This is a genomic window from Wolbachia endosymbiont of Dactylopius coccus, assembly GCF_977011065.1.
The window spans coordinates 1,211,100-1,401,827 of record NZ_OZ347065.1; the positions used below are offsets into that span (position 1 = coordinate 1,211,100).

General features: G+C 35.2%; 186 protein-coding genes, 7 tRNA genes, 3 other RNA genes and 24 pseudogenes. 102 read left to right on the top strand and 118 right to left on the bottom strand.

The annotated features are described in order from the left end of the window. The first annotated feature begins 81 nt into the window (after positions 1-81). Positions 82-1,524, top strand: coding sequence for a hypothetical protein (locus ACWHVF_RS06500; RefSeq protein WP_064125342.1), 1,443 nt, complete (start codon positions 82-84; stop codon positions 1,522-1,524). A 124-nt stretch (positions 1,525-1,648) separates the two neighbouring features. Here the strand turns inward: ACWHVF_RS06500 and ACWHVF_RS06505 are convergent, their stop codons facing one another. From ACWHVF_RS06505 to ACWHVF_RS06545, 9 genes and pseudogenes are all read right to left on the bottom strand, one after another. Next, positions 1,649-1,786, bottom strand: a complete 138-nt coding sequence (locus tag ACWHVF_RS06505; protein ID WP_179945590.1) for a hypothetical protein — start codon at positions 1,784-1,786, stop codon at positions 1,649-1,651. 194 nt (positions 1,787-1,980) lie between these two features. Then, positions 1,981-2,787: an SDR family oxidoreductase gene (locus ACWHVF_RS06510; RefSeq protein WP_064125343.1), complete on the bottom strand. Its 807-nt coding sequence runs from the start codon at positions 2,785-2,787 to the stop codon at positions 1,981-1,983. 5 nt (positions 2,788-2,792) lie between these two features. Then, positions 2,793-3,437: an alpha/beta hydrolase gene (locus ACWHVF_RS06515; protein ID WP_064125349.1), complete on the bottom strand. Its 645-nt coding sequence runs from the start codon at positions 3,435-3,437 to the stop codon at positions 2,793-2,795. Between the two features lie 298 nt (positions 3,438-3,735). Beyond that, the gene (gene folD / locus ACWHVF_RS06520) at positions 3,736-4,614 is read right to left on the bottom strand and encodes a bifunctional methylenetetrahydrofolate dehydrogenase/methenyltetrahydrofolate cyclohydrolase FolD (protein ID WP_064125344.1); all 879 of its coding nucleotides are present in this window, start codon (positions 4,612-4,614) and stop codon (positions 3,736-3,738) included. Then, positions 4,598-5,254 carry a UbiX family flavin prenyltransferase gene (locus ACWHVF_RS06525; RefSeq protein ID WP_064125345.1) on the bottom strand — a complete coding sequence of 219 codons (657 nt, stop codon included), beginning with the start codon at positions 5,252-5,254 and terminating at the stop codon, positions 4,598-4,600. The genes folD and ACWHVF_RS06525 overlap by 17 nt, the downstream gene beginning before the upstream one ends. Then, on the bottom strand, positions 5,247-5,513 hold the full coding sequence (locus ACWHVF_RS06530) for a DUF2312 domain-containing protein (protein WP_064125346.1): 267 nt from the start codon (positions 5,511-5,513) through the stop codon (positions 5,247-5,249). Before ACWHVF_RS06530 ends, ACWHVF_RS06525 begins: the two co-directional genes overlap by 8 nt. 13 nt (positions 5,514-5,526) lie before the next feature. Next, a pseudogene (locus ACWHVF_RS06535) lies at positions 5,527-6,809 on the bottom strand (HlyC/CorC family transporter). 88 nt (positions 6,810-6,897) lie between these two features. Then, positions 6,898-8,076, bottom strand: coding sequence for an aspartate aminotransferase family protein (locus ACWHVF_RS06540; protein ID WP_064125348.1), 1,179 nt, complete (start codon positions 8,074-8,076; stop codon positions 6,898-6,900). A gap of 181 nt (positions 8,077-8,257) precedes the next feature. Further along, a complete protein-coding gene (locus ACWHVF_RS06545; RefSeq protein ID WP_447933266.1) occupies positions 8,258-8,437 on the bottom strand; it encodes a hypothetical protein in 180 nt (59 codons plus the stop codon). Between the two features lie 645 nt (positions 8,438-9,082). Here ACWHVF_RS06545 and ACWHVF_RS06550 point away from each other — a divergent pair. After that, positions 9,083-10,255, top strand: coding sequence for an NADH-quinone oxidoreductase subunit D (locus ACWHVF_RS06550; protein ID WP_064125465.1), 1,173 nt, complete (start codon positions 9,083-9,085; stop codon positions 10,253-10,255). An 18-nt stretch (positions 10,256-10,273) separates the two neighbouring features. Here ACWHVF_RS06550 and recJ read toward each other — a convergent pair whose 3' ends face one another. Then, positions 10,274-12,013 carry a single-stranded-DNA-specific exonuclease RecJ gene (gene recJ, locus ACWHVF_RS06555; protein ID WP_064125464.1) on the bottom strand — a complete coding sequence of 580 codons (1,740 nt, stop codon included), beginning with the start codon at positions 12,011-12,013 and terminating at the stop codon, positions 10,274-10,276. Between the two features lie 134 nt (positions 12,014-12,147). Here recJ and ACWHVF_RS06560 point away from each other — a divergent pair. Together ACWHVF_RS06560 and ACWHVF_RS06565 are read left to right on the top strand one after the other, a co-directional pair. Further along, a pseudogene (locus tag ACWHVF_RS06560) lies at positions 12,148-12,566 on the top strand (IS481 family transposase); the annotation flags it as partial. 6 nt (positions 12,567-12,572) lie between these two features. Next, positions 12,573-13,739, top strand: coding sequence for an aspartate kinase (locus tag ACWHVF_RS06565; protein ID WP_064125463.1), 1,167 nt, complete (start codon positions 12,573-12,575; stop codon positions 13,737-13,739). Positions 13,740-13,888: 149 nt separating this feature from the next. Here the strand turns inward: ACWHVF_RS06565 and ACWHVF_RS06570 are convergent. Continuing rightward, positions 13,889-14,649: pseudogene (locus tag ACWHVF_RS06570) on the bottom strand (IS5 family transposase). Positions 14,650-14,775: 126 nt separating this feature from the next. Here ACWHVF_RS06570 and ACWHVF_RS06575 point away from each other — a divergent pair. From ACWHVF_RS06575 to ACWHVF_RS06595, 5 genes and pseudogenes are all read left to right on the top strand, one after another. Continuing rightward, complete coding sequence (locus tag ACWHVF_RS06575; protein WP_447933267.1) at positions 14,776-14,955, top strand: hypothetical protein; 180 nt, start codon at positions 14,776-14,778, stop codon at positions 14,953-14,955. A 744-nt stretch (positions 14,956-15,699) separates the two neighbouring features. Beyond that, entirely contained in the window at positions 15,700-16,389 is a 690-nt protein-coding gene (locus tag ACWHVF_RS06580) for a P44/Msp2 family outer membrane protein (protein ID WP_064124786.1), read from the top strand. Positions 16,390-16,529: 140 nt separating this feature from the next. Next, positions 16,530-16,753 (top strand): annotated as a pseudogene (locus tag ACWHVF_RS06585) (IS5 family transposase); the annotation flags it as partial. A gap of 206 nt (positions 16,754-16,959) precedes the next feature. Then, entirely contained in the window at positions 16,960-18,186 is a 1,227-nt protein-coding gene (gene mtaB, locus ACWHVF_RS06590) for a tRNA (N(6)-L-threonylcarbamoyladenosine(37)-C(2))-methylthiotransferase MtaB (protein ID WP_064124785.1), read from the top strand. Positions 18,187-18,253: 67 nt separating this feature from the next. Further along, positions 18,254-19,174, top strand: a complete 921-nt coding sequence (locus tag ACWHVF_RS06595; RefSeq protein ID WP_064124787.1) for an outer membrane protein — start codon at positions 18,254-18,256, stop codon at positions 19,172-19,174. A gap of 7 nt (positions 19,175-19,181) precedes the next feature. Here ACWHVF_RS06595 and ACWHVF_RS06600 read toward each other — a convergent pair whose 3' ends face one another. Both ACWHVF_RS06600 and ACWHVF_RS06605 read right to left on the bottom strand, forming a co-directional pair. Then, positions 19,182-20,678, bottom strand: a complete 1,497-nt coding sequence (locus ACWHVF_RS06600; RefSeq protein WP_064124784.1) for a type II secretion system protein GspD — start codon at positions 20,676-20,678, stop codon at positions 19,182-19,184. A 143-nt stretch (positions 20,679-20,821) separates the two neighbouring features. Further along, positions 20,822-22,195, bottom strand: a complete 1,374-nt coding sequence (locus ACWHVF_RS06605) for an ankyrin repeat domain-containing protein (protein ID WP_064124783.1) — start codon at positions 22,193-22,195, stop codon at positions 20,822-20,824. Between the two features lie 602 nt (positions 22,196-22,797). Between ACWHVF_RS06605 and ACWHVF_RS06610 the strand changes: the two genes are divergently transcribed. Continuing rightward, on the top strand, positions 22,798-23,031 hold the full coding sequence (locus ACWHVF_RS06610; RefSeq protein WP_156488172.1) for a hypothetical protein: 234 nt from the start codon (positions 22,798-22,800) through the stop codon (positions 23,029-23,031). Positions 23,032-23,650: 619 nt separating this feature from the next. Here ACWHVF_RS06610 and ACWHVF_RS06615 read toward each other — a convergent pair. Together ACWHVF_RS06615 and ACWHVF_RS06620 are read right to left on the bottom strand one after the other, a co-directional pair. Next, on the bottom strand, positions 23,651-25,225 hold the full coding sequence (locus ACWHVF_RS06615; protein WP_064124887.1) for a penicillin-binding transpeptidase domain-containing protein: 1,575 nt from the start codon (positions 25,223-25,225) through the stop codon (positions 23,651-23,653). Next, positions 25,209-26,018, bottom strand: coding sequence for a polysaccharide deacetylase family protein (locus tag ACWHVF_RS06620; protein WP_064124886.1), 810 nt, complete (start codon positions 26,016-26,018; stop codon positions 25,209-25,211). Before ACWHVF_RS06620 ends, ACWHVF_RS06615 begins: the two co-directional genes overlap by 17 nt. 125 nt (positions 26,019-26,143) lie before the next feature. Here ACWHVF_RS06620 and ACWHVF_RS06625 point away from each other — a divergent pair, with 125 nt between their 5' ends. The 4 genes from ACWHVF_RS06625 to ACWHVF_RS06640 all read left to right on the top strand — a co-directional run bounded on the left by ACWHVF_RS06625 (position 26,144) and on the right by ACWHVF_RS06640 (position 30,140). After that, entirely contained in the window at positions 26,144-27,652 is a 1,509-nt protein-coding gene (locus ACWHVF_RS06625; protein ID WP_064124885.1) for a YifB family Mg chelatase-like AAA ATPase, read from the top strand. Positions 27,653-27,736: 84 nt separating this feature from the next. After that, on the top strand, positions 27,737-28,300 hold the full coding sequence (locus tag ACWHVF_RS06630; protein ID WP_179945558.1) for a hypothetical protein: 564 nt from the start codon (positions 27,737-27,739) through the stop codon (positions 28,298-28,300). A gap of 245 nt (positions 28,301-28,545) precedes the next feature. After that, a complete protein-coding gene (gene ftsZ, locus ACWHVF_RS06635; protein WP_064124884.1) occupies positions 28,546-29,742 on the top strand; it encodes a cell division protein FtsZ in 1,197 nt (398 codons plus the stop codon). Beyond that, entirely contained in the window at positions 29,742-30,140 is a 399-nt protein-coding gene (locus ACWHVF_RS06640) for an EVE domain-containing protein (RefSeq protein ID WP_064124883.1), read from the top strand. The genes ftsZ and ACWHVF_RS06640 overlap by 1 nt, the downstream gene beginning before the upstream one ends. Positions 30,141-30,173: 33 nt before the next feature. Here ACWHVF_RS06640 and ACWHVF_RS06645 read toward each other — a convergent pair whose 3' ends face one another. Continuing rightward, a complete protein-coding gene (locus ACWHVF_RS06645; protein ID WP_259348784.1) occupies positions 30,174-30,353 on the bottom strand; it encodes a hypothetical protein in 180 nt (59 codons plus the stop codon). A 15-nt stretch (positions 30,354-30,368) separates the two neighbouring features. After that, on the bottom strand, positions 30,369-30,500 hold the full coding sequence (locus ACWHVF_RS06650; RefSeq protein ID WP_447933268.1) for a hypothetical protein: 132 nt from the start codon (positions 30,498-30,500) through the stop codon (positions 30,369-30,371). Between the two features lie 24 nt (positions 30,501-30,524). Here ACWHVF_RS06650 and ybeY point away from each other — a divergent pair, with 24 nt between their 5' ends. Both ybeY and ACWHVF_RS06660 read left to right on the top strand, forming a co-directional pair. Continuing rightward, on the top strand, positions 30,525-30,977 hold the full coding sequence (ybeY, locus tag ACWHVF_RS06655) for an rRNA maturation RNase YbeY (protein WP_064124882.1): 453 nt from the start codon (positions 30,525-30,527) through the stop codon (positions 30,975-30,977). Positions 30,978-31,063: 86 nt separating this feature from the next. After that, positions 31,064-31,852: a succinate dehydrogenase iron-sulfur subunit gene (locus ACWHVF_RS06660; RefSeq protein WP_064124881.1), complete on the top strand. Its 789-nt coding sequence runs from the start codon at positions 31,064-31,066 to the stop codon at positions 31,850-31,852. A 3-nt stretch (positions 31,853-31,855) separates the two neighbouring features. Here the strand turns inward: ACWHVF_RS06660 and ACWHVF_RS06665 are convergent, their stop codons facing one another. The 4 genes from ACWHVF_RS06665 to ACWHVF_RS06680 are packed head-to-tail and all read right to left on the bottom strand — an operon-like array spanning position 31,856 to position 35,289. Beyond that, positions 31,856-32,992: a hypothetical protein gene (locus ACWHVF_RS06665; protein WP_447933269.1), complete on the bottom strand. Its 1,137-nt coding sequence runs from the start codon at positions 32,990-32,992 to the stop codon at positions 31,856-31,858. 42 nt (positions 32,993-33,034) lie between these two features. Then, a complete protein-coding gene (locus ACWHVF_RS06670) occupies positions 33,035-33,814 on the bottom strand; it encodes a GNAT family N-acetyltransferase (RefSeq protein ID WP_064124879.1) in 780 nt (259 codons plus the stop codon). Further along, positions 33,804-34,286 carry a phosphatidylglycerophosphatase A family protein gene (locus ACWHVF_RS06675; RefSeq protein WP_064124878.1) on the bottom strand — a complete coding sequence of 161 codons (483 nt, stop codon included), beginning with the start codon at positions 34,284-34,286 and terminating at the stop codon, positions 33,804-33,806. Before ACWHVF_RS06675 ends, ACWHVF_RS06670 begins: the two co-directional genes overlap by 11 nt. Before the next feature lie 19 nt (positions 34,287-34,305). After that, complete coding sequence (locus tag ACWHVF_RS06680) at positions 34,306-35,289, bottom strand: NAD(P)H-dependent glycerol-3-phosphate dehydrogenase (protein WP_064124877.1); 984 nt, start codon at positions 35,287-35,289, stop codon at positions 34,306-34,308. Between the two features lie 325 nt (positions 35,290-35,614). Between ACWHVF_RS06680 and ACWHVF_RS06685 the strand changes: the two genes are divergently transcribed. Next, complete coding sequence (locus ACWHVF_RS06685; protein WP_064124876.1) at positions 35,615-36,385, top strand: response regulator transcription factor; 771 nt, start codon at positions 35,615-35,617, stop codon at positions 36,383-36,385. 48 nt (positions 36,386-36,433) lie between these two features. Here ACWHVF_RS06685 and rnpB read toward each other — a convergent pair. Both rnpB and ACWHVF_RS06695 read right to left on the bottom strand, forming a co-directional pair. Next, positions 36,434-36,782: RNase P RNA component class A (gene rnpB, locus ACWHVF_RS06690), an RNA gene on the bottom strand. Between the two features lie 157 nt (positions 36,783-36,939). Next, positions 36,940-37,395, bottom strand: coding sequence for a hypothetical protein (locus tag ACWHVF_RS06695; protein ID WP_064124875.1), 456 nt, complete (start codon positions 37,393-37,395; stop codon positions 36,940-36,942). A gap of 20 nt (positions 37,396-37,415) precedes the next feature. Between ACWHVF_RS06695 and ACWHVF_RS06700 the strand changes: the two genes are divergently transcribed. Continuing rightward, on the top strand, positions 37,416-38,168 hold the full coding sequence (locus tag ACWHVF_RS06700; RefSeq protein ID WP_064124816.1) for an IS5 family transposase: 753 nt from the start codon (positions 37,416-37,418) through the stop codon (positions 38,166-38,168). Here ACWHVF_RS06700 and ACWHVF_RS06705 read toward each other — a convergent pair. After that, positions 38,152-39,432 (bottom strand): hypothetical protein, encoded by a 1,281-nt coding sequence (locus ACWHVF_RS06705; protein WP_447933270.1) that lies wholly within the window; start codon positions 39,430-39,432, stop codon positions 38,152-38,154. The two genes, ACWHVF_RS06700 and ACWHVF_RS06705, sit on opposite strands and share 17 nt — an antisense overlap. A gap of 223 nt (positions 39,433-39,655) precedes the next feature. Between ACWHVF_RS06705 and nuoE the strand changes: the two genes are divergently transcribed. The 3 genes and pseudogenes from nuoE (at position 39,656) to ACWHVF_RS06720 (ending at position 41,418) form a co-directional block, all read left to right on the top strand. Further along, a complete protein-coding gene (nuoE, locus tag ACWHVF_RS06710) occupies positions 39,656-40,156 on the top strand; it encodes an NADH-quinone oxidoreductase subunit NuoE (protein ID WP_447933271.1) in 501 nt (166 codons plus the stop codon). Continuing rightward, positions 40,157-40,321, top strand: a pseudogene (locus ACWHVF_RS06715) (tRNA guanosine(34) transglycosylase Tgt); the annotation flags it as partial. It abuts the gene before it with no gap. Positions 40,322-40,406: 85 nt separating this feature from the next. Next, a protein-coding gene (locus tag ACWHVF_RS06720) for an IS630 family transposase (protein WP_447933057.1) occupies positions 40,407-41,418 on the top strand; the annotation gives its coding sequence in 2 pieces (ribosomal slippage) (positions 40,407-40,868 and positions 40,870-41,418; 1,011 coding nt in all). A 517-nt stretch (positions 41,419-41,935) separates the two neighbouring features. On the opposite strand, the gene ACWHVF_RS06725 is transcribed toward ACWHVF_RS06720, so the two are convergent. Continuing rightward, entirely contained in the window at positions 41,936-42,268 is a 333-nt protein-coding gene (locus tag ACWHVF_RS06725) for a TrbC/VirB2 family protein (protein WP_064124754.1), read from the bottom strand. A 263-nt stretch (positions 42,269-42,531) separates the two neighbouring features. Here ACWHVF_RS06725 and ACWHVF_RS06730 point away from each other — a divergent pair, with 263 nt between their 5' ends. Then, entirely contained in the window at positions 42,532-42,654 is a 123-nt protein-coding gene (locus ACWHVF_RS06730) for a hypothetical protein (protein ID WP_447933308.1), read from the top strand. Here the strand turns inward: ACWHVF_RS06730 and ACWHVF_RS06735 are convergent. Both ACWHVF_RS06735 and ACWHVF_RS06740 read right to left on the bottom strand, forming a co-directional pair. Beyond that, positions 42,611-42,991, bottom strand: a pseudogene (locus ACWHVF_RS06735) (IS630 family transposase); the annotation flags it as partial. The gene ACWHVF_RS06730 and the pseudogene ACWHVF_RS06735 overlap by 44 nt on opposite strands. A gap of 7 nt (positions 42,992-42,998) precedes the next feature. Next, a pseudogene (locus ACWHVF_RS06740) lies at positions 42,999-43,751 on the bottom strand (IS5 family transposase). 80 nt (positions 43,752-43,831) lie between these two features. On the opposite strand from ACWHVF_RS06740, the pseudogene ACWHVF_RS06745 reads away from it, so the two are divergent. From ACWHVF_RS06745 to ACWHVF_RS06765, 5 genes and pseudogenes are all read left to right on the top strand, one after another. Further along, positions 43,832-44,041, top strand: a pseudogene (locus tag ACWHVF_RS06745) (transposase); the annotation flags it as partial. Positions 44,042-44,101: 60 nt separating this feature from the next. After that, entirely contained in the window at positions 44,102-45,559 is a 1,458-nt protein-coding gene (locus ACWHVF_RS06750) for an IS4 family transposase (protein ID WP_064125417.1), read from the top strand. Between the two features lie 33 nt (positions 45,560-45,592). Further along, a complete protein-coding gene (locus ACWHVF_RS06755) occupies positions 45,593-45,739 on the top strand; it encodes a hypothetical protein (RefSeq protein ID WP_447933272.1) in 147 nt (48 codons plus the stop codon). A gap of 8 nt (positions 45,740-45,747) precedes the next feature. After that, positions 45,748-46,343, top strand: a pseudogene (locus ACWHVF_RS06760) (IS630 family transposase); the annotation flags it as partial. Continuing rightward, the gene (locus tag ACWHVF_RS06765; RefSeq protein WP_156488210.1) at positions 46,340-46,516 is read left to right on the top strand and encodes a hypothetical protein; all 177 of its coding nucleotides are present in this window, start codon (positions 46,340-46,342) and stop codon (positions 46,514-46,516) included. The pseudogene ACWHVF_RS06760 and the gene ACWHVF_RS06765, both read left to right, overlap by 4 nt. Positions 46,517-46,521: 5 nt before the next feature. On the opposite strand, the gene ACWHVF_RS06770 is transcribed toward ACWHVF_RS06765, so the two are convergent. Both ACWHVF_RS06770 and ACWHVF_RS06775 read right to left on the bottom strand, forming a co-directional pair. Further along, positions 46,522-47,832: a bifunctional folylpolyglutamate synthase/dihydrofolate synthase gene (locus ACWHVF_RS06770; RefSeq protein WP_064125271.1), complete on the bottom strand. Its 1,311-nt coding sequence runs from the start codon at positions 47,830-47,832 to the stop codon at positions 46,522-46,524. Next, positions 47,829-48,419 (bottom strand): Tgt2/MlaC family protein, encoded by a 591-nt coding sequence (locus ACWHVF_RS06775; RefSeq protein WP_082860927.1) that lies wholly within the window; start codon positions 48,417-48,419, stop codon positions 47,829-47,831. Before ACWHVF_RS06775 ends, ACWHVF_RS06770 begins: the two co-directional genes overlap by 4 nt. A 116-nt stretch (positions 48,420-48,535) precedes the next feature. On the opposite strand from ACWHVF_RS06775, the gene ssrS reads away from it, so the two are divergent. The 3 genes from ssrS (at position 48,536) to ACWHVF_RS06790 (ending at position 49,935) form a co-directional block, all read left to right on the top strand. Beyond that, positions 48,536-48,696, top strand: a non-coding RNA gene (ssrS, locus tag ACWHVF_RS06780) — 6S RNA. 19 nt (positions 48,697-48,715) lie between these two features. Then, positions 48,716-49,177 carry a type II toxin-antitoxin system RatA family toxin gene (locus tag ACWHVF_RS06785; RefSeq protein ID WP_064125272.1) on the top strand — a complete coding sequence of 154 codons (462 nt, stop codon included), beginning with the start codon at positions 48,716-48,718 and terminating at the stop codon, positions 49,175-49,177. Positions 49,178-49,230: 53 nt separating this feature from the next. Continuing rightward, positions 49,231-49,935, top strand: a complete 705-nt coding sequence (locus tag ACWHVF_RS06790) for a DsbA family protein (RefSeq protein WP_064125273.1) — start codon at positions 49,231-49,233, stop codon at positions 49,933-49,935. Between the two features lie 28 nt (positions 49,936-49,963). On the opposite strand, the gene ACWHVF_RS06795 is transcribed toward ACWHVF_RS06790, so the two are convergent. After that, positions 49,964-50,242 (bottom strand): DUF2671 domain-containing protein, encoded by a 279-nt coding sequence (locus ACWHVF_RS06795; protein WP_064125274.1) that lies wholly within the window; start codon positions 50,240-50,242, stop codon positions 49,964-49,966. A 258-nt stretch (positions 50,243-50,500) separates the two neighbouring features. Between ACWHVF_RS06795 and ACWHVF_RS06800 the strand changes: the two genes are divergently transcribed. After that, positions 50,501-51,148 carry an O-methyltransferase gene (locus tag ACWHVF_RS06800; protein ID WP_064125275.1) on the top strand — a complete coding sequence of 216 codons (648 nt, stop codon included), beginning with the start codon at positions 50,501-50,503 and terminating at the stop codon, positions 51,146-51,148. A 1-nt stretch (position 51,149) separates the two neighbouring features. On the opposite strand, the gene ACWHVF_RS06805 is transcribed toward ACWHVF_RS06800, so the two are convergent. Together ACWHVF_RS06805 and ACWHVF_RS06810 are read right to left on the bottom strand one after the other, a co-directional pair. Beyond that, positions 51,150-51,803: a glutathione S-transferase family protein gene (locus ACWHVF_RS06805; protein ID WP_064125276.1), complete on the bottom strand. Its 654-nt coding sequence runs from the start codon at positions 51,801-51,803 to the stop codon at positions 51,150-51,152. Further along, positions 51,800-52,198, bottom strand: coding sequence for a hypothetical protein (locus ACWHVF_RS06810; protein WP_447933273.1), 399 nt, complete (start codon positions 52,196-52,198; stop codon positions 51,800-51,802). Before ACWHVF_RS06810 ends, ACWHVF_RS06805 begins: the two co-directional genes overlap by 4 nt. Positions 52,199-52,256: 58 nt before the next feature. Between ACWHVF_RS06810 and ffs the strand changes: the two genes are divergently transcribed. The 3 genes from ffs (at position 52,257) to ACWHVF_RS06825 (ending at position 54,243) form a co-directional block, all read left to right on the top strand. Continuing rightward, an RNA gene (ffs, locus tag ACWHVF_RS06815) (signal recognition particle sRNA small type) lies at positions 52,257-52,356 on the top strand. A gap of 15 nt (positions 52,357-52,371) precedes the next feature. Continuing rightward, positions 52,372-53,907 carry a DNA polymerase III subunit gamma/tau gene (gene dnaX / locus ACWHVF_RS06820; RefSeq protein ID WP_447933274.1) on the top strand — a complete coding sequence of 512 codons (1,536 nt, stop codon included), beginning with the start codon at positions 52,372-52,374 and terminating at the stop codon, positions 53,905-53,907. Positions 53,908-53,928: 21 nt separating this feature from the next. Then, positions 53,929-54,243 (top strand): YbaB/EbfC family nucleoid-associated protein, encoded by a 315-nt coding sequence (locus ACWHVF_RS06825; protein ID WP_064125278.1) that lies wholly within the window; start codon positions 53,929-53,931, stop codon positions 54,241-54,243. A 239-nt stretch (positions 54,244-54,482) separates the two neighbouring features. On the opposite strand, the gene ACWHVF_RS06830 is transcribed toward ACWHVF_RS06825, so the two are convergent. The 4 genes from ACWHVF_RS06830 to hemF form a co-directional block, all read right to left on the bottom strand. Continuing rightward, complete coding sequence (locus ACWHVF_RS06830; RefSeq protein WP_064125279.1) at positions 54,483-55,169, bottom strand: 16S rRNA (uracil(1498)-N(3))-methyltransferase; 687 nt, start codon at positions 55,167-55,169, stop codon at positions 54,483-54,485. A 28-nt stretch (positions 55,170-55,197) separates the two neighbouring features. Then, a tRNA-Glu gene (locus ACWHVF_RS06835) sits at positions 55,198-55,269 on the bottom strand. Between the two features lie 44 nt (positions 55,270-55,313). Next, positions 55,314-56,624, bottom strand: a complete 1,311-nt coding sequence (locus ACWHVF_RS06840) for a hypothetical protein (protein WP_447933275.1) — start codon at positions 56,622-56,624, stop codon at positions 55,314-55,316. Between the two features lie 82 nt (positions 56,625-56,706). Further along, the gene (gene hemF, locus ACWHVF_RS06845) at positions 56,707-57,531 is read right to left on the bottom strand and encodes an oxygen-dependent coproporphyrinogen oxidase (protein WP_064124995.1); all 825 of its coding nucleotides are present in this window, start codon (positions 57,529-57,531) and stop codon (positions 56,707-56,709) included. Positions 57,532-57,691: 160 nt separating this feature from the next. Between hemF and ACWHVF_RS06850 the strand changes: the two genes are divergently transcribed. From ACWHVF_RS06850 to ACWHVF_RS06860, 3 genes are all read left to right on the top strand, one after another. Further along, entirely contained in the window at positions 57,692-60,172 is a 2,481-nt protein-coding gene (locus ACWHVF_RS06850; protein WP_064124994.1) for a response regulator, read from the top strand. A 90-nt stretch (positions 60,173-60,262) separates the two neighbouring features. Beyond that, positions 60,263-61,105 (top strand): ParA family protein, encoded by an 843-nt coding sequence (locus ACWHVF_RS06855; protein ID WP_064124993.1) that lies wholly within the window; start codon positions 60,263-60,265, stop codon positions 61,103-61,105. Continuing rightward, entirely contained in the window at positions 61,102-61,953 is an 852-nt protein-coding gene (locus ACWHVF_RS06860; RefSeq protein ID WP_064124992.1) for a ParB/RepB/Spo0J family partition protein, read from the top strand. Before ACWHVF_RS06855 ends, ACWHVF_RS06860 begins: the two co-directional genes overlap by 4 nt. A gap of 505 nt (positions 61,954-62,458) precedes the next feature. On the opposite strand, the gene ACWHVF_RS06865 is transcribed toward ACWHVF_RS06860, so the two are convergent. The 4 genes and pseudogenes from ACWHVF_RS06865 to ACWHVF_RS06880 form a co-directional block, all read right to left on the bottom strand. Further along, a complete protein-coding gene (locus ACWHVF_RS06865) occupies positions 62,459-62,743 on the bottom strand; it encodes a hypothetical protein (protein WP_447933276.1) in 285 nt (94 codons plus the stop codon). Positions 62,744-62,810: 67 nt separating this feature from the next. Continuing rightward, positions 62,811-63,191: pseudogene (locus tag ACWHVF_RS06870) on the bottom strand (IS630 family transposase); the annotation flags it as partial. Positions 63,192-63,198: 7 nt separating this feature from the next. Further along, positions 63,199-63,951: pseudogene (locus ACWHVF_RS06875) on the bottom strand (IS5 family transposase). Positions 63,952-64,013: 62 nt separating this feature from the next. After that, a pseudogene (locus ACWHVF_RS06880) lies at positions 64,014-64,184 on the bottom strand (IS630-like element ISWpi10 family transposase); the annotation flags it as partial. 87 nt (positions 64,185-64,271) lie between these two features. Between ACWHVF_RS06880 and ACWHVF_RS06885 the strand changes: the two are divergent. Beyond that, positions 64,272-65,283, top strand: a protein-coding gene (locus ACWHVF_RS06885; RefSeq protein ID WP_447933057.1) for an IS630 family transposase whose coding sequence is annotated in 2 segments (ribosomal slippage) — positions 64,272-64,733 and positions 64,735-65,283 — 1,011 coding nt in all. Because the reading frame shifts where the segments join, the coding sequence is not laid out codon by codon here. Positions 65,284-65,316: 33 nt separating this feature from the next. Here ACWHVF_RS06885 and ACWHVF_RS06890 read toward each other — a convergent pair. The 3 genes and pseudogenes from ACWHVF_RS06890 to icd form a co-directional block, all read right to left on the bottom strand. After that, positions 65,317-65,784, bottom strand: a pseudogene (locus ACWHVF_RS06890) (winged helix-turn-helix domain-containing protein); the annotation flags it as partial. Positions 65,785-66,072: 288 nt separating this feature from the next. Next, positions 66,073-66,720: an endonuclease III gene (gene nth / locus ACWHVF_RS06895; RefSeq protein ID WP_064125055.1), complete on the bottom strand. Its 648-nt coding sequence runs from the start codon at positions 66,718-66,720 to the stop codon at positions 66,073-66,075. A gap of 27 nt (positions 66,721-66,747) precedes the next feature. Next, positions 66,748-68,175, bottom strand: a complete 1,428-nt coding sequence (gene icd, locus ACWHVF_RS06900; protein WP_064125054.1) for an isocitrate dehydrogenase — start codon at positions 68,173-68,175, stop codon at positions 66,748-66,750. A gap of 130 nt (positions 68,176-68,305) precedes the next feature. Between icd and ACWHVF_RS06905 the strand changes: the two genes are divergently transcribed. Further along, entirely contained in the window at positions 68,306-68,836 is a 531-nt protein-coding gene (locus ACWHVF_RS06905; protein ID WP_064125053.1) for an RDD family protein, read from the top strand. 22 nt (positions 68,837-68,858) lie between these two features. Continuing rightward, complete coding sequence (locus ACWHVF_RS06910) at positions 68,859-69,335, top strand: RDD family protein (protein WP_064125052.1); 477 nt, start codon at positions 68,859-68,861, stop codon at positions 69,333-69,335. 270 nt (positions 69,336-69,605) lie between these two features. Here ACWHVF_RS06910 and sucD read toward each other — a convergent pair whose 3' ends face one another. The 5 genes and pseudogenes from sucD to ACWHVF_RS06935 form a co-directional block, all read right to left on the bottom strand. After that, a complete protein-coding gene (sucD, locus tag ACWHVF_RS06915; protein ID WP_064125051.1) occupies positions 69,606-70,478 on the bottom strand; it encodes a succinate--CoA ligase subunit alpha in 873 nt (290 codons plus the stop codon). 3 nt (positions 70,479-70,481) lie between these two features. After that, positions 70,482-71,633 carry an ADP-forming succinate--CoA ligase subunit beta gene (gene sucC, locus ACWHVF_RS06920; protein WP_064125050.1) on the bottom strand — a complete coding sequence of 384 codons (1,152 nt, stop codon included), beginning with the start codon at positions 71,631-71,633 and terminating at the stop codon, positions 70,482-70,484. A gap of 29 nt (positions 71,634-71,662) precedes the next feature. Beyond that, entirely contained in the window at positions 71,663-71,863 is a 201-nt protein-coding gene (rpsU, locus tag ACWHVF_RS06925; protein WP_064125049.1) for a 30S ribosomal protein S21, read from the bottom strand. A 190-nt stretch (positions 71,864-72,053) separates the two neighbouring features. Beyond that, positions 72,054-72,127: transfer RNA gene (locus tag ACWHVF_RS06930), tRNA-Pro, on the bottom strand. 306 nt (positions 72,128-72,433) lie between these two features. Further along, positions 72,434-72,698 (bottom strand): annotated as a pseudogene (locus tag ACWHVF_RS06935) (IS66 family transposase); the annotation flags it as partial. Between the two features lie 83 nt (positions 72,699-72,781). Between ACWHVF_RS06935 and ACWHVF_RS06940 the strand changes: the two are divergent. The 4 genes from ACWHVF_RS06940 to ACWHVF_RS06955 all read left to right on the top strand — a co-directional run bounded on the left by ACWHVF_RS06940 (position 72,782) and on the right by ACWHVF_RS06955 (position 76,431). Beyond that, positions 72,782-73,793 (top strand): IS630 family transposase gene (locus ACWHVF_RS06940; RefSeq protein ID WP_447933277.1). Its coding sequence is split into 2 segments (ribosomal slippage): positions 72,782-73,243 and positions 73,245-73,793, totalling 1,011 coding nucleotides; the frame shifts between segments, so codons are not numbered across the junction. 189 nt (positions 73,794-73,982) lie between these two features. After that, positions 73,983-74,555, top strand: a complete 573-nt coding sequence (gene ruvA, locus ACWHVF_RS06945; protein WP_064125563.1) for a Holliday junction branch migration protein RuvA — start codon at positions 73,983-73,985, stop codon at positions 74,553-74,555. Next, a complete protein-coding gene (gene ruvB / locus ACWHVF_RS06950; RefSeq protein WP_064125564.1) occupies positions 74,552-75,532 on the top strand; it encodes a Holliday junction branch migration DNA helicase RuvB in 981 nt (326 codons plus the stop codon). The genes ruvA and ruvB overlap by 4 nt, the downstream gene beginning before the upstream one ends. A 392-nt stretch (positions 75,533-75,924) precedes the next feature. After that, the gene (locus tag ACWHVF_RS06955) at positions 75,925-76,431 is read left to right on the top strand and encodes a DNA-3-methyladenine glycosylase (protein WP_064125565.1); all 507 of its coding nucleotides are present in this window, start codon (positions 75,925-75,927) and stop codon (positions 76,429-76,431) included. Positions 76,432-76,452: 21 nt separating this feature from the next. On the opposite strand, the gene purF is transcribed toward ACWHVF_RS06955, so the two are convergent. The 3 genes from purF to ACWHVF_RS06970 are packed head-to-tail and all read right to left on the bottom strand — an operon-like array spanning position 76,453 to position 80,479. Next, positions 76,453-77,838, bottom strand: coding sequence for an amidophosphoribosyltransferase (gene purF / locus ACWHVF_RS06960; protein ID WP_065094852.1), 1,386 nt, complete (start codon positions 77,836-77,838; stop codon positions 76,453-76,455). Positions 77,839-77,863: 25 nt separating this feature from the next. After that, positions 77,864-78,967 (bottom strand): rod shape-determining protein RodA, encoded by a 1,104-nt coding sequence (gene rodA / locus ACWHVF_RS06965; RefSeq protein WP_064125425.1) that lies wholly within the window; start codon positions 78,965-78,967, stop codon positions 77,864-77,866. A gap of 45 nt (positions 78,968-79,012) precedes the next feature. Then, positions 79,013-80,479 (bottom strand): proton-conducting transporter transmembrane domain-containing protein, encoded by a 1,467-nt coding sequence (locus tag ACWHVF_RS06970; RefSeq protein ID WP_064125426.1) that lies wholly within the window; start codon positions 80,477-80,479, stop codon positions 79,013-79,015. A gap of 64 nt (positions 80,480-80,543) precedes the next feature. Between ACWHVF_RS06970 and ACWHVF_RS06975 the strand changes: the two genes are divergently transcribed. The 3 genes from ACWHVF_RS06975 to virB9 all read left to right on the top strand — a co-directional run bounded on the left by ACWHVF_RS06975 (position 80,544) and on the right by virB9 (position 82,287). Continuing rightward, positions 80,544-80,858 (top strand): NADH-ubiquinone oxidoreductase subunit NDUFA12 family protein, encoded by a 315-nt coding sequence (locus ACWHVF_RS06975; RefSeq protein ID WP_064125427.1) that lies wholly within the window; start codon positions 80,544-80,546, stop codon positions 80,856-80,858. 2 nt (positions 80,859-80,860) lie between these two features. Further along, a complete protein-coding gene (gene mlaD, locus ACWHVF_RS06980; protein WP_007548591.1) occupies positions 80,861-81,316 on the top strand; it encodes an outer membrane lipid asymmetry maintenance protein MlaD in 456 nt (151 codons plus the stop codon). 185 nt (positions 81,317-81,501) lie between these two features. Continuing rightward, entirely contained in the window at positions 81,502-82,287 is a 786-nt protein-coding gene (virB9, locus tag ACWHVF_RS06985; RefSeq protein ID WP_064125428.1) for a P-type conjugative transfer protein VirB9, read from the top strand. Between the two features lie 14 nt (positions 82,288-82,301). Here virB9 and ACWHVF_RS06990 read toward each other — a convergent pair whose 3' ends face one another. From ACWHVF_RS06990 to ACWHVF_RS07010, 5 genes are all read right to left on the bottom strand, one after another. Then, positions 82,302-82,898 (bottom strand): ribonuclease HII, encoded by a 597-nt coding sequence (locus ACWHVF_RS06990; protein ID WP_064125429.1) that lies wholly within the window; start codon positions 82,896-82,898, stop codon positions 82,302-82,304. Between the two features lie 6 nt (positions 82,899-82,904). Next, positions 82,905-83,885: a phospho-N-acetylmuramoyl-pentapeptide-transferase gene (mraY, locus tag ACWHVF_RS06995; protein ID WP_447933278.1), complete on the bottom strand. Its 981-nt coding sequence runs from the start codon at positions 83,883-83,885 to the stop codon at positions 82,905-82,907. A 123-nt stretch (positions 83,886-84,008) separates the two neighbouring features. Continuing rightward, a complete protein-coding gene (locus ACWHVF_RS07000; protein ID WP_156488223.1) occupies positions 84,009-84,251 on the bottom strand; it encodes a hypothetical protein in 243 nt (80 codons plus the stop codon). 409 nt (positions 84,252-84,660) lie between these two features. Further along, complete coding sequence (locus ACWHVF_RS07005; protein WP_447933279.1) at positions 84,661-84,945, bottom strand: transposase; 285 nt, start codon at positions 84,943-84,945, stop codon at positions 84,661-84,663. A gap of 294 nt (positions 84,946-85,239) precedes the next feature. Then, positions 85,240-85,315: transfer RNA gene (locus ACWHVF_RS07010), tRNA-Lys, on the bottom strand. A gap of 336 nt (positions 85,316-85,651) precedes the next feature. Between ACWHVF_RS07010 and ACWHVF_RS07015 the strand changes: the two genes are divergently transcribed. The 5 genes from ACWHVF_RS07015 to ubiH all read left to right on the top strand — a co-directional run bounded on the left by ACWHVF_RS07015 (position 85,652) and on the right by ubiH (position 90,016). Then, positions 85,652-85,727: transfer RNA gene (locus tag ACWHVF_RS07015), tRNA-Ala, on the top strand. A gap of 257 nt (positions 85,728-85,984) precedes the next feature. Further along, a protein-coding gene (locus tag ACWHVF_RS07020; RefSeq protein ID WP_447933057.1) for an IS630 family transposase occupies positions 85,985-86,996 on the top strand; the annotation gives its coding sequence in 2 pieces (ribosomal slippage) (positions 85,985-86,446 and positions 86,448-86,996; 1,011 coding nt in all). Positions 86,997-87,051: 55 nt separating this feature from the next. Beyond that, positions 87,052-87,210 carry a hypothetical protein gene (locus ACWHVF_RS07025; RefSeq protein WP_156488205.1) on the top strand — a complete coding sequence of 53 codons (159 nt, stop codon included), beginning with the start codon at positions 87,052-87,054 and terminating at the stop codon, positions 87,208-87,210. Positions 87,211-87,414: 204 nt separating this feature from the next. Next, on the top strand, positions 87,415-88,425 hold the full coding sequence (locus ACWHVF_RS07030) for an Mrp/NBP35 family ATP-binding protein (protein WP_064125224.1): 1,011 nt from the start codon (positions 87,415-87,417) through the stop codon (positions 88,423-88,425). 457 nt (positions 88,426-88,882) lie between these two features. Next, positions 88,883-90,016 (top strand): 2-octaprenyl-6-methoxyphenyl hydroxylase, encoded by a 1,134-nt coding sequence (gene ubiH / locus ACWHVF_RS07035; RefSeq protein ID WP_064125225.1) that lies wholly within the window; start codon positions 88,883-88,885, stop codon positions 90,014-90,016. Between the two features lie 15 nt (positions 90,017-90,031). Here the strand turns inward: ubiH and ACWHVF_RS07040 are convergent, their stop codons facing one another. Together ACWHVF_RS07040 and ACWHVF_RS07045 are read right to left on the bottom strand one after the other, a co-directional pair. Continuing rightward, the gene (locus ACWHVF_RS07040; protein ID WP_082860924.1) at positions 90,032-90,895 is read right to left on the bottom strand and encodes a glutamine amidotransferase; all 864 of its coding nucleotides are present in this window, start codon (positions 90,893-90,895) and stop codon (positions 90,032-90,034) included. Between the two features lie 211 nt (positions 90,896-91,106). Beyond that, positions 91,107-91,179, bottom strand: a tRNA-Phe gene (locus ACWHVF_RS07045). Between the two features lie 81 nt (positions 91,180-91,260). Here ACWHVF_RS07045 and coaD point away from each other — a divergent pair. Together coaD and ACWHVF_RS07055 are read left to right on the top strand one after the other, a co-directional pair. Then, positions 91,261-91,767 (top strand): pantetheine-phosphate adenylyltransferase, encoded by a 507-nt coding sequence (gene coaD, locus ACWHVF_RS07050; RefSeq protein WP_064125227.1) that lies wholly within the window; start codon positions 91,261-91,263, stop codon positions 91,765-91,767. A 68-nt stretch (positions 91,768-91,835) separates the two neighbouring features. Beyond that, complete coding sequence (locus ACWHVF_RS07055) at positions 91,836-92,027, top strand: zinc-finger domain-containing protein (RefSeq protein ID WP_006279326.1); 192 nt, start codon at positions 91,836-91,838, stop codon at positions 92,025-92,027. Between the two features lie 16 nt (positions 92,028-92,043). On the opposite strand, the gene ACWHVF_RS07060 is transcribed toward ACWHVF_RS07055, so the two are convergent. From ACWHVF_RS07060 to rpsB, 7 genes are read right to left on the bottom strand one after another with little or no spacing between them, the layout of a single operon-like run. Beyond that, on the bottom strand, positions 92,044-92,670 hold the full coding sequence (locus tag ACWHVF_RS07060; protein ID WP_064125228.1) for a phosphatidate cytidylyltransferase: 627 nt from the start codon (positions 92,668-92,670) through the stop codon (positions 92,044-92,046). Then, positions 92,660-93,355, bottom strand: coding sequence for a polyprenyl diphosphate synthase (uppS, locus tag ACWHVF_RS07065; RefSeq protein ID WP_015589050.1), 696 nt, complete (start codon positions 93,353-93,355; stop codon positions 92,660-92,662). The genes ACWHVF_RS07060 and uppS overlap by 11 nt, the downstream gene beginning before the upstream one ends. Then, positions 93,356-93,763, bottom strand: coding sequence for a hypothetical protein (locus tag ACWHVF_RS07070; RefSeq protein ID WP_179945580.1), 408 nt, complete (start codon positions 93,761-93,763; stop codon positions 93,356-93,358). Between the two features lie 6 nt (positions 93,764-93,769). Beyond that, positions 93,770-94,327, bottom strand: a complete 558-nt coding sequence (gene frr, locus ACWHVF_RS07075; protein WP_064125230.1) for a ribosome recycling factor — start codon at positions 94,325-94,327, stop codon at positions 93,770-93,772. A 7-nt stretch (positions 94,328-94,334) separates the two neighbouring features. Next, positions 94,335-95,069 (bottom strand): UMP kinase, encoded by a 735-nt coding sequence (pyrH, locus tag ACWHVF_RS07080; protein ID WP_064125231.1) that lies wholly within the window; start codon positions 95,067-95,069, stop codon positions 94,335-94,337. A 10-nt stretch (positions 95,070-95,079) separates the two neighbouring features. Further along, complete coding sequence (tsf, locus tag ACWHVF_RS07085; RefSeq protein WP_064125232.1) at positions 95,080-95,940, bottom strand: translation elongation factor Ts; 861 nt, start codon at positions 95,938-95,940, stop codon at positions 95,080-95,082. Then, complete coding sequence (rpsB, locus tag ACWHVF_RS07090) at positions 95,921-96,769, bottom strand: 30S ribosomal protein S2 (RefSeq protein ID WP_447933306.1); 849 nt, start codon at positions 96,767-96,769, stop codon at positions 95,921-95,923. Before rpsB ends, tsf begins: the two co-directional genes overlap by 20 nt. 191 nt (positions 96,770-96,960) lie before the next feature. Between rpsB and ACWHVF_RS07095 the strand changes: the two genes are divergently transcribed. The 5 genes from ACWHVF_RS07095 (at position 96,961) to ACWHVF_RS07115 (ending at position 101,715) form a co-directional block, all read left to right on the top strand. Further along, positions 96,961-97,037 (top strand) — tRNA-Asp (locus tag ACWHVF_RS07095). Between the two features lie 129 nt (positions 97,038-97,166). Continuing rightward, the gene (yajC, locus tag ACWHVF_RS07100) at positions 97,167-97,613 is read left to right on the top strand and encodes a preprotein translocase subunit YajC (RefSeq protein WP_064125233.1); all 447 of its coding nucleotides are present in this window, start codon (positions 97,167-97,169) and stop codon (positions 97,611-97,613) included. Positions 97,614-97,645: 32 nt separating this feature from the next. After that, on the top strand, positions 97,646-99,457 hold the full coding sequence (gene glmS / locus ACWHVF_RS07105) for a glutamine--fructose-6-phosphate transaminase (isomerizing) (protein ID WP_447933280.1): 1,812 nt from the start codon (positions 97,646-97,648) through the stop codon (positions 99,455-99,457). Between the two features lie 1,049 nt (positions 99,458-100,506). Beyond that, positions 100,507-101,518, top strand: a protein-coding gene (locus ACWHVF_RS07110) for an IS630 family transposase (protein ID WP_447933057.1) whose coding sequence is annotated in 2 segments (ribosomal slippage) — positions 100,507-100,968 and positions 100,970-101,518 — 1,011 coding nt in all. Because the reading frame shifts where the segments join, the coding sequence is not laid out codon by codon here. Then, positions 101,515-101,715: a hypothetical protein gene (locus tag ACWHVF_RS07115; protein ID WP_064124780.1), complete on the top strand. Its 201-nt coding sequence runs from the start codon at positions 101,515-101,517 to the stop codon at positions 101,713-101,715. Before ACWHVF_RS07110 ends, ACWHVF_RS07115 begins: the two co-directional genes overlap by 4 nt. Positions 101,716-101,820: 105 nt before the next feature. On the opposite strand, the gene ACWHVF_RS07120 is transcribed toward ACWHVF_RS07115, so the two are convergent. The 9 genes from ACWHVF_RS07120 to ACWHVF_RS07160 all read right to left on the bottom strand — a co-directional run bounded on the left by ACWHVF_RS07120 (position 101,821) and on the right by ACWHVF_RS07160 (position 110,137). Beyond that, positions 101,821-102,832 (bottom strand): IS630 family transposase gene (locus ACWHVF_RS07120; protein ID WP_447933057.1). Its coding sequence is split into 2 segments (ribosomal slippage): positions 101,821-102,369 and positions 102,371-102,832, totalling 1,011 coding nucleotides; the frame shifts between segments, so codons are not numbered across the junction. 170 nt (positions 102,833-103,002) lie between these two features. Beyond that, positions 103,003-103,404 carry a cytochrome c maturation protein CcmE gene (gene ccmE, locus ACWHVF_RS07125; RefSeq protein ID WP_064124714.1) on the bottom strand — a complete coding sequence of 134 codons (402 nt, stop codon included), beginning with the start codon at positions 103,402-103,404 and terminating at the stop codon, positions 103,003-103,005. Further along, complete coding sequence (locus ACWHVF_RS07130) at positions 103,388-103,525, bottom strand: CcmD-like small membrane protein (protein WP_179945544.1); 138 nt, start codon at positions 103,523-103,525, stop codon at positions 103,388-103,390. The genes ccmE and ACWHVF_RS07130 overlap by 17 nt, the downstream gene beginning before the upstream one ends. Further along, positions 103,522-104,565 carry a biotin--[acetyl-CoA-carboxylase] ligase gene (locus ACWHVF_RS07135; protein ID WP_064124713.1) on the bottom strand — a complete coding sequence of 348 codons (1,044 nt, stop codon included), beginning with the start codon at positions 104,563-104,565 and terminating at the stop codon, positions 103,522-103,524. The genes ACWHVF_RS07130 and ACWHVF_RS07135 overlap by 4 nt, the downstream gene beginning before the upstream one ends. 4 nt (positions 104,566-104,569) lie before the next feature. Continuing rightward, a complete protein-coding gene (locus ACWHVF_RS07140; RefSeq protein WP_447933281.1) occupies positions 104,570-105,955 on the bottom strand; it encodes an NADH-quinone oxidoreductase subunit N in 1,386 nt (461 codons plus the stop codon). Next, the gene (locus tag ACWHVF_RS07145; protein ID WP_447933282.1) at positions 105,952-107,394 is read right to left on the bottom strand and encodes a complex I subunit 4 family protein; all 1,443 of its coding nucleotides are present in this window, start codon (positions 107,392-107,394) and stop codon (positions 105,952-105,954) included. Before ACWHVF_RS07145 ends, ACWHVF_RS07140 begins: the two co-directional genes overlap by 4 nt. A 7-nt stretch (positions 107,395-107,401) precedes the next feature. Next, positions 107,402-109,246, bottom strand: coding sequence for an NADH-quinone oxidoreductase subunit L (gene nuoL / locus ACWHVF_RS07150; protein WP_447933283.1), 1,845 nt, complete (start codon positions 109,244-109,246; stop codon positions 107,402-107,404). Between the two features lie 4 nt (positions 109,247-109,250). After that, positions 109,251-109,559 carry an NADH-quinone oxidoreductase subunit NuoK gene (gene nuoK, locus ACWHVF_RS07155; RefSeq protein ID WP_447933284.1) on the bottom strand — a complete coding sequence of 103 codons (309 nt, stop codon included), beginning with the start codon at positions 109,557-109,559 and terminating at the stop codon, positions 109,251-109,253. Beyond that, positions 109,550-110,137, bottom strand: a complete 588-nt coding sequence (locus ACWHVF_RS07160; RefSeq protein ID WP_447933285.1) for an NADH-quinone oxidoreductase subunit J — start codon at positions 110,135-110,137, stop codon at positions 109,550-109,552. The genes nuoK and ACWHVF_RS07160 overlap by 10 nt, the downstream gene beginning before the upstream one ends. Before the next feature lie 232 nt (positions 110,138-110,369). Between ACWHVF_RS07160 and ACWHVF_RS07165 the strand changes: the two genes are divergently transcribed. The 4 genes and pseudogenes from ACWHVF_RS07165 (at position 110,370) to ACWHVF_RS07180 (ending at position 114,233) form a co-directional block, all read left to right on the top strand. Continuing rightward, positions 110,370-110,783, top strand: coding sequence for a WD_0964 family protein (locus ACWHVF_RS07165; RefSeq protein ID WP_064125545.1), 414 nt, complete (start codon positions 110,370-110,372; stop codon positions 110,781-110,783). A 100-nt stretch (positions 110,784-110,883) separates the two neighbouring features. Then, positions 110,884-112,797, top strand: coding sequence for an ATP-dependent helicase (locus ACWHVF_RS07170; RefSeq protein WP_064125546.1), 1,914 nt, complete (start codon positions 110,884-110,886; stop codon positions 112,795-112,797). A 196-nt stretch (positions 112,798-112,993) separates the two neighbouring features. Continuing rightward, positions 112,994-113,146 (top strand): annotated as a pseudogene (locus ACWHVF_RS07175) (PD-(D/E)XK nuclease family transposase); the annotation flags it as partial. Between the two features lie 75 nt (positions 113,147-113,221). Next, positions 113,222-114,233, top strand: a protein-coding gene (locus tag ACWHVF_RS07180) for an IS630 family transposase (protein ID WP_447933057.1) whose coding sequence is annotated in 2 segments (ribosomal slippage) — positions 113,222-113,683 and positions 113,685-114,233 — 1,011 coding nt in all. Because the reading frame shifts where the segments join, the coding sequence is not laid out codon by codon here. A 105-nt stretch (positions 114,234-114,338) separates the two neighbouring features. Here ACWHVF_RS07180 and ACWHVF_RS07185 read toward each other — a convergent pair. The 5 genes from ACWHVF_RS07185 to ACWHVF_RS07205 form a co-directional block, all read right to left on the bottom strand. Beyond that, positions 114,339-114,539, bottom strand: coding sequence for a hypothetical protein (locus ACWHVF_RS07185; RefSeq protein ID WP_064124780.1), 201 nt, complete (start codon positions 114,537-114,539; stop codon positions 114,339-114,341). Beyond that, positions 114,536-115,547 (bottom strand): IS630 family transposase gene (locus tag ACWHVF_RS07190; protein ID WP_447933057.1). Its coding sequence is split into 2 segments (ribosomal slippage): positions 114,536-115,084 and positions 115,086-115,547, totalling 1,011 coding nucleotides; the frame shifts between segments, so codons are not numbered across the junction. The genes ACWHVF_RS07185 and ACWHVF_RS07190 overlap by 4 nt, the downstream gene beginning before the upstream one ends. Before the next feature lie 248 nt (positions 115,548-115,795). Continuing rightward, positions 115,796-117,625 carry a translational GTPase TypA gene (typA, locus tag ACWHVF_RS07195; protein ID WP_064124683.1) on the bottom strand — a complete coding sequence of 610 codons (1,830 nt, stop codon included), beginning with the start codon at positions 117,623-117,625 and terminating at the stop codon, positions 115,796-115,798. A 97-nt stretch (positions 117,626-117,722) separates the two neighbouring features. Continuing rightward, positions 117,723-118,319 carry an orotate phosphoribosyltransferase gene (pyrE, locus tag ACWHVF_RS07200; RefSeq protein ID WP_064124682.1) on the bottom strand — a complete coding sequence of 199 codons (597 nt, stop codon included), beginning with the start codon at positions 118,317-118,319 and terminating at the stop codon, positions 117,723-117,725. Between the two features lie 3 nt (positions 118,320-118,322). Then, positions 118,323-119,507, bottom strand: a complete 1,185-nt coding sequence (locus ACWHVF_RS07205) for a dicarboxylate/amino acid:cation symporter (RefSeq protein WP_064124681.1) — start codon at positions 119,505-119,507, stop codon at positions 118,323-118,325. Positions 119,508-119,635: 128 nt separating this feature from the next. On the opposite strand from ACWHVF_RS07205, the gene ACWHVF_RS07210 reads away from it, so the two are divergent. Next, the gene (locus ACWHVF_RS07210) at positions 119,636-120,112 is read left to right on the top strand and encodes a hypothetical protein (RefSeq protein WP_064124680.1); all 477 of its coding nucleotides are present in this window, start codon (positions 119,636-119,638) and stop codon (positions 120,110-120,112) included. Between the two features lie 104 nt (positions 120,113-120,216). Here the strand turns inward: ACWHVF_RS07210 and ACWHVF_RS07215 are convergent, their stop codons facing one another. Continuing rightward, positions 120,217-121,542, bottom strand: a complete 1,326-nt coding sequence (locus ACWHVF_RS07215; protein WP_064124679.1) for a dihydroorotase — start codon at positions 121,540-121,542, stop codon at positions 120,217-120,219. Positions 121,543-121,664: 122 nt separating this feature from the next. Beyond that, the gene (locus ACWHVF_RS07220; RefSeq protein WP_064124678.1) at positions 121,665-122,897 is read right to left on the bottom strand and encodes a hypothetical protein; all 1,233 of its coding nucleotides are present in this window, start codon (positions 122,895-122,897) and stop codon (positions 121,665-121,667) included. A gap of 181 nt (positions 122,898-123,078) precedes the next feature. Here ACWHVF_RS07220 and ACWHVF_RS07225 point away from each other — a divergent pair, with 181 nt between their 5' ends. Further along, positions 123,079-123,831 carry an IS5 family transposase gene (locus ACWHVF_RS07225; protein WP_064124816.1) on the top strand — a complete coding sequence of 251 codons (753 nt, stop codon included), beginning with the start codon at positions 123,079-123,081 and terminating at the stop codon, positions 123,829-123,831. On the opposite strand, the gene ACWHVF_RS07230 is transcribed toward ACWHVF_RS07225, so the two are convergent. After that, positions 123,815-124,021 carry a hypothetical protein gene (locus tag ACWHVF_RS07230; RefSeq protein ID WP_064125004.1) on the bottom strand — a complete coding sequence of 69 codons (207 nt, stop codon included), beginning with the start codon at positions 124,019-124,021 and terminating at the stop codon, positions 123,815-123,817. The two genes, ACWHVF_RS07225 and ACWHVF_RS07230, sit on opposite strands and share 17 nt — an antisense overlap. On the opposite strand from ACWHVF_RS07230, the gene ACWHVF_RS07235 reads away from it, so the two are divergent. The 3 genes from ACWHVF_RS07235 to secF all read left to right on the top strand — a co-directional run bounded on the left by ACWHVF_RS07235 (position 123,921) and on the right by secF (position 128,558). Beyond that, positions 123,921-126,038: a heme lyase CcmF/NrfE family subunit gene (locus tag ACWHVF_RS07235; RefSeq protein WP_447933286.1), complete on the top strand. Its 2,118-nt coding sequence runs from the start codon at positions 123,921-123,923 to the stop codon at positions 126,036-126,038. The genes ACWHVF_RS07230 and ACWHVF_RS07235 overlap by 101 nt on opposite strands. Before the next feature lie 192 nt (positions 126,039-126,230). Further along, positions 126,231-127,535, top strand: a complete 1,305-nt coding sequence (locus tag ACWHVF_RS07240) for an ankyrin repeat domain-containing protein (protein ID WP_447933287.1) — start codon at positions 126,231-126,233, stop codon at positions 127,533-127,535. Positions 127,536-127,682: 147 nt separating this feature from the next. Next, on the top strand, positions 127,683-128,558 hold the full coding sequence (gene secF, locus ACWHVF_RS07245; protein WP_447933288.1) for a protein translocase subunit SecF: 876 nt from the start codon (positions 127,683-127,685) through the stop codon (positions 128,556-128,558). 6 nt (positions 128,559-128,564) lie between these two features. Here secF and ACWHVF_RS07250 read toward each other — a convergent pair whose 3' ends face one another. Both ACWHVF_RS07250 and ACWHVF_RS07255 read right to left on the bottom strand, forming a co-directional pair. Next, positions 128,565-129,131 carry a TIGR02281 family clan AA aspartic protease gene (locus ACWHVF_RS07250; RefSeq protein WP_064125048.1) on the bottom strand — a complete coding sequence of 189 codons (567 nt, stop codon included), beginning with the start codon at positions 129,129-129,131 and terminating at the stop codon, positions 128,565-128,567. Next, complete coding sequence (locus ACWHVF_RS07255; RefSeq protein WP_447933289.1) at positions 129,091-129,456, bottom strand: hypothetical protein; 366 nt, start codon at positions 129,454-129,456, stop codon at positions 129,091-129,093. The genes ACWHVF_RS07250 and ACWHVF_RS07255 overlap by 41 nt, the downstream gene beginning before the upstream one ends. A 113-nt stretch (positions 129,457-129,569) precedes the next feature. Between ACWHVF_RS07255 and yidC the strand changes: the two genes are divergently transcribed. Genes yidC through nusB form a run of 3 tightly spaced genes read left to right on the top strand, consistent with a single transcriptional unit; the run spans position 129,570 to position 132,158 of the window. Next, positions 129,570-131,270, top strand: coding sequence for a membrane protein insertase YidC (gene yidC / locus ACWHVF_RS07260; RefSeq protein WP_064125039.1), 1,701 nt, complete (start codon positions 129,570-129,572; stop codon positions 131,268-131,270). Next, complete coding sequence (locus tag ACWHVF_RS07265; protein WP_064125038.1) at positions 131,248-131,676, top strand: 6,7-dimethyl-8-ribityllumazine synthase; 429 nt, start codon at positions 131,248-131,250, stop codon at positions 131,674-131,676. Before yidC ends, ACWHVF_RS07265 begins: the two co-directional genes overlap by 23 nt. Beyond that, positions 131,676-132,158, top strand: a complete 483-nt coding sequence (gene nusB / locus ACWHVF_RS07270; RefSeq protein WP_064125037.1) for a transcription antitermination factor NusB — start codon at positions 131,676-131,678, stop codon at positions 132,156-132,158. The genes ACWHVF_RS07265 and nusB overlap by 1 nt, the downstream gene beginning before the upstream one ends. A gap of 94 nt (positions 132,159-132,252) precedes the next feature. Here the strand turns inward: nusB and ACWHVF_RS07275 are convergent, their stop codons facing one another. The 3 genes from ACWHVF_RS07275 to ygfZ all read right to left on the bottom strand — a co-directional run bounded on the left by ACWHVF_RS07275 (position 132,253) and on the right by ygfZ (position 134,392). Then, positions 132,253-132,903 (bottom strand): hypothetical protein, encoded by a 651-nt coding sequence (locus ACWHVF_RS07275; protein ID WP_064125036.1) that lies wholly within the window; start codon positions 132,901-132,903, stop codon positions 132,253-132,255. Positions 132,904-132,981: 78 nt separating this feature from the next. Beyond that, entirely contained in the window at positions 132,982-133,443 is a 462-nt protein-coding gene (dut, locus tag ACWHVF_RS07280) for a dUTP diphosphatase (RefSeq protein WP_064125035.1), read from the bottom strand. 142 nt (positions 133,444-133,585) lie between these two features. Then, on the bottom strand, positions 133,586-134,392 hold the full coding sequence (gene ygfZ, locus ACWHVF_RS07285; protein ID WP_064125034.1) for a CAF17-like 4Fe-4S cluster assembly/insertion protein YgfZ: 807 nt from the start codon (positions 134,390-134,392) through the stop codon (positions 133,586-133,588). Positions 134,393-134,547: 155 nt separating this feature from the next. On the opposite strand from ygfZ, the gene ACWHVF_RS07290 reads away from it, so the two are divergent. From ACWHVF_RS07290 to ACWHVF_RS07300, 3 genes are all read left to right on the top strand, one after another. After that, positions 134,548-134,838: a co-chaperone GroES gene (locus ACWHVF_RS07290; RefSeq protein ID WP_064125033.1), complete on the top strand. Its 291-nt coding sequence runs from the start codon at positions 134,548-134,550 to the stop codon at positions 134,836-134,838. 100 nt (positions 134,839-134,938) lie between these two features. Continuing rightward, complete coding sequence (groL, locus tag ACWHVF_RS07295; protein WP_064125032.1) at positions 134,939-136,588, top strand: chaperonin GroEL; 1,650 nt, start codon at positions 134,939-134,941, stop codon at positions 136,586-136,588. Positions 136,589-136,884: 296 nt separating this feature from the next. Further along, the gene (locus tag ACWHVF_RS07300) at positions 136,885-137,388 is read left to right on the top strand and encodes a protein-disulfide reductase DsbD domain-containing protein (protein WP_064125031.1); all 504 of its coding nucleotides are present in this window, start codon (positions 136,885-136,887) and stop codon (positions 137,386-137,388) included. A gap of 134 nt (positions 137,389-137,522) precedes the next feature. On the opposite strand, the gene ACWHVF_RS07305 is transcribed toward ACWHVF_RS07300, so the two are convergent. Next, the gene (locus ACWHVF_RS07305; RefSeq protein ID WP_179945569.1) at positions 137,523-137,696 is read right to left on the bottom strand and encodes a hypothetical protein; all 174 of its coding nucleotides are present in this window, start codon (positions 137,694-137,696) and stop codon (positions 137,523-137,525) included. On the opposite strand from ACWHVF_RS07305, the gene ACWHVF_RS07310 reads away from it, so the two are divergent. The 3 genes from ACWHVF_RS07310 (at position 137,663) to ACWHVF_RS07320 (ending at position 141,942) form a co-directional block, all read left to right on the top strand. After that, the gene (locus tag ACWHVF_RS07310) at positions 137,663-139,006 is read left to right on the top strand and encodes an alanine/glycine:cation symporter family protein (protein ID WP_064125047.1); all 1,344 of its coding nucleotides are present in this window, start codon (positions 137,663-137,665) and stop codon (positions 139,004-139,006) included. The two genes, ACWHVF_RS07305 and ACWHVF_RS07310, sit on opposite strands and share 34 nt — an antisense overlap. Positions 139,007-139,041: 35 nt before the next feature. Continuing rightward, positions 139,042-139,200, top strand: coding sequence for a hypothetical protein (locus tag ACWHVF_RS07315; protein WP_156488190.1), 159 nt, complete (start codon positions 139,042-139,044; stop codon positions 139,198-139,200). A 144-nt stretch (positions 139,201-139,344) separates the two neighbouring features. Continuing rightward, positions 139,345-141,942, top strand: a complete 2,598-nt coding sequence (locus ACWHVF_RS07320) for a hypothetical protein (protein WP_447933290.1) — start codon at positions 139,345-139,347, stop codon at positions 141,940-141,942. Positions 141,943-142,206: 264 nt separating this feature from the next. Here ACWHVF_RS07320 and ACWHVF_RS07325 read toward each other — a convergent pair whose 3' ends face one another. Beyond that, positions 142,207-142,614 (bottom strand): hypothetical protein, encoded by a 408-nt coding sequence (locus tag ACWHVF_RS07325; protein WP_064125029.1) that lies wholly within the window; start codon positions 142,612-142,614, stop codon positions 142,207-142,209. A gap of 65 nt (positions 142,615-142,679) precedes the next feature. Further along, a tRNA-His gene (locus tag ACWHVF_RS07330) sits at positions 142,680-142,755 on the bottom strand. 150 nt (positions 142,756-142,905) lie between these two features. Between ACWHVF_RS07330 and murJ the strand changes: the two genes are divergently transcribed. The 4 genes from murJ (at position 142,906) to ACWHVF_RS07350 (ending at position 147,436) form a co-directional block, all read left to right on the top strand. Continuing rightward, positions 142,906-144,402: a murein biosynthesis integral membrane protein MurJ gene (gene murJ, locus ACWHVF_RS07335; protein WP_064125028.1), complete on the top strand. Its 1,497-nt coding sequence runs from the start codon at positions 142,906-142,908 to the stop codon at positions 144,400-144,402. Continuing rightward, positions 144,395-144,679: a hypothetical protein gene (locus ACWHVF_RS07340; RefSeq protein WP_064125027.1), complete on the top strand. Its 285-nt coding sequence runs from the start codon at positions 144,395-144,397 to the stop codon at positions 144,677-144,679. Before murJ ends, ACWHVF_RS07340 begins: the two co-directional genes overlap by 8 nt. Next, positions 144,676-147,219: an AsmA-like C-terminal region-containing protein gene (locus ACWHVF_RS07345; protein WP_064125026.1), complete on the top strand. Its 2,544-nt coding sequence runs from the start codon at positions 144,676-144,678 to the stop codon at positions 147,217-147,219. Before ACWHVF_RS07340 ends, ACWHVF_RS07345 begins: the two co-directional genes overlap by 4 nt. A 94-nt stretch (positions 147,220-147,313) precedes the next feature. Then, entirely contained in the window at positions 147,314-147,436 is a 123-nt protein-coding gene (locus tag ACWHVF_RS07350; RefSeq protein ID WP_259348718.1) for a hypothetical protein, read from the top strand. On the opposite strand, the gene ACWHVF_RS07355 is transcribed toward ACWHVF_RS07350, so the two are convergent. Together ACWHVF_RS07355 and ACWHVF_RS07360 are read right to left on the bottom strand one after the other, a co-directional pair. After that, positions 147,433-147,558, bottom strand: a complete 126-nt coding sequence (locus ACWHVF_RS07355) for a hypothetical protein (protein ID WP_447933291.1) — start codon at positions 147,556-147,558, stop codon at positions 147,433-147,435. The two genes, ACWHVF_RS07350 and ACWHVF_RS07355, sit on opposite strands and share 4 nt — an antisense overlap. Before the next feature lie 194 nt (positions 147,559-147,752). Continuing rightward, on the bottom strand, positions 147,753-148,946 hold the full coding sequence (locus ACWHVF_RS07360) for a phage portal protein (RefSeq protein WP_064125025.1): 1,194 nt from the start codon (positions 148,944-148,946) through the stop codon (positions 147,753-147,755). Positions 148,947-149,105: 159 nt separating this feature from the next. Between ACWHVF_RS07360 and lipB the strand changes: the two genes are divergently transcribed. The 3 genes from lipB (at position 149,106) to ACWHVF_RS07375 (ending at position 151,321) form a co-directional block, all read left to right on the top strand. Further along, a complete protein-coding gene (gene lipB / locus ACWHVF_RS07365; protein ID WP_064125024.1) occupies positions 149,106-149,723 on the top strand; it encodes a lipoyl(octanoyl) transferase LipB in 618 nt (205 codons plus the stop codon). A 233-nt stretch (positions 149,724-149,956) separates the two neighbouring features. After that, entirely contained in the window at positions 149,957-150,943 is a 987-nt protein-coding gene (locus ACWHVF_RS07370) for an LD-carboxypeptidase (RefSeq protein ID WP_447933307.1), read from the top strand. 186 nt (positions 150,944-151,129) lie between these two features. Then, positions 151,130-151,321: a hypothetical protein gene (locus tag ACWHVF_RS07375; protein ID WP_082860916.1), complete on the top strand. Its 192-nt coding sequence runs from the start codon at positions 151,130-151,132 to the stop codon at positions 151,319-151,321. 85 nt (positions 151,322-151,406) lie between these two features. On the opposite strand, the gene ACWHVF_RS07380 is transcribed toward ACWHVF_RS07375, so the two are convergent. After that, entirely contained in the window at positions 151,407-152,654 is a 1,248-nt protein-coding gene (locus ACWHVF_RS07380) for an IscS subfamily cysteine desulfurase (protein ID WP_064125023.1), read from the bottom strand. Positions 152,655-152,761: 107 nt separating this feature from the next. Between ACWHVF_RS07380 and ACWHVF_RS07385 the strand changes: the two genes are divergently transcribed. Next, entirely contained in the window at positions 152,762-152,905 is a 144-nt protein-coding gene (locus ACWHVF_RS07385) for a hypothetical protein (RefSeq protein ID WP_156488188.1), read from the top strand. Further along, positions 152,902-153,042 (top strand): hypothetical protein, encoded by a 141-nt coding sequence (locus tag ACWHVF_RS07390; RefSeq protein ID WP_156488187.1) that lies wholly within the window; start codon positions 152,902-152,904, stop codon positions 153,040-153,042. Before ACWHVF_RS07385 ends, ACWHVF_RS07390 begins: the two co-directional genes overlap by 4 nt. A 108-nt stretch (positions 153,043-153,150) precedes the next feature. On the opposite strand, the pseudogene ACWHVF_RS07395 reads toward ACWHVF_RS07390, so the two are convergent. Beyond that, positions 153,151-153,905: pseudogene (locus tag ACWHVF_RS07395) on the bottom strand (IS5 family transposase). A 20-nt stretch (positions 153,906-153,925) separates the two neighbouring features. Between ACWHVF_RS07395 and ACWHVF_RS07400 the strand changes: the two are divergent. Next, positions 153,926-154,135 carry a hypothetical protein gene (locus ACWHVF_RS07400; protein WP_447933292.1) on the top strand — a complete coding sequence of 70 codons (210 nt, stop codon included), beginning with the start codon at positions 153,926-153,928 and terminating at the stop codon, positions 154,133-154,135. Between the two features lie 473 nt (positions 154,136-154,608). Here the strand turns inward: ACWHVF_RS07400 and ACWHVF_RS07405 are convergent, their stop codons facing one another. From ACWHVF_RS07405 to rpmF, 3 genes are read right to left on the bottom strand one after another with little or no spacing between them, the layout of a single operon-like run. Next, the gene (locus tag ACWHVF_RS07405) at positions 154,609-155,619 is read right to left on the bottom strand and encodes a beta-ketoacyl-ACP synthase III (RefSeq protein ID WP_064125022.1); all 1,011 of its coding nucleotides are present in this window, start codon (positions 155,617-155,619) and stop codon (positions 154,609-154,611) included. Beyond that, positions 155,612-156,649, bottom strand: coding sequence for a phosphate acyltransferase PlsX (gene plsX, locus ACWHVF_RS07410; RefSeq protein WP_064125045.1), 1,038 nt, complete (start codon positions 156,647-156,649; stop codon positions 155,612-155,614). Before plsX ends, ACWHVF_RS07405 begins: the two co-directional genes overlap by 8 nt. A 10-nt stretch (positions 156,650-156,659) precedes the next feature. Further along, complete coding sequence (gene rpmF / locus ACWHVF_RS07415; RefSeq protein WP_082860917.1) at positions 156,660-156,842, bottom strand: 50S ribosomal protein L32; 183 nt, start codon at positions 156,840-156,842, stop codon at positions 156,660-156,662. 490 nt (positions 156,843-157,332) lie between these two features. On the opposite strand from rpmF, the gene ACWHVF_RS07420 reads away from it, so the two are divergent. The 4 genes from ACWHVF_RS07420 to dxr all read left to right on the top strand — a co-directional run bounded on the left by ACWHVF_RS07420 (position 157,333) and on the right by dxr (position 160,708). Next, a complete protein-coding gene (locus ACWHVF_RS07420) occupies positions 157,333-158,115 on the top strand; it encodes an MlaE family ABC transporter permease (RefSeq protein ID WP_064125021.1) in 783 nt (260 codons plus the stop codon). Next, positions 158,108-158,812, top strand: coding sequence for an ABC transporter ATP-binding protein (locus ACWHVF_RS07425; RefSeq protein WP_064125020.1), 705 nt, complete (start codon positions 158,108-158,110; stop codon positions 158,810-158,812). Before ACWHVF_RS07420 ends, ACWHVF_RS07425 begins: the two co-directional genes overlap by 8 nt. A gap of 143 nt (positions 158,813-158,955) precedes the next feature. Continuing rightward, on the top strand, positions 158,956-159,453 hold the full coding sequence (locus ACWHVF_RS07430) for a hypothetical protein (RefSeq protein WP_064125019.1): 498 nt from the start codon (positions 158,956-158,958) through the stop codon (positions 159,451-159,453). A gap of 82 nt (positions 159,454-159,535) precedes the next feature. Next, a complete protein-coding gene (gene dxr / locus ACWHVF_RS07435; protein ID WP_064125018.1) occupies positions 159,536-160,708 on the top strand; it encodes a 1-deoxy-D-xylulose-5-phosphate reductoisomerase in 1,173 nt (390 codons plus the stop codon). Here dxr and ACWHVF_RS07440 read toward each other — a convergent pair. Continuing rightward, positions 160,668-160,859: a hypothetical protein gene (locus ACWHVF_RS07440; RefSeq protein WP_447933293.1), complete on the bottom strand. Its 192-nt coding sequence runs from the start codon at positions 160,857-160,859 to the stop codon at positions 160,668-160,670. The two genes, dxr and ACWHVF_RS07440, sit on opposite strands and share 41 nt — an antisense overlap. Positions 160,860-160,879: 20 nt before the next feature. On the opposite strand from ACWHVF_RS07440, the pseudogene ACWHVF_RS07445 reads away from it, so the two are divergent. The 4 pseudogenes from ACWHVF_RS07445 to ACWHVF_RS07460 form a co-directional block, all read left to right on the top strand. Continuing rightward, positions 160,880-161,631 (top strand): annotated as a pseudogene (locus ACWHVF_RS07445) (IS5 family transposase). A 32-nt stretch (positions 161,632-161,663) separates the two neighbouring features. Further along, positions 161,664-161,895 (top strand): annotated as a pseudogene (locus ACWHVF_RS07450) (IS4-like element ISWosp8 family transposase); the annotation flags it as partial. An 84-nt stretch (positions 161,896-161,979) separates the two neighbouring features. Next, positions 161,980-162,983: pseudogene (locus ACWHVF_RS07455) on the top strand (IS630 family transposase). A 27-nt stretch (positions 162,984-163,010) separates the two neighbouring features. Further along, positions 163,011-163,327: pseudogene (locus ACWHVF_RS07460) on the top strand (IS4-like element ISWosp8 family transposase); the annotation flags it as partial. Positions 163,328-163,473: 146 nt separating this feature from the next. On the opposite strand, the gene ACWHVF_RS07465 reads toward ACWHVF_RS07460, so the two are convergent. From ACWHVF_RS07465 to ACWHVF_RS07475, 3 genes are all read right to left on the bottom strand, one after another. Beyond that, positions 163,474-163,617, bottom strand: coding sequence for a hypothetical protein (locus tag ACWHVF_RS07465; RefSeq protein ID WP_156488241.1), 144 nt, complete (start codon positions 163,615-163,617; stop codon positions 163,474-163,476). A gap of 6 nt (positions 163,618-163,623) precedes the next feature. Beyond that, positions 163,624-164,526 carry a hypothetical protein gene (locus ACWHVF_RS07470; RefSeq protein ID WP_064125530.1) on the bottom strand — a complete coding sequence of 301 codons (903 nt, stop codon included), beginning with the start codon at positions 164,524-164,526 and terminating at the stop codon, positions 163,624-163,626. An 80-nt stretch (positions 164,527-164,606) separates the two neighbouring features. Then, positions 164,607-166,010: an NAD(P)H-dependent flavin oxidoreductase gene (locus ACWHVF_RS07475; RefSeq protein WP_064125529.1), complete on the bottom strand. Its 1,404-nt coding sequence runs from the start codon at positions 166,008-166,010 to the stop codon at positions 164,607-164,609. 96 nt (positions 166,011-166,106) lie between these two features. On the opposite strand from ACWHVF_RS07475, the pseudogene ACWHVF_RS07480 reads away from it, so the two are divergent. Both ACWHVF_RS07480 and ACWHVF_RS07485 read left to right on the top strand, forming a co-directional pair. Beyond that, a pseudogene (locus ACWHVF_RS07480) lies at positions 166,107-166,965 on the top strand (IS481 family transposase). A gap of 229 nt (positions 166,966-167,194) precedes the next feature. Continuing rightward, positions 167,195-167,818 (top strand): AAA family ATPase, encoded by a 624-nt coding sequence (locus ACWHVF_RS07485; protein ID WP_064124835.1) that lies wholly within the window; start codon positions 167,195-167,197, stop codon positions 167,816-167,818. On the opposite strand, the gene tsaB is transcribed toward ACWHVF_RS07485, so the two are convergent. From tsaB to ACWHVF_RS07500, 3 genes are all read right to left on the bottom strand, one after another. Continuing rightward, the gene (tsaB, locus tag ACWHVF_RS07490; protein WP_064124836.1) at positions 167,813-168,397 is read right to left on the bottom strand and encodes a tRNA (adenosine(37)-N6)-threonylcarbamoyltransferase complex dimerization subunit type 1 TsaB; all 585 of its coding nucleotides are present in this window, start codon (positions 168,395-168,397) and stop codon (positions 167,813-167,815) included. The genes ACWHVF_RS07485 and tsaB overlap by 6 nt on opposite strands. Next, the gene (locus tag ACWHVF_RS07495; protein WP_064124837.1) at positions 168,397-169,527 is read right to left on the bottom strand and encodes a cation:dicarboxylate symporter family transporter; all 1,131 of its coding nucleotides are present in this window, start codon (positions 169,525-169,527) and stop codon (positions 168,397-168,399) included. Before ACWHVF_RS07495 ends, tsaB begins: the two co-directional genes overlap by 1 nt. 138 nt (positions 169,528-169,665) lie before the next feature. Beyond that, positions 169,666-170,655 carry a ribonucleotide-diphosphate reductase subunit beta gene (locus ACWHVF_RS07500; RefSeq protein ID WP_064124838.1) on the bottom strand — a complete coding sequence of 330 codons (990 nt, stop codon included), beginning with the start codon at positions 170,653-170,655 and terminating at the stop codon, positions 169,666-169,668. A gap of 131 nt (positions 170,656-170,786) precedes the next feature. Here ACWHVF_RS07500 and ACWHVF_RS07505 point away from each other — a divergent pair, with 131 nt between their 5' ends. Next, on the top strand, positions 170,787-171,125 hold the full coding sequence (locus ACWHVF_RS07505) for an outer membrane protein assembly factor BamE (protein WP_006279908.1): 339 nt from the start codon (positions 170,787-170,789) through the stop codon (positions 171,123-171,125). A gap of 131 nt (positions 171,126-171,256) precedes the next feature. Here the strand turns inward: ACWHVF_RS07505 and ACWHVF_RS07510 are convergent, their stop codons facing one another. Both ACWHVF_RS07510 and ACWHVF_RS07515 read right to left on the bottom strand, forming a co-directional pair. Next, positions 171,257-171,409, bottom strand: coding sequence for a hypothetical protein (locus ACWHVF_RS07510; protein WP_237357331.1), 153 nt, complete (start codon positions 171,407-171,409; stop codon positions 171,257-171,259). Between the two features lie 70 nt (positions 171,410-171,479). Continuing rightward, complete coding sequence (locus ACWHVF_RS07515; RefSeq protein WP_064124839.1) at positions 171,480-172,100, bottom strand: hypothetical protein; 621 nt, start codon at positions 172,098-172,100, stop codon at positions 171,480-171,482. 172 nt (positions 172,101-172,272) lie between these two features. Between ACWHVF_RS07515 and ACWHVF_RS07520 the strand changes: the two are divergent. Together ACWHVF_RS07520 and recO are read left to right on the top strand one after the other, a co-directional pair. After that, positions 172,273-173,297 (top strand): annotated as a pseudogene (locus ACWHVF_RS07520) (PDDEXK nuclease domain-containing protein). A gap of 194 nt (positions 173,298-173,491) precedes the next feature. Next, positions 173,492-174,214 (top strand): DNA repair protein RecO, encoded by a 723-nt coding sequence (gene recO / locus ACWHVF_RS07525; RefSeq protein ID WP_064124840.1) that lies wholly within the window; start codon positions 173,492-173,494, stop codon positions 174,212-174,214. A gap of 144 nt (positions 174,215-174,358) precedes the next feature. On the opposite strand, the gene ACWHVF_RS07530 is transcribed toward recO, so the two are convergent. From ACWHVF_RS07530 to ACWHVF_RS07555, 6 genes and pseudogenes are all read right to left on the bottom strand, one after another. Continuing rightward, on the bottom strand, positions 174,359-175,741 hold the full coding sequence (locus ACWHVF_RS07530; RefSeq protein WP_064124841.1) for a PleD family two-component system response regulator: 1,383 nt from the start codon (positions 175,739-175,741) through the stop codon (positions 174,359-174,361). Continuing rightward, entirely contained in the window at positions 175,713-176,009 is a 297-nt protein-coding gene (gene tatB / locus ACWHVF_RS07535) for a Sec-independent protein translocase subunit TatB (RefSeq protein WP_064124842.1), read from the bottom strand. Before tatB ends, ACWHVF_RS07530 begins: the two co-directional genes overlap by 29 nt. Positions 176,010-176,013: 4 nt before the next feature. Beyond that, positions 176,014-180,774, bottom strand: coding sequence for an NAD-glutamate dehydrogenase (locus ACWHVF_RS07540; RefSeq protein WP_064124843.1), 4,761 nt, complete (start codon positions 180,772-180,774; stop codon positions 176,014-176,016). A gap of 26 nt (positions 180,775-180,800) precedes the next feature. Beyond that, positions 180,801-183,458 carry an ATP-dependent Clp protease ATP-binding subunit gene (locus ACWHVF_RS07545; protein ID WP_064124844.1) on the bottom strand — a complete coding sequence of 886 codons (2,658 nt, stop codon included), beginning with the start codon at positions 183,456-183,458 and terminating at the stop codon, positions 180,801-180,803. 119 nt (positions 183,459-183,577) lie between these two features. Next, positions 183,578-183,733, bottom strand: a pseudogene (locus ACWHVF_RS07550) (transposase); the annotation flags it as partial. A 65-nt stretch (positions 183,734-183,798) separates the two neighbouring features. After that, positions 183,799-183,930 (bottom strand): hypothetical protein, encoded by a 132-nt coding sequence (locus ACWHVF_RS07555; protein WP_447933019.1) that lies wholly within the window; start codon positions 183,928-183,930, stop codon positions 183,799-183,801. A gap of 265 nt (positions 183,931-184,195) precedes the next feature. Between ACWHVF_RS07555 and ACWHVF_RS07560 the strand changes: the two genes are divergently transcribed. Next, positions 184,196-184,759, top strand: a complete 564-nt coding sequence (locus ACWHVF_RS07560; RefSeq protein ID WP_447933020.1) for a WD_0033/WD_0034 family tandem repeat-containing protein — start codon at positions 184,196-184,198, stop codon at positions 184,757-184,759. Here the strand turns inward: ACWHVF_RS07560 and ACWHVF_RS07565 are convergent. After that, on the bottom strand, positions 184,743-185,084 hold the full coding sequence (locus ACWHVF_RS07565) for a transposase (RefSeq protein ID WP_447933021.1): 342 nt from the start codon (positions 185,082-185,084) through the stop codon (positions 184,743-184,745). The genes ACWHVF_RS07560 and ACWHVF_RS07565 overlap by 17 nt on opposite strands. Before the next feature lie 70 nt (positions 185,085-185,154). Here ACWHVF_RS07565 and ACWHVF_RS07570 point away from each other — a divergent pair. Beyond that, positions 185,155-186,166 (top strand): IS630 family transposase gene (locus tag ACWHVF_RS07570; protein ID WP_447933022.1). Its coding sequence is split into 2 segments (ribosomal slippage): positions 185,155-185,604 and positions 185,606-186,166, totalling 1,011 coding nucleotides; the frame shifts between segments, so codons are not numbered across the junction. Here the strand turns inward: ACWHVF_RS07570 and ACWHVF_RS07575 are convergent. The 5 genes and pseudogenes from ACWHVF_RS07575 to ACWHVF_RS07595 form a co-directional block, all read right to left on the bottom strand. Then, positions 186,144-188,177, bottom strand: a pseudogene (locus tag ACWHVF_RS07575) (phage tail tape measure protein); the annotation flags it as partial. The gene ACWHVF_RS07570 and the pseudogene ACWHVF_RS07575 sit on opposite strands and share 23 nt — an antisense overlap. A 109-nt stretch (positions 188,178-188,286) precedes the next feature. Next, a complete protein-coding gene (locus tag ACWHVF_RS07580) occupies positions 188,287-188,544 on the bottom strand; it encodes a phage tail assembly protein (RefSeq protein WP_064124952.1) in 258 nt (85 codons plus the stop codon). A gap of 34 nt (positions 188,545-188,578) precedes the next feature. After that, positions 188,579-189,091 (bottom strand): phage major tail tube protein, encoded by a 513-nt coding sequence (locus ACWHVF_RS07585; protein WP_064124953.1) that lies wholly within the window; start codon positions 189,089-189,091, stop codon positions 188,579-188,581. A gap of 15 nt (positions 189,092-189,106) precedes the next feature. Next, a complete protein-coding gene (locus ACWHVF_RS07590) occupies positions 189,107-190,288 on the bottom strand; it encodes a phage tail sheath subtilisin-like domain-containing protein (protein ID WP_064124954.1) in 1,182 nt (393 codons plus the stop codon). Positions 190,289-190,297: 9 nt separating this feature from the next. Next, positions 190,298-190,728 (bottom strand): hypothetical protein (locus tag ACWHVF_RS07595; protein ID WP_447933294.1); only part of this gene is annotated, 431 nt, incomplete at its 5' end.

The following is a 190,728-nucleotide window of genomic DNA, read 5'->3' on the forward strand; positions in this document are numbered from 1 at the left end:
TAATGTAAGTCAAATTTCTTTACTGACTTGCCTATGTATTATAGTATTTATTAAAGAATTAATGGGTAATGGTTATATAACATGACTTATGAGATAAAAAAGCAACAAACAATAGACCAACAAATTCTTGAAAGTGATATAGAAGATCTGACGAAGTTCTCTCTTAATCAAGAGTATAACTTTGCCAAAAATGATTTGTCAAACAAAACAGATGAACACGAAAGTGATAATCGACTACAGAACTCTAGTGATCATGATTCAGATGATAGTTCCGCTGATGGTAATCAGACGCCTTATACTGAATCAAGTGATTGGGACTCAAATTCGAGCTGTAGTTCAGATTATTCTTGTTTTTTGGAAGAAAGCTCATTCTCAATGTTGCAAGAAATACCATTAACTGAAAATGAAGAGTGTCTGATTGGTAAATTTTGTAAGGAAATAAAAGGCAAAATAGAAGAAAATGAACGAGAGTATAAAACAAAGATATCTAAGCAGGAAAGTATAGAAAATTGGACAGAGGGTGCTTTAGAACGTATTAAAAGCGTAGTAGATAAATACTTAAAGAAAGGGATAAAGTTAAATTCACGTTGTAATAGCAGTGAAGAAACTGTAGTAAACTTAATATTTAATGAAATAGTAGGTGTTCTTGAAAGTACCACAAATACAACCTCTGGTGGTAGATCATCTAGGTTTGACCCTATAGACCTTCTAGATTATAGTAAGGATGAAGATGAAGCAACAAAAGATGAAAATATAAGCATTATACAAAGCATTGTTCGTGATTTATTGTTAAAGGGCGGGAAGGTAAAACGACATCTCTTCCATCATGATAGGATAGGACATGCAACTACTGCATTTGTAGATAATTCTTCTCTTCAGTTTGACGGGCATCTCTTTGCGGAATGTAAGGAAATTGAAAACGATTTAAAAAATGCAGCATATGAAAGTATTATAAACAAAAATAAGCAAACCCAAAAGGATGAATTAAAAGTAGAGATAGATAATGGATGTTTTTATATAAAATATCCACAAGATAGTACTGTTGAAGTTGCAAAAATCCTAAGCAATGAAAAGAATGAAGGTTTAAACTTAAGAGTTGGTATACTGCAAATTGGGAAAAGTATAGTAAGAGTTGAAAGCTACAACGGAAAAAGAAATTATCTGGATGTTTGTAAGCAAGGTGTAACATTATCTTTTGACAGTAAAGCAGAAAAAATCAGTATTCATCTAAATCCTAAGGAAAATAGTAATGAAATAGAAGTAAAGCTTGATGAAAGTAGTGAAGAAGTGTTTGAAAAATTAAAAAAAAGTGGATTAAGTTTAGGAGAAAACTGTCTTTTAGGAGGAAAAAGCGTTCTGGAAGCTATACAAGATGGAAATTTTGAAAGAAATAGAAGTATTATACCAACTAGCATAATTGAACAGCCAAATGCTGCAACGAATACTCCACAATCTTACCTAGAGAACATTTTCCTGAACGGACACAATGACAGAACTAAACGTATTGATTCAAGGCATGGCTAATGTGCAAATATTGAAGCAAAAGTGATCAGTGCTTGACACTGCTCTCCTTTGTCATCCCAGTGCCTTGACTACTTGGATCCAGGAATTTTATTAAGTTGGTGAGCATAAAAATAGCTGTTTTACATTAAAATACAATGTTTTTGATAATTATGGAAAGGCTGGATTCCAGTGTCAAGCACTGACCATTTGTTGTAAACTTACTTTTTTCTTGATTTTTTGGTTTATCTCGCCTACCTATTTTGCCACTTTGCTGAACGGACAATGGCGTCAACTTAAGGACACATTTTAGACTTCTTTGTTGAAATAAAACAGAAACAAAAGTGCTGTTTATTGCACTCTTTGGATAATTTAATGATAAAAAATTTAGAGAGAAATTTTATACACTATCGCTGATATTTTTCCTTAAGTTGACGCCATTGGCTGAACGGATACAACTAAACAATAGGTCTATCTACTTCATTCTGATGTGATTTCAGTTTTTTTTACATGCAAACTCTCTAATCCCACCTTATAGTTAGGATAAATTAGAGAGACATTAAGATCTTTTTTAATTTTAACATTACTTACTTTTTTTGATCCTAAATAAAAACTCTGTGCATAATCTAGTAACTCAATTGGCTCTGGAGGACTAACATTGAGAAGTTTGGCTGCATACATTATCACTTCAGATTGTGTAGTGGGTAAATCGTCTGCACAATTGTATATTTCACCAGGTTTTATGTTTTGCATGGAAGAAAATAGAATATTCGATATATCTTCAACGTGAATACGAGAAAAAAAATGCCCTTCTTTTTTCACATTTTTTGCTTTGCCAAGCTGTAAGTCAATTAACACGTTCCTACCAGGACCGTATATTCCAGCTAAACGAAAAATATGTACAGGCAGTTTGCTATTCAGCCACTTCTTTTCAGATCTAAGGCGCTTCTCTCCTCTGATTTCTATAGGTTTTGTTTCAGATTCCTCATTCACCCAATTACCAGAGTAATCACCATAAACGCTAGTTGCAGACAAATAACCAAACCATTTAACATTTTGCAGGCAATCACCATATCTCTCCATAACATCATCACCATCTGGAGGAATAGAAATTAAAACGTGCGTTGCGCTTTTAAGCAGATCTTGACTAACTTTCTCATAATTAAAGAGGATTACATTTTGTATATTTTTACTTCTTGATGTGCCACTGACTTTCCAACCTAAGTTCAGCAGTTTTTTCGATAAAAATTTAGCCACATATCCATAACCAAAGCAAAACAAGTGCATGAAAATTAATTTTTAAAATTCTTCTTGATAAATTCTACTCCTAATTTTATCCCCTCTTCATTAATAATATGCCCTAATGCATGAATTGGGTGCCCTTCAACATTTATTCCATTTTCTTTCAAAGCTTTAACCGCTAAGTCGAGGGACGAAAAAGGTACCACGTCGTCAGCATCACCATGGATAACACATATGTTAGGTTTTGACTTGATCTCTGGTGCAGTTTTTGAAGGTGAAAGAAACCTACCAGAGTATGCAACAACTGATGCACAGGATTGAGAGCGGGTGAGAGCTGTATGTATTGCAAGCATTGCTCCTTGAGAAAATCCAACCAAAGAAAGTTGCGTATCTTTTAAATTAAGCTCCTTTAATTTTGCATCAATGAAATGATTTACAATTGATGTAGCATTTTTTACTCCATTATATAGCGCTTCCTCACTACGATCTTCCAAGCTGAACCACTGATAACCATCACCTATTTCTCTTTCAAACGGAGCATTGGGTGCTACAAAATATGACTCGGGTAAAAACTTGCTCATAACTTTAGCAAGGTGAATGAAATTATCGCCACTTGAGCCCCAACCATGTAAAAAAATAATCAAATTTTTCTTATTTCCGCCTGAACAAATTTCTTGGCCTTTAAGTTCAATCATTTCTTTTCCTTTTGCATTTATATCTTTATTTAACACTAATTTTCAAATTTGTAAAAACATACTGTGATTGCTGTTGAATGATGGAGAGACATACTCCATTATTTTATACCTATAGCTAACTGAAAAAAGGTTACCTCAGAAGGGATAAAAAGGTATAAAATGGCTTTGGATAAGGTAGAATGATGATGATCCTAAATATTTAATAAATTTGACTACTGAGGAATTTCAAAAATCTCAATTTTTTATTAATTGTGAGATGTGGTACATTCTATCTTCATATAGCTTTCCTCTTCATACCTCAACTAATGAAATTAGAAGCATCAACTCCCTTCTGCAAGCAAGCAGCAATAACAGTATTTATCATTAGAAATGCAATTGTCATTGGGCCAACGCCCCCGGGTACTGGGGTCATAGCTTTGGCTCTCCCTTTTATTCCCTCAAAGTCAACATCACCTACAAGCTCTCCTACATTAACACTATTTATGCCAACATCGATCACTATTGCCCCTTTCTTTATCCAGTCTGCTTGAACAAAATTTGGCTTTCCGACTGCTGCAACTACTATATCCGCTTTAGAGCAATATTCAGCTAAATCTTTACTCTGTGAGTGCAAGATGGTAGCAGTGCAATTTTCCTGCAGCAATAGGTGAAACATTGGCTTGCCCACGATATTTGACCTACCAATCACCACTGCGTTTTTACCGGAAAGGTTCTCTTCAATTGATTTAATTAAATGCAAAGAACCTTTAGGAGTGCAAGGTATAAGGCAGTTTTTTTCACCTTTAACTAATCTACCAACGTTTTCATCGTGGAAGCCATCTACATCTTTTTCAATACTTACTGCGTTAATTACTCTGCTTGCACTAATATGATTTGGTAAAGGCAACTGTACTAAAATGCCATGCACAGATCGATCTTCATTTAACTCATTGATTTTTTCAATCAATTCATCTTCTGAAATATTATTAGGCAAAACAATGGTCTCAGAACTTATGCCTATTGATTCTGCTTTTTTCTGTTTGTTGCGAACATAAACCTGACTTGCTGGATTGCTGCCCACGAGAATTACTTTCAGGCAAGGAAAAATGTTATACTCTCTCTTTAAAATATCAATTTTTTGTGATAGCCTCTCACATAGGTCGTTTGCTATTTTTTTACCATCAATAATAATTGTCACTTCCTTGCCACTCCTTAAAGTCAGGTAATTTGATATCAAATAAATCCAATACTTTGCCAACAGAATGATTAATAATATCATCCAACGATTTCGGTTTAATATAAAAAGCTGGCACTGGTGGAGCAATTATTGCTCCCATCTCCGTTAATTTTAACATATTTTGTAAATGTCCAAGATGTAGTGGTGACTCTCGCACCATAAGAATTAATTTTCTTCTTTCTTTTAGTGTTACATCTGCAGCCCTTGTCAATAGATTGGAAGTAACACCTGATGCAATTTCAGACATTGTCTTCATAGAGCATGGTGCTACAATCATTCCTGAGGTTTTAAATGAGCCACTTGCTATTTTTTCTCCTATTTTTTCTTCAGAATAGTAAAAATCTGCAAGTGATGTAATATCTTCAAGTTTTTCTTTAATCTCATGAGCTAGAGTTATTTTTCCAGCACGACTTATCACTAAATGAGTTTCATAACCAAATTTGCAGCGCGTGAAGCTGGAATCTATATTTCTTTTTCCTTGGATCCCAGTGTCAGCTACTTGGACAAGAGATCTATTAATATTCCTTAACGCCTCTAAAATACGTACACCGTAAATAGAACCAGATGCTCCACTTATTCCAATTACAATTCTGCTATTCACTTAACTCTTCTTCGTAGCTCATTCCCAATGCACGTTTATAGGTATCAAGCAATATTTCCTGTTCCTCTCTGTCATCATCATCCATCTTCCTCAGCCTAATAATTTGTTTCATCACTTTTATATCCCAACCTTCATCTGCGGCTTTTACATATACATCACGAATGTGATCTTGCACATCCCTCTTTTCTTGTTCAAGTTTTTCGATTCTCTCTATGTAACCCTTCAACTCTTCAGCCGTTATTTTTACTGTATCTTCCATGAAACTCCACCAATTAATTGCTGCTACTAGTATTACCAGTTTTTACTCGCACTTCAACAACATAATAATATTTTTATCTTTTTTTAAAATCTTAAAGCGAAAACCATACATGGAAAACTCCTCGCCTTCGTCAGGAATGCGCTCTATTTCATTCACAATCATACCTGCTAGAGTTGTAGCTTCTTTACTAGGGAGATTCCAGTGTAACTGCCTGTTAATATCTCTAATCGTGGATTCTCCTTCTATATAATACACATTGTCAGACATCTTCTTTATAAAATTCTCCGTAATCAAATCATGCTCATCGGAAATTTCTCCAACTATTTCTTCTAATATATCCTCAAGAGTTACAATTCCTTGCAATGCTCCATATTCATCAACAACAAGTGCAAAGTGTTTCCTATTCTTACGGAAATTGTGAAGTTGTACACTAAGCGGCGTACTTTCTGGTATGAACCAAGGCTTTGACATAACTTGGGTAATGTCAACTTCTTCCGCTTTATTATTCTTTTCACGCAAGGCATTTATTAGACCCTTCACGTGAATTACACCGATAATATCATCTGGTTCTTTTTGCCATAAAGGTATCCTACTATGACTGCTAGTTAAAATTTCCCTTATTAACTCTTCTTTACTTCGATTTATATCAAGAGAAAATAAATTTCTTCTATGGGTCATAATTTGTGATATTTCTGTCTCAGCCAAATCAAGTATGCTGCTTAGCATATCTAAATCCTGTTGTAACATAGTTCCTTCACTGCGGTGAAGAGTAATCATATTACGCATTGCATCCGCTGCAGATATTACTTCCTTATCTTTATGCAGCCCACATAATTTCAGGATGAGGTTAACAATAAATTGAATACCTAGCGTCAATGGAGAAAAAATCTTTACAAAAAACAATACAAAATAAGCAGAAAATGATGCAAATTTTTCAGGATTTTTAATAGCATAAGTTTTTGGTAGAACTTCGCAGAATAATAAAATACAAAATGTCATTATAATTGTTGATAGGAGAATGCCCTCATTTCCAAAAAGATTGATAAATATTGCTGTAAATAAAGCAGAGCAAGTAATATTAATAATTGTATTGCCGAGCAATACCGTTCCTATTGTCAATTCTTTCTTATTTAATAAGCGGTCTATTATCCTGGCTCTTTTGTTACCGTCTAGCTTTAGCTTATTAACTCGAGAACGGCTAATTGAGGTTAAGCCTATTTCTGCTCCTGAAAACAAAAACGATAAAATTAACAAAATAAAAATTGCTGATGATACTAAGACCAATAACCAATCCATTAAAGTACGATGTTATTGTGATAAAAAATAAAATTAATTTTACATGTTATGAGAGGTATTTGCAAGCCTGAATTTATATTGCCAAATTTTATATATCTTTAATCTTAAAAAACAAATCATAAAGCATATTACACGCTGCGTTCACATGCTCATCCTCAATGATAAGTGGTGGGGTTATCCTTACTACTTTGTTGTTTAAAACCTTAGTTATTATTAAACCTTTATCAAGAGATCGACTAATAATTTTATCAGCTACAGGAGTTGCTAGTTCTATTCCCATTAGTAACCCTTCTCCACGAACTTCTGAAATCATCTCAGGAAATTCTTTAGCTAAAGGCAACAGCTTCTCTTTTAAATATTTACTAATTCTCTTAACATGATCAAAAAAGCCTTCTTTCAGCATTATATCGAGCACTGCATTACCAACAGTCATGGCAAGTGGATTGCCACCATAGGTTGATCCATGAGTTCCTGGAGTGATTGCTTCTGCTATGTAATCTTTTACTAAACATGCAGCTAGAGGAAACCCGTTACCCATGGCTTTTGCACAGGTTAGCATATCAGGTTCAATGCCGACATTTTGATAATAAAATAAAGAACCGATGCGTCCATATCCGCATTGCACTTCATCAAAGCACAAAATTATCCCTTGAGCTTTTGTTATTTTCCTTACTTTTTGAAGATATTCTACGTCTAGTGGATATACTCCGCCTTCGCTTTGTATGGGCTCTAAAAACACAGCAGCTGTTTCATCGCTGATTTTTTTCTCCAAAGCTTTAATGTCATTTCTTGGCACTTTATCAAAACCAGAAAGAAGCGGAGCAAAACCTTCGCGTGATTTTTCATTGCCTCCAGCAGAAATTGCAGCAATACTGCGGCCATGAAACCCTCCTTCAATTGTAACAATATGATTACGTTTTGCTTGCCCTTTTAAATAAAAGTAACGACGAATAAACTTAATTGCAGCTTCTGTTGCTTCAAGCCCACTTGAGCAGAAAAAAACTTTATCTGCAAAAGTAAGGGTTGTTAAACGGTCAGCAAGCCTTTCTTGCTCGGGAATAGTGAAAATGTTAGAGCAGTGCCATAGTGAGCTCAATTGCTCTTTCAGTTTGTCTGTAATGTATGGATGACAATGCCCTAAAGAAGTTGTAGAAATACCTGCAGCAAAATCTAAATATTTTTTACCATCTTTGTCAAAAAGATATGCCCCCTCTCCCCTAACTATAGGAGTGTCAAGTCTATTGTACGCACTAACAACATGATCCATTTTATAAGTATTGTGGTATTATCTGTATTATACCTGAAATGAATCCATTAACACAAAGCTTTTCCTTTAACCTCTTATGCTACCTCAACTAAAAATTTGGCTAATGCAGACCCTTTCTGTCATTCTATAGCTAAAGTGACTTAGTTTTACCAACGATTCGCCACTTATTAGCATTGTATAGCTAACCCAAGAAAGGTTTCCCTACGTCATACCGCGATTCATTCCATAACTGTACGAACATTGTGCTACCAGAAGGGCAATGCCTCTTATCCAAGTACCCTCTTCTTGTCATTCCAGTGCCTATTTCTTTGTCATCCCAGTGCCCAGACACTGGGATCCAGAAAAGTTTGCTTGTAAGCAAGCAAACTAGCATAGGAAAACGTTTTCGATGAGATTATATGGAAAACTGGATTCCAGCGTCACGCGCTGGAATGACACCTTTTATGGGCTCTTAAATTGCAACTATAAATACTTAAGAAATTCACCAAACGAAAAAAAAGGCAAAAGAAGCCCTGGTCATTGTCTATTTTCAGTATCGGCGTTCTTTAAGTCTTAAACACTGCAATTTAGCTGCTTTTAAACGGCAACTAACCTTAGCTTTAATATTTAAGAAATTTACTAGGCAGAAAAAAAAGGCATAGAAAACCCGTGGTAGCTAGTTATTACACTCTCTATTTTAAAATTTGACGTTGGGTGATGTCTTGAACGCTTTATAAGCGCTTTTCAGCTTATGTGGGTAAAAACCCAAAATTTTTATAAAGACATAGTATGCACATAGTGCAAAAATTAAACAATAGTACGCCAAATACAAGTCTTCTTGTCGTTTTAATCTGCACAGATTGGGAAGTTAAATAATATAGCTTCACTTTCATGATAAGGGGGCTGGTGGAGTTTGTCAAGGAAGTTTTTTCGTTTCTACTGAATGACAGTTGTAGCATATGCAAGAAGTCTATTGACTTTGAGCGCACTTTAGCCTATACAATTTTAATATCTTAAACTACTGGACATGCCCGATCTAAAGACAATGATGTTAAATTTTGGTCCTCAGCACCCAGCTGCACATGGAGTGTTGCGCCTTGTTTTAGAGATGGACGGCGAAGTGGTTGAAAGAGCTGATCCTCATATTGGGCTTTTGCATCGTGGTACTGAAAAATTAATAGAACATAAAACGTATCTTCAAGCTTTGCCTTATTTTGATCGCCTTGACTATGTGTCACCAATGTCACAAGAGCATGCGTATTCACTATGTGTAGAGGAATTGTTGCAATGCGAAATCCCAATTAGGGCAAAGTATTTACGTGTCTTGTTTTGTGAACTGACGAGAATACTAAATCATTTACTGAACGTTTCTTCTCAAGCGCTTGATGTTGGAGCAATGACCCCTCTTTTATGGCTCTTTGAAGAAAGAGAAAAAATACTGGAATTTTACGAAAGAGCTTCAGGCGCAAGGTTTCACGCAGCTTACATCAGACCAGGTGGAGTTGCAGCAGATGTTCCAGAAGGCTTGATTGAGGATATTGCAAAGTTTATAGAGCAATTTCCAAAGTATATAGACGATGTTGATGAACTTTTAACAGAAAATAGGATATGGAAGCAACGCACTGTAGGAATCAGTGAAATATCAATTAAACAGGCACTTGATTGGGGCTTTAGTGGCCCAATGTTGCGTGCTGCTGGGCTTGCTTGGGATTTGCGAAAAAGCCAGCCATATGAAATATATGATCAGCTAGATTTTGATATACCTATTGGCCAAAATGGCGATTGTTATGACCGTTATCTAGTTAGAATGGCAGAGATTAGGCAGTCTGTTAGCTTGGTGAAGCAGTGTATAGAGAAAATGCCTGGAGGCCCAATAAAAACTGAAGATAGAAAAATTTCTCCACCGCCAAGAGCAGAGATGAAAAAATCTATGGAAGCTCTGATTCACCATTTTAAACTTTACTCAGAAGGATATCACGTACCAAAAGGTGAAGCTTACACAGCTGTTGAGGCACCAAAAGGTGAGTTTGGAGTGTATATAGTTTCAGATGGTACCAATAGACCTTATAGATGCCGAATAAGAGCACCTGGCTTTGCACATTTACAAGCTTTGGATTTTATGGCAAAAGGACACATGCTTGCCGACGTTGCAGCAATTATTGGCTCACTCGATATAGTTTTTGGTGAGATTGATAGCTAATTATTGTAAAATAGTAACTCAACTAATGGTCAATACATCTTCTATTAAAAATTGTACAAATTCATTGCCATTCCAGTAATTCATAGAGATTTTACCCAAAATAGCTTTAACATTACCCTGCATGATAGCAGAGCCAAGATGAGTATTTGCAGAACGAAATGCAATAGCTCTTACCATAATATTATCATCAGCAATAAAACATTTTATATGGTCAACTCCTATAACTTCAGGCTTTCTTATCTTTGCTCCTTGGATAATAAACCTTGGTTCAGGATTTCCAACTCCAAATGGTCCCAAGCGTTGCAATTGATTCCATAAAGACAAATTTATTGCTTTAGCAGTTACTATACTATCAGCTTTTAAAGTTTTCTCATTTATAGAGTTTGAAAATCTTTCAGTAAAAAAATCATGCAAATCATTTATTTTGTCTTCTTTAATTGAAAATCCTGCCGCCATACTATGGCCACCACCTTCAATAATCAAATTTATAAACTTTGCGGAAAGGACTGCAGCACCGATATCAACTCCCAAAATTGATCTACAGCTTGCTTTTCCTATTCCATTATTTAAAGATATCACTACTGTTGGCAAGTGAAACTGCTCCTTTAGCCTTGATGCAATTATACCAATTATTCCCTGGTGCCAATTGCCACTTATCATTATAAAATTCGCACCTGATTGGGCAGACTTTTCCGCTTGTGCTGTAGCTTCCAAGAGAGCCTCATTCTCTAACACTTTTCTTGCATTATTCAAATCTATTAATTTTAGCGCGATTGAATGCGCCTCTTCATCATCATCGGTGGAAAGCAACCTTGCACCAAGCGATGCTTCTCCAATTCTTCCTCCAGCATTTATGCATGGCCCAATACTAAACCCTAATCGAGAAACACTTGGTTTTTCAAGGATTCCCAAAGCATCAAATAAAACACGCAAGCCAACGTTTTTTCTTGTTGACATAACTTTTAATCCTTGTGAGACAAGTGCTCTATTGAGGCCTGTGATCTGCATAACATCACAGACAGTTCCCAGGGCAACCAAATCCAACAGATCAAATAAATCTGGTTCTTTTTTGTTGGTAAAAAATCCTTGCTCACGTAGGCTTTTATTAAGAGCAACAATTAGCAGAAATGACACTCCAACTGCTGCTAGGTTATTATAAGGAGAGCTCTCATCAAGGCGGTTTGGATTCACAACTGCTACGGCGCTTGGTAATTTTTCCGTACCAAGGTGATGGTCAACAACTATAATATCAAGACCAAAAGCCTTTGCATCTTCTATTGGTTGATATGCAAGCGTACCACAATCAACGGAAATACATAAATCAATTCCATTCTTTTTAAGTTGTAATAAAGCATCTGTGTTTAATCCATAGCCCTCATCAACACGATCTGGAATGTAGATTATAGAGTGTATATCGATTGCTCTCAGGTACCTGTTAATCAATGCTGACGACGTTGCACCATCAACATCATAGTCACCAAATATTGCAAGGTTTTCATTATTTTTTATTGCCCGTATTATACGAGAAACAGCTTTATCCATATCAAGAAGGTGAAAGGGATCTGGTAATAGCGATCTGATTAGTGGATATAAGAAGTCGCTTGCATTTTCTATGTTAACACCACGAGTAACCAATATTCTTGCTAATATTTCTGGTAACTCAAATCTCTGTGTAAGAGTTAAGATTTGCCTTTGATCTGCTTCTTGCAACTTCCACAATGCATTTGTTATGCTGCGCTTTTCAATTTCAAGTAGCATATTCTTTGTAAATAAAACTACTTTACCAGAACTTTTAAACTTGTTCTATAATTGTATTAGATGTACAGTTCCAGAGTGTGATGGTATGATAAAATGTGAGAAAAAAATATCATCAAGGGAGGAATTATGGTTACATGGGCGCGCCAGAACAACAGCGTAGAGCAATACAAAATAATAAAGAGAGCATAGCAAAGCTTTCCAAACCTTAAACCAAAAACTATTATTAAGTGGAGAAAACGCTCATTTACCAAAGATGCTGGTATGGGTCCAAAGCATCCAAGATCAACTGTTTTAACTTTAGAAGAGGAGTGTTGCATTTCGTAAGCATACTCTATTGTCATTAGATCTACGCTTTGCAAACCTCAATCCCACACTTCTAGTCTACATCGTTGCTACAGCATTAGCAGACTACCAGATGTCGATGGTGAAGTTAAACCAAGAAAGAAATTCAAACAATATCCTATAGCATATTGATATCGCGGAAGTTAGAACAGAAGCCGGACAACCTCTATCTCTACAAAAACTATATTTTTCTTCAGAAGAGAGTTATATTGTAACTATGGACAAAATAATCATAAAAAAATTTGGTGGGACTTCGCTAACTGATTTAAACCGAGTTGCAAATTTGATAAAAAACGATATTGAGAAAGGTTGTAATGTAATCGTTGTTGTATCTGCTGTTGCAGGATTTACTGACCAAATGGCTTTTCAGGCTAGGCAAATCTCAAATTTAAGTTGCAGACAAGAGTTATCAGAATATGACGTTATGCTTTCAGCAGGAGAGCAAATCTCTTGCGGTCTATTAGCTATCACTCTCCAATCGATCGGAGTTAATGCTAAATCGTGGCTTGCCTGGCAGTTACCAATTGTAACTGATGATTTTTATTCTGAGTCTAAAATAAAAACAATAAAGATTGACCGTGTGAAAAGATCTTTTGCTGAGGGTTATACTGCTGCGATCATCGCTGGTTTTCAGGGTATAAATGATGATAGAATCACTACTTTTGGAAGAGGAGGCTCTGATATATCAGCAGTTGCCTTCACGGTAGCCTTTGGTGTTAGAACTTGCGAAATTTTTACTGATATTGATGGAATATATACAGCAGACCCGAGAATTGTTCCAAAGGCACGCAAGCTCAAATTTATCTCTTACGATGAAATGTTGGAAATGTCGTCATCTGGTGCTAAAATACTGCATAATCGTTCAGTACAACTTGCAATGAAGCATAACATTAAAGTGCAAGTGCTATCCACTTTTAAAGAAGTAGAAGGCACCACAGTACTACACAAAAGGGATGTACTAGAGAGATACTTAATTACTGGAATAGCTTATAGCACTAATGAAGCTCTTGTAACTTTCACTAACCTTGCAAATAACTTGCGTACTTTAAGAGATATAGTAGGGGCAAACGTTAAAATTGATATGATACATGGGTCAAGTTTTGTTATCTCCAAATTTGATATTGATTTAATGGAAAAGTTACTGAATAAGAATGAAAATTATGCTATAAACGATAATGTAGCTAAAATTTCAATAATTGGTATTGGTGTTATGTCTAACACTGAAGTGATGCACCGCACACTCAAGGTTTTAAGCGAAAAAAAGATAGAAATACTTTCCATCACAACATCCGAAATCAAAATCAGTATAATTGTTCAAAAAGAATACGTTGTAGCTTTGGTCAAAGATTTACATACTGAGTATGAGCTTGATATGCAACACTAGGATAGGCTCGACGTCCACAACTGTACGAACATTGCAATTTGGGCCTACCAGGAGGGTGTCATTCTCCTGTCATCCAAGTAGCTGACACTGGTTCCTTTATGAAGGTGTCATCCGAGTGCTCCTAAGAGCTTGTCCGCAAACTACTAAATTTAGGCATATTCCCTCTTTAACATCAATCTATTCATAGCCAGATATATAAAATTTTCAGTAGATGTTGTCAGCAAATCATATTCTTTCGATAGCCTCCTATTCCTATTTATCCAAGCAAAAGTCCTTTCTACAACCCACCTTCTCGGCTGCACTTTAAATCCTGGCTCCACTTTTGGTAATAGCTCTGGTGGTGTATCTTTATGCACCCAAAATCTGCACGGAGGCCTTTTGACAATTTCAATTTCTATGTCATATTCTCTCTTTATGTGATCCTTTAAATCTTTTCCTTGGTATCCCATATCAGCCCACATCTTCCTAACATTAGTGTGTTTTTTCCTCATATTATCCAGCGCTATTTTCACACCATCTCTGTCATTTTCATTCGCAGCTCCGACATAGCAACCAAGCTTGAGTATCGGTGACTATATGCCTCTTTCTACCTTTTACTTTTTTACTCCCATCATAACCTTTAACCCCCCTTTTTCTGTCGTTTTTACCGATTACTATACACGCACTTGGCTCCTCATTCCTTCCCTTTTTTGACCTGCTATATTTAGTGATATCATAATTCACTTTCTCAAAAATTCCCTGCTTCTTCCATCTCCTAAATTGTTCATATACTGTCTTCCATGGCGTGCGGTAAATAGCGCCATTGACATCCTGTGCGTAGTACATAAAAAATTGCAGATAATACCTCTCTTTTGCTATGTTTCAGCGGCCTTCCTCCTTTCTTGTATGATACTCTAAAGTGTTTCTCTATTAGCTACCACTCTCTTTCACTTAGATCTGTTGGATACTTTTTTCTCATTTCTAACCCCATTCTAAAACTCATATACTATCCCTTTTCTTGTTTGCGGACAAGCTCTAACACATAGCGGAATTACGATTGTCAGGCCAGCGCCCCTATGATGTCATCCCAGTGCCCAGACTACTTGGATCCAGAAAAAAGAATGGTGTCATCCGAGTAGCCCCTTTTTTGTCATCCCAGTGCCCTGACTACTTGGATCCAGGAAACTTAGTTGCAAGTAATGCATTGGGTTTGGTGAGTATGGGTTTTGCGTTATAGAATGAAGCACTTTTGGTGAATTTATAAAGAAAGCTGGATCCCAGTGTCAGCTACTCGGATGACACCCTACTAGCAGAAGTTACTCTCAAATGTTTGTTCATGTTAGCTACAAACATTAAGAAATTTACCAAATAAAAAAAAAGGCAAAAGAAGCCCCGTTGGTGACTAGTTATTTATATGTACTTCAAAATATTGGCGTTTTTTATTCTAAACGCTGCAATTTAGCCGCTTTTAAATGCAACTAACCTAAATTATAAACGTTAAGAAATTTACTGAGCAGAAAAAAAGGCAAAGAAACCCCAGGGTGGCTAGTATTCAAATTCTCCCTTGTCACGTCTTTTACTGTCTTAAACGCTTTATAAGCGCGTTTCAGCTTATATAGGTAGAAACCTAGAAGTTTTATAAAGACATGAGGTGCACATAGTGCAAAAATTAAGCATGATTTACGCCAAATACATTAAGTTTTTTGTCATTAATCCACTGCAGAGATTGCGAAGATAAATAAATAGCTTCAGTTTCATGATAAGGGGGTTGGCGAAGGGTGTCAAGTAATTTTTTCGTTTCTATTCCCAATAAAAGTTCGTCATATGGTTATGCAAGAAGTCTATTAATAAAATCTTTGTCTTCTCCTAAAAATTAGTTAAAATGTAGAGTATTTTGTGTTATTAAGTTAGCACTTGACTTAACTTTAGTTGTTACTTAGACTGCTAAAGTGGAATTTTAATTTTTTTTACGAGGACAATTATGCATTATAAAAAGTTTTTTTCAGCAGCCGCTTTAGCAACGTTGCTAAGTTTATCAAACTCTGCTTTTTCAGATCCTGTTGGTCCAATAAGTGATGAAGAAACTAGCTACTACGTTCGTTTGCAATACAACGGTGAATTTTTACCTCTTTTCACAAAAGTTGATGGTATTACCTATAAGAAAGACAAGAGTGATTACAGTCCATTAAAACCATCCTTTATAGCTGGTGGTGGTGCATTTGGTTACAAAATGGACGACATCAGGGTTGATGTTGAAGGAGTTTATTCATACCTAAACAAAAATGATGTTAAAGATGTAACATTTGACCCAGCAAATACTATTGCAGACAGTGTAACAGCATTTTCAGGATTAGTTAACGTTTATTACGATATAGCAATTGAAGATATGCCTATCATTCCATACATTGGTGGTGGTGTTGGTGCAGCGTATATCAGCACTCCTTTGAAAACTGCTGTGAATGGTCAAAACAGTAAATTTGGTTTTGCTGGTCAAGTAAAAGCTGGTGTTAGTTATGATGTAACTCCGGAAGTCAAACTTTATGCTGGAGCTCGTTATTTTGGTTCTTATGGTGCTAATTTCGATAAAGACGGTGGTGAGAAAGACAAAGGAGGACATACAGTCTTTTACAGCACTGTTGGTGCAGAAGCTGGAGTAGCGTTTAATTTCTAGTCTATCTCAGTCTTGTTATCCCAGTGGGTTTTTTCTTGTCATTCAAGTAGCATGACACTGGGGTGGCTTTGTTGCATAGCAACAGAAAAACTAGTGATTACTGACTAAATTCATTATAAAGTGACGATTTAAGGATAAATATGCCACAAAAAATGAGAGTCAGTAACCATAGAGAATATAACAAATTTCTAGAAAAAAGAGGAAATATTTTTCATGATATCAACGAAGCCATAGAAAATTGGTATGAAATTGGGTCAAAATGCAGGGTGGCAACAATATTTACAGCAACAAAGTGGTAATTTTGATACATATAATAACCCATCTGTTCAGAATAGGTTTGAGACAAACAGTCGGGTTTATAAAATGATATTTGCAACGTAATTGGTATGCCTAAATTTGAAATAGTCGCATAAAATTATTTACTCTGGAAAAAACTTACGTTGCTATGCAACAAAGCCATCCCAGTGTCTGCTGCTTGCATAGCATTTATCTACCAAAACAATGGTCATGCAAGAGACTTTGCTTGGATGTGTGATATAATTTAAATTGTAAGGTCTAAAAAATACTAGCATGAATGAAGTGATAACATTTGGTTGTCGTCTAAATTTTTACGAGAGTGAGTTAATCAAAGAAGCATTAAAAAAAGCAGAAAGAAAAAATGTTGTTGTGGTGCATAGCTGTGCAGTGACAAACGAAGCAGAACGCCAAGTAAAGCAAAAAATACGTAAGATCTATAAAAACGACCCAAGTAAAGAAATTATCGTAGTTGGTTGTGCTGTTCAGTTGGATCCTGAATCATATAGTGATATTCCTGGTGTGAGTAAAGTGCTCGGTAATCAAGATAAGCTAAAAGCTGAAAATTACTTACTAAATGACGATAAAATCTTGGTCAGTGATAACCAAGTAGAACCTGTTCTAATTAATGGATTTGAAGATAAGTCAAGGGCATTTATTGAAATTCAAAATGGTTGTAATCATAGCTGCACATTTTGTTCAATTACTGAGGCAAGAGGGAATAATCGATCTGTGCCAATAAACAGTATTATAGAGCAAATCAGGATCTTTGTAGAAAATGGATATCAAGAAGTAGTGTTTACAGGGGTTGATATTACTGACTTTGGTACAGATTTGTTGGGTAAGCCATCACTTGGTTCAATGATTAGGAGAGTTTTAAAGGATATACCAGAGTTGAAGAGGCTAAGACTTTCCTCTATCGATGTTGCTGAAGTTGACGACGAATTAATGGATTTAATAGCTAATGAGTCAAGACTTATGCCTCATTTACATTTGAGTCTACAATCTGGTAATAATTTAATACTAAAGAGAATGAAGCGTCGTCACAACAGAGAACAAGTGATAGAATTTTGTCATAAAATGAAGAGCTTGAGGCCTAATATAGCATTTGGCGCTGATATTATTGCTGGATTTCCAACAGAAACTGATGAAATGTTTCAGGATACAGTTGATTTACTGAAAAAAACAAATATAGTTTACCTACATGCTTTTCCATATTCAGAGCGGAAAAATACACCTGCTGCACGGATGCCACAAGTGCTAGAGAATGTGCGTAAAGAACGAGTAAAAAACTTAAGAGAAGTAAATAAAGAAATGATGAGCAGTTTTTGTCAATCCTTGATCAACACTAAACAAAGTGTTCTGGTTGAGCAAAATAATGTCGGTAGAGCAGAAAATTTTGCATTAGTAAAGCTTGAATCAAAAGCTCAAGCCAAGAGTATTGTGAAAGTTAATGTTAAAGGAGTGGAAAATAATTATCTAATCGGAAGCATCTTACCTTAATTTTTTGTACATTAAAGAAATATATGATATAGTAGTTATACTATAAATGATAATTATGGGTTCATTTGTGATAACTAAAATATCTGTTGCTTTATTTTTAATTTTCATTCCATGTGTCTATTTTTTTATTACTTATATTAGTAATAATACACACATTGAGCAAATTATTGAAGCACAACCCTTAAAATTAGAAACAGACAATAATAAAAGTATGATACGTTCTGAGGAGGTTACTGCAAAAGAGATACCAATAAAATATCAAGAACTTGAAAGTAGTCCACCTTCTGTTTTCCAAGCAGATGATCAGAAAAATATGTGGTCACGTATTGCAGATCAAGCTGAGCCTACAAAAGAAAAATCAAAAAAACTTGATTTTTATGTTAGTGCTAACGGTGGTAAGGTATACCATGATAATTCAGAAACATTTGTAAAGGGTATACAAGAAATAGGAAAAAGAGTCCTAACTTTAGTTGAAAGTCATTATGGTTTTATAATAAAAAATATAGTGGCAAATGAAATTAAAAGTATACAGCAATTTGATGGTAAAATTGATTTCCAGTGGCTTAGCAGCATATCTTTAGGTTACTATGCTGGAGAAAATGGCCGAGTTGATTTTGAAACCATGTATTCTGTAGCCAATATTGAAAATAGTAATTCTCCTCCGGTATTTGATAAATCAGCGAGTATATTTGCGTTTTTGTTAAACTTCTATTATAATCCCAGCGTTCAGGATACACAATTTGCTCCGTACATCGGTCTTGGTATAGGGCCAACAGTTTTTAGATTAAAAAGGATTAATGGGTCACCCCAAAATTCAATGCCACTGAATGTTCCTTGGTTTGCTTATCAAATAAAACTTGGTGTTGATTATTCAATAATCCCAGAAATCAAAACCTTTCTCGGCTATCGTTACTTTAGCGTTCCGATACCTGTTGCAGATGACATATCTACTCACAATATTGAAGTTGGTTTGATATTTAATTTTTAGTGATAATTTAATATATATATAAATTCTTATCTTTTCTATCTAACAAACCAAATGTTGGTACGATTGTTGCTTTTAAAAAAATGACAGTTTCTACTGTTCTAATATTATTCGCTAGCCTTTTTGATTTCTGATGCAATAAGCTTTGCTTATCTTCTCTATGTTCTATAAGCCCGCCGATTACCATAATTTCACCGCTCTTAATTTTTAACATAGAGTTCATTTCTCTGATTTCAACAATTGGAATGTCGCTATTTAATTTCATTTTACTCTGCTGTTCGATGTACTCTATATCTGGATCTTTAATGTAGCCGTTAATTCTTGATAAAGTTGGATGTATATCCATGAATATTTCACTAGTATCAATGTTAATGCTTGGGTGGATTATTAGCACAACACCTATTGGGACGCTATTCATCTTGGTAATTAAGGTCTGATTAGAGTTTCTAGTATCTTTTTGTATATCGGAGGTAAAATAAATATGGTTTTTGGTAAATGAAATCATCGCTTGCTGATTATTTATAGCATGTACTCTAGGGCTTGAAATTACAGTTGAAGCGCCAAATTTGTCTAAATTTTTTACTAAATCTCCTAGATCATTCGCACCAAAGTTCATTGCTAGGTTAATAATGGAGTTATCTTGATTTATTATAGACTTAGTTCCATCTTGTAAGTCATTTAAGTTCATACCAGAAAGGTATTTGTCATCTAGCACAACTTCAACTATTTTTGCCTCTATCATTACTTGAGAAGACGCTAACTTCTTAACCTTATTAATATATTCTTCAACAGCTTTGTGGATATCTTTTCTAGCATTCAAAATAATAACACCAGCTTCTCTGTTGGATGAAAGGAATTCGCCATCATCCACCCCGTTAACATCCATTATTGCATTCAAGCCTTTTTCTAATGAATTCCATAAGTCACTACTGTATTGAGACTTCATAACATTGTTATAGTCCCTATCAGCATCGCTGTTAGTAATATTGTTACTAATGGCGAAACTGCTTTGAGCAGAATGTTGAATATTAATGAAGTCTGCGTAATAATTTTGCGCGTATGGCAAGTCCTGCTCAATTCTAATTACACCATTGCTTGTTGAGTAACGCAATTTGGCGCTATTTGCTATACTCTGAATTACTTCATTTATATTCTTATCTTTTAGCTTTAAAATAATATTACCTGATATTTTTGGGTCTATATCCAAGTTAACGTCAGAAAGTTTTCCTATCTCAATCAGCAAATCTTTTACTGATACTTCTTCACTAACATTAATAGAAATAAGCTGATTACTGATTGTGAGATCGGGAAACTCTATTGGTAAAGGCATAATTTCTGGTATTGCCGGTTCATTAATCTCCAAAGAGGTGTTGTATTGCTGCAACGAATAATCGTGCTCACCTATATCATTATGATCTTCGTTGCCTATATTAGTGAGATGTTGCTTAGTAGGCAGGTGTGTGCAAGAAATAATGAAGAGGAGTATTAAGCATTTAAAAATAGCCATTAGAACAGCATATAGATCTATACTAATAGGTTTCTATAAAAATATTAAAAATGTATTTAATCTCATTTTCATTCAACAGATAATTGTCATATATTAGCTTGACCTGCACTGGCTATATGTTTTTTTGTACGCCCCTCTTGTACTTAAATGTAGAGTAAGTTTTCCAGCATAGCCTTAGTTTTTTTATATATTTTACTTCTTTCTCTATATTTAATAATAGGCTTAAAAATAAATGGTAAGCCTATAATTGTTAAGCTTAGAGCTAGGGTTGAAAGTATACAACAGGCTTTGTGTTTACTATGTAGCTCTTTTAGGTAAAGCATCAAAAATCTACAAAATTTTTTGTAATTTTCGTCGATGTTTTTTTTGCTATGAGCCTTGCTAATGAACATATCTATTGCGGTATGACCATTATTACACTTAATGTTAAGGTCTGCACCTTTTTCTGTTAACAGCTGAGCTATATCAAAATAATCCTTTTGAACAGCAAGATGTAGAGGTGCAAAACCTTGTTGCTCACAAATGTTCATATTGGCTCTAACTTCCAATAACATTTTCACAATTTTTGTATGGCCTTTTTTAACTGCCAGCAGCAAGGGAGTTCTGTTACATTTAGTAACAGCATTAATGTTTACCTTAAGCTTCAATAAGAGCTTAACTGTTTTAGTGTTACCATTATGGCTAGCTTTATGCAGCCTGGCGTTGCCATTAAAATCTTGATCATTTGCATCTATTCCTTTTGATACAAGAAATGTTACCATTTTTCTATTATTATGCTCAATAGCGCAATCTAATGCATCAAAACCATGGTTGTTTTTTGTGCAAAAAAACTCTTTAAGTTTAATTTCATCGTTACTTGCTTGCTGTCTTTTTGCAATAAGTTTAACTATTTGCATTTTGTTGTTATACGCTGCTAGGAAAAGCGTAGTGTTATTTTCTGCATCTTTGGCTTCTATATTTGCACCTTTCTTTATCAGATATTCTATAATTTCTGCTCTGCTGTCATAATGTGCAGTGCATTGATAGATAGTTAAAAACAAAGGAGTGCGAAAATTGTTATCTTCACATTCGAGATTTGCTCCGCTATCAATTAAAATTTGGACGCTTTTTTTAGAACCGTATAGTGAAGCTATATGAAGAGGAGTATAGCCCTCTTTAGCGTCTTTTTCATTAATTTTTGCACCTTTTGTTATCAAAAAATCTATTAATTCAGTGTCATCTTGTAGTGCAGCAAGGTGCAGTGGAGTAAACTCGTTTTTATCCTTGGAATTGATTGTCAGTTGATTAACAAAAAGTTTAGCAATTTTCTTGTGTCCATGCATAATGGCGTAATGCAGTGGGTTTCTATTTTCGTTGTCTACGACATTAAAATCAGCTTCGTGCTCTAGCAATGATTTTACTCCAACTAAATCACCTTCTTTTGTGAACTTATGCAAGAGAGTGTTTCCACTTGCATCTTTTGAGTTAATATCAAATCCATTTTCTACTAATTGGTTTATATCTTCCTCACGCGCCATATCACTTAAGTCTCTAATTGAACCCTTTTCGCGTTAATAATACTCCTACTTGATTAAGTTTGAGTGAATCTGTGAGAAATGGCTAGGATACCTTGCATAACAAACTTTTGGCAGCGCGTTGGATGAAACAAAAAAACCACTTGACAAACTCCGCCAGCCCCCTTATCATGAAACTGAAGGTATTCAGTTATCTTCATCTGTGCAGATTAAACAGCAAGAAAACAACGTAGTTGGCGTCTTATTTTTAATTTTTTGCACTATGTGCACCTTATGTCTTCACAACATTTCTGGGTTTTTACCTATATAAGCTGAAACGCGCTTATAAGTTGTTTAAGACAGTATAGTACGCCAATTTGCAGGATTAGAGAGTGACAACTAGCTAACACGGGGTTTCTTTTGTCTTTTTTTCTGCTTAGTAAATTTCTTAGCATTTAGCGAAGGGTCTGTTGCAGTTTAAAAGTCGCTAAATTGCAGCGTTTAAGACTTAAAAAACGCCAAATACTGAAAATAGACAATGACCAGGGCTTCTTTTGCCTTTTTTTCGTTTGGTAAATTTCTTAAATATTTGTAGCTAAAAGAGCCCAAGAGAGGTCAGTGCCCCTGTGATGTCATTCCAGTCTGGAATCCAGTTCTTATTGCCTGGTGTAAAGTTAAGTTTCCTGGATCCCAGTGTCAGCTACTCGGATGATACCCTACTTAACCGTCATACTGCCGCGGTATCTCTAGATCCCGCTAACAAGCAGCGGGATGACGATTGTCAGGGTGTCTCCCAGTGCTCCTATAATGTCATCCCAGTGCCCAGACTACTTGGATCCAGGAAACTTAGTTGCAAGTAATGCATTGGGTTTGGTGAGTATGGGTTTTGCGTTATAGAATGAAGCACTTTTGGTGAATTTATAAAGAAAGCTGGATCCCAGTGTCAGCTACTCGGATGACACCCTACTAGCAGAAGTTACTCTCAAATGTTTGTTCATGTTAGCTACAAACATTAAGAAATTTACCAAATGAAAAAAAAGGCAAAAGAAGCCCTGGTCATTGTCTATTTTCAGTATTGGAGTTTTTTTATGTTTTAAACGTTTAATAACCGCGATTCAGTTGCTTTTAAGCCGCAACTAACCTAAATTATAAACATTAAGAAATTTACTAAACAAAAAAAAAGACAAAAGAAACCCCGTGTTAGCTAGTTGTCACTCTCTAATCCTGCAAATTGGCGTACTATACTGTCTTAAACAACTTATAAGCGCGTTTCAGCTTATATAGGTAAAAACCCAGAAATGTTGTGAAGACATAAGGTGCACATAGTGCAAAAAATTAAAAATAAGACGCCAACTACGTTGTTTTCTTGCTGTTTAATCTGCACAGATGAAGATAACTGAATACCTTCAGTTTCATGATAAGGGGGCTGGCGAAGGGTGTCAAGCAAGTTTTTTCGTTTCTATTCCCAATGTTATATGGTTATGCAAGAAGTCTAATACTCATAGTTTCAAGCATGTATTGAAATATCTCATTAGCTATAGCAACATCTTGGCGCGGGGCTTTGCCGTGCTCTATAAACACAGAGATTGCGTAGCGCGGGTTATGGTAAGGCCCATAAGCGATAAACAACTTATGACTTTCACCCTTAGAGTTTATCTCTGGTGTACCGGTTTTGCCGGCAATTTGTATGCCGCTTAGCCCTTTCTTATAGGTTCCAGTTTTAGAATTCACCACATCAAACATAGCTTTTCGAACTATGCTAAGATGCTCACAATCCACATCAATATCGGGAAAATCTTGTATTGTTTCATTCATCTTAATGCGGGGAATTACCTCTTTTCCTGTTGCAATCCTCGCTGCAAGAACTGCAAGCTGCAGTGGTGTTGTAAGTATATACCCTTGTCCTATAACTAAGTTGATAGTGTCACCTAAATACCACTGCGAATATAGCTTTCGTGCGCGCCAATCTCTATCGGGCAACAATCCCGGAGCTTCTTCCTTAAACGTTCCAATCAGCGACCCACCGCCAATACCAAATTTTCTGGCCATTTCCACCAGAGAGTCTACACTTATTTTTTTTCCTATGTTATAAAAGTAAGTGTTGCATGATAATGCCATTGCCTCATTTAAAGATACATACCCATGGACTTTGCTTTTCAGGCAACGAAATTTCCGCTCACCTATTTTCATATAGCCCTTACACGAGAATTTCTCTTCTGGTGTTATTATCCCGTCTTTTAAACCCGCAAGCGCAACTACTACTTTAAATATTGAACCAGGTGGAATTTGATACGACAATGCACGATTCACAAGTGGTAATGAAGGAGCATTCAAGCTCTCCCAAGTCTCATTTGATAGTCTGCTAGCAAAAAGATTATTATCGTAAGAAGGTAAATTATATAATGCTAAAATTTCTCCATTATTTACATCAATTACCACTGCGGAGCCCTGGTGATCTTTAAATACCTCTGCGATTTTCTCTTGCAGATTAATATCAATTGTTAGCTGTACATCTTGTCCATCTTGTTGTGGTATGCTTGATAATTCTTTTATGACGCGTTTTTTAGAATTTATTTCCTGCTCAGATTTTCCTGACTTGCCTTTCAATATATGATCATATGTATATTCAATACCGCTGATTCCTACTTCGTTTATGCCTTGCTGTCTTTTTGTATATCCGATTACATGAGAACACATTGAACCAAACGGGTAATAACGTTTATAAAGAGCAGTTATTTTTTCTGACGATTTTGCTATTTTAGACTCGACTTCTGATAATGTCTGCAAATCAACTTCCTTACCAGAACCATCAAACAAAACAACATACGAAATTTTGTTCATCGCAAGTTCAATGCTATTCCTATCTAAAATTTTGCCCCGCTGAGGCATAATAGCGGTGATTCGTACCCTATTGTTATTAGACAGCGTTTCGTATTTTTGTCTGTTTCGTATTTGTAAATTATATAACCTGCAACTAAAAACCGCGGAAATGGTAAGCTGAATACCACCTAATATGAATGCTCTGCGGTTAAAGACTTTATTTTTTGTCCACATAACATTCCTTCAAAACGCACTTTTTCCCCTCTTTTATTGTTATACTTCTGGCTTTTACCGTATTACAAACCCTTTCCTCCCACTCACTTAAGGTAACAAACTTGTAACCCGATTTTTTTAGTATTTTAATAATATGAGGTAAAGCTTCAATTGTGTTTGATCTGTTATTGTGATCATGAAGCAGTATAACTGCCCCATTATGTACATTACTTAAAACTCTTTCAACTAAAGCTTCTGGTTTATCACCTTGCCAATCTAGCGAATCAACTGTCCATAATATTGAATACATATTTAATTGATCAGTATTTTCAATCAGATTATCGTCATAACATCCATATGGCGGACGAAACCATTTTACATCTTGTTTTGTTGCATTTTTAATTGCTGTATTTGTCTTTTCTAGTTCTTGCAATTGTTCCTCACTTGAAAGTGATGTCAACTTCCTATGCGACCAAGAGTGATTGCCTAACTCATGACCTGCTTCATGGATTTTCTTTACTATCTCATATGTTTTTTTATTTATACGTTCACCAAGCACAAAAAACGTTGCTTTTGCTTCATAGCTTTCCAGAACATTAATAATATCGTTTACTCTATTGTTGGAAGGCCCATCATCAAACGTAAGCGCAACAAACTTATCGTCGTTATTCAACAATTTTTTTATATTACTTAAATTTCTATATGATAGATCCAGATTACAACTAAGCCCACAGTATGGTAAATTAAAATTACAATCACCACAGAAAACCGCGCTTGAGTATAGCAAAAGAAAAGTTATTATCCTTATAAACATTTTGTAATCAGCAAAGTGATAGGATACTATGCACTTTTTTGCTAAGTTAAGCCATCTTTAATTGCTGTAGCCTTTACTTCATCACTTCTTTAATATATTATATTAACAATTTTATATAATATATTATGATTGCAAATATAAATACCGTTGCGCTTCAGGGAATTAGCACAGTAAATGTCAATGCACAAATTCATATGGCAAATGGTATTCCAGCTTTTAATATTGTTGGATTGCCGGATAAAACTGTTGCGGAATCCAAAGAGCGCATCAGAGCAGCGTTAAATTCAATCAATCTACTACTACCTCCAAAAAGAATTACAGTTAATCTCTCCCCTGCGGATTTGCTGAAAGAAGGCAGTCATTATGACTTGGCTATCGCTATTGGACTACTTGTTGTAATGAATGTGATACCAGTTGAAAAAGTTCAGTCTTATATAATCATGGGTGAGCTTGCACTGGACAGCAGAGTTATTCCAGTTTCAGGTGTGCTGCCAATAGCAATTAATGCAAAAAAGGACAATAAAGGAGTAATTTGCCCGAGAGGAAATGGTGTAGAAACTGTATGGGTGAAGAATGTTTCAATTCTGGCTATAGAGAAATTAACTGATATTATCAGACACTTTAAGGGTGAGCAATTAATTCAGCCGGTAACTTTTAACTATAGCGCTGCACCCAAAGAAAAAAGATTGGTTCCCGATATGAAGGATATCAAAGGCCAAGTTGTTGCAAAAAGAGCAGCCGAAATTGCGGCAGCAGGTGGGCATAATATGCTTCTTGTTGGCCCTCCTGGTACTGGAAAATCAATGCTTGCTAAGCGCTTTATAGGATTGCTGCCTGATTTGACCGAACAGGAGATGATTGATGTTAATATTATTTCCAGCATAACAAAAACTGGTAATGAAATATTCAAAGTAACTCGCCCCTTTCGTGAACCTCATCATTCATGCTCTATGCCAGCAATGATAGGGGGAGGAAAGAATGCAAAACCCGGAGAAATTACCATGGCTCATAATGGCGTGTTATTCCTTGATGAGCTACCTGAATTTCCAAGACTTGTGCTTGATTCTCTGCGCCAACCACTTGAAGATAGAAAAGTTACCGTTGCAAGGGCAAATGCTCACATAACCTACCCTGCAAATTTTCAACTGATTGCTGCAATGAACCCTTGCAGGTGCGGTTATTTAGGTGATGCAAGCAGATCGTGCAACAAAGCTCCAAAGTGTGGCACAGATTACAAAAACAAAATATCAGGACCATTGCTTGATAGAATAGACATATGCATTGAAATGCCAAACGTTAGCATACTCTCTCCTGAAATCTCTGTGGAGGGAGAAAGTACTAAAATCATAAGAGAAAGAGTGATAGCAGCAAGAAAAGTTCAAACTGAGCGCTATAGTGAATTAAATATTCGTTGCAATTCAGAAGTAAGCGGTGAAGCATTTAATAAATTTACTGAACCAGATCAGGCAGGGTTAGAATTGCTAAAATACGTACTGAAAGAAAATTACATTTCCAACCGAGGCTACACACGCGTATTAAAAGTTGCAAGAACAATTGCAGATCTTGCAAAAAGTGAAGAAGTAAAAAGAGCACACATTGCTGAAGCGCTGAATTATAGAATAAGGGTATATTAAAAAATTAGTTTACTTGACAGATAATTTATTTCACTATATACTACCCTTAATGAAATTTTAACATTCTATTTAAGGAGTAGAGTTATGACAGTAAATGTTTTAGAAAATGATTCCCTCTGGGGAGCTAATAGAAAAGGGTGGGATCAGTCTGAGGAAGGGTTTTTGAATACAATTAAGGGAGTTGCTGGTGCAAACTGGCAATACGTATGTCACCATCCATACAAAACAGCCGCGACTTTTGTAGCAATTGCAGCAGTAGCTTCGCTTACAGCAGCTTATTTTTTGAGTCCAACTTATGCAGCTTATGTTGGTGTAGCTGGAGCAAAAGCTGCGGCACTTGTTAGTCCTGCTATTACTGCAGTATCTGCATTTTTAGTTGCTCATCCACTAGTTGCTAGTTTGATAGTTGTTGCTGCGGTGGCAGCTTTAATAGCTGTACCTGTGCTTGCATATAAGAACAATAGTAAGGCAGATCAAATTGATGCAGTGAAAGAAGTATTCAATAAGTGTGAAAAAGATAAAGATGGTGATAAGCCTGCAATGGATGGTGATAAGGTTAAAGTAAAGGATGGTGATGCATCAACGCTCTTGACTGAAATTGCAAAAGTGGTTGAACTGATACCAAAAGAAGCAGCAAAAACAGCATAATAAAGTAGCTTAAACAGAATAAAAAGGGATAGGTCTCTGTCCCTTTTTATAAATTTTTCTATTTTTTGCATAGGTTAAGTGATGCCATCCAAAAATCTAGTAATTATGGCACTTAATTAGTATAAATATTAAGAATAAGTAAATCCAGTTTACTGTTTACGCCTATAGAAGTGAAAAGTATTTGCATATTATTAAAAAAGCGGTAACTTACTATCAAGTGAATTCGCTAAATTTGAGTAATTTAAATGTCTATTGATCTTAGTCTGCCGGAGTTACCTATATTACACCCAAGGATTACCGTTGTGGGAGTGGGTGGTGCTGGTGGAAATGCTGTGAATAACATGATCCAATCTAATTTGCAAGGAGTGAGTTTTGTTGTCGCAAATACCGACGCTCAAGCACTAGAAAAGTCGTTATGTGATAAAAAAATTCAGCTTGGCATTAATTTAACTAAGGGTCTTGGTGCTGGTGCTTTACCTGATGTTGGCAAAGGTGCAGCAGAAGAATCAATCGATGAAATTATGGAGCATATAAAAGATAGTCATATGCTTTTCATTACAGCAGGAATGGGCGGTGGTACTGGAACCGGTGCAGCACCGGTAATTGCAAAAGCAGCCAGAGAAGCAAGAGCTGCAGTTAAGGATAGAGCGCCAAAAGAAAAAAAGATATTGACTGTTGGAGTTGTAACTAAACCGTTCGGTTTTGAAGGTGTGCGCCGCATGCGCATTGCAGAGCTTGGACTTGAAGAACTGCAAAAATACGTGGATACACTTATTGTCATTCCAAATCAGAATTTATTTAGAATTGCAAATGAAAAAACTACATTTTCTGATGCATTTAAACTTGCTGATAATGTTCTGCATATTGGCATCAGAGGAGTAACTGACTTGATGGTCATGCCAGGGCTTATTAATCTTGACTTCGCTGATATAGAAACAGTAATGAGCGAGATGGGCAAAGCGATGATCGGCACCGGAGAGGCAGAAGGAGAAGATAGAGCAATTAGCGCTGCAGAGGCTGCAATATCTAATCCATTGCTTGATAATGTATCAATGAAAGGTGCGCAAGGAATATTAATTAACATTACTGGTGGCGGAGATATGACTCTGTTTGAAGTTGATGCTGCAGCCAATAGAGTGCGTGAAGAAGTAGATGAAAATGCAAATATAATATTTGGTGCTACTTTTGATCAAGCGATGGAAGGAAGAGTTAGAGTTTCTGTTCTTGCAACTGGCATTGATGGTCACAATAATAAATCAGAAACTTCACCTATAAGTCAGAGCGAAGACTCAGAGAAAGAGAAATTTAAGTGGCCCTATAGTCACAGTGAAAGTACGCAAGACAAAACACTGGAAACAAAACCAACTGAACAGGTAAGCGAAGGAGCTAAGTGGGGCAGCAATATCTATGATATACCAGCTTACTTAAGAAGAAAAAAATAATGCAATTTTGGCTACTCAAGTCAGAGCCAAGTGAATACTCATGGCAAAAAATGGAAAAGGAGCAGGTAGTTGAGTGGGATGGTGTGCGCAATTATCAAGCTCAAAATTACATGAAAATTATGAAAGCAAGCGATCTTGCGTTTTTTTATCATACAGGTAAAGAGAAAGCAATACTTGGAATCGTTGAAGTATTTAAAGAGTATTATCATGTTAATGATCCCAAGTTCGGATTAGTGAATGTAAAGTTTTTGAAACCTTTAAATAACCAAGTAACGTTAAATGATATAAAACAAAACCCACTTTTGAAAAATATGACTATATTAAAACAACCACGTTTATCAATTGCCCCAGTTTCGGAAATTGAATGGAATGAAATAATAAGGATGAGTGATGTGTAATACCTGTCATTTCAGTTCCTAAATGATGTCATCTCAGCACGCAACGCACAGCTGTATGAATATTTGTCTCGAAGGCAGTGCATTAAACGTTATAGCCGATTTTGCATCAAACACAAAGGTGTCATTCCAGTGCTTGACACTGGAATCCAGCCTTAATGCAACCACATTAAAGCCGTTGTGTTTTAATATAAGATTAGCTACTTTTATATTCACTAACTTGATGTCTAATCAAAATTCCTGGATCTCAGTGTCTAGGCACTGGGATGACATCCTTCTAGTGTACAATATTCGTACAGTTGTGTACATGACACAAGGGTCTATAACTCTTCTTTTTTGGATTCCAGTGTCAGCTACTTGCATGACACCCTTACTGGTGCGTTACTCATGTTAGAAGTAAATGTTCTTGATGAGAGATGGCGCAGCATTACAGATGATCCAGAGGGTTTTGTATTAAATATTATAAACACTTCTCTAAAAGAATTAAAAATAGATCACTATAAACCAAATATATCAATAGCTCTGGCTGATGATAATTTGCTGCACCAACTTAATTTAAAATTTAGAGAAATGGATAAGCCAACTAACGTACTATCATTTCCGTGTGAACAATTGTCTAATGAGTGCGATTTAGGAGACATAGCAATTTCAATAGACACAATAAAAAGAGAATCGCATGAGTATTGTATACCCATTCTTGCTCACATTGCACACATATTAGTGCATGGATTACTGCATTTACTTGGTTATGATCACCAAAAAAAAGATGAAGAAATTATAATGCAAAATCTAGAAAGAGAGATTTTAGCTTCGCTTGGCTACAATATGTGCGCGATTTAAAAGGAATTTAATAAAAATATAGTAGATGATAATAAAATATGTTATCTACAAAGGGTTTTAGCTATAAACAATAAAAGGTAAGTGATATGGTTCAGTTTTCTTTGCCAAAGAATTCTAAAGTTAATCAAAAGGGCAAAATTTATCCTATTCCTGCTAGAGCAAAAAACATCAGAAGATTTCAAATTTACCGTTGGTCTGCTGATGACGAGAAAAACCCTAGAATAGACACATTTTTTATTGATATGGGTAGTTGTGGCCCTATGGTACTTGATGCATTAATAAAAATAAAGGATGAAATAGATTCGACTTTAACTTTCAGACGTTCTTGTAGAGAAGGCATATGTGGATCTTGTGCCATGAATATTGACGGGACCAATACTCTTGCATGTACTAGATCTATACACGATATAAAAGGTGATATAAAAATATATCCATTACCTCACATGTATGTGATAAAGGACCTAGTCTCGGACTTGAGCCAATTTTATGAGCAATACAAATCAATTAAACCTTGGTTACAAGCAGATAAGCCTGCCCTACCAAATAAAGAATACTCTCAATCTCCTAAAGATAGAAAAAAATTAGATGGCTTGTCCGACTGTATATTATGTGCTTGCTGTTCAACTGGTTGTCCAAGCTACTGGTGGAATAGTGATAAATTTTTAGGACCAGCAATACTATTACAAGCCTACAGATGGATTGCTGACAGCCGTGATAATAAGACAGGTGAAAGACTTGATGTTTTAAACGACCCATTCAAGTTGTATCGTTGTCATACAATAATGAATTGCACAAAAACTTGTCCTAAAGGACTTAATCCAGCAAGAGCAATAGCGAAAGTAAAACAGCTCATGGTAGGGAAAGAAGGAGTTTAAGTATCATCTTTTGCATTCTTCGTAAGAGAACAGCAAACCTTCCGAAGCGTAGGGTATTAATAATACCCTGAACGCTTTTCCATTCGTGAAATGCACCGTATCATCATACGATGCAAATAATTTTTTGAATAACTCATGTCTTTGGTTACTAATAGTTTGAAAATCCTCTTTTTCTAAAAGCTTTTTAGATTCGAAGAGGTAAAGCATAACTTCGTGATAAGTTGGGTAAGATGCCAAAAATTTTGGGTCAAATTGAAAGGTTTTTATAAAAGCATTATTATAAAATTTTAGCTTTTGATTCTTACTATATATTACTATAGCAACCGGTAACCTCTCAAGCAAATTTTTCTGTGTAGCTAAATAACTGTTTAATTCAGTATATAATTTCTCTGCATCACTAACATCTTTCCCATACATTACTATGCTACCAGAACCTTGTATTGGAATTTTAACAAAATCGAAAACCTTAGGTTCGTTCTTATAAGTTATGACATGTCTTCCTGGTTTTGTGCTATGAGCGCTACCGGTAATAGCAAATTTCTTAGAACCATCTACATATTTATCATAAAACAAGTTATAAAATTCCACCTTTCTACTCTTGTTATATCTTAGTATTGGAAATGGTAAAGAGTTGAAAACATTTTTATAGCTCTCCACTTCTTGTGTAAGCTTACTATTTTCTAGCTCAAGTCCGTGAGCTTTTATTTTACAGTCTGAAACATTCCTTATCCATAACAGCACACCAATCACATTGTTAGAATCATCTATTATGCTTCTGCCATAACATATGCAATAAACCTCACTGTCTTTTGACTTTAAATCTAGAGTAAAAGATTTATTTATTTCCTTTGCCTCAGCAAAATTTTTAATTAAACTTTCTGATTGCTCAAAAAAATTCACAAACTCATTAAATGAGTAAAAAACAGTATTAAGCAAAATTAGTAAGTTGGGAGAGAACTTTTCTATACGCTTTTTTGCATCCCAAATATAAAACCCATCATTCACAGTATCAATTAAATTATTTATGATAACATTTTGATGTTGTAAGTTCTTAATCTTATTACTAATTTTTAATTTAGAATAAGAGAGAAAGAATAATATTAGAATCAATATTAAAACCACTTCATACAAAAAAAACATAGCACTTCTAAAACAGATGTAAAAACTTGTAACCGCTCAGAATTATGCTGAAGAGTTATATAAGTAAAGATTGCCTAACACCTGAAAGCCCAATCTCTTATAAAGGTTTACAGAAGGTTTCATACAATGTGCTACTATATATTTGCATTCAAGCTGTTTAGCTATCTTTATTCTTTCTAAAACCATTTGGGTACCTATTCCACGATTCCTGTAAATTGGTAAAACTCCATCACTATAAAAACCAGCTACACTGTCTTGAACATAAAGACCGCATGTCCCAATAATTTCATTATTTAGTGTTACAAGAAAAAATCTTAATCTTGAGTTCTTATCATCATAATTTGATAATCCGCGAAAAAATGTGCTGACAATTCCAACGCCATGATAAAAAATTTTAGAAGTGTGTAGATCTAACTGTTCTAAGAGGTTGCTACCATTCACAGCATTTAACCTCAAGTTTGGAATAACATCAGCAGGTAAAAAGTAATTTTTCATATTAAGTAAAGCTTTTTTTGGTGTGCTAACGTGTTTTATTTCACACTTTTCTAAAATATCTCTTATTTTCATATGTGAATTTATTACCCATGTTGCTTCTATATCTCTTGTTCTGAGATAATCTAGAGTTTTTTGTATAGAAAGCTCGGTACATTGATCTCCACAGAACACAAAATTAAATAATGACTCCCTGGTACCATTTATTGTAAATATGATGTTATCAAATTCATCGTGTACTTCCCACTCAGATAAATTCGCTGTGCACAGTATATAATCCTTTAGATTTTGAACAATTAAGCTTGAATAATAAATTTTTTTATCCTGCATACACCAACAATAAACAATAAAAGGCTCCTATAAGAACACAGGCTAAAATTGCAGCTATAACGTCATCTAGCATAATACCTAAAGGACCTTTGGTATTTTTATCGATTAAATTTATAGGCCACGTTTTTATTATATCAAAAAACCTAAAAGAAAAAAAGCACAACAACAATGAAGAGCAATTCATCTCTTGGCTTAACAATATCGAAACTAAAAGTATTGTCAGCAATTGACCAACTACTTCGTCAATTACTACCTCTTTTGGATCACATGAAGTCTTGTAATGTTTTATATAATTGCCTATAGACCATAATCCAATCAAGAATAATAAAAAAATAATTGCTGCACCTAAAATTCTGTTACTCAGTATTACAGGAACAATTGGATAAGAAGCTAAGCTGCCTACAGTACCTGGCATTTTTTTTACTGTGCCAGACAGCCACCATGTTGATATCAATTTATATAAAAATTTCACAATATACCAAAGTACAAAACTAATTTACAAGAACAGAAATAGTATCCTCTATAGAGGCGCTTTCATACAATAATCTATAGATCGCTTCACATATAGGCATTTTAGCTCCTAACTTTTGTGTTAAATCAAAAGTAGACTTAACAGTACTGACACCTTCGATTAGCAACTTGCCTCCAATTAGGATTTGTTGAATATCATACTCCTCATGACTACTACCTAAATTGAATCCAAAAGATAGGTTTCTTGAATTTAAGGATGTGCATGTCATGACTAAATCACCTAAACATGAAGGCCCGAGCAAAGTATCTATATTGATATTGTTGTTACCAATTTTTGCTAAGTACAAAGTTTTAATTTCATTCATACTTTTTGTAATCAACGCTGCATGAGCATTAAACCCGAGTTTTCTACCAAAAATAATTCCACATGCTATAGCAAAAACATTTTTTAATGCTGCACAAATCTGTACTCCTATAATGTCGTTACTAAACTCCAACTTAACATTTTTTTGTTGCAGCTCTGATACTAGCTTTGAACCTAATGTGTTATTTTGGCACGCAAGAACCATTGAATAGGGCAATTTTTTTGCAACTTCTATAGCAAAACTAGGGCCTGAAAAAATAGCAATAGGATTGTTAGGTAAAACTTCATTTACTATTTCACTAGGTAATTTTAATGTAGACTTTTCTATTCCCTTACAAGCTAAAATTATTGCTACATCTTTTTTCAGATTACAATTATGCAATTGCTGACATACTTCCCTTAGAGACTGAGTGGGAACAGCGAGGATTGTTACTGAAACCTTAACTGCGTCTTCAATAGCTAATTTTACTGACACATTATCAGAAATTCGACAACCAGGTAGCTTGTCACTTTCTCTTTTCCCGTTGATTGATTCAAATGTAGTTTCATTGCGAGTCCACAAAATCACATCTTTCTTACTACTGAGTGAAATTGCGATTGCTGTACCCCATGCACCAGCACCTAAAATTGATATTGCCACACAATATTCCTGAAAGTATTACTTATACTTTAAAACAGTAGGATAAGTAAATTAAAAATATAACACAGACATATAGAATAGTTAAATATTTATTAACCAAAGTATTCTTTTAATAATAGTAACTTTAATTCAATATTTACTAAAAATATTATTACTACCATGGTATATCTATTATATTTTAGATCTATTTATATAACTTTGGAACAATATATTTACTATTAATTAATAAGTGTAATTTTGATCATTTGTTAATAAAAATTTGATTTATTACTTTCCTTAGTTATATATATTACTAAAATTATAAATTATTTATGGGGTGTAAAATATGCGTATATTATTAATTGAAGATGATCAAGTAAGTGCAAAGACTGTGGTTAATGCCTTAACTTCTGATGGACACTTCTGTGACGTTGTTACTTCTGCACAAGATTATAACAATAGTATGGTTTCCTCAAACGGAGATTACTATGACCTAGTTATTTTAGATATACACTTGCCTGGTGATATTGACGGATATGATATATTGTTAAGACTAAGAAGTGCAAAAATCAAAGTTCCTGTCTTAATACTTTCATGTATGTCCGCTGTCAATCACAAAGCTAAAGGGCTTGGGTATGGTGCCGATGATTACTTAACCAAGCCATTTCATAAAAGCGAGTTATTAGCTCGAATTAAGGCCATAGTGCGTCGTACTAAAGGCCATCCTGAATCGGTGATAAAGATTGGTAATATAAATATCAATTTTGATCACAGGATTGTTGGGGTGAAAGGTAAAACGGTTCACCTTACTAATAAAGAGTATTCTATGATAGAATTGCTAGCACTGCGTAAAGGAACAGTACTAACAAAAGAAATGTTCTTAAATCATCTTTACAATGGCTTGGATGAACCTTCAGATAACAAGATAGTTGATGTTTTTATGTGCAAATTACGTAAGAAACTTGAAAGTGCAAATGATGGAAAAAGCCACATAGAAACCGTTTGGGGCAGAGGGTATGTTCTGAAAGAGTATATTGATGATGAAGAATATTCTAATGTTAATGTAGGTGAAAGTAGTGATGGCTATCAAGCAGAACAAGTGAAGGACAACGCATGAAATGCCTACACTTAAATATAGCATGGCTTATATCGCGCGTATCATGTGACGCCTAGGTGAAATATAAGCCGAGTTCTGTTTATGTAGCTATTTATCTGGAGTAAATGTTACTATTTACCTCATGCGATTTACCCGAGTAGATATGAGAAAAACATAAAATCTACTTCTATTTAATCTTGCTCCTAGTGTTGGTTACTCGACTACCAATGTTGCCATTGCCATGGTGTGCTCTTACCACACCTTTTCACCCTTACCTAAAATATTTTAGGCGGTAATTTTCTGTAGCCCTATAACTGGAGTTGCCTCCGGCGGGCGTTACCCGTCACTATTTTTCCTTGGAGCCCGGACTTTCCTCTGCTATGTTTATCACACAACAGCAGCTACTTATTTCACCTAGGAATTATACTTTAACATGAAAATCACAAAAGCAAAAGACAATTTCCTAACAGTCTACATATTAAAAACATTCAGACAAATAGCTAAAGGTGATATTCCGGCACATCATCGCTATCCCAAGATAAGCTTTTTTCACTTTTAGACTCCGCTTCAGTCAGTCAAGAGCTTGGTCCGCTGCTCGAAGACGATGAGCTACTTCTTGATCGACTACTATTTTCTACTGATATACTGTCTAGTACTGTTCCACTACCATAACTACTCATTCTATTGTTAGCGACAAAAATTTCTTCATCGCTATTGCCACTTGAAGATGATCGCCTTCTATCATTGAAATCAGTTAGTTCTAACACAGGAGCAGCATTACGACCCTTAACATATTTGTATGCTATGAATCCTATAATTCCGGCAATACTTATTATCACTCCAACCAAAGCCCCCCCTATTACTCCTGCCCTATTAGACCCTATAGCAAGTTGAGTAGGCTGTGGTGAAGAAGTAGTTTGAGGAAGTAAAGTCGTGGTAAATATAGGAGTTGTTGACTCTCTTGTTCTAGGCTCTGTGGACAAAAAATATGAAGAGGGAGAAAAAAAGTGGTAGTTTAACCAAATGAACATAAAAATGGAGAAACTACCGAATGGAATATTATATAAAAGAAAGAAATTGGAAACAAATTTTAGAATTCATAAAAGGCATAAAAGGAATGCATAGTAAAGACGAAAAACGTTTAAGAATATTCATAGAAGCAGTGTGGTATATGGCGCGAAGTGGTTGCCAATGGCGACTTTTGCCGAAAATCTATGGCAATTACAGAAGTATACACAAACGATTTAAGAGATGGTGCGAAAGGGGTATTTGGAAAAATTTATTGGAGTACACAAAACAAGAGCCAGATTTAGAAGCCGTCATAATCGACGGTACGATCATTAGAGCCCATCCATGTTCGGCTGGATATACAAAAGATTCGAAGGATCAAGAGGCTTTAGGGCGAAGTAAAGGTGGCTTTACGACTAAAATTCATGCACTTGTTGATGCATTGGGAAATCCTTTAAAATTTATACTTACTCCTGGCCAGAGGAATGAAATTACACAAGCTGAAGTATTAACAAAAAATGTCTATAACTCCATTGTAGTAGCTGATAAGGGTTATGACAGCAATGCTTTTGTGGTCAGCCTTGAAAACAGGAAATGTGAAATCGTAATTCCATCAAAAAGGAATCGAAAAGTGCAAAGATACTATGATGAGCATATTTATAAAGAACGTCATTTGATTGAGTGCTTTTTCGGTAAAATTAAAAATTTTAGGCGCATTTTTTCCAGATTTGACAAGACCGCAGAGGTTTACATGGGATTTCTAAATTTTGTTGGAGCTCTCATATGGCTTCTCTAAAATTTTGTCCACAGAGCCTAGAAGTCACAACCGTTTCTGCAACAGTTATAGGAGCCACGGTACTACTAGAAATGATATCAGGTGTTAATCGACCGTTAATGATATCAACAAAATCACTGAGAGTCTTGATACTACTTGCCGGTATTATTGTTACCTTAGAAGGTTTTTCAAATCTTTGATGATTGAAAATTGCAATGTTTTCTTCACTTATTGCAGTTACAATAAAACTGTCTTGACCATTGTCTTTAACATACAATTGCTCTATAGAATCTGCAAATTCACAAACAGTAAAGTTCGATTTTGATCCATTCTTAACAAGACTTGTTAAATGTAACGTTTGTTTATTAGGCAACCGGTCTTCTGCAAGAAAAGCAACTAGATCACCACCTTCAACATACTGTAGAAAATTTATTTCGCCTGGATTAGAAGTAATAGATGACGCTGTATTTATTTGACAATTTTTCTTACCAAGCAAACATTCATCTTTCTTTTCACTTTTTAGATCCTCAACCACTTTAGCCATATCAAATTTGAAAATATGTGTTTTTCTCACCTCTTGATCCCCAATAATTTTTCTGCTCACTTGCGAATAAAGCATCGTGTTTCCATTTAATGCCAATTGCCCCGGATTATCAAAATTGAACAATTTTCTTTCTGTAACACCTTTTTCTCCAGTCAACACCTTAAATTTTCCGCTCTCGCTTGACTTTAAATACCAAGAAACTAAAGTTTGATCCTTTAAGTTATGAGCGATTACAATCACATCACCATTATCAACTTGCACTGCTCTTGGTTGAAAGTAACTATTGCCTGCATTTGCAGCATTGTCGTTATTAATATTCTTTTGTAATTTTGTTTTACCTAAATGTTCAACTGAAGGAGTATTAACTGATTGTTTAATTCCGTAAGTGTAAAAAGATAAGCCTTTAACGCATTTTTCTCCTTCTTCGCCAATTCCCTCTTCAGGAAAGACAATTCCAACTTTATCTATTTTAGCTGAATCTTCTATTAATGTGAGAGACAATTGATCTTTGAATTCATTTGCTACGCTGATATTTGTACCCCATTCGTATGTTTTTGATTGATATAATGGACTAATAAGTAATTTTACTTTACTGCTCCCATTACCATTGTCTTGATAGCTGAATCCATAAGCAACTCCATTTCCTTCAATTAACCCTACTTTTGCTGGGTTAAAACCTATCGCTTCTTTAACTTCCGGTGTATTTGAGTTGATTCCGAGCAATCTTCTTAATATAGACATAATTTTATTTAAAATATTAATAAAATGCTATTATGATTACTCCTGTGTGTTAATGTTAATGAAAATTTTAACTAAAATTAAAAAATTAATATAATATTTTATACTAAAGGTAAATATAAGCTTGAAGAGGGCTAAGAAGCTTTATGCTATTTCTCAAAAAACCAACAATTGCAATCATTGGTTCTACAGGTATAATCTGTTAAAGTTTACACGAGTCTCATGAATGATAAAAAAAGAAGAGCAGTTTAGTTTTACATCAGAAAACCTCAAGAAAGCGGGAAAGTTTATAGAGATGTATCCCAAAGGTAGAGAAGGTAGTGCTGTTATGCCTTTACTATATCTGGTTCAAGAGCAATGCGGATGGGTTTCTGAATCTGCTATGCGTTATGTTGCTGATATGCTGCATATTCCACATATTCGTGTATATGAAGTGGCAAATTTTTACACCATGTATAATTTAAAACCAGTAGGCAAATATCTAATACAAATTTGTAGAACAACTCCTTGCTGGTTGTGCAATAGTGAAGAAGTTTTAAATACCTTTAAAAAAAAACTTGGAATCAATATCGGTGAGACTACTAAAGATAATTTGTTCACTTTAAAAGAAGTTGAATGCCTAGGTGCATGCGTTAATGCTCCCGTTGTGCAGATCAATAATGACTTCTATGAAAATCTTACTCCTGAGAAAGTAGAAAACATCATAACAGAACTTTCAGGCAAATAGATGAAAGAAGAATTTACATTTAAGATAATCAAGCAATCAGGTTCTGCAAAAGTTGGAACAATTAAAACTCCAAATGGAAGCGTAGAAACACCAGCTTTTATATTCTGTGCAACAAAAGCTGCAATTAAAGCTGCAGATATCGAGAGAATTAGTGAAGCAGGTACTCATACCAATTCCCATTACACGGCAAACAGATAGACAATAATAGAAGACAAGCCATAATGAAATAAGTGAAATAGTCGAGGTATAAATGGCACTAAGATCAAAATTATTGGATGAAGAAGTAGTAAAATCAGCAAAAAAAATGCTGAAGAAAGTAAGGAACAATGCATATGTTGCAAAAAAACTAAATGCTGTAATTGCAGCAAAAAAGCATAGTATAACGGCTGTAGCAAAAATATATTGCATTTCAAGAAGCGCACTAACTTCGTGGATAAAACTCTTGAAATTAGGCAGAGAAGAAAAATTGTTTGCTCCTCCACAACGGCGTAGAAAAACTAAATTAAATCAGGCTCAACTACAGCAAGTTGAAGCATGGGTAGGAGAAAATCCTAATATTACCATTAAAGAAATGAGAATAAGAATCCAGGAAAAGTTCGGCTTAAATATTAGCAAATCTACAGTACACCGCTATATGCAAAAGATGAAATTCTCTTATATTACACCAAGACCAGTACACAATGTACAAGATAAAAGAAAACAAGAGGAATTCAAAAAAAAATCTCAACGAAGTTATTGGCAAGTATTCTGAAAAAGAGCTGTTTTTCTTCGATGAATCGCGGTTTGGCACACATTCAAAGACCGGGCATGGATGGTTTAAAAAAGGCGTCAGAACAAAAGTTAAGGTAAAATTAGGTAGGGAAAATTTTTATCTCTACAGTGCAGTTAATCCTAGAAATGGGGAGAATTCTAGCTTGTTTGCACCGAATGTCAACACTGATTGTATGAATATATTTCTTGAGCAAATGTCTCAATATTTGGGACCACGAGAAGCCTTTCTTGTTATGGATTGTGCTAGTTGGCATAAGTCGAAAAGTTTAAAGGTACCTAAAAATATTGAGATTATATACCTACCACCATACTCACCTGAACTCAATCCAGTTGAGAGGCTTTGGTTGTATGTAAAACAGAACATTTTGCGCAATAAAATATACGATACTATTGCTTTGCTTGAGAGTGCTTTGTGTAAATTTATTACTTCTCTTACCTACTCCACAATTAAACAACTCTGCTATGTATCCTATTTGAATGACCAACAATGAGAATTGGTATAAGGGCACTGGGATGACAAGAAAAAGAGGTACTAGTATGACATTAAAGAGTAGGGATTGATGGCAAAGAGAAATACAGGTGTCATCCGAGTAGCTGACACTGGGATCCAGCTTTTTGGTAATTTCACCGAAAATGTTTGCTCGTTTACAATCAATTTTCCTGGATCCAAGTAGTCTGGGCACTGGGATGACAAGAAGAGAAGGCTACTGGGATGACAGGAGAAGGAGGCTACTTGCATGACACCATTCTTTTTTCTGGATCCCAGTGTCTGGGCACTGGGATGACAAAAAAGGGGCTACTCGGATGACAAAAAAAGGAGCACTGGAATGACATCATAGGGGCACTGGAATATAGAGTGAACCAGTATCTGGGCACTGGGATGACACCGAAGGGGTTACTCGGATAACACCCTCATGGTGGGAATTGCTCTCAAATCACAAGTTCGTGCAGTGATGGTGCTCCTTTAAGAAGCACCATTTACTTAAGATTTTTCTAAGCCTGCAATACCTATACACATTTACTTTGACTAGGATCCCATGATTTACCAGGAGAGCAATTGTGACTAGTACATACCTCTTTTCCTGTTATTGCTTTCACAACTGCAGGTGCACCAAAAAACGCAGCAGTAAACATGCCTAGTGCAAAAAGTGCAGGCCATGGCATTCTGCCAAATATTGAAAGCAAAGCTGCACCTATTATCACTATCGTGATCATTGGTCCGCCTAGTGTTTTAGTATATTCTATTATGTTGCATATTGTCGATGTTGTTGCATCATCAACAGCATTTGCATCAAACGCAAAGGAGAGAATTAAAGCTACAAGTAGAAGAAAATTTTTCATTATGCCTCCGATAATTTCTATTTAATGCTGGATTATCTACCATTTTGATTAAATTTGAGTAAATGATGCAGTAAGTACCATTTACTAGTGTTTTCCTGGAACTTTAATATCTATTAGATACATTTATTCCTTCTCACTCTCCATCTTGTACCATCAGGGCAAGCAACTTTACCGTCCTTATACCAATTCCCATTACACGGCAAACAGATGGACAACAATGGAAGAAAAGCCATAATGAAGTAAGTAAAATAGTTGAGGTATAAATGGCATTAAGATCAAAATTATTGGATGAAAAAGTAGTAGAATCAGCAAAAGAAATGCTGAAGAAAGTAATACCAATTCTCATTGTTGGTCATTCAAATAGGATACATAGCAGAGTTGTTTAATTGTGGAGTAGGTAAGAGAAGTAATAAATTTACACAAAGCACTCTCAAGCAAAGCAATAGTATCGTATATTTTATTGCGCAAAATGTTCTGTTTTACATACAACCAAAGCCTCTCAACTGGATTGAGTTCAGGTGAGTATGGTGGTAGGTATATAATCTCAATATTTTTAGGTACCTTTAAACTTTTCGACTTATGCCAACTAGCACAATCCATAACAAGAAAGGCTTCTCGTGGTCCCAAATATTGAGACATTTGCTCAAGAAATATATTCATACAATCAGTGTTGACATTCGGTGCAAACAAGCTAGAATTCTCCCCATTTCTAGGCTCTGTGGACAAAATTTTAGAGAAGCCATATGAGAGCTCCAACAAAATTTAGAAATCCCATGTAAACCTCTGCGGTCTTGTCAAATCTGGAAAAAATGCGCCTAAAATTTTTAATTTTACCGAAAAAGCACTCAATCAAATGACGTTCTTTATAAATATGCTCATCATAGTATCTTTGCACTTTTCGATTCCTTTTTGATGGAATTACGATTTCACATTTCCTGTTTTCAAGGCTGACCACAAAAGCATTGCTGTCATAACCCTTATCAGCTACTACAATGGAGTTATAGACATTTTTTGTTAATACTTCAGCTTGTGTAATTTCATTCCTCTGGCCAGGAGTAAGTATAAATTTTAAAGGATTTCCCAATGCATCAACAAGTGCATGAATTTTAGTCGTAAAGCCACCTTTACTTCGCCCTAAAGCCTCTTGATCCTTCGAATCTTTTGTATATCCAGCCGAACATGGATGGGCTCTAATGATCGTACCGTCGATTATGACGGCTTCTAAATCTGGCTCTTGTTTTGTGTACTCCAATAAATTTTTCCAAATACCCCTTTCGCACCATCTCTTAAATCGTTTGTGTATACTTCTGTAATTGCCATAGATTTTCGGCAAAAGTCGCTATTGGCAACCACTTTGCGCCATATACCACACTGCTTCTATGAATATTCTTAAACGTTTTTCGTCTTTACTATGCATTCCTTTTATGCCTTTTATGAATTCTAAAATTTGTTTCCAATTTCTTTCTTTTATATAATATTCCATTCGGTAGTTTCTCCATTTTTATGTTCATTTGGTTAAACTACCACTTTTTTTCTCCCTCTTCATATTTTTTGTCCACAGAGCCTAGAAATGGGGAGAATTCTAGCTTGTTTGCACCGAATGTCAACACTGATTGTATGAATATATTTCTTGAGCAAATGTCTCAATATTTGGGACCACGAGAAGCCTTTCTTGTTATGGATTGTGCTAGTTGGCATAAGTCGAAAAGTTTAAAGGTACCTAAAAATATTGAGATTATATACCTACCACCATACTCACCTGAACTCAATCCTCACTTTTACCCACAAATAAAAAAGTGAGTAAAATGGATACCAAATAAATTTGGGATTAAAATGAGTGAAGTAAGTACAAATGTGCAATATACTGATGGCTTAGGGGATAAATGGCTGGAAAGAGAGTTAAAACACGTTAATTTAGGAGATACAAGACTTAATAAGAGACTTATTAAAACAGGATATTGTATAGAGGGTAAGGCGTCTGGATCAATTAATCAAAGCTGTAGTAGATGGAAAGAAGCTAAGGGTGCATACAGATTATTTAGCAATGAAAAGCTTAAGGATAAGGAAATTTATTCTTCCCATTACAAAGAAACTATGGAGAGAATGAAAGGAAATCAGTTTGTTTTTTCAGTTCAAGATACAAGTTATTTGGATTTTGACTCTCATATAAAAACCAAGAGGCTAGGTAGTATTTCTAAAGCTTATACGAAGCATAAAATGGGTTTACTGTTGCACAGTGCCTTAATAGTCAGCAAAGACGGATTGCCTTTAGGTCTATCTTCTCAACAATGTTGGGCACGTTCTATTAGGGAAAAAGAAACGGCACAAGAAAAAGCAAACAGGAAATACCGTACCTCCATAGAAGAAAAAGAAAGTTATAAGTGGATAACAGCTCTCAAAAAAAGCATAAACAACCTTCCTGCAAATGTACAACTTGTTACCCTTGGTGATAGAGAGGCAGATATCTTCAAATTTTTATGGATCACTGAGACATTAGGTAGTTTTTATGTAATCCGTAATCGAACTAATAGAAGATTTATCTGTACTGAAATTGGAAAAACAGATTTGCAAACACGCATCACTCAACTGCCAGTAAAGAAGAAAATTTCTCTAGAAGTTAATAAAGATAGAAACCAAAGATCAAGGAAAGCTAATATTGAAGTTAAGTATATGAAAGGCTATATACCTATCAGATCTTCTTCAATTTATGGATCAAAAGACACAGTGCATAAAATAAGTGATAAAATCCCTGTATATGTGGTAAGTGCAAAAGAAACAAATCCTCCTGAAGGATTGGAAGCTATTGATTGGACTTTGCTGACTAATGTACCAGTTAATAGCACTTTAGATGCTATAGAAAGGATAAATTGGTATAAGCTAAGATGGAAAATTGAGGAGTATTTCAGGGTTTTAAAATCAGGATGTAAAATAGAAAGCTCTCGTTTAACTACAAAGGAAAGGCTACAGAAATTAATTGCTATAAAGAGCATTATTGCATTTAAAATTTTATATTTAACAAAAGTCGCTTTATCAAATCCCATGGAAACCTGTACTAAAATTTTAAGCAATGAAGAGTGGAAGGCCCTTTTCATACGTGAGCATAAAGTAGCTACATTGCCAGAAGAACCTCCAAAAATAAAACAAGCTATTATTTGGTTAGGAAAATTAGGTGGATTTATGAATAGAAAAAGTGATAATTTACCAGGGGCTATGACTCTATGGCGGGGCTATGAAAATCTTAAGGAGAGCATAGTTATGCTTCACATCATGACCTCTCAAAATTGTGGGTAAAAGTGAGAACTCAATCCAGTTGAGAGGCTTTGGTTGTATGTAAAACAGAACATTTTGCGCAATAAAATATACGATACTATTGCTTTGCTTGAGAGTGCTTTGTGTAAATTTATTACTTCTCTTACCTACTCCACAATTAAACAACTCTGCTATGTATCCTATTTGAATGACCAACAATGAGAATTGGTATTACACCAAGACCAGTACACAATGTACAAGATAAAAGAAAACAAGAGGAATTCAAAAAAAAATCTCAACGAAGTTATTGGTAAGTATCCTGAAAAAGAGCTGTTTTTCTTCGATGAATCGCGGTTTGGCACACATTCAAAAGTTGGACACGGGTGGTTTAAAAAAGGCACTAGGACTCGGGTTAAAATAAAATTAGGTAGGCATAATTTTTATCTTTACAGTGCAGTTAACCCTGAAAATGGAGAAAGTTCCAGTTTGCTTGCACCAAACGTTAATACTGATTGCATGAATGTATTTCTTGAGCAAATGTCGCAATATCTGGGGACACGAAAGGCTTTTCTCGTTATGGACTGTGCTAGTTGGCATAAGTCAAAAAATTTAAAGGTACCTAAAAATATTGAGATTATATACCTACCTCCATATTCACCTGACTGTCGAGAGGCTTTGGTTGTATGTAAAACAGAACATTTTGCGCAATAAAATATACGATACTATTGCTTTGCTTGAGAGTGCTTTGTGTAAATTTATTACTTCTCTTACCTACTCCACAATTAAACAACTCTGCTATGTATCCTATTTGACTGCACAACAATGAGAATTGGTATTACTTCACCTATTTTAAATGCTGCAAGTAATTATATTCTCAAAAAGACAGCTATAAATTCAATTGAGGAGCAATTTAAAGGTGATGATCCACTTTTAGAACAGCCAAATAGTACCTTAAATCCCGATAGTGTTCACGCTTATGGAAGAGAGCAAGTTGTGTAATGCGCTTATTGTCCTTGGGTTAATTGATAGCTATTCTCCATACTCAAATCTCTGGCTAAAAATAACGAGCCACAAATTAGTATGGTTTTGACGTTTTGAATAGAGGCTTTTAATATGTGATTTGATATTGCATCGCCGATTGATTCACATTCAATAGCATTTACTCCTATATTATTAGCTCCTTCTCTAATTAAATCTGTACTTGTTGCTTTAGGTTCAGATTTAACACAAACGGCGCATAGTAGTTTGATATATGGCTTTAAGTACTCTAAGAACTCTGCTACGTTTCTGTTACGAGTAACACCAAAAATTATATAGACACCTTCAGCAAAGTTATCTCTTATCCACTGAGATAGTACTCTAGCACCATCATTATTGTGTGCACCATCTAAAAATAATTGCCAATCTTTCGGTAGTAGGGAAATTAAATTACCTTCTTTTATAGACTCTAGCCGTGCAGGCCAATAAGTGCACTGTAAACCTGAAGTGATATCCTCTTCTCCAATATCAAATCCATATTTTCCACTTAAAATACTACATGCTGCAATAGCATTGCCTGCATTAATCACCTGATGATCACCCTTTAAAGATGGCAAAGAAAATTCTATTGATTGAATAGCTGATTGAAAAATCATTTTGTTGTTCTTTTTTTTGCAATTCCATTCAAGGCCTCCTCTATACAGAGGAGATTTCTTATTTATTGCATGGAATTCTAGTGTATTCATTATAGACTTTTTTTGTGGTGCTATTACACAAGGAATATTAGGTTTCATTATTCCAGCTTTTTCACCTGCTATGGTTTCTACAGTAGGGCCAAGATATTCTGTATGATCAAGGGCAATGGAAATAATGATTGTTAAAATCGGATTATCTATAACATTTGTTGCATCAAGCCTTCCACCCATACCCACTTCAACTAAAGTTATATCGGCTTTATGACGAGAAAAAGCTAAAAAAGCTGCAATAGTTGCAGCTTCAAACAAAGTGATAGGTTGTTCTGCAATTACGGCACGGCATTCTTCTAACAAGCTATATAATTCATTATCGTCGATATAACTGCCTGCAATAACTATTCTTTCATTAAAATTCACCAAATGTGGAGAAGTGTATGCGTGTACCTTATACCCTGCTGCTTGCATTATATATCTTATAAATGCTAGTGTTGAGCCTTTCCCGTTAGTTCCAGCTATATGAATTGTGGGCGGCATTTTTTTCTCAGGATTGCCCAATTTATTTAGAAAGCTTTTCATGCGATCAAGAGAAAAATCCTTTGGTCTACTACCAAGCGGTTTAGGCCAATGAGGCATATATATCATGGATTGTTATTGCATTTTAATTCAGCTATAACGTTTGCTATGCCATGCGTGTCGATTTTTTCACTAAATTGAGAACGTTGATTAATAGCAATACTTATTCCACTCATTACAACATCACTTATCAAGAAAGAACTGTTATTTTTAGTAACTTTAAAATCGATATTTGTAAATTCTTCATCACCGTAAGAAAATCTTGTACCAATTAAGCAAGTTTCATCGTCAACTGCTTTTGTACTCATTATGATCATTTCACTATCATGCATGTATTTATATAAAATTTTAACGCACAAACGCATAAGATACACTTCATACTCTCTTAAAAAATCTTCTTTTTCTTTTTGTTTAACTAAAGCCCAATGTTTTCCTATAACGAATTGCGATATTCCTTTGAGGTTAACATTGTTTTGAATGACCTCCTGAAGCTTTTTTTGCACACATTCCCGGTTTTTTTTATTCTCCTTTGTAGATATACCATCCACTTGTTGCTTCATAGTATGCACAAAAATTTTATGATCTGTACAACTAGTGTAAGCTCTTGAAGAAATTACAATAAAAACAATAATGATTAAAACTTTAGTAATATTCATAAGATATATTTATTAACTATGATACTTAGAATGCAAAGTTTAATAAAGATTAAATAATAATCGCTAGCTTTAATATATCTATAGACACACCTTGTATAAATCATCTACAATTAATTAAGGGTCTGTTCTATGCGTTATGAGTTAAGTTAAATTTCCCGAGCGATAATTTCTAGTCAAGGGAATTGCCTCTGTTAATTTCGTTGAAATTGATACGCGATGCCCACCTTAACTTTAGTCTCAGGAATCTACTAAGGCTGACGGTAGATACGGATCCTATTTTGATTGGTTTAACATTTATGCTTCATCAATACAAAGAACAGGGTGTTTTCCTATGTTCGCCTAATGAAGTATTCCAAATTGTAATTGATGTTGAAAGGTATCCTGATTTTGTTCCTTGGTGCAAAGCCGTTTATATAAAAGAAAAAATTAACAACCAAATGGTTGTGGATCTCCTCGCAGCTTTTCATGGAATTAAAGGTAGATATACATCAGAAGTTACTTCTCTTTCTCCAAGTGGAACAAATGAAGGTTGGATAAAAGCTGTATCATCAAATGGAATATTTAAACATCTATATAATGAATGGCAATTCATTTCCATAGATGAAAATAAAACTATGGTAAAGTTTTATATAGAGTTTAAGTTTAAGTCCAACTCATTTTCCACTTTATTAAACTCAGTATATAAATATACACAGAGTAAAATAATTGCTGCATTTAAAGATAGGGCTGAAAGCCTTGCTAAACAAAAGTTATCTTGACATTATTAATATAAATATGTAATTTTTTTAGTAAGTTAAGTGTTTGTATTGTAATGATTTTCAGACTATTGTTTTTACTAATTTTCATAAGTGTTAATTCTTATGCAGTTGTTAAGCAAGATTTATCCGATAACCAATACATTCAAAAAAAACCCAATGAAATAACATCAAATGAGCTATTATCGCCATTACCTGATGATAAATTATTAGGAGATCCAAAAGCACCAATTCTAATGATAGAATATGCTTCATTAACTTGCTATCACTGCTCTCTTTTTCATAGGAATGTTTTTCCTAAAATTAAAGAGAAATATATAGACACAGGTAAGATGTTATATATATTTCGTCATTTTCCTTTGGATTACAGAGGGCTAAAGGCTGCAATGCTAAGTCATTGCTACGAAAAACAAGAAGACTACTTTAATTTTAACAAAGCTGTTTTTAACTCAATAGATTCGTGGAATTACTACAATTTAAGTGATTTGACTTTACTACAAAGAATTGCTGCACTAAGCAACTTAAAGCAAGATGCATTTAACCAATGCATTAATGATAAGAAAATAATGGATAAAATCGTAAATGATAAATCACTGGCAATCAATAAACTTGGTATCACAGCCACTCCAATATTTTTCATCAAGCTTAACGATGGTAAGTCATATATAGAGCATAATAAAGTTAAACATGAAGGGTATAAAGAGCTGAAATATCTCACTGATGTGATAGATAAATTATATGGAAAAGCTATAGTGAAGTAATACCACTGTAGCTTACCATATAAAGACTCTATTCTGGGCCATTGTTTTTCACTACTGTTTGTTGTTTTTTACGCTCAAACTCTCTTTTTTTACTGTGCCAAGTGTAGTAATACATAGCGATTTTATTCTCTATTAATACTATTGTCCCATCATAAAACTGAACCATATCCATAACTTTTCTCTGAGCTTCATTAAAACGTTCTTTATACTTTTCACGATAAGCTGGATTATGTAGTAACATAACCCCTTCATTCTTGTTAGATTTTTTGTTTAACGTTTCAACTTCACCAGCAATAGTATAAGACATATAACCCCCTCTAATTGATTATAAAAATTATATTTTAAAAAGAGAAATGCGCATAAACAATCCCTTTAATTCTAGCATAATAATCGACTGTTTATTATACTAGTTAACTATAGTACGATATATAATAATTTTTGTCACTTAAAATTTTATACTATGAAATAATAACTTAAAATAAATGTTTTTATTATTTTAAACTATATTATTATATTTATAAATTGTGTATGAATTAAGCCTCCCTAATTTATAATATAAAACGTAATGCGTAATAATTCTAGTATAAAATCGTCATATATAAGAAATCTATTTGCAAAAGAATATAAAAAAATAGAAGGATATTGTACTCTTGAAAAAAAGCAACATATTCAGATTGGCCCTGAAGAAGGAAAGCTATTAAGTTTATTTATAAAAATCCATAAAATCAAAAGTATTGTTGAGGTTGGCACATTATACGGTTATTCGTCGATTTGCATGGCAAAAGCTCTACTAGAAGACGGTCATATATATACAATAGAAAATAATCCTCAACACTCAAGAATAGCAAAAAAAAATTTTAGTGCTTTTAATCTAAGTGATAAAATTACTCTAATAGAAGGTGATGCACTGGAAAAAATTAATGAATTATCAGCAAAGGCACCATTTGACATGATATTCATCGATGCTGACAAAAGTAGTTATCCTAAGTATTTAGATTGGGCAGAGTCATACATTAAACAAGATGGGCTAATCGTTGCAGATAACACTCTATTATTTAATACAGTATTTTTAGAATCGTCTCCAAAAGAAGTATCAGAAAAATCATGGCATGCTATGAGGGAGTTTAATAATAGATTATCAGATGAAAAGAAATATTTCTCTATATTGATTCCAACTGATGAAGGAATGACTGTAGCTTTAAAGCTAACATAAGTTAAAAATCAAGGTCAGCGTAATGTTTAGGAGGGGTTAAACCGGAAACTCTCTCTAATAATATCTCACGAAAACAAGGCTTTGATTTAACAATGGAGTACCATTCTTTTAAAATTTTACTTTTTTCCCATGGAAAACTACTTACATAATCCATTACGGAAATATGCGATGCTAAAGCAATATCAGCCAAAGTGAACTTATCAGTTGCAAGCCAAACGTTCTTGTTAATTAAATGTTCGATGTATTCCATATGGCAAGGCAGGTTATGCTGAGCTGCATGAAGAAATCTAGAGTCAGGGCTGCGGTTAGTAATTACTTTTTCATTCATAATATACTTAGTAACTTCATTGTAAAATTTGTTGTCGAACCAATTGATTAGAGCGCGTATTTTAGACTTAATAATAGTGGATGAACCAAGTAATTTGACGTCACTATTGTAAGTCTCTTCTATATATTCACAAATGGCATTACTATCCGCTATTACAAAGTTATTATCTATTAATACTGGTACTTGCCCAGTTGGATTGATCTCCATAAATTCATTCCGTTTTTCCCACGGATTTTCATACACTAGATCGCAGCCTAATTTTTTTTCTTTTAGAAAGGTTCTAACTTTTCGTGAAAATGGACAAAGAGGAAAATGATATAAAATCATAATATTCCTCTTTTGTTATCCCAGTACCTATAGGTTGTTATTCCAGTGTGTGACACTATCTTTTTTCTCTGGATCCAAGCATAGCTGTACGAACATTCACTTTTGAAGACAGCAAATGGTGTCATTCCAGTGCTTGACACTGGAATCCAGAAATTTTGCTTATAACTGAGCTGATGAGCTAAAGGTAGTTGTCTTACGCTAAAACAAACGTTTTTAATTAAGTTGCATAGAAGCTGGATCCCAGTGTCTGGGCACTGGGATGACACCCCACTGGTGGGAATTGCTCCCAAACTACAACGTTCGTACAGTTGTGGGACCCAAGTTGGAATGACAAGGGAAGAGTATTTTAGGTAACAGTTGTTTACTCCAAAGTAATGTTGCAAGAGATCTAACATATAAATTATTAAGGTTAATATAGGATATACCTTGCTAAATAAAAAAAAAAGTATAATATTTTATAAGGTATGCAGGCAAAAACTCTGTAATTTGGTCAGATCAGAAATGAAGCAGCCATATCAGAACCTTTTTGGGTTGCATACCTATTTCATTATTTGTTTTATCCGAGGCTATGAATATAGCATTAAAACATCGTCCTAGTAGCTTTAAGGATCTAGTAGGTCAAGATATATTAGTGCGTGTATTAGAAAATGCTTTTATTTTAAACAAAATCCCACAGTCTATACTGCTCTCTGGTAGTAGTGGAGTTGGTAAAACCACCACTGCAAGGATAATAGCTTTATGTTTGAATTGTTCCCTGGGGCCAATTTTTGAACCTTGCGGATCATGTGAAAATTGTCTAGCAATAAAAAATTCAAGCCATCCAGATGTAATTGAAATCGATGCGGCAAGTCACACTAGCATTGACGATATTAAAGTAATCCTGGGAGATATTTGCTATTCACCTATAAGCTCTAAATTCAAAGTCTACATTATAGATGAAGTACATATGTTATCCAGCAGTGCATTTAACGCATTACTTAAAACCCTAGAAGAGCCACCATCTAGTGTAAAATTCATTTTAGCAACTACAGAAATAAAAAAGATACCAATAACTATTATTGTACGTTGTCAAAGATTTGACTTACACAACATTCCTGTAGCTAAAATAGTGGAACGTTTAAATGATGTTGCACAAAAAGAGAGTTATTCCATTGAAAAGGGAGCATTAGAATTAATTGCACGACACTCTGGAAATTCAATGCGTAACGCCTTGTTTTTGATGAATCAAGCAGTGCTACATAGCAAAGATGGTGCAATATCCACTAAAAATGTGACAGACATACTTGGCCTAGTGGATAAAGATATTATATTCGATCTATTAGGAGCAATATTAGAAGGTGATTTACAGGAAGCTCTATCAGTGTTTGACAAGGCGATAAAAACAGCAAACCCACTTAGTATTTTTGAAGGTCTATTGCAAACAATTCAGTTAGTATGCCGTTTTTTGATTACAAAAGAAATTGATAATGCAGTTACAGAGTATGAAAAGAACAGGATAAAAGATTTAAGTATAAAGAAGTCTTTAATATTTTTTTCGAGATTGTGGAAGGTGTTGCTTAAAGGTATTCAAGATATAAAAACTTCAACATGCAATGATGTTGCTGCTGAAATGATGCTAATTAATCTTTGCTATCTCTCTGATCTACCTTCTCCAGAACAGGTGATCAAAAAAGTTCTTTCACAGAATGTAAAGCAAGGAAATAGACAGGGCAGACCTGTTGCACCTTCCCCCTCTGTCATCCCAGTGCGTGACACTGGGATCCATGTGGAAAATAAACAACAAAATTACGATTTTGATAAGATTTTGCAACTATTAAGGCGGAGTAACCAAATTTATCTTTACAAGCAACTATGTAATAATCTACAATTAATAGATTGTAAACCTGGATATTTAAAATTAAAAGCTGTATCTAAGTTGGATAGTAATTTTTGCAATGATTTAAAAAATTACTTAAACCAGGTGACTCAGCAGGAGTGGGTTATTACAGTTGATACGGGTTATATAAATAGGGAAGTGAGTAATTTAAATTATGCACCTGCAGTTAAGGATATACTTGATACATTTAAAGGTGCAAAAGTAGTTAATATAGAAAATAAGGAGTAAGTTGTGGATTTTAGTCAAATAATGAAACAAGCGCAAGAGATGCAAAAAAAGCTTGCAGAAGCTCAAGAAAAATATGTTGGGAAAGAGTTTCAAGGTATTTCTGGTGGTGGCAAAGTTTCTGTATTAGTGGAAGTCATAAAAATAGGTAGCTATAAAGCTAAAAAGGTGAACATAGACTTAGAGCTTATGAGAAATGAGGAAAAAGATATAGTAGAGGATTTAGTAACAGCAGCGTTTAATGATGCCGTTAAAAAAGCAGAAGAAGATATGGCAAATGCAACTTCTGATCTTGCAGGTATGATGGGTTTACCACCTGGATTTAAACTTCCTTTTTGAATTTACTACTGAAGTTTCTTTTAGTGTAAGTATTTCTTTTTTAATATTTCTCGCTAGTACTCCTTCATATAATGCGCCTATAGCTAGCACAGCCTTACGTCATACCGCCGCGGCGCTAACACGTAGCGGAATGACGGTTATCAGGCTAGCCTGTCATCCGAGTAGCTGACACTGGTTCCTGTACTGTTAGCGCATGCAACACTGAACCAGATTTCTCTATGACCCAAACCTTGCTTGTATTAGCTATATCCATTGGTGAAAGTTAGTGCAGCAACCACAGCAGTATCGACCCTTAAAATTCTTTTTCCTAGACTCAATTTTTGACAAAACTTGTCGGCAAGATCAAGTTCATAAGGTGAAAAACCACCTTCAGGGCCAACAATAATAGCAACATTTTTCTTGCATTTCAGCACTTTATCAGCTTTACCTGTTTCATCACATAAAATAAAATTTTTACTCTGGGAATCAGGCAATTCACAAAAGTTAATAGGAGGCAAAATCTCTGGTATACTTATCCTACCGGATTGTTCCGCAGCTTCGATTGCCTGTAATTTTGCTCTACTTATGTTAATGTTTTTTACTACTGTACGTTCTGTTGAAATAAATTGAATGCAGGTTACTCCCATTTCAGTTGCCTGTCTTACTATGTTGTTCAAAGCAGGACTTTTTACCATGGCACAATACAGGTATAAATTTTCCTCATATTGCTGTTGTTTAGTGCATTCTTTGAGTGTAATTTTTGTCAATTTACACGATATATTAACTACTTCTCCTAACCATTCTCCATCTTTTCCATTAAAAAGAGAGAGATTATCATACTTCTTAAGCCGCATTACATTGCAAATATAGTGACTTTGTTGTGGATTAAGTGCTAAACTCACGCCTTGTGATAAAGCTTCTTCAACATAAAGCCTAATTTTTCCCATTCAAAACCTTAATTATATTCTACTTGAGTGACTCTTACGGGATTTGAACCCGTGTTACCACCGTGAAAGGGTGGTGTCCTAACCACTAGACGAAAGAGTCAATGCGAATAACTCAAGTTATATTGATTATGCACACAAAGTCAATTATTTTATGACGCAAACGTCTTTCTCTATTCCATATTTAATATTCACTGAATTTATTTCAGATCTAGGAGTTTTAGATCCTAATTCTAATTGTTGTTCAACTTTTGTATCGGAATCATAGCCAGAATCGTAGCCAGAATCTCTACGCTCATATTTCTGCCTTATTTCTTCTACACTAAAGCCAGCCTTGGTCTTAATTTTTTGATCATTAGTCTGTTGCTGACTTATCGACTTATTAGCACTTAGCTCATTTAGCTTCACTTGCCAATCATTCACTTTATCTTGCACTAACCCATGGCAAGTTCCAGAATTAGCTTTTATGTCTTTTGCTTTTCTTTCTGCTCTTTTCTTGGACAAATCTACCCTAGCATAAATAGGTTCTGACGACTGTTCTGGCTCTTTCTGTTTTAGGCTAGTAGGCTTTTTTTGTTCTGAAAGATCATCTATAGTGCAATAAATAGGTTCTTCTGATATACTCAAATAACCACTATCTTCCAATGATAAATTTTCAGTGGATTTTTTATGTGAATCATATATTTCAGCATAAATAGATTCTTCTGATACACTCAAATAACCATTCTCCCCTAATGAGTTACTAACCTTAGCATCATACACCTCAGCGTAAATTGGCTCTTTTGAAGGCAAAGCATCATAATTAGTGCTCTTTGGCTTATAATCAAAAGTTCTAGGAGGTTTTTGAGGTGGTATTACATTGTTGTTCACCTCAGCGTACATAGTTATTGGCTCATATTCAGAGGTTCTAGGAGGTTTTTTAGGTGGTATCATGTTACCAACTGAGTTAGCCTCAAGTTTCAGCTTTACTACTTCTTTAAACTCATCAAAACCCTCTCTTTCTTTGAAAATGTTCAATATTTTTTCCTTTTCTGCAACATTTCGAGGCATTGCACCATTTACTACTAACTCACCAAGCATTAAACAACATTTTTCCTTATAGTCTTTGAAATACTCCTTACCAAAGATCGGCATAACCTCTTTCTCATGAGCAAGAGCTCTCTCGTATTTATAAATTACACCTCCTATGCTGTCGCTGCCTATTGCGTTAACGTTTGCTCCAGCATCAGTAAGCAATTCCATTACATTATGATCAAGATTTGTTACTGCGTATTCTAAAGCCAAGGTTAAAGTTTGATCACCACTTACATTAAATGATCCCCTATCTCTAAAAGGATTAATTTTAGAAAAGAACTTCTCAAAGCTGTTTTTTATATTATGAAGACTTAAAGCTAGCCTTACACTCCTTGTGTTACCATTTTTAGTGGATTTAATTAAAAATTTATCTATTATGTTCATGATTGTACCCCTCTATATAAAAGCTCGCTATTGTGGTACAATTTTAAACTATGATGATTTATTTTCTACTAATAGCAGCTCTCTATAACCACTTAACAAGTGGTGGCATTGACATCATAATTGCATCTGGATTGCCGTCAGTCATTAAACCAAACCTTGTGCCACGATCGTATAACAGATTGAATTCTACATATCTGCCACGTTTTATTAATTGATTTTCTCGTTGTTCTTTTGTCCAAGATTTTTGTATATGTTTACGTATGATGTGCAAATAAATTTCCAAAAAGGCTTCACCTACTGCTTTTGTGAACTCAAAATCGTTTTCCCAGTTGCCAGAACTCAGATTATCATAGAAAATGCCACCAATACCACGCGGCTCTTTTCTGTGTTGTAAGAAAAAATAGTTGTCACATTGCTCTTTAAATTTTGGATAATATCCGGTGTCAAATCTATCACATGTCATTTTGATTGATTCATGGATATACTTGCAATCTTCTTCATTTTTATATATTGGCGTAAAATCCATTCCTCCACCAAACCATTGTTTTGAAGTATATATCAGCCTTGTGTTCATATGTGCTGCAGGGATAAGGGGCGATTGCATATGAGACACTAAAGATATACCGCTTGCCCAAAACTCTCCGTTACTTTCACTTGCACCAGGAATTTCATTAATGGCTGAATCTGCAAATTTTCCGTGTACTTTTGAAACGTTTACTCCAACTTTTTCAAAAACATTACCAAAAATAATTGTAGATTCACCACCTCCACCACCTGGGCGATCCCACTTTCTCTTTTCGATCTTTGGCTCTGCGGATGATTGTTTTTCAATTAATAAGAAAGATTCTATGATCTTATCTCTTAGTGCACAGAACCATTTAAATGCTTGTGTTTTTTGTTTTTCCATAATATTCTCTTGCTAGCTTATTAACATTGTTATATCTGATATTTAAGGAACTTAATTAGATTTGGATGATAATTATCTATCAAAGACGTTAATAAATCTATAATAATTAAATCAATATAATAGAACATTTTCGTATGTACAACAATGCCAAGTAACAATAATGAATAAGAGATACATAGATAACAAAAAAGAGAACAGGGTTGACTTCATACTAAGAAATTATGGAATGTCAATTGTTGTGATGGCAGTTATTATGCTCTTACCTCCAGTAGCAATATCGATACTCTACTTTTTTGATATATATAGTCAGCATATTAATATAGAGATTAATTTATTAGTTAGCATTCTAACAACTCTCTTTATGATATATAATGTAAAACGCTACAGATACCTACTTAACACTATAGAATTTCAAAATGCAATATTTGCAAATGCACTAAATCATAATACAGAATTTTGCCTTATTTTACATAAAGATGAAGGTATTATTTATGCTGATGCAAGGTTCTACGAAAGGTTTAAAGATCATATAGATGATGACATTACGTTAGGCAAGATTCTTGAAATAGGAGATGTTTCAGAAGCAGACAAAAAAGTACTCTATCATGCACTAAAAAATAACTCTTCTGTACAGGTATGCATTTCCTTAAACAAGAAGAATAGAGTATCTAACTTTCTTTTGCTCTTTGAGCCGATACCAGATAATCCCCAAATTGCTATAAATAGTAATAAGATTTTAAATTTATCATTAGTGCCAATAGCAAGGCCAGATGGGTATTTTGTATTAAAAGCAACACAGATAAACAAGGAGCAGATATATGAAGAGTTAATAGAAAAACACAGCATAGGAACTTACATTGCAAATGCCAAAGGGGTGATTTTATCTGTAAATAAAAGATTTTTAGACATATTTGAACTAAAAAAACTGGAAAAAGGTAGCTCAATCAGTGATTTTATATCTCAATCTAAATATAACAATACAACAACCGATAATGAAATTTTGTTTTTTACTATAAGTGGTATTCCATTCAAGGCTTATATGAGCACTGCTATATTTTGTGATAAATACAACCATAGCTATATATATGGCTTTATAACACCAACCGAATCAAATATTGTTGATTATCAATTACACCCTTGTTTTGCAAATTCATCAATTGCTATTGCACAATGTGACATAAACGGCAACTTTGTAAAGAAAAATACGGCACTAATAAAGCTTGCAGGGTCAGATAATAATTCAATCTTTACGTTGATATTGGATAGTTATCATGTGAAAATACGTGAATATTTTTCGAGTAATAGAATAAATAATGCGTCTTTTGATGTACAGCTCAACGGCGGTAATAACATAAAAATATATTTTAATAAGTTTCTTCATAATAAAATGATCTTCATACTTTGTTATTTTATTGACAATACTGAACACAAAAACCTAGAGATAAAGCTTGAGCATTATCAAAAGATGCAAGCTATAGGGCAGTTAGCAGGTGGTATTGCGCATGATTTCAACAATATATTGACTGGGATAATAGGATTTTGCGATTTGCTTTTACTCCAGCATTCAGCTGGTGATCCATCTTTTGGAGATATAATACAGATACAGCAAAATGCAAAGCGTGGATCAAATTTAGTAAGACAATTGCTTGCTTTTTCAAGAAGACAGACCTTGCAGCCAAAAATTATTGATGTAAATAGAACTATAGCTAATCTTTATGAAATGATAAAAAGATTAATAGGTGAAAATATAAAATTTAACATTTATTATGGTAGAGACTTGGGTGCTGTTAGGGCTGATCAAGGGCAATTAGAGCAAGTTATACTTAACTTAGCAGTCAATGCTAGTGCTGCTATGGAAAAGGGCGGGGAATTAACTATACGAACCTTTAATCAAAAGATTGACTCATTAAATTCTACATCTCAGGATATGTTTTCTCCAGACAAGGAAACGATCGAACATGGAAATTATGTTGTGATTGAAGTAATTGATACTGGATGTGGAATGACAAGTGATACAATTGGAAAGGTATTTGACCCATTTTTTTCTACCAAAGATATTACCTCTGGTACAGGTCTTGGCCTCTCTACTGTATATGGCATTATTAAACAAACTGAAGGATACATCTATGTTGCTAGCAAAGTAAATCATGGAACTAAATTTAGCATATTTTTGCCCATGGTTTACATATCAGATGAAAATCTGAGAGAGGAAGATAGTGAAGAAATAGAAAGACCGGTAGTAAGTGAAATTAAAGGTAATGGTATAATTTTATTGATTGAAGATGAAAATTCAGTAAGGGAATTCATCTCTAAAGCACTCAAAAGAAAAGGATTTGATGTAATAGAAGCGAGCATAGGCAGCGAGGCGCTAGAAATAATCAGTAAAAAAAGTCAACACATAGATCTTATAATCACTGATGTAATCATGCCAGAGGTGAGCGGCCCAGAAATAGTTAAAGAAGCATTGATCCATAGGCCAAATATCAACGTTATTTTTATTTCTGGGTATGCAGAAGATGCTTTTTTAAAGAGTGATGACATCAATATAGAAGATTTTCACTTTTTGCCAAAACCATTCACTCTGAATGAATTAGGAAACAAGGTTCAAAGTGTGTTACACAAAGCAAAAAAGACAGTCTAATTTTAGTGTGGTTAACAACAAAAAAATTTTCTAATGCAAAAGTTTCTTGCATATATACAATAGAATTATTTTATACATAAGATAAAAGGCGTGAGCAAGATTATTGCAATAGTAAATCAAAAGGGTGGAGTTGGCAAAACCACAACTAGTATAAATTTATCGACAGCCTTTGCTGCTGTGGGAAAAAGCACTTTATTGGTAGATCTTGATCCTCAAGGAAATGCTAGCACCGGACTCGGGATTTCTTATCGTAGTAGGGAAGAAAAAAATATATACAAAATACTACTAAGCAGCGAAAATAAATTGATAGAATCGGCAATTTTCAATATAAAGGAAATTCCAAATTTATCACTAATTTCGTCAGTAGTTGATTTATCAGCTGCAGAAATTGAATTATCGCAACTTGAGCGAGGAAAATTTGTGCTAAAAAGCGCATTAGAGAAGATACGCGATAATTATGAATATATAATCATCGATTGCCCTCCATCACTTGGGCTTCTAACCATAAATGCTTTGACTGCTGCTAATTCTATTATTGTCCCTCTTCAGTGTGAATTTTTTGCTTTGGAGGGATTAAGCCATTTAGTTAAAACTGTAGAGCTGATAAAAAGAAATAACCTAAACCCTTTTTTGGCAATAGAAGGGATAGTGTTAACAATGTATGACAGGCGCAACAAACTCAGTGAACAGATTAAAAACGATATTTGCCAGTATTTAAATGATAAAGTATACAAAACTATCATCCCATTGTATGAGACTGTTATTCCACGTAACGTACGGTTATCAGAAGCGCCTTCTCATGGAAAACCCGCTATTGTGTATGATCTTAAATGTCCTGGTGCACAAGCATATATAAGTTTGGCAAGGGAAATTTTAAAAAAGCACACGAGCAGTTGTAAGGAGAAGAAACTAGTAAGCGAGGGCGTAGTATGAAGGATGATAGACGCCTCGGCAGAGGTCTTGCCGGCCTCATAGGCGATAATTATGATAATAAAGAAGATCAACAAGAGCATTTGCCTATTTCATTACTGCACCCAAGCAAATTTCAACCGAGGAAACATTTTGACGAGGAGTCATTAAGAGAACTTGCAAATTCGATAAAGAAAAGTGGCATTATACAGCCTATCGTGGTACGCAAAGATTCAAATGATGATGATTACGAAATAATAGCTGGGGAACGTCGTTGGCGAGCAAGCAAGATTGCAAATCTTGATAGTGCACCCGTTATCATAAAAGATCTGAGCGACAAGGAATGCTTGGAAGTATCCATTATTGAAAACATACAAAGGCAAGATATTAATCCAATAGAAGAAGGTGAAGCGTATAAGAGACTGATAGATGAGTTTTCCTATACACATGAAGAATTAGCTTCAACTATAGGCAAAAGCCGCAGTCACATAACCAATATGATTCGGATGTTGTCACTTCCTGATGGAGTAAAAACAATGATCAACGAAAAAAAGCTATCTATGGGCCATGCAAGAGCGTTGATTAATGTTGAAAATGCGGAAAGTATTGCAGAAAGAATAGTTTCCCAAGGCTTAAGCGTTAGGCAAACTGAAAAATTGATAAAAGACTTACAACAAAATAATGATCAAAAAGAGCATAAGTGTACTAAAAATCAAGATATGGCAGCACTAGAAGGTGCTATATCTTCTCAACTTGGTTTAAAGATCAAAATTAATGACAGTAATTCTAAGGGTAAAGTTATGATACGGTATAATAATCCAAATGAATTGAATTTAATATTAAAAATTTTAAATAGGAAACTTGAGTGCTAGTAGAGCAAAAAGATAATATAAAATACAACTGTTGGTGTCACCCAGGTAGCCCGCAGAAACGAAAAAACTTACTTGACAAACTCCGCCAGCCCCCTTATCATGAGACTGAAGGTATTCAGTTATCTTCATCTGTGCAGATTAAACAGCAAGAAAACAACGTAGTTGGCGTCTTATTTTTAATTTTTTGCACTATGTGCACTCTATGTCTTTATCAAATTTCTAGGTTTTCAAGCTGAAATACGCTATTTAAAACATAAAAAAACGCCAACTTAAAAAATGGATAGTGAATAACTAGCTACCCTAGGTTTTTTTTGCCTTTTTTTCCGTTTAGTAAATTTCTTAATGTTTGTAGCTAACATGAACAAACATTTGAGAGTAACTTCTGCTAGTAGGGTGTCATCCGAGTAGCTGATACTGGGATCCAGCTTTCTTTATAAATTCACCAAAAGTGCTTCATTCTATAACGCAAAACCCATACTCACCAAACCCAATGCATTACTTGCAACTAAGTTTCCTGGATCCCAGTGTCTGGGCACTGGGATGACATCATAGGGGCTACTTTCATGACATCATTCTTTTTCCTGGATCCAAGTAGTAAGGGCACTGGGATGACAAGAAAAAGAGGTACTAGTATGACATTAAAGAGTAGGGATTGATGGCAAAGAGAAATACAGGTGTCATCCGAGTAGCTGACACTGGGATCCAGCTTTTTGGTAATTTCACCGAAAATGTTTGCTCGTTTACAATCAATTTTCCTGGATCCCAGTGTCAAGCACTGGGATGACATCATTCTTGGTGGGAGTTACCATCAAATCGCAACGTTCGTACAGTTGTATGTCAGCTACTTATACCAATTCTCATTGTTGGTCATTCAAATAGGATACATAGCAGAGTTGTTTAATTGTGGAGTAGGTAAGAGAAGTAATAAATTTACACAAAGCACTCTCAAGCAAAGCAATAGTATCGTATATTTTATTGCGCAAAATGTTCTGTTTTACATACAACCAAAGCCTCTCAACTGGATTGAGTTCAGGTGAGTATGGTGGTAGGTATATAATCTCAATATTTTTAGGTACCTTTAAACTTTTCGACTTATGCCAACTAGCACAATCCATAACAAGAAAGGCTTCTCGTGGTCCCAAATATTGAGACATTTGCTCAAGAAATATATTCATACAATCAGTGTTGACATTCGGTGCAAACAAGCTAGAATTCTCCCCATTTCTAGGCTCTGTGGACAAAATTTTAGAGAAGCCATATGAGAGCTCCAACAAAATTTAGAAATCCCATGTAAACCTCTGCGGTCTTGTCAAATCTGGAAAAAATGCGCCTAAAATTTTTAATTTTACCGAAAAAGCACTCAATCAAATGACGTTCTTTATAAATATGCTCATCATAGTATCTTTGCACTTTTCGATTCCTTTTTGATGGAATTACGATTTCACATTTCCTGTTTTCAAGGCTGACCACAAAAGCATTGCTGTCATAACCCTTATCAGCTACTACAATGGAGTTATAGACATTTTTTGTTAATACTTCAGCTTGTGTAATTTCATTCCTCTGGCCAGGAGTAAGTATAAATTTTAAAGGATTTCCCAATGCATCAACAAGTGCATGAATTTTAGTCGTAAAGCCACCTTTACTTCGCCCTAAAGCCTCTTGATCCTTCGAATCTTTTGTATATCCAGCCGAACATGGATGGGCTCTAATGATCGTACCGTCGATTATGACGGCTTCTAAATCTGGCTCTTGTTTTGTGTACTCCAATAAATTTTTCCAAATACCCCTTTCGCACCATCTCTTAAATCGTTTGTGTATACTTCTGTAATTGCCATAGATTTTCGGCAAAAGTCGCTATTGGCAACCACTTTGCGCCATATACCACACTGCTTCTATGAATATTCTTAAACGTTTTTCGTCTTTACTATGCATTCCTTTTATGCCTTTTATGAATTCTAAAATTTGTTTCCAATTTCTTTCTTTTATATAATATTCCATTCGGTAGTTTCTCCATTTTTATGTTCATTTGGTTAAACTACCACTTTTTTTCTCCCTCTTCATATTTTTTGTCCACAGAGCCTAGGATTAACTGCACTGTAGAGATAAAAATTTTCCCTACCTAATTTTACCTTAACTTTTGTTCTGACGCCTTTTTTAAACCATCCATGCCCGGTCTTTGAATGTGTGCCAAACCTGGATTCATCAAAGAAAAATAGCTCTTTTTTTGGATACTTATACCAATTCCCATTACACGGCAAACAGATAGACAATAATAGAAGACAAGCCATAATGAAATAAGTGAAATAGTCGAGGTATAAATGGCACTAAGATCAAAATTATTGGATGAAGAAGTAGTAAAATCAGCAAAAAAAATGCTGAAGAAAGTAAGGAACAATGCATATGTTGCAAAAAAACTAAATGCTGTAATTGCAGCAAAAAAGCATAGTATAACGGCTGTAGCAAAAATATATTGCATTTCAAGAAGCGCACTAACTTCGTGGATAAAACTCTTGAAATTAGGCAGAGAAGAAAAATTGTTTGCTCCTCCACAACGGCGTAGAAAAACTAAATTAAATCAGGCTCAACTACAGCAAGTTGAAGCATGGGTAGGAGAAAATCCTAATATTACCATTAAAGAAATGAGAATAAGAATCCAGGAAAAGTTCGGCTTAAATATTAGCAAATCTACAGTACACCGCTATATGCAAAAGATGAAATTCTCTTATATTACACCAAGACCAGTACACAATGTACAAGATAAAAGAAAACAAGAGGAATTCAAAAAAAAATCTCAACGAAGTTATTGGCAAGTATTCTGAAAAAGAGCTGTTTTTCTTCGATGAATCGCGGTTTGGCACACATTCAAAGACCGGGCATGGATGGTTTAAAAAAGGCGTCAGAACAAAAGTTAAGGTAAAATTAGGTAGGGAAAATTTTTATCTCTACAGTGCAGTTAATCCTAGAAATGGGGAGAATTCTAGCTTGTTTGCACCGAATGTCAACACTGATTGTATGAATATATTTCTTGAGCAAATGTCTCAATATTTGGGACCACGAGAAGCCTTTCTTGTTATGGATTGTGCTAGTTGGCATAAGTCGAAAAGTTTAAAGGTACCTAAAAATATTGAGATTATATACCTACCACCATACTCACCTGAACTCAATCCAGTTGAGAGGCTTTGGTTGTATGTAAAACAGAACATTTTGCGCAATAAAATATACGATACTATTGCTTTGCTTGAGAGTGCTTTGTGTAAATTTATTACTTCTCTTACCTACTCCACAATTAAACAACTCTGCTATGTATCCTATTTGAATGACCAACAATGAGAATTGGTATTACTAATAGCTCCATTGAGATTTTTTTTTGAATTCCTCTTGTTTACCTCTATCTTGTACATTATGAACCGGTCTTGGTGTAATATATGAGAATTTCATCTTTTGCATATGGCGGTGTACTGTTGATTTGCTGATATTTAAGCCGAACTTTTCCTGGATTCTTATTCTCATTTCTTTAATGGTAACATTAGGATTTTCTCCTACCCATGCTTCAATTTGCTGTAGTTGAGCATGATTTAATTTAGTTTTTCTACGCCGTTGTGGAGGAGCAAACAGTTTTTCTTCTCTGCCAAATTTCAAGAGTTTTACCCACGAAGTTAGTGCACTTCTTGAAATGCAATATATTTTTGCTACAGCCGTTATACTGTACTTTTTTGCTGCAATTACAGCATTTAATTTTTTCGAAACATATGCATTATTCCTTACTTTCTTCAGCATTTCTTTTGCTGATTTTACTACTTCTTCATCCAATAATTTTGATCTTAGTGCCATTTATACCTCAACTATTTTACTTACTTCATTATGGCTTTTCTTCCATTGTTGTCCATCTGTTTGCCGTTTAATGGGAATTGGTATTACGTCATAGAGGCACTGCCATTATAGAGTGAACCAGTGTCTGGGTACTGGGATGACAAAAAAGGGGCTACTCGGATGACACAAATGGGTAACTTGGATGATATTCCACACTGTGTCATTCAAGTAGCTGACACTGGCATCTAGAAAAAAAGAACCAATGTCTAGGAACTGCCGTCGTAAAGGAACCAGCATCAGCTACTTGAATTACAAAAGAAGAGATACTAACCTCTTGCATTCAAACTCACATAAATCATGAATTATGCACGTTTCACACGAAGGCTTTTGCGCTTTGCAAACATATCTACCATGCAAAACTAGCCAGTGATGAGCATAAAGTAGGTATTTTTTTGGAACCACATTCAAAAGAGATTGCTCTGTTTTAAATACATCTTTTTCTTTCACAAGCCCAACTCTATTGCTTACTCTAAAAACATGAGTATCAACTGCTAATGTTGGAACACCAAGTCCTGAATTTAAGAACACATTAGCGCTCTTTCTCCCAACCCCTGGTAAAGATACCAAATCATCGAAATCAGTAGGCACTTTGCTATTGTACTGCTCAATCAATATTTTGCTGAGCCCGATTATGTTTTTTGCTTTGGAATTATATAAACCAATACTGCTTATACGTTTCCTCAGCTCGTTCTGCCCCAATTCTAGCATCTTTTCTGGCGTATCGGTGATGCTAAATAGTTCTTTTGTAATTTTATTAACGCTTACATCGGTTGTCCGCGCTGACAAAACTATCGCAACCAGCAACGTAAAATGATTGGTGTAATTTAGCTCTATTTTTGGCGCAGGATTTGATTGTTGAAACTTTTCAAATATCAATTCTACTTTTTTTGAGTCCATTTCATTTATCACACCTCTTTTAAAGAATTAAGAAAAGAACCCCTCTTTCCCATCATACAAATACAATTTGTCCATTCTCACCACGTCAAAATTGTGTTCTTCGAGTTTGATTAGTAAGTTATTTACATCACTATTTGTAATAGCTTGCTTTTCATTATTTGCGATAAACCTACAGGTTATTTGGTCACTTGAAGATTTTGAACTTCCTGGCCAAATTGCCAGTCCTTTTGAGTATATTGCTATCATTTGCAGATTACTTGATTCAAATAACTTTACTACTTGATCAAAATTGCTGGATTTGTCCCAAGCAAGCGTTATATCGCTACCCACTAGTTTTTTAATCTTATAATCCTGTTCATAATTATCCTGTATTTTATCCACTTTACTATTTGGATCACTGCCAATTATAAGCTCAGATAATGTTTTCGGTTTTTTTCCTAGATTGTCTATAACAGCTTCTGCAAATTCTTTGGTACCAACTTTCTGTTTACTTCTTTTCTCCTTATATAAATCGGCAGTGTGTATTCCATCCTCCAAAGTCTTCAGCCATGCATCGTAGATTAGTTTTGCAGTACCCACTTGACCTATGTAAATTAGCATATGCACTGCAGCATTTAAAAGACCAGAAGGATTGGCTATGTTTTTTCCTGCAATATCAGGGGCAGAACCGTGCACTGCTTCAAACATTGCGTATTCATTTCCGATGTTGCTACTTCCGGCAAGCCCCACAGATCCAGAGGTTTGTGCCACTATATCTGATAATATGTCGCCATATAAGTTCTCGGTTACTATAACATCGAAATTCTCGGGTTCTGTTGCAACACGTGCCATTCCAATATCAACTATATAATGTTCTGCCTTTATGTCCTGGTATTCCTTTGCAATGCGATCAAACGCTGCATGGAAAGTTCCGTCAGTCATTTTCATTATGTTGTCTTTAGTCAGGCAAGTTACTTTTTTTCTGTTGTGTTTTTTCGCGTATTCAAAAGCATACCTGCATATCTTCTCTGAGCCAGATCTAGTAATAATTTTAGTGCATTGGTAAGAGTCACCAGTGAGCCTGTGCTCTATTCCGGTGTAAACGTCCTCTTCATTTTCGCGTATCACTACGATATCAAACTTACCGAATTTATTTTCTATCACAGGATGATATGAAATGCATGGTCTGATATTTGCATACAACCCTAGATTTTTTCTGAGTGCAACGTTCAAGCTTTTGTGGCCTTTACCTTGAGGAGTTGTTGTCGGAGATTTTAATAATATTTTTGTCCTTTCAATTGATTCCCAACCACTTGGAGAAATTCCGTGAGACCATTCCTTACTATAAACACGCTCACCTATTTCAATAATATCCATTGAGATCTTCGCTTCCGCTTCGCGTAATATCGACAGCACCGCTTCCATAATTTCTGGTCCGATACCATCACCATATGCAACTGTGATTGGTGTTGACATAACTTCCCTAACTGTAAATGATTTAATGTTAATTTAAATAATAGAGTAGGTCAATATTATCCAAATTTACGGTTATTTAATAACGTATCTTTATATTAGTTGGTAACATAAAATATTAGGTGGGGTATATATGAATACTGAAACGAGTGTTAAAGTAAATTATGTAGGGTTTACAAGGCGTATTGTAGCAGAAATACTTGACCTCATCATATTTTTCCCTGATTTTATCTTTGCTTTTATCTATGGTGTATTCATCGCATCATTAGAAGATCAAGACTTTTTTCAGGAACTTGAACAACTAGCAACAAAAATACCATTTGTAGTTTTTACAGTGGTCGCAACATTAACACTAACAATATCCAAAATATTAATGGTAACAAAACTTGGTGGTACCCCAGGAAAACTATTGTGTGGTATGCATATTAAAGATGCTAATACATTTACAAATGCTACCCTAATACAAGCAACAATAAGATGCATTTCTAAGGGAAGCATCTGGATTATTTTTCGCTTTTTGCTTCATCTGCATTATCATGGTTATACTTTTCTATATCTTTTAATTGTGCTAATTTTATTTTTGTTTGCAGTATTTGATCAACGTAAACAAGCATTCTATGACAGGTTTGCAAAAACAGTAGTAATAGACTATAAACCTAGTTGATATTTTTCTTTATAGGCAGTGTATGGATAAAAACGTAAACTACTCAACAATGACAAGGCGTATTCTAGCATTTATAGTTGATTGTATTTTATTTATCGCAATACCATTTGCTTTAATAGCGGTAGGTTTCTCACTTACACACGTAATACAAGGGATCATGGGTGCAATAATTGTAATCACCACGATTGTATTTTCTTTGTTTTTAATGATACCATGTATATTTCATATATTCATGCTAGTAAAATTTGGCGGCACTCTAGGGCACTTGTTATTTAGCATGCGTGTAAGAGACAAAGATACACTTGAGCAGATCACTCTAATACAAGCAATAAAAAGAACCATCGCTTTTTTCATAATTTACTGTATATCGCTTTATAATCCTATTTTACTTTTAGCTATACTAATCCTAGTTTTAGTATGTGCAGTAGATGATGAACATAAACAAGCTTTTCATGACAAAATTGCAAACACGGTAGTGATAGATTATAAACCTAGTTGATATTTTTCTTTAGTTGTTACCACCGTACCATCCCAGTAGTCCCCATGATGTCCATAGGATGTCATCCCAGTGCTTGACACTGGGATCTAGAAAAAAAGAAATTTAGATTTCAGACTGGAATGACAGGAAGAGGTGTTGAGATTCCAGTGTCAGCTACTCGGATGACACCATTATAGAGTGAACCAGTGTCAGCTACTTGAGTGACACCCTTTCTAGCAGAAACTGCTCCTCAAATCACAACGTTCGTACAGCTGCGTTTTAGATTAGGCACTAATGCATTACTTCCAATACCTTCTTACCAATCACTGCAGGGGTTTCAGCAATTGCAATCCCGGCGCTCCGCATAACTTCTAGTTTTGCACCAGCACTTCCACCACTGGAAGAGATGATTGCTCCAGCGTGTCCCATACGTCTTCCTGGAGGTGCTGTTTGACCTGCTACAAAACCAACGATTGGCTTTTTAGTTTTTTCTGTTTTCACAAAATGTGATACATCCTCTTCTTCGTTTCCACCTATTTCACCAATAACTACAATACCATGAGTATCGTCATCTTTTAAAAAGAGCTCCATACAGTCGACAAATGTCATACCATGAACTGGATCCCCCCCAATTCCGATACACGTGGATTGACCAAGACCAACAGCGGTTGTTTGTGCTACTGCCTCGTAAGTTAAAGTTCCGGAGCGAGACATAATTCCTATGTGTCCACGCTTATGGATATGGCCAGGCATAATTCCTATTTTGCACTCTTCAGGCGTAATAATTCCCGGGCAGTTGGGACCAACTAATCGACTTTTTGAATCAACAAGCGCGCGCTTAACTTTCACCATATCAAGTATAGGAATGCCCTCTGTAATACAAACTATCAATTCTATTTTTGCATCTATTGCTTCAAGTATTGCAGCAGCAGCAAATTTAGCAGGTACATATATTACCGTGGCATTCGCATCAGTTTTTTCTCTAGCTTCTGCTACAGTATTAAAAACCGGTAAATTAAGGTGAGTGCTACCACCCTTTCCAGGAGTTACACCGCCAACCATTTTCGTCCCGTAGTCAATAGCTTGCTCTGAATGAAACGTACCTTGTGCACCAGTAAAACCCTGGCATATTAATCTTGTATCTTTATTTACTAAAACGGACATGCTTTATTTTACCTCTTTTACTATCTTTTGCGCAGCATCACCCAGTTCACCTGCAGCAATAATATTTAATCCTGACTCTTCTAAGATTTTTTTTCCTTCCTCAAAATTGGTACCTGATAACCTAACCACTAAAGGAACTTTAATGCTCATTTCTTTTGCAGCAGCAACAATTCCACTTGCGATAATATCGCAACGCATTATACCACCAAATATGTTAACCAAAATTCCTCTTACGTTGCTATCAGACAATATGATTTTAAATGCTTCAGTTACAGTTTCTTTACTCGCTCCACCACCAACATCCAAAAAGTTAGCAGGCTCTGCTCCGTAGTATTTTATTATATCCATTGTTGCCATAGCAAGACCTGCACCATTTACCATGCAACCAATACTGCCATCCATTTTGATGTAACTGAGCCCATACTTTGAAGCCTCTATCTCTTCTTTCACTTCTTCATCATAATCACGAAGTTCCATAACTTCTGGGTGACGATATAAAGCATTATCATCAAAATTGATTTTAGCATCGAGTGCAATAAAATCTCCAGAATTTGTTTCAACTAGTGGGTTGATTTCAATTTGGCTCGCATCAGTTGCAATAAACGCATCATATATATTTTTTGCAACATTTGTTATTTTTTCTATTTGTTCTGAACTCAAATTAAAACTGCTGCTTAACTTGCTGCTATCAAAACTTGTAGCAAGATCAATATCAAATTTCACAATTTTTGCGGGAGAATTTTTCGCCACTTCTTCGATGTCCATTCCACCTTCTGAGGAAAATATGAATATTGGCCTACTGAGCTTCGGGTCAATTACCAGGCTTAAGTAATACTCTTTCTTAATACTTGAGCCTTCTTCAATGTATACTCTTCTTACTTGCTGCCCGCTTGGCCCTGTTTGATGAGTAACTAAAGTCATACCAATCATGTCTTTTACAAACTGTTGAGCTTCTTCATCTGACTTTGCTAGCTTTACGCCACCGGCTTTACCCCTACCACCTGCATGAATTTGAGCTTTAACCACAAACACATCAGATTTTAATTGACTTACTTGAGTCTTTACTCCTTCTGCAGACATAGTGACAAAACCTTTTGGCACCGGGACATTAAATTTATGCAAAATCTCTTTTGCTTGATATTCGTGAATATTCATAAAACAACCAATGATAAACTATTAAAAAATTACCAACCGTAACGCTGCCTTCTGCATTCTTGCTGATGCCTCTTTTTTCTCGCTTCAGCTTTCTTTTTAGCTCTTTTTTCTGATTTTTTTTCATGATATTGTTTTTTCATTTTCAACCCTCTTCCTTCCTTTTGAATTGTTTTTTTCAATACTGGAAGAGCTCTGTCTACATCACCATAATGAACTGATACTTCAATCAAACTCTATACCTCCTTAGGTAATCGTTTCAAAGTTTATTTATAAATTAGAAAATTAACATTGTCAATTATTTTATAAACTTGAGCGTTAAAATGTAATATACCATAATTTACATAGCAAACCCAGTGTCAGCTACTTGCTTACTGATGGAAATTGCTCTTATGTTACAGCGTCCTTACAATCATACTAGCATCGGGGCGGAGAGATTTGAACTCCCGACCCTTTGGTCCCAAACCAAATGCGCTACCAGGCTGCGCTACGCCCCGACTTTTTTACTCAGAGTATCAATAACTCAGACAAAATGCAAGGTTCATTTGTTTACTTTAGAAAAAATATAACATGAGATTTAATATTATCCCAGAATATGTTTTTTAGTTCCCACTCAACTCCTCTTTAGTAGCAAACTGCTTCGCATGTGGCCTATAGAATTTTTATGACGGTGTCATCCCAGTACCCAGACACTGGGATCCAGTTTTTGATCGAAAGTGTTTCATTTTAACTAAAGCCTACACTCACCAAATCCAATGCATTTACTTGCAGTTAAGTTTTCTGTATCCGTTCAGCAGAGTGGTTTAAGAGACAATAGATAAGAGGTTTTGGAAAGGGTTTAGCCCCTTTTGTTTCCAAGTTAAGTATAATGAAATTATCCGTTCGAGGAATGTGTTTCCTCGTTCTGATTGTGTAAAATACGAATTTTTGCGGTAAACGACATAATGCCGAATTTGCCGTTCAGCATGGTTGTTTGTCAGCGGCTGGGTCATCTAAAAAATTCCACATCATTCTTTCAGATTTCAAAATACTTTTTGCAACTCGAGAAGCTCCAATTGCTTCAGGTAATACCAATTCCCATTACACGGCAAACAGATAGACAATAATAGAAGACAAGCCATAATGAAATAAGTGAAATAGTCGAGGTATAAATGGCACTAAGATCAAAATTATTGGATGAAGAAGTAGTAAAATCAGCAAAAAAAATGCTGAAGAAAGTAAGGAACAATGCATATGTTGCAAAAAAACTAAATGCTGTAATTGCAGCAAAAAAGCATAGTATAACGGCTGTAGCAAAAATATATTGCATTTCAAGAAGCGCACTAACTTCGTGGATAAAACTCTTGAAATTAGGCAGAGAAGAAAAATTGTTTGCTCCTCCACAACGGCGTAGAAAAACTAAATTAAATCAGGCTCAACTACAGCAAGTTGAAGCATGGGTAGGAGAAAATCCTAATATTACCATTAAAGAAATGAGAATAAGAATCCAGGAAAAGTTCGGCTTAAATATTAGCAAATCTACAGTACACCGCTATATGCAAAAGATGAAATTCTCTTATATTACACCAAGACCAGTACACAATGTACAAGATAAAAGAAAACAAGAGGAATTCAAAAAAAAATCTCAACGAAGTTATTGGCAAGTATTCTGAAAAAGAGCTGTTTTTCTTCGATGAATCGCGGTTTGGCACACATTCAAAGACCGGGCATGGATGGTTTAAAAAAGGCGTCAGAACAAAAGTTAAGGTAAAATTAGGTAGGGAAAATTTTTATCTCTACAGTGCAGTTAATCCTAGAAATGGGGAGAATTCTAGCTTGTTTGCACCGAATGTCAACACTGATTGTATGAATATATTTCTTGAGCAAATGTCTCAATATTTGGGACCACGAGAAGCCTTTCTTGTTATGGATTGTGCTAGTTGGCATAAGTCGAAAAGTTTAAAGGTACCTAAAAATATTGAGATTATATACCTACCACCATACTCACCTGAACTCAATCCAGTTGAGAGGCTTTGGTTGTATGTAAAACAGAACATTTTGCGCAATAAAATATACGATACTATTGCTTTGCTTGAGAGTGCTTTGTGTAAATTTATTACTTCTCTTACCTACTCCACAATTAAACAACTCTGCTATGTATCCTATTTGACTGCACAACAATGAGAATTGGTATGAGTATAATGATTATCAGTATATAAAAGTCATAGCAGACAGACTTGAAGCGGCAAATGTTGGCAAAATGTGTCAAGGAAGTTTTTCGTTTCTATGAGCTACTTGGCTCTCTGTTATAATGTTCGTTTGCTTGACCTAAGATCTGAGAGTATTTAAACTGAACCCTATACAGTGCTAAAAATGATAGGAAATCTAAGCGGAATAGTTGATGAAGTGCGCAGTGATCACATAATCCTGAATGTGAATGATGTTGGCTATATGGTGTATCTCTCAGCCAAAACTTTAAATGCATGTTCCATCGGAAGTAGAGTTAAATTACTTATCGAAACCTATGCAAATAACAGAGAAAATGTCGCTCAGCTATATGGTTTTATAAGCAAAGAAGAACAGCAGTGCTTGAGGTTGCTTGTCAAAGTAAGCGGCGTTAGCTATAAAACTGCAATGTCAATTTTGAGTAAATTAACTCCAGAACAGCTGTTTTTGGCAATTATGAATGAAGATAAAGTAGCACTCAAGATGAGTGGCCTGGGCCAAAAACTCATAAATCGAATCATCACTGAATTAAGTGGCAAAGTGAGTAAATTAGAAATAAATAACAATAATTTTCATCCAATCAATGAAGATGCCCTTTCAGCATTGATCAATCTTGGGTATGAAAAAATGAAAGCTTATGATACGATAAAAAAAATACAAGACGAATCGTCAAATCTGGACACCAAGGATATTATTCGCATGGCGCTTAAAACACTATGAAATCAATATCGTGCGATAAAGAATATGCTGAAGATGTGCGCAATATCAACATCAGGCCTGAGCAACTTGATGATTTTGTCGGGCAAAAAGACTTAATACAAAATTTAAAAGTGTTTATAAACGCTGCGCGAACGAGGACTGAAGCCTTAGATCACGTATTACTCCACGGTCCCCCAGGACTTGGCAAAACAACTTTAGCACAAATCATTTCTAAAGAATTAAGGGTCAGCTTTCGCGCAACTTCTGGTCCTTTACTTAGCAAAGCTGGGGACTTGGCTGCAGTGCTTACCACTTTAAATGCAAAAGATGTTCTATTTATCGACGAAATCCATAGATTAAATCGCAGCATCGAAGAAGTTTTATATACTGCTATGGAAGATTTTTGCTTGGACATATTAGTAGGTGAAGGGCCATCTACTCGCACTTTAAGGATAGATCTACCACCATTTACGTTAATCGGAGCAACTACACGGCTTGGATTACTTTCTGCGCCACTCAGAGATCGTTTTGGCATTCCTTTGCATCTTGAGTTTTATTCTTTTGAAGAACTGGTTAATATTATAAAAAGAGGCGCAAGAGTTCTTTCTACTGAAATTGAAGAAAATGCAGCACGGGAAATTGCCTGCCGTGCACGTGGCACTCCAAGAATTGCTTTGAGGTTACTCAGAAGAATAAGGGATTTTGTTGAAGTGAAAGATGATAAAAAAATCACTTATGAAGTCGCTGATTCTGTATTGCTAAAATTGGGTGTAGACAAAATGGGACTCAATAAACTTGATATGCATTATCTAAGATTTTTATTCAACACTTCAGGCCCTGTTGGAATTGACACTATATCTATTGCGCTATCTGAGGATGTTGGCAATATTGAAGAAACAGTAGAACCTTATTTAATCAAAATTAGTTTTGTAAAGCGCACACCAAGAGGACGCGTTCTAACCCACCAAGCAAAGGAATATTTGAGCTTTCAACATTAAACATCATAATTTATATTGACTAATTAGCATGGTATCTATATACTAACATTTATATATCAAGAATAATGGAGGCATATATGTTAACTAATAGCACTGAAACTGTATCTTTAATTGAAACTTCTCCATTTCGTACTCGCTAGTTATACTATTCTAGCTAATTAAGCTATGGTTTGTGGTAATAGAAAAAACTGGGTTCCAGCGTCACGCGCTACCCTATGAGTGCTGCTCGCGTATATTCTCTCTTTCACCATCTCAGTGTTTCTTTCTTATTATGCCAGTACCATTTTCTTGTCATTCAAGTAGCTACCCTTCTTGTCATCCCAGTGCTTGACACTGGGATCCAGAAATTCTTAAACTGAATTCTATATAGAACCTCAGAACAAAAATAAGAAATGGGTAGCACAATACTACCAAGAAATTTCTACGAGCGGCCGACCTTAACTGTAGCTGGAGAGTTATTGGGAAAAGTCCTCAAATTTTCTAACTTTAGTGGAATAATAACCGAAGTTGAAGCCTATATAGGAATGAGTGACCCAGCTTGTCATGCAGCTAAGGGTTATACTAACCGAACCTCAGTAATGTTTGGTATGCCGGGGTTTTCATATGTGTACTTTATATATGGGATGTATTACTGTTTAAATATTGTAACAGAAGCAGAAGGGTTCCCAGCAGCAGTGTTAATACGGGGATTAAAGCTCATTGAACCGCTTGAAGCAAATTTAGGTGGGCCAGGAATATTGTGTAAAAGATTAAATATTACAAAAGAACATAACAAACAGGACCTTACTATAAGCCACAAATTTTGTGTTTATGAATCTCACCTCAAACCAGATTATATTTGCACCCCGAGAATCGGAATTAGTAAAGGCCAAGAGAAATTTTGGCGGTTTAAGATCTGAGCTCCAGTGATCTTACGTAGATTATTTGCCAATCGGATAATCACCAGTGAAACAAGCATCACAATATTGTGGCGTAGCATTGTTACGCTTTTCTGCTTTAACAGCCTGATATAGTCCATCAATACTCAAGAAGGCTAGGCTATCTACTCCTATAACTTCCTTAATTTCCTCTACAGATTTATTTGCAGCAATTAAATCTTTGCACTCTGGCGTATCTATTCCATAAAAACAAGAATGCTTAATTGGTGGGCTTGAAATTTTGAGGTGAATCTCTTTTACTCCTGCATCCTTTAACATAACTATTATATTTGTTAACGTACTACCACGCACTATACTATCATCTATTAAAATTATGTTTTTACCTTTCAAAATGTGCTTATTAGCATTGAATTTTAATTTTATTCTAACTTTACGTACTTCAGCGGTTGGTTGTATAAAAGTTCTTCCTATGTAATGATTACGAATTATTCCCAGTTCCATAGGTAACCCTGAATGCTTTGCATATCCAATAGCTGCAGGTATTCCAGAATCAGGTATTGGTACAACCATATCCATATTGTTTTTTGGTGGGCTCTCTTCTGCAAGTATTCTTCCTATTTCTTTTCTTATATCATATATGGACCTATTCTCCATTATGCTGTCTGGTCTTGAAAAATAAACGTATTCAAAAATACAAAAACTTGATTTTTGCTGTGGGAAAGGAAATGCTGAAGCTAGATTACCATTTCGATCAATGGTGACTAACTCACCTGGTTCTATTTCTCTAACAAACTCTGCATTTACTATATCAAGAGCACAAGTTTCAGATGCAAGAACATAAGAACCGTTTAACTTCCCTAAAACAAGAGGCCTGATTCCAGACGGATCACGTACTCCAATAACTACTTCTTGATTGATTGCCACAAAAGAATAAGCACCTTGTATTTGCTTTAATGCATATATAAAACTCTCTAAGAAGCTATCTTTTTCACCGCTTGCTGTCAGATGCACTACTACTTCTGTATCAATATCTGACTGAAAAACGCACTCTTGTTTAATTAATTGTTCGCGTATTGGAGAAATATTAATTAAATTACCATTATGTGCTATGGCAAAATCCCCAAATTTGCCACTTTTGCCAAGCATGGGCTGCACTCCAAACTTATTACCACTTGTTGAGTATCGAACGTGACCTATTGCACAATCTCCAGGTAAGGATTTCTTTATTTCATCTATATCATCAAATACACTGCTCACTTGACCTTGAAAGTGATAAGAGTGCAGCTTATCGTTGTTACTGGTTACTACGCCAAAAGACTCTTGACCTCTATGCTGCAAAGCGTGGAGAGCAAGTATAGAGTTAAAAGCAGCACTTTGGTTGCAACTTATGCCAAATACCCCACACTCCTCACGCATTTCATCTAGCATAAAAACTATTAAGTAAAGTTTAATTTTACTTTAGCATAGGTAAAATACAAGCATTTTGTTGTTCATCTGCTTTTATTGCCAGCAATAATCCTATGCATATCAAGCTTGCAGCAGTTGTACTTCCTCCATAGGAAAGAAATGGCAGTGGATCGCCTATAACAGGTAAGAGGCCCATTGTCATTCCGATGTTTATAAAGAAATGAGCACTAAAAAAGGCAAAAATGCCGATAGATACCGACTTAGAAAAATAATTTTTTGACCTATAAGCAATAGAGAGCATTATAGCAAGCAATGTAGTATAGAGTAAAATTAAAGCCATGCTACCTAAAAATCCCCATTCCTCACTCAGCACTGCAAAAGCAAAATCTGTACGTTTCTCCGGCAAAAATCCAAGTTGAGTTTGACTTCCGTTAACAAAGCCCTTACCAAGCAAACCTCCTGAACCAATAGCTATTTGAGATTGCTGCGCATTATAACCTATTCCAAGTGGATCCACTGATGAATCCAAAAATGACAATATCCTTTGCTTGTGATAAGGACGTAAAAAAGGCCAAATAGCAGGTACTGCAAAAATGCCAAGCGTCCCACAAATTACTAAATGAGCTCTTTTTATTACTGCTGTGAATATAATTGATGCTCCTATAAACAACATTATCACAGCTGTGCCTAAATTAGGTTGCTTTAACACCAAGAATACAGGCAAGAAAATAATTATTACCGCCTTAAGCAATCTTTTAAATTCCATCATTTTATACACACTTTGTTTATTGAAATAACGAGCAAGTGCAAGTATTAAGCCTACCTTTGCAAATTCTGATGGTTGCAAACTAATTGATCCAATTCTTATCCACCTCGTCGCACCCATTATGTGCGAGCCAAAAAAATTTACTGCTAATAGCGAAATCGCTGCTGCTATATAAAAAAAGTAGGCGTGCTTCAAATAAAAATCTAGCTCTATGAATGACATAGCTATAGCGAGTAGGAAAAAGAAGGAAAATATGACTATTTGGTGAATTGCAAATGGTACCCACTTTCCTCCAGCAGAAGAGTATTGAACAGCAATGCCAATGCAAAACAGCACTATCACGTTAATGACTAATAACCAATGAATCTTCTTCAGCCTATCCACACTTATAACCTTAAAGTATAGTAAAATATGAAACAAAGATAAAAATCAAAAAACCAACTTCTCAACTACTAACCGAATTGGAGTGCTATATATTCCAGTTACTATTGTTAAAGCTGCCATAAACAATAGACAGAAAAGCATAGGAAATGGCACATCATTAATTTTGCCTAGTGTCATTCCAGCGCTTGATGCTGCACTATTTTCAAAATACATTTTCTCTACCATCTTCCACATGTATATTAGTGCAAGAAAAGAACCGGCAGCAAAAGCTATCAGGGAAATCCACGCGCGAGATTCTATAACTGCTTTCATTATATGCCATTTGCTTACAAAGCCATTTGTTAGCGGCACACCGACTAATGCTAAACTAAGTAGAGTAAACGCAAGTGCTGTATAAGGCATTGATTTCTTGAGTCCCGATAAATTCTCTATTTTTGTTGTATCAAATTTGTAAGAAATACATCCTGCAGCCATGAATAAAGATGTTTTTATTATGCTGTGGTTTACTATGTGAAGAATTGCTGCAAATACACCTGTTTTTGAGTTAAAACTCAGTGCTAAAATTATATAACCAATTTGGCTGACACTAGAATTAGCAAGCAGTCTTCTTATATCTTTTGCAGTTATTGCAGATATTGACCCAAATATAATAGCGCAAAGTGCAAGGATAATTATCACGTTGCTTAGTGATGGTTTAAATAAGAAGAAATTCTGATGGAAAACAGTATAGAAGATCCTAATGAAAACATATATCATCACTTTTGTCACTGTGCCTGAAAAGAATATGCTAATGAAACTTGGCGCCTCACTATATGCATTAACCAGCCACCTGCTTAATGGAAACAGTGCCATTTTGATTGAGAGACCAACAAAAATGAACAATGTGCCAAGTTTTATGATGTTGTTATCGTATAATGGAACTATTCTTTCAGCCATGTCAGACATATTGAGCGTTCCAGTCATTGAATACAAGAGCCCGATGCCAAATAAATAAAATGTTGCGCCTATTGTTCCACTAATTAGATATTCAAATGCTGCAACCAAGGCTTTTTTATCCCTTCCCATTGAAACTAATACATAAGAAGAAAGAGATGAAATTTCCAAAAAAACATAAAGATTGAATATGTCGTTTGTTACTAGAATCCCGAGCAGTCCGCTTAAGCACAGTAGAAATAGAGAGTAAAAACCAGTGATTTTGTTTTTGCTAATCTCTTTTTCGTTAATATAAAAGCTATAAAGCACGCTAATCAGCGCTATAAAATTCACCAAAGTTAGAATCAAGGAGTTTAACACGTCGATTCTTAACTCTATTCCATGCGGAGGAGCCCAATTTCCAAGGTGATAAGTTATAATCTCGCCTTTATATGTTTTAACGAGTAGTATCGATGAAATGATAAGAGTGATTGTTGTTGCAATAAAAGAAATAAACCAAGATACCTTGTGTTTCTTGGTAAGAAAGCAAAACATTGATGCAATTATTGGTATAATAACTTGTAAAATTGGTAATTGCATTAAATTGTTGTTAATATATCGTTAAAGTATTAGTATATATAATACTTTTTGTTTTAATACTCTTATGTTATCTAAAATTTGTAACGCAATAAAACGCCTATTACGAAGAGAAGATAAATTTGTAGGAAGAGATGAAAATGGAAATTCTTACTATGAATCAAGTAAAGGGAAAAGGTGGATTATGTATAGCAGTGTTTCTGAGCCTACAACAGTGCCTCCGGAATGGCATATATGGCTTCACTATACTGATAATGTAGTACCAGTTAATAATAAAAAAAGAAAAGTAAAACATACTCCTAATTTAACGGGTACAAAAGATGCATACTATCCAAACCAAAAAGTGAAAAATTACTATAAAAGCTGGAGTCCTGATAACTAAAGATGCGAAGGTCAAATATACTTGAAATAACCGCTGGATTATTTGTATTAATTTTTACTATTTTTCTGATTTTCTTTGCTATTGATAAGCTATCTTACATAAAGAAAAACTATAAGGATTGCTATAAAATATATGGTCTTTTTGCTAACGCTAACGGTATAGGAGTTGGTGATAGTGTCAAGATCTCTGGTGTAGATGTTGGAAGCATAACTGGTGTATCACTTGACAAAGCTACCTACGTAGCACGAATCGATATGTGTATAAGCAAAGACATAAAATTGCCAATTGATAGTTCAGCTCTGATCACTAGCAGTGGAGTTGTTGGCAGTAAATTTGTTAATATATCACCTGGATCAGATATTAAACTAATCTTGCACGGTGGTAAAATAGAATATACTCAAGCTGAAGCAAATATGGGTGGAATAATGGACAGAATTCTTGGTATGTTTACGAAGTGAAAATGGCAGGATTCCAAGTATATCCGTTCAGGTAAAGCCTCCTGTAGTTCTAAAGTATTTAAGGAGTTTGCCTTATTTCTTGCCTTTTCTACCGCTTGCTTTGGGGTTTATAGTATAGAAAGTGCCTTAACAGTTGCAGTGCATGTCTATTAATGATAAAATGAAGATTAATTCATTTTGATATTATGATTGGTTTACTGTTTGCCGTACTATTGTTCCTCTGTGGTAGTGATGCACTTGCAAAACAGGAGCCACGTTCAATAGCTGGAGATAATCACATAAAGGTAATAAATTATAACCCACAGGCTATACATAAGTATACGGGTTTTTATGGTTATCAGTCCAGTATATTGTTTGAACCAGGGGAGGTAATACAAAACCTTTCAATGGGTGATTCAACTGGTTGGCAACTCCTTCCTCAAGGTAACAGATTGTTTATTAAGCCTATAGATGATATTGCCGATACTAACGCAACTATAATTACCAATAAAAGAGTTTATTACTTTGAACTTCATGCTGAGGAAGCAACTGGACTAGATGATCCAAGATTAGCATATGAAGTAAGGTTTCTTTATCCACTATTTAGCAGTGATGAGATTTACACAACAAATAACGGTGATATCCTCGAACAAGCTAGTCATACCATTATTCCTGATATAAACGATATTGAAGTTGTAAAGAAGGGTTTAAATTTTAATTATTCCATCTCGCACGTTAAAGGCAGTCAGTCAATAATACCAATCAAGGTTTTTGATGATGGAAAATTTACATATCTACAATTCAATAAAATAAACTCTGATTTCCCGGCAGTTTTTATGGTTGATTCTGCAGGATATGAGTCTTTAGTAAATTTTCGTACAGTTGACAACTATCTGATAATCGAAAGGGTAAGTTCAGTGTTTACCTTAAGGAATGGATCGAGTACAGTTTGCCTATTTAATGAAAACATGCCTTTCAAAAAAGGTAAGTGATTACTATCTAAAGGCTATAATGCCCGAGATATGGGTGCAAAGTTTTTTCTATGATGTTCTGTAATTCCATAAAGGCCAATAGCGTTAAGGTGCTCTTTTGTCCCATATCCTTTATTTTTATACCAATTATATTCAGGATGCTTATTGTGCAATTCTTGCATAAGCCGATCTCTCGTAACTTTTGCAACGATTGAAGCTGCTGCAATTGATGTACTCAAATTATCACCATTTACTATGGATTTCACTTGCCATTTCACTTCAGGTGGTTGATTACCATCAACTAGCACATAATCTAACTCTAGGTCCAAGTCTATCAACGCACGTTCCATTGAAAGTTTTGTTGCTTGCAAGATATTGTATGAATTTATTTCTTCTACGCTTGCCATTCCTATACCAAATTTTGCAACGGATATTATTTTTTCATATAGGACTTGCCTACATTGAGGAGTCAACTTTTTCGAGTCGTTGATTCCATCAATAATTGTATTTCTATCAATAAACACTACGGCTGCGGATATTACTGGACCAGCTAGCGGACCTCTTCCAACTTCATCCACTCCTGCTATCACTCCTGATAATTTATTTTCTAATGTAAAGTCTGGGTATTTCATAGGTTTTTATAATAAGAAAGTTATAGTAAAAACTGAACAGATAATAGAAATTATCCAAAATTTCATAACGATTGCATTTTCTGACCATCCCTTCTTCTCAAAGTGATGATGTATTGGTGCCATAAGAAAAACTCTTTTTCCTTCTCTATACTTAAACTTTGTATATTTAAAATATGATATCTGAATAATAACAGATAGAGTCTCTATTACAAAGATTATTCCAATAATGGCAAAAAGCATTTCTCTTTTAATTAGGACACTAGTTAACCCTAAAGCCGCACCTACCGACAAGCTACCAACATCACCCATAAATATTTTTGCTGGATGTGTGTTAAACCACAAGAAACTTAGAATAGCTCCTATAAATGCAATGCAGAATAAAGTAATATTCATATCTGCCTGAGTTATATATGCAATTAGCCCCAAAAAAGCAAAGGAAGTGATAACTTGAGTTGCAGCAAGGCCATCCAAACCATCTGTGAGATTCACAGCATTAGAAGAGCCGACAATTACAAACGCAGCAAACGGAACATATAGATAGCCAAAATCTATTATTACTCCTTTAAATAGGGACGTTTTTGTAAAACCTTCAGCAGAGTATAGCTTAAGTATAAACACACCAACCAGAGCAACAATAAACTGAATAAGTATTTTGGTTTTTGCACTTAAACCTCGATAGTGATTTGTCTTCAATTTTAAATAATCATCAATAAATCCAAGTAGAGCAAAAAATAGAGTTATCAATATCAGCAGCAAAATTTCTGGTGTTAACTGAGCCCAGAGTAAAATTGGTAATAAAGAAGAAATCAGTATTATTATTCCGCCCATAGGTGGTACATTCTTTTTTGTTATTAAATGACTTTCTGGTCCACATGATCTAATTGGTTGCCCATCTTTGCTTATTTTTTTTAGAAGCTTTATAAAATAGGGAAAAAGAATAAATCCAAAAACAAATGAGGTAAAAAATACTTTTGTAGCTAAGATCATCTGCTTACTTAAATTGACTAAGTATCATACCACTTATAGCTAATAAAGCCAACTTCTGTCATCCTATAGCCTGACCATATTATTCCTTTTTCACTTCATTCTTTCCTAATTTGGTGCGTATAACTACAATGACTCTGGAATAGTATGAAGAGTTATATTGTCATCTTCTGCAAAACAAAATTCGCTATTTGCATCTGTCCATATATACATTTCTTTTAGATTAATCTCAGAAGAATCATAAACACCATACTCTGCTTTTGTATGGTAATCACAATACCGAAACTTACCCTCTTTATTGAAAGAGCCAAATTCATCAATTAATGTGGCCATTTTTCTACCTTTTTTACCACTTATGAATTCGAACACGGCAACTGAATGGTGACCTGGAGAGCCTGGTTCAGGAGATTCTTCTGTAATAAAAAACGATGGCCGATGACTAAATAACTCGCTGAGATTTGGATTGTATTCTTTTTTTACACAATTTAAACTTATGAATTTATATTCATCTGAAACGTTCGAATACTGTGGATCGTATTTTTTGTATTCAAAGAATTCATTACCTAAAAAATTACAAACGTTAATTTACAATCATCATTCAATTCAGCATGAATTTTAGGAGCTCCATATCTACATTTAGAAGCTTTTTTTGAATGTCTGCTTTTATTTGCTGATTCTCTACTGCTTATTTTCCTTGTAGTCCACTTATAGTAGCAACTAGCAGATACATTCAAAACCCTACCTGCACTTTATGGTGTTTACTATATAAAAAAATATTTTATTCTTTTTGACTGGCTAGGGCTTTTTTTAAAATGTCTCTTTCTCTTGTTACTTTTGCTAACTCTTTCTGTAAATCAAATCTCTCTTTGTCATAAGGTACTACATCTGGAAATGCATTTGTCGCTGACTTTTTTTCGTTATATTTCTTCATCCATTTTCCTAATACACTATCCCTTATTCCTAAATCTCTTGCTACTTTTGCAACTGGTTGACCTACCTTTCTTTGTTCATTTGCCAGCTTAACAGCTTCCAATTTGAATTCTGCCGTATATTCTCTTGCCATCTCCAAAATTTTATTTTACCCGAAAAAACTCCTTTCTTTCTCTCCACTTTTTCTGGGTAAGGTGACTCTTCAGCGTCACGCGAAATTTATTTATTTACTCATTTACTTTTCTCAAAAAAGTACCTACCTTTTTGAGAAAAGTAGTAGAAAATTAACAGATTACGGAAAGAAAACAGGAATTTTGGGGCAAATAATTAGACAAAAAGGCTGTACGTATAGGTGGTTAAAACAGGCTACTGTGGCGGGTTTTATGTTGTGGTAAATTACTATAGAGAGAAGTTCGTAAAACACGACTGGTGATCCCGACGCGATTCGAACGCGTGACCCACTGATTAAAAGTCAGTTGCTCTACCGGCTGAGCTACGGGATCATTTCATTTTTCAGCTATACTAAACATCAATACAGTTTTTATCCGTTTTAATCAAACTAAAATTTTCATGTGTGGTTAAATAAATTATATAATATACTGCGTTAGTGATAATTTAGTTAAAAAATCTATGGATAATTTAAAAAATTTTTAAAGGAAAACTTCTTGTTAATTTTCAGTTCACAGATTTATTTGGATGGTGTGACGTATAACGCTAAGGAGACAAAAAAATAGAGAAGTGTGTACACCCTGCAGAATTTGTACACTATTTAGCAATAGCCTAATAGATAAATATTTCTTGCATTTCAGCCTGAGTGATTTATGCTTTAAACAAGAATTGGGGGTATAGCTCAGCTGGTAGAGCATCTGTTTTGCACGCAGAAGGTCAGCGGTTCGATCCCGCTTGCCTCCACCAGTCTATATTAGCTCTAGCACGCCACAAAATCTGTTAAAATAGCTTATTTTAATCTACTTTCCTAAAATCCCTATTTCTTTTCGTAACTTCTCTCTACACAAGTAATGTTTGTTATTATAATTCTGATATATACTAACTTAACAATAAATTAATCAATAAATGTTAGAATACTAATACCAATTCCCATTACACGGCAAACAGATAGACAATAATAGAAGACAAGCCATAATGAAATAAGTGAAATAGTCGAGGTATAAATGGCACTAAGATCAAAATTATTGGATGAAGAAGTAGTAAAATCAGCAAAAAAAATGCTGAAGAAAGTAAGGAACAATGCATATGTTGCAAAAAAACTAAATGCTGTAATTGCAGCAAAAAAGCATAGTATAACGGCTGTAGCAAAAATATATTGCATTTCAAGAAGCGCACTAACTTCGTGGATAAAACTCTTGAAATTAGGCAGAGAAGAAAAATTGTTTGCTCCTCCACAACGGCGTAGAAAAACTAAATTAAATCAGGCTCAACTACAGCAAGTTGAAGCATGGGTAGGAGAAAATCCTAATATTACCATTAAAGAAATGAGAATAAGAATCCAGGAAAAGTTCGGCTTAAATATTAGCAAATCTACAGTACACCGCTATATGCAAAAGATGAAATTCTCTTATATTACACCAAGACCAGTACACAATGTACAAGATAAAAGAAAACAAGAGGAATTCAAAAAAAAATCTCAACGAAGTTATTGGCAAGTATTCTGAAAAAGAGCTGTTTTTCTTCGATGAATCGCGGTTTGGCACACATTCAAAGACCGGGCATGGATGGTTTAAAAAAGGCGTCAGAACAAAAGTTAAGGTAAAATTAGGTAGGGAAAATTTTTATCTCTACAGTGCAGTTAATCCTAGAAATGGGGAGAATTCTAGCTTGTTTGCACCGAATGTCAACACTGATTGTATGAATATATTTCTTGAGCAAATGTCTCAATATTTGGGACCACGAGAAGCCTTTCTTGTTATGGATTGTGCTAGTTGGCATAAGTCGAAAAGTTTAAAGGTACCTAAAAATATTGAGATTATATACCTACCACCATACTCACCTGAACTCAATCCAGTTGAGAGGCTTTGGTTGTATGTAAAACAGAACATTTTGCGCAATAAAATATACGATACTATTGCTTTGCTTGAGAGTGCTTTGTGTAAATTTATTACTTCTCTTACCTACTCCACAATTAAACAACTCTGCTATGTATCCTATTTGAATGACCAACAATGAGAATTGGTATTAGGTTCACCGACAACCGTCATCCCACTACGTGTTAGCGGGATCTATGTTAAGAGATACCGCGAATGAATCGCGGTATGACGTGGGACTGCTGTCATTCCAGTGCTCCTTTTTTTGTCATCCAAGTAGCGTGACACTGGGATCTAGCCTTTATTATTTGGTTAAAATTAAGTCTTCTGGATCCCAATGTCAGCTACTTTCATGACATCATCATAAAGTAAACCAGTATCACGCTACTCGGATGACAGGAGAAGGGGCTACTTGGATGACAAGAAAGAGGTTACTTTCATGACACTGTCATAAAGTGAACCAGTACTTGGCTTGTGTTCTAGGCAAAACCTGCTATAACATTTACATACTGTTTCCGAAACAAATGTTCCGCACTGGGATCTGCTATGTAAGAGGTCTAATGATCAACGAAGAAATTGTAAGAGAGAACTTAAAAAAAGTCATAGAGCAAAAAAGCGGTAAAGATGTGATCGCTCTTGGCATAATATCCTCAATCATTGTTAAAGGCGGGAACATTGGTTTTGCGCTTGAAGTTGCCGGTAACACGCAAGCAAATGAAGAATTAAGAAGAAATTGTGAACAAGCTGTTCAAGCTATATCAGGAGTGGGGAAAGTGACCGTGGTTGCTACTGGTCAAAAACAGGCTGGACAGCAAAAAGCTAAACTATATATTGAAGGAGTAAAAAATATAATTGTTGTTGCCTCAGGTAAAGGAGGTGTAGGCAAGTCTACGGTTGCACTAAACCTTGCTCTTTCATTAGTAGAATTAAAACATAAAGTTGCGCTAGTTGATGCAGATATATATGGGCCTTCAATTCCTAAAATGCTTGGTGCTGAAAAATTAAAACCAGAGATACGGGATAGGAAAGCAATGCCTATAGAAAAGTATGGCCTGCATACTATTTCAATCGGCTATTTTGTTGATAAAGATCGTGCAGCGATATGGCGTGGCCCTATGATCACAAAAGCACTTTATAATCTGCTCATGGGAACAAAATGGCCTGATATAGAATATTTAATAGTTGACACACCACCTGGAACTGGCGATGTACATCTAAGTTTGATGGAAAATTTTAACTTAACCGGAGCAATAATAGTTTCAACTCCACAAGAGCTTGCCTTGATTGATGCACGCAAAATTTACGATATGTTTACAAAGCTCAGTGTACCGATTATTGGTATTGTAGAAAATATGAGTTATTTCATTCAAAATGACTCAGAAATATACATATTTGGAAAAGACGGCGCAAAAAGAATGTCTGAGGAGCTGGGCATCAAACTCCTAGGCAGGATTCCTCTGGATCCACAAATATGTCATGCTTCTGATTGTGGAAATCCTTTAATGCTAAGTGAAGATTTGGCAGAGATTTATGAAGACATTGCTAAAGATGTTATAGCTAAAGTGGCTTAGGTTTACCGACAATTTGAAAAACCGTCATTCCGCTACTAGTTAGCGGAATCTATACCGCGCACAACTGTACGAACGTTGTAGTTTGGGCCACCAGTGGGCAGTGCCCAGACACTGGGATCCAGGAATTTTATTAAGTTGGTAAGCATAAAAGTAGCTGTTTTATGTTAAAATACAACATTTTGATGATTATGAAAAAGCTGGATCCCAGTGTCAAGCACTGGGATGACATCATAGAGGCACTGGAATAACATCATCCTTTTTTCTGAATTCCAGTGTCAGCTACTTTCATGACATCGTTTACTATGTGCCACATTGCAATGTTCGTACAGCTATGGAATGAATCGCGGTATGACGTAGGGAAACCTTTCTTGGGTTAGCTATAGGTCTTTGTCTATAAAGTTTGTTTAAACTATTTTCAAAACAGATAAAATATAATTTTACAATTAGCGTAAATAAAATGAATTATGATGTAATCATTTCAGGTGGTGGGTTACTTGGTCTTATTACTGCCATTGGCCTCAGTTGTGACTCTGTGTCTGTAGCTGTGATTGAAAAAAATAGTCTACCACGTGCAGTAGATGATAATCGAGCATTTGCTATTTCTCAAGGGTCGAAAAAAATACTGGAAAAATTAGGGATTTGGCAGTTTGTGGGAAGTGAAGCTGAGCCAATACTTGATATATGCATATTAGATGCGGTTACTGTGCATTACAATCATAAAATGGTTAGCGAAGAGCCAATGGGTTATGTTATCAACAATGCTACTATATGGAATGCAATCAACAATAATTTTCTAAATAAACTGAATATATACTCTCCACATTCCTATAAAACAATTGCTTGTGATTCAGGATATGTGGAAGTGATTCTTGATAATAACCAGGAATTAATATCATCGCTACTTATCTGTGCTGAAGGCAAAAACTCTAAATTACCAAAGTTATTCTCTATACCGACAGTGAAGTTTGATTATAAGCAAAGTAGTATAGTATTTAATGTAGAACATGAATTACATCACCAAAACTTAGCTATAGAGCGATTTTTTCCTGGCGGTCCATTTGCAATTTTGCCGATGAAAGGTGGCTATACCTCTTCAATAGTCTGGACAGAAAAATCTGAAGTTTCAAAAATGCTAATTAATCTGACTGAAGAGGAATTTATTATAGAACTTAAAAAAAGATTTGGTCCTTATTTAGGGGAGATAAGATTAGAGGGTGAAAGAAAACTTTATCCTTTAAGTTTTGCTTTCGCAAAAAAGTTATATAAGGGTAGAGTTTTGCTTATCGGCGATGCAGCGCATTCAATTCATCCAGTTGCAGGTCAAGGGCTTAACCTTGGAATTAGAGATGTAGAAAGTGTTATAAAGCACATAGTTGCTGCAAAAGCATCTGGTATTGATGTTGGCAGTAGTTATTTATTAAAGAAAATTTCACGTGACAGGTACTTTGATAATTTTACAATGGCGCTTGCAACTGATGGATTAAATAGAATATTCTGTGCTAAAGCACTAAGAAATCTTGGCTTAATTGCAGTTGAAAATTCAAATTTTCTCAAAAAACGCTTTATTCGGCATGCTATGGGATTTAGATAAACCACTATTTTAGCACTAAGCACGATAAAGAAAATCATTTATAATTGCTATAGCAACTAGTGTAGACACTTGACGTTCCTTGTGATTTGATAAATAGAGGTTTTTATCTGACTTCACAACAAGGGCTTCTGGATGACATTGAAAGTAAATATTACCGTGCTTATCTTCAATAGCCTCTATTACCCCACCACTGGAAAATGCTGCAACTTTATATCCAAGTAACTCCAATTTTCTTCTATTTTCTGGTGTATTACTTACTGCCCCTGAATGAGCATCTGGAAAATATGTTGAAAACCAGCCATTTTCATTAGGTATTAAGAATTTAGCTACTAATTCCGCTAAACGACTGTTTGGAACGATCTTTATCTGCTGGAGAGGTGCATCATCTTTATGTGGATTAGGTGCTGATTCTAAATGAGATCTTTGCTTCTCTTCATCACTCACAACACTCACTACTTCAATTCCCTTTGCATTCATTATGCCTTCACATATGCCAAATAAATGAATTGCAGGGTTATCATCCACTATTTTTGCAATTGCTTCAGTAACAAGCTGGCGATAAGGGGTGGGTGCTGAGTGTAAATTATCCGGAATAAATATTCTATTTATTTTGTGCTCTTCAATAAACTTTGCAACTTCAATTTTTATTCGGTCTAATGTCAGCTTCTTTGCCAATGTTTCATCTTGTTTTGCAAAGATAAGCGACTCTTCTTGGATTTCTTTTAGGTTAATTATTTTATTGTAGTCAATGAGTACGGTTTTAACTCCAAAATTATTGAACATCTCGTAAATATTTTGAGATAGCCCAAGCTCATGTGCTTCTTCCGTTTTCAATAAACCAACAACTATGTCATTATTTACTGTATTTTCTGCCGTCAAGACAGTTGACGCTGGTTCTTCTTTTTTGGTTAGATGTTGAGATGCCGGTTTTTCACTAACGCCAGCATAAGTAATATTGCTTAATAATAGAACTATAATTAATAAGATCTTAAATACTTTATTATAATATTTATATACCATCTCCCTAATATTTATGTTGTGATATAGAGTATTTTATAACAAAAAGGCAAGTTTGCCACGAAAGAGAAAGTGGCCTGAGCAGGAATCGAACCAGCGACACAAGGATTTTCAGTCCTTTGCTCTACCAACTGAGCTATCAGGCCAACTGTATACTTTCATTTTTAGATAAAAAATGTTATTATGTCTATCAAAAGTTTTTAAAGTAGTTTATATAAAAATAAAGGATGAACATTAATAACAGAATAGGAATCTACCCTGGCACATTTGACCCTATAACTTTTGGGCATATTGACATAATCAAAAGAGCGTGTAAACTAGTCGATAAATTAATAATAGGAGTTGCAGAAAACGTTAATAAGCATATTGCCTTTGACACAAAGCTACGCACAAGCATGGCTGAAAGTGAAATCAAAGGGCTAGGAATTGATGCAGATGTTATATCTTTTAATGGGTTGCTAGTGAAGTTTGCCAAAGAGCAGAATGCTTCTGTTATTATAAGGGGACTCAGAGCAGTATCGGATTTTGATTACGAGTTTCAAATGAGTTGGGTAAATTATAAACTTCTTCCTGAAATCGAAACCATATTTCTTCCTGCTTCTGAAGATACTCAATTTATCTCATCAAGTTTTGTAAAGGAAATAGCAAGATTAGGAGAAGATGTTAGCAAATTTGTATCAAAAGGCGTTCAAAACGAATTGATTAACCTGAATAGGATAAAAAATGGAGAATAGTGCTTGTTGTTTTTTATTTCTGGATGGGTATATTCAATATATAAAATGTTATAAGCTAAAGGAGTAGCATGTCAAAAGTGAGGGTTAATAATAGAAAAGTTTGTTGTCATGGTGATGAGAATGATGAGGGTTCCGGCCATCCATTAATATATTTAGATATGGGAGAAGAAGAGGAAATAGCCTGCCCTTATTGTGAAAAGACGTTTGTCCATGACTGTACTGTAGAAGCGGTTGGGGAGCTGACTAGGGATGAACTCTAATGGCACTTCTGCAGACTTAGCTTATGTAAATAGCAATAAGAGGGGCAGTAAAAATGAAACTATCCATACGATCGAGCACTCCTCCATGGCCAGGTATCATACTTCCACTATCTTTAACACCGTAAGCTCTTTTAACAAGCGACTCAGTGAAATCGCCAAGTTGCGCTAGAATAGCGATTGCAAGGCCAATGATTGGAGAATAAAGAATTGAAAATAGACCAAAAAATATTGATCCAAAAATTGTGCACACTACTCCAGCTAAGATTGCACCAAGAAGTCCTGTCCAAGTTTTTCCAGGGCTAAGAATTGGGCAAATTTTAGCTCCACCAAAATTCTTGCCAAACAGGTAGGCAGTAACATCAATTCCCCAAATGGTTAAGACGAACCATACTAATGCATATTTTCCCTGTGGTAGATTATATAAATATATTAATGAGGCGCTTGGTAGCGCAATTAATAATAATGCAAAAACGTATAAAATTTTGTTTCCTTGGGTTAGATTATACCATTCAAAAGAAGATAAAACTGCTATCGAAAAAATTAATAGGTAAAACGATAAATCACTGAAATATGTAGCAAAAGAAAATATAAATAATATTATTATTGAGGACAATATTCTGACTATAAAATTATTATCTACCATATTTTTTCTCTCTTTTTGTATAATCTTCTAATGCTTTGCTCAAATCTTGACAAGAAAAATCAGGCCATAAAGTATCACAAAAATATAATTCAGCATAAGCTGCTTGCCATAATAAAAAATTGCTTAATCTTTTTTCGCCACCAGTGCGAATTAATAAATCCAATTTTGGCAAATCTTTAGTATATAGAAATTTTTCAAATTCCTCTTCTGATACATAAGCAATATTTTCTTTTATAATATTGCTTATAGCTTGTGTAATTTCTTGCTTTGCTCCGTAACTAACTGCCACAGTGAGTAATAACCCATCGTTCTTATGTGTCATTTCTTCTGCTTTTTTAATTTGATCCAATATTTTACTGGATAACAGACTTAAATTGCCAATAAAATTCAACTTAATGTTACAGTTACAAATGAAATTGACTTTATCTTCATTAGTTAAAACGGAGTAAAATAAATCAAATAGACAGTCAGTTTCGTTTTTAGGTCTAAGCCAATTCTCCATAGAGAATGCATACAAAGTTAAGTAGGGTATGGTTAGGTCCGTACAATACTTGGCAATATCGTATGCAACTTCACTGCCCTTTTTATAACCATCAATTTTTACCTTTCCTTGATTGTTCGCCCATCTACCATTACCATCCATAATAATTGCTAAATGTTTCGGTAAAGATTCTTGATTCAACATTTAAAGTTCATCTAAACTACTCGATATCATTCCAGTACTTGACATATAACTGTGCAAACATTGTGATTTGGGACACTTGAAAGGTGTCATCCCAGTAGCCCTTTTTTCCCTGTCATCCCAGTGCGTGACACTGGGATCTAAGTATAAAAATATTTGCAAATTATGCAATGAACAACAGATTCTTAGAGCATATAATGTCCATGATGAAAATAAGATGGATCCCAGTGTCACGCACTGGGATGACAGGGAAAAAAGGCACTGGGATGACAGGAAAGAGGGCACTGGAATGACATCATTTACTGTACAATACTGTGCAATATTGCAACGTTCGTACGGTTGTGTGCCTGCTACCTCCATGGCACCCTTGCATGTAATTTTTTCTTTTTCACTACTGAAGGTTTCTTTCATATTACCTTAGTGATGCAATATATCCTTTTCTTTGATGGACAATTCACCATCAATCTTTTTTATATTATCATCAGTAATATTTTGTATTTCCTTCTTAGCACCATGAAAATCATCTTCTGAGATCTCCTTATTTCCCTTCATTTTCTCTATTTCTTCCATAACATCTCTGCGTATATTTCTGATGGCAATCCGCGCATTTTCAGAAAACTGATGCAATAATTTTACTAATTTTTCACGGGTTTCTTGTGTTAAATCCGGAAGAGCTATACGTATGGTATTGCCCTCAACAACAGGATTTAAATTCAAGTTGGCATTTAATATAGCATTTTTCACTTCACCTACAACATTAATATCCCAAACTTTAATTGATAGGGTTTTGTTATCTATAACTGAAACGCCTGCAACCTGATTTAACTTTTGATGTCCACCATAGATATTTACAACTACACCATCAAGCAACGATGCGCTAGCTCTACCAGTGCGTACGCCTTTAATATCATCATGAAAGGACTGAATAGTTTTTAGCATTCTTTCTTTTGTTTTAGCTTTTATTTCATTTAACATAAATTACCTACTGTTTACAATCTGAAACTATAGTATAAGTACCTTGACCCTTAATAATATTGACTATTTTTTCTCCCTTCAAAGAAAAAACTATAATTGGAATAGAATTCTCACGAGCAAGTGAAATTGCTGATGCATCCATAACTTTTAAATCACGAGTCAATAAATCCGTGTAAGAAAGCCTATCATACATTACAGCATCCTCATTTTTTTTCGGATCAGCGGAGTATACACCATTTACTTGTGTACCCTTTAGAATAACATCACAATTCATTTCAACAGCACGTAAGGCTGCAGCTGTATCTGTAGTAAAAAATGGGTTGCCTGTGCCTGCTGCAAAAATTACCACTCTACCTTTTTCTAAATGACGAATAGCTTTCCTTCTTATGTAAGGTTCACATACAGTGGCCATGGGTATTGCAGATAATACCCTAGAAGCTACTAAATTTTTTTCTAAAAAGTTTTGTAAAATTAAAGCATTGATTATAGTTGCAAGCATTCCAATATAATCACTGCTTGCTCTTTCACAGCCACTTAAAGACGCAGATGCGCCACGAAAGATATTACCACCACCAACAACAATACATACCTGAACTACAAGCCTGTTAACATCAGCTATATCTTTGCATAATTGGCTTATTATTCCCATATCATGGCCAAAAGACTGTGACCCCATCAAAGCTTCACCAGAGATCTTCAATAACACTCTAGAGTATTTTACTTTATCTGCTAAGGAAGACATTTCTTACCATTTAGTTTGCACTGCCCAAAACAAGTAACTTGTAATCAGATAATTTAATAGCACTCACCTCGCTTGATTTTATAAAATCAGAAACCTTCATTTTATCATCTTTTATGAACTTTTGTTCTAGTAAAACAACTTCTTCATAGTACTTAGCCATTCGTCCATCTACTATTTTTTTTGCTACTTCTTCAGGTTTATTTAAGCTCCTTACTTGCTCTTCAATTATAGAACGTTCATTTTTCAACTTCATTTGATCTAAATCATCTATAGACAAAGCTTCAGGCTTCATAGCAACTACATGCATAGCTATTTGTTTTCCAATCTCTTGTAGCTTTGCCTTATCACCAGATGATTGCAATGCAATTAAAGCACCAATCTTACCTAAGCCATGCGCATCACCATGTACGTAACCAGCAATAACTCCATCCTTAGCTTCTAAGTAACAAAGCTTGCTTAACTCTAACTTTTCACCAAGAACTGACGTACCATTCATAATAGCTTCCTGCACTGTGCCAATGCTTTCATACTTGGCATTTTTTAACTCAAGAACGCTGATACAGCGTTCTTGATGAGCAATTGATGCTAAATTTGAAACTAACTCTATAAATTTCTCATTCCTTGCAACAAAATCGGTTTCGCAATTGAGTTCAACCAATGCACCATAATTTTCAGTCAAACACATAGCAACGAGCCCATCTGAAGCTACTCTATCAGATTTTTTGTCAGCTTTAGCAAGACCTATTGTACGCAACTTATCAACGGCTTTCTTGATGTCACCATCACATTCTTCTAATGCTTTTTTACAGTCACTTAAGCCAAGCCCTGTCCTATCACGTAATTCCCTTATATTATCTGGATTCATCTTCATTTGTTACTACCTCCCTTTCTTCTTCTTTGTAAACTTTACTACGTTTCCTTTTAGTTTGCACAATACTATCTTCTTTTTCTTGAATAAACTCATCACCTTTTATATTATCAATCTTAACTCCAGATCTTGCTAGACTAGACTCTATTCCAGCTAATATAGAGTCGGTAGCTAATTTACAATAGAGCTCTATTGATTTTCTTGAGTCATCATTTCCAGGTATTAGATAAGTAATATCATCTGGATCAGAATTAGTATCAAGTATTGCAACTATTGGAATTCCTAACTTTTTAGCCTCCTTAACCGCAATATGCTCTTTATTAGTATCAATGATGAATAAGATATCAGGAATTGCTCCCATTTCCCTAATACCACCAAGCGCCTTATCAAGCTTTTGCTTTTTCTTTTCAATGTTCCCCAATTCTTTCTTTGTTAAAATGCTATCCTCGTCATTTAATATTTTCTCATATTGCATCAAGGTTTTTATCGAAGAAGAAACAGTGCCCCAATTAGTAAGCATACCACCAAGCCATCGATGATTCACATAATATTGACCACAACGAATCGCTTCACTTGCAATAATATCAAAAGCTTGAAACTTTGTACCAACAAATAGAATGCGACCACCTTGAGATGCAACGTCATATAAAGCCTTCATGGCCACCTGTAGCAATGGTAATGTTTTTCGCAAGTCAATTATATGTATACGATTTTCTTGATGCACTCCATATATGTATGGAGCCATTTTTGCGTTCCAGCGACTAATTTTGTGACCAAAATGTACACCAGATTCGGCTAAATCACGCACAGTGACTTCAGGCAAACTTGCCATATTTATTCCTCCAAATAGTTTATCTTCCATGGCATAACCCTAATGGGACTACTTGTACAAGCCATGTGTGAAATTAAATTATTTACATAGTAATAGAAAAGACAGCAAAGCGCAAACAAAAAATATTGACAAAGGGCAACATGTTTATTAGCTTTAAAGTCGAAGCCCGAAAACGCTAAAAAGGAATTAGGGGGGGTGTAGCTCAGTTGGTTAGAGCGCATGCCTGTCACGCATGAGGTCGTGAGTTCAAGTCTCATCACTCCCGCCATACTGGTTTTAGCATAATCTAAAATCCGCAACCGGTATTTAGAAACGTTTTCACCAGACTTGACATGGCATGGTATTGTAATTAATACTTAAATAGGTTTATTTTTATCATTAACAATTAGGATTAAATATGCTCATTTCTGAAGTTTTTGCAGCAGATGCAACTAGCAATGCATCAAGTATCGGCGCATCTTTTGCTAGTTTTATTCCATTGATTTTAATATTTGTGGTATTTTATTTTCTCATTATTCGTCCACAACACAAAAAACTAAAAGAACATAGAAAGATGATAGATCAAATAAAGCGTGGTGATACAGTCATTACTTCTAGCGGGATAATAGGTGAAGTTAATAAAGTTGATGAGGCAAATGCACAATTTATAATAGAAATAGCACCAAAAGTTGAGGTGAAAGTCCTAAAGTCCGCTATATCTGAAGTTTTAAACAAAGAAACTCAAAAAGTGGCAGCTAAACCAATTGAAAAAGGCAAAATCGAAAAGAGTGATAAAAAGAATAAAAATCAACCACCAGAGGAAAGTAAAAAGGGAAAAGATGATAAAGACAAAAATGCTGCATAACTTTAAAAGAAAGTTCATTTGGTGATCCATTTGTGTGCGGAATATTTGGTGTAGTAAGTAGCGGTGATTCAGTAATACCAACTTTGCTAACTGGGTTGCAAAAATTGGAATATAGGGGATATGATTCCTCAGGTATAGCAATCATAAATAACGAAGGCGAGATAGAAGTCAAAAAATCAGAAGGTAAAGTTAAAAGATTGTATGAAGTTGTTGATGAAAGCAAGATGTCTCACAGTACAGTTGGTATAGCACATACTCGCTGGGCTACACATGGAGTTCCAGGCCTTAAAAATGCTCATCCCATTCATACAAATAATGTTGTTGTTGCTCATAACGGCATAATTGAGAATTACAATCTGCTAAAAAAGGGTCTAGAAGAAAGGGGAATGTTATTCCATACTGATACTGACACAGAGATCATACCAAATATGCTAACCTTATATCTTGATGAAGGATTGTCGCCAGTTGATTCTCTATTTAAGTGTTTAAACAACCTACACGGCTCATTTGCCTTGGTCTTATTATTTGCAGAATATCCAGACGCCTTATTTGTTGCGAAGAGAAATTTGCCTTTAGCAATAGGCTATAACTGTAACACAGTGTTTGCTGCATCTGACTCTAATGCTTTAAGTGCATTTGTGGAAAGAATATCGTATTTGGAAGATGGTGACATTGCAGTGATAAAATCTAGTGGAGTTAGTATATACAACAATGGTACACAAGTTAAACGTAGTATAGAAAATAGTAGTCCAAGTGATTTTCTAATTAGCAAAAATGGGTATCCTAGCTTCATGTTAAAAGAGATTTTTGAGCAACCGCGTGCATTAAACAAAACAATAAATCAATTTTACAAGCAATATAAAGAGGTCAACAAAAAATTATTTTCTGAGCGGAGTTACATTACTATAGTTGGATGCGGGTCATCTTATTTTGCCGGGCTAATAGCAAAATATTGGCTGGAAAGTGTCGCTCAAGTTCGAGTATATCTGGAAATCTCATCAGAATTTAGGTATAGCAACGTCAAGCTAGAAGAAGGCAGCATTGGGTTATTCATCTCTCAATCTGGCGAAACTGCAGATACCATAGAAGCGCTGCGTTATGCGAAATTACAGAAGCAAACAATCATTAGTATAACTAACACATTTAACAGCAGCATTGAAAAGATCTCAGATATTGTGTTACATACTCTTGCTGGGCCAGAAATTGGTGTTGCTTCAACAAAAACCTTTTCTGCGCAACTTGCAACTTTAGCATGCTTTGCCGTGGAGCTTGGAAAAATAAAAGGTATACTGGGTGGAGAGAGAATAAAACAGCTAAGCAGTGCTATCAATTCTATTCCCGAGTATGTTGAGCACGTTTTGAATGTGATGAAAATACAACATATATCAGGCAGTATATTAGAACACAATAACGTTATTTTAATCGGCAGAGGAAGTTCATACGGAGTTGCAATGGAAGGCGCATTGAAGATAAAAGAGCTTTCATACATTAATACCATTGGTATTGCAGCAGGAGAAATGAAGCATGGTTCTATTTCTTTAATAGACTCTACTGTGCTTGTTATAGCAATTATCCCTTATGATGGTTTATTCTTTAAAACGCTATCTAATATACAAGAGATTATTGCAAGAAAAGGCAAAGTAATTGCCTTCAGTGATAAGCAAGGAGCGCCATTCCTAAGGGGAGTTTGTGCAGATGTGGTGCAACTTCCAGACACTGATAATTTTATCTCTCCAATCATCTACAGTGTTGCTATGCAATTCCTTGCTTACTTTACTGCAGCAAAAAAAGGGTTAGATGCCGATTGTCCAAGAAATTTAGCTAAGTCTGTCACGGTTGAGTAGTCCATTTAAAGTTAAAGCTAGACTTCTAATTAAGGTACTCAATGGCGTCAACTTAAGGAAAAATGTCTGCGGTTGTGTGTAAAATTTCTCTCTAAATTTTTTCGCATTAAATTACCCAAAAGCTGCAATAAACAGCACTTTTGTTTCTGTTTTATTTCAACAAAGAAGTCTAAAATGTGTCCTTTTTAGGTGAAACATGCAAAAAGGAAAAAATCTTATTTTACAAATTAAAAATACAATATACTCGAAAACTTTTCAGAAGATCCATTGTGTTGGAAAAAAAGTTTCACACGCACGAGCTTTTGCGACAGTATTAGACTTCCTGCATAACCAATAACGAACTTTTATTGGGAATAGAAACAAAAAACTTGCTTGACAAACTCTGCCAGCCCCCTTATCATGAAAGTGAAGCTATTTATTTATCTTCGCAATCTCTGCAGTGGATTAATGACAAAAAACTTAATGTATTTGGCGTAAATCATGCTTAATTTTTCGCACTATGTGCACCTCATGTCTTTATAAAACTTCTAGGTTTCTACCTATATAAGCTGAAACGCGCTTATAAAGCGTTTAAGACAGTAAAAGACGTCAAATAGACAAGGAAGAATTTGAATACTAGCCACCCTGGGGTTTCTTTGCCTTTTTTTCCGCTCAGTAAATTTCTTAACGTTTATAATTTAGGTTAATCGCATTTAAAAGCAGCTAAATTGCAGCGTTTAAGACTTAAAAAACGCCAATACTGAAAATAGACAATGACTAGGGTTTCTTTTGCCTTTTTTTTTATTTGGTAAATTTCTTAATGTTTGTAGCTAAAGCAACTTAAGAGACCGAAAATGGTCAGTGCTCCTTTTTTTGTCATCCCAGTGCTCCTATGATGTCATTCCAGTGCTTGACACTGGAATCCAGTTTTCCATATAATCTCATTGAAAATGTTGTAACCACTTTCTGTGCTAGTTTGCTTGCTTATACCAATTCCCATTACACGGCAAACAGATAGACAATAATAGAAGACAAGCCATAATGAAATAAGTGAAATAGTCGAGGTATAAATGGCACTAAGATCAAAATTATTGGATGAAGAAGTAGTAAAATCAGCAAAAAAAATGCTGAAGAAAGTAAGGAACAATGCATATGTTGCAAAAAAACTAAATGCTGTAATTGCAGCAAAAAAGCATAGTATAACGGCTGTAGCAAAAATATATTGCATTTCAAGAAGCGCACTAACTTCGTGGATAAAACTCTTGAAATTAGGCAGAGAAGAAAAATTGTTTGCTCCTCCACAACGGCGTAGAAAAACTAAATTAAATCAGGCTCAACTACAGCAAGTTGAAGCATGGGTAGGAGAAAATCCTAATATTACCATTAAAGAAATGAGAATAAGAATCCAGGAAAAGTTCGGCTTAAATATTAGCAAATCTACAGTACACCGCTATATGCAAAAGATGAAATTCTCTTATATTACACCAAGACCAGTACACAATGTACAAGATAAAAGAAAACAAGAGGAATTCAAAAAAAAATCTCAACGAAGTTATTGGCAAGTATTCTGAAAAAGAGCTGTTTTTCTTCGATGAATCGCGGTTTGGCACACATTCAAAGACCGGGCATGGATGGTTTAAAAAAGGCGTCAGAACAAAAGTTAAGGTAAAATTAGGTAGGGAAAATTTTTATCTCTACAGTGCAGTTAATCCTAGAAATGGGGAGAATTCTAGCTTGTTTGCACCGAATGTCAACACTGATTGTATGAATATATTTCTTGAGCAAATGTCTCAATATTTGGGACCACGAGAAGCCTTTCTTGTTATGGATTGTGCTAGTTGGCATAAGTCGAAAAGTTTAAAGGTACCTAAAAATATTGAGATTATATACCTACCACCATACTCACCTGAACTCAATCCAGTTGAGAGGCTTTGGTTGTATGTAAAACAGAACATTTTGCGCAATAAAATATACGATACTATTGCTTTGCTTGAGAGTGCTTTGTGTAAATTTATTACTTCTCTTACCTACTCCACAATTAAACAACTCTGCTATGTATCCTATTTGAATGACCAACAATGAGAATTGGTATAACAATGAATTTATTGGTAACACCTATGAGTGGAAAAAAACATGTTTTTAAGATGATGCCTGGAAAAGAGGTGTTTAGAAAAACCCCGACTAGATTGATAAGTTGGCCTGAAGGTTATGATCCTACCTATAAAACTTTGCAGCAATTCTTGCCTAGACGGTTACATATGTCTGGAGGAAGAAAATGAAGGAAGTCTGGTAGACAAAGATTATAAAAGTGATTCTAACTTAGATTATGTAAAAAGTAACCATACATTTGTATACTACGGTAATGAGTTGGCTAATACCAATTCTCATTGTTGGTCATTCAAATAGGATACATAGCAGAGTTGTTTAATTGTGGAGTAGGTAAGAGAAGTAATAAATTTACACAAAGCACTCTCAAGCAAAGCAATAGTATCGTATATTTTATTGCGCAAAATGTTCTGTTTTACATACAACCAAAGCCTCTCAACTGGATTGAGTTCAGGTGAGTATGGTGGTAGGTATATAATCTCAATATTTTTAGGTACCTTTAAACTTTTCGACTTATGCCAACTAGCACAATCCATAACAAGAAAGGCTTCTCGTGGTCCCAAATATTGAGACATTTGCTCAAGAAATATATTCATACAATCAGTGTTGACATTCGGTGCAAACAAGCTAGAATTCTCCCCATTTCTAGGATTAACTGCACTGTAGAGATAAAAATTTTCCCTACCTAATTTTACCTTAACTTTTGTTCTGACGCCTTTTTTAAACCATCCATGCCCGGTCTTTGAATGTGTGCCAAACCGCGATTCATCGAAGAAAAACAGCTCTTTTTCAGAATACTTGCCAATAACTTCGTTGAGATTTTTTTTTGAATTCCTCTTGTTTTCTTTTATCTTGTACATTGTGTACTGGTCTTGGTGTAATATAAGAGAATTTCATCTTTTGCATATAGCGGTGTACTGTAGATTTGCTAATATTTAAGCCGAACTTTTCCTGGATTCTTATTCTCATTTCTTTAATGGTAATATTAGGATTTTCTCCTACCCATGCTTCAACTTGCTGTAGTTGAGCCTGATTTAATTTAGTTTTTCTACGCCGTTGTGGAGGAGCAAACAATTTTTCTTCTCTGCCTAATTTCAAGAGTTTTATCCACGAAGTTAGTGCGCTTCTTGAAATGCAATATATTTTTGCTACAGCCGTTATACTATGCTTTTTTGCTGCAATTACAGCATTTAGTTTTTTTGCAACATATGCATTGTTCCTTACTTTCTTCAGCATTTTTTTTGCTGATTTTACTACTTCTTCATCCAATAATTTTGATCTTAGTGCCATTTATACCTCGACTATTTCACTTATTTCATTATGGCTTGTCTTCTATTATTGTCTATCTGTTTGCCGTGTAATGGGAATTGGTATAAGCAAAACGGATTGCTTTAATAAAAAAGGTAACAGCTTGCTAGCAGGCTGTTACTCTCTCTACATACTATTTCAATACAGCTGGGTTAAGGAATCTGTTTTAAAACTTTCGGCATATAGTTCTCATCATGTTTTGCAAACACTGTATCTGCAAGAAAGGTACTGTTATCAAACATTTTACCTTGCACAACAACACCACTTTTTTCTGAGAACATTGGTGGAAGTATTCCTTGATATTTTACCATAACGCTTTTGTTAAAATCTGTCATTTGAAAAACTACTTCGCTTTCGCTCCGTATCACACTATCTTCAACAACCATTCCACCAACACGGATTGGCTTTTGACTATTTTGTAAAACTATTGCCTCACTTACTGTATAGAAAAATGAGATATTTTCTTTGAGCGTTGTTAAAATAAAAAAAACTGCACAACTTAAAAAGCAGAAAATTCCTGAAGTTATAAGTAATCGCTTATATTTCTTCTTCATTATTACCTTTCAGGCTTTCTAGAATTTTTTTACTTTTAGTATAGCAAGAAATGGTAAAAATCAGTTCTCCGGTAATCAACGTAAAACTAATAAGGTAAGCAAAAATTACATATGCATTCATAATGCATTATCAATAAACAACTCACCTGCATCAAAATAAATTAAGCTTCCATCCTTTTGCTGCAACACCAATTTACCACTTTTATCTATATCAGAAAAAATTCCTTCATACAATTTGTCAGCTAACTTTACACTGATTTGCTCATTCATTTTGAATGCTTTTTTTAACCACATTTCCCTTATAGCATAAAACCCATCAAATAGCCATTGCTTTCTTAGCTTATTAAAATTTATTATTAATTCCTTTAACAGATCCATGTTAGACACAGATTCACCGTAATTGCTAATGCACGTTGTTCCTGGAAGTGGTGCATGATTGACATTAATTCCAATTCCTATAATGAGCCAATTCGAATTGGATTTTTTTTCAAGCAATATTCCACTTATTTTCTTGCCATCGATTAGAATGTCATTTGGCCATTTATACTGGAGATTTAGACCATTTATAAATGACAGTATAGTATTTCTAACGGCAAGAGCAGTAACAAAAGTCAATTCTGTTAATTTGCTAACTTGATTCATTAAACCTCTTTCTGTCATCCCAGTATTTTTCCCAGTGCTTGACACATAACTATGCGAACATTGCAATTTGCAGGTGGTATGTGGTGTCATTCCAGTGCGTGACACTGGAATCCAGTTCTTATTACACAGTTGCCTGATGTGCCCATTTGTAATTAAGTTTTCTGGATCCCAGTGTCTGGGCACTGGGATGACATCATCCTTGGTGGGAATACCACAACGTTTGTACAGTTGTGTGCTTGACCATTCTTCTTTTTTTCTAGATTCCAGCGTCACGCGCTGGAATGACACCGAAAGCTGGCTTTCATTCAGATAATCGTTAAAGAGGTTTATCACCAAACTCGCATAAAAATTACCCTCTGGAGAAATCCAGTTTTTTCCAGTGCGTCCTCTACCCTCTGTTTGTTTGTCGGCAATAATAACGGTTTCATTTGATATTCCTCTCCCAATTAAATCCAACGCTTCTGTATTAGTGCTTGAAACTTCTTTGTAATGATGAATATAAAAACCCTCAGGGATCATCTTGTCAGCCCTTTAGTTCAATGAGTGAGTAAAGATCTTTTATATACAAGAAAAGAACGAGGTTGATCAGTGAAGCCAATGAAGTGATAATGAATAGACCCTTAGGATAAGCAACCTTATTACCACTAGCTTTATCAAAATACATAACTTTCATGATATTTAAATAATAGTAGCATGATATCACACTCGCTATTACAAGGATCAAAGACAGGCTGATAAAGCCAGAATTTATTAAACTTTTGAATATAGAAAATTTAGCGATAAAACCTGCAAGTGGAGGTATCCCCGACATCGAGAGTAACAGTACAGAAAGATGAAATGCTACAATTGGGTGTTTCTTCCCTATACCAGATAAATTTGCAATATCACAATCGTCATCGTCAATTTGTACGAGATATGAGAATAGTCCTATGCTTGTGATGATATATATCACCAAATACATTAAGGCACTATCTGTTCCTGCTTGTGTAAAAATAGAAAGTGAAGCAAATATAAAACCAATGTGACCAATTGAACTGTAAGCAAGCAGCCTTTTTAAGTTTTGCTGATGCAAGGCCCCAAAAGCTGAGATAAGCACAGACAATGCTGAAACGTATAAGAAAATAGGCTGAACATAACTTTTTACATTTACTAACTCTTCATTCATCAATCGAATTAAAAATGTTACAAGTGCAGCTTTTGGAGCTGTAGAAAAAAACGCAGTTACTATGGTAGGTGCACCTTGATAGACATCTGGAGCCCACATATGAAAAGGAACAATAGCAAGCTTGAAACACAAACCAATTAGGACAAAGACTAACCCAAAAACTATTCCATAAGTTATCTGATGGTTTTGCAAGAATGAACTGAGCTCAGAGAAATTGACTTGTCCTGTATATCCATAAAGCAGCGACATTCCATATAGCATAATGCAGGAAGATAGTGCACTAAGTGTAAAATATTTCACTCCTGCTTCACATGAATAAGCTGAATCTTTATTAAAGCTCGCAAGAACATACAAAGATATACTCATCAACTCAAAAGCTAAATAGAAAGAAATCAAGCTATTTGCTGAAACCAAAGTTATCATGCCAAATAGCGCAAAAAGAATCAGTATTGAAAATTCATATTTATAGTCATATTTTGATAAATTCAGCAGCAAAAGTATTAAAATTCCTGTGCTGAGAATTAACCCTTGGGCTGACCTGATGTATAAATTGAGTTTTAACAACGAATTAAAGAGAAAAATTTCATTGTTTTCTGCCGAAATAATTAAAATAATCAAAGTTACCACTGTGCAGCCAAGTGCTAATAAGTTGATAGTTCGACGGTTAAGTATAATTCCAAGCAGTAGCAACACTAACGAGGAGATAATAGAGAACGTTTCCGGCAATATCTGTATATAATTCATAGCGCATTATATTTGACTAACAAATTTGCCATACATGGCTTCAAATAATTCAGTGCAAGGGTTGGGTAGAATCCAAGCAAAATAACAAACACTGCAAGCAGAATTAAGACAGAAAATTCTATGCTATCCAAGCGATTATTTAATAATTTAGAATAGCTAACCCCCCATATTATTTGCTTACATAAATTCAGCATATAAGCTGCGCTTAAAATAGTGCCAAGTGCGATAAATCCTGTAAAAAACCCTATGCTTTTAAACATCCCAACCATAGCCAAAAACTCACCTGCGAACCCAGATGTTCCAGGTAGCCCTATTGAAGCCATTGAAAACAAAATGAACATAAAACCAAATTTTGGCATTGTGTTTACTATGCCAAAATACTTTGCAATCTCCAAAGTTCCAGTTCGAGTATATAGCATTCCAACACATAAAAATAAAGCAGCAGAGATAAGGCCATGACTGATCATTTGAAATATGCTACCCAGTACTCCTTCCTCACAAAATGAAAAGAGGCCAGCAGTAACGATCCCCATATGTGCTATTGAAGAATAAGCTATTAACTTCTTTATATCATCTTGAGCAAACGCAACTAGAGAAGCATATATCACCGCAATAATGCTCAGCACAACAACGAAATTTGAAAAATACAAACTTGCCTGAGGAAGCATTGGAATAGAAAACCTTAAAAATCCATATCCCCCCATTTTAATAAGCAAGCCAGCTAAAATCACAGATCCAGAAGTTGGTGATTGCACATGCGCATCAGGAAGCCAAGTGTGAAATGGAAACATAGGTACTTTTATTGCAAAAGAAATAAAAAATGCAATCCACAGCAATGACTGCACTTCAAGATCAAGGCTTGGCACTAATGTAGCTAATTTTTGTATACTAAACGTTCCAAAAACACTATAGATGTATACCAACCCAAGTAGAAATAATAATGAGCCAGTTAATGTATAAAGAAATAACTTAAACGTCGCATATATCCTTTGCTTCCCTCCCCAAATGCCAATAATAAAGAACATTGGTATTAAAACAGCTTCAAAAAACACATAAAAGCTTATAGCATTCAGTGAAACGAAAAACCCGACTACAAAACTCTCAAGCAGTAGAAATAATGCCATATAGGCTTTTAGGGTCGTATAACTCATTTTGCAGTTATAGAGTATACAAATTACAAACAAGAAAGTTGTAAGCAGAAGGAAAAACAACGATATACCATCTATCCCTATTCCTACATTCTTGATTGGATAGCTGACAAACTGAAAGTCCGCATTGTTATAATCAAATTCTATACAAGCTACAATGCTAAGCAAAAATGGAAGTACGGCAAAAAATAGAGAGATAAATTTTAGATATATAGATTTATGGTTAATCTTGATTAAAGATAAAATTAACGCTCCTATCAGTGGAAGCAAGAATATACTAAATAACAACACTTTTTATTTAATTCCAAATAATATACAAAGCACCGATTATTAGAGTAACAAACATAATAAGCGCATAATCAAATATATAACCAGTTTGTAACTTTATAGAACTTTTTGAACATTCATTAACCAACCTTACAATACCACCTGGTCCAAATGAATCAATAGCCTTAACATCAAACTTCCATAGAAGCCTAGATATAAGCCTTATCGGTGCAATTACAACAAAATCATATACCTCATCAAAGTACCATTTATTCTGCAAAAATTTAAGTAAAAATTTACTCTTAATTTGCTTAAATTTTTGATAGTGGTAAATCAGATATGCAAGTGCTATTCCACTTAGGCTCGCTAAGGTTGGCAGCAGTTTTATAAAGAAATTATGAGCTCCATGCTCACCCACAACTACTAAACTTGATTTCCAAAACGCATTACTAGTTATGTTCAAAATATTTGCTCCCCATATTCCAGAAAATACTGATCCAAAAGCAAGCATCAGTAGTGGTATAAGCATAATCTTTGGCGCTTCATGTATATTAATTTTGCTTTGTTTTTGGCTATGAAATACAAGAAGTAACAATCTCCAAGAATAAAATGCCGTAAAGAATGCAACGATTAAGCTCACTACAAAAGCAAAACTATCCGCACTATAAGCATGTTCAATTATCAAATCCTTTGAGTAAAAACCTGCAAATGGAAATATTCCAGAAAGCGCAAGAGACCCAATCCACATGAGAGTGTAAGTGCAAGGGATTTTCTTCCAGCAATTTCCCATTTTCTGAATGTTTTGCTCATGATGCATTGCATGAATTACATTGCCAGCACCAAGAAATAGTAGAGCTTTAAAAAAAGCGTGTGTCATTAAATGAAAAATAGCAACATTGTAAGCAGAAAGGCCACATGCCATAAACATATAACCAAGTTGACTGCAGGTTGAATAAGCAATTATTTTTTTTATATCATTCTGAGTAATCGCAACGGTGGCTGCAAAAAAAGCAGTAAGTGCACCAACGATAACTATTAATTCTCGTGCCACATTTGATAACTCAAACAATGGAGAACATTTTGCTATTAAAAATATACCTGCTGTTACCATCGTTGCTGCATGAATGAGTGCAGAAACAGGGGTTGGCCCTTCCATTGCATCTGGCAACCAAACATGTAAACCAAGCTGTGCAGATTTACCCATACAGCCAATAAAAAGTAATATGCATATTATATGAATTATTTTAAATTCACAGCAGAATGCTCTAATGTTCTGCGCGCCAAGAAGATCAGCTGTGTCAAAAACTTCAGTAAATTTCAAAGAGTGAAATGTATAATAAATGAGAAAGATCCCAATCAATAGTGCAAAGTCTCCTACCCTATTCACAACAAATGCTTTAATTGCTGCATTATTTGCAGAATATTTTTGGAACCAAAATCCTATGAGTAAATAAGAACATAGGCCAACCCCTTCCCAGCCAAAAAAAAGCTGCACGAAATTATCGCTTACAACCAGCACAATCATGCAAAACGTAAATAGCGATAGGTAAGAAAAAAACCTCGACTTCCCTTTGTCATGCTCCATATAACCGATAGAATAGAGGTGGACTACTAGTGAAACGGTGGTAATAACAATAAGCATTAAGGATGAGAGAGCATCCACACTAATTGCCCAATTTACTTTTAATACACTTAATGAAAATAGAGGAAATAAACTCAAGTGATAATTTTCAGAGAAGGTGAGAAAAACATACCAAGATAAAACTGCAGATATTCCAATCCCTGCCGTTGTAACTAACTGACTTTTTCTAAAAAGTGCTGCAAATAGCGAACCAAAAAGTGGCAAAAATACTATTAATTTCAGTATATCCATCATACTTTCATTCTTTCATTAAGTTCGCTTGTTCAACATCTATATTGCCACGACTTCTATAATATACAACCAATATTGCAAGCCCAACTCCTGACTCTGCTGCCGCAACAGTCAACACAAACATCACAAAAATTTGCCCAACTATATCATTCATAAAGGCAGAAAAAGCAACTAAATTGATGTTAATTGCCAGCAATAATATTTCTATTGATAACAGTATATTGATTATGCTCTTACGGTTAATGAAAATACCGCACACCCCAATAGTGAACAAAATAGCAGAAACTATCAAAAAATGATTTAATCCTATTTCCATTCTACTCCTTTTCCAAATTTAGCCTTAACCAATTTTACAGATGAAGATTGTGTCAATTGCTTTAATACATTCTGTTTTTTAACTCCTTTTTTCTTGTCCTGCAAAGTAAGAGCAATTGCACCAACAATTGCAACAAGCAGCAGAATACCAGAAAGATGAAAAGCGTACATGTAGCCAGTGTAGAGCAAATTACCGATAGCTTTCACGTTATTGGCATTATAGTTTATAACATTGCTTATATTTGGTGCTGAGCTGCGGATTACAAAGCTGATGACTAGAAAAAACACAACACATAATATAGCACCAAGAGTGAAATGCTTTGCAAAACCCTGGCGCAACCTTATGTAGTCAATATCGAGCATCATAACTACAAAGAGGAATAACACTGCAACCGCACCGATGTATACTATCAGCACCATCATAGCAATGAATTCAGCTCCAAGGAGAATAAAAAGAACTGCAGAATTAACGAAGGTGAAAATTAAAAATAATACTGCATGCACAGGATTTCTTACACTAATTACGCATACAGCAGATAAAATGCTAAGAATTGCGAAAAAATAAAAGAAAAAAGCCATTGATACTTTAACTGCAACAATAGTTACTAATTTAAAGTGACTATCGTTGTAAAGTCAATATTATATTAAACGTTTGAAAACATTGTACTACAAAGCTCCAGCTCCATTTTAAATTATTATACAGAGCGCTTTCTAAGTGCTTAATCAATATACTAAATCCTTAATTTATCCTTGACTATTTTAATTTATCAATATATAATATGTGTATGTTAGTAATTAATGGCAGCGCGAAATGTACAACATATTTGGTTATTTCAAAACTTGTAACACACAAAGTGGTAAATTAAATAGTGAAAGTTATCAGTACACTACAAGAGATTACATGACAATTTACTTCAATAATACACTAGCCAGTTTAGGCAGATCATGGAGAGAATTTAAAGAAAAAGCGTATGGATTTATGTATGATATCGGAACTTGGTTGAAAGAAACATATGAAAATCTCACTGAACGACCTGCAACGCATAATCACTATACCCCAAAAGAAAAACCCCTTGTTGAAGAAATAGAAATGAAGGAACTAAATTGTACATATAAGCCATTCCAAACTCCACCTATCCACCCAACAAACAGCAGCCTAGATCAGATCAATTTATCGTTACCCACCACATCCAAGCTGCCTAACAAAGGTATATACAAAACGTAACACTTGAGTGAAGCATTCTTTAACTGTTCTATTCAATAAAACCTTTACAATATTTCGATCATAGGTTTAACTTTACGAAGTTATAATCTATAGGGCTACGATGAACGATTATCTCTCACTGCTAAATCCAGAACAACAATCAGCTGTAACTAATATAGATGGACCGGTTTTGATATTGGCAGGAGCCGGAACGGGAAAAACAAGAACGATTACTTCAAGAATAGCGCACATAATTAGAAACGGTCACGCTTATTCTGATGAAATATTAGCAGTTACATTCACAAATAAAGCAGCAAATGAGATGGTATCAAGGGTACTTGAGCTAACAGGCACAAACATACCATGGCTTGGCACTTTCCATGCAATTGCAGCAAAAATTCTACGTCATCATGCTGAAGTCGTGGGACTAAATTCCAATTTTACAATCATTGGTGTGGATGACCAATTACAGGTAATAAAAAATATTATTAATGAAATAAGCCCTGATTACCTATCAGAAAAATGTAAGACCATTATGAATATTATTCAGCAATGGAAAGAGAAGTGCTTATTGCCACCTGAAGTGGAAGATATTCAATCATTTAGGCCAGTGTACGTAACTGCACTCAAAGTCTATCACCAGTATCAGGAAAGATTAAAATTCCTTAACTCTGTCGATTTTGGTGACTTATTGCTATATAACATACAACTCTTTAATCAAAAGACTGAAGTTCTGTCCTACTACCAAAATAAGTTTAAATATGTCATGGTAGATGAGTATCAAGATACAAATGCGATACAATATCTTTGGCTAAAATACCTTGCAAAAGAGCACTCAAATATTTGCTGTGTAGGAGATGACGATCAATCAATATACAGTTGGCGTGGTGCAGAAGTTGAAAATATTTTGAAGTTTTCTGATGATTTTAAAAATGCAAAAACCGTTAAACTAGAGTGTAACTACAGGTCAACATCCCACATACTTGCAACTGCGTCATATGTTATCAATCACAATAAGACTCGCTTAGAAAAAAAATTGTGGACAACAAACATTGAAGGGGAAAAGGTAAATCTAATAAAATTATGGGATGGGAAAGCTGAAGCAAGGTTCATAAGCGAACAGATATTAAAGCTCAATAAATACAGATTTAGTGACATTGCAGTGCTGGTAAGGGCCACTTTTCAAACTAGAGTTCTCGAAGAGTATTTTATAAAATATTCAATTCCCTACAAGATTATAAGTGGTGTAAAATTCTACGAACGTCAGGAAGTCAGGGATATAATTGCATATTTAAGACTCGTTACAAACAATAACGATGACTTAGCTTTCGAAAGGATCGTAAATCGGCCAAAAAGAAGCATAGGAGCTACAACTCTAAAGAAAATATACACGACTGCTCAGGATAACAAAATTTCTTTTTTTGAGGCAGCAAAAATATTAGTTAATAGTAATCAAGTAACCGAAAGAATTAAACTCTCACTAAATGATTTTTTAAATAAAATTAAAGCTTGGGAAGAAATAGTAAGCGTAAAACCACTGCATGAATTCGTTAAAATCGTAGCAAACCAATCAGGGTATATTGAAATGCTTGAAAATGAGGAGGTAACAGGCTTAGCACGAATAGAAAATGTCAAGGAGCTCATCTCATCTTTAAAAAATTTCGATAATGCCACAACTTTCTTGGAGCATATAAGTCTAGTGATGGAAGTGGATAATATGAATAACGATGACACCGTATATGTTATGACTCTTCATGCAGCCAAAGGACTTGAATTCCCGTGCGTGTTTCTACCTGGTTGGGAAGAGGGATTATTTCCTCATCAAAGATCTTTTGAAGATAAAAGTGGTAAAGCTTTAGAAGAAGAAAGGAGACTCGCATATGTTGGCATAACCAGAGCCAAAGAAAGGTTAATCATTTCATGTGCAGATAGGAGGGAAATTAACAACCAGTGGCAACCGATGCGCACTTCTCGGTTCATTAAAGAATTGCCAAGAGAAAATGTTGAGGTAATCAAGAGTAACGCCTACTGTTGAAGCTATAACTGCAGATAAACATATCTTACAAATCTGAATTACTTCAACTATATGTGTAACCAGACTGCATTCTGTGATTTTTAGCAAAGCACGATCTTTCATTTGAGCTTTCTTCAATTTAAAATAAATACAGAAACTAGCTATCTCCAAAAATATGGTTGAATAATTGTGTGTATAATTATTAATATTTTCAAGCATTTTTGCCATCAAAATTTCTCGCAATGATTTGTGTTTCAAAAAAATCTTTGGAACGGAAAAAAATAAGAATATCCTGATCCACTTTTTGAACGATATTTTAGGGTTTACTGAGATAAATGCAATACAAGAAGTTGAGTTTCTTATACCAATTCCCATTACACGGCAAACAGATAGACAATAATAGAAGACAAGCCATAATGAAATAAGTGAAATAGTCGAGGTATAAATGGCACTAAGATCAAAATTATTGGATGAAGAAGTAGTAAAATCAGCAAAAAAAATGCTGAAGAAAGTAAGGAACAATGCATATGTTGCAAAAAAACTAAATGCTGTAATTGCAGCAAAAAAGCATAGTATAACGGCTGTAGCAAAAATATATTGCATTTCAAGAAGCGCACTAACTTCGTGGATAAAACTCTTGAAATTAGGCAGAGAAGAAAAATTGTTTGCTCCTCCACAACGGCGTAGAAAAACTAAATTAAATCAGGCTCAACTACAGCAAGTTGAAGCATGGGTAGGAGAAAATCCTAATATTACCATTAAAGAAATGAGAATAAGAATCCAGGAAAAGTTCGGCTTAAATATTAGCAAATCTACAGTACACCGCTATATGCAAAAGATGAAATTCTCTTATATTACACCAAGACCAGTACACAATGTACAAGATAAAAGAAAACAAGAGGAATTCAAAAAAAAATCTCAACGAAGTTATTGGCAAGTATTCTGAAAAAGAGCTGTTTTTCTTCGATGAATCGCGGTTTGGCACACATTCAAAGACCGGGCATGGATGGTTTAAAAAAGGCGTCAGAACAAAAGTTAAGGTAAAATTAGGTAGGGAAAATTTTTATCTCTACAGTGCAGTTAATCCTAGAAATGGGGAGAATTCTAGCTTGTTTGCACCGAATGTCAACACTGATTGTATGAATATATTTCTTGAGCAAATGTCTCAATATTTGGGACCACGAGAAGCCTTTCTTGTTATGGATTGTGCTAGTTGGCATAAGTCGAAAAGTTTAAAGGTACCTAAAAATATTGAGATTATATACCTACCACCATACTCACCTGAACTCAATCCAGTTGAGAGGCTTTGGTTGTATGTAAAACAGAACATTTTGCGCAATAAAATATACGATACTATTGCTTTGCTTGAGAGTGCTTTGTGTAAATTTATTACTTCTCTTACCTACTCCACAATTAAACAACTCTGCTATGTATCCTATTTGAATGACCAACAATGAGAATTGGTATTAGCCAACTCATTACCGTAGTATACAAATGTATGGTTACTTTTTACATAATCTAAGTTAGAATCACTTTTATAATCTTTGTCTACCAGACTTCCTTCATTTTCTTCCTCCAGACATATGTAACCGTCTAGGCAAGAATTGCTGCAAAGTTTTATAGGTAGGATCATAACCTTCAGGCCAACTTATCAATCTAGTCGGGGTTTTTCTAAACACCTCTTTTCCAGGCATCATCTTAAAAACATGTTTTTTTCCACTCATAGGTGTTACCAATAAATTCATTGTTATACCAATTCTCATTGTTGGTCATTCAAATAGGATACATAGCAGAGTTGTTTAATTGTGGAGTAGGTAAGAGAAGTAATAAATTTACACAAAGCACTCTCAAGCAAAGCAATAGTATCGTATATTTTATTGCGCAAAATGTTCTGTTTTACATACAACCAAAGCCTCTCAACTGGATTGAGTTCAGGTGAGTATGGTGGTAGGTATATAATCTCAATATTTTTAGGTACCTTTAAACTTTTCGACTTATGCCAACTAGCACAATCCATAACAAGAAAGGCTTCTCGTGGTCCCAAATATTGAGACATTTGCTCAAGAAATATATTCATACAATCAGTGTTGACATTCGGTGCAAACAAGCTAGAATTCTCCCCATTTCTAGGATTAACTGCACTGTAGAGATAAAAATTTTCCCTACCTAATTTTACCTTAACTTTTGTTCTGACGCCTTTTTTAAACCATCCATGCCCGGTCTTTGAATGTGTGCCAAACCGCGATTCATCGAAGAAAAACAGCTCTTTTTCAGAATACTTGCCAATAACTTCGTTGAGATTTTTTTTTGAATTCCTCTTGTTTTCTTTTATCTTGTACATTGTGTACTGGTCTTGGTGTAATATAAGAGAATTTCATCTTTTGCATATAGCGGTGTACTGTAGATTTGCTAATATTTAAGCCGAACTTTTCCTGGATTCTTATTCTCATTTCTTTAATGGTAATATTAGGATTTTCTCCTACCCATGCTTCAACTTGCTGTAGTTGAGCCTGATTTAATTTAGTTTTTCTACGCCGTTGTGGAGGAGCAAACAATTTTTCTTCTCTGCCTAATTTCAAGAGTTTTATCCACGAAGTTAGTGCGCTTCTTGAAATGCAATATATTTTTGCTACAGCCGTTATACTATGCTTTTTTGCTGCAATTACAGCATTTAGTTTTTTTGCAACATATGCATTGTTCCTTACTTTCTTCAGCATTTTTTTTGCTGATTTTACTACTTCTTCATCCAATAATTTTGATCTTAGTGCCATTTATACCTCGACTATTTCACTTATTTCATTATGGCTTGTCTTCTATTATTGTCTATCTGTTTGCCGTGTAATGGGAATTGGTATAAGTTACTTTAGCTACAAACATTAAGAAATTTACCAAATGAAAAAAAAGGCAAAAGAAGCCCCGTGGTTATTATCCGCTTTAAAATATTGGCGTTTTTTATGTTTTAAACGCTTGACAAGCGAGATAGTACGCTGCTACGAAAATTACCTGCAAAAAGAAACCCCTACTCCTTATTCTTTGCCCTTCCTGCACGCTTACGTTCATTTGGATCAAGGAATTTCTTGCGTAAACGTATAGATTTTGGAGTTACTTCCACCAATTCATCATCATCTATATACGCTATCATATCCTCCAGTGTCATTATCTTTGGAGGAGTGAGTTTTATGGCTTCATCACTACCTGAAGCTCTCACGTTTGTTAATTGCTTACCTTTTAGCACGTTTATCTCCAAATCATTGTCACGGCTATGCTGGCCGACAACCATGCCACAATATACCTTATCCTGTGGCTTGATAAACATAATTCCCCTGTCTTGCAAATTGAAAATTGCATACGCCACAGCCTCACCCTTATCTGTAGAAATTAAAACTCCATTGCGCCTTCCAGAAATTGAACCTTTATGTGGAGCATAACTATGAAATAAACGGTTAATTATGCCTGTGCCCCGAGAATCAGTTAAAAACTCTCCTTGATAACCAATTAATCCTCTTGATGGCACTAAAAACGTTAATCTTGTCCTGCCATTGCCAGAAGGTCTCATGTCAGTCACTTCACCTTTTCGGAAGCTGAGTTTTTCCATGATAATTCCACTATATTCATCATCTACATCAATTACTACTTCCTCTATAGGTTCAAGTTTTTTGCCATCTTCTTCCTTAAATAGCACGCGAGGGCGTGATACTGAAAGCTCAAAACCTTCTCTCCTCATATTTTCAATTAACACTCCAAGCTGTAGCTCACCACGTCCACCTACTTCAAACGCTTCACCACTTGGCGCCAAAGTTATGGTAATTGCAACATTTGTTTCTGCTTCTGCATATAAACGATCCTTTATAACGGTTGAGGTAAGCTTTGTTCCCTCTTGTCCGGCAAAAGGTGAATCATTAACACTCAGAGTAATCGCCATCGTCGGCGGATCAACTGGAGTTGAGCTCACTGCAGTTGTAACCTCTGGTGCTGCTATAGTGTCAGAAACTGAAGCTTTCTCAAGTCCTGCAATTGCAATTATGTCTCCCGCCACAGCTTGTTCTACTGGAATACGTTTCAAGCCAGAAAATGAGAGCAACTTAGTTAATCTCCCTCGTTCAATTACTTTACCGTCCAGATCAAGTACCTTAAGATCTGAATTGACTTTTGCAACGCCCTGATAAACCTTTCCTGTCAATATTCTGCCAAGAAACTTATCAGACTCAAGTAGAGTGACCAACATAGCAAAAGGGGCATTTTGATCATAAACAGAAGGTTTTATATAATCTATAACCGTTGAAAATAATGGGCTTAAATCTTTTCTTTCATCAGAAAGCTCCTTAGCACACCAACCATTTCTACCTGAAGCATACAACACTGGAAAATCTAGCTGCTCGTTGGTTGCATCAAGGTTAAAAAATAACTCATATATTTCATTTAATACTTCATCAATTCTGCTGTCTGGTCGGTCGACCTTATTGATTATCACAATTGGCTTCAAATTTGCTTTTAGTGCTTTTGACAACACAAATTTAGTTTGTGGCATTGGCCCTTCTGCAGCGTCAACCAGCAGCAACACACCATCTGCCATGCACAATACCCTTTCTACTTCTCCACCAAAGTCCGCGTGCCCTGGCGTATCAATAATATTGATCTTTTCATCGCCCCACATTATTGATGTGCATTTTGCAAGTATTGTAATTCCGCGTTCACGCTCTTGGTCACCACTATCCATTACTCGTTCTTGAACTTCTTGATTCTCACGAAACGTGCCACTTTGTTTTAACATGTTATCGAGTAAAGTAGTTTTCCCGTGGTCAACGTGTGCGATTATTGCTATATTTCGGATCGATTTAAATTCGTTCATTTTCTATCATTTCAAAATTAATTTAGTAATAAGTATACATAGAATACACTTGGAGTAAATAACTAAAGCTGTGCTGTGTTTCCAAGATATTATAGGATTACTTTGTTAAATATTCTCTACTCCCAGGTTTTGTTATGGGTAGTTGTTTTAATTCACTTGGAAGTTCTTCCTCGCTGTAGTTTTTGATGTTCAGTTCAATCAAAGATATGACAGGAAAAGGCAGTTTCGTTTCACTATTCCTCTTTATTAGAGAAGCTTCAGCAATGACTTTACCTCCCTCCCCTTCTGCACATTCCACTGCTTCAAGCGAAGATTTACCTGTGGTTATCACATCCTCAATAAGTAATATTTTTTCACCTTTTTTAATTTCAAATCCACGGCGTAATTCAAACTTGCCATTAACGCGCTCGCAAAACATTGTCTTTATTCCAAGCTGCCTGCCAATCTCATAACCTACAACTATTCCGCCAATTGCAGGAGATAATATTAAATCTATGGAGCTATTTAATCCTTTTTTTATTTTACCTGCTAATAATGCGCAAACTTTCATGGCTCTGCTTGGATTTTCAAAAATCTTCGCACACTGTATGTATGTGTCACTATGCAGCCTGGATGATAAAACAAAATGCCCATGCAAAATTGCTTCTGCTTCTTTAAATTCTTTTATTATTAGGTTGTTTTCGTCTAATATCATTTTTTAAGTTTCACTATTACATTCTTTATTAATTATCTGAGTGATACAAATATCAGACCACACATTTATTGCAGTTTCAAACATATCGATGATTGTATAAATAGGCAAAATCAGTCCCATAATATGCAGAGGAACATTCATCGACATGAGATAACTGGTTGCCATAAAATAGCACCCCATCGGCACTCCAGCGTTACCAATTGCTGCACTAGTTGCTAAAAAAATCCATATCAACATTTCGCTTAAGGAAAATGCGCATCCATTCATCTCTGCAACAAACATTACAGTGATTAGTATAAATGCAGCACATGCATTCATATTAATTGTTGTGCATATTGGTAAAATAAAGGACGACAATTTCTTTGGCACCTTTAGCTTATTTTGCACACAGTCTATAGTTGTTGGCAATGTTGCACTGGATGATTTAGAAAAAAACGCAAGTGTGAGTGCCGGCATAACCCCTTTCAGCGTTTGAATTGGTGATATGCCTTTATACCACATAAGTAGCGGTAAAATCAGAAATGCCTGCACAAAATTTGCAGACATTATGCAAACAAAATACCATAAAAGACTGTAGAACTCGCTACCACCTTTTAATTCGTGCAAAAAACATGTAATAAAAGACCACACAGCAAGTGGAACAAGCTTTAGTAACCCCTGAGCAATTTTAAGTAACGTATCGAAAAGTGCAGAGAATATTTGATGTAATATGTCCTGCTTTTCTTTTGAAAGTGAAACAATAGCTCCACCCATCAAAAAAGCGATTAATATGCTACCAATCATATTATTTTCAAGAAAAACTTGCACAAAATTAGAAGGAATGAGTGATTTTAAATATGAAAAATAACTGTGGTTATTGCTGTTAATACTCCCTATTGTATTACTTATGAAATTTTTTCTTGCTGGATCTATTAACAAATAAAACGATAATGCAACAAACGCAGCTATAATAGTTGTAAGCAGAGTATAAAATAGTGTTTTCTTAACTAAGACTTTGATTTCAATTGAGTCTTTGAGCCCGGAAATTGTGGAAACTATGGATAAAAAAACCAGAGGTAAGCTTATTAATTTGAGCAAGCTGATAAAGATATCACTAAATAGCTTTGCTATTTCAAATATAATCTCACTGTTTAAATAGTAAGCAACTATTGCAAGCAGTATAGAAAAGAGTATTGCAAATTTATGCATTAAAAATAAAACTTCAAAGTAACATTGTACAACAATTTTATTGTTTTGGAATTAGATTGATAAACGAAATAAGTTTACAGATTAGGGAAAGATAAGTAATATTTTATTATTGATTAAGTTTTAAAAATATGTCAGATCCAATAAGTGCTGCATTATCTATACTAGCTGGAATAGGGGGACTTACAGGTTGTACAGTAGGTCTTGTATGTTATGCGCTGAGTGTACCTTTATCTCCTCTTATTATAGGCAGCATTACTACTGTTGTCTCTGCAATATTAGCTTCTGCATCCTTTATATTGGTAGCTTTTATGCTTGGTGGTCAATCATCAAATCCAAAGCGAGATTCTATTGTATTGTTTAGTCAGCTATTTTTTCCTCAAGTAGTAATCGGGATTGGTCTAAGTGCAGCTATAAAAGCTGTTCCTGGTATAACGCTAGATATAAACTCAGCAGCTAACCTTGGTGTAATAATAGGATTTGCTACACCAATTCTAGGTATACTTGCAATGGTATACGCACCACGTATAGCTGAGAAAGTAAATCACTACATCATAGAACCGGTAATTGAAAAAGTAAAAGAATGCTTTTCCTCAAAGGAAGCGTAATAACCTTTGTAAAATAGTTTATGTACTTCAGGTTTCTTAATTTAAATTTAGGTGCACTTAGCCCATTCTGGTGATAACAAATTGGAATAGATAAGATATGATAACTAACTCTTCTGCGAGTATATAGTTTTGCCGGACACAACAGTACGTACTACGTGTCCTTTTACTTTGCGACCATCGAAAGGAGAATTCTTTGATTTACTAGCAAAGTTGTCAGTTTTAATTTCCCATTCATGATTGAGGTCAACTAAAATTAAGTCTGCAGCAAGGTTTTTTTGTATACGACCACGTGGTATGTGTATTATATCTGCAGGCTTATATGTCAATTTTGCAAGCACATCAAGTAGACCCATTTGCCCACTGTGATAGAGTTCAAGTGAAAGGGGCAGCATTGTTTCAAGACCAACAATACCAAATGCAGCATTTTCAAGTGGTAGATCTTTAGAACTACGATCATGCGGAGCGTGATCAGTTGCAATGCAATCAATCACACCTGTCTTTAAACCTTCAACCATAGCTAAACGATCTTCTTCAGTGCGAAGCGGCGGATTCATTTTTGCAATTGCTCCATGTTGTTTTACTATATCTTCAGTCAAAGCGAAGTGATGAGGGGTTACTTCGCACGTAACATTTAATCCCAAATCTTTTGCACGTTTAATAGCATCAAGTGAATCTTTTGAAGAGACATGTAGAATATGGTAGTGCACATTTTCCATATCCTTCATTAGCAGTATATCACGATTTACCATAACCGATTCTGACGCACTCAAGATCCCCTTTACTCCCAATTCTTCAGAAATTTTACCTTCGTTGATTGCACCACCTGCTGATAAATTTAAATCTTCTGCATGTTGAGCAATAGGAACATTCAGCATACTTGAATAAAGCAGCGCCTGTCTCATAATCATTGGGTTCATAACTGGCATGCCATCATCGGTGAACCCAACCGCACCTGCTTCCTTTACAAGTGCCATTTCAGTCAACTTTTCTTCCGAAGTGGTGATTTTAGCGTAAAATTCAACGTTTACATGTGAAGTTTCAAGTGCTCTATATTTCAAATATTTAGCCAAAATAACGCTATCAATTGCTGGAACAGTGTTCGGCTGACAAACTACAGTTGTAACTCCCCCCGCAGCTGCAGATTTGCTGCCTGTATATATAGTTTCTTTATGTTCCTGGCCTGGTTCACGAAAATGTACGTGAATGTCAATAAGGCCTGGCATTAGAACAAGCCCTTTACAGTCTATTGTTTCATCAACTCCACTTGTTGAAAATAATGATTCACCAAAGTCAACAATTTTATCCCCTTCAGTCAATAATGAACCTTTTATATCAAGTTTAGTTTCCGGGTCGATAATACGAGCATTAGTATACGCAATTTTATAGCCTTCCTTTTGCCCTGTTTGCAACAAATCCCAAGTTTGAGTCATTATATTTGAGTATCGATTATAAAATAAATCTAAAGTTTTTTTAATAAAACACAACCAAATTAAAACACAAACTAAGAGCTGTCTTGAATTAAAGTGCTTTCATTACCCTAAAGATTTGGTTCTTATAACCTAGTTAGCTCAGTTTTAACGTTAATGTGTGAAGCTCTGAGTTCTGTTGAAGGATTTTCCAGCTGAATATCTAGCTCATTCTGTATGTTCGATAAACAAATTAAAGCTGAATCAAAAATTTCATCACACTGCTTTGCTTCATGTATATCATCAATTATTTCCTCGAATTCTTCCACATCATCCATTTCTTGCGGCGCACTTTTTAATATCGCTTTTATTTGGCTTAAGTTTTGACAAATTTTCTCCTGATATCCAGCAATTCTCTCTTGATATATATCAATCATTTTTTGACATGCGTTGCCTCTAAATGGATGTTCTTTTTTCTCTTTTATGTAAGAACTTTGAAAGTCTTTACAGTTAAGGATTGCTTCTCTATGTTTTTTTATGTCATTAATTGTGCTGATTATCGACTTATCTATTTTCTTTAAATTTTCTTCCCGTTCTTCTCTTTTAATTATACTTTTGGATTCATTTTTCATTTGGTTATACAGGTTTCTGCATTCTTTGTAAGATACCATTGGTTGTAATATTCCTTCTTCTACACCTTTATTGTAAAAATTTTTCAACTCATTACTTGATAGTATTGTTATAGCATCTTCCCTTTTACCTTGTGATTTAGGATACTTTTTATTCAATGAACTAACATGATTTAACAAGAAATCTTTAACTAGCCCTTCTCTTTTTACTTCGGATAATTTTTCTAGTGTTTCTATATATTTCAGAACTTCCGCAAAGAGCTGTCCACCAGAGGGAGCAAATCCTTGAAGTGGTTTACTCTGAGCTTTATAAAAATCGGTTTGTAAAAAATCTTCAGCTTGTTTTTTTATTACTGAAAGTTCACTAAAGGCTTTTTCTGGATTGATTTTTCTCAAAATACTAATAGTTTTTCTAATCGCTTTTTCTCTCTCTTTATTATCTTGCTTTTCATTTAATATGAAATGTTCAGTTTTGGTAAAAGCATCACCTTGATCACTCTTTGCAATGTTACAAACGATGTTTTTTACAACTTCTTCGGTTGCTGCATAATCTATTTCTTTTGCAAAGCAGTCAACAAATGATTGCCAAACTTTTTTATTAACAAGTTTACTTGTCTTATTTTCAAAATCTTCTATATCTTTGAATCCTAAAATAGTATAGAGATTTTTTTCGATTATTGGTTCGGCATGTTGTTTTGCCACTTTACCTTTTATATTGAATGGAAATTTACTAATCTTAGTTGTACCCACAATGTTACCTCAATATTAACGCTATCTATAAAAATATAAAGATTTAATATTTAATTTTTAATTAATACTAGCACAGCTAACTACGGGAGCATTATGCTAGGCTCTGTGGACAAAAAATATGAAGAGGGAGAAAAAAAGTGGTAGTTTAACCAAATGAACATAAAAATGGAGAAACTACCGAATGGAATATTATATAAAAGAAAGAAATTGGAAACAAATTTTAGAATTCATAAAAGGCATAAAAGGAATGCATAGTAAAGACGAAAAACGTTTAAGAATATTCATAGAAGCAGTGTGGTATATGGCGCGAAGTGGTTGCCAATGGCGACTTTTGCCGAAAATCTATGGCAATTACAGAAGTATACACAAACGATTTAAGAGATGGTGCGAAAGGGGTATTTGGAAAAATTTATTGGAGTACACAAAACAAGAGCCAGATTTAGAAGCCGTCATAATCGACGGTACGATCATTAGAGCCCATCCATGTTCGGCTGGATATACAAAAGATTCGAAGGATCAAGAGGCTTTAGGGCGAAGTAAAGGTGGCTTTACGACTAAAATTCATGCACTTGTTGATGCATTGGGAAATCCTTTAAAATTTATACTTACTCCTGGCCAGAGGAATGAAATTACACAAGCTGAAGTATTAACAAAAAATGTCTATAACTCCATTGTAGTAGCTGATAAGGGTTATGACAGCAATGCTTTTGTGGTCAGCCTTGAAAACAGGAAATGTGAAATCGTAATTCCATCAAAAAGGAATCGAAAAGTGCAAAGATACTATGATGAGCATATTTATAAAGAACGTCATTTGATTGAGTGCTTTTTCGGTAAAATTAAAAATTTTAGGCGCATTTTTTCCAGATTTGACAAGACCGCAGAGGTTTACATGGGATTTCTAAATTTTGTTGGAGCTCTCATATGGCTTCTCTAAAATTTTGTCCACAGAGCCTAGCATCAATTAACACTTTAACTTCTAACTTATCATCAGTAATATTGTTTATATAAAAACTATAATTTTTTATGCCTGAATTTGGGAATATATTGCTCCTCATAGCCTGCTTATTGTCTTTGACATATTTGTTTTTACCGCTTAGTTCTTGTCGGTTTATTACCACTGCCATATTTTTTTGTGTATCAACATCAATGGCTATTTTGATCTACTGCCACATTACAAATGATTTCTCACTCGAAAACGTATATTACCACTCACACACAACAAAACCTTTGATCTATAAGATTTGTGGAGTTTGGGGAAATAAAGAAGGGTCTATGTTGCTTTGGACATTAGTGCTTGTCATGTATTTATTACTAATGGATATTTATATACCTTCTGTCATCCCAATTTCCCCCTCTGTCATCCCAGCCTCTTCTTCTGTCATCCCAGTGCCCAGACACTGGGATCCAGACAATTTAATTGCAAATGAGTACATCAAATGGCAGTGTAATAAAAACTGGATTCCAGTGTCAAGCACTGGAATGACACCAGAACGAACTAATGGTAGTAAATTAAAAAAAATATCTCTTATCACTCATGGGCTGATTTGCTTTTGTTTTTTACTGTTCACTTTAATTGAATCCAGCCCCTTCACTAAAATGCCAAGCGTTGAAAAAGATGGATTGGGTTTTAATCCGATATTGCAGGATATAGGCCTTGCTATTCATCCACCGATATTATATTTGGGGTACCTTGGATTTAGCGTTCCTTTTTCGCTCTCTATAGCTGGATTAATTTTAAATACGGAAGGAAATGTTTGGGCTAAAATTGTCAGGCCTTGGGTACTTATTTCTTGGTCGCTGCTCACTTTGGGCATCAGCTTGGGTAGCTGGTGGGCATATCGCGAACTTGGGTGGGGTGGATTTTGGTTTTGGGATCCAGTGGAAAACGTTTCTTTAATGCCGTGGCTAATTGCAGTAGCGCTGACACATTTGTTGCTCGTTGTACGAAATTTCAATACTTTAAGGAATTTTGCTATTTTACTTACGCTCACAACTTTTATATTGAGTGTGACTGGAACATTTCTAGTCCGCTCAGGAATACTTACCTCAGTGCACACATTCGCTGATGATCCAAGATATGGACTATATATATTAGCTCTACTTGGTGTAATGACAGTCAGTAGCTTAGTAATATTCGTAGTATTTACGAGAAAAAATCACACGTCTGCGATGTCATTCCAATGCTTGACACTGGAATCCAGAAAGAAACTTGCTACTCAAGTGACAGAGGGTAGAAGATTCTTTTCACGCTTTACGATGATGCTGATGAACAATTTATTATTCATCACTGCCTTTTTCATCGTGTTCGTTGGCACTTTATACCCTACAGTGCTTGAGTATTTAACCGGTGAATTAATTTCAGTTGGAGCACAATACTATAATTCCTTATTTAACCCTATTGCACTGGCTATTCTAGTGCTCATCATGATAGGGCAATACTGTAGTTGGCAGGTATTGCCAATATTCCGTGAATACAGATTCTCATTCTGTAGTGCTGCAGCTATTTTGCCATTTATCTTTCACATGGAGCTAATGATTGTGCTATCAATTACTATCTCCATAGCATTATTAGTCTTTGTTTTAGAAGCATATAGTAAAAGAATTTGTTTATTTAAGGTAGCATTTGGTGAATCAATTTTATTAGCAAGAAGAGTTTCTAAGTCCTACTATGCAATGATGCTTGCTCATGCTGGAGTGGCAATTCTAGTGCTTGGTATAGCATATTCGGTTGGTTGGCAGGAGAAAAAAGAAAATTACTTAAAAATAGGGGATAGCATAACAGTCAATAAATTTAAAGTTACTTTGCAAAATATTGAGCTAATAAAAGAAAAAAATTTCCATGCAGTGAGAGGTACAATGGATATCAGGAATTTGCTGAATAACAAGATATTGGGTGAAGTAACTCCTGAATATAGATTTTACCTTGCGGAAGGTCAGAAAAATGTTGAAAGCAGTATCTACCACAATTTGCTTTCTGATATTTATGTTGTAATTGGAGAGATTGATAAGAGTAAGAGCAAAATTGCAGCTAAAGTGCACTATAAACCTGGAATGTCTATAATCTGGCTTGGATCCTTTCTCATCGCTTTTGGTTCGCTCCTTGCCGCTTTTCCTTCTAGTGGACGAACAAAGAATGTCTAGTTGTGAGTTGTAGCTACGGTACTTTGTTTTAGATTCTGCTAGGGTAATTTTTGCCTTTTTTCAGCCTTGAAACTCGTTAGTGCCGCGTTAGCTAATCACATGGGATTGTGCAATAGGTGCAGTTTAATATAAAAACTTTACTTTTTGAAATTTTTTGGTTACACTTAAGTATAATTGTGGGGGGTAGGTATTATGAACAGAGAAAAAGCTTTAAAAATATTAGGCTTAAATGCAAATCCCAGTGAGCAAGAAATCAAAAAGGCATATAGAAAGTTAGTATTCGAGTTCCATCCAGACAAAAACTTGGATAAAGAACAGGAAGAACTTAAAGAAGCTGAAGAGAAATTTAAACATGTACAAGCTGCACATAAGCTTCTTGAGGGAACAGGTGTAAAAGAAGCTATGATACTACATGATGAAAATTTAGATAGAGTTAGCTCTACCGAGGATTTAAAATTTTGCTTATATGCGGCTCTCTTCAATCAAGATACAGCATTTCTGAAAAAACTTTTCTCCAGGTTCAAGAGCAGTAAAGATGGAAGATTTGGTGATTACATCAATGAAATGCGTGTACAAGATCACTTGCCATTGGGTGCTGCTATCAATTCGTACAATATTGATCTTGTAAGGCTACTCTTAGAAAATGGTGCTAACCCTAACATAAAAATATTCTGTGAGTATACTTCATTACGTTATCCTGGAGTTGTCAAATGTGGTAACATTGTCAAACTACTTTTAGAGTATGGTGCTGACCCTAATACACGAGTATATGGTCTTGCTCCACTAGATGTAGCCGCACATGATAAGTTCTATGAAGTTGCAGAATTACTTTTAAAACATGGCGCTGACCCTAATGCACAAGGTGAGCTTGGTAATACTACATTACACAGAGCATACAAACACTATAGAGTTGCAGAATTACTTTTAAAACATGGCGCTGATCCTAATATACAAAATATATTTGATCACACTCCATTGTATGAAGCAGTGCATTGTAGTGAATATGAATGTGAAAAAGAAAAAACTGTAGAATTATTTTTGAAGTATGGTGTAGATCCTAATGCAACAGGTCCTCGTGCAAAAAATTACTACATGAAGAGATTCATAGAACGTACTCCATATTTTACTAATAATGGTATAATAAATTGCATTAAGACACTTGTTTTGCCATACGGTAGCGATGATAAAGTTAAAAGGTTGATGGCTGAGTATGGTGGAGTTGATAAACGTTATCTCATTAGCCAAGCGGGACTTGCTTGTTGTTGCTTGATAGTAGCTTCTGCAACTTTTTTTAGTATAGCTTCTCCTTGGTGTTATATACCGACAGCAATATTTGCACTTTCTGCATGTTTTTTCGTTAAAAATGCTGTACAGGCTGCATTCTTTGCAAAAACAAAAGAACCTTCTCCTGAGTTTGCTGAAGTTATTACTGAAAAAGTAGTAAATAATGTTGAACTAAATGCTGAGAACAATTCTCAAAAAATCATAGTGCATTAGTTTAACCCAGTTATCTAAGTGGGGAGAGGTGACTTTCCTCACTTAGACAACTGAACTTGAATAACGGGAGATAATAAGAAGTCCAATCACAGAATAAACTAGTGAATTTTTTAAAAAGTATATAAAATTCAAGTTTAAGTAAATAGCATGGCACTTAGACTCATTCCAGATAACCTCAATATCAAGTTTAGTAAATATAGGGATTTGACTGCATTAATTAGCATTATTCTTATCATCTTTTCAATATTCACTGTTGTGCTGCGTGGAGTGAACTTAGGCATAGACTTTGCAGGCGGAATTTTGATAGAGATAAAATCTTCAGATGAGAATCACTCTATTCTCGATGCATTAAAAGAAAATGGTTTTACAGTGCAGAGTTCAAAAGCGGGTGATAATTTAGTCATGCGTTTTAAAGATGAGGGAGACGAAAATAAAATCAAAAAGATAAAAAGCATACTAGAAGAAAAGCTGGGGAGCTCAATAAGCTATCGTAAAATAGACTATGTTGGCCCACAAATAAGCTCAACACAAATATTTGAAGGAATGTTATCCATGTTGATCGCAATTGTTGGAATATTTTTTTACGTTTGGTTTAGATTTAATTGGCAATGTGGATTCAGTGGAATAACAGCACTGATTCATGACGTGATTTTAACTGTTGGTTTTATTAGCCTAACTGGCATTGAGTTTAATATTTCATCAGTTGCAGCTCTTCTCACTGTCATTGGTTATTCAATCAATAACTCAGTAATTATATATGATCGGATTCGAGAGTATTGCAAGAGTGGTAAAAGTGGGCGGATGAGTGAGATAGTAGATGCAAGTATCAACGCTACATTATTTCGCACTATATTAACCTCGGGTACAACCCTTCTTGCTGCTCTTCCTTTGGCATTAATCTGCACAGATGCAGTGAAAGACTTCAGCTTGATCATTTTTTTTGGTATTTTGATTGGCACTTGTTCTGCAATATTTATTTCTGCTCCTATATTAACCTACAGAGCTTTGATAAGTAGATTGTAGAAGTATTTAGTCGCGGTATAATATCAACTTATTATCTCTTATAGTGAAATGAAAATACCTTAAAAAGCTCATTCCAAGTAGTGAATGAGACATAGAATGAGTGTTAATGCTTGCCTGTACATCATTAACTAAAAAATTCCCTATTTTAACTTGAGGTATTTGAACCACTCCAGCTTTTATTTGACCTTTCGCAGTTTCATATATTTTAAAATCCTGAACATTTTGTAAGTTAATACCAGCATGTAATGCGTCTTTTTGTGATAGAACAATATCGGTTGCTCCAGTATCAAGCAAAAACGTTATATTGCGATCATTGACTTGAGCCTGAATATAAAAGTGTCCATCATATGACTTCGTAAATTCAATACTTCCACTATTCTGACCGCTATTTTGAATTCTTCCTTTATATGGTAAAAAAGTACTGAGAAATCTGTCGCTTAGTTTGTCCCTTTGTGAATCAATAAGCATTGCAGTAGTGGCTATTATTAGCAACCAAATAACTAGATTTTTCACCGCACCTCTTGCATAATCATTATTTGAGCAAAAAGTTAACAACGCACTTCCTGATGTCATTCCAGCGCGTGACGCACAACTGTACGAACATTGCAATTTGCAGGTAGCAGGTGGTGTCATTCCAGTGCTTGACACTGGAATCCAGTTTTCTGATAATTTCATCGAAAATGTTGTATAGTGCACAATCAATTTTGCTGGATCCCAGTGTCAAGCACTGGGATGACACCTTTGTACTTGAGGTAAAACCGGCTATAACATTTAACACACTGTCTTCGAAAACAAACGTTTGTACAATTGTGCACGTGACACTGGAATCTAGAAAAAAAGAACCAGTGTCAGCTACTTGGGTTAAAAAGAGCAGTTTATCGTTAAAATTTGAAGCCATTACAATAAATTTTTAAGATTAGCGTTAAAAGTTATTATTAAAAATAAGTAAATTTCATTGTTTTAGTACAATATTTAGTATACACTTTAAGAAGATATGTTTGATTTAATTTCATGTCAGAAGCAAAAAGTTTAATTTTAGCAGCTATCCTTTCCATGTTGATCATGGTATCTTGGCATATTATTTATGATAATTTTTTTAGTGCAAACCAAAATCAGCCATTGATTGAACATATCGAATCTTTTAACGACCTTGCTCCTATAATACACCAAAATCGTTCTGAAATTATTAATTCTACTCGAGAACAGAGGGTTAGTTTAACCAATAACATGATTAGAGGATCAATTTCTCTGAAAGGTGCAAGGTTTGATGACTTAATTTTAACCAATTACCACTTAGAACCGAGTTCTTCTTCTCCACAAGTGGTGTTACTGTCACCCGCAGAATCAAAAGATATATATTTCGCAGAATTTGGGTGGCTCGATCCGAATAACAAAATTAAAGTTCCAGATTCTAAGACAGTCTGGCAAGCTGATGGGGCTGAACTGACTAATCAAAAAGTAGTTAATTTATTTTGGGACAATGAGAATGGCATTGTGTTTAAAATGAAAATTAGCCTTGACGATAACTACATGTTTAAAATTGAGCAGATTGTTGAAAATAACACAAAAGATAATGTAGTTTTGGTTCCTTATGGTATAATTAACCGTAAACGTGACAATATCAACGAATCTTATTGGATATCTCATGAAGGAGTACTGGGTGCATTTGATAATAAACTAGAGGAGTGGACATATAAGGATATTTCCAAAAAACATTTAATAAAAGCAAGCACGAGTGAAAAAAATTGGTTTGGTTTTGCTGATAAATACTGGCTTACAGCCATCATACCTGAGAAATCCGATAAAATAAATGTAAGCATTAAACACACGAACGTTAATAATACTGATAAATTCCAAGTAGATTTTGTCAAACCTTACAAGAGCATACTTCCTGGCGCAAGTGTTTCTAATGTGAATTATTTTTTTGCTGGAGCAAAAAAGTTGAATTTACTGGATTCTTATAAGGATACTCTCAATATACCTTTATTTGATAAAGCTGTAGATTTTGGTGTTCTTTATTTTATAACCAAGCCAGTGTTTTTACTGCTTGAATATTTTAACTTCGTTTTAAAAAATTTTGGCTTAGCAATATTATTGCTGACTTTAGTAATCAAACTTTTGATGCTTCCCTTATCTAATAGATCATATATTTCGATGTTCAAGGTGAAAAGCCTGCAGCCTGAATTAACTCGTATAAAAGAGTTGTATAAAAATGACAGCTTAAAGCAGCATAAAGAGACAATTGCGTTGTTCAAGAGAAACAATGTAAATCCAATGTCGAGCATTTTTCCCATGCTAATACAAATACCGGTATTTTTTGCTCTATATAAAGTATTATTTGTTACTATAGAGATGAGGCATGCTCCTTTTTTTTTATGGATTAAGGATCTTTCAGCTCCTGACCCAACGAACATCTTTACATTATTTGGGTTGTTTAATTATAACTTTCCTATTTCTATAGGCATTTTACCTATAATTTTCGGTGCCACCATGATAATTCAGCAGAAGCTAAGTGAGAAAAGTAAAGATGATATTCAAGTAAATGTTATGAAGTTTTTACCTTACATTTCTGTCTTTATTTTTTCTTCTTTTCCTGCCGGCCTGGTAATATATTGGATATTTAGTAATATTATAACTCTAATTCAACAATCATTAATAAAGTTGTTTTTAACGAAAAAAGTGGTAGTGAATGTCGAAAATACTAATAGTTAATTCAATTTACCACACTGAAATAGCGAACCTTTTGCTTGAAGGTGCAATCGATAGATTAAAAGAAAGTCATGCAAGCTATGACATAATTGAAGTTCCTGGTGCATTTGAGATACCAGCTACAATTCTCTTTGCAGTAAAAAGCAAGAATGCTAATTATGACGGTTATTTAGCTCTTGGGTGCGTGATTCGCGGTGAAACCGATCACTATCAATATGTTTGTAAAGGAGTAATCGAAGGTTTAAATGAAGTCATTATGCATTATGCAATGCCCCTTGGTATGGGCGTAATTACCGCTAACAGCAAAGATAAAGCACTAGTTAGAGCTGACAAAAACAAAAAGAACGTTGGTGGCCATGCAGCCTCAACTGTTTTGGGTATGATAGATTTACACAATAAATTAAAATAATGGAGGAAAAACCAGTAGATAAAAAGTGGCGCATAAAAAGAAGCACGGCAAGATTTCTTGCTGTACAAATTGCTTATTCAAATATTTTCGTAGGTTACAACAAAAGCACTTTTAAACTGGAAAATTGTGAGCTTAAGGACTACATAAGTAAGTTGAGAGATATATTTGAATGTGAAGAATTTGAACATCAGTTCTTAGAAAACTTGTTATATAAGGTTATAAAAAGCAGTGAAGAATATGATAAAATAATAGAGTCTTACTTACACCCAAGCTGGTCCCTCTCACGGTTAAATCTTATAAGCTTATCTATTTTGCGTGTTGCAATATGTGAGTTAGCTAATTGTGATACGCCAGTTCCAGTTGTTATCAATGAGTATACTAACATTGCATCTGATTTACTTGATAAACCAAGCGAAATTGGTTTTATTAATGGGTTATTGGATAAGGCAAAAGATGCAGTTAAATTAAATAAAAACCCTTAGCAGCTTCTCACAACTATATAAAAGTTAAGGCAATTCCCATTGAGTAACCGGCACTAAAAAAATAAAGAGGCAGATTCAATCTGCCTCTTTTATTTTAGGCTATCTGCTTTTTTTGTTCTTGAGAAGCAACTTGTTCAACAATAGCTTTTTCCAAATAAGTGTTAAACTCTTTAGCACCCTCTTTGTCTAAACCTAATGTTTTCTTCCACTCTGTTTTATTTACTGTCTCGAACTTACCTTCTTTGTTTTTCACTTCTAGTGAATCTATCTCGAGTATTAAAGTATTGCCTGCCGCCTCGTCAAACTGATCACCAATAATAATACGGTAGTTCTTGCCTTCTAAGCTGAAACCTATATAATACTTACCATCTTTCACCTTACCTTTTTCATCTTTAACTTGGTTATTCTTTTTTATTTCCTCATATACCTCTTTTGTTACTAGCAATGCTACTTCTTTCTCCCCCTCACCAAAAATAACCTTCGGAGCTTTCAACTCAGATATTTCGTTATTTTTGCTGATGGCATACATTGCTAAACCAATCAGTGCAACAGCAACAACTGCTAATATACCCATTCCAAGTGGTGTAACTGCAAAAGCTGCAAGTGGAGCAAGCATGGAAGTTGAAGACACCCAATATGGTGCTGAAAGTGCTACTACTGCGCCTATGACATACAAAGAAGTAAGTGCAACAAGTGCAGTGTTTGTTTTGTGGAACTGACCACGATGATTTTTGAAGGTTAGCATAAACGACCTCGTTTAATAAAATATTAATATGCTTAAATTGTGTATAAAAAAACTGTCATAGTCAAGCTTTTTCGCAAATTACCTACCACTTGAGCCAAAGCCCCCTGCATTGCGGCCGGTTTCTTCTGCGCAGAATTCTTCTCTGTCATCCCAAATTACCTGAGATACAGGAGAAATAAGGATTTGTGCGATTCTATCTCCTCTTTTTATTTCGTATGGCTGATTACTTAGATTAATTAGACAAATTTTAACTTCACCTCGATAATCAGAGTCTATAGTGCCCGGAGAATTTAAGACAGTGATTCCATGTTTTGCAGCAAGACCAGAACGTGGGCGGATTTGCCCCTCAAAACCGTTTGGTATTGCAATCACAATTCCAGTTGGAACAAGTAATCTCTCAAGTGGATTTAAAACAGCAGAATCATTCAATGCAGCATAAAGATCCATACCAGCACTCTGCGTAGTTGCATAACATGGAAGAGACAAGTCTTCTCCGTGTGGTAATCTTTTTATTTCTACTTTAATTTTACTTCTTTGCACTCCAATTTACCAACTTATGAAGACTCAATTATAGCATGTAAATTGTATCTGCAAAAGTGATAAATGTTACATCGTAAATGATGTCATTCTAGTGCGTGACGCTAGGCCATAAAATAAGTTTTTCGTTTCTATATGCGCTACCTTAAGACTTCAACGTCTTAACGCACTTAACCCCATCGACATATAAATTTGCATGACTTGTTTGAGTATTAAGCAATGCAAGTCCAATGTTGTCTACACTAGAGCGCAGTTCCCCTATTTCCTCATTATTTTTATTTGTCACTTTAGTGCCAATATCTGGAAGTACGTTATCCCCCTCAACAAGATAAAGTTTTCTTCTGAATGTTTCTTGTCTGCTCATTCGATTTACGACTTCCTGACCTACGTAACACCCCTTATTAAAGCTTATACCGTTTGCCTTATCGATTAAATATTGCAATGGGAACGATGAATTTTGTACCATATCTTTTGCTCCATCTGGGACAAGGTTTTTAATTCTAACTTTTTCATACTGAATAAAATCTCCAACCGGTTCTTTTATTTCATCTTTATGTATGATCCTCATTCCTAGCAGCTTGTGCCTTGGATCTTGAAAAATAACTTGTGACTTATTACTACACTCCGCCAACTTAGTATCAAACAAAACTCCAACCTTATATAGTGCACTAATGTCTTTAATTTTCACTCTCAAATAAGTTTTAAGTAAATCTAGTTTCTCGATTATTTGCTGTAAGTGCACATTTTCGCACTCTAAGAAAATATATCTACCATATTCAATAAGAAAAAAATCATATAGGTATTTTCCCTGAGGGCTAAGCAATAAAGAGTAAATAGCTTTTTGGCTATCCAGCTTATTAATATCATTGGTTATAATACCCTGCAGAAAATCTCTAGTGTCAGGCCCATATAGCACTATCACACCACGACTTAAGAATGGTATATAACTCATGAAATCTCTATAAATAAATCTAAATTTTATTATATAACATTAGGCTCTTTTAGAAACTGCTTTTGGCGTGCATATTTTACAAGCTCCAGCCCTTGAAATCTAACTTACGAGTATATACATAAAGTTATAGGTTAATTTGTTGAGAGGAAAAGCAAATGTCAAGTATAAGTTTAAATGTATTGGATGATAGCGTGCTGATCAAGCCTGTTAGCGAGGAAAAGCAAGGTGGAATTATGCTTCCATCAAGTGCTGAAAAGAAACCTACTAAAGGTGAAATTGTAGCAACTGGTGAAGGTTCACGCAACTCAAATGGCGAACGCATAGCTTTAACTGTAAAGGCTGGTGATAAAGTGTTCTATCGTCAATGGGCTGGTACAGAAATAGAACATAATGATGAAAAGCTTATCGTGATGAAAGAGTCCGATATACTTGCTGTCATTAAATAGCAGTCTTTATTTTACTAAACTGAAACAAAGCGCAACATGGCGCATTGTAAATGGTTTTATTATAGTTTTCTAAATTTTTTATTAACAAGAGGTGATAAAAATGACTAATGTAGTAGTATCAGGTGAGCAGTTGCAAGAAGCCTTTCGTGAAGTCGCAGCAATAGTAGACTCAACGGTGGCAATAACTGCGGGACCTAGGGGAAAAACAGTAGGGATTAATAAGCCCTATGGTGCACCGGAAATCACAAAAGACGGTTATAAGGTAATGAAGGGTATCAAGCCTGAAAAACCACTAAATGCTGCAATAGCAAGCATCTTTGCCCAAAGTTGTTCTCAATGTAACGACAAAGTTGGTGATGGTACAACAACGTGCTCAATACTAACTAGCAATATGATAATGGAAGCTTCAAAGTCAATTGCTGCTGGAAACGATCGTGTTGGTATTAAAAACGGAATACAGAAGGCGAAAGATGTAATATTAAAGGAAATTACGTCAATGTCTCGTACAATTTCTCTAGAGAAAATGGATGAAGTAGCGCAAGTTGCGATAATCTCTGCAAATGGTGATAAGGATATAGGTAACAGTATCGCTGATTCCGTGAAAAAAGTTGGAAAAGAGGGTGTAATCACTGTTGAAGAAAGTAAAGGTTCAAAAGAGTTAGAAGTTGAGCTGACTACTGGCATGCAATTTGATCGCGGTTATCTCTCTCCGTATTTTATTACAAATAATGAAAAAATGATCGTGGAGCTTGATAATCCTTATCTATTAATTACAGAGAAAAAATTAAATATTATTCAACCTTTACTTCCTATTCTTGAAGCTGTTGTTAAATCTGGTAAACCTTTGGTTATTATTGCAGAGGATATCGAAGGTGAAGCATTAAGCACTTTAGTTATCAATAAATTGCGTGGTGGTTTAAAAGTTGCTGCAGTAAAAGCTCCAGGTTTTGGTGACAGAAGAAAGGAGATGCTCGAAGACATAGCAACTTTGACTGGTGCTAAGTACGTCATAAAAGATGAACTTGGAATCAAGATGGAAGATCTGACACTTGATGATCTTGGTACTGCTAAAAATGTTAAAATTACTAAAGATAATACCACAGTTGTCAGCGAAAATAGCGATTCTGACAGTGTGAAAGCTAGAATCGAGCAGATCAAATCTCAAATTGAAACTTCAACCTCTGATTATGATAAAGAAAAGCTAAGGGAACGTTTAGCGAAATTATCAGGTGGTGTTGCTGTGCTAAAAGTTGGTGGAGCAACTGAAGTGGAAGTTAAAGAACGTAGAGATAGAGTTGAAGATGCGCTGCATGCAACAAGAGCTGCAATTGAAGAAGGCATAGTTCCAGGTGGTGGAGTTGCGCTTCTTTATGCTTCATCTGTTCTCAACAAATTAAAAGGTGCAAGTGACGAAGAGCAAATAGGCATAAACATTATCAAGAAAGTTCTCAGTGCTCCAATTAGAAGGTTAGTTAAAAATGCTGGTCTTGAGTCTGCTGTTATAATTGACTATTTGATTAAGCAGAATGATAAAGAGCTTATATACAACGTTGAGGCTATGAATTACGCTAATGCATTTACAGCTGGTGTGATTGATCCAGCAAAAGTGGTGCGTATTGCTTTTGAAACAGCGATATCTGTTGCAAGTGTGCTGATCACTACTGAATCTATGATAGTTGATGTACCAAGCAAAGAAAATGCTTCATCTCCTATGGGCGCAGGAGAAATGAGTGGCATGGGTGGATTCTGAGTAGAGTGAAACCGTGGAGCAATTGCTCCACGGTAGTTCCAAAAAATCTCACATTTTACTATTCGTTAAAGGTAATACGTTTGGTGCAGAAAGGCACTACTGGTTTTATTCCCCGCGTCCGTTTCATTCCTTTATATTGTGGTTGTTTAATAACAAAAAGACAGCATAAGAAAACTATAACTCCTAGTATACCTATACTAACATAATACTATATTAATAAATAATCTATATAATGCTATTAAATATAACAATTAAAATCTAAATCACTTTCTCTATAAAAGGAGAAATTTGCCTTAATGAAAATACATATATATTTAATATTGTTTTTATTTTTTTCTTGCTCTCAACTATATGCTGACGAGGAAATTGCAAAATTTGATTTACTTATTGGCAAGATAAATGAAGCAAGCCTCACTCTTAAAGGTGCAATAAAGGTTACAGTAGAACCAGGCTGGCACATATATTATAAAGACTCTGGAGATTTTGGCTTTCCAACGTCTATTAGTTACAAAGGTAATGCATCAAATATAAATATTCACTGGCCTACTCCAAAGGAACATAGAGATAAAGTAGGAAGAGAGGTATTTATCAGTAACGTGTATGAGGATATGGTATTATTTCCCTTTAAGATGAATATATTTTTAAATCAAGAGTACATTGACCTTGATTTTTATATACAATATGCGATATGTAAAGATAGGTGTATCCCTAAAAATGCTGAGATAAAAATCAGGCAACCACTAAAGGATTTTATAGATTCTGATATCAATAAACTTATAAATGAGTGGTATGAAAAATAGGGTTCTCATGGGGTAGGTGTCATTCCAGTGCATGACACTGGAATCTCATTTACTTTTTTGTTCACTATGTGAGGAACTTGGGCCTACAAGTATATAAACATAATGGTTTCGCATAAAAAATTTAGATCCCAGTGTCACGCACTGGGATGACAAGAAAGGAGCGCTAGGATGACAGAAAGGGGTGCTAGGATGACAGGAACGAAGTCATACATAGAAAATAGGTAGGTATTTTCAATTTTTGTTGTATACTCAAATAAAAATCTCACTTTTACAGATGGATACAGTAAAGTTTGTTTTATTACTGCCAACAATATTACTCATGCTAGTTGCTGGTGTTTACCTATCGATTAAACTAAAATGGCTACAGGTATTTAGATTACCATACGCCCTTTCACTCCTTGGAGCTAAAAAAGGAGAAAATAAATTTTCTTCTATAGCCGCTCTGTTTACAATTTTAGGGGGAAATTTAGGAGTAGGAAATATTTCAGGAACTGCTGTTGCTCTAAAAACCGGAGGACCGGGCTCCATTTTATGGATGGCGATAATTATTGTTATCACTTCTGTGATAAAATACGTTACTTGTTATCTAAGTATAAAAACCAGAAAGGAAAAGAACGGACGGTTTATAGGTGGCCCTGTAGCCTATATGGCTGATGCATTTAACTCTAGAAAAGCTACAATTGTGTTTCTAGTTGTTATGATGATGGTTTCAATAACAGTTGGTAACCTTGTTCAGGTAAATTCTCTATCAATACCACTTAATATGATAGATGTGCCTGTAGTTGTTGGTGGCATTGTAATGGCCATAATATTTTTTGTTGTTGCAGCTCTCAGCTTAAAAAAAATTAAAATTTTTATATCGGCTATGATACCGATAATGACGGTAAGTTATCTCACACTTTGCGGTATCATATTATTTAAGTTTAGTGAAAATATCCCTCCTTCTCTAAAATTAATAAGAAGCAATTTTTTGACAGCTAGTAGCTTTAACTCTGGTTTATCCCTAGGTTTGATTTTAGAAATGTTGACTATTATTCAAGTCGGAACTTTGCGAGGTATTTTTGCAACAGATATAGGGCTTGGCCTCGAAGGAATCGTACATTCTTCAATTGTTCCTAAGAAAAATAATAATAAATTTATTATTGAGCAGAGTCTAATTACAATAATATCGCCTTTTATAGTTGCATTTATAGTGTTTATTACAACAATGGTACTGCTTGTCACAGATTCTTGGATTACTGATTTAGAGAGCACTAACATGTGCATATTTGCTTTTAGAAAAGCTATGAATTGGCCCTATATTGACTATTTAATCATGGCCATAATGTTTTGCTTTGCCTTTACTACTATCTTTACTTGGTTTTTTTGTTCAAAACAAACAATACGCTATTTGTCTATGAATAATAAATATACTAAAATCTGGATTGTAATTTTTACCTTGATTATTCCGCTTGGTGCAATAGGTAAAGTTCAATTTCTATGGGATGTTGCTGATATCTCGATTGCTGCTTTGTTATTTATCAACATACTCGCTATACTCAAGCTAACTTCTAAAGATCCAGAAGTGTTTACTATGAGTAGCAGATATTTGAAGTTGCAAAAACAGAGCTATAGCTAAAGCAATTTAGGCTATGCAGCTGTTGTGATATAAGAGTGATTTCCGCCAAGAAGGATGTCATCCCAGTGTCCAGACACTGGGATCCAGGAATCTTGATTGGCACTAAGTTAGTGAGCATAAAAGTAGCTAATCTTATGTTAAAACACAACATTTTTGATGGGGTTCGTGAAAGGCTGGATTCCAGACTGGAATGACAACTTAAATCGTTTGATGTTACCATAAAATAGCTTGTGTCATCACATTAGTAACAGAACCTTCCTTAATAAAAATTCAACCAATGCTTGTGATAATTATATTAGCTAGTATTAGCTAGGCAGAGGGTTATTAGTGAGGGGTATATGAACACTAACGATACACAACAAGAACACATTTATAATGAGCGCATTCAAGAAATTTTTCCTTTATTTGATAAAATAAAAAAGGAAGACGACCCAATTTATAATGCTAGAGTTGATTTTAACACAGTAAAGTTTTTAACAAAACACGCCAACTGGAATTGGGACGAAGAAGAAAACAAAGATAAAGCATATGGAGTTATTCTTCAGAAATGCGACAAGACAAAGAAAGCTGGACAAGAGCTTGAAAGTGAAGTTAAAGAAAGGTTGAAAGAGTATGTTGATGATGTTGCAGGAGTTTCAATATACGGTAATCACGCAAGTATTACGCTGGGAGATGACAAAAAAGAGTTTAAAATCAGCGAATTTTTAAACAGTGATTTTTGTCAGAAGAATGGAATCTCGGGGTTTTCAACATTGCATAGCGATGGAAAGAGCGGAATGCATGGTTTTGTTGCCGAGGAAGGAGGGAAAAAAATAAGACATTATGTCGTAACTGATGGTTCATATGAAATGACGCTAAATTGGTATGTGAATGGAGAAAAGTGTACTATTAAAGTCAATATTGATAAAGAAGGTGTAAACCTTATTGAACCTAACAGTGTTACGGAGCAATTAAAGAAGCAATTAGAAGTAAACAAAGACGTAAAAATAGGTGGTTTATTCTTGCATGAAATAAAATTCAGGGAAAAAGGAAAAGTGAATGAGGTGCAACATGACGGAAAAGACAATCAAGTCCTTAACAAATCATCTGAAATCGCAATAAAAAGTAACAGTAGAGATATTGAGCAAGAGATCAAAAAACCTGTTCAAAAACACCAAGCTACTCATATGAATCGAGAAATTGGGTCTCAGACCCCTCCGCTGCCGCCACTTAGAACTAGTTCACTTCCACCTAAAGAAAATGTTGTCAATGAGCAAGGGAGGAATGCCTCTGCCAAGCCTGTGAGCCAAGATGGTGGGCAAAGAGATAAACAGAATAATCCAACACCTAATAATCAGCAAAAAGGTGCAACTTCTGATCCTTCGGACAGTTCTACTTTCACCAAGTCTGTAAGCCACAATCAAGATAATAGGCAAAAAGATGAACGTTATGACAATCCTACATTTGGACATGCTGTACCTGGAAGCCAAAAACCAGATAGAAGTGAGCAAACACCTAATAATCAGCAACAACCTAAAACCCAGCAACAAGAAGGAAATAACAAAGGCGATCTATTACAAGACATCAGAAATTTCAAGAGAAACAGCTTACGGCGCACTGGTGTTGATGATAAGAAAGTATCAATAGACCGCAGTAGAGAAAATGATAGTTTAACAGATATGAAAGCAGTAGTAGTTCCAGAAAGCTCTCGCAGGAGTGGACAAGAGTCTGAAGAAGAAAGGTTAAATTACCAAAACACACGTGAAGCATTAGAAAGTTGGAAGGAAAAACGGCTAAAGAAATACGGAATTAACGAAGATGTTAAAGAGACTAGTTTTAATACACCAGAGAAAATTCAGTCTGAATTGCAAAAAGACGATTTAGCAGATGTAAAAACAGTAGAAGGTCCAACTGTTAGTGTCTCTGCTTCAACACCAAATAGTATAAGTGATTCAGGCTATATATCTCCAACTAATGGTGATAGTAAATCTCAAACAGATTTAAAACAGGTAGGAAGGAAATTAGAAGAACATATTAATCTAACTCCATTTGAAGAACTTAAAAATACATTAGGTCAAGAAAATCTCGGGTTAAAACCGGCTGATCAGAGTCAGATTAGCGAAGAAACTAAAAAACGCTTGAGAGAAGTCGGGTTGCTAAAAGACAGCTCAACAGATGTAAAAACAAATGATTCGGGCTATTCATCTCCAACTCATGCCAATCATGGACAATCTCAAGTAAATCCTGGACAGTTAAAAGCGAGCCTAATGAATGTTGAACAAAGAGATGACACTCTACTTACGGAATTTACCAGTAAGTTGGATAAAGAAACTCAGAAGTTCCCACTAAAACCGGTGGATCAGAAAGAAATGAGCGAACAAACCAAAGAACATTTATTAGCAGCAGGATTGCTAAAAGACAGCTCAACAGATGTAAAAACAAATGATTCGGGCTATTCATCTCCAACTCACACTGACCACAGTAAATCTCAAACAAATTTTGGGCAATTAGAGGAGAAATTAAAAGAATATGTTAAACAAAGTGATCTAACTCCACTTAAGGAGCTTGCACAAAGATTAAATCAAAAGAACTATGGGTTAAAACAAATCAACCCTGAAACACGTTATGTTAGTCCACAAACTAAAAAACACCTAATAGAAGCTGGACTGCTAAAAGACAATTCAACAGACATAAAAACAGTGGCAGAACAAGAAAACAATGACACTAACTCAATTGTAGATAAAAATAGTAATCTATATAAATTACTAGAGAAAGATGAAGCACAACTGAAAATTGGAGTAATAGAAGAAGAAAGAAAAGATACTTTAACGGAACACACTGATAGTTATGATCGCAATAGAATTGCATTAGGTAACAGAAATAAAAGGCCACTGGATTGGGCTAAACGTATTGCTGAGTCACAAGAAAAAGATACTAATAAAAGTATTTTAATGTAAATTGAGGTTGGGGAATGTTCAAAAAAGCATACGCATCAAGTTAAGGCCCAATATAGCACCATTCTAATACAATGTTGAACATTTTTTTTGCATTTTGAATTCTATGGTATTTTGTTTAACATTGAAGCAAGAGTCCAGGCACTGCCTTTGTGTTTGAGGCAAAACCGGCTATAACACTTAACACACTACCCTTGCAAACAAATGTTCGTACAGCTATATGCTGCACACTAGAATAACAGAAAGCAGAAACCTTACTTAATTGGTTTAAAGTGATTCGTACCCCTTCTCTTTTGAAGAAAAGTGCTCAACTATAGGAGAAATAATATATTCATTCACTTTTTCAGCAGCAAATATCCCTGCAATTGGCGCTATTACGCCTATTGCTGCACCTACTAAAGCTGCAGAGCCCATTCCAAGCATTGCACCAGGAAAAATAGCAGTTGCGGCTGCAGCAAGGCCAACTCCAATTGCAGCGCTTGCAACGCATAAAATGGCCATCTTGAAAAGATCTTTCTTGGAGCATCCTTCTCCGCATATATTACATGCAATGAGTAATATTATAGGAACGGCAGCAATAATTCCACCTATAACCAAAGGTGACAAACCTGTGAGTGCACCTATTACTGATGCTGCACCGCAGAGCATTAATAAAAATTTAGTTTCGTCATCCATATACTCTCCCTAATTAATTGATATATTACCATTTGTTCATATCTCCGTCAAGCAGAAAATTTTAGTGGGGCGAGCGACCAGGATTGAACTGGCGACATTCAGTACCACAAACTGACGCTCTACCAACTGAGCTACGCCCGCCAAGATATAAAATATCTAACATACGAGCGCAAATAGTCAATTGATTATTTAACTCTCCTTTTGCAGAGGGTTTTAAGTTTAGCCAATAAATATTTTCATTGATACTTTTACTATTATAGTTAATTGTATTGGTACTAATGAAGTAGCGGTATGTTTAAAAGTATTTTCACATTTAGTTTTTTTACGGCTATTTCAAGGATCTCAGGGTTAATAAGAGATGTATTGATTGCTACAGTTATTGGTGCAACCTCTCTTGCAGACATATTCTTTTCTTCATTTCGCTTTGCTAATTTATTTCGATCGTTTTTTGCAGAGGGAGCATTTACTACCTCATTCATACCGTTATACTCAGCAGAATCACATGATAATAAAAAGGCATTTAACTTTGCAAGTAGCGTTATATCTATCACATTTATTATTCTGGTAGTTTTTTGTCTTATTATGCAAATTTCCTTGCCTTATATGATTCAAATATTTACTCCTGGCTTTGATCAAAGCAAGTTTGCTCTTACCGTTACGCTTTCAAGAATTATGCTGCCTTACATAATTTTTAGCTCAATTGCAGCACTAATTGGTGGAATGCTTCAAGTAAAGCAACACTTTGTTTCAACAGCTATTGCACCAATTATTTTGAACCTCTGTTTGATAATCAGTTTATTTATACCGTATATCGCAACTCCAGAATATAATCTTTCTATAGCTGTGTTGGTTGGAGGGGCCTTGCAGTTATTGCTGATGCTATTTAGCGCGCAGAAATTAAACACGCTTTTTTCTTTTAGTTTAGAATTGAGTGACAAAGTAAGGCTTTTTTTTAAACGTGTGGTACCCTCGATTATAAACCACTGTTTTATACAAATAAGTGTATGGATTGACACAATCATGGCGAGTTTTATACCAAATGCGGTGTCTTATATATATTATGCTGATAGACTAAATCAATTACCACAGGGAGTGATTGGCGTTGCGATTGGTACAGTGCTTCTTCCTTTAATTTCAAAGCAGATGAATGATACTGAAAATATAGTCAAAATACAGAACAAGGCTCTCAACATAGGATTAATGTTAATTATGCCAACAACTGCTGCCTTTATCATTATTCCCGACATAATTTTACTTACGCTTTTTTCTTACGGCCGGTTTGATCATTATGCAGTGCAGCAAACTGTTCCCACTTTAATAGCATTTTCTTTTTCTTTACCTGCATTCATTATAAATAAAGTATTGCTACCCACATTTTTTGCTAAAGGCAATCTGAAAATACCAACTATGTTTTCACTAATGTGCCTTGGAATTAATGTAGTGCTAAACCTTTTGTTAATGAACAAATATCAGCATACGGGAATTGCTATCGCTACTTCCGTTTCCACTTGGATAAACTCCATTCTATTAATTAGTTATTTAACAATAAATAAAATGTATAAGGTTAGCCAAGCGTTATTGTTAAATGTCATGAAAATTTTTGTAGCAACGGTAGTCATGTCAATAGCCCTTTATATTTTTAATTCTTTGTTGGCAGGATTATTTTTTGATAAAATGTTGGCTCGTATTGTTTATTTAACGACTTTAATAGCTTTGAGTGTTATTGTTTATTTTGGTACTCTTTACCTAACTTTTAGAGGAAGTTTGAATAATTTGAAATATGTATAAACTAGATCTTTTGCTAAAGGAACAGCAAATAATGTCATCCCAGTACTTGACACTGGGATCCAGATATAAAAATATTTGCAAATTATGCAATAGACAACAGATTCTAGGAGCATACGCTGAAATAATGCCCATGATGAAAATAAGATGGATCCCAGTGTCAAGCACTGGGATGACAGGAATAGGTGCTGGGATGACACCTATCTTATTGGAAATCACTCTTATACTACAACTTCTGTGCAGTAAGCACTGGAATGACATCATGATAGGTCTACTATGAAACTTTCTTTATATGCCATATTATCAATCTTGCTGCTACTCATTCTCATGCACGTTGCTGCAACTTTTAAGGATTGGAGTGGCTACAGGAAATATATCATAAAAGAGCTGGAGAGGACGTATGATGCTAAAGTGCATATTGGAGGGAAAGTTGAAGTTTCACTCATTACTCCAAAGCTCACTATTCATAATGTATATATACAATACAACGAAAATAAAGAGCAAAAGCTATCAGATTTAATTAGTGTAAGAAAAATTGAAATAAGGCCATCGTTCCTATCGTTGCTTTTATTCTCGTTGCAACCAAAGTCAATCAAATTGTTTGGCATGAAAAGCAATAAAGAAAATTTAATTAATATTATAAATACAAAAGCCAGTGGTAACACAGTCGATATAGTAATAAAAGACAGCCAAGTAAGTTTTAAGAATGATTTTGCTAATTATAGCAGCATTGTTAATATAAAGGAAGTTGCTGTAAAAAAAAATAGGCAATTCTCTGGTAAAGTAAAGGTAGGTGATAATAATTACGATTTTTCAGGAAAGGTTAATATCACAAAAAAGAATGCATACATTAGTGTTGAATCAAATTTTGTAAATTTGCTATTTACAGGTAATAGAAATCAAGAAGAACTCCAGGGTAATTTAACACTAACGATTAATAATAGTTCCGGTTCTGTGAGTAATTTAGCAAAAATCATTAATCTTAGCTTTCTCCCTTGTGTTATTCCTAGCGAAAATATCAAGATATCATCCAATATAAGTCTTAACGAAAGTGAGTTTACGGTAACTGACTTAAAAATTGATTCCAAAAGCATGCAAGCCAGTGGTACAATACAAAACGATAGAAAAAGCGATCACACTAATCTCAATATTAGCTTCAGTAAAGTTGATTTAGATTTCATGCAAGATGATTTACAAAAAACAATGAATATGAAGGATCTTCTGGAATGTTTTAGAGCAGTTGTGCCAAAGAACTTGAGCTTAAATTTTAATATGGAAGCTTCTAACATTCAATATCAAAACAAAATATTGGACAATTTCCGTGCTGTACTAAAATCCACTGATGGCAAAGTAAAAGTTAATACGCTTCTTAAATTTCCTGGAATCAATAATATATCTTACTTATCAGGAGAGGTCTCAAACAATAATGTCCTATCTGAATTCAACGGTGATTTGTTAGTAGAAGGAAATGGTTTTGAGTCATTCATTTCATGTTTTTTCCCTTCTATAAAGATGAAAGAAAACCAGAAAAATCAATTTACACTAAGTTCTAAACTGCACCTTGCACCAAGAATATTATCTATCTCAGACATTAGACTGCTAAATAATAAGGAATCCTTGCAAGGGTCAATTAGAGTAAGCCATACAAAAAAACACAATGTGGTCAATGGTGAATTTAGCATGCATAATCTTGATGCAGATAAATATGATCATTCATTATTTAGCAGTTTACCTAAAATGCAATGGCTGAAAAATTTTCAGTATGATGCAAATATAAAGGCCCGTGTTAATAACCTTACATTGAATGATACGAAAATTAAAAATTTGGATTTTTTGCTGAAAATGGAAAAAGGTAAGCTAGTTGCAGATAAAATAAAACTATCTGGAGAAGATTTCGATATTACCGGTAATGCAAAAATATTAGCAGATCAAAAATACGCCAAACCTTTATTAGATGTTAACCTTACGGGCAGTAAATTTAATGGAAAAATTATTACATTACCAAATTTAGTAGAGACGAAAAGAAATGAGATAGATCAAATTCAATGGTCAACAAAGCAGCTTGATTTTTTGGATGATAAAGAAGGCTTTGATGCAAATGTGCGAATCAATACTGCAGAATTTAAAACCGAGCATAATGTTTTGAAAGATTTTAATTTGGATGCGGTAATAAGAAACAACACTATCACTATCAGGCAGGCAAGTTACGTATTAGAACGCGGGCAAGTGTTTTTTCAGGGTTATTTAAGATCAGACTCAATAAATACAAGGTTTTCTATTGTAAATTTGGACACTAAAAAGATTGGTAAGGTTATAGGAATTGACAATGTAAATGGTCAGGTAAGCTTAAATGGTGAAATCAAAACTCAAGGAAAAAGTTTTCATGATTGGGCTAGTAACTTATCAGGAGATGTAAACTTACAAGCGCAAGGAATAGAAGTTACTAATGTAGATTTCAATTCATTTATCACTAATTTGTTAAGCAGTAAGAATAAGTCTGAAATTTCCATATTTGCTTATGTTGATATATATAATGGCAGTACATTTTTTGAAAATATTAGCGGAAAAGCAAGTATTAAGAGTGGCATATGTTCAACTAGTTTACAATTCGGGATTGATCAAGCATCAGGGTCGATCTCTTCTAATTTAACCTTATCTAACTTCACTTTAAATTCTATATTCAGGTTCTTTTTCATACCACCAAATTATAGTAATCCAATCTATATCGATATGCATTTGGATGGCCCTATTTGGCGTCCTAAGATGAGTTTTGATGTAGACCAAATCTTCATCGCTCTGGTTGGCAAGAAAAATAGTTAATTTACTTAGGTGTACGGTTTAGGGAACAATAGGCTTTTTGCATTACCTCCTGTCATCCAAGTAGCGTGACATACAACTGTACGAACATTGCAATATGGACATAGTAAACGATGTCATGAAAGTAGCTGACACTGGTTTCCATCCAAGAGCCAGTGCTTCTTTCTTGTCATCCCAGTGCCTCTTTCTTGTCATCCCAGTGCTTGACACTGGGATCTAGGAATTTTGATTGAGCACTAAGTTGGTAAGCATAAAAGTGCTATACAACGTTCTTGATGAGATTACGGCAAGGCTGGATCCCAGTGTCAAGCACTGGGATGACACCATTTGTTGTAAACTCACTTTTACTCTATGGTCTTGCCGCTATCCTGAACAGATACAAATTATTGCTTGCAAATAGGTGCAATTTTTACATTGTGAAATTAAGGAATGAGATTCCAGCGTTACACGCTGCCAAAGAGTGGGCTACCGGTTTTTCATATAAACAATGGTTATACAAGAAGTCTATTATTATACTTACATTGTATATAAAAATTTTAATCCAGCTTATCCCCACCCGGCAGCGGTGGCAAGCCAAATGCTTCCCTTTTTTCATTGAGTGTCATAAAGCTTGCATTTTCTACGTATTTCCACAACTTTTGTCTCTTTTCCATGAGAATTTCTATTGCATCTTTGTCATACGACAAGCACAGATCTTCACCAAATCTTGGTATCAGCCAAGAATTCAGGTGACAGATAATATTTTCTAGCGTTGGTAAAACCGTCTGCTCCCAGAGGGATAAGCGTGCTTCGACTAAATTGCTATAAGTGTTATCACCCGGTATGCCAAGCAACTGCGGCGGGACGCCAAAAGCCAGGGCAATATCACGAGCTGAACTGTGTTTGGACTCAATAAAATCCATATCTCTTGGCGATAGGCTCATCTCCTTCCACTCCAAGCCTCCTTCAAGTAATATCGGTCTTCCAGCATTAACAGGACCTGAATAATGATCATTTATCTGCGCTTTTAAGCGTTGGTACTGCTCTTGACTTAAACTTCCACCACTCCCGTCCTTCGCTGATTTCATAACTATTGCACCACTTGGTCTTGCTCCATTTTGTAGCATAGCTTGATTCCAAGCACCCGCCTGATTATGTTGATCTATACTGTATGCAGCTGCCTCAATTGGTGATAATCCATACCAATCATTCAAAGGGTTAAAGGTCTTTAGGTGCAACACTGCTGAACGTCCGGTTAGTTTATCAACTTTAAAGTCATAACCGTTGTTATTTATGGTATAACGATAGATATAAGGAACGTTATTTCTCCCTGGAACAATTTCAACCCTATCAGGGCGCAGAAGATAAAGCTCTGTTGGTGGTTTTCTATTGTTCTGCGACTCAACCATCAATATATAAGAATTGCCGTTAACTAACCGATAAGTTACAATCCCCTCAATAAATTCCGATTTTGATGTCATTGGATTAGGAGAATAAAGTAATTTCAGTAATGGATGAACTTTTAATTGTGATTTTCCCTGATCAGTAAGCCGGCAGAGAGTAAAAGGTACCGAAGATGCAGCACTTGCAATCATATTGATTGCTCGAAAGGCAATAACATTTTTTATGTAACCTTCCTCAGCAAAACTTACATAATCACGCTTACTCCAACTTGGTTCCATCATTAGTTGCAAAGCAGAATATTTAGTAAATACTGCACTTTTTTTTCTTTGAAAAATATTGAAATTCATATGTGCCTCATGAAAGATGTTTAAAAGTTAAAAGTGTTTTAGATTCTGTAGTTAAACTAAGACATAGATCCCAGTGTCAAGCACTGGGATGACGGAAGGAAAGCACTTGGATGACAGGAAAAGAACGCACTGCTATACTAAAAAGAAAAGAAATAGAACATGACAGAATGGCTAATATCTAATCAGCTTATTGATTATAACTATGCTGTAAAATTCATGGAAGAAAAAATTCAACAAATTTACAATAATTCAGCAGACGAATTGGTATGGCTACTCCAGCACCCTCCACTTTATACTGCAGGAATCAGTTCAACAGCTGATGATATTGTTGAAAAACTATTTCCTATATATAAAACAGGCAGGGGTGGCAAATACACATATCATGGGCCAGGACAACGTGTTATATATTTAATGTTAAACCTTAAAAAAAGAAATAAATGCGACATAAAGCTATATATTAGAGACCTAAGTAAATGGATAATAAATGTTTTAAAGCAATTTAATATACTTGGAGAATTTAAAGAGGATAGAATAGGTGTTTGGGTGAATAACAATGGAGTAGAAAAAAAAATTGCAGCTTTTGGTATTCGCTTAAGAAAATGGGTAACTTATCATGGCATAGCGCTTAACGTCTTTCCAGATCTCTCTCACTATAAGGGTATTATTCCTTGTGGACTGCAAGGTTATGGCGTTACATCAATGGAAGAATTAGGAGTTAAAGTTCTACTTTCTGAACTCGATGATATACTAAAAAAAGAGTTTTATAAGATATTTTAATGATCATTTACCTTTTATATTTTATTTTCACTTTATGTGCTAACACACAACTGTACGAACGTTGTAGTTTGGGAGCAATTCCCACCAGTGAGGTGTCATCCCAGTGCCCAGACACTGGGATCCAGCTTCTATGCAACTTAATTAAAAACGTTTGTTTTAGCGTAAGACAACTACCTTTAGCTCATCAGCTCAGTTATAAGCAAAATTTCTGGATTCCAGTGTCAAGCACTGGAATGACACCATTTGCTGTCTTCAAAAATGAATGTTCGTACAGCTATGGTGCTAACACAGGTATTCATGCAATCGACCGAGTTGATATTATTGCTCCTTCTTCCAAGGGAAAAGAATCAGATCTGACTACTATAAAAGAATATGTAGAAGCTTCGGATTTTAATCCCCATATTTCGGAAAAAATATATAGTAATGACAATCCATTTTATTCCAACTCTGATGAATTCAGAGCAAATGATCTGGTTAGTGCACTAACTAATGATAGTAAAATAATTTGGTGTATCAGAGGAGGAGAAGGGGCTTCTCGGTTAATTCCCTATCTAGAAAAGTTACCCAATGATAAAAAAGAAAGGATTGCTCAAAACAAAAAAATCCTCATAGGCTATAGCGATATAACTGCCTTGCACATCTATCTACAAGCTAAATATGATTGGCAAACTCTTCACGGCACCATGTTGGAAATGATAGTAAATAGCTCCGTTTCTGAAAGCTCTGTTGAAAAATTGAAAGAGTTAATTCTTAGCAAGCGGGATTCTATCAGATTTGATAACCTAAAGATGATAAACAATGGCATTAGACTAAAAGATGGCAAATTAGAGTCTAAAGTCATCGGTGGTAATATGACTTTAGTTGAAAATAGTATAGGAACTACTTGGCAAATAAATGCAAAAGGTAAAATTCTATTTTTAGAGGACATAAGAGTTTACCCATACGCAATAGAGCGCAGTTTAGATCACCTAAAACAAGCTCACATTTTTGATGGAGTGCATGCAGTAATCTTTGGGGATTTTGTTAACTGTTATAATGATAATCTTGTTGAAGTTGTAAAAGAAAGGTTTGCAAAAAGTGTTAACTTTCCTGTATTTACAATGAAAGGAGTAGGCCATGGACATACAAATGACCCTTTACCTCTTAACACTCACACTATTATTAGCGTTCAAGACGAAAAAGAAGGTTTGTTTTTTATGGATGTGCAGAATGTTAGCTAATCTTATAGCTAATGCGAGCTCTACGTCATGCCGCCGCGGTATCTATTAGCCGCTAACACGTACTTAACCGTCATACCGCCGCGGCGCTAACAAAGCGGGATGACGAGTCATTATACCGCCGCGAACCGTCATACCGTCACGGTATCCACAACTGTACGAACGTTGTGATTTTGGCCCATCAGGAGGGTGTCATCCCAGTCTGGGATCCAGCTTCTATGCAACTTAATTAAAAACGTTTGTTTTAGCGTAAGACAACTACCTTTAGCTCATCAGCTCAGTTATAAGCAAAATTTCTGGATTCCAGTGTCAAGCACTGGAATGACACCATTTGCTGTGCAATTTACCTTCAAAAACGAATGTTCGTACAGCTATGAGTGAGATCAAAGAATTGCAGAATTAAGTGTGAATGGTTACAGAGTAATTTCAAAGTGCATTTGCAGTTGGACTCGCTGAATGGATATATTTAATGAAAGTCCCATTTCACGGTGTTCAAATCTACTCCTTCTTGTACCATCTCCCAAAGTGGGCTCATTTCTCTCAATCGGCCAACATTTTTAGCAACAAGATCTGCTGCGTACAAAACTTCTTCTTTAGTTGTAAATCGGCCTAGGCCAAATCTAATTGATGAATGCTCAAGGTCATGACCATTATTTAGCGACCGTATGACATAGGAAGGCTCAAGAGACGCAGACGTGCACGCAGAACCAGAACTTACTGCTAAATCCTTGATTGCCATGATAAGAGACTCACCCTCAACATAGGGAAAGCTCAAGTTTAGATTGCCAGGAATCCTATTTTCATAGTCACCATTTAAAACGATATCAGGAAATGCTTCTTTTATCTTATTGTACAAAATATCTCTCAGTCCTTCCAATTTGCTTGCTTCTGGTTCCATTTCTTCTTTAGCAATACGTGCCGCTTCACCAAAACCAACTGCAAGAGGTGTTGGAATTGTTCCAGAACGCATACCTCTTTCTTGTCCACCACCACTAATCAATGGTATCAGCCTAACACGAGGATTCTTTCTACGGACATATAATGCGCCCATTCCCATAGGTCCATAAATTTTGTGGCTAGAGAGACTCATAAGATCGATGCACATCTCATTAACATCAATTGGAACTTTTCCAAAGCTTTGAGCTGCATCTGTATGGAAAAATATATTATGCTTTCTGCATATTTTACCAATCTCCTTTACAGGCTGAATTACTCCGATTTCATTATTTACCATCATCACTGAAACCAGGATTGTTTTATCAGTAATTGCTTCCTCAAGCTTTAATAAATCTATAATTCCGTTTTGCTTAACAGGCAAATATGTAACTTTAAAGCCTTCATTTTCCAGATGCCGACAAGAATCCAGAACACACTTATGCTCCGTGCAGACAGTTATTATATGATTTCCTTTATTTTTGTAAAAGTGAGCAACGCCCTTGATTGCTGTATTATTTGACTCAGTTGCACCTGAGGTAAAGATAATTTCTTTGCTATCTGCGTTCACCAGATCAGCGATGTGTTTCCTTGCTCTTTCCACTGCTTCTTCAGCAGTCCAACCAAATGAATGGCTGCGAGAGTGTGCATTACTAAATTCACCAAAATAAGGTATCATTACCTCCAAAACACGGGGATCCACTTTAGTAGTAGATTGATAATCAAGAAATATTGGTAATTTTATTTTAGTATCATGTATTTTCTTACTTTCAACATTCATAAAGCTACCACAGAGACAAAATTTACAACTATTTAATAGCACTAAAACTTAATTTTTTCAAGGTATAATCTTACATCAACAAACATTGTCACCAAAGGGATGTGTGTATGACGCTGGTTCACCCTGTGACGGTGTCATTCCAGCGCCCAGAACTGGGATCCAGGAATTTTATTAAGTATAAAAGTAGCCGTTTTATGTTAAAATATAACGTTTTGATGATTATGAAAAAGTTGGATTCCAGACTGGAATGACAGCAGTACTACGTCATACCGCCGCGGTATCTCTTAACATAGATCCCGCTAACAAGCAGCGGGATGACGGTTGTCAGGGCCAGCGCCCCTATGATGTCATTCAAGTAGCTGACACTGGGATCCAGTTTTTAATTTAACGTAATCAAGAACGTTGTAACCACTTTCTATGTTAGTTTACAAGCAAACTTTCCTGGATCCCAGTGTCTGGGCACTGGGATGACACCCTAGGCTCTGTGGACAAAATTTTAGAGAAGCCATATGAGAGCTCCAACAAAATTTAGAAATCCCATGTAAACCTCTGCGGTCTTGTCAAATCTGGAAAAAATGCGCCTAAAATTTTTAATTTTACCGAAAAAGCACTCAATCAAATGACGTTCTTTATAAATATGCTCATCATAGTATCTTTGCACTTTTCGATTCCTTTTTGATGGAATTACGATTTCACATTTCCTGTTTTCAAGGCTGACCACAAAAGCATTGCTGTCATAACCCTTATCAGCTACTACAATGAGGAGTTATAGACATTTTTTGTTAATACTTCAGCTTGTGTAATTTCATTCTTCTGGCCAGGAGTAAGTATAAATTTTAAAGGATTTCCCAATGCATCAACAAGTGCATGAATTTTAGTCGTAAAGCCACCTTTACTTCGCCCTAAAGCCTCTTGATCCTTCGAATCTTTTGTATATCCAGCCGAACATGGATGGGCTCTAATGATCGTACCGTCGATTATGACGGCTTCTAAATCTGGCTCTTGTTTTGTGTACTCCAATAAATTTTTCCAAATACCCCTTTCGCACCATCTCTTAAATCGTTTGTGTATACTTCTGTAATTGCCATAGATTTTCGGCAAAAGTCGCCATTGGCAACCACTTCGCGCCATATACCACACTGCTTCTATGAATATTCTTAAACGTTTTTCGTCTTTACTATGCATTCCTTTTATGCCTTTTATGAATTCTAAAATTTGTTTCCAATTTCTTTCTTTTATATAATATTCCATTCGGTAGTTTCTCCATTTTTATGTTCATTTGGTTAAACTACCACTTTTTTTCTCCCTCTTCATATTTTTTGTCCACAGAGCCTAGTAGAAATCGTTTTTGTAATTGCAACATTCGTGCAATCTTTAGCCATAAATATTTAAGAAATTTACCAAATGAAAAAAAAGGCAAAAGAAGCCCTGGTCATTGTCTATTTTCAGTATTGGCGTTTTTTTATGTTTTAAACGTTTAATAACCGCGATTCAGCTGCTTTTAAATGCAACTAACCTTAGCTTTAATGTTTAAGAAATTTACCAGGCAGAAAAAAAAGACAAAGAATCCCCGGAGTAGCTAGTTATTCCACTCTTTATTTTAAAATTTGACGTTGGGTGATGTCTTAAACGCTTTATAAGCGCTTTTCAGCTTATATAGGTAAAAACCCAGAAATGTTGTGAAGACATAAGGTGCACATAGTGCAAAAAATTAAAAATAAGACGCCAACTACGTTGTTTTCTTGCTGTTTAATCTGCACAGATGAAGATAACTGAATACCTTCAGTTTCATGATAAGGGGGCTGGCGGAGTTTGTCAAGTAGGTTTTTTGTATCTTAACTTAGATGTACAGTCCCAGAGTGTGATGGTAAGGATTTAGTATAAACAATTCAGGAGCACTGAGAACATATAAATTCAAAAGGAGTAAGACCATTACAGGTATAATGCAGGAAGTCTAATAGCGCAGCAACACGGAACCCCATGTGAGACCTGCACCTATTGCAATCAGCAGTGCCAGGTTTCCTGATTTTATTTTTGATTCTTGTATTGCATAATCTAAGGCTAGTGGAATTGATGCCGCTGAGGTGTTTGCATGCTTATCAACGGTATTAATCACTTTCTCTATAGGAAAATCTAATTTCTTTACTACTGCTTCAATAATACGAATGTTTGCTTGATGAGGAATTAACCAGTCAATATCAGTGATTTTCAAATTATTGCATTTCAGAGTTTCCTCTACTGAGGCTGTTAACTTATCCACTGCATGTTTAAACACTTCTCTTCCATTCATGCATATTTTTCCAGAATCACCAGTTGAGGATATCCCTCCGTTCGTACATAATATGTTCACATTGCCATCAGAATATAGGCTAGTTGAAATTATACCTTTTGTAACCCCCTTCTCTGCCACCCAAGTATCAGCATCATTTGTTGGAATGACGTTAAAATGACATGCTGATTTCATTATTACTGCACCAGCACCATCACCAAAGAGTACACAAGTTGACCTATCTTCCCAGTCAACAATCCTAGACATTATTTCAGCACCAATAACGAGCGCATATTTAATTCTATTGTTAGATTTTATGAGCGAATCAGCAACTGTAACTGCATATATAAAACCAGAGCATGCTGCTTGTACATCAAAAGAAAATGCATTTTTACATTTTAACTTACTTTGTACAATCGTTGCACAGCTAGGCAAAGTTTTATCAGGTGTTGTTGTTGCAACTACAATTAAATCAATTTCATCCACTGAAATTTTAGCTTTTTCTATAGCACTTTTTGCTGCATTTACAGCTAGATCTGACGTTAATTCTCCTTCATCTGCTATATGCCTTTGAACTATTCCTGTTCTCTGCCTTATCCATTCATCGCTTGTCTCAACTATCGATGCAATTTCGTTGTTACTCAACGTTTTTCTTGGTAGGTAAGATCCAGTGCTTAATATGAAACTTTTATTCAATATGACTTACCCCGTTAATTATCTTTTGATTTAAATTTTCACTAATTGCATTTACTGCAAATTTTATAGCATGGGCAAAAGAAATAGCATCAGAATTTCCATGACTTTTAATGATGATACCATTCAGCCCTAAAAACATAGCTCCACTTCTAATTTTGGGATTAAAACGCGTTAATGCTTTATTTAGTTTAGATTTTAACAATATACCAACAAGCATCTTTGTTGCCCATGAGCTCAGTACTTCCTGCTTTATTAGATTGATAAAGGTACTAGCGGTTGCCTCAGCCGTTTTGAGCATTACATTGCCAACAAAACCATCAGCAACAATCACATCTATATTACCCTCTAAAAATTCACTTGCCTCTATATACCCTTTGAAATTAATGCCTGGAGCGTTTTTAAGCAACTCAAAAGCGCCGCGCACTGAGTCAGTACCTTTCACCTCTTCTGTGCCGATATTCAGCAAAGCAACCTCAGGATTGTCAATTTTTAGCGCTACTTTTGCAAATATGCTTCCCATTAATGCAAATTGGAATAACGAATCGGCATTACAATCGACATTTGCACCAAGGTCAAGCAAAGCGAAGCTTTTTGTCTTAGTTGGACAGATAGAGACAATAGCAGGACGATAAATATTTGGTAATGTTCCTAAAACAAATCTGGAAATTGCCATCAACGCTCCGGTGTTGCCTGAAGATACCACTCCGAAAGCTTTACCTTCTTTCACTGCAACAATTGCAGCTTTCATACTTGAGTCTTTACGATGTCTCAGTGCAAAAGATGGCTTATCATTTGCAAGAATATTGTCAGAACAATGAGTAAATTCAGAATTGTTACTTACTTTTTTATATTTCAAAAGCAAAGGAGATACTTCTTCCTTATCTCCATAAATATGAAAAAAAACTTTAATGCCTGAGTCAACAAGGTTGTCTAAAAAAAAACCAGCACCCTGAATTACGGAAAGAGGCGCAAAATCGCCCCCCATAGCGTCAAGTGCAATAACTATATTATTATTGACCGTAGATAACATATCATAATAGTCATTCTGCCTGTTGCTTAATGAAAACTCGTTTCCCTTTGTAACTGCCATCGACTGCTACATTGTGAGGCAACATGAATTCCCCAGTTGTTGAACATACCACAACATTCTTAGGCTGGATAGCATGATGAGAACGATGCATATTACGCCTTGACTTTGACTTTTTTCTTTTTGGAACTGCCAAAACTTCCTCCATTCTACTACAAAATTCAATTCATTAGTAACATGTTTTTTACAGGAAGTAAACAGGGATAGTAAAATAAGTAAGGTTTGCTTATGTAATTTAAGTTATAAATCCTTCTTGCGAAGCTTGCAATTTATACAAACATTTGCTTTTGCAGGCAGTCCATTAAATTCTGGAGTCAATTTTACCTCAAGCACAATGGTGTCATCCCAGTGCCCAGACACTGGGATCCAGGAAACTTGATTACAAAAAACATATCATACAGCGTTTTGATTAAATTGTGTAGAAACTGGATTCCAGCGTCACGCGCTGGAATGACATCATTTGCTATGCAAATTGCTTTCAGAAAGATAAACGTTCGTATAGTTGTGTGCGATATAAGGTAAAGTTACGTTAGCTATTGAACTTAAAACATATCTCAGCTATACTTTGCGATAAAGTTAATAAAAATTTTAATAAAATCAGTAACTCTAGCTAAAATGAATACAAAGTGAGCTTTTTTGATATAAATAGTGTTAGAATAATTGGTAGGTACTTTATCAATTTTTTGTTAAGGCTTGGTAGTGCATTCATATTTTTTATTCAATCTCTATACCACTGCCTTGTGCCGCCATATTATTTTAGCAACGTAGCAAGACAAATTATAGAGATAGGCTTTTTCTCTCTGCCAATTGTTGGGCTTGCTGGAGTTTTCATAGGAGCGGCGATAGTTTTACAAAGCAGCTTGAGTGACTCATTAATTAACCAAGAGCAGATAATACCCAAACTTGTTACGATCACTGTCATTAAAGAGTTAGGACCAGTTTTGATCAGCTTAATAATGGTAGGAAAGGTTGGATCATCAGTTGCAGCAGAAATTGGTACAATGCGCATCACCGAGCAAATAGATGCACTTACAACTTTGAATATCAACCCTTTTAAATATTTAATTGCACCAAGGATTTTAGCGTCAATCATAGTATTTCCCATACTTACAGTATGTGCAGATTTAATAGGAATATTTGGAGGATGTATCACTGCAGTCTTCGAATTTAACCACAATTTAAATATATACATTAAACACACAGCTCAGTTCTTTAATACGTACGATTTTATAACTGGGCTAATAAAAGCAACTGCATTTGGCGCAATAATTTCTGTCTCAAGTTGCTATTACGGTTACCATTGCAAAGAAGGTGCACGAGGAGTAGGTGTTGCTACAACATCAACTGTTGTTTTATCGTCCATGCTGATCATTTTAGCAAACTACATGATTACTTTGATACATGCGTAACCCCATAATATCAATATTGAACTTAAGCTTATCTTTTGATGATAGGACAGTACTAAAAGATCTAAATTTTGATATATCGAAAGGGGAATCATTAGTCATACTTGGCGGCTCAGGGAGCGGCAAGTCTGTATTAACAAAAACAATCATTGGCTTGCTGGCGCCAGACTCAGGGTCTGTTAAAATAAATAGTAAAAGCAAAAATAAATTTGGGGTTTTATTTCAAAATTCCGCTTTATTTGACTACGTTACAGTGTGGGAAAATATATCTTTTAATTATAAAAAGCGCTTTAATATCAGCAAAAAGGAGGCAAAACAGCTAACAATCGAGAAATTAAATGATGTTGGACTGGAGGAAAACATAGCAGATATGTTTCCAATAGAGCTATCAGGCGGAATGAAAAAAAGAGTAGCACTTGCAAGGGCGATTGCACACAATCCAGAAATCATTATTTTGGATGAACCAACTTCAGGATTGGACCCAATTATGTCAGATATAGTAAACGAGATAATAATAAAATTATCTAAAGACTTTAACCCTACAATTATCACGATTACACATGATATTCATAGCGCATTTAAAATAGCTGATAAAATAGCAGTATTATATGAAGGGGAGATCATTTCCCATGGAACTGTTCAGGGAATACAAAATACTAATAACGAATATATAAAAAAATTCATTCGTTATATAAGGTAGCAGACATTGGAATTCGGATTTTTTTCAAACTGGGTCCTATATAAGATGATAGAAATTGTTTGTATTAGCTATATTCAAAAGCTCTATTGATATTTTGCAATATTTGTGATAAAATAATAGCTTAAGGTTGAGAGTAAAAATTTATGAGTGAAGCTCAAGGTCCAAATATTGCAGAATGGCAAGCACAGCAGCAACACCAAGAAGCCGCTGGTGAGAAAAGTGGTTTTGGTCTTGGTCATAGTGACTCTGTTTCAACAGTCGTGGATGGAATGAAATGGTTATTCAACTTTCATGAAGGGGCGATTGCTGCTTATAGTAACGTGTTTGAAAGTTTGGTGAGTGGCAGTAGTCTAGTAACACTGTTTGGAAAATCAGGTAATATGCTTGGCATAAAATTTCTTGAAAGCCTTGGAGAACATTTTTCAGGTGGAGGTGGGGAAGATATGCCATCAGAAGGAATGGATATGGCTCATGGTGATGATGGACATCACTCAGATGATTACCCTCATGCCAATAACGAAATAGCTCATAATGCTGATGGTTTGCAAGACATGCATGATGCAGGTGATCACCATGGTCAATCTTTTTCACCTGGTCCTTCACCATCTGTTGGCGATGACCACGGGCATGAACTTGGTTAAACGCTTAAAAACTGCTGAATAGTATGCGAGAAGGCCTAATAAGAAAAGTTGCTGTTGTTATAATTAACATGAGTTTGTCTTAGTGAAAAAGGTTTCAGTTTTAGGGTCAACAGGAAGTGTTGGAAAAAAGACTGTAGATTTGCTCTCAAAGAGAAAAGAAGAATACCAAGTGGAAGCACTAAGTGCCCATTCGAACTTTGCTCTACTGGCACACCAAGCAAAGCTGCTGAATGCAAAATATGTTGCTATCTCCGATGAAAAGTTTTACAAAGATTTAAGAGAAAACCTACTTGGTACAGATGTAAAAATAGCAATTGGCGCTGAAGGTCTAGTAAATGTTGCTTCCCTACCCGTTGATCTCTCAGTTATTGCAATAGTTGGTATTGCAGGCCTTGGGCCAGTTATAGAAGTCATAGAAAGTGGCACTAAAGTCATTGCACTAGCGAACAAAGAAAGCATTGTTTGCGGTGGAAAGTTATTACTCAAAAAAGCTAAAGAAAAAAACGTACAAATAATCCCTATCGACTCTGAACACAATGCAATTTTTCAAATTTTGCAAAATGACGACAAATGCGTAGAAAAGATCATACTTACTGCTTCTGGTGGACCATTCTTAAATTATAGCCTTGAGCAATTAAGAAATGTTATGGTAGATAGGGCGCTTAGTCACCCCACTTGGAATATGGGAAAGAAAATCTCGGTTGATAGCGCAACAATGATGAATAAGGCACTAGAGATAATAGAAGCACATAACTTGTTTAACATCAGCCCGGATAAAATTGAAGCAATAGTGCATCCTGAGTCAATAGTACATGGAATTGTAACTTATAAGGATGGGTTCAACTTTGCTGTGCTTGCAGAAACTGACATGGCAATTCCTATTTCATATACTTTGTCTTGGCCGGAAAGATCAGCTTTAAATCGTAAATTAGATTTAACAAAGCAAGGAAAATTGACCTTTCAAGAACCAGACCATAAGCGTTTTCCTGCGCTAAAGCTTAGCATGGCAGTGTTAAACTCTTCTGCTCCACAAACAAACAGTATTGTGCTCAATGCTGCAAATGAAATAGCTGTTAATGAATTTTTGAAGTCACGAATTGGCTTTTTAAAAATAGTAGAGATAGTGGAATCAACAATGGAAAGTTTTGATAGTTACACTGATATTAATTCACTATCTGATATAATAAATATTGATTGTGAAAGTCGTATTATTGCTAATAAAATCGTTGAAAGTAAAGTTGTTGCGTATAGCTAGAGTAATGTAACCAGACTGCATTCTGTGATTTTAGCAAAACACGATCTTTCATTTGAGCTTTCTTCAATTTAAAATAAATACAGAAACTAGGCTCTGTGGACAAAAAATATGAAGAGGGAGAAAAAAAGTGGTAGTTTAACCAAATGAACATAAAAATGGAGAAACTACCGAATGGAATATTATATAAAAGAAAGAAATTGGAAACAAATTTTAGAATTCATAAAAGGCATAAAAGGAATGCATAGTAAAGACGAAAAACGTTTAAGAATATTCATAGAAGCAGTGTGGTATATGGCGCGAAGTGGTTGCCAATGGCGACTTTTGCCGAAAATCTATGGCAATTACAGAAGTATACACAAACGATTTAAGAGATGGTGCGAAAGGGGTATTTGGAAAAATTTATTGGAGTACACAAAACAAGAGCCAGATTTAGAAGCCGTCATAATCGACGGTACGATCATTAGAGCCCATCCATGTTCGGCTGGATATACAAAAGATTCGAAGGATCAAGAGGCTTTAGGGCGAAGTAAAGGTGGCTTTACGACTAAAATTCATGCACTTGTTGATGCATTGGGAAATCCTTTAAAATTTATACTTACTCCTGGCCAGAGGAATGAAATTACACAAGCTGAAGTATTACAAAAAATGTCTATAACTCCATTGTAGTAGCTGATAAGGGTTATGACAGCAATGCTTTTGTGGTCAGCCTTGAAAACAGGAAATGTGAAATCGTAATTCCATCAAAAAGGAATCGAAAAGTGCAAAGATACTATGATGAGCATATTTATAAAGAACGTCATTTGATTGAGTGCTTTTTCGGTAAAATTAAAAATTTTAGGCGCATTTTTTCCAGATTTGACAAGACCGCAGAGGTTTACATGGGATTTCTAAATTTTGTTGGAGCTCTCATATGGCTTCTCTAAAATTTTGTCCACAGAGCCTAGCTATCTTCAAAAATTATGATTTGGGAGTAGATTTTATTTTTCGCTTGCAAAAAAGAAATTATAGCAAGCTATGGGAACAAATTTTATCTGGAGAATTAGATTTTGATTTTATATTAGAAAATGAAAAGCTAAAAAATAAAATGAAAGGACAGAAAGTAAGAGTTATAGTGCTGACATTAGCTAACGGAGAAACAGAGCTTTTTGATCGAGACTTTGGAAGATATCAGTAAAGCTTATGTATTAATACCAATTCCCATTACACGGCAAACAGATAGACAATAATAGAAGACAAGCCATAATGAAATAAGTGAAATAGTCGAGGTATAAATGGCACTAAGATCAAAATTATTGGATGAAGAAGTAGTAAAATCAGCAAAAAAAATGCTGAAGAAAGTAAGGAACAATGCATATGTTGCAAAAAAACTAAATGCTGTAATTGCAGCAAAAAAGCATAGTATAACGGCTGTAGCAAAAATATATTGCATTTCAAGAAGCGCACTAACTTCGTGGATAAAACTCTTGAAATTAGGCAGAGAAGAAAAATTGTTTGCTCCTCCACAACGGCGTAGAAAAACTAAATTAAATCAGGCTCAACTACAGCAAGTTGAAGCATGGGTAGGAGAAAATCCTAATATTACCATTAAAGAAATGAGAATAAGAATCCAGGAAAAGTTCGGCTTAAATATTAGCAAATCTACAGTACACCGCTATATGCAAAAGATGAAATTCTCTTATATTACACCAAGACCAGTACACAATGTACAAGATAAAAGAAAACAAGAGGAATTCAAAAAAAAATCTCAACGAAGTTATTGGCAAGTATCCTGAAAAAGAGCTGTTTTTCTTCGATGAATCGCGGTTTGGCACACATTCAAAAGTTGGACACGGGTGGTTTAAAAAAGGCACTAGGACTCGGGTTAAAATAAAATTAGGTAGGCATAATTTTTATCTTTACAGTGCAGTTAACCCTGAAAATGGAGAAAGTTCCAGTTTGCTTGCACCAAACGTTAATACTGATTGCATGAATGTATTTCTTGAGCAAATGTCGCAATATCTGGGGACACGAAAGGCTTTTCTCGTTATGGACTGTGCTAGTTGGCATAAGTCAAAAAATTTAAAGGTACCTAAAAATATTGAGATTATATACCTACCTCCATATTCACCTGACTGTCGAGAGGCTTTGGTTGTATGTAAAACAGAACATTTTGCGCAATAAAATATACGATACTATTGCTTTGCTTGAGAGTGCTTTGTGTAAATTTATTACTTCTCTTACCTACTCCACAATTAAACAACTCTGCTATGTATCCTATTTGACTGCACAACAATGAGAATTGGTATAAGGTGGCACATAGAGGAAACGACTCAAAGTAGGAGCAGAGTTAGAGAATTTTTCTGGAGAGGCTGTATTACAAGAATTTTGGGCAAACTTGGTCATGTGCAATATATTATCGCTTCATATGTGTGATGCATAAGGGCCTTCCCAGATCAAATTGCTGAGAAATTTTTCAGTTTTATTTGGTGTGATGAGGCAATCAAGTGCTTGTTGCACCAAAAAACTTTCAAGCCCTTTTTAAGTATACGCGCTAAAGTTAAGATCCGACCGGGAAGATTGTATAGCCGCGATAAAGTAGATAAGCCTAAACGCCATCATGTCTTTAGGAGAGTTTGCTAATGAAGGTTCTTAAGTTGACGCCATTGACTGTTCTCCCTCGTCATACCGTCATGGTATCTCTAGATCCCGCTAACAAGCAGCGGGATGACGAGGTTATCGTCATGCCACCGCAGACCGTCATACCGTCACGGTATCTCTAGATACCGCTAACAAGCAGCGGGATGACGGAAAAAGAGGTCCCAGTGTCGGGGCACTGGGATGACAGGAGAAGGGGTTACTTTGATGACACCTTGACAACCGTCATCCCGCTGCTTGTTAGTGCCGCGGCGGTATGACGTAGGAAAACCCAACCTGTACTAGCAAACGTATTCTGATTGATAATTTTCAGACCGCTGTGTTGCATTAGGATTATCAAATTCACTACAAGGAGGAGCACTTGGAACAGAGTTAGGATCTTGAGAAGAGTAAGGAGGAGGTGATCCATAATCCCTAACCGCTTTTTCAGCCTTCTCAATATCATCTGATTCTTTCTCATGCTTCATATGAAAAGCTAAACCACCGGCAAAACATACGAGAGAGTTAACGCCAAGGATAACTAAACCCCACACTGGTAAGACTGGGTAGACAGCGCAAGCTATCAAAGCTGCTAAAGAAATAGCGCTAACCGCAAATTCTATATTCCTAAGCATCTTAAGCTTATTATCAAGATAATCTATTTTTTCTTCTTTTCTAGCCGCTTTTCTGCTGCTGTTATACCAAAAACACATACCAGTATGGAAAGCAACACACACAACTGCAGCTACCATACCTAAGGCTAATAGCTTTCTACTGTCTTCCGAGTCTTTTTTCTTATCTTCTCTACTTTGATAGTTATTATTACCATAGTTAATATTTGTTATATTATTAACCGTAGTGTGACCACGCCCACCGAATAAAGAATTAATCCAGCATTGTAATAGTAAACAATCCCAAAAACTTAAGCCTTCATCTCGTGTATTCGCATATATAACTTGAGGGCCTGTAGTTTGCCCGTTATTCCCCGCATTATATTGATTGCTTCCGCTTCTTGTATTGTGCCTACTGCTTGAGTTTGAACTTGTAGTAAAATTTTCATACGCATTTTTAAAATTCTCCTCACTCCAATTTGTGGTGTTTTGCGTATTACAAAATTCCAAAAACCTTTCAACATTACTGTTACCACCTGATTTTTTTATATAGGCTAACGCATACCTTTTTAAAACACTATCACTTGCTACCATAAATACCCTCTTACATTAAGATTAAATTAATAAACATTTATTATAACAAAGTAGTGTCTTCTTGTCAATTCAATCATAACCTAATACCCAGTTAATATCCTTTCCACCAGTTCTTTTACTGTCGGTACGTAGCCATCTCCATAAAATGGATCTTGTTTAAACTTGTATACATTATGACCGGAAAACATGAGTTCGTTTTCAATATCGCCATCATGTATAATGTTTTGCAGTGTTTTTTGTATACAAAAACTTCGTGGGTCTGGCTTTCGTCCCGTTGAATGGTCGCCGTGATCCTTCCAATTGCTAAACAAACAATGACTTAAGCATCCCATACAATTGATTTGATCTTGTCTTATCTCTGCAAATTTGCCTGGCGTCACAAAAACAACAGTCGTATCTGGAGTTTTCATTGCCTCTGTATAAACTGCTTTAGTCCATGTATTTGCTAGCTCTTTGCCTTTTGCAGTAAGGTAAATCTTTCTACCTCTGCTACCCATTGCAAATTCACTACTAAATTCTTCGCTGGCATTTTCTGAAAACTTTATTTGACGTGAATTTCGTTCCTGCAACTCACGTATGAAGTTATTTTTTACTGCAGATGAGTAAAACCCTGTTGGACTGAATTTATTTAAAAATACATCACCTTCTTCTAAAGTGAGTAGCTTCTTTTTCCACTCTGCAGAAATTGGGCTTTCTTTCGTCAAAAGTGGACGAGTGCCAAACTGAAAAGCTATAGGGCCAATTTGCAAATTGTCAAACCAATGTTCCCAATCTTTCAAATGCCACACTCCTCCTGCCATAACAATTGGTGTTTCTGAAAGACCGATCTCGTTCATGAAAGATCTAAGCTCTGCAACTCTTTCAAATGGAGCCTGTGGTAGCTCTGGGTCTTCACTGTTACTGAGTCCATTGTGCCCTCCAGCAAGCCATGGATCTTCATACACTACTCCACCAAGCAAACAGGAAGATATTCTTTGGTAAGTACGCTTCCATAATGCTTTAAAAGCACGCACCGATGAGACAATAGGATAATAATAAACCTGATATTTAGCTGCAATTTCTCCAAGCCTATAAGGCATACCAGCACCGCAGGTAATACCATGAACTAAGCCTTTTGCTTTTTCTAATATGCCATGAAGCACGCGTTCTGCTGCTCCCATCTCCCAAAGCACATTCATATGTATTCTCCCATGACCTTTTGATATTTCATTCGCTATTTTTGCTTGACTGATTCCCGCTTTAATACTATACTCAATCAATTCACTGTGTTTTTCATTTCTTGTTTTGCCTTTGTAAATCAGTGGCACTAACTCACCATTATCATCAATAAGCTTAGCATTTGCACCAGAAAACGTACCCACAGCATCTGCTGCAGCAAATGCTCCACTTGACCTTCCATCACTGATTGCGATGCCTTTGCCGCCCTCGATGATTGGCCACACTTCTTTTCCTGAAATTACTATCTTTTTTATCCTATTTTTCAAAGCTTCCTCGTAATCTTTTATTCTATTCTACTTAATTACTAAAAAAATAATAGCTGTTTATTTTTTCTTAGATGTACATTCCCAGAGTGTGATGGTATGATAAAATGTAAGAAAAAGATACCATCGAAGGAGGAATTGTGGTTACATGGGTGCACCCGGACAACAGCGTAGAGCAATACAAAATAGTATAGCAAAGCTTTCCAAACCTTAATCCAAAAACTATTGTCGAAAACGCTCATTCACCAGATATGGGTCCAAAACATCCAAGATCAACTGTTCTAACTTTAGAAGAAGATCGCATTTCGGAAGCATACACTTCTACCATTAGATGATTGCCTTGCTAGTCTACAATTCCGCACTTCTAGCCTGCATCGCTGTTATAACATTAGCAAACTGCCAGATGTTGATTAAACCAAAAAAGAAATTTAAGAAATATCCTATAGCATATTGATATTGCAGAAGTCAGAACAGAGGAGGGAAAACTATATCTATTTGTTGCTATAGATCAAATTCACCTATGTTGAGTTACATAAACGTGCTACAAAACCCATAGCTGCTGAGTTTTTACGTAATTTGATTAAAATTCTACCACACACTGTTTTGACAGACAACGGTATACAATTTACCAACCAGAAACGCCATAAATACGCTTTCCAACACATATTTGATAGAGTTTGTGAAGAACATAATATTGAACATCGTCTAACAAAAATCTTGGGCAAGTTGAACGAAACTTTAAAAAATACTACTGCCAATCACATCAGCAACTCACAAAGCATCTTTATATGGCTTACAATTACGCTGAAAGACTTAAAACCCCTCAAAGGTTTTACCCCTTGTGAATTTATGTGTTTACAATGCCCCTGAATTATTTATATTAAACTTATACCATCACACTCTGGGACTGTACATCTTAGAATCTTCTGAAGATTTATACACGAAAAAAGGCTTGTAGTAAACTAATAAGTCTATTCCACTCTGTCTTGCTCTCTGAATACCAAACACTTTTGTGTTGTAGCTTGCTTAAAAATAGTTATCGTTATTATAGAGTTTATATACAGAATTTACGTTTCTAAATTACATAATATCTTAACTAAAAAAATAATTTTCTATATAATATTTCATATGTTTTAAAGCTTCATTTTTATGTTATTATAAATGTAAGTTTCAAGATTGAAAATAATATGGTAAGTATTAACACAAAAAAACAGCCAGCAGGATTTTTCATATATCTCTCTGGTCTTTCAGGAAGTGGTAAACTTTCCACAGCAATAGAATTGTCCAATATGATAGACGCATTAATTGTAAATAGTAAGTTCTATAACAATGTTCAAGCTTGCTCTATATACGATGGTGTCTTTGAACGTGATCAAATACCTAAAGAAGTTCAAGATAGAATATATGGCATTATGCAAATTATGCTTCAGGTAATAGAAAATTATCCGATTCACTCAAAAAATTACATATTTATTGATGAGTTGATGGAAAATAATGACCAGAACATGAGGATGTATGATTCAATAGTAAGGCTTAGTAAAAAAATGAACACAGAAATCCTTCCTATGGTACTTAGGTGTGATCCACCGACATTACAAAAGCGTATTGCATTAAAAAGGCAAAGAAAAAATAGGAAGGTGACTAATGTAAATAGCATGATAGAGCAATTTAGGATTAACAATTTATTTATACCACCGAGTGCCATAGAGATAGAAAATTCAGATATGAGTATAAAAGAAGTAGCTCAAGAGATAGTAAACCAGATGCACAGGCTTAGCCACATTGTATGTACGCGAAAGAATAGTCTATAATGATTTCATATACTGAGGCTCATTTAAATATAGAGCCTCAACTTCATTTAATTTTTGCTTGTTCTTCAGTCTATAATGAACCAATAGTCCTGCATGGCTAGCATTTAAATTGCAATCCATATGTGTACTGCTTGTAGCGTGACCAGGGTCACGTGCTGCAGTTGGACCAGATAGCGGCAATAAATTGAAATCAAATAACTGCGTATAAAACCCTTGAGCATTTTTGATTATAGCTCTGATATTTTTTTTGCTATTCGTACAAAGCAAAGATATTGTGTAAGCTTGAACTTCTAGCGCATTAACTCCGTATAATGGCTTATTTGTAGCAAGATTTATACCTTGTGCTGCTGATATACCAACTCTAATTCCAGTGAAACTTCCTGGTCCAACTACTACCGCTAAATGATCTATTTTATCGTAATTATAATTGTGCTTATCAAACAAAGTATTCAGAATTTGAAAAAATGATTCTACATGATTGTTGCTGGCGGAATTGCGCTCTACAAAACAATTACCATCATAATCAACTATTGCTATTGAACTACCAGTACCTACAGTATCAATCGCTAAAATAGACATTACTTAAGCTTATCATAGAGTTTTGTAAACATCATAGTAAAGGCACCATTACCCATAACATTTGCTGAAGTGATTATTGGATCAAACACTATATACAAGGCTGTGATTAACGAAAGCATTTCTGGAGAAAATTTGAGGTATTTCTCAAGAATAGGTAGCATTACCATAATTCCTCCTGCCGGCACTGCAACGATAGCAAACTTAAATAACAAAAAATAGAGAAGGAAAGTTACATAGTCTGTTGTGCACAATGAATAACCGGAGGCAATTATCATTGATAATATTATGATAAAAAAGCAATCACCTACTAAATGGAAGCTAGCAGTTATTGGTATAACAGATGATGCTATATCAGGTTGCTTTACATTTTTTTTGCTTCCTTCAAGAGTAAGCGGCATAGTTGCATTACTAGACATTGTGCTCATCGCAGTAATAAATGCCGGTATCATATTGCTTATACTAGCTATCCAGCTTGTGATCTTGAATGAATTTGCTGCTCCATATAAGAGGAAAACATAAAGGTAGGTTGCAGATGCTATAATAATGAAAATTATTGAGTAATCCTTAAATATTATAGATAAAACTTGATCATGCTGCATTTTTAAAGCAAGCCCAAGTACAAATATTGGAATAATCGGCGTCAAAAACGTCTTCAAAATAAAGAGAGTTAAATCTAACATTTTGTTCGAAAGCTCTTTGCTTTTCTTAGGTAGCAGTATAGACACTACTATGCTGGACACAAATCCACAAGCAAGAGCATGAAAGTTAGAAAGGAGTAGCGGAAGCCTAAACGACCATAAAGGAACAATTGTTTCTTCATACGTTATATCTTGTATTGAATAAGTGTTTTGTATGATAAAATGCCCAACAGAATAAGCTATTAAACTTGAAGCCAGATTCGATAAGAAGATCATTATAATAAGTAACAATATAAACTTTATAGCTGACTGCTTAAGATTGTTAACACTGCTAAAGATTAACGTAAAAATAATAAAAGGCATTATAAATAGCAAAACCTCTTTTATACTCAGGCTCGTTGAGTACAAGAAGGTTTTTGCTTCCATTGGAACTAAATGACCAAAGAATGCAACTGAAGTGATGACCGTGAGTAAGATTAATAGTTGTAGCACGTTCTTATATACCAATGTCCTATGGACATATATATGGTAAGTTAGTTGTTAAGTAAAGCAAAACTGTCTAAACTGTACAGCAAATGGTGTAATGAAAGTAGCTGACACTGGAATGACAAAGAAGAGTGAAATTAGCACTCACTTATTATTCGTGTCGTTTTCAGTAAAAGCCTCCTCCCATGTGCCTTGAGTTGCTGCACGGCTATACTCTGTTACTCTATTTTCAAAGAAATTCGTATGTTCCACGCCATTTAGTATTTCATCAAGCCACGGAATAGGATTATCATCAACATCATATATGGACTCAAGACCTAATTGCATTAACCGTCTGTTTGCTACGTAGCGTATGTAATTGCGCACTTCTTCTGCAGATAGTCCTTCAACGTCTCCGAAATTAAAAGCAAGCTTTATAAACTCATCCTCAAGCTCAACAATAGTGCGGCATGCAGAATATAATTCCTCTTTAAACTCATCGTTCCAAATTTCATTATTCTCTTTAACAAATGTATTAAATAACATAATAATTGAATTGGTGTGCAAAGTTTCATCACGGGCTGACCAGGCGATTATCTGCCCCATTCCTTTCATTTTTCCAAAGCGTTGGAAATTGAGCAAAATTGCAAACGATGCGAATAACTGCAACCCCTCGGTAAATGCACCAAACACTGCTAGGGTTTTAGCTACATGTTTTTTATCATGTTTTTTGCTTTCCTCAAATTCTAGCATGTATTCATATTTCTTTCTCATAGCATCATACTTTAAAAATGCTTGATACTCGCTTTCTGGCATGCCAATTGTGTCTAAAAGATAAGAATAAGCTGCAATGTGTATGGTTTCCATATTGGAAAAACTTGCAAGCATCATGCATATTTCTGTTGGCTTAAATATATTTGAATAATGCCTCATGTAGCAGTTATTTACTTCAATGTCTGCCTGAGTAAAGAATCTAAAAATCTGAGTTAGTAGATTTTTTTCTACGTTTGAAAGTTTAGTTTTCCAATCCTTTACGTCATCAGCAAGCGGAACTTCCTCAGGTATCCAATGGATTCTTTGTTGCTGCAGCCACGCATCATACGCCCAAGGGTAATTAAAAGGTTTGTATATTGGATCTGCTTCTAACAATGACATAAGACACCTATTATTTTCTAAAGTAAATATTATATTAAGTGATATTGAGAATCAGTCAATTTAACTTTTTTGAAATTTGACGGCAGATAATTTATTAGTGTATTATAGCTTCAAGTAATTTATCAACAGAAATGCGAGTATTAATATCTTTTATTTTATTATTTACAGTGAGCTGCACTCACACTATTCACAATCACGGAGCTCCTGGCATTAGTGTTGAATTGTGGAGCAAGATAAAAGTAGGTGACGATAAAGAAAAAGTGGTTCACACTTTAGGATCACCAACATTAGTATCAAAGTTCGATGACAATGTTTGGTACTATGTCTCATATAAAATTAAACAAGCCAACTTTTTAGGAAAAAGGAAGTATAGTAGTAAGTCTCTGCAAATTTCATTCGACCAGGACGGTAAAGTTGAAGATACAAAAGAAACTGACATCTTAGAGAGATCTTTGGCTGTTTCTGATTGAAAGTTTGCTCAGATCTTCCTACGTCATACCGCGGTTCATTCCATAACTGTACGAACATTGCGATTTGGGCCTACCAGAAGGGTGTCATGAAAGTAGTTGACACTAGTTCCTTTATGACGGCAGTGCCCAGACTACTTGGATCCAGGAAACTTAATTGCAAGTAATGCATTGGGTTTGGTAAGTATGGGTTTTGCGTTATAGAATGAAGCACTTTTGGTGAATTTGTAAAGAAAACTGGATCCCAGTGTCAAGCACTGGGATGACACCATTTGTTGTAAACTCACTTTTACTCTATGGTCTTGCTGCTATCCTGAACGGATACAGTGGGCTTATTAAATTATAGAATTACTTTAGCTATAGAATAAAATCTAGTGTTACTTCACGCCAAATGTGGTGGTGCTGAGTAGGCAAGCCGGTCAATGGGCTACATTTATATACTGCACGCATTGCGTTATCTGCTATCGACCTGAAAAGTGGATTATTTCGATAGGAATCACTGTCTGCTACATCCGCCATAATTATCTCGCCTTGACTGGATAACAATAAGTTAATTTTTATATTAAAATTTTCTTTGTAAGCTATGCTTTCAGGAATGCTCCAGCATTTTGTGAGCTTGTCTCTTATAGAGTTAATAATTTCTGTTACAACTAATTCATCCTTTTTGCTCTCAACGCTTTTTTCGTTTCCTATTTCATTTTTTGCCCCTCTAACATCCCTTCTTAGTTTTTTCTCTACACTTTTTTTTCTTTTTGGAATTGGAATGAATTCTTTACCCTCGTTAATAATGACTTCTTCTTGCATTTCGATAATTTGCCTCGGTTGTGCTACAACAGTGTGCTCAACTATTTCTTTTTTCCTTTGTGGTATAGGAACAGCTACCGTATCATTCGTTTGGGCTTTTGTTGAAGATAACGAAAAAAGCAAAAAACAACATAAAGACAAAAAAAGAATATAATTAGAATAGAAAAAACGCATATGTTAAGCAGCTTGTTTTACTGGTTTAAAGCTAATATTGCACGTAAAGTCAATATATTTTAGTTGATGGACGAGTTTGAAGTCAATAAGGAATCCCTTCAAAGCTGAAGGCAAGCGGAAGATTGTCTTCTCGACAGACAAAGGAATTGTATAATGGATTAAAAGGAACCGTATGACAAAAATTATAGCAAAAGAATATACAGAATTTTTAGAGCAGTTGAAAGATCGTATTGCAACAAGCCGTTATAAGGCAGCAAGAACAGTAAATAAAGAACTGCTACTGCTTTATCATTATATTGGAACGCGGATTCTAGAAAAACAAAAGAGTCAGGGTTGGGGAGCTAAAGTAATTGAGCAGTTAAGTAGAGACTTAAAGGCTGAATTCCCGGAAATGAAAGGATTTGGTATTGCTAACTTGCATAATATGAGGCGTTTTGCGGAGATTTATCCTAATCCTGAATTTCTCCAGCAAGTTGCTGGAATATTACCATGGTATCATCATGTCGTTTTAATGGAACAGATCACGAAGCAAGGCTATTTTATGTAAGAAATGCTTCAGAGTATGGTTGGTCACGCGCTATAATGATACATCAAATAGAACTTGGCCTTCATAAACGGCAAGGTAAAGCAATTACAAATTTTAAAGAAAAACTGCCTTATCCAACATCAGATCTAGCAAATCAAACTCTTAAGAATCCATATATTTTTGATTTTTTAAGTATAGGCAAAGACGCTCATGAGAGAGAAATAGAAAAAGGGTTAGTGGCACATATTGAGAAATTCCTACTGGAACTCGGCGCTGGTTTTTCTTTTGTTGGGCGCCAATACCATTTAACAGTTAGACAAAAGGATTACTACTTAGATCTCCTATTTTATCACTTAAAGCTTAGGTGTTTTGTAGTAATAGAAATTAAAGCAGTTGAGTTTGAACCAGAACATTCTGGAAAGATGAATTTTTACTTATCAATGGTTGATGACTTGCTAAAACATTCAACAGATAACCCTTCAATAGGATTAATTTTATGCAAATCTAAAGATAATGTACTTGCTGAATATGCACTCCGAGACATGACCAAACCAATAGGTCTTGCAGAATATTAAATCACTGAGAATCTACCAGAAAACATAAAAACAGCTCTGCCAACAATAGAAGAATTAGAAGCTGAATTATCGAAAGTTTCAGATAAGGAAAAGTAATGCTACTAAAATCATTCAAACAATTATTTAGCAAACCAAAAGCTCAGCATGGAGGCTCAGGAAGAAGAGTGGCAGCCAATAACTTACTCTCTCATAGCCTTGAAACTTTGGAATAGTAACGGAGTAAGTGATTTTTATGGATTACAAGCTCTAGGTGTACTATTCTATAATATCATACGGTCAATATACTCTAAATGAGATGGAAAGATGAAGGCATCATTATAGCTGCTAAAAAATACGGCGATAAAAACTTAATTCTTTCTCTGTTTACAAAAAATCATGGAAAGCGCAGGGGATTAACTAAGCTAACAAACAATAGCAATTATAAGTTTCAGATAAGTAATCTATTACATGCAGAATGGAGTGCTAAGTTACCTGAAAATCTAGGTTTTTTTAAGTGCGAATTAATCGAATCTCCATTCCATCATTTCTTTCAAGATAGGTTAAAAAGCATTACTATTGTTTCTTTCTCCTCTATTTTAGAAAAAGTGCTTCCAGAAAGTGAACCCTGTGCCATGCTGTATGACAATTTTCGATATTTCATCGATGTAATTAAACACAACAATCAGTCTTGGCAAAGCCATTATCTTAACTTAGAGCTTCTGCTTCTTACGCAATTGGGATTCAAGTTAGACTTATCCAAATGCGCTGTAACAGGTGTTAAGGAAAATCTGCAATTTATTTCTCCAAAAACTGGTAGAGCAGTGTCAAAAAAAGTAGGAGATTATTATGCAGATAAACTCCTACCTTTTCCACAAATGTTGCATGATGTATACAATAATACCCTACAAAACAGCTACTCATTCCAAGAATTTCAGTTAGGACTGAAAGTCACAGGATATTTTTTAAATAAGTATATATTTTTGCAGTTAAACATGAAATTTCCAGAGCTGAGAAACCTCATGTTGTCGCTTTAATCTTAGTTATCATTTTTTTGAAATCATTTCAGAAATCTATAGCTAACCCAAGCAACACGTCATACCGCGATTCATTCGCGGTATCTCAGCATAGATTCCGCTAACGAGTAGCGGAATGACGGTTGTCGGTAAACTTAAGCCACTTTAGCTATAGCCAGTAACCACTCTATTTCTACCACTGTTTTTTGCTTTATATAAATATCTGTCAGCACGTACTATAAATTTTTTAATATCATCAAAGTCAGATCCTTGCATTTCTGCAATTCCAATGCTCACAGTTACATTATGGGTTGTATTTTTATCCGCAAGTACAAAAGGTTCTTTAGCAATAATTTTTCGTATTCTCTCCGCAATAGTATACGCATCTGATACATTGGTATCTGGCATTACAACAACAAACTCCTCACCACCAAACCTAGCTAGTAAATCTGTCACTCTGATATTTTCAGAAATTCTTTTCTGTACTTGCTTTAAAAGTTCATCTCCAGCACTATGCCCAAAACTGTCATTCACTATCTTAAAATAGTCTATATCAAGTATCATAAGAGACAACCTTCTATCCTTTTCCACAGAGTCCTTAACAATGTTTCTTAAGTGTGCATCAAAATATCTTCTATTATAACAGTTAGTTAATGGGTCCTTTATAGACATTTCCGCATTATTAAATAAATTCATTCTCAAGGCATCTTGATATCTTTTGCGTTTTACTTGCGAATTAACCCTTGCTATTAACTCACCCTCATCCAAAGGTACTGTTAAATAATCATTAGCACCTACATCAAGTGCTTTTACTAAATTGTTTTTATCATAATCCTCAGAAAGAATCAGAATTGGTGTATAGCGTGTTTCTACTTTACTACGAAACTTAGAACACAAACGCAGGCCGTCAGTTTTTGAAAACTGCATATCAGAAATGATCAGGTCGTAATTATTCTTAATACCAACCTTCAATGCTTCCATTGGATCACTCAGTATTTTAATTGACCTAAAGCGGTGCTTTAGTACATTATATATCTGCTCTGCTTGAAAGACATCTTCATCTACAACAAGTATGTTAGCATCAAAAATCTGATTAGAATAATCCATAATACTGTTTCCTGCTACTCCGCCAATCTCAGCGTTGGTTTCTCCTCTTAAACGCAATTCATCTATAATCATTTTTAAGCGCGTGAGAGACTTGATCCTTGCAGATAAAGCAGTTTCGTCTATTGGTTTAGTCAGAAAATCATCTGCACCAGCATTAATGCCCTGTACTCTATCATGAGCGTCATGCAGCGCAGTTACCATAATTATTGGAATATGGGTTGTCAAGGGATCATTCTTTAGCTCCTTACAAACTTCAAAGCCATTCATTTTTGGCATCATAATATCGAGTAATATAATATCGGGCTGCTGTTTTGCTACTAAATCCATGGCTTCCTCACCATCATAGGCCACGATAACCGTATAGTACTCTGCTTTTAGTCGAGCTTCTAAAAGCTTAACATTACATAGTACATCATCTACTACTAGGATCTTTGCTGTCATTATCTTTGGATATATTATCTATATCGTAAGTAGGATAAAGCTTACCATTTTTACCAACTATGTAATTTACTTTCTCAGTATTACACTCTTTATATAAGTCTTCAATTCCTGCGTCTTTCAATAACCTCCTAGCTTTTGATTTTATAATCATAAGATACTTATATGTATTCCTAATAAGATCAATAAATACAGGTACCTTATTTTTATCAAGAACAATTATGCTCACTAAAGCTACAACTAAAATTTCTGAAAGACCTATATTGAACATTTTCCTATGAAGCAAGTACTTTAATCCTTCTGATTATAAATATTAATTTGCTTAAATCAAGTTTAGAAGCAACCATCTCATCTAAAAAACTATTATAACGTTCTATGTAGTCCTTATCATTACAAGCCCAGGTTTGAACCTTATCTTCAGGGTTATCAGTAGCTTTTATGACTTTAACAGCTAGCTTGTGATGGTAATTGCTTAAATCGTCCAATAAATCATTAACTAAGCTGCGATCCCAATAAGAAGAGCGGCTTTTCATCTTGATGGCAATTGTTTTAATCAGATCGAATCTTAACAGCGACTTTAACTCAAAGTATATTTTACCAGCATCAAGAATGGACAAAGATGTCTGTTCAGCAACAGATATAATGTCCAGTGCATAAGCAAGAACGCATAGATCAGCAACTTTTTTTGCTAGATCTTTATTTATATTAAGTTCTACTAAAGAAGTTGATTCATGGCTATAGACCTTTAATAGGTGTTCATCTAAAACATCAGTTAAGTTCTGGCCTAAAGTTTCAATTGCATCTTTAAATTTTGTAACATCATCCAATTCTACAAAGCTAAGCTTGCCAAGATTTTTCACTAGCCAAAATGATACTCTGCCAATAAATTTCTGCACGTTCCTCACTATTTGTAAGTATGAGTTAACATCAATTTTTCCATCCAATTCATCAATTTTCTGCCACAGGCTGTTTAAATCATACAGGTGGTTAACAACAATATATATGTTAACCGCTTCTTGTACCTTAATTCCAGTGTTCTCAGCCAAATTATTGATGAATATACAGCCCATTCTATTCACTACATCATTTGCAATGCAAGTAGAGATAATTTCTCTACGAAGTTGGTGTTTTAATATGAAATCCTTAAACTTTGTTATCATCTTTTTAGGAAAATAACCTAGCAAGTAGTCATTAGATATAAGATCTTTTTCAGGCAGATCGGAATGTATAATTTCATTTTTTATTGCTGTTCTAGCATAAGACATTAGAATAGAAAGCTGAGGAGAACTGAAACCTTCTGCACCAGTTAACATCCTTGCTATCTCTTCTTCAGTTGGAAGAAATTCTACGCTTCGGTTTAACAGCCCAGATTTTTCTAAACTGAGCAGTAACCTGTGGTGCTGCTCCAATCTCTCTTTAGCTTGCAAACACTCAAGAAGTAATGCTTTTGTTTCAATTCTGTTGTGGTTCTCAAGCACTTTGGATGCAACTTCGTCCACCATACTTGCCAGTATTTCATTCCTTTTTTCTAAAGAAACACCCCCTGCTTTCATAGCCGAAACAAATGCAATCTTGATGTTAACTTCAAGGTCCGAACATATCACTCCGGCTGAATTATCAACAAAATCTGCATTGATATATCCACCTCTTTCAGCATATTCTATTCTTCCAAGCTGTGTGCATCCCAAATTTCCGCCTTCTATAAACATAGAAGCTCTAATATCTTTACCATTTACTCTCAGCTCATCGTTTGCTTTGTCACCGACCATGCTATGATTTTCACTCTTTGCCTTAACAAACGTGCCAATTCCTCCATTCCATATGAAGTCCACTTCTGCTTTGAGTAGATATCTAATCAAATCACTTGGAGGTAGCATATCTTCCTTTATATCAAAGCGTTTTTTTATTTCTTGAGAAATGTTTATTTGCTTGCTGCTACGCTCAAATACTCCTCCACCCTTAGAAATCAAATCTTTGTTATAATCCATCCAAGTTGAAAATGGTAACTCAAAAAGGCGTTTACGCTCTGTGAAACTCTTTTCTGCACTAGGATTTGGATCAATAAAAATATGCATATGGTTAAATGCGCCGATTAAATGTATATTTTTTGAAAGCAGCATACCATTTCCAAATAAGTCGCCAGCCATATCTCCAATTCCAATAATAGTTGCATCTTGGTAAATATCCTTATTCATTTTCCAAAAATGCCTCTGCGCTGCAATCCATGCACCTCTGGCTGTAATACCCATTTTTTTGTGATCATAACCTGCTGATCCACCAGATGCAAATGCATCGCCAAGCCAAAAATTGTATTCAGAGGCTATTTGGTTGGCATAATCAGAAAATGAAGCAGTGCCTTTATCAGCAGCAACCACGAGATATGGATCATCCTCATCATACCTAATCACATTCTCTGGTGGAATTATTTTGCCATTAACTACATTATCAGTAATGTCAAGCATTCCCCTGATAAAACTCTTATAGCATTCAACACCTTTCTCTCTTAAAATATCTTTGTCTTTATAAACTTGCTTAATTACAAACCCACCCTTTGCGCCAACAGGTACAATAACCGCATTTTTTGTCATCTGAGCTTTCATGAGCCCCAAAACTTCAGTGCGAAAATCTTCCGTCCTATCCGACCACCTTAAGCCACCACGGGCCAATTCCCCTCCTCTTAGATGTATTCCCTCAAAAAGATTTGAATAAATATACAATTCACGATATGGACGAGGATCAGGCAAACCATTTATTTTATTTGAGTCAAATTTTGTAGATAAATATGGTTTATCGTCTTGATAATAACTGGTCCTTAAAATAGCCATTATCAAGTTAAATATCGAGCGCAAAACGTAATCATGTGAAACATTGCTGATCTCTTTTAGAAGTTCCTCAATCTTTTCTATGAAAATGTCCGTGGTTTCTGCTCTATCAATGTCTATGCTAGGATCAAATCTTGCATGAAATAGTTGTATCAAATACTTTACTATTTTTGGATACTCTGAGACTACCTTTTGGATATATTCTGGATTGTAGTTAAATGACGTCTGCTTTAGGTAAGCACTTAACGCTCTAACCAGAAGCACTTCTTTCCACTCCAGTCCAGCAATAATGACCAAACTATTGAAATAATCATTTTTAATTTCCTTTCTAAACACTTTCGCAAGTGTTATTTCAAATTGCTCTTTTAGAGTAATGTTGTCTATTAATTCATCAACTCTTGACAACACAAAATGGTGTATCCATATTCCGCCGTTAATTTCTATGTAATAGCCATTATGAGATAGAATCTTAGCTCCCAAATTCTTAGTAATTCTTAATATCTTCGATAATTCAAGACCTCCATTGCTCGAAGTGTAAACCTTTAATTGATAATTAAGATTGTCACGAGTAAGTCTTAAATCGACCTCGCTAACTCTTTTTTTCCTCACTATCTCCAATTTTTTCATATCGTAATATGCGTCATGAGGTTCGAAACTCTCTTGATAGCTTATTGGAAATGCCTTGCAATAACGGATGAATATATCCTCAACAGTACTAAAAGTATTATATAAATTGTCTATAAAACGATCTTCCCACTTTTCCGTAATGTTCCTTAATTTGTTTTCGATACGCAAAACTTCATCATCAAGAACGCTAGCATTTTTGGTCTTTAGCACTACATGCAATTTCATCAAATCATATTCATTGATAATGTGATTGTTATAAATATCTGAACTCTCTGCACTTGTCTCATCCTTCAATATATCACGTATCTTGAACATTAGCCTAGCGCTAGCATAACGCATCGGTATCAGCACTATGCAACTAATAAAATCCCCTACTCTTCTTAAAAATAACCTGACCCTTGGTCTAATCGCAAGAGACATGATCGAAATGCAAATTTTAAATAATTCGTCTTCATTTGATTGGAATAATTCATCACAAGAGAATGTTTGTAAAATAGAAATCAAAGCCTTGTTATTGTGACCCCCGGTTACAAACCCTGCATTTTTTTCTATAATTTTAACTTTATCTCTTATTATTGGAATAGTTCGAATATCTTGGACTTCCGCTACAGAAGTAAATAAACCAAAAAAACGCCGTTCCCTTACCACATTACCCTGGTCATTAAATTCTTTTACTCCTATACAATTCATGTATGTACGCCGATGGACTATTGAAACTAGATCTGACCTAAATATATACAAAGAACCTAGATCCTCAGATGAGATCGATGCATTTTGATACTCTTCACTTGCTCTCATCAAACCAAGATTTTCCTTGCTAGTAGCAAGGAATTTTTCATCCTGATTTGCGGTGCATTCTTGATAACCCAGAAATACAAAATTATTATTCTTTAACCAAACTAGAAAATCTTTTTGCTCTTGATTTCGGTCTGGTGTCATTCCAGTGCGTGACACTGGAATCCACGTGTCCTTTTCCTGGATCCCAGTATCAAGTACTGGGATGACAGAAAGACTTGCCTCATCAAGTTTCTTGAGCATTAAGTGCCAATCTTTCACAACGCAATTAACTGCTTTCAGCGTTTTTTGTAGAGATTCTTTTAATATATCAATAAAACTGTCACTTATACCTTTGATAATTACATATATAACTGACTCTTTGACTCCATTGCTTTCTTCCAAAGAGTAAATCTCGTCTATTAGGCCATCTTTTCTTTTAATGTTAATTATGCTGTTGCTGTAATAGCATATGGTTAAATTGTGCGATTTAATAGTTGCAATAACAGAATCAACCAAAAATGGCATATCATCGCTTGTTATCTTAATCGCGGTAAAATCGCCTTCTATTCCTGGTATATCATCTATATTGCTTACTACTAACTTACTTTCATCTTTCTCTTTTTGAGAAACAAAATTGTAAGCATCGCTTACAATATATAGCAAAAACTTATCGTTGGCTTTCAGGTCGCTTTTATAAACAAAACTATAAAAATACTTAATAAATTTTTTAATTTTTTCTTTATCTTGCTGATTTTCTTGATCAGCTAACTTAAATAAAGACTCAGTGTCAACATTATGATCTATACACATTTTTTTAACAAAAATACACAGTGAACTTAAACCTTTTTAACTAAGATTTCATTATCAAGAGCGTACACTATTAGCTCATCATTTTCTACTACTTCCCCTGATAAAACTAATTTAGCTAAATTATTTTGAATACACTCTTGTATAACCCTTTTTAAGGGCCTTGCTCCATATTCAGGGTCATAGCCAGTTTGTGCTATTAGTTCTTTAGCTTCCTGCGACAAACTTATACTCAGTTTACGCTTAGCAAGTGTTTTTTGTAAATAAGAAAATTGAACATCTATAATTTTATAGATGTTATCTCTGGTTAAACTGTGGAATATAATAATTTCATCCAGCCTGTTTAAAAATTCTGGACGAAATGTTGATTTAACTATTTGCATCACTTCATTTGATCTCTCTGGTGTCATTCCAGTGCGTGACGCTGGAATCCACTTTTTTTCCTGGATCCCAGTGTCAGCTACTTGGATGACAGAGGGCTTTTCAAGAGAGCTATTTTCTTTTGCTCCTTTAAGCATTATCTCAGCGCCAAGGTTAGAAGTTAAAATCAGTATGGTATTGCGAAAATCAATTAATTTGCCATGACTATCAGTGAGTCTACCCTCATCCAAGATTTGCAGCAATATATTAAATATATCTGGATTTGCTTTCTCTATTTCATCAAACAGAATAACCTGATATGGCCTTCTTCTTACTGCTTCGGTTAATCTGCCACCCTGCTCATAGCCAACATACCCTGGAGGCGCGCCAATTAGCTTTGAAACAGAATGTTTTTCCATATATTCTGACATATCAAAACGCAAAAGCGCTGATTGATCGTCAAACAGAAATTCAGCAAGGGCTTTTGCCAGTTCCGTTTTACCAACCCCGGTTGGGCCTAAGAATAAAAATGAACCGAAAGGTCGATTAGTATCTTGCACACCAGAGCGAGAGCGCCTAACTGCATTACTTATTGCTTCTATCGCGCCTTTTTGCCCTATTACTCTTTTTCCTATTTCATTCTCCATGTTAAGAAGTTTTTCCTTTTCGCTGTGCATCATGTTATCAACTGGAATTCCTGTCCACTTTGAAACAATGTTTGCAATATCATCTCCAGTCACTTCTTTCTTTAAGAAACTATCAGTAACCTTTTCCTGATTTTTTAATTCATTCTCAAGCTGAGGAATCACACCATACATCAGCTCTCCTGCTCTTCCCAAATTCCCACTACGCTGAACTAATTCCAACTCTTTTCTAGCGTTATCTAATTTTTCGGCTGTTTCTTGTATTCTAGCTATTTTATTCTTTTCCATCTGCCATTTGCTGTTCAAGTCAGCAAATTTACTGTTTAGGTTTTCGATCTCTTCATTTATCTTTTTTAAACGCTGTTTAGAATTTTCATCACTTTCTTTTTTTAAAGCCTCTGCTTCAATCTTTAGCTGTATAACCTTTCTCTCAAGTTCATCAATAACTTCAGGCTTGCTATCCATTTCAATTCTCACCCTGCTTGCTGCTTCATCAATCAAATCAATTGCTTTATCAGGTAAAAACCTATCTGTTATATATCTATTGGACAACGTTGCAGCAGCAATTATTGCACCATCTGTAATTCTTATACCATGATGCACCTCATATCTTTCCTTCAAACCCCTCAGTATTGAAATGGTATCAGTTTCAGTTGGTTGAGAGATAAACACAGGCTGAAAACGCCTTGCAAGTGCAGGATCTTTTTCTATATGTTCACGATATTCATCTAAAGTTGTGGCTCCTATACAGCGAATTTCTCCACGCGCAAGAGCAGGCTTCAGCAGATTCGAGGCATCCATTGCACCACTTGTTGCTCCTGCTCCAACTAAAGTGTGCAATTCATCGATGAATAATATAATTTTTCCCTCCGCTCTCGAAATCTCATTAATCACTGCTTTTAACCTTTCCTCAAACTCTCCTCTAAACTTAGTGCCAGCAATTAGTGCTCCAAGATCGAGGGCTAAGACCTTTGCATCACGCAAACCAAGTGGTACATCGTTTGCAACAATTCTATTTGCAAGCCCCTCAACTATTGCAGTTTTTCCAACACCAGGTTCACCGATCAGCACTGGATTATTTTTTGTCCGCCTCAGTGATACCTGCATAGTTCTTCTGATCTCTTCATCACGACCAATTACAGGATCAAGCTTTCCTTGCATAGCAAGCTCTGTAACATCTTTTGTATATTTCTTTGCTGCGTTTAATTTTTCCTCACTGTTTGGCGAGTCCGCACTGCTGCCCTTTCTCATTTCTGCAATAACTGAGTTCAGTTTTTGTGGAGTCACACCATTCTCTGCCAGAATTTTGCCTACAGTATCATCTTTTTGTGCAGTGAGGCCCTGCAGTAAACGCTCAACAGCAACAAATGAATCTTTATTTCTCTTTGCAATACCAATTGAATCTTCAAAAACTTTTGCTATTTCTCTTGAAAGCTGAAGGCCACCACTTCCTGGACCTTCAATTACTGGCAACTTTTTTATTGCGCTATCCACAGCATCAGAAATACTTTGCACATTTCCACCACAAGCGTTTATCAAATCCTGAACTAAACCTAATTCATCCTCAAGCATCACTTTGAGTAAATGCTCAGGCATAAAAATCTGATGCCCAGCTCCCAACGCTTTCATCTGAGCACTTTGAATTAGACTTTTTGCTTTTTCGGTAAATTTATTTAAGTCCATAACACCAGTTAAATTCGTATTTGCTGATGTATATAACAACTGATTTCATAAATTTAAACCTAAAGTTGTTTATTGTTAGGTATGGTCTACAAAAATTTAAAACTTTCTTAAGAATCTGTTTAAAATCTTCGTAATAGGAGAGAGATGAAGGAAAGGACAATCATTTGCAAGCTGGTATTGAGTTTACGTTCGCAATTTTTCCACAACCGCCTACACTTTTCCAACTAAGCAAAAGAGCGCTCAACGACCCATCTCTTTGGCAATACAACAAAGGTCACTGGGATCCAGAAAAGTTTGCTTGTTTATAAGCAAACTAGCATGGAAAGTAGCTGATCTTATACTAAATGAATGTTTTTGATGAGGTTGCATAGAAGCTGGATTCCAGTGTCAAGCACTGGAATGACAGCAGTCCTACGTCATACCGCCTCGGTATCTCATCCGCTAACAAGTAGCGGGATGACGAATTTGTCATTTTTCAAATTGTCGGTAAATCTGATTCACGCTAGCTACAAGTTTCGTTCTTCCCTTACAATGACTTTACTGCGTCTTTTTTTCTGATTCAGAATTAGCAAGAAACGTTCTTGTAAGGTGGTCTACTAAAATTTTGCTTTATAAAACAATGTCTGAACTATGCAATTAATACATTATCAACACAACTGATTCATAAAAGCAAATATTATAACCACGAAGAGAGGAAATGTTATGCTTAGTTTAATAAGAAAGACCTTGAGAAAAAAATGACTTATCAGGTAAACGATTCGAAATTGAAAGAGAAAGATGAAAAAAGTATTTTAAAATTAGCATCAAAAATAAAAGGCAAAAAAAGTAGCATTGCTGAAGAACTAGAAAAAATATCTAAAAAGGAAAAACAAAGGATTCTTACTACGGAAGTAAGCAAACATCGGGGTAAAGAATCAACTTTTACACTACTTACTCATGCTATATTTTGCGAGAATAGTCAAACTGTAAAGGATATTTTGCAACAAGCCAAATTGAGCAACCTTTTAAAGAGTGTTCTTAATGCAAAAATCATTAGTGATGATTCATTAATTTACACACCGCTTACTTATGCCATATTATGTAAAAATAGCAAAGCTATTAAAGAAATTTTAAAAGTCTCTAAGGAGAACGGTATTCTGAAAGATATTCTTGACGCAACAACAACTATAAAATATCTAGATGGTCGGAGAGCAACTGTCACACCACTTGCTTGTGCTATACTATGTGGAGATAGTATAGCTATTGAAGAAATTTTAAAAGTCTCTAGGCTCTGTGGACAAAATTTTAGAGAAGCCATATGAGAGCTCCAACAAAATTTAGAAATCCCATGTAAACCTCTGCGGTCTTGTCAAATCTGGAAAAAATGCGCCTAAAATTTTTAATTTTACCGAAAAAGCACTCAATCAAATGACGTTCTTTATAAATATGCTCATCATAGTATCTTTGCACTTTTCGATTCCTTTTTGATGGAATTACGATTTCACATTTCCTGTTTTCAAGGCTGACCACAAAAGCATTGCTGTCATAACCCTTATCAGCTACTACAATGGAGTTATAGACATTTTTTGTTAATACTTCAGCTTGTGTAATTTCATTCCTCTGGCCAGGAGTAATACCAATTCCCATTACACGGCAAACAGATAGACAATAATAGAAGACAAGCCATAATGAAATAAGTGAAATAGTCGAGGTATAAATGGCACTAAGATCAAAATTATTGGATGAAGAAGTAGTAAAATCAGCAAAAAAAATGCTGAAGAAAGTAAGGAACAATGCATATGTTGCAAAAAAACTAAATGCTGTAATTGCAGCAAAAAAGCATAGTATAACGGCTGCAGCAAAAATATATTGCATTTCAAGAAGCGCACTAACTTCGTGGATAAAACTCTTGAAATTAGGCAGAGAAGAAAAATTGTTTGCTCCTCCACAACGGCGTAGAAAAACTAAATTAAATCAGGCTCAACTACAGCAAGTTGAAGCATGGGTAGGAGAAAATCCTAATATTACCATTAAAGAAATGAGAATAAGAATCCAGGAAAAGTTCGGCTTAAATATTAGCAAATCTACAGTACACCGCTATATGCAAAAGATGAAATTCTCTTATATTACACCAAGACCAGTACACAATGTACAAGATAAAAGAAAATAAGAGGAATTCAAAAAAAAATCTCAACGAAGTTATTGGCAAGTATCCTGAAAAAGAGCTGTTTTTCTTCGATGAATCGCGGTTTGGCACACATTCAAAGACCGGGCATGGATGGTTTAAAAAAGGCGTCAGAACAAAAGTTAAGGTAAAATTAGGTAGGGAAAATTTTTATCTCTACAGTGCAGTTAATCCTAGAAATGGGGAGAATTCTAGCTTGTTTGCACCGAATGTCAACACTGATTGTATGAATATATTTCTTGAGCAAATGTCTCAATATTTGGGACCACGAGAAGCCTTTCTTGTTATGGATTGTGCTAGTTGGCATAAGTCGAAAAGTTTAAAGGTACCTAAAAATATTGAGATTATATACCTACCACCATACTCACCTGAACTCAATCCAGTTGAGAGGCTTTGGTTGTATGTAAAACAGAACATTTTGCGCAATAAAATATACGATACTATTGCTTTGCTTGAGAGTGCTTTGTGTAAATTTATTACTTCTCTTACCTACTCCACAATTAAACAACTCTGCTATGTATCCTATTTGAATGACCAACAATGAGAATTGGTATTAGCAAAGGATTTCCACTGTTGAGAATATTACTCTTTAGGGGACTATGTACTGCTTTTACTTCAGTTTTTCTTTTTTCAAACTCTTTCAGTGGGCTATTCCCTAATACTTTTCCAAATACACTTTCCCCTATCCATGAAAAAGCTTCTTCTATGGGTTTTATTATCAATTTCCAAAAGCTAGAGAAAAAGTCTTTCACCTTTTGCCAATTAGTGATAACAAAAGCCGCACCAGTGACAAGTCCAGCAATTAAAAGTCCTATAGGGTTAGTTATTACAGCTAGTGATATTGCTCTTAGCCCTGTTATTACTGCAGGAAAAACTGTAGCTGATAAAAATGAAAATGTTGCCAGTATCGTTGCTTTAAGACCAAAAATTGTACTTCCTAATAAAGTAATTCCATAGCCTACTCCCACTACTAAGACTTTTAAACTTATCAAAGCTGCTAAAGTACTCATGATTGCCGTAGTTAAAGTTGGATGTTTTTCTGCAAAAGAAGCTATATGCTCTGTTATTGTTTTCACACTTCCAGCTACATAATTCAAGGTAGGTAACATTACTGACCCTAGATTCATGCCAGCTTCAACTATTGCATTTTTAAGTAATTGTAATTTATTAGCTGTGGTGTCTGCACGATTTTTGAATTCTTTCTGCAGAGATCTTTTATACTCTTCTGTTTCAGCCAGTAACTTTATTGCATCCTTGTACTTACTGAAACTTCCAGCTAATAATGCAATGTCATCTTGATATTCTTGACCGAAAAGTTTCATCAGGGTTGTAGAGCGTTCCTGGTTGTCCATTTTCTTTAGAGTTTGGAAAAAGTGAAGTAGTGCTTCTTCCCCATTTTCACTGATCCTTTGTACCATTTCTTCTGTGGTTATACCCATTTCTTCTAGTGCTGCCTTAAACTCTTTTCCTTGACCTTCAGCAGTTTGCAGCTTAGAAAGTAAAGCATTTATGGCAGTTCCTGCTTTTGCTGGTTGTTTGCCTAAACTAATGAAAGCATTTACTAAACTGCCTGTTTGTTCAAACTTTAATCCAAACTGCTTTGCAGTACCACCAACTATTGCTAGAGCTTCAATCATGTCTTTTGCTTTAGCAGCAGTGTTATCTGATAAGTGGTTGATTACATTACCAACATGCTCCATTTCACTAACATCAATTCCGTAAATGTTAGAGAGTTTAGCTATGGAATCACCTGCTTGCTCTGCGGACATATCAAATGCTGTAGACATTTTTGCCACTGTTTCTGTAAACTTAAAAAGATCTTCTTTCTTGATACCAAGCTGTCCACCGCTTGCAGCTATTTGTGCTAATTCTGCGGCCGATAATGGTATAGTACGTGACATCTCTTTTAACTTCTTGGCAAATTTATCAGCTTCCTTTGCTTCATTATTGAAATTGACAACTTTTTTTACATCAGCCATAGCCGATTCAAAATCAATTGCAACTTTAACTGGAGCTGCAAGCGTTAATCCAAGCCCAATTGTTTCTATTATTTGTGACTTAAAATGTGCCTTACTTGCTAAAAAACTTTGGCGACTACGTATTGCAGACCCAAGCTTACCATACTTGCCTTTCAGCGCTTCAATGGACGAGCCAAGTTTATATTGGTCACTTACTAATGACTTAATATTTCTTCCACTTTTTCTTACTTCTTCATTAAATGAATGTAAAGCATCTCTCTTTTTCAAATATGCTTCTTTTGCTTTTGTTGCGGAGGTTTTGGCCTTGTCAAACTCTGCTTTTAAAGTTTTGCTTGGTTTCTCCACCGCTTTCATTTGTTTAGCTAAAGATTTTACTTGATCTTCAAAGCCCTTCCACGACCTCCTGCTGGTCAAAACATCATGACCTAACTGTTTAAACTTTGATACTGACTTGAAAGATGAATCAAGCTTTCTTATATTCTCACCAAGATTAGAGAGTTGACTACTACTTCCCTTTATTACAGTATTAAAACTGCCATCTAAAACTGCTCCGATTTTTATAGATAATGTTGACATTGTACCTTCCTCGCTGCTTTATGCCATAAGATAAATTCATTAATCTCCATATCAAGTATTTGTTCAACCCCGCCTCCTACAACAGAGCTGAACATTAATACTTCTAATCTCAAGTTTTTTGGATAATCGGTGAAAAAAAATCCTTTAATACCTCTTGAATTTTCACATAATCAGCAATATCTAACTCTTCAATTGCTTCTTTTGCAACTGATGTCAAATTAGCAGTCAAAGTTACTTCTTTACTAAGGTCACTACCATTTAAGCGTTCAATTGCAAGATAGTCTCTAACTTTTGGACGTCTAACAGTAAGTTCTGAGACAGAAATTCCATCAACTGTAATTGGGTTGTTTAGTGTTATAGTGTGCATTATTGCCTCCTTAAAATAAAATTTCGAAATCTTTTCATATGCCTAAAACCGTTTGCAGCAAGGCCATTTGATCAACACCATTTATCTTTCTAATCATATTTTCAGCATCGATTTCTATTAATTCATTACCACCTATGGTAAGTTTGTAGTAATGGGCAGCTACAGTACACTTTAGCGTTGCTTTTTCAGCCGGTTTCCAGCCACCAAAATCAAACTCTTTAAATATTCCCCTAAGGTTGATAATTACTCCTTCAATATCATTGTTTCCGCTGCCTTGTAATCCTCCTCTTAGCGTCAAAGATACCGAATTTCCATTTATCAACCCAAATAGCCGAAAGAGCTCTGTATCGTATTCAGAAAAAGTGAAATCTGCTTCAAGTTTCTCCATCCCCATCCCCATATCTATATTTACTGGAATATCCATACCACCAGCTCTATATTCCTCAGTTTTAATGGTGAGCTTCGGCAAGGTTATCTCATCAATTTTTCCTGCATAACCCCGACCATCTACGAATACATTAAAATTCTTTAAAATCTTCGGTAACATCTCTTTCTCCCATTTTTATAATATTGTACCACTCACAAGATGTGACCTGAAAGTAATCTGTTCTGCTGGATATGGCGGTGTAAACTCAAAATCAAAATATACTTTTCCACTTGCAATATTTGTTGGTGTATTGAGTTCTGGGGTTGCATAACATTTTCCGCTGATAATTGCTCCTTGCGCTTTTAAATTAGCCAAATAAGAATTCACCCCCTCAATCACATCATCTATATAAGTTTTGGTAATATTGCGATCAACTGCCCATAGATGAGCTCGAAGTAAACTATCATTGATTAAATCTGCAGTACGCCTCACTGACAGAAAAGCCCATTTCGAATCATTTGAACATGTTCTATTTCCCCAAAGCCTGTAGCCATTTTGATGAATTATTGTTGTTACTTCATTTTCATTCAAGTGATTTGCTCTACAATTTGTATCACCAAGCGTAAAATCAATAGGCCTGCTTGTTCCAACAATACCATTTATCTCTTTATTTGAAGGTGAATGCCAGAATCCTTGTTCGCTATCTACTTTCGCTATTAAACCAGCTACAAATGGGCTTGATGGCAAGATTTCTTCTTTTCCTTCAATAAATACCTTAATCCATGGGTCAACCACGTAAACTCTTGAGCTGCCTACACTTTTTCTCCACTTGATTGCTTCTTCATCATTGGTATTTGGTCCATCTGCTACTATTATGCTTCTCAGCTTTTCTACTATAGGAATTAATGCTGAAACTACTGGATTTTTGCCATCTTCTGGTAGTTGGTGAGTAAACTGAGGTGCAATTAATATTCTTGGAGCAACATGAACTATACTTTCACTGCTGAGAAATGCCTCAATTCCCTGATATTCCCCGGTTTCTTTATCAACTCCTCCAATTACATTTCTCAGCGTTTCTTCTTTTTTTAATTTTGGATCGCTGTTCTCACTTTCTTCAACTCGAATAACTACTACTGTTGCACCAATTTGGGAAAATATTCCATTTATTGCAGAAGGTAAACTGCCACTCTTTCCAAGCTTTGCTGCTTCCTTTAAGCTTCCTGCAATTAACACTGGTTTATTCAGTGGAAACTTTTGCTCATCGGCTTCAGATGCAGTACCAATTACACCTATCACTGATGATTTAGCTGTACGTACTGATCTTGTCCCTGAGGTTACCTCAATAACATTTACTCCGTGTAAAAATTCTTCTGGCATTTTTTCTTTTTAACTTTCTTGCATTTTTTGTTTAAAATCATTGAGCAAAGTCTGTAGCTCTACTTCACTTTTAGCTTCTTCAATTTTCTTCTTGGTAATGTCTTCCAACTCTTCACATTTAATTATTGCTTTTACTGCTTTTTTCACTTTTTCCTCAATTATTCTTGCCATTTCAATAACTGTAATACCACGGACTTTTGCTAAAGGCTCTATAATTTCTGCATCTTTTTCATCTATAGATTCTGGTGATGCTAGAATGCTTTTTGCGGCTTTTTCTTGTATTTGATACGATTTAGACTTTTGATGAGATACTCCTGTGTATTGGTGAGTATAGTTATCATAATGAGCACGAAGATTAGAAAGTACAGAAAGTTTTGCATTTTCGAGTAACTCCAACTGAATATCTTCCTTATTCCTTTCAACAATTTTCTCTCCTTCAG

Coding starts and splice junctions, on each gene's coding strand:
- ACWHVF_RS06500 (WP_064125342.1), top strand. CDS start 82: ATGACTTATGAGATAAAAAAGCAACAAACAATAGACCAACAAATTCTT.
- ACWHVF_RS06510 (WP_064125343.1), bottom strand. CDS start 2,787: ATGCACTTGTTTTGCTTTGGTTATGGATATGTGGCTAAATTTTTATCG.
- ACWHVF_RS06515 (WP_064125349.1), bottom strand. CDS start 3,437: ATGATTGAACTTAAAGGCCAAGAAATTTGTTCAGGCGGAAATAAGAAA.
- ACWHVF_RS06530 (WP_064125346.1), bottom strand. CDS start 5,513: ATGGAAGATACAGTAAAAATAACGGCTGAAGAGTTGAAGGGTTACATA.
- ACWHVF_RS06540 (WP_064125348.1), bottom strand. CDS start 8,076: ATGGATCATGTTGTTAGTGCGTACAATAGACTTGACACTCCTATAGTT.
- ACWHVF_RS06550 (WP_064125465.1), top strand. CDS start 9,083: ATGCCCGATCTAAAGACAATGATGTTAAATTTTGGTCCTCAGCACCCA.
- recJ (WP_064125464.1), bottom strand. CDS start 12,013: ATGCTACTTGAAATTGAAAAGCGCAGCATAACAAATGCATTGTGGAAG.
- ACWHVF_RS06565 (WP_064125463.1), top strand. CDS start 12,573: ATGGACAAAATAATCATAAAAAAATTTGGTGGGACTTCGCTAACTGAT.
- ACWHVF_RS06580 (WP_064124786.1), top strand. CDS start 15,700: ATGCATTATAAAAAGTTTTTTTCAGCAGCCGCTTTAGCAACGTTGCTA.
- mtaB (WP_064124785.1), top strand. CDS start 16,960: ATGAATGAAGTGATAACATTTGGTTGTCGTCTAAATTTTTACGAGAGT.
- ACWHVF_RS06600 (WP_064124784.1), bottom strand. CDS start 20,678: ATGGCTATTTTTAAATGCTTAATACTCCTCTTCATTATTTCTTGCACA.
- ACWHVF_RS06605 (WP_064124783.1), bottom strand. CDS start 22,195: ATGGCGCGTGAGGAAGATATAAACCAATTAGTAGAAAATGGATTTGAT.
- ACWHVF_RS06615 (WP_064124887.1), bottom strand. CDS start 25,225: ATGTGGACAAAAAATAAAGTCTTTAACCGCAGAGCATTCATATTAGGT.
- ACWHVF_RS06620 (WP_064124886.1), bottom strand. CDS start 26,018: ATGTTTATAAGGATAATAACTTTTCTTTTGCTATACTCAAGCGCGGTT.
- ACWHVF_RS06625 (WP_064124885.1), top strand. CDS start 26,144: ATGATTGCAAATATAAATACCGTTGCGCTTCAGGGAATTAGCACAGTA.
- ACWHVF_RS06630 (WP_179945558.1), top strand. CDS start 27,737: ATGACAGTAAATGTTTTAGAAAATGATTCCCTCTGGGGAGCTAATAGA.
- ftsZ (WP_064124884.1), top strand. CDS start 28,546: ATGTCTATTGATCTTAGTCTGCCGGAGTTACCTATATTACACCCAAGG.
- ACWHVF_RS06640 (WP_064124883.1), top strand. CDS start 29,742: ATGCAATTTTGGCTACTCAAGTCAGAGCCAAGTGAATACTCATGGCAA.
- ACWHVF_RS06650 (WP_447933268.1), bottom strand. CDS start 30,500: ATGCAAGTAGCTGACACTGGAATCCAAAAAAGAAGAGTTATAGACCCT.
- ybeY (WP_064124882.1), top strand. CDS start 30,525: ATGTTAGAAGTAAATGTTCTTGATGAGAGATGGCGCAGCATTACAGAT.
- ACWHVF_RS06660 (WP_064124881.1), top strand. CDS start 31,064: ATGGTTCAGTTTTCTTTGCCAAAGAATTCTAAAGTTAATCAAAAGGGC.
- ACWHVF_RS06665 (WP_447933269.1), bottom strand. CDS start 32,992: ATGTTTTTTTTGTATGAAGTGGTTTTAATATTGATTCTAATATTATTC.
- ACWHVF_RS06670 (WP_064124879.1), bottom strand. CDS start 33,814: ATGCAGGATAAAAAAATTTATTATTCAAGCTTAATTGTTCAAAATCTA.
- ACWHVF_RS06685 (WP_064124876.1), top strand. CDS start 35,615: ATGCGTATATTATTAATTGAAGATGATCAAGTAAGTGCAAAGACTGTG.
- ACWHVF_RS06695 (WP_064124875.1), bottom strand. CDS start 37,395: ATGTTCATTTGGTTAAACTACCACTTTTTTTCTCCCTCTTCATATTTT.
- ACWHVF_RS06700 (WP_064124816.1), top strand. CDS start 37,416: ATGGAATATTATATAAAAGAAAGAAATTGGAAACAAATTTTAGAATTC.
- ACWHVF_RS06705 (WP_447933270.1), bottom strand. CDS start 39,432: ATGTCTATATTAAGAAGATTGCTCGGAATCAACTCAAATACACCGGAA.
- nuoE (WP_447933271.1), top strand. CDS start 39,656: ATGATAAAAAAAGAAGAGCAGTTTAGTTTTACATCAGAAAACCTCAAG.
- ACWHVF_RS06725 (WP_064124754.1), bottom strand. CDS start 42,268: ATGAAAAATTTTCTTCTACTTGTAGCTTTAATTCTCTCCTTTGCGTTT.
- ACWHVF_RS06730 (WP_447933308.1), top strand. CDS start 42,532: ATGGCATTAAGATCAAAATTATTGGATGAAAAAGTAGTAGAATCAGCA.
- ACWHVF_RS06750 (WP_064125417.1), top strand. CDS start 44,102: ATGAGTGAAGTAAGTACAAATGTGCAATATACTGATGGCTTAGGGGAT.
- ACWHVF_RS06765 (WP_156488210.1), top strand. CDS start 46,340: ATGAGAATTGGTATTACTTCACCTATTTTAAATGCTGCAAGTAATTAT.
- ACWHVF_RS06770 (WP_064125271.1), bottom strand. CDS start 47,832: ATGATATATATGCCTCATTGGCCTAAACCGCTTGGTAGTAGACCAAAG.
- ACWHVF_RS06775 (WP_082860927.1), bottom strand. CDS start 48,419: ATGAATATTACTAAAGTTTTAATCATTATTGTTTTTATTGTAATTTCT.
- ACWHVF_RS06785 (WP_064125272.1), top strand. CDS start 48,716: ATGCTTCATCAATACAAAGAACAGGGTGTTTTCCTATGTTCGCCTAAT.
- ACWHVF_RS06790 (WP_064125273.1), top strand. CDS start 49,231: ATGATTTTCAGACTATTGTTTTTACTAATTTTCATAAGTGTTAATTCT.
- ACWHVF_RS06795 (WP_064125274.1), bottom strand. CDS start 50,242: ATGTCTTATACTATTGCTGGTGAAGTTGAAACGTTAAACAAAAAATCT.
- ACWHVF_RS06800 (WP_064125275.1), top strand. CDS start 50,501: ATGCGTAATAATTCTAGTATAAAATCGTCATATATAAGAAATCTATTT.
- ACWHVF_RS06805 (WP_064125276.1), bottom strand. CDS start 51,803: ATGATTTTATATCATTTTCCTCTTTGTCCATTTTCACGAAAAGTTAGA.
- ACWHVF_RS06810 (WP_447933273.1), bottom strand. CDS start 52,198: ATGTTAGATCTCTTGCAACATTACTTTGGAGTAAACAACTGTTACCTA.
- dnaX (WP_447933274.1), top strand. CDS start 52,372: ATGAATATAGCATTAAAACATCGTCCTAGTAGCTTTAAGGATCTAGTA.
- ACWHVF_RS06825 (WP_064125278.1), top strand. CDS start 53,929: ATGAAACAAGCGCAAGAGATGCAAAAAAAGCTTGCAGAAGCTCAAGAA.
- ACWHVF_RS06830 (WP_064125279.1), bottom strand. CDS start 55,169: ATGGGAAAAATTAGGCTTTATGTTGAAGAAGCTTTATCACAAGGCGTG.
- ACWHVF_RS06840 (WP_447933275.1), bottom strand. CDS start 56,624: ATGAACATAATAGATAAATTTTTAATTAAATCCACTAAAAATGGTAAC.
- hemF (WP_064124995.1), bottom strand. CDS start 57,531: ATGGAAAAACAAAAAACACAAGCATTTAAATGGTTCTGTGCACTAAGA.
- ACWHVF_RS06850 (WP_064124994.1), top strand. CDS start 57,692: ATGAATAAGAGATACATAGATAACAAAAAAGAGAACAGGGTTGACTTC.
- ACWHVF_RS06860 (WP_064124992.1), top strand. CDS start 61,102: ATGAAGGATGATAGACGCCTCGGCAGAGGTCTTGCCGGCCTCATAGGC.
- ACWHVF_RS06865 (WP_447933276.1), bottom strand. CDS start 62,743: ATGATGTCATCCCAGTGCTTGACACTGGGATCCAGGAAAATTGATTGT.
- nth (WP_064125055.1), bottom strand. CDS start 66,720: ATGGACTCAAAAAAAGTAGAATTGATATTTGAAAAGTTTCAACAATCA.
- icd (WP_064125054.1), bottom strand. CDS start 68,175: ATGTCAACACCAATCACAGTTGCATATGGTGATGGTATCGGACCAGAA.
- ACWHVF_RS06905 (WP_064125053.1), top strand. CDS start 68,306: ATGAATACTGAAACGAGTGTTAAAGTAAATTATGTAGGGTTTACAAGG.
- ACWHVF_RS06910 (WP_064125052.1), top strand. CDS start 68,859: ATGGATAAAAACGTAAACTACTCAACAATGACAAGGCGTATTCTAGCA.
- sucD (WP_064125051.1), bottom strand. CDS start 70,478: ATGTCCGTTTTAGTAAATAAAGATACAAGATTAATATGCCAGGGTTTT.
- sucC (WP_064125050.1), bottom strand. CDS start 71,633: ATGAATATTCACGAATATCAAGCAAAAGAGATTTTGCATAAATTTAAT.
- ruvA (WP_064125563.1), top strand. CDS start 73,983: ATGATAGGAAATCTAAGCGGAATAGTTGATGAAGTGCGCAGTGATCAC.
- ruvB (WP_064125564.1), top strand. CDS start 74,552: ATGAAATCAATATCGTGCGATAAAGAATATGCTGAAGATGTGCGCAAT.
- ACWHVF_RS06955 (WP_064125565.1), top strand. CDS start 75,925: ATGGGTAGCACAATACTACCAAGAAATTTCTACGAGCGGCCGACCTTA.
- purF (WP_065094852.1), bottom strand. CDS start 77,838: ATGCTAGATGAAATGCGTGAGGAGTGTGGGGTATTTGGCATAAGTTGC.
- ACWHVF_RS06970 (WP_064125426.1), bottom strand. CDS start 80,479: ATGCAATTACCAATTTTACAAGTTATTATACCAATAATTGCATCAATG.
- ACWHVF_RS06975 (WP_064125427.1), top strand. CDS start 80,544: ATGTTATCTAAAATTTGTAACGCAATAAAACGCCTATTACGAAGAGAA.
- mlaD (WP_007548591.1), top strand. CDS start 80,861: ATGCGAAGGTCAAATATACTTGAAATAACCGCTGGATTATTTGTATTA.
- virB9 (WP_064125428.1), top strand. CDS start 81,502: ATGATTGGTTTACTGTTTGCCGTACTATTGTTCCTCTGTGGTAGTGAT.
- ACWHVF_RS06990 (WP_064125429.1), bottom strand. CDS start 82,898: ATGAAATACCCAGACTTTACATTAGAAAATAAATTATCAGGAGTGATA.
- mraY (WP_447933278.1), bottom strand. CDS start 83,885: ATGATCTTAGCTACAAAAGTATTTTTTACCTCATTTGTTTTTGGATTT.
- ACWHVF_RS07005 (WP_447933279.1), bottom strand. CDS start 84,945: ATGGCAAGAGAATATACGGCAGAATTCAAATTGGAAGCTGTTAAGCTG.
- ACWHVF_RS07025 (WP_156488205.1), top strand. CDS start 87,052: ATGTTAAGAGATACCGCGAATGAATCGCGGTATGACGTGGGACTGCTG.
- ACWHVF_RS07030 (WP_064125224.1), top strand. CDS start 87,415: ATGATCAACGAAGAAATTGTAAGAGAGAACTTAAAAAAAGTCATAGAG.
- ubiH (WP_064125225.1), top strand. CDS start 88,883: ATGAATTATGATGTAATCATTTCAGGTGGTGGGTTACTTGGTCTTATT.
- coaD (WP_064125227.1), top strand. CDS start 91,261: ATGAACATTAATAACAGAATAGGAATCTACCCTGGCACATTTGACCCT.
- ACWHVF_RS07055 (WP_006279326.1), top strand. CDS start 91,836: ATGTCAAAAGTGAGGGTTAATAATAGAAAAGTTTGTTGTCATGGTGAT.
- ACWHVF_RS07060 (WP_064125228.1), bottom strand. CDS start 92,670: ATGGTAGATAATAATTTTATAGTCAGAATATTGTCCTCAATAATAATA.
- uppS (WP_015589050.1), bottom strand. CDS start 93,355: ATGTTGAATCAAGAATCTTTACCGAAACATTTAGCAATTATTATGGAT.
- ACWHVF_RS07070 (WP_179945580.1), bottom strand. CDS start 93,763: ATGAAAGAAACCTTCAGTAGTGAAAAAGAAAAAATTACATGCAAGGGT.
- frr (WP_064125230.1), bottom strand. CDS start 94,327: ATGTTAAATGAAATAAAAGCTAAAACAAAAGAAAGAATGCTAAAAACT.
- pyrH (WP_064125231.1), bottom strand. CDS start 95,069: ATGTCTTCCTTAGCAGATAAAGTAAAATACTCTAGAGTGTTATTGAAG.
- tsf (WP_064125232.1), bottom strand. CDS start 95,940: ATGAAGATGAATCCAGATAATATAAGGGAATTACGTGATAGGACAGGG.
- rpsB (WP_447933306.1), bottom strand. CDS start 96,769: ATGGCAAGTTTGCCTGAAGTCACTGTGCGTGATTTAGCCGAATCTGGT.
- yajC (WP_064125233.1), top strand. CDS start 97,167: ATGCTCATTTCTGAAGTTTTTGCAGCAGATGCAACTAGCAATGCATCA.
- ACWHVF_RS07115 (WP_064124780.1), top strand. CDS start 101,515: ATGAGAATTGGTATAACAATGAATTTATTGGTAACACCTATGAGTGGA.
- ccmE (WP_064124714.1), bottom strand. CDS start 103,404: ATGAAGAAGAAATATAAGCGATTACTTATAACTTCAGGAATTTTCTGC.
- ACWHVF_RS07130 (WP_179945544.1), bottom strand. CDS start 103,525: ATGAATGCATATGTAATTTTTGCTTACCTTATTAGTTTTACGTTGATT.
- ACWHVF_RS07135 (WP_064124713.1), bottom strand. CDS start 104,565: ATGATCCCTGAGGGTTTTTATATTCATCATTACAAAGAAGTTTCAAGC.
- ACWHVF_RS07140 (WP_447933281.1), bottom strand. CDS start 105,955: ATGAATTATATACAGATATTGCCGGAAACGTTCTCTATTATCTCCTCG.
- nuoL (WP_447933283.1), bottom strand. CDS start 109,246: ATGATGGATATACTGAAATTAATAGTATTTTTGCCACTTTTTGGTTCG.
- nuoK (WP_447933284.1), bottom strand. CDS start 109,559: ATGGAAATAGGATTAAATCATTTTTTGATAGTTTCTGCTATTTTGTTC.
- ACWHVF_RS07160 (WP_447933285.1), bottom strand. CDS start 110,137: ATGGCTTTTTTCTTTTATTTTTTCGCAATTCTTAGCATTTTATCTGCT.
- ACWHVF_RS07165 (WP_064125545.1), top strand. CDS start 110,370: ATGTACAACATATTTGGTTATTTCAAAACTTGTAACACACAAAGTGGT.
- ACWHVF_RS07170 (WP_064125546.1), top strand. CDS start 110,884: ATGAACGATTATCTCTCACTGCTAAATCCAGAACAACAATCAGCTGTA.
- ACWHVF_RS07185 (WP_064124780.1), bottom strand. CDS start 114,539: ATGAGAATTGGTATAACAATGAATTTATTGGTAACACCTATGAGTGGA.
- typA (WP_064124683.1), bottom strand. CDS start 117,625: ATGAACGAATTTAAATCGATCCGAAATATAGCAATAATCGCACACGTT.
- pyrE (WP_064124682.1), bottom strand. CDS start 118,319: ATGATATTAGACGAAAACAACCTAATAATAAAAGAATTTAAAGAAGCA.
- ACWHVF_RS07205 (WP_064124681.1), bottom strand. CDS start 119,507: ATGCATAAATTTGCAATACTCTTTTCTATACTGCTTGCAATAGTTGCT.
- ACWHVF_RS07210 (WP_064124680.1), top strand. CDS start 119,636: ATGTCAGATCCAATAAGTGCTGCATTATCTATACTAGCTGGAATAGGG.
- ACWHVF_RS07215 (WP_064124679.1), bottom strand. CDS start 121,542: ATGACTCAAACTTGGGATTTGTTGCAAACAGGGCAAAAGGAAGGCTAT.
- ACWHVF_RS07225 (WP_064124816.1), top strand. CDS start 123,079: ATGGAATATTATATAAAAGAAAGAAATTGGAAACAAATTTTAGAATTC.
- ACWHVF_RS07235 (WP_447933286.1), top strand. CDS start 123,921: ATGCCTGAATTTGGGAATATATTGCTCCTCATAGCCTGCTTATTGTCT.
- ACWHVF_RS07230 (WP_064125004.1), bottom strand. CDS start 124,021: ATGGCAGTGGTAATAAACCGACAAGAACTAAGCGGTAAAAACAAATAT.
- ACWHVF_RS07240 (WP_447933287.1), top strand. CDS start 126,231: ATGAACAGAGAAAAAGCTTTAAAAATATTAGGCTTAAATGCAAATCCC.
- secF (WP_447933288.1), top strand. CDS start 127,683: ATGGCACTTAGACTCATTCCAGATAACCTCAATATCAAGTTTAGTAAA.
- ACWHVF_RS07250 (WP_064125048.1), bottom strand. CDS start 129,131: ATGACATCAGGAAGTGCGTTGTTAACTTTTTGCTCAAATAATGATTAT.
- ACWHVF_RS07255 (WP_447933289.1), bottom strand. CDS start 129,456: ATGGCTTCAAATTTTAACGATAAACTGCTCTTTTTAACCCAAGTAGCT.
- yidC (WP_064125039.1), top strand. CDS start 129,570: ATGTCAGAAGCAAAAAGTTTAATTTTAGCAGCTATCCTTTCCATGTTG.
- ACWHVF_RS07265 (WP_064125038.1), top strand. CDS start 131,248: ATGTCGAAAATACTAATAGTTAATTCAATTTACCACACTGAAATAGCG.
- nusB (WP_064125037.1), top strand. CDS start 131,676: ATGGAGGAAAAACCAGTAGATAAAAAGTGGCGCATAAAAAGAAGCACG.
- ACWHVF_RS07275 (WP_064125036.1), bottom strand. CDS start 132,903: ATGCTAACCTTCAAAAATCATCGTGGTCAGTTCCACAAAACAAACACT.
- ygfZ (WP_064125034.1), bottom strand. CDS start 134,392: ATGAGTTATATACCATTCTTAAGTCGTGGTGTGATAGTGCTATATGGG.
- ACWHVF_RS07290 (WP_064125033.1), top strand. CDS start 134,548: ATGTCAAGTATAAGTTTAAATGTATTGGATGATAGCGTGCTGATCAAG.
- groL (WP_064125032.1), top strand. CDS start 134,939: ATGACTAATGTAGTAGTATCAGGTGAGCAGTTGCAAGAAGCCTTTCGT.
- ACWHVF_RS07300 (WP_064125031.1), top strand. CDS start 136,885: ATGAAAATACATATATATTTAATATTGTTTTTATTTTTTTCTTGCTCT.
- ACWHVF_RS07310 (WP_064125047.1), top strand. CDS start 137,663: ATGGATACAGTAAAGTTTGTTTTATTACTGCCAACAATATTACTCATG.
- ACWHVF_RS07320 (WP_447933290.1), top strand. CDS start 139,345: ATGAACACTAACGATACACAACAAGAACACATTTATAATGAGCGCATT.
- ACWHVF_RS07325 (WP_064125029.1), bottom strand. CDS start 142,614: ATGGATGACGAAACTAAATTTTTATTAATGCTCTGCGGTGCAGCATCA.
- murJ (WP_064125028.1), top strand. CDS start 142,906: ATGTTTAAAAGTATTTTCACATTTAGTTTTTTTACGGCTATTTCAAGG.
- ACWHVF_RS07340 (WP_064125027.1), top strand. CDS start 144,395: ATGTATAAACTAGATCTTTTGCTAAAGGAACAGCAAATAATGTCATCC.
- ACWHVF_RS07345 (WP_064125026.1), top strand. CDS start 144,676: ATGAAACTTTCTTTATATGCCATATTATCAATCTTGCTGCTACTCATT.
- ACWHVF_RS07350 (WP_259348718.1), top strand. CDS start 147,314: ATGGACATAGTAAACGATGTCATGAAAGTAGCTGACACTGGTTTCCAT.
- ACWHVF_RS07360 (WP_064125025.1), bottom strand. CDS start 148,946: ATGAATTTCAATATTTTTCAAAGAAAAAAAAGTGCAGTATTTACTAAA.
- lipB (WP_064125024.1), top strand. CDS start 149,106: ATGACAGAATGGCTAATATCTAATCAGCTTATTGATTATAACTATGCT.
- ACWHVF_RS07370 (WP_447933307.1), top strand. CDS start 149,957: ATGACACCATTTGCTGTCTTCAAAAATGAATGTTCGTACAGCTATGGT.
- ACWHVF_RS07380 (WP_064125023.1), bottom strand. CDS start 152,654: ATGAATGTTGAAAGTAAGAAAATACATGATACTAAAATAAAATTACCA.
- ACWHVF_RS07385 (WP_156488188.1), top strand. CDS start 152,762: ATGACGCTGGTTCACCCTGTGACGGTGTCATTCCAGCGCCCAGAACTG.
- ACWHVF_RS07390 (WP_156488187.1), top strand. CDS start 152,902: ATGACAGCAGTACTACGTCATACCGCCGCGGTATCTCTTAACATAGAT.
- ACWHVF_RS07400 (WP_447933292.1), top strand. CDS start 153,926: ATGTTCATTTGGTTAAACTACCACTTTTTTTCTCCCTCTTCATATTTT.
- plsX (WP_064125045.1), bottom strand. CDS start 156,649: ATGTTATCTACGGTCAATAATAATATAGTTATTGCACTTGACGCTATG.
- ACWHVF_RS07425 (WP_064125020.1), top strand. CDS start 158,108: ATGCGTAACCCCATAATATCAATATTGAACTTAAGCTTATCTTTTGAT.
- ACWHVF_RS07430 (WP_064125019.1), top strand. CDS start 158,956: ATGAGTGAAGCTCAAGGTCCAAATATTGCAGAATGGCAAGCACAGCAG.
- ACWHVF_RS07440 (WP_447933293.1), bottom strand. CDS start 160,859: ATGTTCATTTGGTTAAACTACCACTTTTTTTCTCCCTCTTCATATTTT.
- ACWHVF_RS07470 (WP_064125530.1), bottom strand. CDS start 164,526: ATGGTAGCAAGTGATAGTGTTTTAAAAAGGTATGCGTTAGCCTATATA.
- ACWHVF_RS07485 (WP_064124835.1), top strand. CDS start 167,195: ATGGTAAGTATTAACACAAAAAAACAGCCAGCAGGATTTTTCATATAT.
- tsaB (WP_064124836.1), bottom strand. CDS start 168,397: ATGTCTATTTTAGCGATTGATACTGTAGGTACTGGTAGTTCAATAGCA.
- ACWHVF_RS07500 (WP_064124838.1), bottom strand. CDS start 170,655: ATGTCATTGTTAGAAGCAGATCCAATATACAAACCTTTTAATTACCCT.
- ACWHVF_RS07505 (WP_006279908.1), top strand. CDS start 170,787: ATGCGAGTATTAATATCTTTTATTTTATTATTTACAGTGAGCTGCACT.
- ACWHVF_RS07515 (WP_064124839.1), bottom strand. CDS start 172,100: ATGCGTTTTTTCTATTCTAATTATATTCTTTTTTTGTCTTTATGTTGT.
- recO (WP_064124840.1), top strand. CDS start 173,492: ATGAGATGGAAAGATGAAGGCATCATTATAGCTGCTAAAAAATACGGC.
- ACWHVF_RS07530 (WP_064124841.1), bottom strand. CDS start 175,741: ATGACAGCAAAGATCCTAGTAGTAGATGATGTACTATGTAATGTTAAG.
- tatB (WP_064124842.1), bottom strand. CDS start 176,009: ATGTTCAATATAGGTCTTTCAGAAATTTTAGTTGTAGCTTTAGTGAGC.
- ACWHVF_RS07540 (WP_064124843.1), bottom strand. CDS start 180,774: ATGTGTATAGATCATAATGTTGACACTGAGTCTTTATTTAAGTTAGCT.
- ACWHVF_RS07545 (WP_064124844.1), bottom strand. CDS start 183,458: ATGGACTTAAATAAATTTACCGAAAAAGCAAAAAGTCTAATTCAAAGT.
- ACWHVF_RS07555 (WP_447933019.1), bottom strand. CDS start 183,930: ATGACAAATTCGTCATCCCGCTACTTGTTAGCGGATGAGATACCGAGG.
- ACWHVF_RS07560 (WP_447933020.1), top strand. CDS start 184,196: ATGACTTATCAGGTAAACGATTCGAAATTGAAAGAGAAAGATGAAAAA.
- ACWHVF_RS07565 (WP_447933021.1), bottom strand. CDS start 185,084: ATGGGAATTGGTATTACTCCTGGCCAGAGGAATGAAATTACACAAGCT.
- ACWHVF_RS07580 (WP_064124952.1), bottom strand. CDS start 188,544: ATGCACACTATAACACTAAACAACCCAATTACAGTTGATGGAATTTCT.
- ACWHVF_RS07585 (WP_064124953.1), bottom strand. CDS start 189,091: ATGTTACCGAAGATTTTAAAGAATTTTAATGTATTCGTAGATGGTCGG.
- ACWHVF_RS07590 (WP_064124954.1), bottom strand. CDS start 190,288: ATGCCAGAAGAATTTTTACACGGAGTAAATGTTATTGAGGTAACCTCA.